Annotated in this window: 224 protein-coding genes and 3 pseudogenes (2 of these 227 only partly in view); 102 read left to right on the top strand and 125 right to left on the bottom strand. The window is 67.6% G+C overall.

From position 1 onward, the window contains the following. Both E0H45_RS21670 and E0H45_RS21675 read right to left on the bottom strand, forming a co-directional pair. Nucleotides 1-445, bottom strand: partial view of a cation-translocating P-type ATPase gene (locus tag E0H45_RS21670; RefSeq protein ID WP_131339963.1) — the 5' portion only. It extends 2129 nt beyond the left edge of the window; the window shows 445 of its 2574 coding nt (coding positions 1-445); its start codon is at nt 443-445; its stop codon lies off the left edge, out of view. A gap of 197 nt (nt 446-642) precedes the next feature. Continuing rightward, nucleotides 643-1281, bottom strand: a complete 639-nt coding sequence (locus tag E0H45_RS21675; protein ID WP_165546537.1) for a universal stress protein — start codon at nt 1279-1281, stop codon at nt 643-645. Nucleotides 1282-1516: 235 nt separating this feature from the next. On the opposite strand from E0H45_RS21675, the gene E0H45_RS21685 reads away from it, so the two are divergent. Next, a complete protein-coding gene (locus tag E0H45_RS21685) occupies nt 1517-2017 on the top strand; it encodes a DUF1579 family protein (RefSeq protein WP_131339969.1) in 501 nt (166 codons plus the stop codon). Between the two features lie 12 nt (nt 2018-2029). Next, nucleotides 2030-2476, top strand: coding sequence for an SRPBCC family protein (locus E0H45_RS21690; protein WP_131339971.1), 447 nt, complete (start codon nt 2030-2032; stop codon nt 2474-2476). Between the two features lie 225 nt (nt 2477-2701). Here E0H45_RS21690 and E0H45_RS21695 read toward each other — a convergent pair whose 3' ends face one another. From E0H45_RS21695 to E0H45_RS21715, 5 genes are all read right to left on the bottom strand, one after another. Next, nucleotides 2702-2920 (bottom strand): hypothetical protein, encoded by a 219-nt coding sequence (locus E0H45_RS21695; protein WP_165546538.1) that lies wholly within the window; start codon nt 2918-2920, stop codon nt 2702-2704. 23 nt (nt 2921-2943) lie between these two features. Beyond that, nucleotides 2944-3567 (bottom strand): hypothetical protein, encoded by a 624-nt coding sequence (locus E0H45_RS21700; RefSeq protein WP_131339975.1) that lies wholly within the window; start codon nt 3565-3567, stop codon nt 2944-2946. Between the two features lie 12 nt (nt 3568-3579). Beyond that, nucleotides 3580-4191, bottom strand: coding sequence for an Rv1733c family protein (locus E0H45_RS21705; protein WP_131339977.1), 612 nt, complete (start codon nt 4189-4191; stop codon nt 3580-3582). Between the two features lie 129 nt (nt 4192-4320). Then, the gene (locus E0H45_RS21710; protein WP_475009180.1) at nt 4321-5844 is read right to left on the bottom strand and encodes an aldehyde dehydrogenase family protein; all 1524 of its coding nucleotides are present in this window, start codon (nt 5842-5844) and stop codon (nt 4321-4323) included. Nucleotides 5845-5942: 98 nt separating this feature from the next. Further along, nucleotides 5943-6656 (bottom strand): phosphatase PAP2 family protein, encoded by a 714-nt coding sequence (locus E0H45_RS21715; protein WP_165546539.1) that lies wholly within the window; start codon nt 6654-6656, stop codon nt 5943-5945. A gap of 177 nt (nt 6657-6833) precedes the next feature. Between E0H45_RS21715 and E0H45_RS21720 the strand changes: the two genes are divergently transcribed. From E0H45_RS21720 to E0H45_RS21730, 3 genes are all read left to right on the top strand, one after another. Next, nucleotides 6834-7730: a lysylphosphatidylglycerol synthase transmembrane domain-containing protein gene (locus E0H45_RS21720; RefSeq protein ID WP_131339982.1), complete on the top strand. Its 897-nt coding sequence runs from the start codon at nt 6834-6836 to the stop codon at nt 7728-7730. Further along, nucleotides 7727-8356 carry a glycerophosphodiester phosphodiesterase gene (locus E0H45_RS21725; RefSeq protein WP_131339983.1) on the top strand — a complete coding sequence of 210 codons (630 nt, stop codon included), beginning with the start codon at nt 7727-7729 and terminating at the stop codon, nt 8354-8356. The genes E0H45_RS21720 and E0H45_RS21725 overlap by 4 nt, the downstream gene beginning before the upstream one ends. Before the next feature lie 179 nt (nt 8357-8535). Continuing rightward, nucleotides 8536-9336, top strand: a complete 801-nt coding sequence (locus E0H45_RS21730) for a sigma 54 modulation/S30EA ribosomal C-terminal domain-containing protein (protein ID WP_131339984.1) — start codon at nt 8536-8538, stop codon at nt 9334-9336. 6 nt (nt 9337-9342) lie between these two features. On the opposite strand, the gene E0H45_RS21735 is transcribed toward E0H45_RS21730, so the two are convergent. Genes E0H45_RS21735 through adhP form a run of 4 tightly spaced genes read right to left on the bottom strand, consistent with a single transcriptional unit; the run spans nt 9343 to nt 13494 of the window. Then, complete coding sequence (locus tag E0H45_RS21735) at nt 9343-10740, bottom strand: NAD(P)(+) transhydrogenase (Re/Si-specific) subunit beta (protein ID WP_131339985.1); 1398 nt, start codon at nt 10738-10740, stop codon at nt 9343-9345. Continuing rightward, nucleotides 10737-11033: an NAD(P) transhydrogenase subunit alpha part 2 gene (locus E0H45_RS21740; protein ID WP_131339986.1), complete on the bottom strand. Its 297-nt coding sequence runs from the start codon at nt 11031-11033 to the stop codon at nt 10737-10739. The genes E0H45_RS21735 and E0H45_RS21740 overlap by 4 nt, the downstream gene beginning before the upstream one ends. Further along, on the bottom strand, nt 11030-12112 hold the full coding sequence (locus E0H45_RS21745) for an NAD(P) transhydrogenase subunit alpha (RefSeq protein WP_131339987.1): 1083 nt from the start codon (nt 12110-12112) through the stop codon (nt 11030-11032). The genes E0H45_RS21740 and E0H45_RS21745 overlap by 4 nt, the downstream gene beginning before the upstream one ends. After that, nucleotides 12112-13494 (bottom strand): alcohol dehydrogenase AdhP, encoded by a 1383-nt coding sequence (gene adhP / locus E0H45_RS21750; protein ID WP_202872432.1) that lies wholly within the window; start codon nt 13492-13494, stop codon nt 12112-12114. Before adhP ends, E0H45_RS21745 begins: the two co-directional genes overlap by 1 nt. Before the next feature lie 218 nt (nt 13495-13712). Here adhP and E0H45_RS43660 point away from each other — a divergent pair, with 218 nt between their 5' ends. The 3 genes from E0H45_RS43660 to E0H45_RS21760 all read left to right on the top strand — a co-directional run bounded on the left by E0H45_RS43660 (nt 13713) and on the right by E0H45_RS21760 (nt 14953). Further along, nucleotides 13713-13835, top strand: a complete 123-nt coding sequence (locus E0H45_RS43660; protein WP_272948998.1) for a hypothetical protein — start codon at nt 13713-13715, stop codon at nt 13833-13835. Next, nucleotides 13835-14332: a flavodoxin domain-containing protein gene (locus tag E0H45_RS21755; protein WP_131339989.1), complete on the top strand. Its 498-nt coding sequence runs from the start codon at nt 13835-13837 to the stop codon at nt 14330-14332. Before E0H45_RS43660 ends, E0H45_RS21755 begins: the two co-directional genes overlap by 1 nt. Nucleotides 14333-14455: 123 nt before the next feature. Then, nucleotides 14456-14953, top strand: a complete 498-nt coding sequence (locus E0H45_RS21760; RefSeq protein ID WP_202872433.1) for a DinB family protein — start codon at nt 14456-14458, stop codon at nt 14951-14953. 2 nt (nt 14954-14955) lie between these two features. On the opposite strand, the gene E0H45_RS43300 is transcribed toward E0H45_RS21760, so the two are convergent. Next, a complete protein-coding gene (locus tag E0H45_RS43300) occupies nt 14956-15114 on the bottom strand; it encodes an ArsR/SmtB family transcription factor (protein ID WP_238155181.1) in 159 nt (52 codons plus the stop codon). A 435-nt stretch (nt 15115-15549) separates the two neighbouring features. Here E0H45_RS43300 and E0H45_RS21770 point away from each other — a divergent pair, with 435 nt between their 5' ends. Continuing rightward, nucleotides 15550-16941 (top strand): alpha/beta fold hydrolase, encoded by a 1392-nt coding sequence (locus E0H45_RS21770; protein WP_165546540.1) that lies wholly within the window; start codon nt 15550-15552, stop codon nt 16939-16941. A gap of 78 nt (nt 16942-17019) precedes the next feature. On the opposite strand, the gene E0H45_RS21775 is transcribed toward E0H45_RS21770, so the two are convergent. From E0H45_RS21775 to E0H45_RS21800, 6 genes are all read right to left on the bottom strand, one after another. After that, nucleotides 17020-17853: a hypothetical protein gene (locus tag E0H45_RS21775; RefSeq protein WP_131339995.1), complete on the bottom strand. Its 834-nt coding sequence runs from the start codon at nt 17851-17853 to the stop codon at nt 17020-17022. Nucleotides 17854-17899: 46 nt separating this feature from the next. Next, complete coding sequence (locus E0H45_RS21780) at nt 17900-18364, bottom strand: hypothetical protein (protein ID WP_131339997.1); 465 nt, start codon at nt 18362-18364, stop codon at nt 17900-17902. 77 nt (nt 18365-18441) lie between these two features. Beyond that, the gene (locus E0H45_RS21785; RefSeq protein ID WP_131339999.1) at nt 18442-19230 is read right to left on the bottom strand and encodes an ImmA/IrrE family metallo-endopeptidase; all 789 of its coding nucleotides are present in this window, start codon (nt 19228-19230) and stop codon (nt 18442-18444) included. A gap of 165 nt (nt 19231-19395) precedes the next feature. Next, on the bottom strand, nt 19396-19854 hold the full coding sequence (locus tag E0H45_RS21790) for a PPC domain-containing DNA-binding protein (protein WP_131340001.1): 459 nt from the start codon (nt 19852-19854) through the stop codon (nt 19396-19398). A gap of 10 nt (nt 19855-19864) precedes the next feature. Continuing rightward, on the bottom strand, nt 19865-20080 hold the full coding sequence (locus E0H45_RS21795; RefSeq protein ID WP_131340003.1) for a hypothetical protein: 216 nt from the start codon (nt 20078-20080) through the stop codon (nt 19865-19867). A 3-nt stretch (nt 20081-20083) separates the two neighbouring features. Beyond that, nucleotides 20084-20653, bottom strand: coding sequence for a hypothetical protein (locus E0H45_RS21800; RefSeq protein ID WP_131340005.1), 570 nt, complete (start codon nt 20651-20653; stop codon nt 20084-20086). A gap of 571 nt (nt 20654-21224) precedes the next feature. On the opposite strand from E0H45_RS21800, the gene E0H45_RS21805 reads away from it, so the two are divergent. The 4 genes from E0H45_RS21805 (at nt 21225) to E0H45_RS21820 (ending at nt 24575) form a co-directional block, all read left to right on the top strand. Next, nucleotides 21225-21497 carry a hypothetical protein gene (locus E0H45_RS21805; protein WP_131340007.1) on the top strand — a complete coding sequence of 91 codons (273 nt, stop codon included), beginning with the start codon at nt 21225-21227 and terminating at the stop codon, nt 21495-21497. Between the two features lie 109 nt (nt 21498-21606). Beyond that, nucleotides 21607-22587, top strand: a complete 981-nt coding sequence (locus E0H45_RS21810; protein ID WP_131340009.1) for a calcium/sodium antiporter — start codon at nt 21607-21609, stop codon at nt 22585-22587. A gap of 232 nt (nt 22588-22819) precedes the next feature. Continuing rightward, nucleotides 22820-23266, top strand: a complete 447-nt coding sequence (locus tag E0H45_RS21815) for a CBS domain-containing protein (RefSeq protein ID WP_131340011.1) — start codon at nt 22820-22822, stop codon at nt 23264-23266. A 19-nt stretch (nt 23267-23285) separates the two neighbouring features. Continuing rightward, nucleotides 23286-24575, top strand: a complete 1290-nt coding sequence (locus tag E0H45_RS21820) for an ArsB/NhaD family transporter (RefSeq protein WP_131340013.1) — start codon at nt 23286-23288, stop codon at nt 24573-24575. Between the two features lie 171 nt (nt 24576-24746). On the opposite strand, the gene E0H45_RS42535 is transcribed toward E0H45_RS21820, so the two are convergent. From E0H45_RS42535 to E0H45_RS21840, 4 genes are all read right to left on the bottom strand, one after another. Next, nucleotides 24747-24917, bottom strand: coding sequence for a hypothetical protein (locus E0H45_RS42535; protein ID WP_165546541.1), 171 nt, complete (start codon nt 24915-24917; stop codon nt 24747-24749). A gap of 583 nt (nt 24918-25500) precedes the next feature. Further along, entirely contained in the window at nt 25501-26352 is an 852-nt protein-coding gene (locus E0H45_RS21830; RefSeq protein WP_131340015.1) for a PASTA domain-containing protein, read from the bottom strand. Beyond that, on the bottom strand, nt 26349-26849 hold the full coding sequence (locus tag E0H45_RS21835) for a SigE family RNA polymerase sigma factor (RefSeq protein ID WP_131340017.1): 501 nt from the start codon (nt 26847-26849) through the stop codon (nt 26349-26351). The genes E0H45_RS21830 and E0H45_RS21835 overlap by 4 nt, the downstream gene beginning before the upstream one ends. Before the next feature lie 574 nt (nt 26850-27423). Beyond that, nucleotides 27424-28440 (bottom strand): chymotrypsin family serine protease, encoded by a 1017-nt coding sequence (locus E0H45_RS21840; RefSeq protein ID WP_131340019.1) that lies wholly within the window; start codon nt 28438-28440, stop codon nt 27424-27426. Between the two features lie 666 nt (nt 28441-29106). On the opposite strand from E0H45_RS21840, the gene E0H45_RS42940 reads away from it, so the two are divergent. Next, the gene (locus E0H45_RS42940; protein WP_202872434.1) at nt 29107-29382 is read left to right on the top strand and encodes a hypothetical protein; all 276 of its coding nucleotides are present in this window, start codon (nt 29107-29109) and stop codon (nt 29380-29382) included. A 13-nt stretch (nt 29383-29395) separates the two neighbouring features. Here E0H45_RS42940 and E0H45_RS21850 read toward each other — a convergent pair whose 3' ends face one another. The 3 genes from E0H45_RS21850 to E0H45_RS21860 all read right to left on the bottom strand — a co-directional run bounded on the left by E0H45_RS21850 (nt 29396) and on the right by E0H45_RS21860 (nt 32670). Next, the gene (locus E0H45_RS21850; protein ID WP_131340021.1) at nt 29396-30994 is read right to left on the bottom strand and encodes an ABC transporter permease; all 1599 of its coding nucleotides are present in this window, start codon (nt 30992-30994) and stop codon (nt 29396-29398) included. Further along, a complete protein-coding gene (locus E0H45_RS21855; protein ID WP_131340023.1) occupies nt 30991-31902 on the bottom strand; it encodes an ABC transporter ATP-binding protein in 912 nt (303 codons plus the stop codon). The genes E0H45_RS21850 and E0H45_RS21855 overlap by 4 nt, the downstream gene beginning before the upstream one ends. An 87-nt stretch (nt 31903-31989) precedes the next feature. After that, nucleotides 31990-32670, bottom strand: a complete 681-nt coding sequence (locus tag E0H45_RS21860; protein WP_131340025.1) for a TetR/AcrR family transcriptional regulator — start codon at nt 32668-32670, stop codon at nt 31990-31992. Nucleotides 32671-32751: 81 nt separating this feature from the next. Between E0H45_RS21860 and E0H45_RS21865 the strand changes: the two genes are divergently transcribed. From E0H45_RS21865 to E0H45_RS21875, 3 genes are read left to right on the top strand one after another with little or no spacing between them, the layout of a single operon-like run. Continuing rightward, nucleotides 32752-33306: a TetR/AcrR family transcriptional regulator gene (locus E0H45_RS21865; protein WP_238155133.1), complete on the top strand. Its 555-nt coding sequence runs from the start codon at nt 32752-32754 to the stop codon at nt 33304-33306. Then, nucleotides 33299-34012 carry an ABC transporter ATP-binding protein gene (locus tag E0H45_RS21870; protein WP_131340027.1) on the top strand — a complete coding sequence of 238 codons (714 nt, stop codon included), beginning with the start codon at nt 33299-33301 and terminating at the stop codon, nt 34010-34012. Before E0H45_RS21865 ends, E0H45_RS21870 begins: the two co-directional genes overlap by 8 nt. Continuing rightward, on the top strand, nt 34009-34764 hold the full coding sequence (locus tag E0H45_RS21875) for an ABC transporter permease (protein WP_131340029.1): 756 nt from the start codon (nt 34009-34011) through the stop codon (nt 34762-34764). Before E0H45_RS21870 ends, E0H45_RS21875 begins: the two co-directional genes overlap by 4 nt. Before the next feature lie 17 nt (nt 34765-34781). On the opposite strand, the gene E0H45_RS21880 is transcribed toward E0H45_RS21875, so the two are convergent. The 3 genes from E0H45_RS21880 to E0H45_RS21890 all read right to left on the bottom strand — a co-directional run bounded on the left by E0H45_RS21880 (nt 34782) and on the right by E0H45_RS21890 (nt 36534). After that, nucleotides 34782-35126 carry a hypothetical protein gene (locus E0H45_RS21880; RefSeq protein WP_131340031.1) on the bottom strand — a complete coding sequence of 115 codons (345 nt, stop codon included), beginning with the start codon at nt 35124-35126 and terminating at the stop codon, nt 34782-34784. A 149-nt stretch (nt 35127-35275) separates the two neighbouring features. Further along, entirely contained in the window at nt 35276-35812 is a 537-nt protein-coding gene (locus tag E0H45_RS21885; protein WP_238155134.1) for an SRPBCC family protein, read from the bottom strand. A gap of 92 nt (nt 35813-35904) precedes the next feature. After that, the gene (locus E0H45_RS21890; RefSeq protein ID WP_131340036.1) at nt 35905-36534 is read right to left on the bottom strand and encodes a hypothetical protein; all 630 of its coding nucleotides are present in this window, start codon (nt 36532-36534) and stop codon (nt 35905-35907) included. A gap of 86 nt (nt 36535-36620) precedes the next feature. Between E0H45_RS21890 and E0H45_RS21895 the strand changes: the two genes are divergently transcribed. The 6 genes from E0H45_RS21895 (at nt 36621) to E0H45_RS21920 (ending at nt 42914) form a co-directional block, all read left to right on the top strand. Continuing rightward, the gene (locus E0H45_RS21895) at nt 36621-38549 is read left to right on the top strand and encodes a thiamine pyrophosphate-binding protein (protein WP_131340038.1); all 1929 of its coding nucleotides are present in this window, start codon (nt 36621-36623) and stop codon (nt 38547-38549) included. A gap of 9 nt (nt 38550-38558) precedes the next feature. After that, the gene (locus tag E0H45_RS21900; protein WP_131340040.1) at nt 38559-39263 is read left to right on the top strand and encodes a flavodoxin family protein; all 705 of its coding nucleotides are present in this window, start codon (nt 38559-38561) and stop codon (nt 39261-39263) included. Nucleotides 39264-39286: 23 nt separating this feature from the next. Beyond that, nucleotides 39287-39925, top strand: coding sequence for an RNA polymerase sigma factor (locus tag E0H45_RS21905; protein ID WP_238155135.1), 639 nt, complete (start codon nt 39287-39289; stop codon nt 39923-39925). Next, on the top strand, nt 39922-40152 hold the full coding sequence (locus tag E0H45_RS21910; protein ID WP_131340044.1) for an anti-sigma factor family protein: 231 nt from the start codon (nt 39922-39924) through the stop codon (nt 40150-40152). Before E0H45_RS21905 ends, E0H45_RS21910 begins: the two co-directional genes overlap by 4 nt. Nucleotides 40153-40190: 38 nt before the next feature. Then, on the top strand, nt 40191-41423 hold the full coding sequence (locus E0H45_RS21915; protein ID WP_131340046.1) for a cation:proton antiporter: 1233 nt from the start codon (nt 40191-40193) through the stop codon (nt 41421-41423). A 678-nt stretch (nt 41424-42101) separates the two neighbouring features. Further along, complete coding sequence (locus E0H45_RS21920; RefSeq protein ID WP_165546542.1) at nt 42102-42914, top strand: SHOCT domain-containing protein; 813 nt, start codon at nt 42102-42104, stop codon at nt 42912-42914. Between the two features lie 104 nt (nt 42915-43018). On the opposite strand, the gene E0H45_RS21925 is transcribed toward E0H45_RS21920, so the two are convergent. Next, the gene (locus tag E0H45_RS21925) at nt 43019-43690 is read right to left on the bottom strand and encodes a hypothetical protein (RefSeq protein ID WP_131340050.1); all 672 of its coding nucleotides are present in this window, start codon (nt 43688-43690) and stop codon (nt 43019-43021) included. 424 nt (nt 43691-44114) lie between these two features. On the opposite strand from E0H45_RS21925, the gene E0H45_RS21930 reads away from it, so the two are divergent. Beyond that, nucleotides 44115-45326 (top strand): tyrosine-type recombinase/integrase, encoded by a 1212-nt coding sequence (locus E0H45_RS21930; RefSeq protein WP_131340052.1) that lies wholly within the window; start codon nt 44115-44117, stop codon nt 45324-45326. Between the two features lie 39 nt (nt 45327-45365). On the opposite strand, the gene E0H45_RS21935 is transcribed toward E0H45_RS21930, so the two are convergent. Together E0H45_RS21935 and E0H45_RS21940 are read right to left on the bottom strand one after the other, a co-directional pair. After that, entirely contained in the window at nt 45366-46568 is a 1203-nt protein-coding gene (locus E0H45_RS21935) for an acyl-CoA dehydrogenase family protein (RefSeq protein WP_131340054.1), read from the bottom strand. After that, complete coding sequence (locus E0H45_RS21940; RefSeq protein ID WP_131340056.1) at nt 46568-47872, bottom strand: acyl-CoA dehydrogenase family protein; 1305 nt, start codon at nt 47870-47872, stop codon at nt 46568-46570. The genes E0H45_RS21935 and E0H45_RS21940 overlap by 1 nt, the downstream gene beginning before the upstream one ends. Before the next feature lie 85 nt (nt 47873-47957). Between E0H45_RS21940 and E0H45_RS21945 the strand changes: the two genes are divergently transcribed. From E0H45_RS21945 to E0H45_RS21960, 4 genes are read left to right on the top strand one after another with little or no spacing between them, the layout of a single operon-like run. Continuing rightward, entirely contained in the window at nt 47958-48242 is a 285-nt protein-coding gene (locus E0H45_RS21945; protein WP_238155136.1) for a LacI family DNA-binding transcriptional regulator, read from the top strand. 5 nt (nt 48243-48247) lie between these two features. After that, nucleotides 48248-48715, top strand: a complete 468-nt coding sequence (locus E0H45_RS21950) for a zinc-binding dehydrogenase (protein WP_131340058.1) — start codon at nt 48248-48250, stop codon at nt 48713-48715. Between the two features lie 8 nt (nt 48716-48723). Then, entirely contained in the window at nt 48724-49695 is a 972-nt protein-coding gene (locus E0H45_RS21955) for a Gfo/Idh/MocA family protein (protein WP_238155137.1), read from the top strand. 18 nt (nt 49696-49713) lie between these two features. Further along, nucleotides 49714-50778 carry a class I SAM-dependent methyltransferase gene (locus E0H45_RS21960; RefSeq protein ID WP_131340062.1) on the top strand — a complete coding sequence of 355 codons (1065 nt, stop codon included), beginning with the start codon at nt 49714-49716 and terminating at the stop codon, nt 50776-50778. On the opposite strand, the gene E0H45_RS21965 is transcribed toward E0H45_RS21960, so the two are convergent. From E0H45_RS21965 to E0H45_RS22000, 8 genes are all read right to left on the bottom strand, one after another. Beyond that, nucleotides 50768-52012, bottom strand: coding sequence for an RNA polymerase sigma factor (locus E0H45_RS21965; RefSeq protein WP_131340064.1), 1245 nt, complete (start codon nt 52010-52012; stop codon nt 50768-50770). The genes E0H45_RS21960 and E0H45_RS21965 overlap by 11 nt on opposite strands. 123 nt (nt 52013-52135) lie before the next feature. Further along, a complete protein-coding gene (locus tag E0H45_RS21970) occupies nt 52136-52537 on the bottom strand; it encodes a TIGR03668 family PPOX class F420-dependent oxidoreductase (protein ID WP_131340066.1) in 402 nt (133 codons plus the stop codon). 240 nt (nt 52538-52777) lie between these two features. Further along, nucleotides 52778-54370: a phytoene desaturase family protein gene (locus tag E0H45_RS21975; protein WP_131340068.1), complete on the bottom strand. Its 1593-nt coding sequence runs from the start codon at nt 54368-54370 to the stop codon at nt 52778-52780. Nucleotides 54371-54379: 9 nt separating this feature from the next. Continuing rightward, nucleotides 54380-55207 (bottom strand): HpcH/HpaI aldolase/citrate lyase family protein, encoded by an 828-nt coding sequence (locus tag E0H45_RS21980; RefSeq protein ID WP_131340070.1) that lies wholly within the window; start codon nt 55205-55207, stop codon nt 54380-54382. 12 nt (nt 55208-55219) lie between these two features. Further along, complete coding sequence (locus tag E0H45_RS21985) at nt 55220-56407, bottom strand: CaiB/BaiF CoA transferase family protein (RefSeq protein ID WP_131340072.1); 1188 nt, start codon at nt 56405-56407, stop codon at nt 55220-55222. Beyond that, a complete protein-coding gene (locus tag E0H45_RS21990) occupies nt 56404-58392 on the bottom strand; it encodes an SUMF1/EgtB/PvdO family nonheme iron enzyme (RefSeq protein WP_131340074.1) in 1989 nt (662 codons plus the stop codon). The genes E0H45_RS21985 and E0H45_RS21990 overlap by 4 nt, the downstream gene beginning before the upstream one ends. Further along, on the bottom strand, nt 58389-59282 hold the full coding sequence (locus E0H45_RS21995) for a ribokinase (RefSeq protein WP_131340076.1): 894 nt from the start codon (nt 59280-59282) through the stop codon (nt 58389-58391). The genes E0H45_RS21990 and E0H45_RS21995 overlap by 4 nt, the downstream gene beginning before the upstream one ends. Continuing rightward, nucleotides 59272-60570 carry an ADP-ribosylglycohydrolase family protein gene (locus tag E0H45_RS22000; RefSeq protein WP_131340078.1) on the bottom strand — a complete coding sequence of 433 codons (1299 nt, stop codon included), beginning with the start codon at nt 60568-60570 and terminating at the stop codon, nt 59272-59274. The genes E0H45_RS21995 and E0H45_RS22000 overlap by 11 nt, the downstream gene beginning before the upstream one ends. Before the next feature lie 20 nt (nt 60571-60590). On the opposite strand from E0H45_RS22000, the gene E0H45_RS22005 reads away from it, so the two are divergent. Together E0H45_RS22005 and E0H45_RS22010 are read left to right on the top strand one after the other, a co-directional pair. Continuing rightward, nucleotides 60591-62216 carry an alkaline phosphatase D family protein gene (locus E0H45_RS22005; protein ID WP_238155138.1) on the top strand — a complete coding sequence of 542 codons (1626 nt, stop codon included), beginning with the start codon at nt 60591-60593 and terminating at the stop codon, nt 62214-62216. Nucleotides 62217-62228: 12 nt separating this feature from the next. Continuing rightward, the gene (locus E0H45_RS22010) at nt 62229-63053 is read left to right on the top strand and encodes a discoidin domain-containing protein (protein ID WP_131340080.1); all 825 of its coding nucleotides are present in this window, start codon (nt 62229-62231) and stop codon (nt 63051-63053) included. A 3-nt stretch (nt 63054-63056) separates the two neighbouring features. Here the strand turns inward: E0H45_RS22010 and E0H45_RS22015 are convergent, their stop codons facing one another. The 11 genes from E0H45_RS22015 to E0H45_RS22065 all read right to left on the bottom strand — a co-directional run bounded on the left by E0H45_RS22015 (nt 63057) and on the right by E0H45_RS22065 (nt 74011). After that, on the bottom strand, nt 63057-64205 hold the full coding sequence (locus tag E0H45_RS22015; RefSeq protein ID WP_131340082.1) for an ADP-ribosylglycohydrolase family protein: 1149 nt from the start codon (nt 64203-64205) through the stop codon (nt 63057-63059). Continuing rightward, on the bottom strand, nt 64205-65482 hold the full coding sequence (locus E0H45_RS22020) for an ABC transporter substrate-binding protein (RefSeq protein WP_131340084.1): 1278 nt from the start codon (nt 65480-65482) through the stop codon (nt 64205-64207). The genes E0H45_RS22015 and E0H45_RS22020 overlap by 1 nt, the downstream gene beginning before the upstream one ends. 8 nt (nt 65483-65490) lie before the next feature. Beyond that, nucleotides 65491-66324, bottom strand: a complete 834-nt coding sequence (locus E0H45_RS22025) for a carbohydrate ABC transporter permease (protein WP_131340086.1) — start codon at nt 66322-66324, stop codon at nt 65491-65493. Next, nucleotides 66321-67241, bottom strand: a complete 921-nt coding sequence (locus E0H45_RS22030) for a carbohydrate ABC transporter permease (protein WP_131340088.1) — start codon at nt 67239-67241, stop codon at nt 66321-66323. The genes E0H45_RS22025 and E0H45_RS22030 overlap by 4 nt, the downstream gene beginning before the upstream one ends. After that, nucleotides 67238-68230 (bottom strand): LacI family DNA-binding transcriptional regulator, encoded by a 993-nt coding sequence (locus E0H45_RS22035; RefSeq protein ID WP_131340090.1) that lies wholly within the window; start codon nt 68228-68230, stop codon nt 67238-67240. The genes E0H45_RS22030 and E0H45_RS22035 overlap by 4 nt, the downstream gene beginning before the upstream one ends. Before the next feature lie 196 nt (nt 68231-68426). Next, the gene (locus E0H45_RS22040; RefSeq protein WP_131340092.1) at nt 68427-69326 is read right to left on the bottom strand and encodes a zinc metalloprotease; all 900 of its coding nucleotides are present in this window, start codon (nt 69324-69326) and stop codon (nt 68427-68429) included. A gap of 71 nt (nt 69327-69397) precedes the next feature. After that, on the bottom strand, nt 69398-70348 hold the full coding sequence (locus E0H45_RS22045) for a potassium channel family protein (protein WP_131340698.1): 951 nt from the start codon (nt 70346-70348) through the stop codon (nt 69398-69400). Next, nucleotides 70320-71432: a GNAT family N-acetyltransferase gene (locus tag E0H45_RS22050; protein ID WP_131340094.1), complete on the bottom strand. Its 1113-nt coding sequence runs from the start codon at nt 71430-71432 to the stop codon at nt 70320-70322. Before E0H45_RS22050 ends, E0H45_RS22045 begins: the two co-directional genes overlap by 29 nt. 82 nt (nt 71433-71514) lie before the next feature. Continuing rightward, nucleotides 71515-71907 (bottom strand): hypothetical protein, encoded by a 393-nt coding sequence (locus E0H45_RS22055; RefSeq protein WP_238155139.1) that lies wholly within the window; start codon nt 71905-71907, stop codon nt 71515-71517. 36 nt (nt 71908-71943) lie between these two features. After that, entirely contained in the window at nt 71944-72819 is an 876-nt protein-coding gene (locus tag E0H45_RS22060; RefSeq protein ID WP_202872435.1) for an alpha/beta fold hydrolase, read from the bottom strand. A gap of 133 nt (nt 72820-72952) precedes the next feature. After that, nucleotides 72953-74011, bottom strand: coding sequence for an alpha/beta fold hydrolase (locus E0H45_RS22065; protein ID WP_131340096.1), 1059 nt, complete (start codon nt 74009-74011; stop codon nt 72953-72955). Nucleotides 74012-74114: 103 nt separating this feature from the next. Between E0H45_RS22065 and E0H45_RS22070 the strand changes: the two genes are divergently transcribed. From E0H45_RS22070 to E0H45_RS22090, 5 genes are all read left to right on the top strand, one after another. Then, on the top strand, nt 74115-74729 hold the full coding sequence (locus tag E0H45_RS22070) for a hypothetical protein (protein ID WP_238155185.1): 615 nt from the start codon (nt 74115-74117) through the stop codon (nt 74727-74729). 351 nt (nt 74730-75080) lie between these two features. Further along, nucleotides 75081-75797, top strand: coding sequence for an ABC transporter ATP-binding protein (locus E0H45_RS22075; protein WP_420323337.1), 717 nt, complete (start codon nt 75081-75083; stop codon nt 75795-75797). Continuing rightward, the gene (locus E0H45_RS22080) at nt 75794-78451 is read left to right on the top strand and encodes an ABC transporter permease (protein WP_131340102.1); all 2658 of its coding nucleotides are present in this window, start codon (nt 75794-75796) and stop codon (nt 78449-78451) included. Before E0H45_RS22075 ends, E0H45_RS22080 begins: the two co-directional genes overlap by 4 nt. A 56-nt stretch (nt 78452-78507) precedes the next feature. Further along, nucleotides 78508-79230 (top strand): hypothetical protein, encoded by a 723-nt coding sequence (locus E0H45_RS22085; protein WP_131340104.1) that lies wholly within the window; start codon nt 78508-78510, stop codon nt 79228-79230. Nucleotides 79231-79345: 115 nt separating this feature from the next. Beyond that, entirely contained in the window at nt 79346-81124 is a 1779-nt protein-coding gene (locus E0H45_RS22090; RefSeq protein WP_131340106.1) for a glycerophosphodiester phosphodiesterase family protein, read from the top strand. On the opposite strand, the gene E0H45_RS22095 is transcribed toward E0H45_RS22090, so the two are convergent. Then, entirely contained in the window at nt 81121-82176 is a 1056-nt protein-coding gene (locus E0H45_RS22095) for a carboxylate-amine ligase (RefSeq protein WP_131340108.1), read from the bottom strand. The genes E0H45_RS22090 and E0H45_RS22095 overlap by 4 nt on opposite strands. 41 nt (nt 82177-82217) lie before the next feature. On the opposite strand from E0H45_RS22095, the gene E0H45_RS22100 reads away from it, so the two are divergent. Both E0H45_RS22100 and E0H45_RS22105 read left to right on the top strand, forming a co-directional pair. Next, nucleotides 82218-82955, top strand: coding sequence for a HipA family kinase (locus E0H45_RS22100; RefSeq protein ID WP_131340110.1), 738 nt, complete (start codon nt 82218-82220; stop codon nt 82953-82955). Next, complete coding sequence (locus tag E0H45_RS22105) at nt 82952-83326, top strand: DUF3037 domain-containing protein (RefSeq protein ID WP_238155140.1); 375 nt, start codon at nt 82952-82954, stop codon at nt 83324-83326. The genes E0H45_RS22100 and E0H45_RS22105 overlap by 4 nt, the downstream gene beginning before the upstream one ends. Here E0H45_RS22105 and pgm read toward each other — a convergent pair. Genes pgm through E0H45_RS22135 form a run of 6 tightly spaced genes read right to left on the bottom strand, consistent with a single transcriptional unit; the run spans nt 83323 to nt 89228 of the window. Continuing rightward, nucleotides 83323-84948: a phosphoglucomutase (alpha-D-glucose-1,6-bisphosphate-dependent) gene (pgm, locus tag E0H45_RS22110; protein ID WP_131340114.1), complete on the bottom strand. Its 1626-nt coding sequence runs from the start codon at nt 84946-84948 to the stop codon at nt 83323-83325. The genes E0H45_RS22105 and pgm overlap by 4 nt on opposite strands. Nucleotides 84949-84971: 23 nt before the next feature. Further along, nucleotides 84972-86441, bottom strand: a complete 1470-nt coding sequence (locus E0H45_RS22115; protein ID WP_131340704.1) for a fused MFS/spermidine synthase — start codon at nt 86439-86441, stop codon at nt 84972-84974. 27 nt (nt 86442-86468) lie between these two features. Next, nucleotides 86469-86825 (bottom strand): MmcQ/YjbR family DNA-binding protein, encoded by a 357-nt coding sequence (locus E0H45_RS22120; RefSeq protein WP_131340116.1) that lies wholly within the window; start codon nt 86823-86825, stop codon nt 86469-86471. 4 nt (nt 86826-86829) lie between these two features. Then, nucleotides 86830-87495 carry a response regulator gene (locus E0H45_RS22125; protein WP_131340118.1) on the bottom strand — a complete coding sequence of 222 codons (666 nt, stop codon included), beginning with the start codon at nt 87493-87495 and terminating at the stop codon, nt 86830-86832. Further along, the gene (locus E0H45_RS22130; RefSeq protein WP_131340121.1) at nt 87470-88642 is read right to left on the bottom strand and encodes a sensor histidine kinase; all 1173 of its coding nucleotides are present in this window, start codon (nt 88640-88642) and stop codon (nt 87470-87472) included. Before E0H45_RS22130 ends, E0H45_RS22125 begins: the two co-directional genes overlap by 26 nt. 25 nt (nt 88643-88667) lie before the next feature. Next, nucleotides 88668-89228 carry a hypothetical protein gene (locus tag E0H45_RS22135; protein WP_131340123.1) on the bottom strand — a complete coding sequence of 187 codons (561 nt, stop codon included), beginning with the start codon at nt 89226-89228 and terminating at the stop codon, nt 88668-88670. Nucleotides 89229-89457: 229 nt separating this feature from the next. On the opposite strand from E0H45_RS22135, the gene E0H45_RS22140 reads away from it, so the two are divergent. Together E0H45_RS22140 and E0H45_RS22145 are read left to right on the top strand one after the other, a co-directional pair. After that, a complete protein-coding gene (locus E0H45_RS22140; RefSeq protein WP_238155141.1) occupies nt 89458-89991 on the top strand; it encodes a hypothetical protein in 534 nt (177 codons plus the stop codon). Between the two features lie 141 nt (nt 89992-90132). Beyond that, entirely contained in the window at nt 90133-90621 is a 489-nt protein-coding gene (locus tag E0H45_RS22145) for a hypothetical protein (RefSeq protein WP_130388972.1), read from the top strand. Nucleotides 90622-90656: 35 nt separating this feature from the next. Here E0H45_RS22145 and E0H45_RS22150 read toward each other — a convergent pair whose 3' ends face one another. Beyond that, on the bottom strand, nt 90657-91208 hold the full coding sequence (locus E0H45_RS22150) for a YceI family protein (RefSeq protein ID WP_131340127.1): 552 nt from the start codon (nt 91206-91208) through the stop codon (nt 90657-90659). Nucleotides 91209-91433: 225 nt separating this feature from the next. On the opposite strand from E0H45_RS22150, the gene E0H45_RS22155 reads away from it, so the two are divergent. From E0H45_RS22155 to E0H45_RS22165, 3 genes are all read left to right on the top strand, one after another. Next, nucleotides 91434-91922 (top strand): FBP domain-containing protein, encoded by a 489-nt coding sequence (locus E0H45_RS22155; protein ID WP_131340129.1) that lies wholly within the window; start codon nt 91434-91436, stop codon nt 91920-91922. A 62-nt stretch (nt 91923-91984) separates the two neighbouring features. After that, on the top strand, nt 91985-92239 hold the full coding sequence (locus tag E0H45_RS22160; RefSeq protein WP_131340131.1) for a hypothetical protein: 255 nt from the start codon (nt 91985-91987) through the stop codon (nt 92237-92239). A gap of 118 nt (nt 92240-92357) precedes the next feature. After that, a complete protein-coding gene (locus E0H45_RS22165) occupies nt 92358-92882 on the top strand; it encodes an orotate phosphoribosyltransferase (protein ID WP_131340133.1) in 525 nt (174 codons plus the stop codon). 90 nt (nt 92883-92972) lie between these two features. Here the strand turns inward: E0H45_RS22165 and E0H45_RS22170 are convergent, their stop codons facing one another. Together E0H45_RS22170 and E0H45_RS22175 are read right to left on the bottom strand one after the other, a co-directional pair. Then, nucleotides 92973-94202 carry an exonuclease domain-containing protein gene (locus tag E0H45_RS22170; protein ID WP_131340135.1) on the bottom strand — a complete coding sequence of 410 codons (1230 nt, stop codon included), beginning with the start codon at nt 94200-94202 and terminating at the stop codon, nt 92973-92975. A 69-nt stretch (nt 94203-94271) separates the two neighbouring features. Continuing rightward, nucleotides 94272-94808, bottom strand: coding sequence for a hypothetical protein (locus E0H45_RS22175; protein ID WP_238155142.1), 537 nt, complete (start codon nt 94806-94808; stop codon nt 94272-94274). A gap of 117 nt (nt 94809-94925) precedes the next feature. On the opposite strand from E0H45_RS22175, the gene E0H45_RS42540 reads away from it, so the two are divergent. Continuing rightward, the gene (locus tag E0H45_RS42540) at nt 94926-95081 is read left to right on the top strand and encodes a hypothetical protein (protein WP_165546543.1); all 156 of its coding nucleotides are present in this window, start codon (nt 94926-94928) and stop codon (nt 95079-95081) included. A gap of 96 nt (nt 95082-95177) precedes the next feature. Here the strand turns inward: E0H45_RS42540 and E0H45_RS22180 are convergent, their stop codons facing one another. After that, nucleotides 95178-95669 (bottom strand): metallophosphoesterase family protein, encoded by a 492-nt coding sequence (locus E0H45_RS22180; protein WP_131340139.1) that lies wholly within the window; start codon nt 95667-95669, stop codon nt 95178-95180. Nucleotides 95670-95680: 11 nt separating this feature from the next. Beyond that, a complete protein-coding gene (locus E0H45_RS22185; RefSeq protein ID WP_131340141.1) occupies nt 95681-96670 on the bottom strand; it encodes an NAD-dependent epimerase/dehydratase family protein in 990 nt (329 codons plus the stop codon). Nucleotides 96671-96860: 190 nt separating this feature from the next. On the opposite strand from E0H45_RS22185, the gene E0H45_RS22190 reads away from it, so the two are divergent. After that, on the top strand, nt 96861-97172 hold the full coding sequence (locus E0H45_RS22190) for a hypothetical protein (RefSeq protein ID WP_131340143.1): 312 nt from the start codon (nt 96861-96863) through the stop codon (nt 97170-97172). Nucleotides 97173-97269: 97 nt separating this feature from the next. Here E0H45_RS22190 and E0H45_RS22195 read toward each other — a convergent pair whose 3' ends face one another. From E0H45_RS22195 to E0H45_RS22220, 6 genes are all read right to left on the bottom strand, one after another. Next, complete coding sequence (locus tag E0H45_RS22195; RefSeq protein ID WP_238155143.1) at nt 97270-97656, bottom strand: hypothetical protein; 387 nt, start codon at nt 97654-97656, stop codon at nt 97270-97272. Further along, nucleotides 97653-97898, bottom strand: coding sequence for a hypothetical protein (locus tag E0H45_RS22200; RefSeq protein WP_131340145.1), 246 nt, complete (start codon nt 97896-97898; stop codon nt 97653-97655). The genes E0H45_RS22195 and E0H45_RS22200 overlap by 4 nt, the downstream gene beginning before the upstream one ends. Before the next feature lie 182 nt (nt 97899-98080). Continuing rightward, nucleotides 98081-98908, bottom strand: a complete 828-nt coding sequence (locus E0H45_RS22205; RefSeq protein WP_238155144.1) for a carbohydrate ABC transporter permease — start codon at nt 98906-98908, stop codon at nt 98081-98083. Then, nucleotides 98905-99861, bottom strand: coding sequence for a carbohydrate ABC transporter permease (locus E0H45_RS22210; RefSeq protein WP_131340147.1), 957 nt, complete (start codon nt 99859-99861; stop codon nt 98905-98907). The genes E0H45_RS22205 and E0H45_RS22210 overlap by 4 nt, the downstream gene beginning before the upstream one ends. A gap of 4 nt (nt 99862-99865) precedes the next feature. Then, entirely contained in the window at nt 99866-101314 is a 1449-nt protein-coding gene (locus E0H45_RS22215) for an ABC transporter substrate-binding protein (RefSeq protein ID WP_131340149.1), read from the bottom strand. Continuing rightward, the gene (locus E0H45_RS22220; protein WP_131340151.1) at nt 101311-102123 is read right to left on the bottom strand and encodes an IclR family transcriptional regulator; all 813 of its coding nucleotides are present in this window, start codon (nt 102121-102123) and stop codon (nt 101311-101313) included. The genes E0H45_RS22215 and E0H45_RS22220 overlap by 4 nt, the downstream gene beginning before the upstream one ends. Nucleotides 102124-102224: 101 nt before the next feature. Between E0H45_RS22220 and E0H45_RS22225 the strand changes: the two genes are divergently transcribed. The 5 genes and pseudogenes from E0H45_RS22225 (at nt 102225) to E0H45_RS43305 (ending at nt 105653) form a co-directional block, all read left to right on the top strand. Continuing rightward, nucleotides 102225-103160: a dihydrodipicolinate synthase family protein gene (locus E0H45_RS22225; RefSeq protein ID WP_131340153.1), complete on the top strand. Its 936-nt coding sequence runs from the start codon at nt 102225-102227 to the stop codon at nt 103158-103160. Next, complete coding sequence (locus tag E0H45_RS22230) at nt 103160-104278, top strand: mandelate racemase/muconate lactonizing enzyme family protein (RefSeq protein WP_131340155.1); 1119 nt, start codon at nt 103160-103162, stop codon at nt 104276-104278. The genes E0H45_RS22225 and E0H45_RS22230 overlap by 1 nt, the downstream gene beginning before the upstream one ends. Continuing rightward, a complete protein-coding gene (locus E0H45_RS22235; RefSeq protein WP_202872436.1) occupies nt 104275-105039 on the top strand; it encodes an SDR family NAD(P)-dependent oxidoreductase in 765 nt (254 codons plus the stop codon). The genes E0H45_RS22230 and E0H45_RS22235 overlap by 4 nt, the downstream gene beginning before the upstream one ends. Further along, nucleotides 105039-105290, top strand: a pseudogene (locus E0H45_RS43890) (DUF624 domain-containing protein); the annotation flags it as partial. The gene E0H45_RS22235 and the pseudogene E0H45_RS43890, both read left to right, overlap by 1 nt. A gap of 27 nt (nt 105291-105317) precedes the next feature. Continuing rightward, nucleotides 105318-105653 carry a hypothetical protein gene (locus tag E0H45_RS43305; protein WP_238155145.1) on the top strand — a complete coding sequence of 112 codons (336 nt, stop codon included), beginning with the start codon at nt 105318-105320 and terminating at the stop codon, nt 105651-105653. On the opposite strand, the gene E0H45_RS22245 is transcribed toward E0H45_RS43305, so the two are convergent. The 8 genes from E0H45_RS22245 to E0H45_RS22280 all read right to left on the bottom strand — a co-directional run bounded on the left by E0H45_RS22245 (nt 105589) and on the right by E0H45_RS22280 (nt 112834). Continuing rightward, a complete protein-coding gene (locus E0H45_RS22245) occupies nt 105589-106389 on the bottom strand; it encodes an IclR family transcriptional regulator (protein WP_131340161.1) in 801 nt (266 codons plus the stop codon). The two genes, E0H45_RS43305 and E0H45_RS22245, sit on opposite strands and share 65 nt — an antisense overlap. A gap of 201 nt (nt 106390-106590) precedes the next feature. Beyond that, a complete protein-coding gene (locus E0H45_RS22250; RefSeq protein ID WP_131340163.1) occupies nt 106591-107067 on the bottom strand; it encodes a hypothetical protein in 477 nt (158 codons plus the stop codon). Next, nucleotides 107067-108413, bottom strand: a complete 1347-nt coding sequence (locus tag E0H45_RS22255; RefSeq protein ID WP_131340165.1) for a hypothetical protein — start codon at nt 108411-108413, stop codon at nt 107067-107069. The genes E0H45_RS22250 and E0H45_RS22255 overlap by 1 nt, the downstream gene beginning before the upstream one ends. A 16-nt stretch (nt 108414-108429) precedes the next feature. Beyond that, entirely contained in the window at nt 108430-108690 is a 261-nt protein-coding gene (locus E0H45_RS22260) for a hypothetical protein (protein WP_130388988.1), read from the bottom strand. Between the two features lie 18 nt (nt 108691-108708). Continuing rightward, the gene (locus tag E0H45_RS22265) at nt 108709-109386 is read right to left on the bottom strand and encodes a MerR family transcriptional regulator (RefSeq protein ID WP_131340167.1); all 678 of its coding nucleotides are present in this window, start codon (nt 109384-109386) and stop codon (nt 108709-108711) included. Further along, complete coding sequence (locus tag E0H45_RS22270; RefSeq protein ID WP_238155146.1) at nt 109383-112115, bottom strand: FtsK/SpoIIIE domain-containing protein; 2733 nt, start codon at nt 112113-112115, stop codon at nt 109383-109385. The genes E0H45_RS22265 and E0H45_RS22270 overlap by 4 nt, the downstream gene beginning before the upstream one ends. Before the next feature lie 106 nt (nt 112116-112221). Next, nucleotides 112222-112617 carry a VOC family protein gene (locus E0H45_RS22275; protein ID WP_131340171.1) on the bottom strand — a complete coding sequence of 132 codons (396 nt, stop codon included), beginning with the start codon at nt 112615-112617 and terminating at the stop codon, nt 112222-112224. A 7-nt stretch (nt 112618-112624) separates the two neighbouring features. Further along, complete coding sequence (locus E0H45_RS22280) at nt 112625-112834, bottom strand: hypothetical protein (protein ID WP_130388993.1); 210 nt, start codon at nt 112832-112834, stop codon at nt 112625-112627. A gap of 121 nt (nt 112835-112955) precedes the next feature. Between E0H45_RS22280 and E0H45_RS22285 the strand changes: the two genes are divergently transcribed. Together E0H45_RS22285 and E0H45_RS22290 are read left to right on the top strand one after the other, a co-directional pair. Then, nucleotides 112956-116027, top strand: a complete 3072-nt coding sequence (locus E0H45_RS22285; RefSeq protein ID WP_131340173.1) for a PD-(D/E)XK nuclease family protein — start codon at nt 112956-112958, stop codon at nt 116025-116027. Continuing rightward, complete coding sequence (locus E0H45_RS22290) at nt 116020-119508, top strand: UvrD-helicase domain-containing protein (RefSeq protein WP_131340175.1); 3489 nt, start codon at nt 116020-116022, stop codon at nt 119506-119508. The genes E0H45_RS22285 and E0H45_RS22290 overlap by 8 nt, the downstream gene beginning before the upstream one ends. A 73-nt stretch (nt 119509-119581) precedes the next feature. Here E0H45_RS22290 and E0H45_RS22295 read toward each other — a convergent pair whose 3' ends face one another. From E0H45_RS22295 to E0H45_RS22310, 5 genes are all read right to left on the bottom strand, one after another. Continuing rightward, nucleotides 119582-120151, bottom strand: coding sequence for a LysE family transporter (locus E0H45_RS22295; RefSeq protein WP_131340177.1), 570 nt, complete (start codon nt 120149-120151; stop codon nt 119582-119584). Nucleotides 120152-120498: 347 nt separating this feature from the next. Further along, nucleotides 120499-121119: a DUF4291 domain-containing protein gene (locus E0H45_RS22300; protein ID WP_131340179.1), complete on the bottom strand. Its 621-nt coding sequence runs from the start codon at nt 121117-121119 to the stop codon at nt 120499-120501. A 98-nt stretch (nt 121120-121217) separates the two neighbouring features. Next, the gene (locus tag E0H45_RS43960; protein ID WP_475009179.1) at nt 121218-121697 is read right to left on the bottom strand and encodes a MafI2 family immunity protein; all 480 of its coding nucleotides are present in this window, start codon (nt 121695-121697) and stop codon (nt 121218-121220) included. Nucleotides 121698-121718: 21 nt separating this feature from the next. Further along, nucleotides 121719-122144 carry a barstar family protein gene (locus E0H45_RS22305; protein WP_131340181.1) on the bottom strand — a complete coding sequence of 142 codons (426 nt, stop codon included), beginning with the start codon at nt 122142-122144 and terminating at the stop codon, nt 121719-121721. After that, nucleotides 122141-126256: a DUF6531 domain-containing protein gene (locus E0H45_RS22310; protein ID WP_131340183.1), complete on the bottom strand. Its 4116-nt coding sequence runs from the start codon at nt 126254-126256 to the stop codon at nt 122141-122143. Before E0H45_RS22310 ends, E0H45_RS22305 begins: the two co-directional genes overlap by 4 nt. A gap of 214 nt (nt 126257-126470) precedes the next feature. Here E0H45_RS22310 and E0H45_RS22315 point away from each other — a divergent pair, with 214 nt between their 5' ends. Further along, nucleotides 126471-127097, top strand: coding sequence for a DUF6308 family protein (locus E0H45_RS22315; RefSeq protein WP_131340184.1), 627 nt, complete (start codon nt 126471-126473; stop codon nt 127095-127097). A 22-nt stretch (nt 127098-127119) separates the two neighbouring features. Here E0H45_RS22315 and E0H45_RS22320 read toward each other — a convergent pair whose 3' ends face one another. Together E0H45_RS22320 and E0H45_RS22325 are read right to left on the bottom strand one after the other, a co-directional pair. Further along, nucleotides 127120-128634, bottom strand: coding sequence for an LLM class flavin-dependent oxidoreductase (locus E0H45_RS22320; protein WP_131340186.1), 1515 nt, complete (start codon nt 128632-128634; stop codon nt 127120-127122). Nucleotides 128635-128705: 71 nt separating this feature from the next. Continuing rightward, the gene (locus E0H45_RS22325) at nt 128706-131732 is read right to left on the bottom strand and encodes an AfsR/SARP family transcriptional regulator (RefSeq protein ID WP_131340188.1); all 3027 of its coding nucleotides are present in this window, start codon (nt 131730-131732) and stop codon (nt 128706-128708) included. 92 nt (nt 131733-131824) lie between these two features. On the opposite strand from E0H45_RS22325, the gene E0H45_RS22330 reads away from it, so the two are divergent. From E0H45_RS22330 to E0H45_RS22350, 5 genes are all read left to right on the top strand, one after another. After that, nucleotides 131825-132388, top strand: coding sequence for an NADPH-dependent FMN reductase (locus tag E0H45_RS22330; RefSeq protein ID WP_238155148.1), 564 nt, complete (start codon nt 131825-131827; stop codon nt 132386-132388). Between the two features lie 12 nt (nt 132389-132400). Then, nucleotides 132401-132940, top strand: coding sequence for a dihydrofolate reductase family protein (locus E0H45_RS22335; RefSeq protein ID WP_131340192.1), 540 nt, complete (start codon nt 132401-132403; stop codon nt 132938-132940). Between the two features lie 68 nt (nt 132941-133008). Further along, entirely contained in the window at nt 133009-133800 is a 792-nt protein-coding gene (locus E0H45_RS22340) for a maleylpyruvate isomerase family mycothiol-dependent enzyme (protein WP_131340194.1), read from the top strand. A gap of 204 nt (nt 133801-134004) precedes the next feature. Next, a complete protein-coding gene (locus tag E0H45_RS22345) occupies nt 134005-134574 on the top strand; it encodes a hypothetical protein (RefSeq protein ID WP_202872437.1) in 570 nt (189 codons plus the stop codon). Next, the gene (locus E0H45_RS22350; protein ID WP_131340198.1) at nt 134571-135053 is read left to right on the top strand and encodes a hypothetical protein; all 483 of its coding nucleotides are present in this window, start codon (nt 134571-134573) and stop codon (nt 135051-135053) included. The genes E0H45_RS22345 and E0H45_RS22350 overlap by 4 nt, the downstream gene beginning before the upstream one ends. A gap of 60 nt (nt 135054-135113) precedes the next feature. On the opposite strand, the gene E0H45_RS22355 is transcribed toward E0H45_RS22350, so the two are convergent. The 9 genes from E0H45_RS22355 to E0H45_RS22395 form a co-directional block, all read right to left on the bottom strand. Further along, nucleotides 135114-136472, bottom strand: a complete 1359-nt coding sequence (locus E0H45_RS22355; RefSeq protein ID WP_131340200.1) for an FAD-binding oxidoreductase — start codon at nt 136470-136472, stop codon at nt 135114-135116. Nucleotides 136473-136673: 201 nt separating this feature from the next. Next, nucleotides 136674-137339, bottom strand: coding sequence for a GntR family transcriptional regulator (locus E0H45_RS22360; RefSeq protein ID WP_131340202.1), 666 nt, complete (start codon nt 137337-137339; stop codon nt 136674-136676). Between the two features lie 43 nt (nt 137340-137382). Then, complete coding sequence (locus E0H45_RS22365; protein ID WP_131340204.1) at nt 137383-138297, bottom strand: D-2-hydroxyacid dehydrogenase; 915 nt, start codon at nt 138295-138297, stop codon at nt 137383-137385. Further along, the gene (locus E0H45_RS22370) at nt 138297-139175 is read right to left on the bottom strand and encodes a carbohydrate ABC transporter permease (RefSeq protein WP_131340206.1); all 879 of its coding nucleotides are present in this window, start codon (nt 139173-139175) and stop codon (nt 138297-138299) included. The genes E0H45_RS22365 and E0H45_RS22370 overlap by 1 nt, the downstream gene beginning before the upstream one ends. Then, the gene (locus E0H45_RS22375; RefSeq protein WP_238155149.1) at nt 139175-140074 is read right to left on the bottom strand and encodes a carbohydrate ABC transporter permease; all 900 of its coding nucleotides are present in this window, start codon (nt 140072-140074) and stop codon (nt 139175-139177) included. Before E0H45_RS22375 ends, E0H45_RS22370 begins: the two co-directional genes overlap by 1 nt. Continuing rightward, entirely contained in the window at nt 140071-141369 is a 1299-nt protein-coding gene (locus E0H45_RS22380; RefSeq protein ID WP_131340208.1) for an ABC transporter substrate-binding protein, read from the bottom strand. The genes E0H45_RS22375 and E0H45_RS22380 overlap by 4 nt, the downstream gene beginning before the upstream one ends. Before the next feature lie 10 nt (nt 141370-141379). Then, the gene (locus tag E0H45_RS22385; protein WP_131340210.1) at nt 141380-143200 is read right to left on the bottom strand and encodes an alpha-amylase family protein; all 1821 of its coding nucleotides are present in this window, start codon (nt 143198-143200) and stop codon (nt 141380-141382) included. Beyond that, entirely contained in the window at nt 143197-144045 is an 849-nt protein-coding gene (locus tag E0H45_RS22390) for a 2-hydroxy-3-oxopropionate reductase (protein WP_131340212.1), read from the bottom strand. The genes E0H45_RS22385 and E0H45_RS22390 overlap by 4 nt, the downstream gene beginning before the upstream one ends. Beyond that, on the bottom strand, nt 144042-146120 hold the full coding sequence (locus E0H45_RS22395; protein ID WP_131340214.1) for an alpha-amylase family protein: 2079 nt from the start codon (nt 146118-146120) through the stop codon (nt 144042-144044). The genes E0H45_RS22390 and E0H45_RS22395 overlap by 4 nt, the downstream gene beginning before the upstream one ends. 80 nt (nt 146121-146200) lie before the next feature. Here E0H45_RS22395 and E0H45_RS22400 point away from each other — a divergent pair, with 80 nt between their 5' ends. After that, the gene (locus E0H45_RS22400) at nt 146201-146998 is read left to right on the top strand and encodes a TIM barrel protein (RefSeq protein WP_131340216.1); all 798 of its coding nucleotides are present in this window, start codon (nt 146201-146203) and stop codon (nt 146996-146998) included. Nucleotides 146999-147065: 67 nt separating this feature from the next. Next, nucleotides 147066-147617 (top strand): dihydrofolate reductase family protein, encoded by a 552-nt coding sequence (locus E0H45_RS22405; protein ID WP_131340218.1) that lies wholly within the window; start codon nt 147066-147068, stop codon nt 147615-147617. On the opposite strand, the gene E0H45_RS22410 is transcribed toward E0H45_RS22405, so the two are convergent. After that, the gene (locus tag E0H45_RS22410) at nt 147618-148520 is read right to left on the bottom strand and encodes a LysR family transcriptional regulator (protein WP_131340220.1); all 903 of its coding nucleotides are present in this window, start codon (nt 148518-148520) and stop codon (nt 147618-147620) included. Between the two features lie 78 nt (nt 148521-148598). On the opposite strand from E0H45_RS22410, the gene E0H45_RS22415 reads away from it, so the two are divergent. After that, nucleotides 148599-149516: a DMT family transporter gene (locus E0H45_RS22415; RefSeq protein ID WP_131340222.1), complete on the top strand. Its 918-nt coding sequence runs from the start codon at nt 148599-148601 to the stop codon at nt 149514-149516. Next, nucleotides 149513-150556 carry an alpha/beta hydrolase family protein gene (locus tag E0H45_RS22420; RefSeq protein WP_238155150.1) on the top strand — a complete coding sequence of 348 codons (1044 nt, stop codon included), beginning with the start codon at nt 149513-149515 and terminating at the stop codon, nt 150554-150556. The genes E0H45_RS22415 and E0H45_RS22420 overlap by 4 nt, the downstream gene beginning before the upstream one ends. A gap of 55 nt (nt 150557-150611) precedes the next feature. Here E0H45_RS22420 and E0H45_RS22425 read toward each other — a convergent pair whose 3' ends face one another. From E0H45_RS22425 to E0H45_RS22435, 3 genes are all read right to left on the bottom strand, one after another. Further along, complete coding sequence (locus E0H45_RS22425; protein ID WP_131340224.1) at nt 150612-151334, bottom strand: hypothetical protein; 723 nt, start codon at nt 151332-151334, stop codon at nt 150612-150614. Between the two features lie 266 nt (nt 151335-151600). After that, the gene (locus E0H45_RS22430) at nt 151601-152287 is read right to left on the bottom strand and encodes a hypothetical protein (protein WP_131340226.1); all 687 of its coding nucleotides are present in this window, start codon (nt 152285-152287) and stop codon (nt 151601-151603) included. Beyond that, on the bottom strand, nt 152284-152628 hold the full coding sequence (locus tag E0H45_RS22435; protein WP_131340228.1) for a hypothetical protein: 345 nt from the start codon (nt 152626-152628) through the stop codon (nt 152284-152286). The genes E0H45_RS22430 and E0H45_RS22435 overlap by 4 nt, the downstream gene beginning before the upstream one ends. Nucleotides 152629-152783: 155 nt before the next feature. Here E0H45_RS22435 and E0H45_RS22440 point away from each other — a divergent pair, with 155 nt between their 5' ends. Beyond that, entirely contained in the window at nt 152784-155018 is a 2235-nt protein-coding gene (locus E0H45_RS22440) for a sensor histidine kinase (protein WP_131340230.1), read from the top strand. Further along, the gene (locus tag E0H45_RS22445; RefSeq protein ID WP_238155151.1) at nt 155015-155662 is read left to right on the top strand and encodes a response regulator transcription factor; all 648 of its coding nucleotides are present in this window, start codon (nt 155015-155017) and stop codon (nt 155660-155662) included. Before E0H45_RS22440 ends, E0H45_RS22445 begins: the two co-directional genes overlap by 4 nt. 167 nt (nt 155663-155829) lie before the next feature. Here E0H45_RS22445 and E0H45_RS22450 read toward each other — a convergent pair whose 3' ends face one another. Next, a complete protein-coding gene (locus tag E0H45_RS22450) occupies nt 155830-156840 on the bottom strand; it encodes a helix-turn-helix transcriptional regulator (protein ID WP_131340232.1) in 1011 nt (336 codons plus the stop codon). Nucleotides 156841-156894: 54 nt separating this feature from the next. On the opposite strand from E0H45_RS22450, the gene E0H45_RS22455 reads away from it, so the two are divergent. After that, nucleotides 156895-158025 carry an epoxide hydrolase family protein gene (locus E0H45_RS22455; RefSeq protein WP_131340234.1) on the top strand — a complete coding sequence of 377 codons (1131 nt, stop codon included), beginning with the start codon at nt 156895-156897 and terminating at the stop codon, nt 158023-158025. A 35-nt stretch (nt 158026-158060) separates the two neighbouring features. Here the strand turns inward: E0H45_RS22455 and E0H45_RS22460 are convergent, their stop codons facing one another. Together E0H45_RS22460 and E0H45_RS22465 are read right to left on the bottom strand one after the other, a co-directional pair. Next, complete coding sequence (locus tag E0H45_RS22460) at nt 158061-160784, bottom strand: caspase, EACC1-associated type (RefSeq protein ID WP_131340236.1); 2724 nt, start codon at nt 160782-160784, stop codon at nt 158061-158063. Nucleotides 160785-160787: 3 nt separating this feature from the next. After that, nucleotides 160788-161120, bottom strand: coding sequence for an effector-associated constant component EACC1 (locus E0H45_RS22465; RefSeq protein WP_131340238.1), 333 nt, complete (start codon nt 161118-161120; stop codon nt 160788-160790). Between the two features lie 390 nt (nt 161121-161510). On the opposite strand from E0H45_RS22465, the gene E0H45_RS22470 reads away from it, so the two are divergent. Beyond that, nucleotides 161511-161870 (top strand): hypothetical protein, encoded by a 360-nt coding sequence (locus E0H45_RS22470; protein WP_131340240.1) that lies wholly within the window; start codon nt 161511-161513, stop codon nt 161868-161870. Beyond that, nucleotides 161867-162460 carry a hypothetical protein gene (locus tag E0H45_RS22475; RefSeq protein ID WP_131340242.1) on the top strand — a complete coding sequence of 198 codons (594 nt, stop codon included), beginning with the start codon at nt 161867-161869 and terminating at the stop codon, nt 162458-162460. The genes E0H45_RS22470 and E0H45_RS22475 overlap by 4 nt, the downstream gene beginning before the upstream one ends. Before the next feature lie 31 nt (nt 162461-162491). On the opposite strand, the gene E0H45_RS43895 is transcribed toward E0H45_RS22475, so the two are convergent. Continuing rightward, nucleotides 162492-163685, bottom strand: coding sequence for a restriction endonuclease (locus tag E0H45_RS43895; RefSeq protein WP_131340244.1), 1194 nt, complete (start codon nt 163683-163685; stop codon nt 162492-162494). A 184-nt stretch (nt 163686-163869) separates the two neighbouring features. Here E0H45_RS43895 and E0H45_RS22485 point away from each other — a divergent pair, with 184 nt between their 5' ends. The 3 genes from E0H45_RS22485 to E0H45_RS22495 all read left to right on the top strand — a co-directional run bounded on the left by E0H45_RS22485 (nt 163870) and on the right by E0H45_RS22495 (nt 166330). Then, nucleotides 163870-164793 carry a NaeI family type II restriction endonuclease gene (locus E0H45_RS22485; protein WP_238155186.1) on the top strand — a complete coding sequence of 308 codons (924 nt, stop codon included), beginning with the start codon at nt 163870-163872 and terminating at the stop codon, nt 164791-164793. Between the two features lie 71 nt (nt 164794-164864). Further along, entirely contained in the window at nt 164865-165815 is a 951-nt protein-coding gene (locus E0H45_RS22490; protein WP_131340717.1) for a NaeI family type II restriction endonuclease, read from the top strand. Nucleotides 165816-165898: 83 nt separating this feature from the next. After that, a complete protein-coding gene (locus E0H45_RS22495; RefSeq protein ID WP_131340246.1) occupies nt 165899-166330 on the top strand; it encodes a very short patch repair endonuclease in 432 nt (143 codons plus the stop codon). On the opposite strand, the gene E0H45_RS22500 is transcribed toward E0H45_RS22495, so the two are convergent. Beyond that, nucleotides 166327-167571, bottom strand: a complete 1245-nt coding sequence (locus E0H45_RS22500) for a DNA cytosine methyltransferase (RefSeq protein ID WP_131340248.1) — start codon at nt 167569-167571, stop codon at nt 166327-166329. The two genes, E0H45_RS22495 and E0H45_RS22500, sit on opposite strands and share 4 nt — an antisense overlap. Before the next feature lie 374 nt (nt 167572-167945). Between E0H45_RS22500 and E0H45_RS22505 the strand changes: the two genes are divergently transcribed. Further along, complete coding sequence (locus E0H45_RS22505; protein ID WP_131340250.1) at nt 167946-168920, top strand: aldo/keto reductase; 975 nt, start codon at nt 167946-167948, stop codon at nt 168918-168920. 41 nt (nt 168921-168961) lie between these two features. On the opposite strand, the gene E0H45_RS22510 is transcribed toward E0H45_RS22505, so the two are convergent. Beyond that, a complete protein-coding gene (locus tag E0H45_RS22510) occupies nt 168962-169825 on the bottom strand; it encodes a LysR family transcriptional regulator (RefSeq protein ID WP_131340252.1) in 864 nt (287 codons plus the stop codon). A gap of 61 nt (nt 169826-169886) precedes the next feature. Here E0H45_RS22510 and E0H45_RS22515 point away from each other — a divergent pair, with 61 nt between their 5' ends. Then, nucleotides 169887-170870: an aldo/keto reductase gene (locus tag E0H45_RS22515; protein ID WP_131340254.1), complete on the top strand. Its 984-nt coding sequence runs from the start codon at nt 169887-169889 to the stop codon at nt 170868-170870. A 2-nt stretch (nt 170871-170872) separates the two neighbouring features. On the opposite strand, the gene E0H45_RS22520 is transcribed toward E0H45_RS22515, so the two are convergent. After that, nucleotides 170873-171760 carry a LysR family transcriptional regulator gene (locus E0H45_RS22520; protein WP_131340256.1) on the bottom strand — a complete coding sequence of 296 codons (888 nt, stop codon included), beginning with the start codon at nt 171758-171760 and terminating at the stop codon, nt 170873-170875. Nucleotides 171761-172137: 377 nt separating this feature from the next. Here E0H45_RS22520 and E0H45_RS22525 point away from each other — a divergent pair, with 377 nt between their 5' ends. Continuing rightward, nucleotides 172138-173040 (top strand): SEC-C metal-binding domain-containing protein, encoded by a 903-nt coding sequence (locus E0H45_RS22525; protein WP_165546545.1) that lies wholly within the window; start codon nt 172138-172140, stop codon nt 173038-173040. Beyond that, nucleotides 173030-173446 (top strand): hypothetical protein, encoded by a 417-nt coding sequence (locus tag E0H45_RS22530; RefSeq protein ID WP_131340260.1) that lies wholly within the window; start codon nt 173030-173032, stop codon nt 173444-173446. Before E0H45_RS22525 ends, E0H45_RS22530 begins: the two co-directional genes overlap by 11 nt. A gap of 50 nt (nt 173447-173496) precedes the next feature. Here the strand turns inward: E0H45_RS22530 and E0H45_RS22535 are convergent, their stop codons facing one another. Further along, nucleotides 173497-174219: an AfsR/SARP family transcriptional regulator gene (locus E0H45_RS22535; RefSeq protein ID WP_165546546.1), complete on the bottom strand. Its 723-nt coding sequence runs from the start codon at nt 174217-174219 to the stop codon at nt 173497-173499. Nucleotides 174220-174238: 19 nt separating this feature from the next. Here E0H45_RS22535 and E0H45_RS22540 point away from each other — a divergent pair, with 19 nt between their 5' ends. After that, nucleotides 174239-174811 carry a GNAT family N-acetyltransferase gene (locus E0H45_RS22540; RefSeq protein WP_131340264.1) on the top strand — a complete coding sequence of 191 codons (573 nt, stop codon included), beginning with the start codon at nt 174239-174241 and terminating at the stop codon, nt 174809-174811. A gap of 72 nt (nt 174812-174883) precedes the next feature. Continuing rightward, a complete protein-coding gene (locus E0H45_RS22545) occupies nt 174884-175669 on the top strand; it encodes a L,D-transpeptidase family protein (RefSeq protein WP_238155156.1) in 786 nt (261 codons plus the stop codon). A gap of 118 nt (nt 175670-175787) precedes the next feature. Here E0H45_RS22545 and E0H45_RS43900 read toward each other — a convergent pair whose 3' ends face one another. Further along, nucleotides 175788-176075, bottom strand: a complete 288-nt coding sequence (locus tag E0H45_RS43900; RefSeq protein ID WP_420323338.1) for a LysR family transcriptional regulator — start codon at nt 176073-176075, stop codon at nt 175788-175790. 165 nt (nt 176076-176240) lie between these two features. On the opposite strand from E0H45_RS43900, the gene E0H45_RS22555 reads away from it, so the two are divergent. After that, entirely contained in the window at nt 176241-177170 is a 930-nt protein-coding gene (locus E0H45_RS22555) for a LysR family transcriptional regulator (RefSeq protein ID WP_131340266.1), read from the top strand. Nucleotides 177171-177178: 8 nt separating this feature from the next. Here E0H45_RS22555 and E0H45_RS22560 read toward each other — a convergent pair whose 3' ends face one another. From E0H45_RS22560 to E0H45_RS22580, 5 genes are all read right to left on the bottom strand, one after another. Continuing rightward, nucleotides 177179-177670, bottom strand: coding sequence for an SRPBCC domain-containing protein (locus tag E0H45_RS22560; RefSeq protein ID WP_131340268.1), 492 nt, complete (start codon nt 177668-177670; stop codon nt 177179-177181). After that, on the bottom strand, nt 177663-178301 hold the full coding sequence (locus E0H45_RS22565) for an NADPH-dependent F420 reductase (RefSeq protein ID WP_131340270.1): 639 nt from the start codon (nt 178299-178301) through the stop codon (nt 177663-177665). The genes E0H45_RS22560 and E0H45_RS22565 overlap by 8 nt, the downstream gene beginning before the upstream one ends. 36 nt (nt 178302-178337) lie before the next feature. Further along, nucleotides 178338-179267, bottom strand: coding sequence for an NAD-dependent epimerase/dehydratase family protein (locus E0H45_RS22570; RefSeq protein ID WP_131340272.1), 930 nt, complete (start codon nt 179265-179267; stop codon nt 178338-178340). Between the two features lie 42 nt (nt 179268-179309). After that, nucleotides 179310-180449 carry an MFS transporter gene (locus tag E0H45_RS22575; RefSeq protein ID WP_165546547.1) on the bottom strand — a complete coding sequence of 380 codons (1140 nt, stop codon included), beginning with the start codon at nt 180447-180449 and terminating at the stop codon, nt 179310-179312. A 496-nt stretch (nt 180450-180945) separates the two neighbouring features. Continuing rightward, entirely contained in the window at nt 180946-181857 is a 912-nt protein-coding gene (locus tag E0H45_RS22580; protein WP_131340276.1) for a LysR family transcriptional regulator, read from the bottom strand. A gap of 224 nt (nt 181858-182081) precedes the next feature. Here E0H45_RS22580 and E0H45_RS43965 point away from each other — a divergent pair, with 224 nt between their 5' ends. The 10 genes from E0H45_RS43965 (at nt 182082) to E0H45_RS22630 (ending at nt 189864) form a co-directional block, all read left to right on the top strand. Further along, on the top strand, nt 182082-182549 hold the full coding sequence (locus E0H45_RS43965) for an SDR family oxidoreductase (protein WP_202872440.1): 468 nt from the start codon (nt 182082-182084) through the stop codon (nt 182547-182549). 20 nt (nt 182550-182569) lie between these two features. After that, entirely contained in the window at nt 182570-183193 is a 624-nt protein-coding gene (locus E0H45_RS22590) for an NADPH-dependent F420 reductase (protein WP_131340278.1), read from the top strand. Nucleotides 183194-183312: 119 nt separating this feature from the next. Then, nucleotides 183313-184215: a TIGR03619 family F420-dependent LLM class oxidoreductase gene (locus E0H45_RS22595; RefSeq protein ID WP_131340279.1), complete on the top strand. Its 903-nt coding sequence runs from the start codon at nt 183313-183315 to the stop codon at nt 184213-184215. 40 nt (nt 184216-184255) lie between these two features. Beyond that, nucleotides 184256-184879 carry an NADPH-dependent F420 reductase gene (locus E0H45_RS22600; RefSeq protein ID WP_131340281.1) on the top strand — a complete coding sequence of 208 codons (624 nt, stop codon included), beginning with the start codon at nt 184256-184258 and terminating at the stop codon, nt 184877-184879. A 53-nt stretch (nt 184880-184932) separates the two neighbouring features. Further along, nucleotides 184933-185877 (top strand): SDR family oxidoreductase, encoded by a 945-nt coding sequence (locus tag E0H45_RS22605; RefSeq protein ID WP_131340283.1) that lies wholly within the window; start codon nt 184933-184935, stop codon nt 185875-185877. A gap of 71 nt (nt 185878-185948) precedes the next feature. Beyond that, nucleotides 185949-186458 carry an NADPH-dependent F420 reductase gene (locus E0H45_RS22610; RefSeq protein ID WP_131340285.1) on the top strand — a complete coding sequence of 170 codons (510 nt, stop codon included), beginning with the start codon at nt 185949-185951 and terminating at the stop codon, nt 186456-186458. Then, nucleotides 186455-186949 carry an aminoacyl-tRNA deacylase gene (locus E0H45_RS22615; RefSeq protein WP_131340287.1) on the top strand — a complete coding sequence of 165 codons (495 nt, stop codon included), beginning with the start codon at nt 186455-186457 and terminating at the stop codon, nt 186947-186949. The genes E0H45_RS22610 and E0H45_RS22615 overlap by 4 nt, the downstream gene beginning before the upstream one ends. 253 nt (nt 186950-187202) lie before the next feature. Next, nucleotides 187203-188036 (top strand): CPBP family intramembrane glutamic endopeptidase, encoded by an 834-nt coding sequence (locus E0H45_RS22620; protein WP_131340289.1) that lies wholly within the window; start codon nt 187203-187205, stop codon nt 188034-188036. Beyond that, nucleotides 188033-189208 (top strand): sensor histidine kinase, encoded by a 1176-nt coding sequence (locus tag E0H45_RS22625; protein ID WP_131340291.1) that lies wholly within the window; start codon nt 188033-188035, stop codon nt 189206-189208. The genes E0H45_RS22620 and E0H45_RS22625 overlap by 4 nt, the downstream gene beginning before the upstream one ends. Then, nucleotides 189205-189864, top strand: a complete 660-nt coding sequence (locus tag E0H45_RS22630) for a response regulator (RefSeq protein ID WP_131340293.1) — start codon at nt 189205-189207, stop codon at nt 189862-189864. Before E0H45_RS22625 ends, E0H45_RS22630 begins: the two co-directional genes overlap by 4 nt. 98 nt (nt 189865-189962) lie before the next feature. Here E0H45_RS22630 and E0H45_RS22635 read toward each other — a convergent pair whose 3' ends face one another. The 3 genes from E0H45_RS22635 to E0H45_RS22645 are packed head-to-tail and all read right to left on the bottom strand — an operon-like array spanning nt 189963 to nt 192857. After that, entirely contained in the window at nt 189963-191096 is a 1134-nt protein-coding gene (locus E0H45_RS22635) for an epoxide hydrolase family protein (RefSeq protein WP_202872441.1), read from the bottom strand. A gap of 19 nt (nt 191097-191115) precedes the next feature. After that, complete coding sequence (locus tag E0H45_RS22640) at nt 191116-191490, bottom strand: alpha/beta fold hydrolase (RefSeq protein ID WP_202872442.1); 375 nt, start codon at nt 191488-191490, stop codon at nt 191116-191118. Continuing rightward, a complete protein-coding gene (locus E0H45_RS22645; protein ID WP_202872443.1) occupies nt 191487-192857 on the bottom strand; it encodes an ATP-binding protein in 1371 nt (456 codons plus the stop codon). Before E0H45_RS22645 ends, E0H45_RS22640 begins: the two co-directional genes overlap by 4 nt. Nucleotides 192858-193313: 456 nt before the next feature. Between E0H45_RS22645 and E0H45_RS22650 the strand changes: the two genes are divergently transcribed. Then, entirely contained in the window at nt 193314-194324 is a 1011-nt protein-coding gene (locus E0H45_RS22650) for a LacI family DNA-binding transcriptional regulator (RefSeq protein WP_131340295.1), read from the top strand. 1 nt (nt 194325) lies between these two features. On the opposite strand, the gene E0H45_RS22655 is transcribed toward E0H45_RS22650, so the two are convergent. Further along, nucleotides 194326-197523, bottom strand: coding sequence for a family 78 glycoside hydrolase catalytic domain (locus tag E0H45_RS22655; RefSeq protein ID WP_165546548.1), 3198 nt, complete (start codon nt 197521-197523; stop codon nt 194326-194328). A 263-nt stretch (nt 197524-197786) separates the two neighbouring features. On the opposite strand from E0H45_RS22655, the gene E0H45_RS22660 reads away from it, so the two are divergent. From E0H45_RS22660 to E0H45_RS43320, 6 genes and pseudogenes are all read left to right on the top strand, one after another. After that, a complete protein-coding gene (locus E0H45_RS22660) occupies nt 197787-199121 on the top strand; it encodes an ABC transporter substrate-binding protein (RefSeq protein ID WP_131340299.1) in 1335 nt (444 codons plus the stop codon). A gap of 55 nt (nt 199122-199176) precedes the next feature. After that, a complete protein-coding gene (locus E0H45_RS22665) occupies nt 199177-200130 on the top strand; it encodes a carbohydrate ABC transporter permease (RefSeq protein ID WP_131340301.1) in 954 nt (317 codons plus the stop codon). Further along, nucleotides 200130-200957, top strand: a complete 828-nt coding sequence (locus E0H45_RS22670) for a carbohydrate ABC transporter permease (protein ID WP_131340303.1) — start codon at nt 200130-200132, stop codon at nt 200955-200957. Before E0H45_RS22665 ends, E0H45_RS22670 begins: the two co-directional genes overlap by 1 nt. A 23-nt stretch (nt 200958-200980) precedes the next feature. Further along, nucleotides 200981-201277: pseudogene (locus E0H45_RS43970) on the top strand (glycoside hydrolase family 78 protein); the annotation flags it as partial. 149 nt (nt 201278-201426) lie between these two features. After that, nucleotides 201427-202333, top strand: a pseudogene (locus tag E0H45_RS22675) (alpha-L-rhamnosidase-related protein); the annotation flags it as partial. Nucleotides 202334-202447: 114 nt separating this feature from the next. Beyond that, nucleotides 202448-202657, top strand: coding sequence for an alpha-L-rhamnosidase C-terminal domain-containing protein (locus tag E0H45_RS43320; RefSeq protein WP_238155187.1), 210 nt, complete (start codon nt 202448-202450; stop codon nt 202655-202657). Here the strand turns inward: E0H45_RS43320 and E0H45_RS22680 are convergent. Continuing rightward, a complete protein-coding gene (locus E0H45_RS22680; RefSeq protein ID WP_165546549.1) occupies nt 202643-205558 on the bottom strand; it encodes an MGH1-like glycoside hydrolase domain-containing protein in 2916 nt (971 codons plus the stop codon). The two genes, E0H45_RS43320 and E0H45_RS22680, sit on opposite strands and share 15 nt — an antisense overlap. A 340-nt stretch (nt 205559-205898) precedes the next feature. On the opposite strand from E0H45_RS22680, the gene E0H45_RS22685 reads away from it, so the two are divergent. Next, nucleotides 205899-208352, top strand: coding sequence for a DnaJ-like protein C-terminal domain-containing protein (locus tag E0H45_RS22685; RefSeq protein WP_131340307.1), 2454 nt, complete (start codon nt 205899-205901; stop codon nt 208350-208352). 17 nt (nt 208353-208369) lie between these two features. Here E0H45_RS22685 and E0H45_RS22690 read toward each other — a convergent pair whose 3' ends face one another. The 4 genes from E0H45_RS22690 to E0H45_RS42545 are packed head-to-tail and all read right to left on the bottom strand — an operon-like array spanning nt 208370 to nt 214557. After that, nucleotides 208370-209224, bottom strand: a complete 855-nt coding sequence (locus E0H45_RS22690; RefSeq protein ID WP_131340309.1) for a carbohydrate ABC transporter permease — start codon at nt 209222-209224, stop codon at nt 208370-208372. Further along, nucleotides 209208-210164, bottom strand: a complete 957-nt coding sequence (locus tag E0H45_RS22695) for a carbohydrate ABC transporter permease (protein ID WP_131340311.1) — start codon at nt 210162-210164, stop codon at nt 209208-209210. Before E0H45_RS22695 ends, E0H45_RS22690 begins: the two co-directional genes overlap by 17 nt. 5 nt (nt 210165-210169) lie before the next feature. Further along, nucleotides 210170-211627, bottom strand: coding sequence for an ABC transporter substrate-binding protein (locus tag E0H45_RS22700; RefSeq protein ID WP_165546550.1), 1458 nt, complete (start codon nt 211625-211627; stop codon nt 210170-210172). A gap of 26 nt (nt 211628-211653) precedes the next feature. Next, on the bottom strand, nt 211654-214557 hold the full coding sequence (locus E0H45_RS42545; protein ID WP_165546551.1) for a DUF5722 domain-containing protein: 2904 nt from the start codon (nt 214555-214557) through the stop codon (nt 211654-211656). A 435-nt stretch (nt 214558-214992) separates the two neighbouring features. Here E0H45_RS42545 and E0H45_RS22705 point away from each other — a divergent pair, with 435 nt between their 5' ends. From E0H45_RS22705 to E0H45_RS22715, 3 genes are all read left to right on the top strand, one after another. Next, nucleotides 214993-216315, top strand: coding sequence for an ABC transporter substrate-binding protein (locus tag E0H45_RS22705; RefSeq protein WP_131340314.1), 1323 nt, complete (start codon nt 214993-214995; stop codon nt 216313-216315). 61 nt (nt 216316-216376) lie between these two features. Next, nucleotides 216377-217315: a carbohydrate ABC transporter permease gene (locus E0H45_RS22710; RefSeq protein WP_238155158.1), complete on the top strand. Its 939-nt coding sequence runs from the start codon at nt 216377-216379 to the stop codon at nt 217313-217315. Then, nucleotides 217312-218139, top strand: coding sequence for a carbohydrate ABC transporter permease (locus tag E0H45_RS22715; RefSeq protein ID WP_165546552.1), 828 nt, complete (start codon nt 217312-217314; stop codon nt 218137-218139). Before E0H45_RS22710 ends, E0H45_RS22715 begins: the two co-directional genes overlap by 4 nt. Before the next feature lie 15 nt (nt 218140-218154). Here E0H45_RS22715 and E0H45_RS22720 read toward each other — a convergent pair whose 3' ends face one another. Genes E0H45_RS22720 through E0H45_RS42550 form a run of 3 tightly spaced genes read right to left on the bottom strand, consistent with a single transcriptional unit; the run spans nt 218155 to nt 220783 of the window. After that, nucleotides 218155-219360: a cytochrome P450 gene (locus E0H45_RS22720; RefSeq protein ID WP_131340316.1), complete on the bottom strand. Its 1206-nt coding sequence runs from the start codon at nt 219358-219360 to the stop codon at nt 218155-218157. 2 nt (nt 219361-219362) lie between these two features. Then, nucleotides 219363-220595 carry an NAD(P)/FAD-dependent oxidoreductase gene (locus tag E0H45_RS22725; protein ID WP_165546553.1) on the bottom strand — a complete coding sequence of 411 codons (1233 nt, stop codon included), beginning with the start codon at nt 220593-220595 and terminating at the stop codon, nt 219363-219365. Next, entirely contained in the window at nt 220592-220783 is a 192-nt protein-coding gene (locus E0H45_RS42550) for a ferredoxin (protein ID WP_165546554.1), read from the bottom strand. Before E0H45_RS42550 ends, E0H45_RS22725 begins: the two co-directional genes overlap by 4 nt. Before the next feature lie 131 nt (nt 220784-220914). Here E0H45_RS42550 and E0H45_RS22730 point away from each other — a divergent pair, with 131 nt between their 5' ends. Together E0H45_RS22730 and E0H45_RS22735 are read left to right on the top strand one after the other, a co-directional pair. Then, nucleotides 220915-221805, top strand: coding sequence for a helix-turn-helix domain-containing protein (locus tag E0H45_RS22730; RefSeq protein WP_131340320.1), 891 nt, complete (start codon nt 220915-220917; stop codon nt 221803-221805). Nucleotides 221806-221839: 34 nt separating this feature from the next. Continuing rightward, entirely contained in the window at nt 221840-222115 is a 276-nt protein-coding gene (locus E0H45_RS22735; RefSeq protein WP_131340322.1) for a YciI family protein, read from the top strand. 136 nt (nt 222116-222251) lie between these two features. Here the strand turns inward: E0H45_RS22735 and E0H45_RS22740 are convergent, their stop codons facing one another. Further along, entirely contained in the window at nt 222252-223742 is a 1491-nt protein-coding gene (locus tag E0H45_RS22740) for an MDR family MFS transporter (RefSeq protein WP_238155159.1), read from the bottom strand. A 96-nt stretch (nt 223743-223838) separates the two neighbouring features. Here E0H45_RS22740 and E0H45_RS22745 point away from each other — a divergent pair, with 96 nt between their 5' ends. The 3 genes from E0H45_RS22745 to E0H45_RS22755 all read left to right on the top strand — a co-directional run bounded on the left by E0H45_RS22745 (nt 223839) and on the right by E0H45_RS22755 (nt 225741). Then, nucleotides 223839-224408: a TetR/AcrR family transcriptional regulator gene (locus E0H45_RS22745; RefSeq protein ID WP_131340324.1), complete on the top strand. Its 570-nt coding sequence runs from the start codon at nt 223839-223841 to the stop codon at nt 224406-224408. Between the two features lie 78 nt (nt 224409-224486). After that, entirely contained in the window at nt 224487-224690 is a 204-nt protein-coding gene (locus E0H45_RS22750; protein WP_131340326.1) for a hypothetical protein, read from the top strand. Between the two features lie 403 nt (nt 224691-225093). Beyond that, nucleotides 225094-225741 carry a YajG family lipoprotein gene (locus tag E0H45_RS22755; protein ID WP_131340328.1) on the top strand — a complete coding sequence of 216 codons (648 nt, stop codon included), beginning with the start codon at nt 225094-225096 and terminating at the stop codon, nt 225739-225741. Here the strand turns inward: E0H45_RS22755 and pdxR are convergent. Together pdxR and E0H45_RS22765 are read right to left on the bottom strand one after the other, a co-directional pair. After that, nucleotides 225704-227125 (bottom strand): MocR-like pyridoxine biosynthesis transcription factor PdxR, encoded by a 1422-nt coding sequence (pdxR, locus tag E0H45_RS22760; protein WP_131340330.1) that lies wholly within the window; start codon nt 227123-227125, stop codon nt 225704-225706. The genes E0H45_RS22755 and pdxR overlap by 38 nt on opposite strands. Before the next feature lie 37 nt (nt 227126-227162). Next, a protein-coding gene (locus E0H45_RS22765) for an aldo/keto reductase (protein WP_131340332.1) crosses the window boundary here: on the bottom strand, nt 227163-228015 show its 3' portion. The gene runs 149 nt beyond the window's last position; only the last 853 of its 1002 coding nucleotides appear in the window; the start codon falls outside the window, past its right edge; its stop codon occupies nt 227163-227165.

Consider the following 228015-nt stretch of genomic DNA (forward strand, 5'->3'; position numbering starts at 1 on the left):
CCGCGAGGGCATGCACGGTGGCCAGGCGCAGATCGGCCGATACCCGATCACCCGCGCTGAGCACGACAAGATCGTCGAGGACGAGCTGTGTCGCGTCGACACTCGTGACTTCGCCGTCACGGATCACCTGGACGCGGGCCGGCAGCAAGTCGCGCAGTCGTTCGGCAGCGCGGTCGGCGCGGTACTCCTGGGCGAACGCGAAGACGCCGTTCAGGACGATGATGACCACGATCGCGACCGCGAGCGGCGCCAGTCCCGCGGCCAGCGCCAGTCCCGCGGCAACCCACAGCATCAGCGCGAACAGGTGCGTCAGCTGCCCGGCGAGGATCCTCCAGGTCGGCGTACGTCGCGGCGCGGGCAACTCGTTCGGCCCGTCGGCGACGAGCCGTCGCGCCGCTTCCGCCGCAGACAAGCCGTGAACGATCGGTGCCTGAACGCTGGGCATGACCACCTCCCCCACGAGGATCCCGGCACTGGCTGCCTCCGCAGCAGGGCCCAACGTCCCGACTTGGTCGCCGAACGGACCTGCCGGCGGGCTCCTCGCCGTACGACGACGGGCACCGGAGCACAGTTGCACCCCCGCGCCCAGCGCTCCTGGGCACACGGTCCCGTCCTCGGCGGACCGTTTGACCAAGATCCCGCTCAGTCCGCGAGGCCGTGAACGACTGCGAGCGGACAGTCGGCGACATTGATCGCGTCCCAGCTGTACAGGGCCGGCAGATCCCAGACGTGAACCAGCCGAATCGGCAGTCCACGTGCGGTCGCCGCGGCGACCGCGAACTCCATCACCGCGACGTTGCGATCCACGTCGTCCAGTGCCACCACGACCGGTCCTGCGTGATCGGACGGCTTCCAATGCTCCGGCACGATCACGACCGGGACCGTCGCCTGGACCACAACAGCGTCCGAGGTCGATCCGATCAGCAGCCGCTTGAAAGTCCCGATCCCCCGGCGGCCGACGACCAGCATCCGGCTGTCAGCCGCTGCCTGCGTCAGTTTCCTGGCCGGCGGACCGACCATCAGATCAGCCTCGTTGTCCAGGGCACCCGGGCTTTCGTCCAGGTACTTCTGGACATCGTTGACGAGTTCCATCGACGCGTCGTCGACCGCGTCACCCTCCCATCCGGGAACGTGCCGGAGCTTGTCGTCGATGACGTGCACCACCTGGAGGGGCTCTCGCCGGAGCAACGACTCCTGCAAGGCCCACTCCAGGGCACCGGTGTCGCGCCAGGCGCCGTCAACCCCAACGTGGATAACCGGCTTCACAGACGTCGAGCTCACCGGAGCCAGGGGTACTTGCGAACGAAGTCCAGACCGCTCCACCACTTACCCAGACCCCACACGTTGCCAGCAGCAACCAGCGCCAGGGCGACAACCCCAGCTCCAGGAGTCGAACGGCCCTCTCCTTCAGGGACGTACGCCGCTGTCCGATACGCCGCCGCCGGCGGACGGTGGAATCGGGAGATGTCTGCGCAGGACGTACCGCTCCTCATCGACCAGACAGGAGGCACGTGCCATGACAACCACACTCGCGCTCCCACTGCGGCCCAGTGCCGAGATGGCCAGGCTGGCCCGCTTCCACCGCGACGTCGACTGGACCGGCACGATCCAGGCCGGCACCACCGGCCCTGACAGTCCTGCGATGACCGCGATCGGACAGGCCCGGTATCACATCATCCAGGACGGGCTCTGGATCGTCGGCGACCACGATCAGGACCTGTACCTGACCGATGGCACGTTCGTCCGTCACTCGCAGCTTCACTGGGTAGCCGGCTGGGATCCCGAGGCCCGCGAGTACCGCGCATCGTCCGCCGACAGCGACGGTCACTTCAACTTCCTGTCCGGCACCATCGGCGGCAGATTGCTCACGTTCGAGACTGTCGGCCGCCCGCGCGTCCGCACTCGCCTGTTCTGGCACGTCGCCGACGCCGAATCGATGACCTGGCGCAACGAGGTCTCCGTCGACGGCGGGCCCTTCCACCTGGTCGAACGCTATGCCTGCACAAGCCACACCTGAGCCGGCGACGCTATGACTCACATCACCGGACAGGTCACTATCGAGGCGCCTATCGACGAGGTTTTCGACATGGTCGCCGACGAGCGGAACGAGCCTAGGTACAACCCTCGGATCGTGCGGGCCGAGAAGGTGAGCGAAGGACCGATCGGCACCGGCTCGCGCTTCGCGGCCACACCCAAGGGCATGGGCGCGAAGGGCGAGATGACCCTGGAGATCGTGGAGTACGACAGACCGCATCGTCTGCACAATGTCGTGCGCTCGTCGTACCTGCGCGTCGACGGAACGCTGACCTTCGGCGAGATCGAGGGCGGGACGCGCCTGAGGTGGGACTGGGACATGGTTCTGCTCGGCCCGATGCGGGTGCTGTCCCCGGTGCTGAGCTTGATCGGTCCCGGCTGGGAGCGCCGGAACTGGGTTGGGCTCAAGAAGTACCTGGAGTCCGGCTCGGCCGGCCGTTGAGCACCGACGCCCGTACGTTGACGGTCGGGTACTTCTGCCGGTACGCCGTGAGGCTTTCGACGAGCCAGTTCTTCAACAGCTGCCTGGTACTCGCGACCGGTGAGATGTGCTGGTCCGGCGCGTGCCAGCAATGGACGACCTTCAGCGACTGTCCGGTCCGTGCCGCCTCCGCGACCGGGAGCCGAGCACGACCATCTCCGCATCCGCAGCGTCGGTCAGGATCGCTCAATCTGCTGTGCGAATCGCCGTGACCGCGAAGGCCTCGACGCCCTGGTAGTGGCCACCGGTCGAAGCGACGATCACCACGGCCGGATCAGTTGCTCCCTGGAAGGTGACCTGTGCCGACCACGGCTGTCCTTCGCCGCCGGCGGCCACGCAGCAGAACGTCCCGAGCCGTGCGCCCGTGGACGCCTGGCGTACGTCGACGCGAATCGCCTCGTCCACACCGGTGATCCGCCCGCCGACGGTCAACGGCGAGCCGGCGACGTGCCGTACCGCGGCTGTGTCAGCGTCAGGCTGCTGTCGCGCGTCCCGACGACCTCCCACGGCGCGTCGTCGCCCTGGCCCACCCGGGCGAGGTGAATGACGGCAGCGACCGACGGCGGGTTCTTGTCCGCCCGGTAGCCGACCGATACGAAGGCTTCGTCACCGCGGACGGACTTCGACACGACCAACCCGATCTCGTCGAAACCCAGGAATCCGTTCGTGAACGACAGCGCGGTCTGTGCCGGGTCCAGGTGCCAGGGCTGCGTGCCGCCACTGCGATACGCCTGCTGCCAGACCGCCGCGGCGCTCTCGGAGGTGAACGGCCACAACGGCTGGTAGCGGAATGTCCGGTGGTCAGGGCTCGTCGTCGACGTCCGCGAAGGCGTGGGTTTCGGCGTGGCAGTGATTGTCACCGTCGGGCCGGGCTGCGTGACGGTCGTGCTGGGCGCAGGCACCGTACTGGACGGCTCGTCGTCGTTGTTGAGCACGACGACCGTCAGCACCGCGACCGCGACGATCGCCAGACCCGCGAGCACGATCGCCCACCGAGTACCCGACCTGACGGGCCGGCCATCCGGAGATGCCGCAGGACGATTGTCAGTCATGGTCTTGCTCCTCTACTTCTGGCCGCGGAGCCAGCGAGGTGCGACATCGAGCCATTCGGCGGCCCAGTCGTGCGCGCGACGGCGGTCCAGCGGGACCCGCGCGAGGCGCACAGCGCCCCACAGGAGGAGCCAGGAGCCCGTGACCATGAGAATCCCGATCCAGCTGCCCACCGCGGCGTTGTCGCCTCGCGATCGCGGTGCCGCAACGATGTCGCCGGCCCGGTTGAGCCAAACCGTCACCTCCGCATCGGCCTTGGTCCCGATCACGACATTCGTCGATCCCTGGCGCTGGAGACCCGAAGGATCGACGTAGCTGATCTGAACCCGCGTCAGTACATTGCCGGGAGTCGTCGGCACCTGACCCTCGGTGCTCTCCAGCGTCCGCGCCCGCACCTCGTGCAGACTCACGCGTTGCCGTTCCGCCGAGGCGTCGCTCGCGTTGCGGTACGACGTGCCCACGGCCGCCCCGATCGGGACCAGCAACAGCGCGGCCATCAGTGCGCACCACAGCACGGCCATCTCGATCCGGTCGGATCGGCGACGGAGCGGATTCCGCCTGAACCCCAGCCGACGGGCCAGCATCAGCACCCACAGCTCCCCGGACCGCTTCTTCCCGGTGCCCATGACAACCTCCCCAACCCGGCGAACGACGTACCGCCAGAGTCACCCCGGTGCCACTGCGTAGGTCAGGGCCTAAGGTCCCGATCCGGCCGGCCCGTCGGCCCCGCGATGACGGGGCCGACGGGCAGTTGGTCAGAACAGACCGAGGGGCTCGTCGCTGTAGCTGACGAGGAGGTTCTTGGTCTGGCTGTAGTGGTCGAGCATCATCCGGTGGTTCTCGCGACCGATGCCGGAGATCTTGTACCCGCCGAACGCCGCGCCCGCTGGGTACTGGTGGTAGCAGTTCGTCCACACCCGGCCGGCCTTGATGCCACGACCCATGCGGTACGCGCGGCTCCCGTCGCGGGTCCAGACGCCGGCGCCGAGCCCGTACAGGGTGTCGTTGGCAATCTCCAGCGCCTCCGGCTCGTCCTTGAACGTCGTGACCGCGAGGACCGGCCCGAAGATCTCCTCCTGGAAGACCCGCATCTTGTTGTGACCCCGCAGTACGGTCGGCTGGAAGTAGTAACCCTCGGCGAAGTCGCCCTCGATCTTCGCCCGCTCGCCGCCGATCAGCACCTCGGCCCCTTCTTCACGGCCGATCTGGACGTACGACGTGATCTTGTCGAGCTGCCCCTGCGACACCTGCGCGCCGACCTGGGTCTCGGTGTCCAGCGGGTTGCCCTGCTTGATCGCGGCGATCCGGTCCAGGCAGCGGCTCATGAACGCGTCGTAGATGTCCTCCTGGATCAGCGCCCGCGACGGGCACGTGCAGACCTCGCCCTTGTTGAACGCGTAGAGCACGAGCCCTTCGACCGCCTTGTCCAGGAACTTGTCGTCGTGCGCCATCACGTCGCCGAAGAAGATATTCGGGCTCTTGCCACCGAGCTCGACCGTCGACGGGATCAGGTTCTGCGCGGCGTACTGCATGATCAGCCGGCCGGTGACGGTCTCACCGGTGAAGCCGATCTTGGCGATCCGCCCGCTCGTGGCCAGCGCCTTGCCGATCTCGGCGCCCGGTCCGGTGATCACGTTCATCACGCCGGACGGCACGATGTCACCGATCACTTCGGCCAGCTTGAGGATCGACCACGGCGTCGGCGACGCGGGCTTCATCACCGAGCAGTTGCCCGCGGCCCAGGCCGGCGCCAGCTTCCAGGCCGCCATCAGCAGCGGGAAGTTGAACGGGATGATCTGACCGACGACACCGAGCGGCTCGCGGAAATGGTACGCGACCAGGTCCTTGTCGATCTCCGTCGTCCGCCCTTCCTCGGCCCGTACGGCGCCGGCGAAGTAACGGAAGTGGTCGACGACCAGTGGGATGTCCGCGTTCAGGGTCTCGCGGACCGGCTTGCCGTTCTCCCAGCTCTCGGCGACGGCCAGCATCTCCTTGTTCGCTTCGACCGCGTCGGCGACCGCGTTCAGGACCTCGGCCCGCTCGGTCGCGGACTTCTCACCCCAGGCGTCCTTGGCCGCGTGCGCGGCGTCCAGCGCCAGTTCCACGTCCGCCTCGGTCGACTGTGCGACCTCCGTGATCGGATCGGCCGTGGCCGGCGTCAGGTCGACCCGATAGCGCCCCTCCGACGGCGCCACCCAGCGACCACCGATGAAGTTCTCGTACCGCGGCTTGACCTCGACCGGACTGCCTTCTTTGCCAGGTGCGACGTACTGCATGATGCATCTCCTTCGACTCGACCGACCCCAGGCCCTTCGAGCGAACGCCTGTCCTCTTGCCGCCCGTAGGGCCGAAAGACCCATCGGCACCAGGACGCGAGCTATCTCACGTCGCGAGCTCGCGGCGGACGCCTGCCGATGCGGGTCGCCACGAACAAGCCGAAGAGGGCAAGGGCGCCGCCGACCAGGCCGTCGAACAGGTAGTGGTTGGCGGTCAGGACGATCGCCGCGAGCATCAGCAGCGGCATCAGCCAACCGAACAAGCGGATGAGCCAATGACCGCCGAGGCCGGCCACCGCGATCCCCATCAGCAGGTTCCAGCCGAAGTGCAGGCTCGGTACGGCGGCGTATTGGTTGACGAACGCCGGTGGCTGCAACACCCGGTACGCCGAGGTCCGCTCGGTGACCGTGTCGACGAAGCCGTACATCGTCAGGAACCGCGGCGGTGCGACCGGGAACACGGCGAAGATCACCAGACCGATCCCGCCGGAGATCAGCATCGCGTTGCGAAACCGCAGGTAGGCCTCGCGATGCCGGAAGAGCAACCACCCCAAGGTCGCCAGCAGCACCGGCCAATGGCCGTAGATGTAGATGTAGCCGACCAGCTCGGCCAGCCAACTGTGCGCGGTCACGGCCCGCTGCAGTCTCGGCTCGACGAACACGCCCGCGGAGCGTTCGAGATCCGCGACGTACTCGGCATTCCGGTAGGCGACATCGACCCGGGTCGTGATCAGCCCGCGAACACCGAAGTACAGGACGATCGCAGCCGTGATGACCGTCGTCTCCCGGAAGACGTGCCGCCTGCGGCTGCTCACGCGCAACACCGTCGCCCCCCTGTCCTGTCGGTACTCCTTGTCCAGACTCGCGAGGACGGGCGAGCCGGAACAGGGCCGGACCGCCCGTCGATCCGCGGCAAAGGTCCATAACGGCAGGCCTTGCGCAGGCCGGTTATCTTCCGGATAGTGAAAGGCCAGGCCCGGAAGGAACCCCTCATGCAATTGGGCCGTCAACAACTCCTGCGCGGTGTGCGCGCGCTCGTCACCCATCGTGGCCTTCGCGTCGCCGCGCTGGTCGTTGCGGTTGCGCTCTCGCTGTGGAACGTCGAACGTGTCCCGCACACCGCGCTACTTCCAGCCGTCGTCGGTCTGCTCCCGTTCGCGATCGGCAAGTACCTGCTGTGCCCGTTGCGCTGGCATGCGATCTCGACCAGCGGCCGAACGCGGCGATGGCACCTCCGCGCCTACGCGGAGAGTGAGGTCCTCGGCCTCATCTCCCCCTGGCACGCCGGAGCCGATCTGTGGCGCGTCCACCGGTTGGAGACGATCGGCGTACGGCGGTCCAGCGCCGCCGCCGAAGTCGCGCTGGACCGCTTCGTCGGTGCGGTCGGCCTCGTCGCCGCCGTGGTGATCACCGGGGTGACCTTGCCGGTCACGGTGATCGCGGTCGCCGCCGGTGCCGCCGCTGCGGTACTCGTGGTGGCACTCGTCGTACGGCGCCGCCGCCCGAGCCTCACGGGTCGCTGGCCTTGGCCGTCGCCGAAGGTGTTCGCGTTCGGCATCCTGTTGTCGATCGGCTACCAGGCCACGATCCTCGGCCTGCTGCTCGGGTCCATCGACGCGGTCGGGGGCTCGGTGCCCGCTCTCCAGCTGATCGCGGTCTTCGGCGCCAGCCAGATCGCCGGAGTACTTCCGGGTGTGCACGGAGCCAGTCCCCGAGAGGGTGCTCTCGTCGCGGGCCTGGCCTCCATCGGAGTGTCGTGGACCGCCGCATTCGGTGCGGTCGCCCTGACGGCCTTGCTGTACTGGGTCCCCGCGCTTCTGCTGGGCGGTAGCTGTCTGTTCCTGCGGTGGCGCGGCTGGTTCACCGAACCACGGACGGGTACGCCATGAGACGTCCGCTCGTGATCGCGCACCGCGCCGGCAACGACCTCGACACGCTGCGGTCGGCGCTCGACCACGGCGCCGACCTGGTCGAGGCGGACGTGCATGCTTATCGCGGCCGCCTCGAGGTCCGGCATCACAAGACCCTCGGGCCTTGGTGGCTGTGGGAACGGGGCGAGCTCGTCCGTCGCCGCAAGGTTCCCGAAGTCCGTGAACTGCTGGCGGCGGCCGCTGGTGACCCGCGGCTGATGCTCGATCTCAAAGGGCTCCATCCGCGCCTCGCGCCCAGGCTGGCCGAAATCCTGCCGGCCACGACCACGGTCACCGTGTGCACGCAGCATTGGTGGATGCTGTCGGCATTCCGTGACCGGGCGAGCGTACGACTCGTTCTGTCGGCCGGTAGCCGCCTCGGACTCCGGCGGCTGAGATCCCGCCTTCGCCGGCAATCGACGTACGGCGTCTGCGTCCACCGGCGGCTGCTCACGCCTCAGGTCGTCACCGAGCTCCGGCGCGGCGCCGAGGTAGTCCTCACCTGGCCGGTGGACACTGCCGACGCCTTGGCCGACGCCCGTCGTCTCGGCGTCGACGGCGTGATCGGTCGCGATGTCCACGACTCAAGACCAACACCGAACTAACCCGTGAGATCCGCCGGCTCACCGAGGAGATCCACCGCTCCGTCGTCAGGCGACCGTGAGCCGGGCGCGGCGGGACCAACGGCCCTGATTCAGGGTCCAACGGACCTGTACCGGTTCCGGTGTGTGGTGGCAGCGTGAAGCCATTGGCACCGACGCTGAGGCGCCTTTACGGGGGGATTATGAGCACGGAAGGCCAGATTGTCCTGCCGCTGCGGTCGCCGACCATCATTCCGGTCAGTACGACGGGGATCGTTCCGACCGACGCCGCGACAGTGATCCACGAACACCTCGCGCCGATCCTCGGTCCATGGGCGGCGCACAGCCGAGTCCGGCTCACCCGGCTGGCGGAGCCCGGTCTGCGCAGACCGCTGGTCGCGCAGATCGACGTACAACTGACTGCCGGCCACCGCGTTCGGGCTCAGACGGCCGCCGCGACCATGTCCGAGCTCGTCGCCGTGCTCGCGATGCGCACGATCGAGCAACTGCGGGTGTACCCGCACGCGCTGGCGGCATGTCTCCGAGGGCACGTCGTCACTGATCGCCTGCCCTCTCCGCCGGAGCTGCTGCCTCCTGAACGGCGCCGGCTGGCCCGCTGGAAGATCTGCCGCCCGGCTCCGACGACGGTCGCCGAGGCCATCGTCGTGCTCAACGCGATGGACTACCGGTTTCATCTGTTCCGGGAGAAGTTCAGCCGCCAGGACGGCATCGTGGTCCGGAGCGGATTCGGTCGGTACCGCGTCATTCAGTCCCGACCTAATCCGATCGGTCTCGAGGTCACCTCGCCGCCGATCGCGCTCACCGCGGCCGAGCGCCGAAGCGTCACCGAGGCGACATCACGGCTCGACCTCACCGGGGCACCGTTCGACATCTTCACAGACCAGGCGACCGGCCGCCTGCATGCCTTGTACGCGAGGTACGACGGGCACTACGGCCTCCTCGGCTCCGAGGCAGCCATCAGAGGCGCCCGCCGATCCTGGTGACCGAACTCAGCGAACGTACGCCTGGAGTTCGCGGATCAGCGCGGTCAGTACGGCCTTCGCGTCGCCGAACAGCATTGCGGTGCGTGGGTTGGTGTAGAGCTCGTTGTCGACTCCGGCGTACCCGTGCCCGAGCGACCGCTTGACCACGATCACGCTGCGGGCCTTGTCCACGTCCAGGATCGGCATTCCGGACACAGCATTACCCGGTCGGCGGGCGGCCGGATTGGTCACGTCGTTCGCGCCGACGACCAGGACGACGTCGGTCGCCGCGAACTGCGGGTTGATCTCGTCCAGGTCCTTGAGCTGCGGGTACGGCGCGTTCGCCTCGGCCAGCAGCACGTTCATGTGCCCGGGCATCCGGCCGGCCACCGGGTGGATGCCGTAACTGACATCCGCACCGTGCTCGGTCAGCGCTTGGGCGAGCTCCACCACCTCGTGCTGGGCCTGCGCGGCCGCGAGGCCGTAACCAGGAACGATGACGACCTTCCCGGCGTACGCCAACTGCAGCGCGGCGTCATCGGCAGTCACGGTGCGGACTGTGCCGGTCGCCGCGATGGCTGGCGCAGTCTGCTCGTCACCCGTCCCGAAGCCGCCGGCGACGATGCTCAGCAGCGAGCGGTTCATGGCGACGGCCATCAGCTTGGTCAGGATGCCGCCGGCCGCGCCGACGAGCGCGCCCGCGATGATCAGCGGCGTACTGCCGATCACGAACCCGGCCATGGCCACAGCTGTGCCGGTGCAGGCGTTCAGCAGGGAGATCACCACCGGCATATCGGCGCCGCCGATCGGCAGCGTCATCAGTACACCGATGACCAGAGCGGTACCGGTCAGAACACCGAGCGTTCCCAGTCCGCCGATGCGGGCCGTGTAAAGGACACCGGCGCCCAGGGCAGTCAGGGCGAGCAACAGGTTGAGCGCACGGCTGCCCCGGAACGTCAGTGGACGACCTGGTACGACGCCGGCAAGCTTGCCCGCGGCAACCAGGGATCCCGAGAACGTGATCGCGCCGATCAGCACGTCCAGGAACGTGGTGAGTGTCGTGCTGATCGCCTCGTCAGCCGCTCCAGGGAGTGCGTCGGTAAACGCGATCAGGGCCGCCGCGCCACCGCCCACCGCGTTGAACAAACTGACCAGCTGCGGCATCGCGGTCATCTTCACCCGCCGCGCGGCGACGAGTCCTGCCATTGCCCCGGCGAGTACGCCGACGGCGAGAACAACCGCGGCGGTGGCCGTGATCGTTCCGTCGTCGACCAGCACGACGACGGTCAGTGCGATCGCGACCGCCATCCCGAACGCGGACAGTTGGTTGCCCCGTCGCGCGGTCGCCGGCGAATTCATCAGATGCAAACCGAGCACGAAGCAGACCGCCGTACCCAGATAGAGAAGGTGCGTCGTGGTGTTCATCGTTGACCCTTCGGCTTCGCGTGGAACATCTCGAGCATCCGGTCGGTGACGACGTACCCGCCGACCACGTTCGCGGCCGCGAACGCCGCGGCAACGAACAGCAGCACGTAGCCGATCGTGGTGTCGATGCTTGCGGCGATGATCATCACGCCGATCACCACCACGCCGTGGATCGCGTTCGCGCCGGACATCAGCGGGGTGTGCAGGGTGGCCGGGACCTTCGAGATGACCTCGAACCCGACCAGCACGCTGAGCACGAAGACCGTGATGTCAGCAAGCAGAACAGCTGTCATGACACTGCCTCCTTCGTACGCACGAGCAGGCCGGCCGTGACCTCGTCTTCGGGATCGAGTACGACGGAACCGTCGTGGATCAGGTGCTCGAGCAAGGCCGCGACGTTGCGCGCCCACGCGGACGACGCGGCACGTGGAACCTGCGCCGGGAGATTGCCGGCGCCGAGCACGACGACACCGTTCTCGGTCTCCGTCCGGCTGCCCGGCACCGAACCCGCCACATTGCCGCCCAGCGGACCAGATGCCAGGTCGACGACGACCGAACCGGGCGCTAGCGCCGCTAACGCTTCGGCAGGTACCAACGCCGGCGGACGGTGTCCCGGCACCTGAGCGGTCGTGATGACGACGTCGAAGTCCCGGATCGCGTCCACCAGAGCCTTCTGCTGCTCCGCCTGTTCGTCCGCGGTCAGCGTCCGCGCATAGCCGCCCTCCCCTTCGGCTGTGACCTTCAGATCCAGTACGGCGGCACCGGTCGAGGCGATGTCGGCGCGTGCAGCCGCGCGGACGTCGTACCCGGTCACCAGCGCGCCGAGGCGCCGCGCCGTACCGATCGCCTGCAGCCCCGCGACTCCCCCACCGAGGACGAGCACCTTGGCCGGACGTACCGTCCCGGCCGCGGTCATCATCATCGGGAAGAAGCCGCCGAAGGTGTCCGCGGCGAGTACTGCGGCCTTGTATCCGGCCACGTTGGCCTGCGAGGTGAGCACGTCCATCGACTGCGCCCGGCTGAGGGTGCGCGGTAGCCCTTCGAAGCTGAGCGCCGTAACCTCCGACAGTTCCTCAGGAGCTTCATACGGGCCGAGCAGACCGATCACGATCTGACCGGCGCGCAGTCGCTGACAGTCCGGTCGGTGGATGACCGCCAGGATGTCCGGCTGTGTGAAGACCTCCAGCCGATCCCCGACGCGCGCGCCGGCCGCGACGTACGCCTCGTCCGGAAAACCGGCCCTGCGTCCCGCACCGGCCTCGACGACCACGTCGAGGCCGATCCGGCGCAGCCGCCCCACCACTTCGGGTGTGACGGCTACGCGGCTCTCGTGCCACTCGGTCTCGGCCGGGCAGCCGATCAGCAGGTTCATCAGAACTGGAAGACGACACGGGCCGGGATGTCACCGGCCAGGACGTCGGTGATCGCCTGGTTGACGTCGTCGAGCTTGCGGTCGACAGCGATGACCCGGGTCCGTCCCGCGGCGTGCAGGGCGAACACGTCGGCGAGATCGTTGCGCGTACCAACGATCGAACCAATCACGCTCTTCCCGTTCAGCACGGTGTCGAAGATCGGCAGACTCATCGCACCGTCGTCCGCGGGCAACGCCACGCAGACGAGACGCCCACCACGGCGCAGCGACTGGAACGCCTGATCGAACACCCGCGGGTTCACGGCCAGTACGACGGCCACATCGGCACCACCGAGGGCCTGGATCGCCTCCACCGGATCTGTCTTCGCCGCGTTCACGACGTGGTCTGCGCCGAGCTCCGTGGCCATCTTCAGCTTGCTGTCCTCGATGTCGACGCCGATGGTGATGCCGCCCACGATCCGCGCGTACTGCAGGGCCAGGTGTCCCAGTCCCCCGACGCCGAAGATCGCGACCGTCTCGGCCGGCACCACATTGGCCACCCGGATCGCCTTGTACGTCGTCACTCCGGCACACGTCAGCGGTGCGGCGTCCCGTGACGAAATACCGTCCGGCACCAGGGTCGCAAAGGCCGCGGGTACGACGGCGTACTCGGCGAAGCTGCCGTTCACCGAATACCCCGAGTTGCGCTGCTCCAGGCACAGGGTTTCCCAGCCGCTGATGCAGTACTCGCACTTGCCACACGCGTAGCCCAGCCAGGCGATCGCGACGCGGTCGCCGACGGTGCGTTCGGTCACGTCGGCGCCCAACCGCTCCACCACACCGATCCCTTCGTGCCCCGGGACGAACGGCGGCGTCGGCTTCACCGGCCAGTCCCCATGAGCGGCATGGATGTCGGTGTGACACAGTCCGCTGGTCTCCATCCGGACCAGGACCTCGCCCGGGCCAGGCTCGGGGATCGGCAGCTCCTGGATCTCGAGAGGCTTGCTGAAGTCGGTGACGACCGCTGCTTTCATGACTGTCCTTTCAGATACACGCGTGATGGATTCGGGGACACAGCTGGCGGAGCGCGTGACGAAATGCCCTCCGAGCCCAGCAGGAAGGGAGAATCCCTCCGGCCCGCCGGGCGCAACGTCGAGCAGGAAGGTCGTCTCACCCCAGGCCTGGTCGAGGTGCCGGTCGATGTAGAACGGGCTGCCCTCGACCTCACCGAGCAGAACGTCACCGGGGCCTACCAGGAACTCGTGTTCCGGGTAGCACATCGGCGTACTTCCGGCGCAACAGCCGCCGGACTGGACGAACATCACCGGCGCGCCGCGGCTGTCGCTCAGATGACGGATCGCCTCGCGAGCAACCGCGGTGGCCGTGATCCGGATGCTTGGCATCGGGTCCTCCTTCAGCTCGACGGGCCTTTCCCCTTTGAGCCAACGCCTGCCCGGCCGACACCCATAGGGCCGAAAGACCTCACTGCCGGAGTGACCCCTGTGATCCGGACGACATGCGAGACCGAGGGTCCAAAGGTCCCGCATCGCAGGGACCGAACGGCAGGTGTGCGCGCCCGCCGAACAGCCGATGCTCGAAGGAGAGCAGCTCAGGAGGAGGCATGAGGCACAAGCCTGTGGCGCTGATGCTGTTCGGCTGGGGCTTCTGGCTCTGGTGCATCCCCGCCCTGGCCTTCGCCATACCAGCGGCCCGTCACACCTTCGGGGATCCAAGGAGCATCTGATGTCCAAGAACGTACTGGTCGCCTACGCCACCAAGATGGGCGCGACCGCGAGCATCGCCGCCGCCGTCGGAGCCGAACTCCGCGCCGCGGGTATCCAGGTCGACGTCCACGAGATCGGAGCGGTTCAAGCCGTCACGCCGTACGACGCCGTCGTCCTGGGCAGCGCGATCTACCAAGGCTGCTGGCTGCCCGAGGCGGTCCGCTTCCTCCGCCGGCACGAGCGCCAGCTCCGCACCCGCCAAGTCTGGCTCTTCCACTCCGGCCCGATCGGCGCCGGCCGCGACGAGGAGCAACCTGTCCCACCCGACGTGAACCGCCTGGCCCGCGCGTTCCACGCACCACCGATCAAAACCTTCGCCGGCAACCTCCAAGCGGACGCCGTCCTACACAACCACGACCTCGAACGCCTGGTCGGCGACTCCCGAGACTGGCGCGACATCCGCACCTGGTCCCACCACATAGCCACCACCCTCACAACCCCGGAACCCGCAACCTGAGCCACCGACGCGATCGACGACAACAACCACGCGGAACTCTTGCGGGCCGCGACCGGGAATGCCGCCGCATCCTGGTGCCCGGGGTCACCTGGCACACATCATGGAATTGTGGACAGGACTCCGGTGCACGAGGAACTCGAGCGGGTTCGTGCCGATTTCCGCCAGCTGGTCGAGTCGGCCGACGACGAGGTACTGCAGAGGCAATCGAACGGCACGCGGTGGAACAACCGCCAACTGCTGTTTCACATGCTGCTGGGCTACCTGATCATGCGCGCGCTGCTCGGGCTGGTTCGTGTCTTCGGTCGGCTGCCCCGCGGAGCAAGTCGCGCGTATGCGCGCTTGCTGAATGCAGGAACCCGACCGTTCGACGAAGTCAACTTCCTCGGTTCGTACGCCGCCGGCCGCACGGTCAGCCCGGCTCGCATGGTCGTGATGTTCGACCATGTCGTCGACAAGCTTCACCGGCGGCTCGACGCCGAAAGCGACGCAGACCTGGCACGGGGGATGCACTACCCGACCCGATGGGATCCGTTCTTCAAGGACTACATGACCCTGGCTGACGTCTATCACTTCCCGACCCAGCACTACGACTTCCACCGTGAGCAGCTCACGCTGGGCTGAGGTCAGCAGCAGGTTTTCAGGTAGGCCTGGAGGTCGGACAGTGCCGTGGTTGCGCCGTCGCGGTCGGCTCGGTAGAGGACGGTTTTGCCTTCGCGGCGGGAGGTGACGATGCCGCCGCGGCGGAGGATGTCGAGTTGCTGGGAGGCGGTGGACTGGCCGATGCCGGCTTGGGCGGCGACCTCGTTGACGGAGAGTTCGGCGCCGCCGGGCGAACAGGAGAATGATGCGCTGGCGCGTCGGGCTCGACAGGGCCTTCAGAAACTCGTGGGTCGCGGCGCTCAGCTCGACGGCATCGGTGGGCGCGCACGACGGCCTGCTCTGTGTCTCCGCTTCCTGCGCCATGCCGCGGAACGCCGGGCCCACCGTTGTGCCTCCGTTCACGAGGCTTTCGCCTCTACGCGCCATACCGGGGCGGGGCGACGGTGAAGGAGTTGGGACCGCGTTCCGACATGAGGCCCACGGAGGCGAAGATGCACGTCCGCAAAGAAGGGTTCGACAATCTCAGTCCCGCCCAAACGCGCACTCGAGCGTTAGAAGCGGGGGCAGTCGCCGGGATGGCGGGCGTGGTCGCGGGCTGGCTGATTCCCCGGGGTCCCGTGACAACCGTTGAGGCGCTCATCACTGTGGTGGCGGCGCTTGCGGTCGGGTTCGCGGCCGGATGGCTGATGCGATCGCGTTGGGCCATGCTACTGGCGCCGGCGGTGTTCATGCTCGTATTCGAGCTGGCCCGGATGCGTGTTCAGGGCCCAACTGTCGATGGCATCCGTCTCGACAACCTTTACGGCGTGATGGCACTGGTCGCCGGTCGGGGGGTCGACGCCCTCCTCGTGCTGCTGCCCATGGTCGTGGGTCTTGTCTACGGCATCGCGCTGGCGAAGCGGCTCCAAGGACCGCCGGAGCCGGTCCGCAAACGCCACTGGCTGCGCCGCGGTTTCCTCGCCCTTCCCACTCTGGCCGTCGTCGCGCTGGTTGCCGGCATCCTGCGGCCGGCCTCCACCGAAGCGATCCTCGGGGAGGACGGCGAACCACTGACGGGCAGCGTCGCCGAGCTCGTCGATGTGCAGATCGGAGGACACGACCAGTCGATCATGCTGCGTGGCGTCTCCGCGCAGTCCCCCGTGCTCCTGTTCCTCGAAGGGGGTCCCGGCGGGACCGCACTCGGCCGAATCCGCAATTCCGGTGAGGACCTGGAACAGAACTTCGTCGTCGCCACCTGGGACCAACGCGGCACCGGCAAGTCCTACGACGCGCTCGAGCCACGCTCGACCCTCACCGTGGAGCAGATGGTCGACGACACCTTGGCGGTCACCAACTATCTGCGCGACCGCTTCGACGAGCAGAAGATCTACCTGGTGGGGAGCTCATGGGGCACCATCATCGGCACGCTCGCAGTGCAGCGCTCACCTGAGCTGTTTCACGCCTACGTCGGGACCGGTCAGATGGTGGACCCGTTCGAGACCGACAAGCTGATGTACGCCGAAAGCCTGGCCGACGCAGTGGCCAGCGGTGATGACGGCACGGCCGACACACTGCGTCAGCTCGGCGAGCCGCCGTACGCCGACACACTCGACTATCCCGTCGCGATCGCCTCGAATGCCAAGTGGATGGACTTCGAGCATGGCGAGGACTACAACGCCGCCGCGGAGTACCCGGCCAGCCTGTTTGTCGGGGAGTACACGCTCGTCGAGCAGCTTCGCGGTATGGCCGCGATCGCCGAGACGTTCAACGTGCTCTACCCCCAGCTCAGCAACAGTGACTTCCGTGTCGACGTGCCGCGCCTCGGCGTCCCGGTCTACCTCGTGGAGGGCAGCCACGAGGCCGCCGGCCGCGAAACCCTGGCGCGTGAGTGGTTCAACCTCATCTCGGCACCCAGCAAGAAGTACGTGGTCTTCGAGAGCTCAGGACACACCCCGCCGTTCGACGAGCCCGGCCGCTTCGCCGTCCTCATGGACGACGTTCGCATCGCCGCAGCGACTGCGGCTGGTTAGGTTGGAGGAGCATCGGAAGCCACCACGCCCAACTGAGGGCGAAGGCCAGCAAGAAACAGCACCACACGACCTCTCGCATCACCGGACCTCAACCGCACCTGCCGCGGGGCTCACCCTGGCGCTCCGCAGAAGGAGCACCAAAGCCATGAGCGCGATGACGAACAGAACGCCCAAGGGCGCCATGACCGTCCAGCCAGGTTTGTGGCCTCGGCTGTCGGCCACAAACGGACCGACCAGAATCGGCAGGCACGTCAGTACAACCCAGCTGAGCTGAGCGGGAGCCGTGGCGTAGCCGACGGGGTGCCGGCGCAGTAACAGGACCCCACTGGCCAGGGCCGCAGGAAGAAAGAAGGCCAGATCCAGTACGTGGACCGGACTGGTCGGGACCTTCCATTCCGTCGCGCTGGTCGACGGATTTCCCGCCAGCAGGTCCGGCACGATCTCGCTCAGCCAAAGGACGGCGAACAGCGCCGCGACCACGATCAGGAACCAGGCTGGCAGCGGCTCTCCTCGATCCCGGAAATGTTCCTTCACGGATGCGGTGTCCAGCGTCGCCAGGCCGCCGATCATCGCGAACAGCGACAGACCGAGCACTGCGACCCACACCAGAAACAGCGGTCCGAAGTGAATCGAGAACGCGTAAATCGCATAGTTGTAGACGGTGAACGCCACAAAACCCAGCCAGCACAGGTAGGCCCGCAAGGAACCGCGCGACGCCAACACCCCAAGCACGGCCGTTAGAGGCGCGACCAGGAAGAGGTTGACGATGTCCTGCGCGGTGGACGCATCAGCAAGCACGGCCGTCTCTTGGTGATAGATGCTGCCGGGGACTGCCAACCCCGCGACACTGCCCGCTGCTGCGAGCACTGCCGCGGTCACTGAAAGCCAAAGCCAGAGCCGGGACAGCTGCACCGAGGGCCGGCGATCCCCGACCGACTCACGTGTCCGGCCAGTCAGGCTAGTCATCGTCGGGCTCTGGCCTCACCAGGTCATCTCGGGTCAGATTGCTGCGGTCATCGGCGGCCGAGAGTCGGTCGTCCTTCGAATCCACCCGGTCCATACCGGCTGACATCCTTGCCTTGTGTCCAGGGCTGTAGTCAGCGTCCCGGAGAAATGATTCCAGGCTGGCAGCCTTGTCGCGCTCATCGGCGACCGCGTCGCGGCCGTCAGCCGCCCTATCGCGCTCGTCGGCGGCCGCAAGGATGGCTTGATTCTCCTGGTCACGGCCCGCCTGCGCAGACTCCCCGGCCTCGACGGCTCTCTCACGCGTGTCCAACGCCGCCTCTCTCAAGTCAGCGTCGTGCTCGCGCTCATCGGCTCTACCTGAATCATCAGACCGCACTGAAGGTGTGGGTAGCTCGTCCATCAGCTTCCCTCTCATCGGCAATGCACGCTGCCTGCAGGCCACGAACTCGCTGCTCACGGTCACTGCCACTCGCACACTGCCCTCCGAGACTACGCCCGCAGCCGCTTCTCGGCGCTCGGCCAATCCAGGAACACTCACAAGCCACGGTCGAATTCTCGGTCCTCCGTGTCGAGAGGCAGCGGCTCGGTTCTCACCTTGCCAGGTAGCACCTGCGGCGTTGGCAAGTGCCTCTCTGTGGCCCCGATCAGACGTCCCGCAGTAGCGGCAACTCGGCCGCCCAGCGTCTCGACAAGCCGGACCGGTGGGTTTCGGCCGATCGTTCCGGCGGCGCTGGCCATCTGGTGCGCTGGCAGGGCACCGAATCTCGCGAGCGTCGTGTACGCAACCGACTCAGCCTCCAGCCTGGCAAGACCATGGCAGCCTGAATCACGAGACAGCTTGTGCATGCGGAGATGAGCCAACTCATGAGCGAGTCTCATCGCGGCAACAGCGCCATCGAGCTCGTCGCTCACGAAGACTCGCCGCCGCCGGCGGTCAGTCATCGCACCATTCGGTTCGTCCGGCAACGGCCGTCGCTGGACGCGGTACCCAGCATCGAGCGCAACTCGCGCCAACGCGGCATACACATCGTCTGGCCGCAGGTCCGCGAGCGTTCCGATCGGAGGCATCGCGCCGCCATCTGTCTGGCTGACGTCCCAGACCGTCGCAACTCCGTGCCCCTGCACCGGCCCCGCGGCGCGATCGACATCCCGCGCCGACGCAACAATCCTGATGCCGGAGGCACCACGCACGATTCGACGTCCCTGACGTTGCCACCCGGGCCGACCATCAACCCACACGGCATCAGGCATCTGCAACTTGATCAGAACGACATTCCTGAACGACTGACCATGCAGAACCGCTGCCGCGCCCAGCCAGCGCATCCACTGACGGTCAGACCAGTTCCGCCGTACCTCCGCGTCGACAGCTCTGCGGAGATCATCAACGGTCACCCGAAAGCGGTTCCCTGCTCCCCAATTGCTGCTACCCATGACACGAGGGTCATCAGCAGCGGACGCCTCTTGAACCCGGCAGAGAGAATCCAGGACCTAGTCGAACGCGAGCAATGGGACGTTGTACAGGTCCGCTTGGCGCGGTCGCGAGAAGGCCGGCGCCTTCACCTCAACCAGGTACGTCTCGGTGAGGAACTGGATCTTCGCGCCAAGCAGATGGCTGGTGTGAGCCGTCGCCGAATGGGCCTTGAGGCCGACCGACACGTGAATGTGAGGCAGGACGGTTCCGGACTCCGCGTCGTAGGCGAGCGATCCGCCACCGACCGCCTCGACGTTCTCCAGGTGTACGGCGCTCCAAACCGGCGCGTCCGGATCCTCGAGTTTCTCGCAGGTGCCGACGAGTTGGACGTCCCGCATGCCGGCGATGAACATTGGGATGAACCCCTGTCGTACACCGTACTGCGCGCAGAACTCGGCCAGTACCGGATAGAAGTCGTCACCATGGTCGAACTGGACCGCGAAGGTGCGGCCCATCGTCAGTTCAGCGGCGCGCAAGCTCAGCTCCTCAGATGTCGTTGATGTAAGCAACGTACCGAATCGCGGTGTTCAGGCCCTGCGTCGACAGCAGGCGGCTACGTGGGTGAGCGATGTCGTCCACGCCGACGGTGGCGAGTCCCTCGCAACGCCTGCGGAACCACTGCCACGGAACGTTCAGATAGCCGGCGAGCGCCCCCAACCGCCGCTCCGATGTCGTCTCGCCGATCAGAGACTCCGCAGACACCTGTCATTGACGCGACGGTGGCACGCTCGAGTCGACGTACCACAGCCCAGAGCCGCCCAGCCAGTTCGCGACAATCGCCTCCTCGCCGAGAACGAAGCCTTCGACCTCTGCATGCTCGGGCTCGGCACTCAGCTCGACGATGATCCCGAAGGCCTCCATTAGTGCCGCAGCGAGCAGCAGTAGGACTCGCTCATACATCGGAGACTCGGCGACGTCTGCCTCCGAGATGCAGAAACCTCGACGCATGCCCGGGAACCAACGCGACGTACGGCGAAGGTAGTCGTACTTGTGCCGCCACAGCAGCCAGGACGCAGCCTCCTCGCCGCGTGTCTCCCGTGTCCAGAAGAACGGCTGCCCCGACAACCGCTCAAGGTTCCGCGTGATGTGCCGAGCACAGAACCTGGACCCCAACCACTGGCTCGCGACCGCATTCAGTGTCGGGACCTCGCTCAGCGGCACATCCGACGTACGGCGTCCTTCGTGGTGCGCCAGCCGAGCTTGACTGCTCATCAACAGTGCATCGTCGGCCAACAGCGCGACGTCGGTGTTTGTCGTTGCCCAGATGATGCCCACTGTCAGATCGTCGAGGATCGCCGCTGACGAGACCGGTTGTGGTCCCGCACGACGACCTGCGCGGTCAACGAACCGGCGTCCGTCGGAGGCGTAGTAGCGGTGCTCATGGCCAGCGACGACCACTAGTGAACGTCGATCAGGTCGATTCAGAGCGGCATCCTTGGGATCGACCATCAACCAGCCCTCCCCCGGCAGCTCCGCTTGGCAGTAGTGCGCACCAACTTCCACACCGGCGTACGATCTGTCCACGAGGTCGTCGAATCAGCGCAGACCGGGGAACCGCTCAAAGGTCCTTGAGGCGGATTCGCCGCACATGCCCAGATCCGATAGCTGGAGCAGCGTGCGTCATGGACCCGCGGCGCGGTCAGCGGCAAGCATTGGTGAGGTCGACGCTCAGCCAATGGCACGTCTGGCCACGAGGGTCGTCGGATGTTGTCCGGACCGGGTTTGCGGTGGTCGCCCTCGGCTTGCTGGTCATTGCGCCTCAGGTTGGGTGCGCGTAACGGCCTTGCCGAGCTAGACGTCGACCGGGACCGCCAGATCGTCCGCGACCTGGACGACTCTCGGCCTCGTGGCCCGCTCGCCACAGGCGCTCGGAGTCCTCAGCTTCCTAGCCCAGTTCCCCCTCCTCTTCGCCAGCAACACCTTGATCGCACCCGACACGATGCCCGGCTGGCTCGACCGTCTCGTCACACTCAACCCGGTCAGCCGCCTGGTCTCCATCGAACGCCATCTGATGGCCGGCACCGCCACAGGCGAAGTGACCGGCGTGCTCCTCTCCGCAGCCGCGCTCACCGCCATCTTCGCCCCGGTCTCCATGCGCCTCTACCGACGCCGCAACTAGGCGCGCGCAGAGGCGTATGGGTGAGCGGTCCGTCGTGTAGGTTGCTGGTTGGTGTGCCGGGAAGCCTGGTCGGCGACAGGGTGTGGTGTGTCGACCGAGGGGGTCTCTCGTGGTGATTCAGGTTCTGCTTGCCGCTGCCGGATTGGTTGTGCTGACCTTCGCGGCCGATCATCTGGTGCTCGGATCCTCCCGGCTGGCGCAACGGATGCAGATCAGTCCAGTCGTAGTCGGCGTTGTCGTCATCGGTCTGGGTACGTCGGCACCCGAGTTCCTCGTCTCCGGTGTCGCATCGGCACGCGGGGACACCGGACTGGCGGTCGGCAACATCGCCGGGTCCAACATCCTCAACCTCACTCTCATCCTCGGGATCGCCGCACTCGCCGGGTCGGTTGCCGTGACGTCACAGGTGATCCGTCGTGAGGTGCCGCTGGCGGTGGGAGCTGTCGTCCTGTTCGCGTTCCTGGCATGGGCAGGCCTCAGCCCGCTGAGGGGCGTGGTGCTCGCCGCCACGGGCGTGTGTGCGGTGCTGGTGCTGCTGCGTTGGGCCAAGCAGGGGCGCAGTAACGAGGAGGTAGCCACCGAGGCCGCGGAGTTCGCCCAGGCAACCGCGACCGTGGATGTGCCCGTGCAACCGTCGCGGCTGCCGGCCTGGTTCGAGCCGGTACGGGCGATCCTCGGACTCGCCGGCGTACTGGCCGGAGCTCAGCTGCTCGTCTCCAACGCGTCGGCCATCGCGACCGATCTCGGCGTACCGCAGGTCATCATCGGCTTCACGTTGGTCGCCCTCGGTACGTCGTTGCCGGAGCTGGTCACGACCGTTCAGGCTCAGCGCCGGGGCGAGTCCGACCTTGTCGTCGGCAATCTGTTCGGCAGCAACCTGTTCAACAGCCTCATCGGTGGCGCAGTCGTCGGACTCGCATCCGGTTCGGCCGCACCCGGGCGGGCCGCCGTCGCGCTGAGCGTCACGATGATCCTCACGGCGGGGCTGGCCTGGATGCTGCTGCGTCGAGGTCTCGCCCTGACCCGGATCGAAGCCCTCGTCCTCCTCGCCGCCTACGCACTCACGATGCCGCTACTGCTCTCGACGTGAGACATCACCGGCCGCGTCTGATTGCCTTTGACAACGGGTGATGTTTGCGTCGACGGCCGGGGATGGGAGAGGCTTGGCGGCGGAGCGCCGGGAAGTCTGGTCGGCAGTACCCGCCCTCAGCCGAGGTGCGGGTCGATCGACGACCCCGGAGGCGGCATGGCGCAGGAAGCATCCCACGGTCAAGGCCCGCTGACGTTACGTGAGCCTGACGGTTCCGGCGTATCGTGCAAGTGTGCACGGAGAGCAGATGGCCGAGGCGTTTCCAGTGGTCACCCTGGACACGGACGCGCGCCAGGCCGTCGAGCTCCTGGCCTCGCGCCGCCTGCCGGGACTCATCGTGGTCGACGAGAAGGGCCGGCCCCATTCGGTGCTGCCCGCGTCGCAGGTGGTGCGCTTCCTGGTTCCGACGTACGTGCAGGACGATCCATCCCTGGCGCGAGTGATGGACGAGCCGCTGGCCGACCAGGTAGCAGACCGACTGGCCGGAGTGACCGTCCGCAAGCTGTTGCCGAGGGAGCCGGTCGAGCTGCCAGTGGTCAATCACGACGACACGGTCATCGAGGTGGCGGCCATCATGGCCCGGCTGCGCTGCCCGTTGGTCGCGGTCGTGAAGGACAAGGAGATCCTGGGCGCGATCACCGCATCCAGGCTGCTGGAGTTGGTCGTCGCGGCGCACTGACCGACGGACGGGTGCTCACGTGACAGTGATCGCTGTCGTCGTCTTCGTGGCCGCCTATGTGCTGATCGCGACCGAGTGGACGCACAAGCTCCTCGCCGCACTCGGCGGTGCGGCCGTGCTGCTCGCACTCGGGGTCACCGATTCCGAGCATGCGTTCTACTCCCACGACACCGGCATCGACTGGGACGTCATCTTCCTACTGCTCGGCATGATGATCATCGTCGGCATCCTGCGCCGTACCGGAGTCTTCGAGTACGTCGCCATCTGGGCCGCCAAACGCGCCAAAGGATCGCCGCTGCGGGTGATGATCCTGCTCACGCTCATCACCGCCGTCGCCTCCGCCTTCCTCGACAACGTGACCACCGTGCTGCTCATCGCACCCGTCACGCTGCTGGTCTGCGACCGGCTCGGGATCAATCCCGTCCCGTTCCTGATCGCCGAAGTGATGGCCTCCAACATCGGCGGCACCGCCACGCTGATCGGTGATCCGCCGAACATCATCATCGCGAGCCGCTCCGGGCTCACCTTCAACGACTTCCTGGTCCACCTGACCCCGCTCGTCGTCATCGAGCTGATCGTGTTCACCCTGGTCCTCCCCCGACTGTTCAAGGGATCGTTCGACGTCGACCCGGACAAGGTCGAGAACGTCCTGCGGCTGAACGAGCGTGAGGCGATCCAGGACACCCGCCTGCTCATCAAGTGCGGCTCGGTGCTGCTGCTCGTGTTCACCGGATTCGTCGCGCACTCGGCCTTCCATGTCGCCCCGTCGGTGGTGGCACTGCTCGGCGCCGGCCTGCTGGTACTGATCTCAGGGGTGCCGACCAGGGACTACATGTCCAGCGTCGAATGGCAGACACTGCTGTTCTTCGCCGGACTGTTCATCATGGTCGGCGCCCTGGTCAGAACCGGCGTCATCGGTGACCTCGCCGACCAGGTCGGTCAGGCGACCAACGGCAAACCCCTGCTGGCCGTGATGCTGATCCTGGGCGTGTCAGCGGTCCTGTCCGGCATCGTCGACAACATCCCGTACGTCGCCACCATGAGCCCCGTGGTCCTCGAACTCGCCAAGAGCATGAACGACCCGGCCCACGCCCAAGCCTTGTGGTGGGCGCTAGCCGCGGGAGCCGACTTCGGCGGCAACGCGACCGCCGTCGGCGCCAGCGCCAACGTCGTCGCCATCGGCATCGCGCTCCGCGCCGGCAACCCGATCAGCTTCTGGGAATTCACCCGCAAAGGCGTGGTGATGACCGCGATCACCATCGCCGTCGCGGCGCCGTACCTCTGGCTGCGCTACTTCGTCCTGTCCTGACCCGGCGGCGGCTCGGGCGCTCCTCGACCAGCACCACGCCGGTCTCCGTTCGGCATTCACCGCGGATCTGGAAGTTGCCCGAGGCAAGGGCGAGCTCCGCCGTGGCCCGACCAGACCGGAGCCGCCGAGATGCTCACCTTGCTCGCGTACGGCGTCAGCCTCCGCTCGCGGTCAGGAGCCCGACGCGAGGATCTGACGGCCGTAGGCTGCGTCCGCGGCGAAGCAGAGCTGGCATGCGGCGAAGCCGGAGGTGCCGAAGACCCAGACGCCGTCGGCGTCGGCGCGGCCGGCTGCGAGCCCGCTGCAGGGTCGCTTCCACAGCCGGCCAACGGCAATCCGCACGCTGTGAGTACGGCAATCGTGCGCATCACGACCATCTCCAACCTCAGGCGTTCCAGGGTCTGACGGTAGCGCCAAAGACAGGCCGCAGCGGTTCCGTCATCGGTCCGTAAACCAGCCCACCCATCCCCGCCAACCTGACCGAGGAGGGTTTCGCTCTGCTTGCGCAGGAATTGTGAGGCTGGTTCGACCCTCGCCAGCGCATCGACGCACCGAAGAGTTCAGTCAACTAGCCGCGCCGGAGTCGTCCGGCGTGACGGTGAGGTCCGGCTGTGGTCGCGCAAACGGCAAGGACTTCACCTCGAAGTTTCCTGATGTGCAGGCAGCCCTCAAGGCCCAACTCACTACCGACTGCGTCTTGGACGGCGAGTTGGTGGTGTGGACCGGAGATCGGCTCGACTTCGACGCACTGCAACTGCGCAATGCGAACACCGCGGCGACCGTGCGACAGCACTTGGCGCCGGCGCAACCCCGCCTCGTTTGTCGCGTTCGATCTCCTGGCTGTCGGCGAGGTGGATATCCGGCCGATGCGCTGGACGTCCCGACGCCAGCGGTTGGAGTCATGTCCGGCGAGCTGCTGATTGACTCAGGGTTGGGTAACGACGGTGACGGTTACCGTTGCTCCAGACGTGAGCATCGTGCCTGGCGATGGGGAGACGGCCAGGATGTTGCCGGGTATGGAGCCGGGGGACTTCCTAGTCTGGATGTTGGGTTTCAGGCCCAGTGCGGTGAGCCTGTCCGCGTATTGCTGGCTGAAACGGGCGGCTGGATTCGATTCGCTGAACAGGGGCTCTGGGACACCGATGGTGTCTGAAACGATCATGATCCGGGCGAGGATGCCGTGAACCTCGCCAGCGTTCGTGGAGGACTCCGCCTGGAACGCTACGTCGAGAGACGGAATGAACACCGTGCCTGAACAGACCGTCAGGGGCGAATCGCCCGTGCAGGTTGTCCGCTGACGTTCAGCTCGCACGCCGTCGAGCTGGAAGGTCTCGTCGGCACGGAAGCCGATTGGCTTGCCGCTACGCACCAGTACGCTCTCGACACCTTTGGGGCGATCTACCAGACAGAGGTTCTGGGGGCCCGCGTCGATGATGACGGTGTCCTTCTGCGGCGTTCCGCAGCCGAGCTGGTTCGTGCCCCATTGCTCGGGCACGGCGATGGCGGCGTGGCCGATGCCCACCAGTCGCGTCGCGGCATTCGCCGGCGGTGTCGAGGCGGCCGGCGGCGCGGGGTTCGTGAAGATCGGGCCGCCCGCGAGCAGCAGCGTCCCGCCCACCGCAACTACCGCGGCTGCAACGCCGACAGCCGAGAGTGCCCCTGCACGCCGACGGCGGCGGCGAGCAACGCCTGCGCGGATGGCTTCGATCGGTGGTGGCCCGACGTTTGTCCGGTTTCCGGCGCGTTCGAGGAGTTCGGTCAGCTTGGATTCGATCATCGTGTTCCTCGCAGTTCTGCCAGGCCTGGGTCCTCCGCCAGGACCTTCACAGCTCGGGACAGTCGGCTCTTCACTGTTCCGATGGCGACGCCGAGCACGGAGGCGATCTGCGGGTCGGTCAGATGGGCGTAGTAGCGCAGCACCACCGCGGTGCGCTGGTCGGTGCCCAGCCGGTCAAGCGCACGCATCATCGCGTCGGTGTCGTCAACGCCGGCGGTCTCATCACGGCTGGCCCGCTCGGGGGGATCCGATACTGGCTTCTCGCCGGTCCAGCGGCGGCGACGTGCGGAAATGAAGACGTTGATCAAGACTCGGTGCACGTAGGCGTCCCGGTCGTCGGCCTCCCGGACCTTGCCCCACTTCACCAGGCATCGTTCGAGGGTCGTCTGCACGAGGTCCTCGGCCTCGGGGCGCGTGCACCCCAGGAGCACTGCGGAGCGCACCAGACCGGGCCAGCGCGCGGCAACATACTCGCTAAAGTCCGCGTCCCCGGCCATCGCTCACCTGCCCCTCAGAGCCCTTCACCCATATAGACAGGCTGGCAGCATCCAAAGGTTCCAGTAAGTCTTGAATACCGACAGGCTGCCATCTTCGCCAGCAGGGGGCTCAGCCCCCGCGTGACGCCGCAGCCTGTCCAATCCGACATGTCACGGCTGGCCGCACCTCCAGCCAAACGTTTGTGCCAAGGATCTGACGGCTGATTACACATCTCTTGCCGACATGCATCTGCCCCGATCCATCCAGCCGTCCGGTCACGCCGGTCCCGTTGCCCGTTGGGCAGGCCGATCCACAGAATTGGGTGGCGCCGGCGGTGGTAGTTCCGGCGAGTGCCGAAGCAGTGGCAGCGTTCAGTCGGAACCTGTGCTCGTCGCCATCTGGCTCTGAAACGGGCGCCCGTCGGCGCGTCGTCACGCAGCCGGCGCGGCTATTTCCGGGATGCCGGTGGCGCCCGATGCGCGCCGCCACCGATGGTATCGGCGAAGGCACGCCTCGGGTCCCGGGACCGAAAGATAGATCTCCCCGAATGGGCCGGGGAGATCTACAAGCTGACTGCATGACGAGGGTGTCGCCTCAGAGCAATGAGGCGCCAAAGTATCCCAGCGTGTTCTGTATTCTCGTGAAGTAGATACGCGAGTAACATCGCCGGGGTAGCTGCCCGGCGGGGTAGTTCGGGCAAGGGAAGCCGTACGCCGAATCCTGCCCCGCCGTCACAATTCCGCTATACCGTGTCCCCGGTGCCAGTATGTAGACAGGACCCCCACTGTCACCTTGTCCTGCGGCATTCGCTCCATCCTCGCGGATGGCCAAGGTCAGGCCGCAATTATTCCATCCAGGGCGCGTGTCGCAGAAATTGGTCCCATAGACCTTGATGTTGCACCTCTCGCCCGAGAACGCGCCGCCCGTGCATACCGACTGGCCTGTCAGGCTCTCCCAGGGCAACGAGCTGACGGCGACGACGCCGTACCAGGAGCGAAACATTGTGGGCCCCGTGGTGCCGTTGACGAGCATCGCATCGAGATTCGGATAGCCCGATCTGTTCGCCACGGTCCCAACCGACTGCAGCGTACCAGCGACGTTGGCGTTCCCCTGCCGGATCAGCTGGCCCGTGTTAGCCGCACAGTGAGCCGCCGTCAGCATGTACTTCGACGCTCCGATCTTCACGCCGGGCCCGGAGGTGCAGTGCCCGGGAAGGCCGTTAATGGCGTTGGCTTCACTGTAGATGAACGATCCCGAAGCCCACGCCGGTTCGTCGTCGACGCGGCTCACGAGGGCGGGGGACTCACCTGAACCTGAATCGAACGGGGGCCCGGACACCAGCTCGAGTGGAGTGTCAGGAGCGATTCGCGCGATGCGGTCCCGCAGCGTGGAAGTGATCGGGCCATCCACCCCCACCTCCAGCGTGTTCTTCGTTTCATTGGCGTCGATGGTGACGATTCGAGAGGCGGCGTCGCTCAGTTGACCCGCCGCGGCGAAGACCTCAGTCATCCGCCGTTCGAGGTACTCCAACGAGTACTGCACCGGCACCAGTTCCACCGGAGCGTCAGTCTGCGGATCCAGTTTGGGAAGCTGCGGCAGCCTGGTGACCATGACACGCAACGCACCCGAGTTCCGATCGAGATAAGCGCCCCCATATGTGTCGGCCGGGATCGATCCGCGGATCTTTTCAAAAGATCTTCCACTACGCAACGTGGCTTGATCAGTTGTGTCCGTAGTCTGAATCGGCGGTGGTTTATCGGCCGCCATCGCTGGAACACCACCTACCGCGACGCACAAGACAAGAGCAATTGCCGCTGCACCAGTTTTTCGCATGCTTCCCCCTGGCACTTCTTAGACAACGATTGTGTTGGCCAGCTTCCCCCGGTATGGCCAGCCGCAAGGACATAGAATCCGTGTCCCAAATTCGACCTCACGCCGTACTGCATTCACTGGTACCACCCTCCGGCGACCAGCGTCCATGGGGAAGTGATTGCAACAAGCTGCAATTTCCTTGGTTTCGTGACTCACGAGACGGCGAACTGGCACACCTGAGGCCCAGGCGTCGATCTGTCCGTTGGGACCTAGTCCTGCGAGACAGCGATTTGGTATCACACGAGCACTGCGACGTCTCACTGTCGCCTGAAGACATGCGGCCGAACGATGACGCAGCCATGCTCCAAGCACTCCACGGACGTGTCGCGCACCTGCAATAGCCCCTCAGCGCCACAGTGCACGACGCAGAATCCAGCCCTCTAAAAGGTCAAGCACCGCGACACAGTGGACGCAATCGTCGGCGCCGTCACAGGCACCCTGCAGATGCCCGAAGTGCTGGTCGTCGGCCGATACCGCGGCACCCAACCGGTCGCCGTCCGCTTCACCGCGACCGCCGGCTCGCTGCAGGGCTTCGAAGTCACCATGGTCACCGCAGCCGTCAACGACGTCGTCGTGGCCGTCACCGTGATCAACGGGCTGCCCGAGGACATCGAAGGCGCCACGACAACGGCGGTGGAGAAGGCACAGGCCACCCTCGGAGCCTCCCGCTCCGGCACCTGACAGGCTGGCGGATTCAGGACAGGTCGAGGTCGCGGCGGCGGAAGCTGATGCCTCCGGCAACCGTCAGTACGGCGGCAATTGCGGTCAGGACGACGAGGGGCAGCGCCGTGATGCTGGACAGCGGCATCGCGGTGGTGTGACCGAACGGCGACAGCTTCGCGAATCCGTCGGGCAGGCTCAGCAGGGCACCGAAGAATCCGAAGAAGAAGGCGTAGGCGACCACGAGCCACGCCCAGCTCGACACGCCCGGCCGGAGCCCGAACAACGCCGCGGCGACGCCGATCACCACGAGGACCGCCGGGGCGAAGGCGAGGGTCGCAACCAACACCTCGGCGACCACGGTGCCGTCCGAGCCGCTGGTGACGGCGCCGAGACCGACTCCGAGTCCGCTGACGAGCAACAGCACGACAGATGCCAGAGCGGTGTACCCGAGCCACGAGAGGATCCAGCGCCGGCGGCTGACGGCGGTGGCCAGCGCGGCCTCGGTGTGACCGGTGCGTTCCTCGGACCTCAGTCGCAGTACGGACGTGACCGCGAACGCCGCGATCATCAACGCGAAGAACAACGCCATCACGCCGAAGAAGCCATCGGTCGGATCCTGCCCGTTCGCGCGGAACACCTCGCCCATGTCCGGGTTCTCAGCCACCGCCTCGGACACCGAATCACTCAACGAACCGCTGGCCAGCGCGAACACGAACAGGCCGATTCCCCAGCCGATCAGGCTCGCCCGCTGCTGACGCGCCGCCAACCCGAACGGCGTGGACAGCGACGGCGCCGCGTTCGCTCTTCCCAGCCGTGCGGGCAGCAGCCCAGCGCCGACGTCACGCCGCCCGGACAGCAGATAGGCCGCGCCGACAGCAGCCGCGGTGACCGCGACCGGCAGCAACAGCGGCCACCACCGTAGGTCGACGAACGGACGCAACTGTTGCGTCCACGCCAACGGCGACAACCACGACAAGATGTTCCCGCCGCGCTGCGACGCATCCCCGAGTGCCCGCAGCAAGAAGGCAGCACCGACGACCGCCATCGCCAGGCTCGACGCCGATCGGGCGTGCTCGGTCAACTGCGCCGTCACCGTGGCGACGGCGGCGAAGACCAGACCCGTCAGGCCCAGCCCGAGACCGACGGCGAACGAATCGCCGGCCGCCAGATCACCGCTCATCATGGCCAACGCAGTCAGAAGCGCGACTCCGGCATTCGCGATCACGGCCAGGATCAACGCGGCCAGCGGAGCCGCATGCCGGCCGACGACGGCCGATCGGATCAGTTCCGCGCGGCCGGTCTCCTCCTCCGCGCGGGTGTGCCGTACAACCAGGAAGATGCTCATCATCGCGGTCGGTACGGCGAGCCACAGCACCATCTCGTTGGTGATCATCGCGCCGAGTGTGTAGTTGTCCAGTCCGTACCCGGGCCCCGACATCATCGTCGCCGCGGGCGAATCCATCAGCCTCGCCCGGACCTGACGCTGCTCCGGCGTCGAATAGACAGTCGGCAGCGCGCTCACGGCGTACAGCATGCCGAGCCCGATCGCGCCGACCCAGATCGGCAGCTTCACCCGGTCCCGACGCAGCGCGAACCGGACCAGGTCGCCGGTCGCGGTGAAGTTCGTCATGACTCCACCCCGACCAGTTCGTCGCCGTACTGGCGCAGGAACAACTGCTCCAGCGACGGCGGGGCACTGGTTAGGCTCCGTACGCCGAGCCCGCCGAGCTCTCGCACCACCGACGCCAGCTCGTCATGATCGACGTCGAACGTCACCGTTCCGTCTGTGCCGCCGTCCGCGCGCAGATCGTGTACGCCGGGAAGCGCAGCCAGCCGCACCGGATCGCCGTCGAGCGACACAGCGATCGCCGTACGGGTCAGGTGACGTAGCTCCGCCAGCGTCCCGGACTGCACCGCGCGTCCCGCACGGATGATCGTGACCGTGTCACACAGCTTCTCCACCTCGGCGAGGATGTGGCTCGACAAGAGCACCGAACGACCGGCCGCCTTCACCTCGGCGATGCATTCCTGGAACACCGTCTCCATCAACGGATCGAGACCCGACGTCGGCTCGTCCAGCACTAACAGTTCGACGTCGGCGGCCAAGGCCGCGACCAGAGCGACCTTCTGCCGGTTGCCCTTGCTGTACGTGCGTCCCTTCTTCGTCGGGTCGAGCTCGAAACGCTCCAGCAGCTCGGCTCGGCGCGCCTTCGACGCGCCGCCCCGCAGCCGGGACAACAGATCGATCGCCTCGCCGCCGGTCAGGTTCGGCCACAGGCTCACGTCGCCCGGTACGTAGGCGAGCCGGCGGTGCAGTTCGACCGCGTCGTACCAAGGGTGCAGCCCCAGTACGTCGACGTACCCGGAATCGGCGCCAAGCAGGCCGAGAATGATCCGGATCGTGGTGGACTTACCTGCGCCATTCGGGCCGAGGAAACCGGCCACCTGACCGGCCTCCACCGTCAGGTCGAGACCGTCGAGCGCCTTCACCTGACCGAAGGACTTGTGCAATTGCTGAATTGTCAGGGCAGCAGTCATCGCTGAACCTCTTCGCAATGGGATTCCGGGATCGTCCCGGCGTGATGTCGTCTGTCAGTAGCGCCTCGACGCAGGCGCATGGTTGGCTTACGGTTTCGCGTCGCCGGCCGGCGGATCGCAGACATACATCAGGTAGTCGTCGAGCATCTTCCGGTCGACGAACAAACCCTCCGAGAACAACTCCAGCGCCGGCAGCGTGATCTCGTCCGAGATCTGCCGCAACTCCTTGCGGAAGTCGTCGACCTCCCGGAACCCCGGGTGCAACGAGATCCACAACAACAACGACCCCATGCCCTGCATCGCGAGATACCGCGCCCGCCCCGCCGGATCCCGGCTCGGCCTGATCAGGCCACTCGCGACACCCGCCTCGAGATACTCCAGCGCGTCGGCGCACATCTGTTCCATGAACTCGCCGGCGAGTTCGCCACCGGCCTGCAGGCTGCGCAACGAGTACAGCGCCATCGGCGCGTACTCCTCGATCTCGGCCAACTGCGCGATCGCCGCCGCCGGACCACCCCTCGTCGCCTTCAGCTTCGCCGACCGAATCACACCGAGCACGTACGCGTCGCAGGCCTTCCGCAGACCGTCTTTCGACCCGAAGTGATGCACCACCAGCCCCGCGGTCACCCCGGCATCCGCCGCCACCGCACGCAGTCCGACCGAGAACCCGTCCCGCCCGTACCGAAGAATCGCGGCGTCCCGAATGCGCTCAGCCGTCACCTGCCCGGCCCCTGGAGCCGAGCCGCCGGAATCTGCGGTTGAACGCACGTTCAAACCTTAAACGCGCGTTCAATCCGCTGGCAAGTTCCCGCTCTTGTGGCCGCCAAATGTTAGCGACTAACATTCACTGTGGGCTCAAGGGCGGAGCGGACGCGGGACCGGCTGTTGACGGCGGCGCTGGAACTGTTCGCGGAACGCGGGTACGACGGCACGAGCGTGAGTCAGATCGCGGCCCGTGCGGGGGTGACCGAGATGACGTTCTTCCGGCACTTCCCGGGGAAAGCGAGCGTGCTGGTCGATGATCCGTACGATCCGGTGATCGGTGTCGCGATTCGCCGGCAGCCGCCCGGACCCGATCCGATCAGCCGCGCTGCCCGAGGAATCCGTTCGGCGTGGCAGCAGCTTCCCCAACCGTCGGTCGAGCAAGTTCGGACACGGCTCCGGATCGTCGCGAAGACACCTACCCTGCGGGCGAGTATCGCCGGCGGAACGGCTGCGACGGAGGCCGTGATCACCGACGCCCTCACCAGCGGCGGGACCAGCCGACGGGAAGCACTGATCGCCGCGGGAGCAGTGATGGGCGCACTCAACACGGCCCTGCTCGAATGGAGCCTGACCGACGGCGACGACCTCGGGAAGGCGATCGAGACCGCCCTGGATCTGTTAGAGGACCGGCGTGGCTGAGCACGCGGTCGATGCCCGAGGGCTGGTCCGTACGTTCGACGACGGCACCGGAATCCGGGGCGTCGACATCTGGGTCGCACCAGGCGAGATCCACGCGCTGGTCGGGCTGAACGGCGCCGGAAAGTCCACCCTGATGCGGCTGTTGCTCGGCATGCTGACGCCGGCCGACGGCACGGTCACGATCGCCGGCCAGGCACTGAAGCACGTCGACTGGGCGGCAGTCGGGCACCTCGTCGACTACCCGTTGGCGTACCGGGAACTGACCTGCCGGCAGAACCTCGCGCTGGGCGCACGTCTGCACGGTGTCTCGCCGGCCAAGATCCCGGGCATGGTCGCAGCCGCTATCGCCGAGCTCCAGCTGACGCAGTACGCCGATCGGCGCGCCGCCAAGCTGTCCCTCGGCAACAAGCAACGTCTCGGCCTCGCCTCGGCTTTGCAGCACGACCCGCGCTTCATCGTGCTCGACGAGCCCACCAACAGCCTCGACCCCTCCGGAGTGATCCTCCTCCGGGAGGCGCTACTGCGTCGATCCGACGAAGGCGCCGCCGTGCTGGTCAGCAGCCACCACCTCGACGAGGTCGCCCGCATCGCCGGACGCATCTCGGTCCTGAACGCCGGCCGCGTCATCGGATCCCTCGACCCGCACGGCGTCGACATCGAACGCGCCTTCTTCGACCTCGTGCACAGCGACGACGTGGCCGCATGACGATCGGCCTCGTCACCGAGTTCGCCAAACTCGTCCATTCGACCATGGTCCGAGTCACCACGATCCTTGTGGTGCTCGGGATCTCCCTCATCTGCGCGGCGATGCTGTTCGCCGTCCACACCGACGATCCGCAACTGGCCGCCAAGCTCGGGCCGCTGATCGACCCCGGCGGATGGGCCGGCTACATCACCGTCGCCATCCAGGTCACCGGCGCAGCAGGATTCGTCGGGTACGGCGTCGTACTCAGCTGGCTGTTCAGTCGTGAGTTCGCCGACGGCACGATCACCGGCCTGTTCGCGATCCCGGTCTCCCGGCCCGCGATCGCGACCGCGAAGCTCGTCGTCTACCTCGCGTGGGGCCTCGTCACGGCCGCCGCTCTCCTGCTCGCCCTCATCGTCCTCGGTTTCATCAGCGGACTCGGCGGCGTCCCCGCTGACGTCGTACCGTCGATGGCCCGGCAGTTCGGCCTCTCCGTCTTCACCATCGTCCTCGCCACCCCTGCGGCCTGGGCAGCGACACTCGGCCGGTCGGTGCTCGCCGGGATCGGAACCACGATCGGCATTCTCGTCCTGTCGCAGGTCAGCGTCATCGCCGGCAGCGGCGGCTGGTTCCCCTTCGCCGCACCCGCAGTGTGGGCGATCCACACCGACATCGCCGTGACACCCGTCCAGCTGGCCCTCGTGATACCGGTCGTCGTACTCGCCGTCGCCCTGACCCTGCACGCCTGGCACCGCCTCCAACTCGACCGGTAGGCATCGCCTTGTAACGTTCAGTCCCAGTTTGCGGATAGTACGAGTGAGTCCGTCTCGCGGGACGGATCACGGTGTGCCGGGAAGCCTGGTCGGCGACATGCGTTGTCGTCGACAGAAAGAGGCGAAATATGCCTGCCTTCCCCCGCTGGCTTTCCGTGCTGGGCGCCTTCTCGCTCGTGGCGACAGTTCTCGGCCTGGTCGCCCTCCTCGACACCCGTCACCAACGCGCCCTCGCACAGGACTTTCTGGATATCGGTGTCGAGACGAGCGCCGACCAGGTCGCGGTGGCGGTCAAGGACGGCAAAGGCGGAAGCTACATCGACGAGGTCGAGGTGACATTCGTCGTGGCGACCAAGCGGCATGTCGCGACCCTTTCGAACAGCCTCGGCGATCCGGAAAGCAACGCCGACGGCCGCCACGCACCGGCGGCCGGAACGCGGTACGCGAGCCCCCTACGGATCGTCTACAAACCCGACGACCCGTCGCAAGTCATCGCTCTCGTAGACGCCGACTACTTCGTTTCCGACACCGGAACTCTGACTGGCATGGCAGCCGTTGTCTCCATCGGGGGCACCACCACCGTCGCCATCGCCTTCGGTTGGCTCGCGCACTGGCTACTGCTGTCAGGCAGAGCAGCGAGGTCCTTCTGATTGGCGCGGCGCATGGCGGCAGACAGCAACGGCGCGGCGACACGGGCGAAGCCGGACGGCTCGCCGCGGTTGCGCAACGTCATCCGGGTGATCGCTTCGCCGGCCGACGACCACGCGTAGCTGGTCTCCATCGGGAACGGCCCCTGCGTCGTGCGCATCACCAGCCGTTCGAAGGGAATCAACTCGACCACCTCGTAGGTGTAGGCGAGTCGCCGTCCGAGGAAATGCGCGACGAAGTCCATCCGCGAGCCGACCGCGATCGGCGGCTCGGTGCGCCACTGGACCGATTCGATGTTCGCGTACCACTCGGGCGCGTTCGCCGGGTCCCCGACGTACGCCGCCACCTCGAGCACCGGCCGATCGATCACGACCTCGGTGAACACGTCGACAGCCATCATCCCTCCTCGTCCCGACTGTTGGCCCACCGGCCTCGTGTGGCCGCTGCTGATCGGTTTCTCGCTGGTGTTCCTCGTCTCGGTGGTGGTGTGGATCAGTTCGCGGGCAAGGCTGCGAGGGATCGGCCGGTCGTGAAGAAGTTGGTGACAGCAGCTGTCTCGGGGAGCTCGGTCATCAGCCGGGTGGCACCGAACGTTGCGTTCCAGAAGTCGCCGGTCCGTGGTGTCCAGGGGCCGACGTATGCATACGGCTCCGGAATGTCGTCGTCACCAGGCGATACGCCGTAGTTGACCTCGTCCAAGGTGATGCCGACGTCGAAGTGCTCAGGCCAGAGAACGGGCGTTTGCAGCGGGTTGAGTGTCCGCAGCGCAGCGTCCCCGCGGACGAACGCGTCAGCGAGCAGCCGGGCCGCCGCGGGATCGACCTCGACCTGCTCGTCCGGGGAGATCTTCGGCCCGCCGGAGTAGACGTCGTCGAGCCGGTGCACGCCGACTCCGGCTGCCGCCGCAACCTCGGTGTATGTGCCGATCAGCGGGATCGATCCGGTCGGGGTGACAAGTGTGTCGGTCTCGACCCTGAGGTGCGGGGCGTTGACGGTGCCGAATCCGCCCGGCACGATCCGCAACCTGATACCGCCGCCGTTGCGGTGCTGAGATCCGGCGAGGATCAGCTCGGCGACCCCGTGCAGCGCGCGTCGGGTTACGGCGAGCGAACGTTCGTCCATGACTGCAGTCTCCTCCTGTAACGCCTGGCCTGTGGCAGGCACTGACCCATCAGAAGGTCCGTGTCGCGGAGGGTGGGAGACGTTACATGACGGCGAACTGGCATCGCGTGGATGAGGTCGACGTACCGACGGATGGACGAGTCCGCAGTGTCGTGGTGGATGGTCGAAGCATCGCGCTCGCTCGATGCGGGGTCCGGCTGGGTGCGCTGGAGAACAAGTGCCCGCATCAAGGCGGGCCGCTGGGTGAGGGCTCGATCGAGAAGGGTCTGCTGCGCTGCCCGTGGCATGGGTACGACTACGACCCGATCACCGGGCAGCCACCCGAAGGATTCTCCGACAGCGTTCCGTCGTACCCGGTGGACGAGCGCGCCGACGGTGTGTACGTGCAGTTGCCGGACCCACCGCAGCAGGTCCGGACGGTGGCCGACGTACTCGTCGAGACATTGGTTGCCCACGGCATCAGTCATGTCTTCGGCATGGTCGGGCACTCCAACCTCGGGTTCGCCGAGGCGATGCGCCGGGCCGAGGAACGCGGCGAGCTGACCTACATCGGCATCCGGCACGAGGGCGCGGCCGCCTTCGCCGCCAGTGCCTACGGCAAGCTGACGGGACGCCCCGCGGCCTGTTTCGCGATCGCCGGTCCGGGCTCGACCAACCTGCTCACCGGTCTGTACGACGCCAAGCTCGACGAGGCGCCCGTGGTCGCGATCTCAGGTCAGGTCCCGTCGAAGGTCCTCGGCCGCGGCGCGTTCCAGGACCTCGATCTCACCGCGGTCTTCAAGGACGTCGCGGTCTCCAGTACGGCGGTGCAGTCCGGCAGTGACCACGCCGAGCTGGCTGCACTGGCGGTCAAGCACGCGATCGACGGCCGCGGCGTCGCCCACCTGGTGCTGCCTGACGAAGTGCAGGTCCTGCCATCCGAGAGCCCGGCGAAAGGTCCTGCCGGACGGTTGTCGCGGCGGCGGATCCGGCCCGACGACGACACCTTGGCTCGGGCCGCTGCGATGATCGGCGACGCCCGACGACCAGTACTGGTCGTCGGACACGGCGCGCGCGGGGCAGAGGACCAGGTACGCGAGCTGGCCGAGCACCTGAACGCACCGGTCTTGACCACGTTCAAAGCGAAAGGTCTGGTGCCGGACACGCATCCGCTGGGTGCCGGGGTACTCGGCCGAAGCGGTACGCCGGTCGCCAGCTGGCTGATGAACGAGTCGGACCTGCTCATCGTGGTCGGCGCCTCGTTCTCGAACCACACCGGCATCGCGGCCTACAAGCCGATCATTCAGATCGACGACAACCACACCGCGATCGGCCGCTTCGACGCCGTCACCGTCGACGTCCTCGGCGACGCCGGACTCGCCCTCGCCGCACTGACCGGCAGGCTCACCGACACGAAGGCGGAGGATCAGCGCCCCGACCTCGCCGAACGCTGGGCGATCTGGCGAGCGGAGAAGGCACGCCGGGTGAACGACGACCGCGGCCGCGGCGTCTCGGCTGCGGCCGTGTTCGACGCGCTCTCCCGGCACCTGCCGGCCGACGCCGTGCTGACTGTTGACGTCGGCAACCACGCCTACTCGCTCGGGCGGTACCTGGAGTCGAAGGGCCAGCCGGTGCTGATGTCGGGCTACCTCGGCTCGATCGGCTTCGGATACCCGGCCGCGCTCGGCGCATGGGCCGCCGCACCTAGCCGGCCGATCGTCGCGGTGACGGGCGACGGCGGATTCGGACAGTACGCTGCCGAGCTGACAACCGCCGTGAAGTACGGCATCCCGATCAAACACGTGCTGCTCGACAACCACTCGCTCGGCAAGATCAGCAAGGAACAACTCGCCGCCGACTACCCCGTCTGGCACACCTCGCTACAGAACCCCGAGTGGGCGGCGTACGCCGAACTCTGCGGCGCCACCGGTATCCGCGTCACCCGCCGCGCCGAGCTCGACGACGCGATGACCCAGCTCTTCGCCACCACCGGACCGGCCCTGCTCTGCATCGAGCAGGACGCCGAACTTCTCTAGGAGAAAGCCATGCCCGAGTACGACGACCTGCGCGCGCTGTACCTGAACTGCACCCTGAAGCGGTCCCCCGCCATCAGCCACACCGAGGGACTCATCGACGTCAGCCGGAAGATCATGGAGAAACAAGGCGTGCGGGTCGACGTGATCCGCGCGATCGACCACGACATCGCCACCGGCGTCTGGCCCGACATGACCGAACACGGTTGGGCCACGGACGCCTGGCCCGCGATCCAGGACCAAGTGATGGCCGCCGACATCCTGGTGATCGCCGGACCGATCTGGCTGGGCGACAACAGCTCTGTCACCAAACAGGTGATCGAGCGCTTGTACGGCAACTCCTCGATCCTCAACGAGCACGGGCAGTACGCGTACTACGGACGTGTCGGCGGCTGCCTGATCACCGGGAACGAGGACGGCGTGAAGCACTGCGCGATGAACATCCTCTACTCGCTGCAGCACCTCGGCTACACGATCCCGCCCCAGGCCGATGCCGGCTGGATCGGCGAGGCCGGCCCGGGCCCGTCGTACCTGGACATGGACTCCGGCGGACCGGACAACGACTTCACCAACCGCAACACCACGTTCATGACCTGGAACCTGATGCACCTGGCGAGGATGCTGAAGGACGCGGGCGGCGTCCCTGCCTTCGGCAACCAGCGGTCCGAATGGGACGCCGGCTGCCGCTTCGACTTCGAGAACCCGGAGTACCGCTGACCATTCTCCTGTACGGTCGGCCTGTGGGGGTGGTCCTGCCGACGGACGACGTCCTCGTCGACGGCCTGCGGGCCGGGGACGAGGAGATGTTCGCCTGCCTGCTGAACGGCTGGTCCGGGTCGATGGTCCGCCTGGCCCGGTCGTTCGTTTCAACCGCAGCCAGCGCCGAAGAGGTCGTCCAGGACACCTGGCTGGCCGTCTTCCAGGGCATCGAGCGATTCGAGGGCCGGTCCTCTCTGCAGACCTGGGTCTACCGGATCCTGATCAACATCGCCCGCAAACGAGGGTCCGCCGAGCAACGCACCGTGCCGTGGGCCAGTCTGGTCCCGGACCGGGACCCCACGGTCGACTCGAGCCGGTTCCGTGGCCCGCACGACCAGTACCCGGGCGGATGGCTGGCGTTTCCGGAGCGCTGGCCGTCGACCGAGGGCGAGGTCCTGGCCAACGAGGTCAGAGCGACCGTGGCGGCGGCGATCCAGAGTCTCCCGATCCGCCAGCAGGTGGTGCTGACGCTGCGGGACATCGACGGTCAGACGGCCGACGACGTCTGCGCTCTACTGGACATCTCGACGGCGAACCAGCGCGTCCTCCTGCACCGCGCACGGGCAGCGGTGCGCAGCCGCCTCGAGCGGTACTTCGCAGCAACCGGAGTCGAGTCATGACGTGTGCAGAGCTGGTCGAACTCGTCACCGCCTTCCTCGAAGGCGCGCTCGACCCGGACACCGAACGGCGTTTCATCGAGCACCTGGCGATCTGCGACGGCTGCGAGACGTACGTCGACCAGATGCGCCGTACCGTTGCCGAAGTCGGCCAGGTGGAACCTGAGAGCCTCTCGGACGAGACCCGCGATCGCCTGCTCGAAGCGTTCCGCACCTTCCCGCGCGAGTGAGCTGTAACGTCTGACCGCTCCACCGGCACTGAATCGATATGCCAGATGTGGAGTTCACCAATCTGTTCGCCGTCGTGCTGATCGCGCTGCTCGCTCCGCTGCTGCTCGGGCTGGCTCCGCGGCTGCGCGTGCCGGCTGTCGTGCTGGAGATCGTGGCCGGCATCGTGATCGGGCCACACGGCCTGGGACTGGTCAGCCTCGACGTGCCGCTGCAGATCGTGTCTCTGTTGGGGTTGGGCTTCCTGCTCTTCCTGGCGGGCCTGGAGATCGACGTCCACCAGCTTCGCGGACAGGTCCTGCGCCTGGCGGTGCTCGGCTATCTCGTGACCTTGGTGCTCGGCGGCATCGCAGGTGTCGGATTCTCCGCGGCCGGGTGGGTGCAGAGCGCGCTGCTGCTCGCCGTCACATTGTCGGCGACGTCGCTGGGGCTCGTCGTGCCCGTTCTCAAGGATGCACGCCAGGCCGACGGCGCGGTCGGACAGTTCACCATCGCGGCCGCGTCGGTCGCCGACTTCGCCGCCGTACTGGTGCTGTCGCTTGTGTTCTCGACCGAGGGCGGTAGCGCCGGTGAGCGGCTGGTGATGGTCGGCCTCTTCGCCCTCCTCGTGATCGTCACCGGATTCGTCGTCGCGACAGCCGGCCGGTCGGAGCGGATCGGCGGCGTGCTGCTGCGGTTGCAGGACACGACGGCCGAGATCCGCGTCCGCGCGGCCGTCGTACTCCTGGTCGCGTTCGTCGCCCTGGCAGAACAGTTCGGGCTGGAGACGATCCTCGGCGCCTTCCTGGCCGGAGCCGTGGTCGGTCTCGTCGATCGCGACGCGGCCTCACATCCACGCTTCCGCATCAAACTGGAGGCCCTCGGCTACGGCTTCCTCATCCCTGTCTTCTTCGTGACCAGCGGACTGCGCCTCGACCTGCGGGGACTCATCGACGATCCGGCCGCGCTGCTGCGGGTCCCGCTGTTCCTGCTGGCGTTGCTGATCGTCCGCGGCGTGCCGGCGTACCTGTCGGTGCGGACTCTCGGCACCCGGTCGACGGCAGCGGTCGCGCTCCTGCAAGCGACCTCGCTGCCGTTCATCGTCACCGCGACCCAGATCGGCGTCCTCACCCGCCTGATGGCACCGGTCACCGCCGCAGCGCTGGTCTGCGCCGGCCTCCTGTCCGTCCTCATCTTCCCCGCAGCCGCACTCGCACTGCTCAGGCATCCCAGCGGAAGCGACCACGAGTCGTCCCTCCAGCCTCGGAGAACGCAGACCCGCATCGACGAGTGATGCCCGACCCGAGCTGACTCCCGCACTCGCCGCGACGGGGCGCTGATGCACGCGAAGGAGCGGCACCAGCAGCCGCCGCCTGTGAAGTAGCTCCAATTTGGCGCGGTCAACACTGACACCGCGCTTCTTCGCCTCGGCACCGAACCGGCGCTCGTCGAGCAAGTCCTCTTGTGAGAACACGTGCGGGAGACGCAGCAGATCCACGGTCGAAGCCAAATGGCCTGGATCTAGGTGGGAGACCGCAGACATGTAGGGCAAGCGTCGTCTCTTCGGCGTGAAGACAGGATGGAGCATTGCAGTGGAGTCGAGCACACAGAAGGACTATGAGCGGGCGTCTGCCCGCGCGGCTCGATTCATTCATGCTCAGCACCCGACGCCGCCTATTCGGCGGCTGCCTGACCTACGCTCCTCTCTGTTGAGCGCACGATTCTGTCCTGGGCGAGCACTCGAGACGACCGCAACCGGGACCGCAACAGCAGGCGTCAGTTGCGATCTGGGATCGACATCGGTACCTGCTAGGCAACGGCACTCCTCAATCGTCAGAGGGCCGCTGTCGAACTGAAATGCAGACAGCCGATGGCCCGGTCCCGCACGGCGGGACCGGGCCATGGACATACGACAGATCGAGTGGCAGATTCGGGTACAGGTCGGGCAACAACATGCCCGCAGGGGGCTGCGATGGGCATCGTACGCGTCGTTGAGTGGAAGTTGGTCTGCACTCCTGAGGAGGCTGACGCGGCTGTACGCCGTGCATTCAGTCAGCTCGAACTGGGGCCTGAAGGCGAGCCTGGTCGCATCGTCGGGCGCACCAAGAGGTCCGTGTTGAAGAACCGGTGGGCGGCAGACGTCACCGTTGAGATTCAGCCGCTGGGTGCCGACACTATGGCATCGTGCACAGTCGAGATGCTCGGCAACAAGCATTTCGCCGTCCTGGGCGATCTTGCCGAAGCGGTAGGCGACGGCGTCTTTGACGATCGAGGTGTTGCTCCGGCCCTGGAGCGTCTCGGCAGGGCGAGCAGGCTGTTCGGGCTCAAGGAAGTGCGTCACCTGAGGAATCTGCTGCGCGCAAGCGAGGGAGTCCTGGAACTTGGGCAGGGCCAATACGAGGGCAAACAAGGACTCGTCGTTCTGACGACCGAACGCCTCTTCTTCCTCGAGAAGAGCCTCGGCAGCGAGACTGTTGAGGAATTCCCACTGAGAGTGATCACGTCCATGAGCGTGAACAAGGCGAGGACTGGCGAGACCCTCAAAATCTTCGCCTCCGGCAACCATGCTGAGATCAAGTCGATGATGCATGGCCAGGCGGACGCGGTGGTTCGCCGGTTTCACTCGCAGAACCAGCCCGCTCCCCATAGCGCAACTGCCGTGGCACCTCAACAGGTAGATGATCCGATCGCCCAGTTGGAGCGGCTTGGCCAGCTCCGAGATAAGGGACTGGTGTCAACCGAAGAGTTCGAGGCCAAGAAGGCCGAACTGCTCGGCAGATTGTGACTGCGGGGGAAGCCTGGTTGCGTGCCCGATCGGACGGCACACGGCGCGCACAGATTGCCTCGCGTCGTCGGGGTCCCCATGCCGAGCCGCCCCCGGCCGTCGCTTCAGGAGAGCAATTCCGCCTCGCGCCTCCCGACACGCCGCCAGCTTCGGCCGTTCATGTCAAAGGTGATGGTCAAGGCTGCGGTCAATTCCTCATAGAACCTCGCCCTGTCTGCCTCCGGGACGGCTTTCGGAAGTTGGTCGGTCGGCGTACCTAACGGTTGTCCGAACGCTGCGAGCTGCTCACTCTGCCCGCCGGCGAGAGAGTGCACTAGCCGCGTTTGGCCATAGCCGGGCAGCTCACCAGACATCTTGAACGTCTCGGTCTCATTGGCGCCGTTCCTGATCGAGACACGGATGCATTGAATCTCGACCCTGTTGCCCACGTAGGCCGTGACGACACCAAAGACCATGTTGGCCTCGGTGTGAATGCGGTCCAGGTCCCGTGCGGCAGCCAACCGCTTCTCGAACTCTGCGTCCTGCTCCCTCTGCATCTGGACGACACGGGTGGCCTGCTCATCTCGGCGTGCCGCCTCCTCGCTTCTGAAGGCCCTGACCGCGAACAGCACGGCGGCGACAGTGCCAATACCGCCGACCCATGTCCCGATAGCCTCGATCGCGTCCCAATTGGCGTGGCAGTCCGCTGGCCCGCAAGCCGTCGTGAACGCTCCAGCCCACCACCCGGTTGTCAGACCGATCGACAGCGCAACCATCGCCCACCCGAGCTTGCCCAACTGTCCTCCACCTCACGCCCGACGATCTGTTGGCCCATGCCTTATCCCACGGATTTAGACAGGCACCAATGAGTATGAACCGACACGGGGCGGACCTCCGGTAGGCGCGACTTCCCAGGTCGGCCGCAACGTCGAGCTGGGATGAGCACAACTACCCCGACTCGGAAGGGAATCACCAGTTTCGGGGTTCGACGGTCACGGCGAGGTCCGGCCTGTCGATCAGACTAGACGTCCTCGATCGACTGAGTCACTCGCAGTTGCCAGCGCAGAAGTCTTGAGACCACAAACGTTGAGCTCGGTCTGTGTCAGTGGGTCGAGGAGGCGGCGGTGGCGTTTGCCAAGGATAAGTGGACGACGGGTGTCACGCAGTCCGATGGGAAGGTGACGCGGGAGCGGGACGAGGAGCGGTGGGGGGAAGCGGTGGTTGGGGGTTTGGACCGATCCGCAGGGGAAGGAGAAGTCCCGGGCGTTCGAGACGAAGACGGCCGCGCTGCGGTACGCGAACGCGATGGAGACGGATCGGGATCGGGGGGACTACCTCGATCCGAGTGCCGGCAAGGTGCGGCTGGAGGAGATCTGGCCTCGGTGGATGGGGTCGCGGACGATCGATCCTGCGAGCGAGATTCAGTACGAGTCGAAGTGGCGGCTCCATGTGGAGCCGGTGTTCGGGCGGCGGATGGTCAAGAGCATCCTGCCGTCGGAGGTCGCAGTCTGGCTGACCGACATCATGGGTGCCTATGGGCCGTCGACGGCTCGCAGCGCGTTCCTGGTGCTCAACGGGTGTCTTGAGCTCGCGGTCGCCGACGAACTCATCAAGCGCAACCCAGGGCAGTCGAAGATCGTCAAGAAGCCCAGTAGACGGTTCTCCAAGGTCGTTGCCTGGTCGGACGAGACGGTGGAGCGCATCGTCGAGGCACACCCTGAGCGGTTCCGGCTGCTTCCGACGATCGCGTCAGCAGCCGGTCTGCGGCAGGGTGAGCTGTTCGGGCTCTCAGTCGACGACTTCGACTTCAGCCTCATGCTCATCAGAGTCCGGCGTCAGGTGAAGCGCCTGGGGAAGGAATTCGTCTTCGCCCTTCCCAAGAACGACAAGGAGCGTTTCGTTCCGATGGCACCCGTGCTTGCGAAGGCGGTCCAGAGCCACATCGAGCGTTTCGGAACGACCACCATCTCGCTGCCCTGGGAGAAGCTCGATGGCGACATCCAGGAGTATGACCTGATCTTCAGCTGGCTTGACGGCAGACACCTCACGGCGCGTCTGCATGACGAGCTCGTGTGGAAGCCGGCTCTCGCAGCAGTCGGCGTGATCCCGCCGCCCTACAAAGACAGCCGCGGCCGCCGGCGCTTCAAAACCGACCGTACGACCGGGCTGCACGCGCTTCGTCACTACTTCGCCAGCATTACCCTCGCGGACGGCGTGAACATCAAGGAGCTCTCCGAGTACCTCGGTCATCACGACCCAGGGTTCACACTGCAGATGTACACGCACATGCTGCCGTCGTCGTACGACCGTGCCCGACAGGCCGTCGACCGGCGGCTAACGCGACTTGCGCGGCGGCTGACGGACCAGTCACGGACCAGGACAGAAATCGGCCCGGAGCTCGAGCCTCCCGACCCGGGCCCCGAACTGCCCTAGCTGGGGATCCAGGGATGGCGGAAGCCCTTGCAAGCAAGGCTATTTGAGCTCGGCGGAGGTCTTGCCGAGGAGGCGGCGGGCGACGATTAGTTGTTGGATTTGTTGGGTGCCTTCGAAGATGTCGAGGATTTTGCTGTCTCGGGACCATTTCTCCAGGAGGTGGTGTTCGGAGTAGCCGAGGGTGCCGGTCAGTTCTACGCAGCGGAGGGTTATGTCGTTGGCTGTGCGGCCGGCTTTGGCTTTCGCCATGGAGGCTTGGAGGGAGTTGGGTTGGCCGTTGTCGGCCATCCAGGCGGCCTGGAGGGTGAGGAGGTAGGCGGCTTCCCAGTCGGCTTCCATGGCCAGGTACGTCGCGGCCGCGGCGGACTGCAGGTGGACGGGGCGGTCGTAGTCGATCTGTACACCGGCTTCGGACAGCAACTCCCGGGTGAGTTCCAGGGACGCGCGGGCGCAGCCGACCGCCATCGCGGCGACCAGCGGGCGGGTGTTGTCGAAGGTCTGCATGACGCCCGCGAAGCCCTTGTCGATGTCCGCGGAGCCGAGGAGGTTCTCCACCGGGACGCGGCAGTTCTCGAGGCGGATCGTCGCGGTGTCGGAGGCGCGGATGCCGAGCTTGTGCTCGAGGCGTTCGACGGTCATGCCGGGCGTGTCCTTCATGACCACGAACGACTTGATCGCGGCCCGGCCGAGCGACTTGTCGAGCGTCGCCCAGACGACGACCGCGTCGCAGCGGCCGCCGGCGGTGACGAAGATCTTCTCGCCGTCCAGCACGTAGGCATCGCCGTCGAGCCGCGCGGTGGTCTGGATGCCGGCCGAGTCCGAGCCGCAGCCCGGCTCGGTGATCGCCATCGCGGCCCACACGCCGTCGAAGCGCTGCAGTTGCTCGTCCGACGCGACGGACGCGATCGCCGAGTTGCCGAGGCCCTGACGCGGCATCGACAGCAGCAGCCCGACGTCACCCCAGCACATCTCCATGATCGACAGCACCGACGACAGGTTCGACCCGTTCACGACGCCGTCCTCGGCGGCAGCGGTACGCCGTACGCCGGAGGCGCCCGCGCCGGAACCGGTGCCCGAGGCACCTAATCCGTCGACCATCGCGGCGAGCATGTCCAGCTCGACCGGGTACTCGTGCTCGGCGAGGTCGTACCGGCGCGAGTTCGGCCGCAGCATCTCGGCCGCCACCTGATGCGCCTGGTTGACGAAGGCCCTGAACTTGCGAGGAGTTTCGAGGTTGATCATCAGACGAGCACCGCACCTTCCATCACGCCGATCGCCCGCAGGTCGCGGTACCACCGCTCCACCGGATGCTCCTTCACGAACCCGTGCCCGCCGAGCAGCTGTACGCCGTCGGTCCCGATCTGCATGCCCTTCTCGGCACACAACCGCCGTGCCAAGGCCGCCTCCCGAGCAAACGGGAGACCCTGCGAGGCACGCGATCCGGCTCGGTACGTCACCAGCTTCATGCCCTCGAGCTCGATCCCGATGTTCGCGACCATGAACGCCACCGACTGCCGATGGCTGATCGGTTCGCCGAAGGCCGTGCGTTCGTTGACGTACGGCGTGACGTAGTCGAGCACCGCCCGCGCCGTACCCAACGACAGCGCGCACCACCCGAGCCGCGACAACCGCACACACTCGGCGTAGTCCTCCACCGACCCCAACGGCACAGCCGGCACGTCCGTCAGCAGAACCCGGCTCAACGAAGCGGCCCGCAACCCCATCGACGGCTCGGCCTCGATCGTGACGCCCGGATGGTCCGGCTCGACCACGAACAACCGCGGCCCGGTGTCGGTCTGCGCGCCGATCACGAACAGCTCGGCCTCGGCAGCCCGCGGCACCAACGACTTCACGCCGTTCAGCAGCCCACCGGTGAACCGGGTCTGCAGCTCAAAGGGATCGAACAACGGCCGCGGCTCGAGCAGCGCGAGCGCCGCGGCCGGAACCGACGAGCCGGTGAAGGCCGGGAGGTACGTCGCCTGCTGCGTCTCGTCGCCCCACAGCGAGATCGCCGTACTCACCGCGGACGGTGCCAAACACGCGACCGCCTGCCCCAGGTCGCCGTGGGCGAGCGCCTCGGCGACCAGTACGCCGGTCAGCGCGGACCGCTCGGTGACGATGCCGCCGAGCTCCTCCGGGACCTCGATCAGGCTCAGCCCGAGCTCGGCCGACGACTCCAGGACCTGAGGCTCCGTGACGCACGCGGTGTCCGCGGTGGCGGCAGCGGGACGCAGTACGTCGGCGGCGAACGAGCGGACGACGTCGACCATCATCTGCTGGTCCTCGGTCGGCGTCAGGTCGAACCGTCCGGTCCCTTTCGCCGCGGGCAGCCGGGACGGCGCGGCGAGCTTCGATGCCGCCGAGAAACGCCGGGAGAGCGCTCCCGCCGTCCGGAAACCGGTCTTGGTCGCCTCGAACACCGCCCGCTCGGCCGGCTTCCGCAGCCCGAGCCGGTCGATCGCCCGCCACTGGGCCAGCCGGTTCAGCAGGGCGACCCCGACCCCGATCGCGTCCCGCCGCCCGCGCGTCCGCTCCTGAATGCTCATGCCGCTACTGTAAACCGAAGTTACAACCCAGGTCACGCTTTCCCGTTGGTAGCCTGACGCACCCAGGCTCAGAAGGAGTGCAGCGGTGGCGGTCAGCATGTCCGACGTGGCGCGGCACGCAGGCGTCTCGCAGCGGACCGTCTCGAACGTGGTGAACAACTACGTCCACGTGTCCCCCGCGACCCGGGCCCGCGTCCAGGCGAGCCTCGACGCCCTCGGCTACCGCCCGAACACTGCCGCCCGCCGGCTGCGCACCGGCCGCACCGGCACCGTGACGCTGGCCGTCCCGACCTTCCGCGCGCGGCGCTGGTCCGGCAGGACGTCGAGAGCGTCTACATTGCCGGCGCCGGCCCGATCGGGCTCGGCCTGACGGTGATGAGCAAGCTCAAGTACGGCGCCGACGTACCGGTCTACATCTCCGACTTCTCCCCCTGGCGCCTCGACTTCGCTGAATCGTTCGGTGCGATCCCGGTGCCGGCCGACGACCTCACCAAGGCCGGGAACCCCGATCTCGCCTTCGACTCGTCCGGCAAGGAATCCGCCCGCCGCGCGGCGCTCGACATCATCAGCCAGCGCGGCGCCCTGATCTGCGTCGGCCACGGCGAAGCGGTCACGCTCGACGTGTCCCGCGACCTGATCAGCCCCGAACACGCCGTCCTCGGCAGCGAGTACTTCCGGTATGACGAGATGCCGGGCAACCTCGCTCTCCTCCAGGAACACCAGGAGCTCATCGGACGCGTGATCAGCCACCGCTTCCCGGTCGCGGACATCGCAGAGGCGTTCCGCCTGTTCATGGCCGGTGAAACGGGCAAGGTCGTGGTCACGCAGGACTCAGTCGCATGAGGGGCCGCATGAGGGTCGCGGTGGTCGGCGCCGGCGGCTGGGGCGAGCACCACGCGCGCATCTTCTCCCGGCGCGAGGACACCGAACTGGTGGCGGTCTGCGGCCGCACACCGGCGCGGACCCAGGCGCGGGCCGAGAGGTACGGCGCGACGCCGTACACCGATCTCGACGAGATGCTGCGCAGCGAGCACCCGGAGCTCGTCACGGTCTGCCTGCCGAACGAGGACCACTACGACGTCACGCTGAAGCTCGTGCGTACCGGCGTACCGTTGCTGGTCGAGAAGCCGCTCGTCTTCGACCTCGCCGAGGCCGACACCCTGCTCGCCGAAGCCGAGGCCCGCGACCACTTCTTCGCGATCAACTTCAACCACCGGTACGCCGAACCCGTGCAACGCGCGAAGGCTCTCATCGACGCGGGCGAACTGGGCGACCTGATCTTCGCGACCTGGCGCTTCGGCGGCGAGGCGAACCGCGGCCGGTCCCCGCACGCCAACCTGATCGAGACCCAGTGCCACGGCTTCGACATGCTCGAACACCTCGTCGGCCCGATCTCCGCGGTCTCCGCACACCTGACCGACAAGACGTACGGCGCGTTCAGCACGATCGCGCTCGCGCTCGACTTCGAGAACCGCGCGGTCGGCACGATGCTCGGCACGTACGACTCGTCGTACGCCTACCCCGACACGCAACGCATCGAGGTCAACGGCACGAAGGGCCGCCTCGTCATCCACGACACAGTCCGCGCGCTGACGTTCTCCAAGGCCGGCGACCCGGTCGAGCAGCGCTGGCACTCGACGTACTTCGACGACGAGGCCCGCAACTTCGCAGGCACCTTCGACCGCCACGTCGACGCTCTGCTCACCGCACTCCGCGCCGGCGAGCAACCACCTGTCCACGCACGCGCCGGCCGACGAGCGCTTGCACTCGCCCACGCGACCATCGAATCCCACGAGACCGGCCGGCGGGTCAGCACCGCTTGACGTCAGTACGATCCGTTCATGGACCGGACCAACGCACTCGTCGAGCGGATCTTCCGGAACGCCGGAGCCGCGCTCGAGCTCTACTCCATCTACCTCGGCGAGCGCCTGGGCCTGTACCAGTCGCTCGCCCGGCAGGGCCCGGCGACGTCGGTCGAGCTGGCCGAACGCACCGGCACCAACGAGCGCTACATCCGCGAATGGCTGGAGCACCACGCCGCCAGCGGACTCGTCGACGTCGACGACGTCACCGCGGCGCCCACCGAACGGCGCTACACCCTGCCGCCCGAGCACGTTCCGGTGCTGGCTGACCCGGACCACGTCGACTACCACGGCTACAAGGGAGTCGAGCTCGCCCGGGCGGCCCGAATGCTGCCCGACCTGGTCGAGGCGTACCGCACCGGCGACGCGCCGCCGCACCAGCCGTGGGAGCCAGAAGGACGGGCCGAGTTCAATCGGCCGACGTACCTGAACCTGCTCGGCAAACAGTGGCTGCCCGCCATTCCCGAGATCGACGAGCGGCTCCGCGCCGACCCACCCGCCCGGGTCGCCGACTTCGCCTGCGGCACCGGCTGGTCGTCGATCGCGATGGCCCAGGCCTATCCACACATCACCGTGCACGGTCTCGACCTCGACGAGGACGCCATCGCCGCCGCAACCCAGCATGCACAAAGCGCAGGACTGAGTGATCGCGTCAGTTACTCGGTCGCGAACGCATCCGACGCCTCACAGAGCGGCCGGTTCGACCTGGTCACGATCCTGGAGGCCCTGCACGACATACCGCGACCCGTCGACGCGCTGCGGAGCGCGCGGCAACTGCTGGCACCAGGCGGTTCGGTCCTGATCCTCGACGAACTGGTCGAGGACGAGTTCACCGCCCCGGCTTCGGAGCTGGAGCGGTACCACTACGGCTGGAGCCTGATGTCCTGCCTGCCGGACGCGATGGGCGATCCGGAATCGGCCGCGACCGGCGCGGTCATGCGGCCGGCGACGCTCCGCCGGTACGCCACCGAGGCAGGATTCCAGGAAGTGCAGATCCTCCCGTTCCACACCTCGCTGTTCCGCTTCTACCGACTCATCCCGTGACCGCGTCGGCCTTCGCCTGCAGGTAGCGCTGTTCCGGGAGGCTCGTCGTACGGCGGGCCGCGGCGAGGTAATGCTCGTGCGCCTTGGCCGGCTCCCCCGCGCGCTCGTACAGGTGGGCGCGGACCGCGTCCAGCCGATGGGTCTCGGTGATGTTCTTGTCGTCCTCGAGGGTCGCGAGCAGGTCGAGACCGGCCTGCGGACCCTCGACCTGGGCGAGCGCGATCGCACGGTTGAGCGTCACCATCGGGTTCGGGGCGAGCTTCTCGAGCAGCAGGTACAACGCGAGGATCTGCCGCCAGTCGGTCTCGTCCGCGCTCGGCGCCTCCGCATGGACGGCGGCGATCGCGGCCTGCAACTGGTACGACCCGACCGCGCCCTGCTGCAGCGTGTGCAGGATCAGGTCGGCGCCTTCGGTGATCTGTTCGCGGTCCCACAACGACCGGTCCTGCTCGTCGATCGGCACCAGGCCGCCGTCCGGAGTCGTCCGCGCTGCCCGGCGTGAGTCGGTCAGCAACATCAACGCCAGCAGACCCGCGACCTCACCGTCGTCGGGCAGCGCCGCTCGCAGCATCCGCGTCAGACGGATCGCCTCCGCCGTCAGCTCGACCCGCTGCAACTCCTCGCCTGAGCTGGCCGTGTAGCCCTCGTTGAAGATCAGGTACAGCACCTGCAGTACGACGCGTTGCCGCTCGGCCCGCTCCGGCTCGGGCGGCATCACGAACCGGCTGCCCGCCGCCTTGATGCTCTTCTTCGCCCGGCTGATCCGCGGCGCCATCGTTGCCTCTGGCACCATGAACGCGCGCGCGATCTCCGCGGTGGTCAGACCGCCGACCGCCCGCAGCGTCAACGCGACCTGCGAAGCCGGTGTCACCGCCGGGTGGCAGCACAGGAACAGCAGCGTCAACGTGTCGTCGGTGTCCGGTGCCTCGTCCACATCGGCACCAGGCGAAACCAACTCCTCAGGACCGGCCATCGCCGCGACGTTGTCCTCGCGCCGCCGCCGCGCGTTCTCGCTCCGGAAAGCGTCGGTGAGCCGCCGCGTCGCAACCGTGATCAGCCATCCCCGCGGATTCGCCGGTACGCCGTCCACCGGCCACTGCGTCGCCGCCGCCAGCAACGCCTCCTGTACGGCGTCCTCACACAGGTCGAACTGCCCGTGCCGCCGAGCCAGAAACCCCAGCACCTGGGGCGCGAGCTCCCGCAGCAGGCCCTCCACACTCACGTGCTCGTCCATCCCCCGTACCCTACGCGTCAGCCTGCAGCACGACAGTACGTATACGTCCACTACGCCGGATCGGCCGACCCGCTGAGCGTGACCGCGGCCTGGCCGGGCAGACACCTCCTGTCGAGCTGCCGGTCAGCTAAACGACCAACCCGACCACGTTTCGACCCTGATCGCGATCACCGGCCCTTGCGGCGGGTCGGCCTCGTACTGCGGGTACTTCGCCACCAGCAGCTCAACCGCCGCCGCGTGCTCGGGCACCACGTGCGCGGTCCCGTCGACCCGGACCCACCACAGATGCGCCCAGTCCTCGTCGTACTCGTCCACCAGCACGGCGACCTGCTCATGAGCGGCGATGTTCCGCAGCCGCTTGAGCGCGGTCGTCGACTTCGGCTTCTGGTCGACGGCGATGAACAATTCGTCCGCATGTACGGCGTACGTCACCGGGACGATGTGCGGGCGCAGATCCACCCCCACAGTCGCCAACCGCCCAACCCGAGCCGCCGCCACCCGAGCCCGACATGTCCCCTCATCCATCCGCACCCTCCGACACTAACCACCACCACCCCACCCCTCCACCCCACCTCATTTGCCTGGCTCACCCAGGAATTTGACTGGCCCACCCATGAAGTTCGGGGTTCGTCACCCTGAATATGGGTGGCAAAGGCACAACCTCATGGGTCGGCCAGCCAAATGCCTGGGTCAGCCAGGGAAATGGGGCGGGCGAGATGTGGTGGTGAGGAGAGGTGCGGTTTGTGGCGGGGTGAGGGGAGGGGTTCACCGCTGCAGGTGGCGGAGGGTTGCGGTGGGGAGTTTGCGGGTCAGGGGGCCCAGGAGGGAGGCGTCGCGGAGGGCGGTTCGGGCGGCCAGGTGGCCGCAGGCTCCGTGGACGCCGCCGCCGGGGTGGATGGCGGAGCTGCCCAGGTACAGGCCCTCGACGAAGGTGCGGGCGCTGCCCAGGCCGATCGTCGGGCGGAAGACCAGCTGCTGGTGGAGCTGCATCGTCCCGCCGCCGAGCGCGCCGAAGCCGAGCGCCGCGTTCCCGGACTCCAGCGCCGACGGGCGCTGCAGGTCGCGGTCGATGACGAGGTCGCCGAAGCCGGGAGCGAACCGCTCGATCGCGCGTTCCATCCGGCCGGCCAGCTTCTCCGCCGCAGCGTCGTCGGAGATCCCGCGCGGCAGGTGCGCGTACGCCCAGACCGCCTCGGTTCCGTCCGGCGACCGGGTCGGATCCGTCTTCGTGGTCTGGCCGATCAGCAGGAACGGCTGCGACGGCACCCGCCCGGTGTCGAGATCGGCGGACAGGTGCACGAGGTCGTCCGCCGTACCTCCGAGGTGTACGACGCCTGCGGAACGTGCCTCCACCGACGTCCACGGGATCGGGCCGCTCAGCCGGAAGTTCAGCTTGACCGTCGGGTAGTCCCACTCGAACCGCTCGTCCAGGTCCCGCCGCAGCCCGCCCGGAATGAGTGCCTGCGGCAACAACTCGCCGTACAGCGCCGGTGCGGAGGTGTCCGCGACGACGGCGCGCTCGACGGTCACAGTCTCACCGGAGGCAGTGTGTACGGCGGTCACTCGGCCCCCGGACACCTCGAGCCCGGTCACCGGCGTACCCGGGACGAGCAACGCGCCCGCACGCTCGGCCCGCCGGACCATCGCGCCGGAGAACGCCGAGGACCCGCCGGCCGCGACCGGGAAGCCGACGTCCTGGGCCAGCATCGCGAGCAGCCAGCCCATCGTTCCGCTGACGCTGCCGGACAGCGGCACGTCCGCGTGCAGCGCGTTCCCGGCGATGATCGCCGGCCCGTGCCGCCCGTCGAACAGCTCCTGACCCATCCGGTGCATCGGCATCGCCATGAACCGCGCGAACCGCAGCAACTCCCCCGCCGAACCGAGCTTCCGGGCCAGCTTCAGCCCCGGCCCGAGCGGCGGCCAGGTGGTGAGCAGCGCGTTCAGCAGCGGCTCCCGGACCGACACGTACTGCTGATACAGGCGCAACCACGCGTCACCGTCGCCCGGATGCTCGGCGCCGAGCGACTTCGCGGTGTCCTCCGGATCCGGATGGATCGTGGCCGCGGCCCCGTCGGAGTCGAGCAGGTGGACGAGCGGGAGCGGGGCATGCGCCCATTTCAGGCCGAACTTCTCGAGTTCCAGCGCCCGAAGCACCGGTGACGCGACCCCGAGCGGGTAGTTCGAACTGAAACGATCGCTGATCCAGCCGCCGTCCTCGGTCGACCGGACGGCACCGCCGAACGTGTCGGCGGCTTCCAGGACCAGCACGTCCCAGCCCGCGTCGGCAAGCGTGATCGCGCTCACCAGCCCATTCGGCCCCGAACCGATCACCACGGCATCAACACTGCGCGGCAGCATGGTTCGAGCCTAACCGGAGCGGGCTTCGATCTCTTGCATGAGGGTGGTGAGCTCGCGGGCGCGGCCGATCATGGCGGGGTCGACCATGCGCCCGTCGGGGAGCACGATCACGCCGCCGCTGGCCACATCCGCCTTCTCGACGGCCGCCAGTAGCGCCTCCGCCTCGGCGACCTGGATCTCCGACGGGGTGAACGCCTCGACGATCGTGGCGAGCTGCCGCGGGTGGATCGCCGTACGGCCGACGAAGCCGAGCGCCCGGCCTTCCTGCGACGTACGCCGAAGTCCGTCCAGGTCGTGCACATGCGGGTAGACCGACATCATCGGCGCACCCAGGCCAGCGGCGCGCGACGCCGACACCAGCCGGCCGCGCGCCCAGGCGAGACCCTCCGGCCCGTCCACCCCGAGCGCACTGGACAGGTCCGCCTCGCCGAGCGCGACCGCGACGACGCGCGGATCGGCGGTCGCGATCTCGAACGCCCGCTCGAGACCCAGCGGTGACTCGATCAGCGCCGTGATCCTTGCCGACGGCACCTTTTCGAGCACCTCCCGCACATCGGCGGCGCTCTCGACCTTCGGCACCCGCAACCGCACCTGCGGTACGGCGGAGATCGCCGCCAGGTCGTCCGCGATCCACGGCGTGCCGAGCGCGTTCACCCGGACCTCTACCGGCCCGTGGGAGTTCACCGCGATCCAGGCCACCGCCCAGCCGCGCGCGTCTGCCTTGTCGGCGACCGGTACCGCGTCCTCGAGATCGAACACCACCAGATCGGGGCCCGCGGCAACAGCCTTCGCGAACCGGTCCGGCCGGTTGGCCGGAACATACAGTGCGGTCAGCACTTCAACGCCCCCTCACACAACTCCAGCTGCGCGCAGCGCCGCCAGCTGATCCGGCGTGACGCCGATCTCGGCGAGCACCTCGTCGGTGTTCGCGCCGTGCGGCCGGCCCGCCCACTTGATCGCCCCCGGCGACGCGGACAGCCGGAACAGCACGTTCTGCATCTGCACCGGTCCGTCGAGCTCGTCGTCGTCCACGCTGACGATCGTCCCGAGCGCGGCGTACTGCGGGTCGGTCATGATCCCGCGGATGTCGTGCACCGGCCCGACCGCAGCCTCGGCCTTCTCGAACTCCTCCATCACGAGCTCCAGCGACCGCGCCGCGATCCACGAGCCGACCGCGTCGTCGAGCTCGTCGGCGTGCTGGGCCCGCTCGCGTCCGGTCGCGAACCACGGCTGCGCGACCAGATCGGCGCGCCCGACCAGCGTCACGACCCGCTCGGCGATGCTCTGCGAGCTGGTCGACACCGCGACCCACCGCCCGTCCGCGGTCCGGTACACGTTCCGCGGGGCGTTGTTCGACGACCGGTTCCCGAGCCGCGGCTGCACGTACCCGGTCTGCTGGTACGCCGTGATGCCGCCGCCGAGCATCATCAGGATCGGTTCGATGATCGCCATGTCGATCACCTGCCCCGCCCCGGACCGATCCCGCTCGCGCAGCGCCACCAGGACGGCGTACGCCGTAGCGAGCGCGGTGATCCCGTCCGCGAGTCCGAACGGCGGCAACGTCGGCGGCCCGTCCGGCTCACCCGTGACCGCAGCGAACCCGCTCATCGCCTCGGCCAGCGACCCGAACCCGGGACGTCGCGACCACGGTCCGACCTGCCCGAACGCCGTCACCCGCGCGATCACCAGCCGCGGGTTCGCCTCGAGCAACACCTCCGGGCCAAGGCCCCATCGCTCCAACGTCCCCGGCCGGAAGTTCTCCACGAGTACGTCGTGAGAGCGCACCAACTCGAGGAACACGTCCCGGCCGCGCGACAGGTCCAGCGTCGCGAGCCGCTTGTTCCGGCCGAGGGTCTTGAACCAGAGCCCGACACCGTCCTTCGAGGAGCCGTGCGTGCGCGCCGCGTCCGGGCGGGACGGGTGCTCGATCTTCGTGACGTCGGCGCCGAAGTCGCCGAGGAAGGTCGCCGCCAGCGGTCCCGCGAACAACGTCGCCGCCTCCAGCACCTTCACCCCGTCGAGCGGAGCAGGCCTCATCCGGCGCACCTGAAGCCGATGTTCTCCGAGCGGTCGAGCCCGCCGCCGGTCAGCACCAGCTTGAAGCTGACGTCCGGGTCCTGCGGCCCGCCGTCGGCGTACCAGTCGGAGCCCTCGGCAACATAGTGCGAACCACCCTTGAGGATGCAGAACCGGCTGCGGCCGTCGCGGTGTTCGCTCTCGGTCAGGTTCCACACCAGCGGTTCACGCCGGATGAAACCCTCTTCGAGAGCCCCGATCTGCCACTCGTCCTCGGTGGGCAGCCGGCCGCCACGCCACGCGGCGTACGCCCGCGCGTCCGGCAGGTCGACGTACGTCACCGGCTGGTCCTCGGTCCCGGGCGCCGGAGCACCGTCGACCCAGTGCTGCAGGAACCGGTTCGGGACAAGCGGCCGATAGCCCGTCGCCTGCATGAAGGCCAAGTACTCCGCGTTGGTCACCTCGGCGATCGCCACCGACCCGCCCGGCAGCGAGACCTCACGCTCGACCGTCTGGATGTCGTGCAGGCGAGGCGGCAGCGGCTTCCACTCCTCGACGTACGGCGCGGTGTCGTACAGCCCGGTCTCGCGCCGCCGGTGCCGGACCGTCAACGTCCGCTCTCCGGCCGGTACGTCGACCGTCGGACCGATCTCGGCAGGTCCTGAAACGGGTGGCACTACGACCCGCTCGGCCGGACGCATCGGGAACGCGGACTCGCTGACATGCGCCCGCGGCATCGTGCCCAGCTTGCGTGCGGTGGCCCGGCAGGACGCGCCGGCGGTCGCGCCGACCCGGACGATCCCGGCGACGCCACGCCCCGGCACGGTCAGGTGTACGCCGTCGTCGTCCGCGGTGATCGGGACACCCGAGGTCACGTCGTACCAGTCGCCGACCTGGTCCTCGGAGCGCAGCACGATGCCGTCGAAGTCCTCGTCGTGGCGGTTGATCAGCGTCCAGAACGTGATGTCGGCCAGGTCGAACCGGGACCCGTAGACGCCGTGGTCGCGGGCCTTCTCCGGGATCTCCGGCGTCAGCTGGATCCAGTCGCCGGCGATCAGCACCGGCGCGAACGCACGCTGCGCGGCTACCATCCGGCGCAGCGTCGCGCGGTCGCGGGCGTTCCAGCCGACCCACGCCGAGAACACCGACTCCCAGACCAGCATGCCGACGCCGTTCACCCAGGCGGACTGCAGTTCGTCGCTGTGGTCCCGGTTCCACCGGCGGGTGTGGTGCATCATGTGCCGGCGCTCGAACAGATGCGCCCGCAGTACGCCGGGCGCGCGCGTGTCGGCGAACCACTGTGCCCAGGACAGCGCATGATCGCCGATCCTTGCCATCGGCAACCGCGACTCACCCTCCAGCGCGATCGCCGGGTTCGCCTGCCGGATCGCGCGGGTGAACTTCGGGTCGCCCTCCTTCAGCGTGTCCAGGAACACGCCGTCGACCGCGTAGTCCGTGACCAGGGTCGCGAACTCGTCGGAGTCGGAGCGGTCCGCCCGGCGGGTACCGACGTCCCACGGGTTGTAGTCGAAGAACACCTTCAGGCCGAGCCGGTGCAAGTCGTCGATCAACGCACGCAGGCCCGGTACGTCGCGGTAGAAGTCGAACTGGTTGCGGTCGTCGATCCCGATCACCGGGTACGCGTGCCAGAGCACGATCGCGTCGTACCCGCCGAACTCGGCGACACCGTGCTCGACGAACTTCTCCGGCGTGAACCTCCCGGTCTCCACGTTGTAGAGCAGGTCGTCCCAGAGCCAGACGAGCGCCACCGAGTACGCCGTCTGGGTCCACTCGCGACCGGGCTCGTTGTAGTGCGATCCGTCGTACCGGGTCCGTTCGATCGCGCCGAACCGCCATTCGGCCAGTTTCGCGCGCCACCGCGGCAGGTCGGCCGGGTCCTCCGGCGCGCCGAGGATCTTGGCGTCGTCCAGGAAGGACAAGTCGGTCCCGAGCCCGAGATCGACCCTGCCGGGTAGATCGATGGGCCGCGGTTCGAGCGGATTCACAGGTACACCTCCGCATAACGCGCGTCGATTGCATCCCCGTGAGGCACCGAGGGAATCGCCCCCGCGGCCTGAACACTCAATGAAGCAGCAACGTTAGCGCGTCGGACCGCGTTCGTCAGGTCGCTTCCAGTGATCGAGTCGTTAGCTGATGCAACAGTTAACGTTGCAGCCAGCACCCCACAGAACGTGTCTCCCGCGGCCGTCGTGTCGACCACCTCCACGGGTACGCCAGGAACCGCGATCTCGTCCGCGTCCCGGGTCAGGATCACCGCGCCGGCCCCACCGAGGGTGACGACCGCGGCCGGCACCTTCTTCAGCAGTGCGGACCGGTCCGGCCCGGCGATCGCCTCGGCCTCGGTCTCGTTCACCACCAGCAGATCGACCTCGGCGAGCAGCTCGTCCGACAGCTCGGCCGCCGGAGCAGCGTTCAGGATGAAGTACGCCGATGCAGCGGCCGCCGCCTGGACGGTCGCGAACGGGATCTCCAATTGGGAAAGCACGATTTTCGCTTGTCCGATGGCGGCCACGGCCTCCGCCGACAGCGTCAGCTCACCGTTCGCGCCGGGCGCGACCACGATCGAGTTCTCACCGCTCTCCTCGACCGTGATGATCGCCGTACCGGTCGGGGCGTCGCTGGTCGTCGCCAGCGTCAGGTCCACGCCCTCGAGCGCAGCCCGTAACAGCGCACCGCCCTCGTCGTCGCCGAGGGCGACCACCATCGCCGTCCGCGCACCGGCGCGCGCCGACGCCACCGCCTGATTCGCTCCCTTGCCGCCCGGACCACGCGTCATGGCTCCCGCCAGAACCGTCTCCCCCGGCCGCGGGATCCGCTGGACCGGCAACACCAGGTCCACGTTCGCACTACCGACAACAACAACCTCAGGCTCCACCCCGGGCCACCTCCACAGTCCGCCGCGCCAGCTCGTCGATCGCGATCTGGTTCATCCCCGGGAGGCTTGTGGTCACCCGGTTGTCCAGTGGTGCAGACCACTCTGCCGGAACCCCCCGCGTCGCGCCAAAAACCGCGCCCACCGTAGCGCCGGCCGAGTCCGTGTCCCAGCCGCCCATCACCGCGCGACCGATCGCCGAGGTGAAATCCGGGGCAGTCAGCGCGTACGCGGTGAGTGCGGTGTTGTTCACCGCATGTACCCAATGCAGGTCGCCGTACTCGGCGTGCAGAGCGTCGAGGGCGTCGTCCAGCTCGGCATCGGCGAGGGTCAGTCCGAACCGGACCGCGCGAGCGATCGCACCCTGTCCGCCGATCACGTCCAGTCCGGCGACCGCGGCCTTCACCGGATCGTCGAGCACCAGAGCGGCTGCCGACATCGCGGCGACCCAGAGCGCGCCGTCGACACCGGCGCCGGTGTGACTGAGCCGGGCGTCGACGAGCGCGAGCCGCGCGGCCGTGGTCCGGTCGCCAGGATGCGTCCAGCCGTAGGCGTCGGTCCGGATCTGCGCGCCGATCCACTCCCGGAACGGGTTCCCGACGACGGCCGCGCGGGCCGGCTCGACCCCTTCCAGAAGGTTGCGGTAGGCAACACGTTCGGCGGTGAACACGCGGCCGGCCGGCAGGTCGCCGAGCCAGCTCTGTGCCACGTCGTCCGTGGTCAGCCCCGGCCCGAACCGCTCCATCATCAGCAGCGCGAGGATCGCGAAGTTGATGTCGTCGTCCTCGGGCATACCGTCGATGACCTCGCGCAGGCTGTTCACCTTCGAGCGCCGGTTCCACGGCCACCGCTGCTGCACGTCGTCCGGTACGCCGACGGCGGTGATGTACTGCGTCAGCGGCCACTGTCCGGAACTGGCCAGGATCTCCCGGATGCCCTCGCGCGGGATCTTCTCCACGGGCTTGCCGAGCAGGTTGCCGGCCATCCGCCCGAGCCACGCGTTCAACGTCCGGGCCTCGAGATCGACCGGTGCACCCAGCGAGGGCAAGTCCGGAATCGCGGGCTCGCGCCACTCCCCTGTCCTGGCGTCGAGCACGTCGAGCAGCTCGCGAGCAAGCGCACGCAGCGCGGGCGTCGCCGGTTCGTCGGAGGCACCGGACACCGGTGCGTCCGTCGTACCGCCGGCGGCGAGCCAGCGGGCCTGCACGTCGGTGACGTCAACGCCTTCCGACCGCGCCTGGACCAGTTGGTGCGGGAGGAGATCCTCCGGCTGCACCCAGGTCATTCTCATCGGACTGCTTCCTTCCCTTGTTGCGCCAGGCGAAACGCCCACCTGGATCGTTCTCTCGGCGCGGGCCGATACTTCGGCCCACGGTCACCCGCCGCAGCTTTCTGACCGCCACGGGCGCTGCCGCAGCGCTCGCGATGTCCGGCAACCTCCCCGATCTCGTCGATGCAGCAGGAATATCGCATCGCACCGACAAAAGGCCGCTCTTCACCCTCGGCGTCGCCTCGGGCGATCCGCTGCCGGACGCCGTGGTGATCTGGACCCGGCTCGCACCCGGTCCGCTCGAACCGTTCGGCGGTATGGACGACCGCACGGTCGACGTCGAGTGGGAGGTCGCCGAGGACGCGACGTTCCGCAGAGTGGTACGTCGCGGCACGGCGCACGCCCGTGCGGAGTACGCCCACACGGTGCACGTCGACGTACGTGGGCTGCGTCCGTGGCGGCACTACTTCTACCGTTTCCGCGCCGCCGGTCAGATCAGCCCGGTCGGTCGTACGCGGACCGCACCCGCGCCGTCCGACGAGCCGGCCGTGACGATGGCGGTCGCGTCCTGCCAGGCCTTCTACGACGGGTTCTACACCGCCTACCAAGACGTCGTACGCCGGGAGCACGATGTCGTGCTGTTCCTCGGTGACTACATCTACGAGGTCGGTGTCGGCCCGACGGCCGGCGTCCGGAACCAGGCTGTGCCGGTCGACTTCGCCGGCGAGATCTTCACGCTCGACGAGTACCGGGCCCGGTACGCGCTGCACAAGACCGACCCGGACCTGCAGGCCGCGCACGCGGCGGCGCCGTGGATCGTCACGCTCGACGACCACGAGGTCGAGGGCAACTGGGCCGGGTACGTGTCCGAGGACGGCATTCCGCACGACGACTTCCTGGTACGCCGGGCCAACGGGTTCCGCGCGTACTGGGAACACATGCCGCTGCGTCTCGACCAGTCCCCCGACGGCCCGTCGATCCGCTTGCATCGCCATCTCCGGTACGGCCGAACCGCCGACCTGAGCGTCCTGGACACGCGGCAGTTCCGCGACGACCAGACGAGTACCGGCGGTTGGCTGCCGCCGGACGAAGTGTCGATCGACCCGGCGCGCACGATCACCGGCGACGCCCAGGAACGCTGGCTCCTGGACACGCTCGGACGCTCGACGAGCCGTTGGAACGTCGTCGCTCAACAGGTCGCGATGGCCCAGCTCGACCGCAAGACCGGTCCTGAGCTCGAGCTGCCGATGGACACCTGGAACGGGTACGCCGCATCCCGCGACCGCGTCCTCTCCAGCGTTCGCGACCAGGACGTGCGCAACTTCGTCGTACTGACCGGAGACCTGCACCGAAGTGTCGCCTCCGACCTGCGAGTGAACTTCGCGGACCCGTCCACTCCGGCGATCGGGACCGAGTTCGTGACCACGTCGATCTCGTCCGGCAAGGACGGAGTCGACGCCGACGCGACCGGACGCGCGCTGCTCGCCGAGAACCCGCACGTCAAGTACCAGAACGTCCAGCGCGGCTACCTCAGCTGCCGCCTCGACCGCACTCAGTGGACGTCCGAGTTCCGCATCGTCGACCGCGTCGTCACACCCGGCGGTACGGCGTCGACCCGCGCCACCCTGGTCGTCGAGGACGGCCGCCCCGGAACCCACCTCGCCTGAACGGACCCGACCATGCTCCGACGCTTCACCCTCGTCGCCGTCCCACTGACACTTCTCGTTCCCGCCGTTGCCGTTGCTACTGGCAACAACCACCTCGAGATCAGTGCCACGCCCCAACCGGTCGAGGTCGTCCCACTGCCGTGCTTCCCGGCCGGCAGACTCACCCTCGGCATGACCAACACCGGCCGCAAACCCACGATCGCGGACATGCGCGTGTCCGGGGACGCCGCACTCACGCTGTCCCGGCACCAGTTCTCCAGCTACCTGCCGGTCGACCAACTGGTGAAGGCCCCGCTCGAGATCACCGTCCCGCGCGGCACCGCGCCCGCGACCCACACCGTCGACCTGACCGTCGGCAAGGAGAGCCTGCACGTTCCGGTAGTGATCAAGCCCGTCCCGGCCCGCGACGACGTCCTGCTCGGCGAGCAGGCCGTGGCGTCGTCCACCAACGGCAACATGCGGCTGTGCGGCGGCGTCGACGGCAACGCCGACTCCGCGCAGTGGGGCGCCAGCGGCTGGCACGACAACACCAAGGGCGTCTTCCCCGACACGTACGGCGTCGACTTCGTCCAACCCACGACGATCGGCCGGGTCGTACTGCAGACCCTCGACTCGACCACCTATCCCGCGGCGGTGATGGGCATCCGCGACTTCGACCTCCAGGTCCGCACCGGCACCGGCCCGTGGACAACTATCCAAGAGGTCCGCGCCAACACCACAGGACGCGTCACGATCACCTTCGAGCCCCGAGCTGTCGAGGCCGTCCAGCTCGTCATCCACGACTCCAACGACCACGGCTACTCCCGCATCGTCGAACTCGAGGCTTACAGCAACTGACATTCAGACCAGAGCGTCCAAAGCGGCCGAACGCCGGGCCCACCGCTCGGCATCGGCCGCCCGGATGTCCTTCACGACCGAGGCCATCACCAGACCGGGCTGCACCAGGTCGGTCTTGCTCGCCTCCGCGATCTCGCCCGCCCAGTCCGCCGGTACGCCGTCCTGTCCGCTCAACGCGCCGGTGATCGCGCCGGCCATCGACGCGATCGAGTCCGCGTCGCGGCCGTAGTTCGTGCCGCCCAGCACGGCCCGCCGTACATCTCCCTCGGAGACCAGCACGAAGCCGAGCGCGACCGGGAGTTCCTCGATCGCCTTGGTACGGCTCGGGCGGCGGGCGTCCATCGACAGCTCGCGGTAGTTCGGGCCGACCGTGTCGTACGGCTCGATCGCCTTGCGCAGCACGGGAATCGCCTGTTCCCAATCAGTCAGTCCGTCGGCTGCTCCTGCCACTGCCTCGACGGCCCTCCGAGTGCCGTCCTTGGCCAGCAGCAGTGCCGCTTCGACCGCTGACGAAGCCGTTGCCCCAGGCACCATCGCGGCGGCGACGGCGGCCGCGAACACCGCGGCCGCCTCCCGCCCGTAACTCGACTGGTGCGCACCGGCGACGTCGAGCGCCTCGGCGTACGCACCCTCGGGGTCGCCCGCGTTGGCGATCCCGACCGGCGCCATGTACATCGCCGCACCGCAGTTGACGATGTTGCCGACGCCGGCCTCGCGCGGATCGACGTGCCCGTAGTGCAGACGGGCGACCAGCCACTTCTCGGCCAGGAACACCCGCTGCAGCAGCAGCGCGTCCGCCTCGAGCTCGGGGATCCAGCGGGTCCCGTCGATCATCTTCGGCACCAGCGACTCGGCGACCGCGTAGGCGTCCAGGTGCGACCGGCGTTCGTCGTACACCTCGACCAGCGCGTGCGTCATCAAGGTGTCGTCGGTGATGTGCCCGTCGCCCTTGTGGTACGGCGCGATCGGGCGAGCCGTCCGCCAGTCGTCGTACCACGGACCGACGATGCCGGTCACCCAGCCGCCGTGCCGCTCCCGGATCGCCTCCGGGGTCCAGCCCTCGACGGCTCCACCGATCGCGTCACCGACCGCGGAGCCGACGAGCGCGCCGACCGCCTTCGCTTCCAAAGTGGTGCTGGTCTTGTCCTGCATCAGTTGTTGACCTGACCCCATCCGTCGCTCAGTTTCTTGCCCAGCGCCGCGGCGTCGGTCTTGTTCGCCAGGTACTGCTGGAACGCCGGCGTCGCGATCTGGTCCTTCCACTGCGGGTAGTTCTCCACGCTCTGGAACGGCGCCTTGGTGAGCTCGGCGCCGCTGGCCAGGATCTGCTGCCAGCCGTTCTTGCCGCCGGTCGCCTTCAGGACCGCGTCCCGGGCCGCCTGGGTGGTCGGGATCAGCCAGTCGCCCTGACCGACCGCGGCCAGGTTCTCGGCCTTCATGTAGTAGTCGATGAACTTGGCCGACTGCTCGATGTGCTTGCCCTCGGCCGGCACGGACAGCGTCTGCGGGTTCGCGGCCTGCTTGGTGCTGGTGCCCTTCAGCGGCGGCAGCACCTCCCACTGGAACGTCTTCGGCGCCTCCTGGAGGATCTGCTGCGCGACGTAGTTGCCGGCCACAACCATCCCGTACTTGCCGGCGTAGAACCCGGGCAGTACGTCGGTGCCGCTCAGGGTCAGCGAGGTCGGATCGATCGACTTGTCGTCGTAGGCCATCGCGTGGATCCGCTTCGGCACCTCGAGCTCGGCGTCGCCGATGGTCGCCTTGGCGTCCTTGCCCGAGCCGTCGAAGAACTTCGCGTCGAAGTTCGCACCGAGGTTCAGCATCGTCGCGGTCGGGCTCTTCAGGCCCCAGCCGAGACCGTACTTGCCACCCGCGGTGAGCTTCTTCGCGTCGGCGGCCAGGTCGTCCCAGCTCAGCGAGTCACCGGTCGCCGTGATCCCGGCCGACTTGAGCGCGGCCGAGTTCGCGAACACGACGTACGACTGCAGCAGGGTCGGGGCGGCGTACACCTTGCCGTCTTTGGAGACCGTGTCCCAGACGCCCTGCGAGACGGCGTCCTTGGTCTCCTGACTCAGGTACGGCGAGAGGTCCGCGAGGTAACCCTGGTTGATGAAACCGGTGATATCGGCGGACTCGTCGTGGATGATGTCCGGCGCGGTCCCGCCCTGGAACTGGGTGACCAACTGGTCGTGCACCGAGTCCCAGCTGCCCTGGACGTACTCGACCTGGATGTTCGGGTTGGCGGCGTTCCAGTCCGCGACGATCTTCTTGGTCGCGGCGACGGTCGTCTTCTGGAAAGCGAGGCTCTGGAACTTGAGCGTCACCTTCTCGTTCGACGAGCCCGAACCGCCGTCGTCGCTGTTGCCACCGCACGCGGCGAGCGTCACCAGCGCTCCCGCCGCGAGCAACGCGGTCAATACCTTCTTCATTACCTCTCCTAACCTTTGACTGCGCCGCTCAGCAGGCCGGAGGTCAACCGGCGCTGCAGGAAGGCGAAGAACACGAGACTGGGGACGGTGGCCAGCACGGAGGCGGCAGCGAGCGGGCCGAACTGAACCTGGCCCTCGGCCCCGACGAAGCGGGCGAGCACCAGCGGCAGCGTTTTGAGTTGTGGGTCCTGCAGCAGAACCAGGGCGAAGAAGAACTCGTTCCACGCCGAGATGAAGGTGAACATCGCGGTCGCGATCAGCCCCGGCCGAAGCAGCGGCATCACGATCGAGACGATCGTCCGGATCCGGCCGGCGCCGTCGACGGAGGCTGCTTCCTCCAGTTCGCGCGGCACCGCGGCGACGTACCCCTGCAGCATCCACAGAGCGAACGGGAGCGACCAGACCATGTAGACGATCACGACGCCGGGGATCGTGTTCGTCAGGTGCAGCGGACGCAGGATCATGAACAGCGGGATCACGATCAGGATCACCGGGAACACCTGGCTGACCAGGATCCAGCCGTTCGTCAGCGGCCGCAGGCGGCTGCGGAAACGGGCCAGCGCGTACGACACCGGCAGCGCGACGATCAGCACCAGGATCGTGCTGTAGATCGAGATCTGCAGGCTGTTGCTGAGGCCGCGGACCAGGCCCTGTTCGTTGAGCGCGTCGGTGTAGTTGGACAGGTCGAAGTGCTTCGGCAGCAGGCTCGGCGTGATGCTGGCGAACTCCTGCGGCGACTTCAGCGAACTGGAGATCAGCCAGAGCAGCGGGAAGCCGAGGAAGACCAGGTAGCAGATCACCGCGATGTACTGCAGGGCGCGGACCCCGGAACGAGTTCTCATGCTTCGCTCCTCAGCCGGTTCCGCAGATAGAAGAACAGGAACCCGATGATGATGACCACCATCACGTCACCCATCGCCGCGGCCATCCCGAAGTTGCCGTAGCGGAACGCCTCGTTGTAGGCGAACAGCATCGGCAGCATCGTCTTGCCGCCCGGGCCGCCGGCGGTCAGGACGTAGACCAGGCCGAACGAGTTGAAGTTCCAGATCATGTCCAGGCTGGTGATCGCGACGATCACGGTCCGCAGCTGCGGGAGCGTGATGTTCCAGAACTGGCTCCAGGTGCTCGCGCCGTCGACCGCGGCCGCCTCGTAGAGGGTGCGGTCGATGCCCTGCAGGCCGGCCAGCAGGGTGATGGTCGTCATCGGCATGCCGACCCAGATCCCCACCACGATCACGGCCGGCAGCGCCGTACTGAAGTCGCCGAGGAAGTTGATCGGATGGTCGGTGAGGTTCAGCTTCTGCAGGACCTCGTTCACCGGGCCGTTGGTCGGGTGCAGCAGCAGGCGCCACATGATCGCGACGACGACCGGGGGCATCGCCCACGGGATCAGCGCGAGGGTGCGCGCGACGCCGCGGAACCTGAGGTTCGCGTTCAGCAGCAGCGCGAGACCGAGGGCGGCGACGAACTGCAGGATCGTCACCGACAGGGTCCAGATCACGCCGATCCGGAACGAGTCCCAGAACAGGTGGTTCTGCACGAGTTTGCCGAAGTTGTCGAAGCCGACGAAGTTGGTCTCGACGTGCAGCCCGGCGCGGGCATCGGTGAAGCCGAGCGCGATCCCGCGGATCAGCGGGTAGACGCTCAGGATCAGCACCGGCAGCAGCGCGGGCAGGAAGAGCAGGATCGCCTCGCGATTGGCCTTCGGCTTCCCGCCCTTGTTCTTCACCGGCGCCGGCGCCGTCAAGGTTGCCGTCACGGGGTGGACCTCCTGATGCTGAGCGACGGCTGTACGACGATCCGTCGCGGGGCCCGTTCGTTGTCCTCGATCCTTGCCAACAGCAACTCGGCGGCCCGGCGTCCCCGCTCGGCGGACCCCAGGTTCACGCTCGTCAACGGCGGAAAGCTCTGCTCGGCCAGTTCGCTGTCGTCCATCCCGACCACCGCCACATCCCGTGGCACTTCAAGCCCCGCAGCAGCCAACTCGTGCATCAACCCGACCGCGAGCAGATCGTTCGCGCAGATGAGGGCATCGAACACTCCACCGGCGGCCAGCAGGTCGGGAGCGGCGGCACGTCCTGCGGCGAAGGTGAAGTCTGTTGCTTCGGCGACAGCGGCGGGCTGGAGCTCGTGGGCTTTCAGGGCTTCGGTGAAGCCCTTGGAGCGGGCGGCTCCTGGGACCGTGTCGGCCGGGCCGTTCAGGAACGCGATGCGTCGGCGGCCCTTCGCGACAAGGTGGTCGACGGCGAGCAGCATGCCCTTGGGCGAGTTGGCCCGGACGGTGTCGACGCCCGCTTTGGCGGGGACGTTACCGGCGACCACCACCGGCACCTCGCACTCGCGGATCGACTTGACCAGGTCCTCGTCGACGCGGATCGGGCTGATCAGCAAGCCGTCGGCGTACCCGCGCGCCATCCCCCGAACCAGCGCGACCTCGTCCACCACGTCCGGCCCGGTCGTCGTCACCACCAGCCGGTACCCGGCCGCGGAGACGACCTCCTCGACCGCCCGCATCATCGTCACGTACACCGGGTTGCCGACGTCCGCGACCGCCAGCGTGAGCTGGAACGTCCGCCCGACCTTCAGCGACCGCGCCCGCGAGTCCGGCACGTAGCCGAGCGCGTCGACCGCCCGCTGGACCCGCTCGATCATCTCTTCGGTGGCCGGCAGCCCGTTCAGCACGCGCGACACCGACGCCACCGAGACCCCGGCCGCCCGGGCCACCCCAGCGATCGTCGGACGACTCACGCCGACCTCCTGTAATCGTTCTTGTAATCGTTTACAAGCCCGACATTAAACCGCCACACAAACACCGTCAACACCGCGTACCGCCCAACCCCCCGCCGCAACCGCACCGTGACCCGCGCCCAACCCGACTTTGTGCACCCACCGACCGTTTTCGGAGCCTCGAAATGGTCGGTGGGTGCACAAAGTGCGGCGTTGTCTACGCGCGGTAGAGGAGCCAGGCATCGGCCATGCGTTGGGACTGGCCGGGGGTGAACTCGGTGTAGCAGGAGTCGTACGAGTAGTCCATGTAGTTGTGGATCGGGTCGAGCCCGGGCGCCGTGCAGGTGTCCTTGCCGGCCGGGCATCCCGACGTCGCAGTCTTCTCCTTCGGGGTGTCGTCGACGAAGTCACCCTTCGCGTTGCACCCGCCGAAGAACGTGTGCTCGAGGTTCAGCCAGTGACCGACCTCGTGGGTCGTCGTCTCCCCCTGGTCGTAGCGGTTGGCGTACGTGGTCGACGTACCCAGGAAGGATTCCCAGTCGATGACGGCACCGTCGAGGTATGCCTGACCGGGCTTGGTCACGATGTCCGGCAGGTACGCCCAGCCGAGGTAGTCGCCGGCCGTGGTCGAGTACAGGTTCAGATCGCCGGCCCCACCGGTGTGCAGCGCCAGCTTCATGCTGTGCTCGTCCGTGCCGCCCGGGTTCGCGTAGAACCAGGCCGCGTTGTCGGTCCGGGTCACTCCCGCCAACCTGAAGCGGAACCCGGTGTTCGCGCCACCTTCGCCACCTGCGTAGGTGGTGTTCAGTACGTCGATCTGGGTCTGGATCTGCGCCGTCGTGAGCGCGCCGATCGCACCGTCCGTGACCACGTGGAAGTAGACCGGAACCGTTGCCCTGAACCCCGGTTTCGCCTTGCCCTTCGCCGCCGCCGGCAGATCCTGCGCGACCTGGCCGAGGGCCGGTTCACGCGGCCCACCTCGCGCCTGGACGACGCTGTCCTCCGAGACGCACGCCTCACTCTCGGGCGGACCCGAGGCCTGACTCTGCGTTCCCGTCAGTCCGGCACCCAGCATCGCCGCCACCGCGGCTGTCCGTACTGCCCTGCTCCATCTCATCACTGCCCCCTGCTGACTCGCGGGCCCCCAGGCAATTCGACTTTAGGCAGCGGGTGGGCGGCGCGGAAGGGTTACTCGTCGTCCTCGTCGGCTCCCGGGCGTTCGGCCCAGGGGGTTTCCTTGGCGGGGCGGACGACGATGAGTTTGTCGCCGGCGGCCAGCACCGAGACGTTCGAGTCGTAGTAGCGGTGCACCTTGCCGTCGCGGACCACCGACACGACCCGGTCGGGTACGGCCGACGGCGGCTTGCCGACCTCGCGGCCGAGGACCGGGCGCTCGGCGACCTCGAGACCTTCGCCGTAGGTGAGCAGGTCCTCCATCACCTCGCCGAGGTTCGGACTCACCGAGGTCAGGCCGAGCAGCCGGCCGACCGCCTCGGACGAGGTGACCACCGCATCAGCGCCGCTCTGCCGCAGCAGCGGCACGTTGTCCTCCTCGCGGACCGCGACGACGACATGCGCGTTCGGGTTCAGTTGCCGCACCGCCAGCGTCACCAGGACCGCCGAGTCGTCCCGGTCGGTCGTCACGATCACCTCGCGCGCGGTCATCACCTCGGCACGACGCAGTACCGTCCGGTTCGTCGCGTCGCCGTGGAACGCGGCCATCTGATCGTTGCCCGCGTCACCGATCGCCGTGGCGCGCGGGTCGATCACCACGATCTGGTCGCGCTTCACCCCGTTGCTGATCAGGGTCTGCACGGCGGCGCGGCCCTTGGTGCCGTAGCCGACGACGATGGTGTGGTCCTTCATCCGTTTCCTCCAGCGCGTATCGCGCATGATCCGGCGACCCTCGTTGGCCAGCACTTCCAGTGTCGTACCAACCAGAACCACCAGGAACGCGATCCGCAGCGGAGTGACGATGAAGGCGTTCACCAGCCGGGCGAAGGGCGTCACCGGCGTGATGTCGCCGTACCCGGTCGTGGTGAGCGTAACGGTTGCGTAGTAGATGCTGTCGATCAGATCGACGCGGCCGTCATAACTGTCCTTGTACCCGTCACGGTCGACCACCACGATCAGCACCATCAGGGTCAGCAGCCCCAGCGCGACCAGAAATCGGCTGAAGAGCTGAAAGAGCGGCGAGCGTGTGCTCGCGGGCAGGTTGACCAGCAGACCGTGCGGATTGCGACCGGTGGGAAGGGGTGGCACGGTTCAGACGATATTCCACCGGCGGCCGATCCACCGCATGCGACAGGCTCCGGTCGGTCAGTGCGACACTCACCATCAGACTGTCGCCGTCCCGAACCACCCTGGACCGCATCCGCAGCCGCTCGAGCGTGCGGAGCATCGCGTGGTTCTCCGGCTGCACCATGCAGACCACCCGGTCGGCGCCGAGTGCACGGGCCTCCCCCACGACCTGGCGCAGCAGCCGCAGGCCAAGACCCTGTCCCTGCCAGCCGTCCTCGACCAGTACGGCGACCTCCATCGTCGTACTGCCCAGCTCCTCCCACGGCGCGGCCGTCGCCATCCCGATCACGGCGTCGTCGACGCACGCGACGACCGACACGCCACCGGCCGGCGCGGACAGGTGCCGCGCGGTGCGGGAGGTGAGCTTCGGCATCGGCACGTGGTACCGCCGAGTGCGGCTCTCGTACGAACAGCGCTCGTGCATCGTGACGACGGCGTCGGCGTCCTCGACGGTCGCGGTCCGCAGCTCGGGTACGCCGCCGCTACCGGGCCGCGGGCCCTCCGGCGTGTCGAGCCGCTCGGCCAGCCGGCCGGCGATCTCGACCAGCACGTCCGCACGGGCCCATTCGGCCGGCGTGTACTCGTCGAACCCCTGCAGGTTGCCCAGCTCGTCGTCGACCGACACCGGGTCGTCGATCAGCCGCAGTACGGCGCGCAGGTACCGCGTCGGCGCGTCATTGAGTACGTCGGCCTGGCACGGGCGGACCGTCGTACGGCCGCAGCCGGCCTCCGCGACCAACGCGGTCAGGTCCTCGGCGGTCCAGCCGACGCCGGTCGAGACGACCAGCTCGTCGACCGCGCCGGTCTCGGAGGCGAAGACCTCCAGGTGAAGGATGTTGATGTCGTCCGCACCACACCGTGCAGCGAGTTCGGCCAGGGCACCGGGCCGGTCGGCGAGTTCGGTCCTGATCTTCCAGAGCATGCGGACGCCCTCCCTCGTGGAAACGTCTTTCCACTGTGCGTCCCGCCTGTTGCCCGGCCGGGTCCGGAATGTTACGCCCGCGTCAACGTTTCCGGTGGACCTTGGGCAGGATTTTCTGCTTGCGCGCCGCCAGGACGACAGCCGACTCGCGCCTGTCGAGGTCCGCGTGCCGCAGCAGCTCGGGATAGCTGCTCTGCGGTACGGCGGGGTACGTCGTCACGATCGCGTCGCCGGAGAACACGAAGAAGATCGCCTGACCATCCTTGATCACCTTCAGCAAGGAGCCCTCGCGCACGGTGAGAGCGTGCTCGACCGCCTTCCGGCGCGCGGACCGCTTCGCCCACGCGGCCTGGACCGCCTGCTGCGCGGGCTCCCGGCCGTGCCGGACCGCCTCGACGACGAGCGGCCCGTACCGCACGCCGTACTTCACCAAGTTCTTCGCCAGCTTGCCGCTCGGTTTCCCCGCAGTCGCCATGACTTGAGCCTACTGACCCGATGGTCGGACCACGGGTCAGCTGACAGCCCCTGCGAGGTCGGTGAGCTCGCGGTCGAAGCGTGCCTGGTCCTCACTGAAGGGCATGTGGCCGACGCCGTCGTACCAGGACGGCCGAGCGGTCCTGCAGACGTCGAGGACATGCTCGGACATCGAGGGCAGCACGATCGTGTCGGACCGGCCGTGCGTCACCAGGACAGGCAGCGACATCCGGGCCAGTACGTCGTCACTGTCGATCTCGCGGGAGATCAACGCGCCTCTGACCGCGGGTGGAACAACCATGTTCCACGCCAGCGCCGCGCTCCAGTCGTCCGGCGAGAGTGGCTCGGCGGTGCAGACGTCGAGGAAACGCCGGATGGCAGCGATGTTCGTGGCCAGGTCCGGCTGGCTCGCCTCCGGTGCGTTCGCGAGGAAGTCGGGGCCGATGTGGTCGAAGGTCGGCGGCTTCATCATCACTGCGGCACCGACGAGGTTGACCGCGCCGACCCGGTCCTCGCCGTACGCCCGGATGTAGTCGGAGACGATGAACCCGCCGTACGACCAGGCGACCAGCACGGGCCGGTCGAGGCCCAGCTGGTCGATGACCGCGGCCAGGTCGTCCGCCCACATCTGCGAGTCGCGATAGCTGTCCGGGTCCAACGGCTTCTCGGACATCCCGTGGCCCCGGTTGTCGAACGCGACCAGACGAAAGTCCTCGGCGAGCGGGCCTTCGAGCTGATGCGCCCAGCAGACGTGACTGGCGGACCAGCCGTGAAGGAAGAGAATCGGGCGCCCTCGCCGGTTGCCCCACTCCGCGGCGTGCAGCCGCACGCCTCCCCCACCAACGACGTCGTACGTCTGTGTCGGCTCGGCCAGAACCGCCGATGCCGTGTCGTTCGTGACCATCTGACTCATCGAATGCCTCCCTCGGACGGCCCGGGAGCCCGGGCGCTGGTCCTGTACCTGCGAAGGTAGGTAGCGGCAGGAGTCGCCGGCATCGGAGCCAGCACGCATCAGCGGGACGACCGCTTGGCGGGCTACACGCAGATCAGGTACGTCGTGCCTCGGAGAACCGGGCCGCCGCGGCGGCGCGGCCGGCTTTGCCTGAGACGCGCAGCTTGACGTAGGTGTTCGTCAGATGACGCTCCACCGTACGGACGCTGAGGCTGAGCCGCTCCGCGATCGCCTCATTGGTCAGACCCGCCGCGACGAGCTCCAGGACCTCCAACTCGCGCCGGCTGAGTTCCTCGACGCCCGGCCGAGCGGTGGTTGGCTTCGTCCCCAGGAAGTCGCGAAGCTCCGCGACGAAGGTCGGCCACGCGAGGTCGTCCGACAGCAGGATGTGGTTCGCCGACTCCAGCTCGACCCATCGCGCGTCGGGGAGCAAGGTGGCGAGCAGCCGACCTTCACCAATCGGTACGACGTGGTCTCTCGTCGGGTGCACGACCAGCGTTCTCGTCCGCACCTGCGCCGCCGCGTCGACCACATTGATGCCGCCACGCGCGTTGTAGATCCGGACAGCGGTCGCTGCCGACGTGCAGTTCCGTTGCAGCTCGTCGTACCAACCCATCTGTTCGGCTGTGCCGGCCGGGAGGAACAGCATGCTGAACAGATGGCGGAAGGTGGGATCGGGATCGGTCCAGCCGGCCGAGATCGCGGCGACCAGCGCGTCCTGGAACCGGCGCTCGCTCTCACCCCGTAGGGCCCGGCCGCGCGCGTAGCCGCCGTACAGGACGAGGTGCGTGAGCCGTTCGGGGTGACGGGCCGCGTACGTCACCGCGACCGGCGCACCGGTCGAGACGCCGAGCAGCGCGAACCGGTCGAGGCTCGCAGCGTCGACCACCGCCTCGAGGTCGGCCACCCAGGCATCGAGCGAGATGTCGTCGACGTCGCGATCCGAGAGCCCGCAGCCGCGTTCGTCGTACCGGATGAGGGTGTGACCGTCCCCGAGCGCGTCGAGCCAGTGCCGCCAGACCGGGCTCTCCCAGTCGGACTCCAGGTTCGTCATCCAGGTCGCGACTCGGACGATGGGCGGGCCGGCCCCGTGCACGGCGTACGCCAGTTTCACCGCATCCGGCGCCGTGCAGTAGCCGACCCTCTGCCTCACCAATTGATCGTAACGAGCTGCGTTGCCGGTCGACAGGCTTCCAGATGTACGGGACGGTCCTCCGGAGCGGGTCGGCATGCGGAGGTTCGTGCGGTCAGGCACCATGGAGGCCGTGAGCACCCCGAATCCGCGCCGGCCGATCCTGCCCGGTAACAAGCTGTTCGAGTCGTTGCCCGGTGCCGCCGATCCGGCCACCGTGACCGAGGCCGCGCACCGGACCGCCGAGCTGCTGGTCCGCGGGGTGCGCAAGTCCGAGGACGCCGAGGTGCACGCCCGGGTGGTGAAACTCGCCGACGAGTACGGGCTCGACGAGCTCGCTGAACTGTGGTCGGACTCCCCCGCCGATTCGCTCCCGGGAGCGCTCTGGCGGCTGTACGTCCTGCGGTCCTGGGTGCACACGAACGCCGAGGCGGTGTCCCGCGAGTTCGCCACCGGGCGCAAGTACGCCGAGGTGCACGCGGTCGTCGCAGGCGTCGCCGAACCGCCCGGTCCGGCCGAGGTGCGGGACATGGTCGACGCCGTACTGCGGGGTGTCGCGACCGGTGATTTCGCGACGACCCTGGACCGGGCGGCCGCGTTCGCGCGGATCGTGGCGACCGGACGGGCGCACCTCGCCGACGACGGCCACGATCAGGTGCTGTCCGCGTCGAAACTGGTCGAGACCGCTGATCAGCTGCAGACCGCGGCACGCACCGAACGCGCCGGAAACCTGTGGTAGTTGCGCCCGGCGCCAACCGGTGTTATAGCGTCTCGCGGCCTGGAATCCCCACAGGACAAGGGGTTTGAGCACCCGCTACACTGTTCGAGGTGTCGGGCCGGTGCAAGCCCCGGGTCCCAAATTAAGCCGCTACGAGCGGCCACGCGCCGTGAGGCGCTTCCCGGTCCGGCACCCCTTGACTCCCCACCCCGCCGACCGCTGCATCTGAGCAGCTCAGGGTCCGGCCCGGGATAACCCCCTATCGATCCGGCCCGAAGACGAGCAGACTCGGTGGAAGTTGTAGTCCGGTCTGCTGGGGGGCCGCTGATCAGCCAGGGAGGGCGATCGGCAATGGAGGGGACAGTCTCAGTTGTGCACGCGAAAGGTGTCGTGCGCGTGTACGGCGAAGGTGACACCGCGGTCCGTGCGTTGCACGGAGTGGACGTGGAGATCGAATCCGGGCAGCTGACGGCGGTGATGGGGCCGTCGGGGTCGGGGAAATCGACACTGATGCACATCCTGGCCGGTCTGGACCGGCCGACGTCGGGCTCGGTCACGATCGACGGGATCGAGATCACGACGCTGGGCGACGACGCGCTCACGAAGCTCCGTCGTCAGCACATCGGCTTCATCTTCCAGTTCTTCAACCTGCTGCCGATGCTCAGCGCGCGGGACAACATCCTGCTGCCGCTGACCATCGCCGGTGCGAAGGCGGATCCGGAGTTCTTCGGCAACCTGGTCGAGCGGGTCGGTCTCGCCGATCGTCTCGAGCACCGGCCGGCCGAACTGTCCGGCGGTCAGCAGCAGCGGGTCGCGATCGCGCGGGCACTGGTGTCGCGGCCGACCGTGGTGTTCGCCGACGAACCCACCGGCAACCTCGACTCCCGGACCAGCGGCGAGATCCTCGACCTGATGCGGTCCTCGGTCGAGACGTACGGGCAGACGACGGTGATGGTGACGCACGACGCCAAGGCGGCCGCGATGGCCGACCGGGTGCTGTACCTGGCCGACGGTGAGATCGTGAAGGAGACCGGGCGGTCCAGCCAGCACGAGATCCTGCAGATCATCGACACGCTGGACCTGCAGTGATCAAGTTCGCGCTGCAAGGACTGCTCGCTCGCAAGCTACGGACGGCGCTGACCGCGATCGGCATCGTCCTCGGCGTCTCGCTGATCTCCGGCACCTACGTCCTGACCGACTCGATCTCCAGTGCGTTCGACTCGATCTTCAGCCAGAACTACAAGAACACCGACGCCGCGATCACCGGGAAGTCCGCGTTCGACTTGTCCGAGGACGGAACCCAGACGGCGCCGCCGTTCGAGGCCGACCTGCTGCAGAAGGTCCGCGATCTTCCGGAGGTCGGCGCCGCCGGCGGAGCCGTGAATGGCGAGGCGCAACTGATCGGTAAGGACGGCAAGGCGATCGTCTTCGGCGGCGCACCGAACCTCGGTTTCAGCGTCGATCCGTCGCTGCCGCAGTTCAATTCGCTCAGTCTGGTCAAGGGCGACTGGCCCGGGGCCGGCGAGGTGGTCATCGACACGAAAACCGCCGCGGAGAAGGGATTCCAGGACGGCGACACGATCGGCGTCCAGGCCCGCGGCGCGGTGGAGCCGATGCGGATCTCCGGGCTGGTCAGCTTCGGGGCGGTCTCGTCCATCGGCGGCGCGACCCTGGCCGGCTTCGACGTCGGTACGGCGCAGCGGCTGTTCGACAAGACCGGGAAACTGGACCAGATCCTGATCGCCGCCAAGAAGGGTGTCGACCGGCCGGAGTTGCTCGCGGCGGTCCAGAAGATCCTGCCGCCCGCGACGCAGGTCCGCAGTGCGGAGGACCAGGCCGCCGAGGACGCCGCCGGGACGAGCGAGTTCCTGAGCTTCCTGCAGACGTTCCTGCTGGTGTTCGGCGGGATCGCGTTGTTCGTCGGCTCGTTCGTGATCGCCAACTCGCTGTCGATCACGATCGCCCAGCGCACCCGCGAGTTCGCGACACTGCGGACCCTCGGCGCCGCGCGCAAGCAGATCCTCGGCACGGTCGTCCTCGAGGCGCTGGTGACCGGCATCGTCTCGGCCGTCGCCGGGTTGTTCCTCGGGCTCGCGATCGCGACCGGGCTGTTCAAGTTGTTCGACGCGATCGGCTTCACCTTGCCGAACAACGGCCTGGTGTTCCGGACGCGGACCATTGTCGTCGCGCTCGTGGTCGGCGTGGTCGTGACCGTGCTGGCGAGTCTGCGGCCGGCCATGCGAGCCACGCGCGTACCGCCGATCGCCGCCGTCCGAGAGGGCGCAGCCCTGCCGCCGGGGCGGTTCCACAAGTATCGGTCGGCGGGTGCCGTGGTGGTGGCCGTGGTGGGCATCGGCACGATCCTCGCCGGGCTGTTCGTCGACGGTCTGGCGACCAGGACGCTGCTGATCCTGCTCGGCCTCGGCGTCCTGCTGCTGTTCGTCGGCATCGCGTCGTTCTCCGCGCGACTCGTCCGGCCGATGGCCGCCGTGTCGGATCCGGTGGCGCGCTGGTCGGTCGTCGTCCTGACGGCGATCGCCTGGCCGTTCTTCCTGTTCCCGTTGTGGCTGATCCGCCGGCTGTTCGGGCGGCATGCCGAGTTCCCCGGCGTACTCCCCGATGGCCCCGCGGTCACGCTCGGTGGGCAGAACAGCCGGCGCGACCCACGCCGTACGGCGTCGACCGCCGCGGCCCTGATGATCGGGCTCGCTCTGGTCACGCTCGTCGCGACCCTCGGCGCCGGGATCATCAAGCCGTTCGAGGACGCGGTCGACAAGATCTCCAGCTCCGACTACGCGCTCACCGCGCAGAACAACTTCAGCCCGCTGCCGCCGACGGTGGCCGCCGCGGCGGCGAAGGTGCCGTCGGTGACGGAGCTGACCAGTGTCCGCGCCGGGCAGGCCAAGGCCTTCGACAAGACGATCTCGGTCACCGCGATCGACGAGACGGCGCCCAAACTGCTCCGGTTCGACTGGCGCTCCGGATCCCAGGCCTCGCTGTCCGAACTGGCGGCGGACGGCGCGATCGTCGACTCCGGCTATGCGGACGAGCACTCGCTCGTCCTGGGTTCGACCTTCCAGATGCAGACGGTGACCGGGAAGCTGCTGCAGCTCACGGTGCGCGGCATCTTCAAGCCGCCGGCGGGTGGGTCGCCGTTCGGCAACGTGACGATCTCGACCAGCACTTTCGACTCCACGACCACCCAGCCGCAGAACATCTACAGCTTCCTGAACATCGAAGGCGGAGTGACTCCGGCGAACACCGCCGCGCTGAACGCCGCCCTGGCCTCGTTCCCGAACGCCAAGGCCGTGACCATCGAGCAGTTCAAGGACAACCAGACCGACGGCATCAGGAGCTTGCTGAACGTGCTCTACGTGTTGCTGGCGCTGTCTGTCCTGGTGAGCCTGTTCGGCATCGTGAACACCCTGGTCCTGACCGTCTTCGAGCGGACCCGCGAGCTCGGCATGCTGCGCGCGATCGGCCTGACCCGCGGGCAGGTGAAGCGGATGATCCGCCAGGAGTCCGTGATGACAGCGCTGATCGGCGCGGTGATCGGGATCGTCCTCGGCCTGGTTCTCGCGTCATTGCTGGCCGCGCGGCTGGACGAGATCAGCTTCACCGTTCCGGCCGGGCAACTGATCGCCTTCGCCGTCGTCTCGGTCGTCGTCGGCATCGTCGCCGCGATCTGGCCGGCCCGGCGCGCGGCGAAGCTCGACCCGCTCCAGGCGCTGCAGTACGAGTAAGTATGAGTAGTTGTACGCACGATCCCTAACCCCTGCCGCTGTTAGCTTCGCTGGCTGTGAAGCTAATCGCCGCCCTAGCGCTCATCGTGGTCCTGGCCGGGTGTTCGACGGTTGACTCGAAGGACATCCGGACCAGTGGGATCACCGCCAACTACGTCGTCACGCTGCCCGAAACGGCTGATGCGGCGCGTGTGAGTGCGTCGTACCGGGTCGGCACGCTGACCTTCGTCGAGCTCGGCGACGGCGAGTCGGTCACGTCGTCCGGCGGCGGCAAGGACGTCAAGCTCAAGCATCACCGCTCCGCCGGGGTCACCGACTACGACGGTCAGCTGGACGGCGTGGTGGACGCGGGGACCGAGATCACGTTCGACCTGACCCGCGGCAAGGACGACGACTCCGCGCCGCGGTCCACCGTGAAGCTGCCCGAACGCGTGCGGCTCACCGTTCCCCTGGCCGGTACGACGTACTCGCGTCGGGCCGCGATCCCGGTCCGCTTCGACACCCAGCCGTCCGAGCAGCCGTCCATCCTCAGCTGGGCCGGCGAATGTATCCAGACCGGCAGCCTGGAGCTGGAGCCCGGCCGTACGTCGGTCAGCATCCCCACCGGCTCGCTCCGGCCGGTCACCGGAACGCCGACGCCCGGCGTCAAGCCGGCCACGACCTGTCCGGTCGACGTCACGCTGACCCGGCGTACCGCAGGCACGCTGGACGAAGCCTTCAAAGACGGGAACATCACAGCGGAGAGTCAATCCGTACGGCGGATCACCTCCGCACCGTAGCCGTCTGGTAACCGGTGGTCCGCTTGGTGGCTACCTTTGCGAGGACGTGGGTATGCCTGTGCACGACAGCCTCGGGCTGTGTCCGCCCACAAACCCCTCCGGAAGGAACCCCCTCATGCGCCGCCTTCCCCGCGCACTCCTCCCGTGCGCGCTGATCGCCGGACTGCTGCTTCCGGCCGCCCCGGCCGCCGCCACGCGCGGTGACTTCGACATCCAGGCCCACCGCGGTGGTCTCGGCCTGACCGTGGAGAGCACGATCGCGTCGTTCTCACACGGTCTCCAGCTCGGCGTCAGCACGCTGGAGCTCGACGTCCAGGTCACCCAGGACGGGTACGCCGTGGTGACCCATGACCGCAAGGTCACGGGCAGCAAGTGCCGTGACACCGCGCCGTACACGCCGGGCGACCCGGAGTACCCGTACGTCGGCAAGTTCATCAACACGCTCTCGCTGAACCAGGTGAAGCAGCTCGACTGCGGCTCGCAGACGCTGCCGAACTTCCCCGGTCAGCAGCCCGACCCCGGTGCCCGGATGCCCGAGCTGCGGGACGTGTTCGCGCTCGTGCACCGTTTCCACGCGTACGGCGTGAAGCTGAACGTGGAGACCAAGGTCGAGGCCGGTGCGCCGTCGGAGACCGCGCCGCGCGAGCAGTTCGTCCAGGTGGTCGCGCAGGAGGTCCGCAAGGCGAACATCGCCCGGCAGGTGACGATCCAGAGCTTCGACTGGGGTTCGCTGATGCGGATGCGCCAGGTGATGCCGCAGCTGCCACTGGTCGCGCTGACGAACTACGACTTCCTGCAGGTCGGCCAGCCGGGCAAGTCGCCGTGGCTCGGCGGAATCGACATCGACGACTTCGGCGGTGACCTGGTCAAGGCGACCAAGTCATTCGGCGCGTCCGCGATCTCACCGGTGCACGGTTTCCCGCAGGACGGGAAGGTCACCGATCCGACGTACAAGCCGTATGTCACGGCCGAGATGGTGAAGTCGGCGCACCAGGCCGGGATGAAGGTGATCCCGTGGACCGTCGACGACCCGGCGACGATGCAGTCGCTGATCGACAAGGGCGTCGACGGGATCATCAGCGACTACCCGGACCGGGTGCGGGACGTCGCCCGGGCGAACCACTTCAAGCTCCCGAAGTCGTACGACGCTCCAGCCGTCCGGGCGCTGCCGTCGGCCCACGCGCACAACGACTACGACCACCGGCGGCCGCTGCAGGACGCGCTGGACCGTGGGTTCAACAGCGTCGAGGCGGACGTGTGGCTGATCGACGGTGAGCTCCGGGTCGCGCACGACCTGGAGGACGCGAAGCCCGGCCGCACGCTGGAGAGCCTGTACCTGAAGCCGCTGGCGGATCGGGTCCGCGAGAACCACGGTCAGGTGTACAAGCGCGGTGGCGGATTCCAGTTGCTGATCGACATCAAGAGCGACGGACCGTCGACGTACGCCGCGGTCGACAAGGCGCTGGCGAAGTACCGCGGGATCAGCACGATCTTCGTCGACGGACGGGTGCTCACGGGCGCCGTCACTTCGGTCATCAGCGGCAACCGCCCGCTCGACGACATGAAGGCGCAGAAGCTCCGCTACGCCGGGTACGACGGACGCCTCGCCGACCTGCAGACCGGGATGCCGGCGTCCTTGATGCCGCTCGTCAGCGACAACTGGACGAACGTGTTCACCTGGCAGGGCGTCGGCCCGATGCCCGAGAACGAGAAGACCAAGCTGCACGACATCGTGGTCGCCGCGCACCACGCCGGCTACAAGGTCCGCTTCTGGGCCACCCCCGACGTACCGGGCACCGCCCGCGAGGCCCTGTGGCGCGAACTCGTCGCCGCCAACGTCGACTACATCAACACCGACGATCTGCACGGCTTGGAGGACTTCCTCCGGGGCTAAGGCTTGATCTCCGTGAGGGTGACTACGTCGTCGCCCTCACGGAATGCCTTCCGCTGTTTGATCGCACCGTTGCCCTCGCGCAGCGACCGTTCGACGCCGTCGCGCACCAGCTCTACGGCGTCGAGCATCTGCAATGCCGGATCGACGTACCGCAGGAGCTGCCCGATCGCCTCGGCCATCGGCATCGCCTCCGCGGTCAGGACGTCGAGGCCCCGCGCGGTGAGCCCGTCCCGGGCAGCCAACCAGTAGGCGGCCCGGAGTACCTCAGGCTCCAGTGTCGGGCCTCGTCCGCCGTCCTCCAGCGCGGTAAGCACGATGGCGCGGATCAGTGTCGCGATCAGGACCGTTTCGTCCACCGTCAGCGGGATATCGCTGACCCGCACCTCTACCGTCGGCAGGTGCGACGACGGCCGGATGTCCCAGTAGACCATTCGCTCGTCGATCAACGTGCCGGCCGCCAGATGCATGGCCACCAGCGCGTCGTAGTGCTCGACCGACTCCAGGTACGGCGGCGGGCCGGCGCTCGGCCACCGCGTCGTCATCAGCCAACGCCAACTCGCAAATCCGGTGTCCTGGTCGAGGTAGATCGGTGAGTTGGCACTGAGAGCGAGCAGCACCGGCAACCACGGACGCAGATAGTTGCTGACCTTGGTGGCAGTCTCCCTGTCCGGCACACCCACGTGGACGTGACAACCGCACACGCCTTGCTCTCGCGCCAGTAGGCCCCACTCACGGGCCAGCTCCTGGTACCGCGGCTTCCTCGTGATCGACTGCGCGGCGCGTCCGTGCGGAGGCACTGCGATGGCCAGCAACCGGGCGCCTTCCCCTGCGGCGGCGGAGGCCAGCTGGGAGCGCATCCGGAGCAGGTGGCCGCGGAGCTCGTCCGCCGTCGTACAGACCGGCGTGTTGATCTCCACCATCGCTCTGGTCAGTTCGAGCGCGACGTCCAGCTCTCCGGCCTCCGCGACCACAGCTTTGCTGCGTGGCAGGGGATCACCGGTGGCGGACACGAGGAGTAGCTCTTCTTCTACTCCGACGGACGGAAGCCTCACCCTGGACCGGTACCCGCTCGCTAACGGCTAGAGTCTCCCGCGTGAGTTTGCCTGTTGTTACTGCCACCCGGTACGTGCTGCCGCTGCGTGAGGGCGGGTCGTTGCCCGGTGTTGTCGAGGGCAACGATCTCGGCACGTACGTGATCAAGTTCCACGGCGCCGGGCAGGGCCCGAAGGCGCTGGTCGCCGAGGTGATCGTCGGTGAGCTGTTCCGCCGCCTCGACCTGCGGGTGCCGGAGCTGAAGCTGATCGAGCTCGACCCGGCGATCGGCAAGTCCGAACCGGACTTCGAGATCCAGGAACTGCTGATCCGCAGCGCCGGGCTGAACCTCGCCGTCGACTTCCTGCCGGGCTCCTTCGGGTACGACGGATCGGCCGGCAACCCCGGTGACGACGCGATGGCCCGGATCCTCTGGCTGGACGCGTTCGTCGCCAACGTGGACCGGTCGTGGCGGAACACGAACATGCTGGTCTGGCACAAGAACCTGTGGCTGATCGACCACGGGGCCGCGCTGTACTTCCACCACTCGTGGATGCCGGCGGAGAAGTTCGCTTCGCTGCCGTACGACGCCTCCGACCACGTCTTCTCCGTTGCGATACCTGGTGTGGCGAAGGTGGATGCCGAGCTGGCTGCCGCGATCACGCCGGAGCTCTTGACCGAGGTGATCGGGCTGGTGCCGGACGAGTGGCTCGGTGAAGGCGACCGGGAGCGGTACCTGGGTCACCTGCTGGCGCGGTTGGAGAACCGGGCCGCATGGGTGCCGGGAGGTGCGCTGTGAAGCCCTTCGACTACGTGATCCTGCGGGCCGCGCCGCGCATTCAGCGGGGTGAGTTCATCAACGTGGGCGCAGTGCTCTACTGCCGGGCGCTGGACTACCTGGGTGCTGGCTGGGATGTGAATCCGGAACGTCTCAAGGCTTTGGACCCTGCAGTCGACGTCGACGTCGTATGTGCGTCACTGGATCAGATTCGAGCGATCTGTGCAGGTGACGCCGCGGGAGGGCCGGCAGCGGGCACCACGATCAGCGAGCGCTTCCGGTGGCTCGCGGCGCCGCGCAGTACCGTCGTACATCCCAGCCCGATCCACAGCGGGATCACTGAGGACCCCGCTGCGGATCTGGAGCGGTTGCTCGACTCCTTCGTTCGTTAGGCCTCGAGCGCCGTCGACACGACGTCGCGGGCCTGCTCGAAAACCTGCTCCAGGTGCTCGGCGCCCTTGAACGACTCGCCGTAGATCTTGTAGAGGTCCTCGGTGCCCGACGGGCGGGCCGCGAACCACGCCGACTCGGTGGTGACCTTCAGCCCACCGATCGCCGCGTCGTTGCCAGGAGCGTGAGTGAGCCGGTCCACGATCGGCTCACCGGCCAGCTCGGTCGCTGTGACCGCGTCTGCCGACAGCGCGGCCAGCTTGGCCTTCTGCTCGCGGGTGGCCGGTGCGTCGACCCGCGAGTACGCCGACGCACCGAAACGCTCCACCAGCTTGGCGTGGGCCAGTGACGGCGTCTCACCGGTTACTGCGGTGATCTCACTCGCCAGCAACGCCAGCAGGATCCCGTCCTTGTCCGTGGTCCACACCGTGCCGTCGAAACGCAGGAAGCTCGCGCCGGCCGACTCCTCTCCCCCGAAGCCGACCGAGCCGTCCACCAGACCAGGCACGAACCATTTGAAGCCGACCGGTACCTCCCACAGCCGCCGGCCGAGGTCCGCGACCACACGGTCGATCAGCGACGACGAGACCAGTGTCTTGCCTACAGCGACGTCCGGGCCCCACTGGCGGTTGCTGAACAGGTAGGAGATCGCGACGGCCAGGTAGTGGTTCGGGTTCATCAGTCCCGCATCCGGCGTGACGATGCCGTGCCGGTCCGCGTCCGCGTCGTTCCCGGTCGCCACGTCGTACTTGTCCCGCTGCGCAACCAGCGAGGCCATCGCGTACGGCGAGGAGCAGTCCATCCGGATCTTGCCGTCGTGGTCCAGCGTCATGAACGACCAGGCCGGGTCGACGCGCGGGTTCACCACGGTCAGGTCGAGGTCGTGCCGTTCGGCGATCGCGGCCCAGTAGTCCACGCTGGCACCGCCGAGCGGGTCGGCTCCGATCTTCACGCCGGCGTCGCGGATCGCCGCCAGGTTCAGCACCGACGGCAGGTCGTCGACGTAGTGCCCGACGAAGTCGTAGTTCCCTGCCTCCTCACGGGCCTGCTCGAACGACTTGCGACGTACCTCACGGTTGTCGCCGGCGATCAGCTGGTTGGCGCGGTCCGCGATCCACTTGGTCGCGTCGGAGTCGGCAGGGCCGCCGTGCGGCGGGTTGTACTTGATGCCACCGTCGCGTGGCGGGTTGTGCGACGGCGTGATGACGATGCCGTCCGCGTCGGCTCCCGCGCCGCGGTTGAGCCGCAGGATCGCGTGCGACACCGCCGGCGTCGGCGTGAGCCTGTCGGCGCTGTCCACGAGCGTCTGGACGTCGTTACCTGCCAGCACCTCGAGCACAGTGCGCCAGGCCGGCTCCGAGAGGCCGTGGCTGTCCCGGCCGACGAGCAGCGGACCCGACGTACCCTGGCCGGCCCGGTACTCGCAGATCGCCTGCGTGATCGCCAGGATGTGCGCCTCGTTGAAGGCGCTGTCGAGGCTCGCGCCGCGATGGCCCGACGTACCGAAGACCACCCTCTGGGCCGGGTTGTCCACGTCCGGGGTGAGGTCGCCGTACGCCGCCAGCATGGCGCCGACGTCGACGAGGTCCTCGGGCTGTGCTGGCTGGCCTGCGCGTGGATGCATGACCACATGCAACCACAAGACGGTCAGCCGCTGTACGGCGTGAGCAACTGGTCGACGGGCGCGTAGTCGTCGGTCAGCACCGGGGCATCGCCGACGAAGCTGTCCGGCCGGTCGAGGACGCTCATCGACGGTTCCAGGTGGCCCATGATCGCCGGTACGTCGATCGGTTTATCGGACGCCGCCACCACGAAGTTGCCGCCGCTGTGGCCGGACAGTTCGTCCTTGCGCGCGATCACCGCGACGTACGGGAACACCGCCTGCGCCGTCTTGATCTCGGCCTTCGCGAACTTGGCAGCGCCGTAGTCGATGACGTTGATCAGGTAGAGCCCGTCCGGTCGCAGCACTCGTCGTACGTCGGCCACCAGCTCGCGCGTGGTGAGGTGCCAGGGCACGGACAGCCCACTGAACGCGTCCATCAGGACCAGGTCTCGGCTGTCTGTCTGCTCGTCACGTACGCCGAGGCGGCCGTCCTGCACTGTGACCGCCAGATCCGGTCCGGTCTGCACGCCGAGCTCCCGCTTGTCGAGCTCCACCACAGCTTTATCGATCTCGTAGACCTGGTGCTGGCTGCCGGGCCTCGTCGCCGTCACGTACCGCGTCATGGTCAGACCGCCACCGCCGACGTGCAGTGCGTTCAGCGGCCGTCCCTCGGCCCAGGTGCCGTTGATGGCGGCCGCGAAGCTCTTGATGTACTCGAACTCCAGGTAGGTCGGATCCTTGAGGTCGACGTACGAGTGCCGCGCCTGGTCGAGGTACAGCGTCCGCCCGCTCTCCCGGTTCGGGTCAGCGACGACACGAGCACAGTGGTACGCCGTCTCGACCTCACAGGGCCGTGGCGCGACGAGGGTCAGTGTGGCGCCGACGACCGCGAGAGCGACCGGCTTCACCGCTGCCTGCACACCACGCAACAAGAAGGTCAGTGCGGCTCCCACGACCACCAGTGCGGCGCCCAGAGTCAGGACGATCGTGCTGATCGGGACCGTCGCCACGAACACGAACCCGGTCAGCACAGTGCCGACGATGCCGCCGACCGTGGCGTATGCGGACAGCCGGCCGACAACGGTACCGGTCTGCGCCAGCGAGTCCAGCCGGAGCTTCGTCACCATCGGCGTGACGGCCGCCAGGAGCGACGCGGGCGCGAACAGCGTGACGGCGAGGACCAGGAACACCAGTTCGCTCGCGCCTCCCCGGAGCGCTTCACCCGTCCAGCGAACCACCGGGAGAATCAGCATCACCAGCGCCCCGCCGAGCAGGAACAGCGGGCCGAGCGTCCGCTGCGGCGGCGCAACATCCGCGAACCGCCCACCGAGCGCCGCACCGGTCGCGATCGCCGCCAATGCGACTCCGATGACCGCGGTGTTCGTCTCCAGCGTCAGGCCGATGTACGGCGCCACCAGCCGAAGCGAGACGAGCTCCAGCACCATGACGGCGGCCGAACTCCCGAACGCCAGCGCAATCGCCAGCTTCTGACCAACCGGCCCACCCTCACCCATGTGCACCCACGTAACCCTATAGAACGGTCAGACCTCGTCGAGGCGGGCGATCAGGGTCTTCGGGGCGATCTGGCGGTACGCCGTCTCGACCAGGTCCTCGAAGTGGCCCCAGTCCACGTCGACATCCAGGTATACGCCGAGCCAGCCGCGGTGCCCGACGTACGGCGGCCGGTAGAAGTGGTCGGGGTGCTCCGCGACCAGCGACTCCTGCACACCAGGTGGCGCCGCCATCCACACACCGAGGCGGTCGTCATGGTGGTGGTCGGCGTACATCACGAAGGTCTTCTTGTCGCGGACGAACCAGGTCGGCTCGCCATGACTCGGCCGCTCGGTCACATCGGGCAGTGCGAGGCACAGGCTGCGTACGCGTTCCAGAACGTCCATCTGCCTAGTGTCGCGGACCAGGGATCACTACACCTGCCTCGTACGCATAAACGACCGCCTGTGCACGGTCACGCAGGTCCAGCTTGGTCAGGATGTTGCTGACATGCGTCTTCACGGTCTGCTCGGCCAGCACCAGTTCGTCGGCGATCTGCCGGTTGGACAGTCCACGTGCGACAAGCCGCAGTACGTCGGTCTCACGCGGCGTCAGGCCGACCGGTGTGGCCGATACGACAGGCTGCGCACGGGCGAAGTCCTCCACCAGTCGCCGGGTAACAGACGGCGCTAGCAGCGCGTCACCAGCTGCAACGACCCGTACTGCTGCCGCTAGCTCGTCCGGAGTGGAGTGCTTCAGCAAGAACCCGCTCGCACCAGCGCGGAGCGCCGCGTACACGTAGTCGTCCAGGTCGAACGTCGTCAGCATCACGACCCGCGGCGGCTGGCCAGGTGTCGAGTCGGCGAGGATGCGCTGGGTTGCGGCGAGCCCGTCGAGCACTGGCATCCGGACGTCCATGAGGATCACGTCCGGCGTCAGCTCGGCGGCCAGCTCGACTGCCTGGGCACCGTCGCCTGCTTGTCCGACCACCTCGATGTCGGGCTGCGCGTCGAGCAGCGCGCTGAACCCGGCCCGCACCATCTCCTGGTCGTCAACCACCAAGACCGTGATCACCACCCGCCACCTCCTCCCTGACCGGAATGAACGCCTGCACCAGATAACCGCCTTCCGGGGTCGGACCGGCCGCTACGGTCCCGTCGACGAGCGCCACCCGCTCCCGCATACCAGTCAGTCCATGGCCGCTTCCTGGCGCCGGTACGACAGGCCGCGGCGGCTTCTCGTTCTGCACGATCACTTCCAGCTCGCCCGCAGTACGCCGTACCGCGACCTCCACGGCCGCGTGCAGTGCGTGCCGCACCGCGTTACTCAGCCCCTCCTGAACGACCCGGTACGCCGTGAGCTCGGTAGCAGGGTCCAACCCGGTCGGCACGTCACCAACGAGCCGCACATCTGCTCCGGCCCGCTGAGTGCTCTCCACGAGCTCAGCCACCTGCTCCAGTCCCGGCTGCGGTCCTGTCTGCGGTTGCTCGACCGGCTCGCGCAGCAGCCGCAGTACGCGACGCATCTCGGTCAGCGAAGCCCGCGCCTCGTCCGCAATGCCCGTGAACTCCTCACGTACGGCGTCCGATACGTCGGGCAGCCGGTGTGGCGCACTGTCCGCGCGGACCACCACCACGGACAGGTGGTGTGCCACGACGTCGTGCAGCTCGCGGGCGATCCTGGTCCGCTCCTGCAGCCGCTCCCGTTCGGCACGCTCGGCCTTGCTGATCGTCTCTTGCTCGACAAGTCGACGGTTCGTGTCGGCCCGCGAGCGGAGGAGGTCGCCGACCACCACCGCTACGGCCGACAGCACGGCCATGGTGATCAGACCGAGCCAGCTGCCCCGGTCTGGTGCCAGTGCGACCGCAACGACGCCCAGCGCCTGGGTCGCCACCCACCAGCCGACCAGTTCCCGTCGACCGAGTCCACGCGCGCCTGCGATCGCAATGACGAACGAGTGCCCGAACGCTGCCGTCGTACCCCACGGCCAGGGTTCGCTCGAACTGATTGGAGTCGTGAGCGCAGCCGTGACAGCAGTGGTCACGAGCGAGACCACCACCGCCGCCCGCGGCCGCAACCACGACAGGCCGAGGGACAGCGCCCGTGCCATCGCCAGGGCCAGCACAGCCGCGATCGGTACGTCGTAGTGCTGTGCGAAATCCATGAGCGTCAGCACCAGCAGCGCTGCGACGCCCACCCCGGCGAACCAACTCCGCCGCCTCATCGGTATCTGCACGGTTGGACCTTACTCACAGCTGCTGCAGCCACGACCAGAAGAACGCCAGGCTGCCGGCCGCCAGCACGATAGTTGCTGGAAGCACCCATCTGCGCGTCCCCTGCACCAGGAGCGTGTGCAGTGCCGCGATGCCGCGCAGCGCGAACAGGAACACAAGAATGCACGGTACGGCGATCACACCGTGCGCCACCCACGCTCCAGCTCGCGTCGGCCCACCCCACGTCCCCGGCTGAACCGGACCGTGCTCGACGAATCCCCAGAACGGCCCGCGGACCACGGCCACCACCATCAGCAGCATCACGAACCAGCTCGTCAGTCCGAGCACCGCGCTGAGCAACCCGTACCCGAAGGTTCGGGCGTTGCTCATCGGCTGCTTCACACCACGCACGCCGAGGCGGCGCCAACGCCTCGCTGCGGTCTCCTCTTCGCCCAGCATCGCGTCCGCCATCGTCTGTACGCCGACCGGCGCCAGCAACGCGTCGTACACCAGTGAACTGCCCAGGCGCCTGAGCCAGTGGCTCTTGTGATCGCGGCCCTCGCTGTGTGCCGCGGGGTGGGTGAGTACGTCCGTCATCGTCATCTCCTCGGTCTCAACTCTTGAGATCGAGGCTAGGAATTCTCGGCGGCCGGCACCTCCAGCCGCGGAGCCAATCCGGGACCAGTACCCCGGTAGGGGGTGGTCTGTGACCCAGGTCACAGTGACCACGATGCGTGTCGCGGCGTTACACGGTCAGTGCCGAACGGTGTGCTACGCCGTCGGCGCGAGCGGTGAGTCCAACAGGAGGTACTCGGACACCATGCGCATGCGGAACCTGGCTGTGACCGCCACGCTGACCCCGGTTTTGCTGCTTCCCGGCTGCGGCACCGAAGCCGACAGCAATGTCGCCGCGGCGGCTCCGGCGGCGCACAAGGCGGCCCGGACCACGACCACCGACGAGGCGGTCGGCTCCGACGACCCCGTACTGAACGCGTACTACTCGTACCGCGCCGCGCTCGACGTGATGATGCGCAGCGGCGGCGGCAAGACCAAGCAGCTGGAGCCGGTGATGACGCCGGCGATGTTCCAGGCGATCGGCGCGCAGGCGAAGTACTTCCGGACCCACAAGCTGCGCAACACCGGCAACACCAAGGTGCTCTGGGCGAAGCGCACCCTGGCGGCGAACGGCGTCATCGTCAGCGCGTGCTACGACACCTCCGCGGCCCGCACCGTCAACATCCGCGGTCGCGGCGTACTCCCGAACACCACCCCGACCCGCTGGCTCGACCAGATGCGCGTCGTCAACCAGCAGTCCGCCTGGATCGTCGACGGCGGCACCACCACCCCGAACGCCTGCTGAACCCCTCGACCTCTCCCCCAACGCCTCCTGCACACCTCGGGTTTGTGGCAGTGGGATCACGATTGCGCGGCCCCCGGATTCTCCTGCGCAGGCGCGGGCAGACTCACTGACAAGTGCCGGAACAGGTCGAGGGGTCCACCGATGATCGACACGAGTATTGGGCGTTGGCTGCCGTTTCTCGGCCGCCGCCGTACACCGGAATCGCTGCGGCCACGCGGTACGAGCTCCCGGGTCAGCAGGCTCGCGGCGCAGTACGACGCCGAGGTCGACGCAGCCCTGCAACGCCTGTGGCCGAAGGCGCGGATCTACCACGACCGCGAGTTCACCCGGGACCGCGCTGACTTCCTGCTGGTGGTCCGCGGCCGCGGCGTGATGATCGAGACCAAGGTCAAGAGCGACCCCGGCCTGTTCCGCGGCTCGACCCTCCCGCCGCTGCTGGACCGGCTGCAGCGCGACGGCCGGCGTCTCGTCGTACTCGTGAACCAGGGCGACCCCACGCCGGCCCGCGACCTGATCAGCACCAAGCTCGGCGACAAGGGCCGCATCGTGGTCTGGTCCGGCCCACACGACGACACCGAACTCCGCCAGGCCGTCGAGTCCCTCCTCCAACAAACCACCCGCCACGCCTGACCCCAGGCCCCGCGTTGGAGGCCTGGGGCAGACAGTCAGGCGTTCTTGATCGCCGAGACCTCGAGCTCCAGCGTGACCTTCTCGCTGACCAGTACGCCGCCGCCCTCGAGCGCCGCGTTCCAGCTGACGCCGAAGTCCTTGCGGTTGATCACGACCGAGCCCTCCAGCCCGAGCCGCTGGTTGCCGAACGGGTCGGTCGCCGTCCCGGTGTACTCGAAGGTGACGTCGACGGACTTGGTGACGCCGCGGATCGACAGGTCGCCGGTGACCACGAACTCGGCGTCGCCGGCCGCCTTGACCGCGGTCGACACGAAGGTGATCTCCGGGTTCTCGTCCATCGCGAGGAAGTCGTTGCCGCGCAGGTGCTCGTCGCGCTGGCTGTTGCGGGTGTTGATGCTCTTCGCCTGGATCGTCACCTTCCCGGACGAGTTCGCCGGGTTCTCGCCGTCGATGTGGAACGAGCCCTCGAACTCGTCGAACGCGCCCCGAACCTTGGTCACCATCGCATGCCGGGCACTGAAGCCGATCCGGGTGTGGGAGGCGTCGAGGGTGTAATCACCGCTGAGGGCGGCGTACTCGCTGGACATCGCGGATTCCTCCAGAAAGATAGTTGAAGTTTAGATAGTAAAGAGTTCACCCTTAACGCTCAGAAGTCCACCCCACACCCAACGTGTCCGAGTCGTGGACTCGATGGTGGCCAGGAAGTGGACAGACCGACGGACTGACAGTTGCCTACGGCAACGGAGTTAACCGGTTGCGCCGGGACGGGCCGGGCTTGTCTCATGGGTGGTCGAAAGATCGGAGGATCGACCGTGGAACCGCTCAGCGCCGACGACATCAGGCGCTCGTTCGTCAATTCGTCCAAGAGCCAGATCAAGGCGATGGCGCTGCCGCCGAAGTTCACCGAGCTGCCCTGGGAGTCGCTGGACTTCCTCGGCTGGCGCGACGGCAAGGCGCCGAACCGTGGCTACGTCGTCGTACGGCGGGACAGCGGCGTCACCGGGATCGCGGTGAGCACCCAGACGTCGGGCGCCGCGCGCCGGTTCGCCGGCCTGTGCGACCTGTGCAACACCGCGCATCACGTCAGCGACGTCGCGCTGTTCGTGGCCCGGCGAGCGGGTTCGGCCGGGCGGGAGGGGAACACGGTCGGGATGTACATCTGCGCCGACCTGGCCTGCTCGCTGTACATCCGCGGCCTGAAGGACCTCGACCTGCCGCAGGGCGAAACCGTCACCCCGGACGTCCGGGCGAAACGCCTCGCGACGCGCCTGGAAAGTTTCGTGCAGCGCGTCCTCGCCTGACGTCGACACCCCCTAGGCTGGTGGTGCACAATCGGCCCTCGGAGAGCACCAGGGAGAGCGCGATGACCGAGTTCCGGATCACTCACGAGATCCACCAGACGCACCCGGACATTCGCGAGCGGCTCACGGCCACCACGATCGAGGCGATCAACGAGTCCAGCGCCCGTTCCGCCGAGGACGCGGCCCGGGTCCTGCGCCACAAGCTCGGCGAGATCGGCGTCCAGATGAGCGACGACGCCTGCCTGTCCGCGATCGAACGCATCCGCTCCGGCAAACAACTCCGCTTCGAAATCGAACCCCTCCCCGACGAAGACTGAGCCGCACGACCAGCGGATATCCACTCAGCTGGAGGGTCGCCCACTCGAAATCTCAGGGGGCAACCCTCCAGACCGACGGGCAACCCGGCGGAGGTCGGGTGGCAGGTAGGGTGCGGGCGTGGAGCTTGCTGAGTTGGGGCGTCGGGTACATGCGACCGCACATCTGACCGGGGAGTTCCTGCTCCGGTCCGGGCAGACGACGACGGAGTACTTCGACAAGTACCGGTTCGAGGCCGACCCGGTGCTGCTGGACGAGGTGACCGCGGCGATGGTCCCGCTGATCCCGGAAGGCACCGAGGTGCTGGCCGGTCTGGAGATGGGCGGCATCCCGGTGGTCACCGCGCTCGGGCGGCACACCGGCCTGCCCTGCGCGTTCGTCCGTAAAGAGGCGAAGCCCTACGGCACCTGCCGGCTGGCCGAGGGCGCCGAGACCAAGGGTCGCCGGGTCACGATCGTCGAGGACGTCGTCACGACGGGTGGCCAGATCGTCCTGTCCACCAACGAACTCCGCGCCCTGGGCGCCACGATCACCGACGCCCTCTGCGTCATCAACCGCAACGCCACCACGCCGGACCCACTCACCGAAGCCGGCCTGACCCTCCACGCCCTGCTCACGCCGGAACACCTCATCCCAAGGACCTGACCGACACACACCCAGGCACCGGCTCGGCCCACCTACCCCGAGCCCGCCCACCCGCTCGAGGACACGCCGCGCCAAGCACCTTGACCGGGCTCAGCCGGCCTTGCGCTGGTCCTCAGGGAGGAGCCGACGGAAGTCGTCGGACGAGATGATCGGCACGTTGAACTCGCGGGCCGCGCGGGCCTTGACCGACAGGCTGTCCACGTCGGCGGCGACCAGGAACGTCGTATCCGGGCGCACCGCCTCCTGAGGTATGAACCCGGCCGCGACTGCCCGGTCCCACCACACCTCTCGCGGCACCACCATGTCGCCGGTGAACACCAGGGTGCTCCCCGGCGGATACCTCCGAGCGCCAGGACGATCGGGTACGACGTACCGCCCGGCGCTCGCGCGAAGCAGCGCCTCGTCGACGTCGGACGCGCGCTGCCCGAGCATCACCGCGACCTGGTCGAGATCGCTGCGCTGATCGGATGAGATCTCGCCGGTCCCCCACGACGCAGTGGCCAGCGCAGACACGTACCACCGATGGAGGTGGTCGACCTGCGGGCGGGTCATGCCCAGCTCGGTTGCCACCTGCACCAGCTGGTCAGCGTCGGCCGCCGTGATCTCACGGTTGGCGAGGATCGTGTCGAGCAGTACGAGATACGAGTCGGCCTGCGGCGGCTCCGGGACGCGTGGCAACTGGTCGACAAGTCGGCTCATCCAGCCGTGTCTGCCACCGGCATGCACCGGTCGCACGGTCGGCGCGACGTTCGTCCCCGGGAGGTCCGGCCAGGGCAACCGCCGCACCTCTTCGTAGGCCCACTGCCAGGGTGGCGGCGCCGCGAAAGCGCCCAGATACTGTGCGAACAGCTCTGCCGTCGCGCGGGTGTCCGCCAGCGCCGAGTGCCAGCCCTCGATCGAGATCCCGGCCGCCGCGCAACAGGCGCCGAGCGTCCGCTTGGCACCGGGATGCAGGTATCCGGCCAGCGCCATCGTGCACATCGACCGCTCGGTGATCAGCGGAACAGTGACACCGAGCCGCGCGAACTCGGCCCGCAGGAAGCCGAGATCGAACTCGACGTTGTGCCCGACAACCATCCGTCCGGCGAGCAGCTCCCCCAACTGCCGTGCGATGTCCCGGAACTCCGGCGCCGCCAGCACGTCGGCGGTGAGGATCCCGTGGATGTGCTGCGGGCCCAGGTCGCGTTGGGGATTCAGCAACGTCACCCACTCGCGCTCGACCCGCCCGCGCGCGTCCAGCAGCACGACGGCGATCTCGATGACCCGATGCCGATGGGTCGGCAGTAGACCGGTCGTCTCGGTGTCGATAACCGCGTACATCCAGGCCTCCTCCGGCTCGCTGACCGACTGAGACAACCCAATCACACGGCGCCGACAGTTTTGGTTCCGTCAGGTATCGGACGGAATGTCGACCTCGATCTCCTCGCCCAGCCGCGCTCCGTGCGCCAGCTGGAGTTCATCGCCACTCCAGAACCGCCCCGGGTCGTACCAGTTGAGCTTCCGCCCGCGCAGCAACCCCATCTCCTCGTACGTCACCGCGACCACCTCGGCGCAGTACGCCGACTCCAGCTCGAGCTCACGCGATCCGCGACGAATCGCCGGCACCCGCCCGCGCACCCATCGCGATGCGAGCCGGGCGGTCGACGGGAACGGCGTACCGTCCAGGCGAGCGACGGTCCGCAGTACTGCGTCCTCCATCTCCCGAGTGACGGGGTGATCGAGCTGCCGCAGCCAGGCCCGTTGACCGTACTTGCGCGCCCACACCAGCACCGAGTCGCGCAGATTGTGCAACTGCGCACCACGCTGGTGCTGGCCGGTCCACATGTCCGGGAGCGAGCGACCCAGTTCCGCGTGCCACATCAGCGGCGGGAGGTCCTCGACGACGACCGCCATACCGACGTGGTTGACGGGGCTGTTGGTGGTCAACTGGATGGCACGGTCCGCGGCGCTTCCGCCGCGGAACAGCCAAATGTCACCTGTTCGTGTCAGTTCCGTAGCGTCATCCAGTGCAATCCGGCTGTTCACGTCGCTAGGTTAGTCGTCATGAAGGTATGGAAGGTGGTAGGGCTTGCGGGACTCGTCGGCGTCGCAGCGACGGGAGTCGTGATCGCACGGGGCGAGCGGAAGCGCCGTGCGTACACGCCGGAAGAGGTCCGCGATCGCCTCAAGACCCGGGTCAAGGAAGCAGCCAACGCCTGACCCGGACGACGATCGGCCGGGCAGTCGTGGTGCGCCGTAGCTCGGTGGTACGGCGCCGTCCACGTCTGCCCGGCCGTAGTCGTTGCAACACCCAACTTAAAGGTTGTGCAAGGCAACCTGTTCCAGGCGGCCGACGGTGATGGTCGCAGTCTGGTAGGTGCAGTACGGCTGCCGCCTCCGGTCGGTCGGCGACCCCGGGTTCAGCAGCCGGATCCCACCCGGGCCGGTGGTGTCCCACGGGATGTGACTGTGCCCGAACACCAACAGATCAACCCCCGGGTACGCCGCCGCGCAGCGTTCTTCGCGCCCCTTGGACGAGCCGGTCTCGTGCACCACGGCGACCGACAACCCGTCGAGTGTCACCCGAGCAACCTCGGGCAGTCGCGCCCGCAGCTCGGGTCCGTCGTTGTTGCCCCAGCACCCGACCAGCCGGGCCGCGCGAGACTCCAACTCGTCCAGCAGCCCGACGCTCACCCAGTCGCCCGCATGGATGACCACGTCGGCGGCATCGACCGCGTCCCAGACCGGCGCGGGCAACTTCTTCGCCCGCACCGGCAGATGAGTGTCCGAGATCAGCAGGAGCCGCATGCGCCCACTCTCTATGCCTTCAGTGCCGCCAGCAACTCCTTCTCCCTGGCCGGGCTGAGGCCTGCCTTGCGCTCGCGGTCCAGGCCGAGCTCGCGCTCCCAGGCGAGGGTGTCCTCGACGAACTCCCGGCGGGACCGGTGGGTGAGGCCGGCCGCGGCCGCCGCCGCGCAACTGCGGGACGACCAGCCCTCGTAGCCCGGCTCGGTCAGCCACATCGCCAACGAGTCCGGCCCCATGTACTGCTCGACCTTCTGCTCCTCGAGCCACTCCCGCGGCGCGAGCACCACCGGCCCGGTGTGACCGCCGACCTCGCGCATCAACTCGATCCACTCGCCGAACGGCACCACCGGTCCGAACGTGTCGAACGTCCCTGTGCGCCCCTCGGTCGCGTTGTCCAGCAGCCATCCGGCGAGGTCCCGTACGTCGATCACCGCCGTCGCCAGCTCGGGCGTGTCGGGCACCAGCAACGGCTCCTCGGGCGCCCGCGCCGCCCGCGCGACCCACGCACCCGCGCGATCGCTGCGGTCCCCAGGCCCGCCGATCAGCCCGGCGCGCGCGATCACCAGCCGATCCCCGACCGCCTCACGCGATGCGAGCTCACACGCGACCTTCGCCTCGCCGTACAGCTCCCGATCGGCCACGTCGTCCGCGGTCGGCTCCCGCAGCGCCGCGGTCTCGTCCGCGCCGGGCGTGTCGTACTTCTCGTACGCGTTGCACGAGGACACGTACGTCCAGTGCTTGGCGCGGGCACCGAACGCGGCCAGCGCGCCCTTCACGAAACCCGGCTGCCACGAGACCTCGAACACCGCGTCCCAGTCCTGTGCAGGCACTGCGTCGTACGCGTCCGGATTACTGCGATCGGCCGCGACCAGCGTTGCGCCGTCGGCGATCGTGCCGCTCTCGCCACGGGCCACACAGGTCACCGAGTGGCCGCGCGCGATCGCCTGCGTCGCGATCTCCCGACCGAGCCACGCCGTACCGCCGAGGATCAGAATCTCCATGCGGGCCAGCCAATCAGGCCCGGCCGACAATTCCCAGGCACCTCTGCCGAGGGCAGAAACTCCCGTGCGTGATTCGTTGCCCTCGTCACGTCACCGTAATCGACGTCCCCTTGCCAGGCAGGCGATCCAGGAGGACTGTCGAACCAGCAAGACGCCCAGGGGTGGGTGTCTGTGGAAACAGGGGGAAGGTATGGCTGGATTCGTTCAGATCATCGAGTACCGGACGTCGAAGCCGGACGAGGTCGCGGCACTGTTGGCGGACTACCAAGCGAAACGCGAGGCCGAGGCCGAGGGGCCGACCCCGAGCCGCGGCATGAGCTGCGCCGACCGTGACGAGCCGGGGCGCTACTTCTCGATCATCGAGTTCGACTCGTACGAGGAGGCGATGGAGAACTCGCAGCGCGCCGACACCACCGAGTTCGCCGAGCAGATGATGGCGCTGTGCGACGGGCCCAGCAAGTTCTACAACCTCGACCAGATGGCTCTGATGGAGTACCGCTGATCCTCAGGTACGGCGTACGCCGGCTCGCCCGGGCGTACGCCGTACCGAGGTGACCGATGCCGGGAGGGGGGTCAGCCGGCACCGGTGGATCGGGATCTCAGCGGTACGACGACCTGGTGGACGGCGGCGCGGCGCCGTACGACCCGAGGTCGCGGTCGGAGTGCAGCGGGTCGGGGTCCTGTGGCTCGGGCGCGGAGTGCAGATCCGGCCACGGCCGGGGCGGGAGGGACTCGCGGGGCGGCAGCTGGAGGTCGGGATCGGGACCCTTTTCGGGGTCGAGCCACTCGACCGTCGTGGCCCCGCCGTGCCCGTGGATCGCGACGACGGAGTCGATACCGTCCCAGACGGTCGTGGTCGGGTAGTCGCCGTACCAGCGGAGCGCGACCGAGCCGTCGGTGAACTGCACACCCTCGGCGACGGGTCCGGTGCCGCTGACACCGGAGACATCTTGATGACGGATCAGCCGGAAGCGACGGGAGCTCATTTCGGCGTTACCTCCCACAGCCGCTCCCCCGGCAGCTTCCGTTCCGGTCCTGGATCGTGGTCCGGAACCGGGTCACTGGTCACCCGCAACCCGGCGAACCTGCGCGACATGGCCGCGGCGTACCGCTCGGCCAGCTCTGCTTCGGCCCGGTAGTCGGCGACCACATGGTCCCCGAACCAGACTCGCACCCGACGACGCTCCACCCGGACCGCGGCCGGGTGCGGATCACCACCGTCGGACATCTCAATACACCCGGCGCCCACTCGAGCCGGATCCCATCAGCGACCTCGCATGACAACCCTTCACGGCAATCACTTCCACTTCCCTGTGGGGATGGGTTCACAGGTAGTGACGGACCACCGGAGCGATCATGACGCGAGTTGGAAGAAAGTTTTTTGGGCCTGCCCGGGAGGGGCCGGCGCGGTCAGCTCTTGACCGCGCCGGCGATTCCTTCGACGAAAGTGCGCTGCAGGAACAGAAAGACGACCACGATCGGTACGACGCTGATGCAGGCAGCCGCGGCCAGGCCGGTCCAGTCGGTGGTGTCCTGACCGTAGAACCCGTACATCCCGACACCGAGCGTCCGCAGGTCCGGGTTGCCGAGAGTGAACACCAGCGGGATGAAGAACGCGTTCCACGCGCCGATGAAGTTCAGCAGCGCGACCGTGCCGATGACAGGCTTGGCGAGCGGCAGCATGACCTGCCAGTACGTGCGCAGGTACCCGGCGCCGTCCATCCGCGCCGCCTCCTCCAGCTCCTTCGGGATCCCACTGAAGAAGCCCATGAAGAGCAGCACGGGTACGACGAGCGCCGGCCCCGCCTGGGCCAGCGCCGCGCCGAGCAGCCCGTTGCCGAGGCCGAGACCGTTCACCAGGACGAACGTCGGGATGATCGTGTACCCGTGCGGGATGAACATGGTCGCGACCAGTACCGCGACCAGCACCTTCTTCCCGGGCAGCCCGGGCCGCGACAACGCATACCCGGCCGCCGACGCGACCAGCAGTACCAGGACGACGACCGCGATCGAGAACGTCACGGTGTTCGCCGTGTAGGTACTGAACTTCGCCGTCGTCCACGCCCGCCGGAAATTGTCCAGAGTGGCGTGGTCGGGCAGCAGCGAGAGGCCGCCGAGCAGCATCTCCTTCGGCGTCTTGAACGCGGCCGAGATCATCCAGACGAACGGATACACCCAGACCAGGCACAGCGGGACGAGCAGCAGGTGCCAGACGTTGCGCCGCAGCAGCCGGTTCACGAGCCCACCCGCCGCCGCATGAAGGGTGCCTGAAGCAACGTCACGACCAGCGTCAGCAGGCCGAACACCACACCGGCCGCCGACGCGAACCCGTACCGCGGCGCCTGCAACGACGGGTCGAACGCATACCGATAGATGTACGTCGGTACGACGTCCGTCGCGTAATCCGGTCCGCCTTCGGTCACCGCCCGCACCAGGTCGAACGTGTTCAGGCTGCGCTGGAACACGAGCAGCAGGATGACGATCGCGATCGGCATGACGACCGGCAACGTGACGAACCGCAGCGACCGCCAGAACCCGGCGCCGTCGATCGCGGCCGCCTCCTGCAGGTCCTTCGGCACGGTCTGCAGTGCCGCGAGCCAGTAGATCAAGGTGATCCCGAACCCCTTCCAGACGTCGATCGAGAGCAGGGTCGGCAGCGCGATCGACGTACTGCCGAGGAAGTTGACCGGTTGGTCGATCAGCCCGGAGTCGAGCAGGATCCGGTTCACCAGGCCGCCGGCCGGGTCGAGCAGGATCGCGATCACGATGCCGATCACGGCGGTCGTCGCCACGACCGGCAGGAACAGCACGAGCCGGTACAGGTTGCGGAACCGCAGCCAGGAGTTGTTGAGCAGGATCGCCAGGACCAGCGCGAGCGGCAGCTCGACGAAGATCGCGGCCAGCGAAAACACGAAGGAGTGCCAGAACGCCCGCCAGAAAGCGTCTGACGCCAGAACCTCGCGGAAGTTGGCCAGCCCGACCCAGTCGGCCGGCGAGCCCACCCCGTCCCAGTCGAAGAACGCGTACCACCAGCTCGCGATCATCGGCCAGACCGTGAACCCGCCGAAGAGCAGTACCAAGGGGATCAGGAACACGTAGCTCCACAGATGCCTGCGGAACGCGCCCCGCCCCCGGCGCGGGCGTTCCGGGACCGGCGCCTTCCGGACCACGCGCTCGATCGTCGTCGTCATCCGGTCAGCCTCCCGGCGTGAAGTCCTTCAACGGGTCCCAGCCCGCGAAGGTCAGATCCTTGGCCGACCCTTCCTGCCCCTTCGCGGCCAGATCGGCCGACGTCTTGTCCAGGAAGGTCTGCAGGTCCTTGTCCAGCTGCGCGGCGGCCGGGGCGAACGGCTGGTTCTTCACGATCGAACTGACCGCGGCGTCGGTGTACTTCAGGTCCGGCTTCGCCGCGAGCGCCTGGGTGATCGCCTGACCGCCCTTGCTCGCCAGTGCCGGGTTCGGCGCACGGCGCAGGGTCTCCGCGGCCACCTTCAGGATCGCGGCCTGGTCCGGGTTCTTCTCCGCTTCGGCCTTCCAGGCCCCTTCGAGCGCGGTCAGCGTGCCGAACTTCTGGTAGTACGCCTTGTGGAAGGCGTCCGACGCGAGAAAGTCCATCACCTTCCAGCTCTCCGCCTTGTGCGCGGACTGCGACGACATCGACCACAGCGGGCTGAACGACTTGTTCCGCGCCAGGTAGGCGCCCCGCCCGGCGGCCGGCACCGGCAGTCCGGTGATGCCGAGTTTGATCTCCGGCGACAGCTTCCGAACCTCGGCCACGTGCCACGGCGGGGTCGGATACATCGCGAGCTTGCCGGCCGCGAACTCCTTGAACGCGCGGCTGCCGTCCCAGCTCTCCCAGCCCGGCATCATCACCTTGGCGGCCTGCATCCGCCGGTGCAGCTCGACGGCCTCGACCAGCCCCGGGCTCGACGTCGCGGGCTTACCGGTACGGAAGTCGATGCCGCTGGCCGCAACGGAGTACGGAACGGCAGTGCCGGCGAGCATCTCGGCCGCGGGTGCCTTGGCCGCGGTCGGCGCATACCCGAAGTACTTGCCGTGGCCGTCGGCGGTGATCTTGGCCGCCATCCGCTCGAGGTCGGCCCAGGTCTTCGGCGGGCCGTCGAAACCGGACTTCTTCAACAGGTCCTCGTTGTAGAGGAAGACCCGCAGCGACGACCACGGCCCCCACACCAGCGGGAGGCTCATCAGTTTGCCGTCCCGGTGCAGGCCGGACGTGGCCGGATCCATGCTCCCCTCGGGGAACCGCTTCAGGAACTCCGGCGTGACGAACTCGTCCAGCGGCGCTACCCAGCCACGCGCGGCCATCCGATCCATGCCGTCGTCCTGGGCCCGGAACACATCTGGTGCGCGGTTCTGCTGGAACATCAGCTCGACGGCGTTCAGCTGCTGGTCGGACGGATTCTCCACCACCTTGACCGCGATACCGGGGTTGGCCTTCTCGAACTCGTCGAACTGCTGCCGGTAGAACTCGCTCGCGCCGGGCGGGTCCGGGACGAGGGCCACGGTGACGGTGACCTTGTCGGCGGCGCTGCCCGAGTCGGAGCTGCCGCCGACAAGGTTGCACCCCGACAGGGCGAGCGCCACCGCGCAGGTGAGCACGGTGAGGGCAGGGCGGATCTTCATGATCGGCTCCGTTGGTCGAGGCGCCCAGGTGGCGCCGTGAGCTGGGGATCGGTGGGGCCGTGGTGGCCCAGGTGCGAGTTGATGGCGTCGGCGGTCTCCACCACCAGGCGGGACAGTTCGTGCTCCCGGGTGGCGAGGTCGACGGCGCTGGACGGGCCGGACAGTGAGAGGGCGCCGACGACGTGGCCGGAGCGGTCGCGGAGTGGGGCGGCCAGGCACGATCGGCTGAGCGAGAGTTCCTCGGTTTCGGTCGAGTAGCCCTGCCAGGCCACCTGGTCGATCGCCGCGTCGAGGAGGTCGTGGTCGGTGATGGTGCGTGGCGTGTACCGCTCGAGCTCCCCCAGCAACGCGCGGCGGTCGTCGACACCGAGCAGCAGGCATTTGCCGAGCGCGGTGGCGTGCAGTGGGTTCCGCCGCCCGGTGAGCGAGAACGCCCTGGGCGCCAGCCGTCCCTCGAAGTTGCACAGGTAGTAGGCCTCGTGCCCCCGCCGTACGGCGACATTCGCGCCGAGCCCGGTCGCCGCGGCGAGTGATTGGGCCGGCTGGCGGGCCGCGTGGTGCACGGGATGACCGTTCACGGCCACGCCGGCCAGGGTGATCAGCTCGGCGCCGAGACGGTACTGACCGTCGGCGTCGCGCTCGACGAAAGCGGCCGACTCGAGGGTGCTGAGCAGCCGCGACGCGGTGGACTGGCGAAGGCCGGCCAGGTTCGCGACCTCCGTGACCCGCAGGCTCCCGGTCACCGCAAAGGCACGCAGTACGGCGACAGCACGCTCGACGCTGCGGTTCGACCCTGCCTCCGGCGCCACGGGCACTCCTGGGTTTCGACGGTGAATGATGGACGGATACATCCACTATGTGGCAGCCTTACGCACATGATGGATCTCGTCAAGCATCTATCGGATGCCGAATGCTGAACACTGAGAGTCCGCCCACCGTCGAGGGACTGGTTCCGATCCTGGCCACGCCGTTCGGCCCGGACGGCAGCCTCGATCTGCCCGGTCTGCGCCGCCTGACCGAGTTCCAGCTCGCGAGCGGCGTGCACGGAGTCGCCGTCCTCGGGATGGCCAGCGAGGCGTTCGCGCTGACCGCCGACGAGCGCCGCCTGGTCACGCGCGAGGCGGTCCGCGTGGTCGCGAACGCCGTACCGGTGGTCGTCGGGGTGGCGGCGACGTCGACGGTGACGGCTGTCGAGCAGGCCGCGGAGGCAGCGGCCGCCGGCGCCACCGCGGTGATGGTGCTGCCGCCGTACATGGTTCTGCCGAGCCCGGCGCAGTTGCCCGCGTTCTATGCGGAGGTCGCCGCGGTCGGGATCGAGGTGATGGTGCAGGACGCGCCAGGAGTCACAGGCGTGGCCATGTCGCCGCTGCAGATCGCGGAGCTCGCGACCGTGCCGGGCGTCACCTCGGTCAAGGTCGAGGCCCCGCCGACCGCACCCAAGGTCGCAGCCGTCGTCGACCGGATCTCACAGCCCGGCTTCGTGGTCCTCGGTGGGCAGAACGCGCAGTTCCTTCTCGACGAACTCGCCGCCGGCGCAGTCGGCACGATGCCCGCCTGCGAGATCCCGGATCTCCTCGCTCCGGTGGTCAACGACTGGCGCGCCGGGCGGTACGACGACGCGCGCGCACGGTTCGACCTGCTGCTACCGCTGCTCGTCTACGGGCTCCAGTCCGGGATCGCCTGGGCCGTGCACAAGGAAGTCCTGGTCTCCCGCGGCCTGATCGATCACGCCACGGTCCGGGTGCCGGCGCGTGCCCTCGACGCTCGCGCGAAGGCAGGCCTGACCGCGATACTCGACCGGCTGGACCTTCCTGCTGCATCCGCTCCGTTGACCGGGATCCACTGATGCCTACGATCACCGACGTACAGGTCTTTCCGCTGGCGCTCGCAGAGCCACGCAGCTACAGCACGAAACCGCCTTGGCCGAGCATCTACGGCTCAGCGCGCGAGGCCTTGCTCGTACGACTCACCGCCGACGACGGGTCGATCGGCTGGGGTGAAGCGCTCGCACCGGTCGCTCCGGAAGTGCCGGCGAAGATCATCGAACTCCTGCTGAAGCCCGCGTTGCTAGGCGCCGATCCGACCCGGGTCCGGCCGCTCGTCGCCGCGCTGCGGGCGCTGATGCGCGAACGCGGTCACCTCGGCGGGCATCAGGGCGACGCGATCGCCGCGATCGACGTGGCGTTGTGGGACCTGGCCGGACGGATCGCCGGCGTACCGGTGCATCAACTGCTCGGCGGTGCTCAGCGTGACGTCGTGCCGACGTACGTGTCCGGTCTTCAGGGCAAGAAGGACAGCGAGCGGGTCGCGTATGCCAGGGACTGGGTGGACCAGGGTGTGCGGCAGGTGAAGATCGGGCTCGGGTACGGCGTACGCGAGGACCTGGCCACGGTCGAGGCTCTGCGGGCGGTGCATGACGACCTGCAGATCGCGATCGACGTGCACGGTGTGTACGACGTACCTCAGGCTGTGCGGCTCGGGCGTGGACTCGACGAACTGGGCGCGTGGTTCTTCGAGGCGCCGGTCGGGTTCGAGGACGTGACCGGGCATGCGGAGCTCGCGGGCCGGATCGACACTCCGGTGGCGATCGGGGAGAGTCTGCGGCATCGGCAGGAGTTCCGTCCGTGGCTGGAAGGGCGGGCCGCGGCCATTCTGCAGCCTGACGTCGGGCGGACCGGGATCACCGAGACCATCGACCTCGCGGCGGTGGCCGAGACCTGGTTCGTGCCGTTGGCGCCGCACCACTCCTCCGGGCTCGGCGTCGTCATGGCCGCCAGCATCCATGCGTCCGCGGCGATCGGGAACCTCGTCGCGTACGAGTTCCATCCGACGCTCTTCGACCCGGTGAACGTCGTACTGACGACACCGCTCGAGCGCGGCCACCTCGGGTTCGCGGTGCCGACCGGGCCGGGGCTGGGCGTGGAGGTCGACGAGGACGCCGTACGCGCGGCGTGCATCAAGTGACTGCTGATCCGGCCGCGGCCGGGCGAGGGGCCACCCGCCGGGCGCTCGTGATCGGGGCGACGACGCCGATCGGGGCCGCGATCCTAGCGGCGCTAGCGGCCGACGGCTGCCGGGTCGCGGGAGTGTCGCTGGAGGACGATCCGGTCGACGGCCTCGACCTCCGGCTGACGGCGGACTGCTCGGATCCCACGGCAGCGACCGAGGTGGTCGATCGGGTCGCGGCGGAGTTCGGCGGTCTGGACGTACTGGTGACGGCGGCCGGGCGGATGCCGCTCGTGCCGGCGCATCGGACCAGCGACGTGCAGTGGCGCGACGCCTTGTCGAACACACTCGACACCGTCTTCTTCCCTGTGCGGGCCGCTCTGCCGCACTTGGTGGCCAGCGATGCGGGCGCGATCGTCGCGGTCTCGTCCGTGAACACGTTGGTGGCCGCGCCATGGGCTGCGGCGTACACGGCCGCCAAGGGTGGAGTGGATGCGCTCGTTCGTCAGCTCGCGGTCGAGTATGCGAACCGTGGGGTGCGGGTGAACGCCGTCGCGCCCGGGATGGTCGGTGGCGAGAAGTTGCCGGATGCATCCACCGGGTATCCGCTGGGCCGCACCATCCAGGCTCGCGAGGTCGCGGACGCGGTCGCGTTCCTTGCCGGGCCGCGCGCCTCCGCGATCACCGGCGTGGTTCTGCCGGTCGATGGTGGGCTGTCCGTGCTGTCGCCTGCGGTGGTCGGGCGGGCCGATCTCCAGGCGAGACTGCAGGCCGACTGATGGAGCTCACGGGCCGTACGGCGATTCTCTATCGGTGGCTCGACTGGCCGCTGCGGTTGGCGCTCGTCTCCGTGCTGTGGATCCTAGGCGTTGTGGCGGGCGCTGTCGTGGTTGGGATCGCGCCTTCGACTCTCGCTGCTCATCGAGTGATCTCGACATCTTTCGATGCGCCCGTCTGGTCGACGTTCTGGTCCGGGTGGCGCGAGTGGCTCGTGCGTGGACAGGTGGTCCTAGGGTTGCCGTTGGCAACGGTATGGGTGTTGGGGTTCTATCTCACGGTGGCGCGTCAGACCGTGATGGCGGTGCCGTTGTCCCTTGTTCTATTGGGGTATCTGGTCACGCTGTGGCTGCTCCCAGCCGTCGCGGTCGCCGCCGAGTCCCGCCGTACGACGGAAATCTGGCTCCTCACGATCCACGTCGCGTGGCGTCGTCCCGTCGTACCCGTGGCCGCTGCGATCGTGCTGCTCGCGGCCGGCGTGGGCGCGTGGTACGTCGTACCGGCAGCGCTCCTGTTCGGTCCAGCGGCGGCTGCGCTGGGTGCGGTGCTGGTCAGCTCACGGCTGCTGACGCGTGGTACCCCAGACCTGACGAGATCTGGTCAGCCTGTTCGATGACCTGCATGGCGAGCGACTCCTCCCGGGCGGCGAGGTCCATCGCCGACAGTGGGCCGGAGACGGAGAGGGCGGCGACGATCGCGCCGGTCCGGTCGCGTACGGGCGCGGCGAGGCAGGCACGGCCGAACGCCAGCTCCTCCACCTCGAGGGCGTACCCGCGCTCGCGGACCTCGCGGAGGAGCTTGTCGAGCGCGGTGTGATCGGTCACGGTGTGCGGGGTGTAGCGCGCCAGGTCGTCGCCGAGCAGGTCCTTCAGCTCCGCCTTCGGGAGCTCGCTGATCAGGGCCTTGCCCATCGCGGTCGCATGCAGGGGCCCACGCCGGCCTACCAACGTGGACGATCGGCCGGCGGCGCGGCCCTCGAAGTGGCACAGGTAGAACAGCTCGGCGCCGCGGCGCTCGGCGACGTTCGCGCCGAGGTTCAGGTCGGCGGCCAGGTTCTGCGCCACCTGACGGGACTGCTGGTGAACCGGCAGCTCGTTCAGGCCGATGCCGGCCAGGGTGATCACCTTCGGGCCGATCCCGTACAGCCCACTGCGCTGGTCGTACGCCAGGAACCCCAGCGCCACCAACGCCCCCACCAACCGCGACACCGTCGACTGCCCCAGCCCCGTCGCCTCCACCAACTCCGACACCCGCCGCTGCGGATGCGCCTCGGTGAACTCCGACAACAACGACAAGGCCCGCTCGACACTCTGCGTCCCCGGCCCCGCCTCCCGACCGACCGCACGCGCCACGGAACTCACCTCTCACCCTGAATTATGGTTCCCTCATCCGTATCGTAGATCCCCACACCCCCACGACCCCACCAAACACCCCGAGCACCGCCGGATCCCCGGCAACTCGACAGGTAGTACACCAACGAGACACCGTACGCACGCACACGTTCACGCCCACGTGCACTACCCCACCACCAACACCCCCTGTCGAGCTGCACGTCAACTGATGATCCAGCTCCGCCAGGTGTCGATGTCCTCGACGTCGGGGGTAATCGGCGGGTCGAAGGTGTGCGTGCCGGCACCGGGAAGGTGGGCCGACACCAACGTGTCGAGGTTATGGACGAGCAGCACAGGTACGTCGGGGCGCGCGGTGACGAGATCGCCGAAGATCGCCGTGGTCTCGCGCAGCTGCCACTCCTCGTCCTTCGTGCCGACGAGCCAGATACTGAGATCGATGGGGTACCGATCGATCGCCTGGATCTCGTCCGGTTCCGGATCTACGACGGCGAACCCGTTCGGACGGACCCGCACAGCCACCGTCCCCGCTGCGGTCCGCGTCGTGCGCCGGAACAGGCGTTCGTCGTCCTTCAGGTCGGCATCCACGACAGGTTCCAGCTCGAGTACGTCGGCCAACCACTCGGCCACCTCTGCAACAGAATCACCCGCAGCCACGAAAACGTTGTCGCTCGTCGACATCACCGCTCCTTCCTGAAGGTGACCATTCGCCCGTCACCGAGAATGACATGAACTACCGCATCGACGGACTTGCCGGGCTGGCCGCACGCCTTCCGGAATCCCCGCAGGGCCGCCGCCTCGTCCAGATCGACCTTCCGGCCGTCGATGAAGACCTCGCCTGCGGCGCCGACCTGGTCGCAGGCTTCGTTGATATTGCGCTTCACCGATGACAACGAAGCCCGATCCAAGGTCTTGAACTCGACAACTACCCCGTCCGCGGATCCGTTCCTGCGCAGGGTCGCGTCCGGGTTCTTCTGCTTGTGGATCGTGTGGTTCTCCGGACGAGCGTCAACGCGCCAGCCCTGCAGCTCAAGGAAATCCGCGAGCTCGCGCTCCTTCGGCACGAAGCGGTTCGCAGGGTCTTGCACTCCCGGTGCGAAGTCACGGCCGATCGGGCGCAGATCCAAAGCAGGATCGAAGTCCAGGTCCTTTGTTGGGAGGTCTGGGAGGTCGATGTCGACGATGAGTGGGGGGGGGGGGGGGTGCTCGGGGTAGTCGAAGGTGGCTTCGATGTGGTCTGTGGTGATGGTGAGGGTGGCGTGTTGCCATTGCTGGTCTTCGGCGTCGGCCATGGAGTCGAGGAGGAGCTGCACGGCTTCGGTGAGGTCGGTTTCGATCTCGAAGTCGCGGGTGAGGCGCTCGGCGCGCTTCTCCTCTTCCTTCTCGTCCGGTTCTTCGAACTCGGGAGCCTCGTCGGACTCCGGTGCGAATTCGAAGTCGCGGGTGAGGCGGTCCGCGCGTTTCTGCTCTTCCTTCTTGTCGGGTTCTTCGAAGATCACCTCGCCGGTTTCGGTGACCGTGATTTCGAGTTCCAGGAGGTTTTCGTCGTCGCGTTCCTGGTCGTCCTCGTCCTTCTCGTGGGCCTTGCGGTATTTCTCGAAGGCCTTGCGGGCGACCGTGACCAGCGGCGGCTCGTTGTCCTCAGCAACTTCCAGGTCGTCGTACGTCGCGGTGAGACGTCTCGTGCGGACCTGGACGTCACCGGTGCCGCTGGTCGACTTGTTGCGGTCCGCGGAGTCGGACGAAGGGCGATTGGTCGACGGTCCCGCCGTACCGACCAGGCCCTCGGCCCAGCCGCGTGCTTTCGGCGGCGCCATCGACAGGAAGTGCGCAGCTGCTTCACACGCACGCGCCGCGGCGTCGAGCTGCTGTGCGGCGACCGTTGCCTGACCGCGGGATGCGATCAGCGCTACCTGTGCGTTCTCCCGGCAGCGCGCCGCCGTACGCAGGAGTTGGTCGACGACGCGGGGGATCTCGTCGAAGCAGTCGACCAGGCCGCGGGCAACCCGCTGCAGCTCGGACGGCACCTTGATGACTCGAGCGTCAGATCTGGTCGGCGTAGTTCTTGCAGCCGGCGGACGCGATCTCCAGCGCCTCGGCAGCCTGTTCGACGGCCTTGCTCGCGGCCTCCAGGATCTCGGTGATGTCGCGGTCGATGCCGGTGGCGGTCCCCGCGATCAGGCTCTCCACCAACTGACTGTGCTGCGTGAACCGGAGCTTGAACCCGGCCAGGCCACCCGCTGCCTGCTTGGCCTCCATGGAGACCTGGTGCAGCTGTTCCTTGAGCCGCAGTACGTCGGACACCTCAACCCACTCCCAAATCTAGTTGCGCTTCTTCGGCAGCACGATCGCCGTACCCGCCACGACGACCGGGACCACGATCCCGAGCCACCACGGCAGACCGGCCGACATCGCGACGACGACGATCACCGCACCGCTCCAGCCCCACCAGCGCGCGCCGGGCAGCCGTGGCAGTCCGAGCACTCGCGACGCGGCCAGCATCGTGACGGCGGCGATCGCCGCAGCCTCGACACCGGCCAGGAACGATCCGCTGAGCACCCACACCAGCACGAACCCGACCAGCGCCAGGACCGCGCTGATGGTACGCCGCTTGCGCTGCTCCTGGAGCGCCCGGGCCGTCGTCCGCAGTTCCTCCAGTTGGTCGACCGACTCGGCGAGCTGCTTGGTGATCCGCTCGGCGACCGTCTCGATGTCGTTGAGCGCGCGGATCTCTGGCAGCGAGTGGTTCGCCCGCTTCCCCTCCGCGGGGAGCCCGGCCCGCTGCAGACTCTCCGCTGCCTTGTCGGCGAGCGAGTTCAGCCGCGTCTGCAGCTTCCGTCCTCGCTCGGCCATCGCATCAGCCTCGGCGGCCGCGGTCGCCTCGGCCTTCGACTTGTGCGCCGTCACCCGGTCCTGTGCCTGCTGCGCGTCGGCGCGCGCCATCGCGACCGTCCGCAGCGCGCGGACGTACTCGGACCACTCCTGCTCCACAGTCTTCATCGACGTACCAGCTCCACCGCGCGATCTACCTCGTCCGACCGCAGCGCGGCGAACGGTACGACGACCTGTGCCTCAGGATGCAGCCCGTCCCACAGCAAGGCCCGATGCGGTTCGGAGGCCCATCGCACCAGCGGACCCGCCACTGCGCGTACGCCGTCCTGAGGGTGCCGGAGGAACAGGTGGGTCGCCACGTTCGCCCGCCCGTACCCGAGCTGCTCGGTGCACACGTGCAGCCGGTTCCACCACCCGAACGTGGTGAGGCCCTGCGCCGGCCCGTCCCGCACGATGTCCTGCAACGCGTTCGCCGGGCTCTCGAAGAACCCCTCGGCATGCAACTGCATCCGCGGTACGCCGTGGAACCCGAAACCGATCAGGTACGTCCCGCCGGCCTCCCCGTTCCGCATCGCGTCCCGCAGCGCGAACAGTCGCGGCGCGATGTCGTCGTGCTTGTCCACGGTCTCGACCTCGCACCCGAGCTGCCGCAGCACGTGCACCAGCGCATCCTTGCCCTCGGCAACGGAAGGCGCCGAGTCCGTACCGTCCACGAAGAGGAACCGCGGCGGTTCCACAGCTGATGCGGCCGTCGACACCGCCAGCCCGGTCAGTACGCCGAGCGCATCCGGCGGACTGTCGCCCAGCACGAGTACGCCGGCACCGGGCTCCGGCCGTACCTCGACGGAAACCGGCTCCTCCGTCACCGCGATCGGCAACCCGGTCCACGGCCGCCCCAACTCGGGCTTCACCGCCGTTGCCGTGTCCGTCAACCGCGCCGGCTCGGCCAGATGGAACACCCGCGGCGGATGCACCGCCGTACCCGCGCGCGTCCACAGCTCCCGCCGCAGCGAGTCCAGCACGAGCTTGTCCGCGTAGCTCACGAGCACGTGCTGGTTGTCGTCCGGCGACCCGAAGTTCGCGTTCAGCACCGCCTCACCGCGGAACTGCAGCTCGGCCGCCGCCGTGTTCCCGCTGCGCAGAATCGCCTGCGAATCGGCCGGCGTCGTTTTCAGCGCGATCCGGTACGGCACCTGTCCGAAGATCGAGTCCCGCCGCGTCGACAGCCGCTTCACGCCTTCGATCGTCTGCGTCGCCAGTACGACGTGAACGCCGTACGCGCGTCCCAGCCGGACCAACCGCTCGAGCAGCTTGGCCGCCTCGTCCGCCAACTCGTCGTCGTCCTCGAGCAGCACCTGGAACTCGTCCAATACGACGAGGATCCGCGGCGGCCGATCCGGACCCGGAGGCAGCTCCGCGATGTCCGCCACATTGCCGTGCGACTTGAAGATCTCGCTGCGCCGCGCGAGCTCGTCCGACAGATGACGCAGTACGGCGAGACCGAACGCGCGATCGCTATGGACGCCGAGCACGCGGATCTGCGGCAGCCAGTGCGGCCGGTCCGGACCGGGCCCGAGCGCCGAGAACTCGACACCGTGCTTGAAGTCGAGCAGGTACATCTCCAGGTCGGCCGGGGAGTAGCGCGCGGCGAGACCGTGGATCAGCACGAGCAGGAGGTTCGACTTGCCCTGGCCGACCGCGCCGCCGACGAGCACGTGCGGCAGGGCCGGGTTGCCGCTGCGCAACCGCACCAGCGCCGGCGTGCGGTCGTCGTACCCGATGACCGTCCCGACCTCGTCTTTGACCGGCTGCCACCAGGTCGAGCGGTCCGGCAGCGTCCTGTCGAAGTCGATGGTCGGGAGTACGGCGATCTCCGCCTGCTCGGCGATCACGTCACAGATGCCCGCGGCAACGGTCGCGTCGAACGGCGGATCGAGCCGGGCCGGCGGCAGCTGCGCGACCTCGACCCGGTCGTTGACGATGGCCACCGGATTGAGGAGATCGAGCAACTGTTTCGAGTCGACGTCGAGCTCGGCCGCCGTCGACGCGTCGTAGTGGACCAGGAAGCAGATCCCACGCTTACCCGCGGTCGCGGCCAGCCGGAGCAGGTCCCGCTGAGCAAGCGTGTCGATCCCGAACGGGTAGTCGAACAGGACGACGATCCGGTAGGGATCGGTGACCTGTCCGGTCTCCTTCAGGAGATCTTCGAAGCGCTCGTGCCCGAGCTGCGCCTGCCGGCTCGCGCGCAGCGACGACACGTCGACCAGGCCGGACAGGACGGTGTGCAGCTGCTCCGCGGTGTGTGTTGCCCTGGGCACCAATTGCGGGTACTTGGTGGTCAGGTGACCGAGGAGCCCCATCATCCCGGTCAGCTTCGGATCGAACGCGTCGATGCGGAGCCGGAACGGTTCAGCCGCCGCCACGAGCCGCATCGCGACGCTTTGCAGCAGACGGCGCGCGGACTCGTTGCGGTCGCCGGTGACCTTCCAGCCGTTGGTGCGGAGCAGCGGCGCGACCACCGGCGTACCGGCGTCCAGCTCGCCGACCCGCACGTATGCCGGGACGCCTGCGCCGACCAGTTGACGCGAACGCCAGCGGGCGTCGTTCGGCGGGATCGACGCCAGGCCCGGTGCGAGCCGGTCCGCGAGCAGCCGCGCTTTGGGCTCGGCGTCGGACAACGCCTCGGCGGTCTTCGCGTCGACCAGCGACCGCGACTCACGCCGGGCGGTGGCGGTCTGCTCCTGCAGTTGACGATGCAGCTTCACGGCGCGCTGATGCTCGCCGTACGTCAGCCGCCGTGCGTTGTCCAGCAACTGCCCCAACGCGTGCTGCAAACCGCGGATCCGCGCTTCCAGGAGCTCCGGTGCGGCCGGTCCCCCGTCAGGCTTCTCCGTCACGAGCATCGTCCTTCCACACTTGCCCCGCGACCGTACTCATTGCCTGGTGTAACCATGTCACACCAGTGGCCCCAGTGGTCACTCCAGGTATCAGTAGTCTCACCTGCTAATCAGGAGCGACGATCTCGAGCTCGTAGCCGTCGGTGTTGGAGAGGAAGGCGGCGTAATGCTGCGGGCCGCCGGCATACGGATGGCGGTCGGCGAACATCAGCGTCCAGCCGTGCTCGGCGGCTTCCGCGACGATGCTGTCGACCTCGGCCCGGCCGGCCGCGTTCAGCGCCAGGTGGTTCATCCCCGGACGCATCCGGTCGTGCTCGGCGGCCGACATCGCCGGGCTCTGCTCGACGACGACGTAACAGCCGTCCGGGGCGGTCCAGGTCATCCCGCCCGGCCAGCCGTCACCGTCCTTCCAGCCCAGCCGGTTGAGGACCCAGCCCCAGCTCGTTACCGCCCGGGACAGGTCCGGGACCCAGATCTCGATGTGATGCACCGCGGCAGCCATCGGAGCATTATCTGTGCTCGGCGTGATGGTGCGACACGGCCGTCGAGATTCCTGCCGCGATCGCGCCGGAAAGCAGCAGCCAGACCAGTGCGGCGAGCAGCCACGGCCACCACGGCCGGACCTGCGCGGCCTCGGCGACGGCCTTGCCGAACAATCCACCGGCAGGCGCGAAGACGAGCACGAGCACCAACCGTGCGAACCTCGTCTCCCTGGTCATTTCTTTAGTGTGCGAGACAGCCGCCGACCCTGCAGAAACCTTGGCGTTTCGCGCCCGGTCATCTTTCTGTCCGTGGGAGGGTTTACGGTCTCGGTGACAGACAATAGATCGGGGGTTCGTGGTGAGTACCACCCGGATCGAGAGCACGGCGTACGGCGCCGCGGCTCTGGAGCGCCTGCAAGCCGTCGTCGCGCGGCTCAAGGCCGACGATCCGATGACCCCTGTCACCCTCCTCCTGCCGAACAACCTGGCCGGCGTGATCGCCCGCCGCCACCTCGCCCGCTCCTCGATCGGTGGTCTGTACCTGGCGACCCTCGAGCGACTGGCCGAGCAGGTCGCCGCCGGGCTCCTTTCGCCGCGACGTCCCGCGACCCGGCCGATCGTGGCGGCCACCTGGCGTACGGCGCTCGCGAAGGCGCCAGGCATCTTCGACGAGGTCGCCGAGCACCCCTCGACCATCCAAGCGCTTGCATCCGCCCATCGCGAGCTCCGCGACCTCACCGAACCAGCGCTCGACAAGGTCGCGCACGCGTCCGCGCTCGGCCCCGATCTGGTCCGTCTGCATCGGCACGTCACCGCCGAACTGGCCGCGGACTGGTACGACGCGACCGATCTGCTCCGCGCCGCCGCGTCCCGGATCGCGGCCACGCCTTCAACAGTCGATGAGCTGGGCGCTCTGGTCTTGTATCTCCCGCAAGAGCTGACTCAGTCCGAGGCCGCGTTCGTCGCCGCGCTCGGCGAAGCGGCCGCCGATCTCACGGTCATCGTCGGACTGACCGACGTACGCCGTGCCGACCGCGCCGTCCGGCGATCGCTCGAACGGATCGGGATCGATCTGCCGACGTCGATCTCGAAGAACTACCCGGTCGCGACCGAGATCCTCAACGCGTCCGATGCCGACGACGAGGTGCATTGCGTGGTGCGGGACGTCGTCTCGGCGCTGGAGCACACGCCGGCGCATCGGATCGCGGTCCTGTACGCCGCAGCCTCGCCGTACGCACGGCTGCTGCACGAGCAGCTGTCGGCCGCGCGCATCGAGGTGAACGGTCCCGGTACGCGTCCGGTGCACGAGCGCGCGATCGCGCGGACGCTCCTCGAAGTGCTCGCGCTCGTCGACCAGGATCTGCCGCGAGCGGACGTGTTCCGCGCGTTGGCGAATGCGCCGACACGTGACTTCACCGGCGAACGCATCCCGGTCCCGCAGTGGGAGCGGATGTCGCGGGTGGCCGGGGTGGTGCGTGGAGACGACTGGGACACGCGACTGGCGCGGTATGCCCAGTCGGAGCGACGGACCGCTGACCAGGAGGAGGCGGCCGAGGATCCACGGCCGGCCGCGGTGCGGCGCGCGCAGTACAACGCGTCGACGGCCGAGCGGCTGCATACGTTCGCGTCGACGTTGCGGGCGCGGCTGAGTGCTCTTGCGGAGCTTGAAACCTGGTCATCGTTGTCTGAAGGTGTGCTGCAGCTGTTTCACGATTTGCTCGGGGACTACTCGTCCTTGCCCATCGAGGAGCAGTACGCCGCGGCCGCGGTCGAGGGGTCGTTGAAGGGGCTGTCCACGCTCGACGAGCTCGGTACGCCGGCGAGTCTCGCGGTGCTGCGCGACGTACTCGATCTCGAACTGCAGCAGTCGCTGCCGCGGGTCGGGACGTTCGGGACAGGCGTGCTGGTCGCGCCGCTGTCCGCGAGCGTCGGATTGTCGGCGGACATCGTGTACGTCGTCGGTCTGTCCGAAGACCTGTATCCGGGGCGGGTCCACGAGGACGCGCTGCTCCCCCATCGGGTGCGTGAGGCGGCTGCGCCGGAGTTGGCGTCGTTCCGGGATCGCCTCGACGAGAAGCAGCGGCATCTGCTCGTCGCGTTCTCGGCCGGTGCGCGTGTGGTCGCGTCGTTCCCGCGCGGCGATCTGCGACGGTCGTCGCGGCGACTGCCGACGCGCTGGCTGCTCGGGTCGTTGCGGGAGCTGACAGGTGATCACGCGTTGCCCGCGACGCAATGGGACCGGTACAGCGAGGTGCTGCAGACGTCGGCGTCGTACGCCGGTTCGTTGACGACAGCAACGATGCCGGCGACCGAGCAGGAGTGGCAGACGCGTGCGGCGGCAGCGCGACTGTGGGTTCAGGACGGGGTGCTCGTGCGGGCCCGCGAGCTGCTGCGAGGGCGTGCTTCCGCTGCCTTCACGCGCTTCGACGGGGATTTGTCGGGTGTGTCGGGGCTGCCCGAGTTCGCTGTAGAGGATCGGATTGCGTCACCGACGTCGCTGGAGTCGTATGCGACCTGTCCGCACGCGTACTTCGTCGAGCGGCTGCTGCAGGTGGAGCCGTTGGAAGCGCCCGAGGATCTGCTCGTCATCTCACCGATCCAGGTCGGGAACCTGATCCACAACAGCCTGGATGCGTTCGTGACGCGACTGGCCGGTTCGCTGCCTGGGTACGGCGAGCCGTGGACGGAGGATCAGCGAAAGCTGCTGCTGGCGATCGGAGCGGACCTCGCGGAGCAGTTCGAGGCGGAGGGCCTGACCGGGCATCCCCGGCTGTGGCAGCGCGAGCGGTTACGGATCCTCGGCGACCTGATGGTGCTACTCACCGACGACGATCGCTGGCGGGCGGGTCGTGACGCGAAGGTTGTGGCGAGTGAGCTGACGTTCGGGTTCGACGGCGAGCCTCCGGTGCAGATCCCGGTGCCGTCCGGGCGGGTGCTGCTGCGCGGATCCGCCGACAAGGTGGACGTCGGGGCGGACGGCACCATCTACGTGACGGACGTGAAGACCGGCGGCTTCTCGCGGTACGAGGGCATCGAGGCGGATCCGGTCGCGGGTGGGACGAAGCTGCAGTTGCCCGTGTACGCGTACGCGGCCCGCGCGCGGCTGGGCGAACAGTCCACTCCGGTCGAGGCGTCGTACTGGTTCGTCCGGCGCGGCGGCAAACGGATCCCGGTCCCGCTGACCCCCGAGGTCGAGGCCCGGTACGTCGACACGCTCGACGTGATCGTGTCGTCGATCGCGGCCGGGCACTTCCCGCCGAAGGCTCCCGAGGTGCCGGACTTCCTGTGGGTCCAGTGCCCGTACTGCAACCCCGACAGCCTCGGCCACAGCGAGGTCCGGGCGCGTTGGGACCGCAAACGCCACGACCCGGTGCTCGAACGGCTGGTGCGGCTCATCGACCCGACTGCTCTGGAGGTCGTCGATGAGTGAGCTGTTGCTCGACGGGGCCGCTCGGGACCGGATCCGCTCGGACACCGACACCACCCTCTTCGTCGAAGCAGGCGCCGGGTCCGGGAAGACCCATGCGCTGGTCGAGCGGGTCAGCACGCTGGTGCTGCGGGACGGCGTACCGCTGCGAACGATCGCTGCCGTGACGTTCACCGAGAAGGCAGGAGCGGAGCTTCGGGACCGGCTGCGGGTCGAGTTCGAGAGGGCGCGGAAGAGCGAGGACCGGCAGCTCGCCGACGCTGCGCTGGACGATCTGGACTCCGCGTCGATCGGCACGCTGCATGCGTTCGCGCAGCAGATCCTGCTTGCGCACCCGATCGAGGCCGGGCTGCCGCCGCTCATCGACGTACTCGACGAGGTCGGCTCGTCGGTCGCCTTCGAGGAACGCTGGGCCGAGCTGCAGCAGCAACTCCTCGACGACGACTCGATCGCCGAGCCGCTGCTGCTCGCGATGGCGGTCGGCGTGGAGCTGAAGCATCTCCGATCGCTCGCCCGCCTGTTCGGCAACGACTGGGACCTGATCGCGGATCGGGTTCTGGTCGAGCCACCGGAGCTGGTCGCGATGCCGGATCTCAGCGGCCTGATCGCCGCGGCCGCGCAGATCGGCACCGCGGCCGAGACCTGCCTGGACCCCGAGGACCGGCTGCTGCCGAAGGTCCAGCAGATCCGCGAGCTCGGTCTGACGCTGGACGCGGCGTCCGATCAGGAGACCCAGCTCGCACTGTTGCAGACGTTCCGGAGCCTGAAGGTAGGCAGGATCGGGCGCAAGGAGAACTGGCCGGACATCGCCAAGGTCCGCGCGGACTGCACCGAGGTCGTCGAGGTCGCCGGATCGCTCGTCGAGCTGCTCCTCGACGCTTGCCTCCGGCATCTTTCGCACTGGATCGCGGAGCGGGTGCTGGAGTCGGCCGAGCTCCGGCGCGCCGAAGGACGGCTGGAGTTCCACGATCTGCTCGTGCTCGCGCGCGATCTGCTGCGGCGCGACCCCGAGGTACGCGCGGATCTCCAGGAGCGCTTCGAGCGGTTGCTGCTCGACGAGTTCCAGGACACCGACCCGATCCAGATCGAGCTCGCAGTGCGGATCGCCGGTGGCGCCGAGGCGGACGCCACCGACTGGCACGACGTCGAGGTCCCGGAGGGGCGGCTGTTCGTGGTCGGGGACCCGAAGCAGTCCATCTACCGGTTCAGGCGCGCCAACATCGCGACGTACCTGACGGCGCAGCAGCTACTGGGCGAAACCGTCGCCCTCACGACGAACTTCCGCACGGTGCCGCCGATCCTGAGCTGGATCAACACCGTCTTCGCAACGCTCATCCAGGCCCACGAGTCCGCCCAGCCGTCGTACCAGTCCCTCTCCCCCCATCGCACCAACCCAACCTCCGCCGGCCTGGCGACCTCGCGCACTGCCCCCAGCGCCCCGCCGCCCGACGCACCCGTCAAGGGCGACCAACTCTCGATGTTCGACGAACCCACCCTCTTCGACACGTCCGCGGACTCGGAGGAGCAGGTCAGCGACCTCGCGGCCGTCCTCCCGTTCCGTCGGCGCGGCGCCGACGTACTGCTCGAGCCACCGCCGGACGAGCCCGAGGACCCATCGGCCGGCCCCGCCGTCACGATCCTCGGCGCCACCCCGCACGACGACCTGCCGCGCGCGCAAGCCTCCGTCCTCCGCGAACGCGAAGCCACCGACGTCGCCTCTGTCATCGAGGAAGCGCTCCGCGAGGGCTGGCTGGTGTACGACGACCGCGCGGAAGCCTGGCGCCCCGCGGAGGCCGGCGACATCGCCGTACTCGTGCCGGCTCGTACCTCGCTCCCGTTCCTGGAAGACGCCCTCGACCGCGCCGACATCCCGTACCGCGCGGAAGCCAGCTCCCTCGTCTACCAGACCGCCGAGGTCCGTGACCTGCTCGCCTGCGCCCGCGCGCTGGGCGATCCGAGCGACCAACTCGCCCTCGTCACCACCCTCCGCTCGCCACTGTTCGGCTGCGGCGACGACGATCTCTACACCTGGAAGCGCAACGGCGGCACGTTCACGCTGACCGCCCCGGTGCCCGACCAGCTGCTCACGCACCCGATCGGCGAGGCGATGGAGTGGCTCCGCCGGACGTACTACGCGGCCCGCTGGCTCACCCCCAGCGAGGTCCTCGCGAAGATCGTCGCCGACCGCCGCATGCTGGAAGTCGCCGCGATCGGCCCCCGCGCCCGCGACGCCTGGCGCCGGATCAGGTTCGTCGTCGACCAGGCCCGCGCCTGGTCCGAGGTCGAGCACGGCGGCCTCCGCTCCTACCTCGCCTGGGCCGCCCACCAGGGCGAGGAGACGTCCCGCGTCGCCGAGGCCGTCCTCCCCGAGACCGACGCCGACGCGGTCCGGGTGATGACAATCCATGCCGCGAAGGGCCTCGAGTTCCCGATCGTCATCCTCTCCGGCATGACCGCCTCCCCGAACCGCCAGCGCGGCGTCCAGGTCCTGTGGCCGCTTCCCGGCGGCTACGCGGTGAAGCTCAAGGCGTCGGTCCAAACCGAGGACTTCGACCTCGTCCAACCCGTCGACGAACAGATGGACGACTACGAGCGCCGCCGGCTCCTCTACGTCGCTGCGACGCGCGCCCGCGATCACTTGGTCGTTTCATTGCACCGCTCCGGCAACCGCCGCCACACGAGCAACGCCGAACTCCTCGCGACCGCCGGCGGCGTCGACGCACCGCACGCCACACTCTTCACAGGCCCGCCGGTCCCTGACCGCGAGCCGACCGGCAGCCCTGACGTCACCCCACCGATCTCCCGCACCGAGTGGGAGTCCCGAGCCGCCGCCGCCCAGGCCGCAAGCCGTGCCCGCTCGGCTCAGTCGGCCTCAGGCCTGGAAGGCACCGGCCCGGAACTCGCCCTCATAGCGCAGTCCGCCCCAACCGCCGAGCTGCCCGTCGACGACGAGGTCTTTGCCGCCATCGACCCCGGAACCGCGAAGGGCGCCCGCGACCTCGAGCTCCCACCGTGGTCCAAGGGTCGCTACGGCACCGCGATCGGCCGCGCCGTGCACGCCGTACTCCAGGTCGTCGACCTCTCCACCGGCGCCGGCCTCGAAGCCGCCGTATCGACACAGTGCCTGGCCGAAGGCGTCCTCGAGTACGCCGACGTAGTCACCGCACTCGTCCGTTCGGCGCTCGCGTCCGACGTGGTGAAACGGGCCGCCGCCCGCGAGCACTGGCGCGAGTCGTACGTCGGCACGGTCCAACCCGACGGCACTGTCCTCGAAGGTTTCGTCGACCTCATCTACCGCGAGGACGACGGCCGCCTCACCATCGTCGACTACAAAACCGACGCCATCCCCGCCGCCGCCCTGGACAGCCGAGTCGCGTACTACGCACCCCAGCTCCACGCGTACGCCGAGATCCTCCCGAACACGGCCCCGCCCATCCTCCTGTTCCTGAACCCCAGCGGAGCCATCGAACACCAGGTCCCCTAGGCAAACCCTGGCCGTCCAGGCAATCGCTGGCCCGTTCAGGCAATCGCCGGTGCTCTAGGCAATCGCTGGTGCCCTAGGCAACGATCCGAACGGCCAGCACGACGATCACCGCAGCCGACGCCAACGCAGTCACCAGTCGCCCCAGCGGCCCGGTGAGCAACCGCCCGAGCAACGCGCCACCGCCCGCAAGCAACAGCTGCCAACTCGCCGACGCCACAAACGCCGCCACCACGAACACGATCCGCTCGCCAAGTCCCGCGACACCCGACCCACCAAGCACGAGCGCCGCGAAGTAGATCACCGTCCACGGGTTCAGCATCGTCATCCCAAGCATCCCGAAGTACGCCGCCCACGCGCCGACCGGCGTCTCCTGCTGCAGCGCAACGATCCGCCGCTCGCGATACCGCCGTACCGCCTTGGCCGCCCCCATCACCGCGAGCCCGATCAGCACCACAACCGATGCCCACCGCAACGGCCCGACAACCGGCACCAACAACGGAGCCAAGACCGACCCGGCACCCGCAGCCACCGCCGCGTACCCGCCGTCGGCCGAAGCAACCCCCAACGCCGCAAACGCCCCGACCCGCAACGAACTCCGCGCCGTTAACGCCACCAAATAGGTCCCGACAGGCCCGACCGGCATAGCAACCCCATACCCAGCCAAAAGCCCCGCGACCACAACCCCGATCACAACTGACCGGAGATCGACCCCCACCCACGACCAACCTGCTGCTGCAGAACCCCAGCCACCAAGGCCAAAGCTCCCACCAGCAACACTCCAAAGGTCGTCGTAGTCATGCCCCCATCATGAGCACCCACCCCGACCCCCTCAACCCAATTACCAGTCGCCGCCCCAACAAGCTCCGCGTAAGCTCCAGCCCCAGGCCGTCCCGCTCACCAACCGAACTAGCCAGAACGAGATGGTACCCAGCAATCATCGCCATGCCCTCCAGCCCTTCGGTCGTAACCAGACTCCACCAGGCCAACGCATCAGCCCGCCAGGTGGGCTCCCGGAGTCGCAGCGACCTTGGCTGCCAGCTCCTCGCTGATCGGGTATGGCCGCTCCGCGGGCAGCTCCGCCTCAGCCGTACTCCGCGACACCTGAGCGAGATCCCGCACGCGTTGCATCTCCGCGGTGACATCCTCCAGCCGAACGATCCACTCGTTCACATACCGCCGTACCGCATCGCCCGACAACCCGATCTGGATCGACCGCACCCGAGGCTGCGGCGTGAGCGTCACCGTCTGCTCCGGATCCCACTGAATCCGCACCGGCGCCCCAGTCAACGACGCCTTCCAAGCCGCCTCGGACTCATGAAACCCCGCCTCGTAATGCGAAAGCACCCCACGCCCCAACGCCCACTCGAACCCTTCACGCGAGATGTGAACCCGCAACACCCGAGTCTGCCCCGGCTTCGTCCCCCACCCCGACCGATAAGCCATCCACAAGAACGACGGCTTGATCCAAGTCATCCGCCCCATCCCAAACGGCTCCACAAACGTCCCCGCCCGCAAGGCAGGCTCCGCGATCTCCGCCGAATACGCCTGATACACAGCCACCGACGCCCCGTCATACAACACCCGAACCTGCCGCAACACCCCAGCCTCCATCCCCCAACCCTAAAGACCCCAAGGTCCGCCGACGCCCCTACGCACACCTCAACCGCCGCCTCGCCGAACCGCTGACGGCTTGTTGCACCACTAGCGCCCTACAACCCGCCACTACTGAAACAACCCGCCATCCGAGCCCGACCAACGCATCCAACGCACCGGTCGACCACGAACCGCCAACTCCCCTCGCCCACCGCAGGCCAGCTCACGACTCCCCGAGGATGACAGCAACCTCCGGCTCGTACGTCGCGACCGCACCGTCGCCGGCCGGCCAACAGTTCCCGCGACTGGAAGGTCGGCACAACCACAGCCTCGAACCAGACATCGACGGGAGGCGAGAAGTCGGCAACGACATAGGCCTCAGCCTCGGCCGCCAACAGGCGCTCATCGTCGCCTACTGCCTCGTAGATGAACCTTGCCTCGATGACCGGGGAGATCGGTCGGACTGCCACAGTTCTGAGATTCGGCGTGACCAGATCCCACAGAGCGCGCTGGACGGACAACAGAACTTCGGTCCGGAACGCGGCAGAGTCTGTTGTCACCTCGGCATCTCCTGCGATGCGACGCTCATCAGTCATCTGGTTCGAATTCGATCAGGTCTAGTCGGCACGAACGAGCACGGTGTGGTACGGCACCTCGCCTCCACCCCAGTCCGGACCTAGAGCAAAGGCTCGCGACCAGTGTCGGCCGATGTCCTCCATCTGACGGAGGTACGTCGGTAGTTCTCCGAGGTCCTCCTTCAACACCTCGCCCGCGTGGTCGACGATCGTGAGATACCGCTTCGCAGGCATCCACTCCAGGTCAGTCATACACTCGTCGAACGCCGGCCAGTTCCATCCGAAATACTCCGGCAACATAAATTCCCTCACGTATTCCTGAAAGAGCGCGTCGAGCGTCCTCATCCGCCGCCCGTCGAAGCGCGTGACCATTCCATCCGCAGACTCGATCGGAGCCAGTAACTGATTCACGGTCGCCTGTTCGACCTCATGAACCCACGGACCACCAGGACTGGTGAAGTCGATCATTCCGTCCACCCTATGAATGTTCGATAATGGTCAGGCGAATAGTAAACGGAGCCATCAGATCCAGTCACGATCCGCTCTCCCCCAGGCTTGGGATTCGCAGCCGACGGAACCGTTCCCCACTCGCGATATGTGACTGGCGAACCATCACGCCCGGTACGGGGTAAAATCGCGCCGCCGTTCCTCCCGTCGTTCTTGAATATCTTCGGTACAGCCGGACCGAGGATCTCCCCTTGCACGATAACACCATCCTTGCGAATACTCTTCATCACAGCGAGCGATTCGTCCGGAATGCCATATGTAGTTAGAACATTGCCGCTCGACGTCTGCCCCATTGACCGAGCAAGACTATTGCTTCTGGCCCTGCCGAGCGCGGGGAAGCGGCTTGATACGAGGCCGACTGCTACGTCGGCTACTAGTTGGGAACAGTTTCCCTTGAGTACGCAGGCTTGGGAGTCGAGGATGCCGGAGGCGCCGGCGGAGATTACGCCGGTGGCTGAGGAGATTTGGAGGAAGATGGGGATTGCGGGGGCGCAGGCTCGGGCGACTGTGCAGACTACGGCTCCCGTTAGGGCGGCTACGGAGATGTAACCGGAGATGTGGGAGACGTCGGTGAGGGTGCCCTCGATGTCGTCTAGGCCCTGTAGGTCGGTGGTTTTGAGGGGGTTGCCGCTGGTGTAGGCGTAGGGGTTGGCGGAGCCGGCTTGGTCTGTGGTGAGGAAGGTGCCGGTGGTGGGGTTGTACTCGCGTTGGCCCAGGAGGTAGTTGCCGGACGGGAGTTGGAGGCCGCCGATGTAGCCGGGTGTCTGCTGGGTGGTTGGCTTGGTCGGGGTGGGCGGCGCTGACGGGCCGGCTCGGGTCAGGCCGTAAGGCTCGTAGTTTTGTTGAGCGGGCTTGGCGGCCGTTGCCGTGAGAACTGAACCGTTCGGGGCGGTGGTGAGGGGAGTCCACGTACTCGGGGTCTGTTGTGCGAGGAGTCCGGAGCCATACAGGTAGCGGGTCGGTCGTGACCCTTCTGTGGTGTTGAGGATTTGGGGTGAGAGGGGGTCCCAGAGGTAGCGGGTGGTTTGGGGGCCTGTAGTGGAGGTGGCTCGGCGGCCGTCGCCGGTGTGGGTGTAGGTCGTCGTGGCGCCGGCGGTCGTGGAGGTGGTGGGTTTGCCGGCGGCGGACCAGGTGTAGGTGGTGGTGCCGTCGGAGGTTCGGTTGCCGTCGGGGTCGTAGGTGTAGGCGCGGGTGGTTGGTACGTCGAGTGGGTAGTTGGCGGGGGTGGTGAGCGAGGCCTGGAGTTCGTTGGCGGGGCCGTAGAGGGACCAGGTGCTGCTCGTCGGGCGCTTCTCCCAGGTGCGGTTGCCGTTGGCGTCGTAGTCGTAGCGGATGTAGTCGCTTGCCTCGTCTGTGCACTGGTCAACGCCGTAGCAGGCTGCAGTCAGGCGGTTCAGAGGGTCGTACGTGTACGACGACTTGCCGGCGACGGAGTCGTCGGAGCGGGTGATGTTGTCGGCGGCGTCGTACACGGAGGTCGTCTTGCGTAGCGGGCGCCCGTTCTGGGCGACGGTTAGGGACGTGGTGCGGCCGCGGACGTCCAACTGCTCGGTCTTGATCAGCCCGCCCGGTTGGGTCGTGGTGATCGTGCCGCGGGCAGCGTCGTAGCGATACGAGGCCAGAGGTTTGCCATCAGCTGCCGCGGAGGTCAGACGGTTGCCGGCGTCCCAGGTGTACGACTCGGCGTGGCCGGCTGCCGTCCGTCCGGTGAGGTTGCCGACGGCATCCCAGCGGTAGGACACGGCACCAGCTGACGTGAGCTGGTCGAAAGCGTCGTATCCGAAGCGGGTGAGGCCCAGGCCGTCGGTCATCGACGTACGACGGCCTGCGGCGTCCCACGTGTAGCTGACCGTGGGTGTCTTGTCGGAGTACGAGATCCGCAGCGGCGCACCGCGCGCATCCAAAACAAAGGACGCCGTCTTGCCTGAGGGCAATGTGGTGCGGATCAGGCGGCCGGCCTTGTCGTACGCGAACTTCCAGGTGCGACCGCCGTACGTCGCCTCAGTTGTCCGGCCCGCGCCGTCGTACGTGAAGGTCTGCGAACGGCCGCTGGCGTCGACGATCCCCGTGACCCGGCCGGATGCGTCGAAGGTCGTGGTGGCCTCGGGCAACGACGGTCTGGTGACGCCGACCACTGCGCCGGCGTCGTCGTAGCGCAGCTTGGTCGTGCCGCCGCGGGCGTCGACGAGCGTGGATACGCGACCTTGCCCGTCGTACGTCTGGCTCGTGGAGACATCAAGCGGCCCATGCTGCGAGAGCGGCTGGTCGTCGTCGTTGTAGGAGACCGTGCTGACGGCACCGCGCGGTGAGGTCGTCTTGATCGGCCGCCCCCAGCCGTCGTACTCGAGGCGGGTCACCTGACGCAACGGGTCCGTGACTGTCGTCAGATCACCGTCGGCGGAATACGCGTACCGCACAACACGACCCAAAGCATCGCGAGACGCGGTGACAAGCCCACGTGCGTCGTAGCTCACCGACGAGGTGCGACCGGCGTACACCGTACCAATCAGGTTCCCGCGGACGTCATAGGTGTAGGTCGTCCGCCGCCCGAGCGGATCCACCGTCGCGACGACGTCGTTGCGGGTGTTGTAGGTACGTCGGGTCACACCACCGACCGCGTCGGTCGAGGCGACAACGCGGCCGAGAGCGTCGTACTCGTGCCGGGCGCCATGCCCCAGGCTGTCGAACACCCGGATGAGGTTGCCCTTGGCATCGTAATGGAACGTGGCCGTGGCGCCGGTCGGATCTGTTTGGCGGATCAGCCAGTTCCGCTCGTACTCGTTGATCCACTTCCCGCCCGTCGGGTCGGTCATCGTCGACGTACCGCGAATGCCCTCGGTCTCCCACGACCACGTCGACCGACCGCCCTTGCCATCGGTTTGCGCGACGACCCGCCCGTCGGCGTCGTACTCCGTCACGTACGCCGGCTTGGCCGCATCCCCCACCGTCTCCGACGTCAGCCGCCCACCGGAGTACTCGTACCGCGTGCGAATCCCACCCGGCGACGTCACCCCGACCAACCGACCGTCGGCGTACTCGTACCGCACCGTCCGCGGCGCAACGCCCGGCCCCGACAACCGCACCGACGCGATCTGCCCCTGCTCGTTGTAGTCGTACGACAGCGACCGCCGCCCGTTCGCGACCGCCTGCACCCGCCCCGAGACCCGCCCGATCGTCACCCCTTGACCGTTGCGATCCCGGATCGCCTGTAGATCACCGGCCGCCGAGAACTGCATCCGCACCTGGTCGACACTCGTCAGCAGGTACGTCGACCCCGACCGTGCCAGCGTGAACCGCGCGGCCCCCGGCTCCACGGCGAACCCAGTCCCGCGACGCGTGAACCCGATCTCCCGCCCATCGGACGCCAGGTACCGCGCGCCGGCCGGCGATAGCTCGAGGCGGTCCGAGTACGACGCCCGCCACCCGGCACCGAGCGTGCCGGTGGATCCGTCGTTCGAGTTGTACGTCCGCGTCACCGCGAGTGGTACGCCGAGCGCCGTCACCGAAGCGTCCGTCTCGACCGCGGCCAGCGCGCCTGTCAGGGAGTTGACGGGATCGGACTGCATGGCGAACGGCCCGAAGAACGCCCGCGCCTGTTTGTCCGGGAGCACGAACCCGGGCGCACCGGCGTAGATCATCACCGAGGCGGACGCCGAACCCTTGCCATTCGTCAAGGAGACGCTCAGCAGGTTCGGCGAGCCGACGAACTTGCAGTCGAGTGGCACGAAGACCGACCAGCTCAGCGACTGGGTCCGCGCCGGCTTCGGCTTGGGCACGTTCTCGCAGGGCCAGTGGTTGACCTGCCACGTGCGGGTGTCGGTGATCCGGAGGTAGCAGAGGTCGATCGTCAGGTTGAACGTCCGGGCCTGGAAGGTGAAGGTGAGCCCGGTGCCCGCATGAGCCATGCCGCCGTCGAGGGCGATCTCGGTGCCGGTGCTCAGGACTTCACCGTTCGCAGAGACGGTCATGTCCGGATGTAGACACGGATACTCGTCCGGCTTCGCTGCGTACGCGACCGGTGTGAAGGGCAGGAGCAGGACCGCGAGGACGAGCGCAACAAGCCTGTTCCGCATAGTTCGCCTCCGCTCAGTCGTGGCCTTGTGACAGAGAGTTTACGGAGATTGGCCTGCGAAAAGAGCGGATGGTTACAGGTTGTGGATAACGGGCAGTGACTTTGGCGTGCGGGGGGCCGCGGAGTCGCTACGATCTGCGGAAACAGGTGAGGAACGTTCGAATGATGGTCCGCCCGCTGGCGGGTCTGCCACCACAAGTGTGAGGGTGTGGCTCATGAACATCGGTACCCGGAAGATCGTCGTCGACGAGGCGATCGCGCAACTGCGGCTGTACGCCGAGACGAACGGCGCCGTGCTGCAGTACTACGACGGGCTGCCGGGTATGACTACCGTCGGTGGCTCCGACCCGAACCAGGTGACGTTCGAGGACCTGGGCAGGATCATGGTGATCGGCGCCGACCTGCGGGTGCTGGACATCCCGTGGCTGCTCGAGGTGGAAGCCGAGAAGGAGCTCGCGGCGATTCCGGTGGACGCGCGCCTCGAGGACGCGGCGCCGGGGAGTGAACTGTTCGAGGCGGCGATGGCGCTGGACGACAAGTTCACCGGCCACCGCGGGTTCGGGCACGCGAAGAAGTCGAAGCTGCTGCACCTGAAGCGGCCGTACCTGTACCCGGTGACCGACAGCTTCATCCGGATGACCTACGGCTCGGCGTCGGCCGGAGCCGAGTTCCTCAAGGCAGTCCGCGAGGACCTGGTGAACCCGGCCAACGTCCGTGACTTCAAGCTGCTGCAGGTCCGCCTGACCGCGGAGCCGGCGACCAGCGCCGCCCGTCTGCTCGGCGAGGTGCCGACGCTCCGCCTCCTCGACATCCTCGCCTCCCTGCTGGGCGAGGCGAAGTAGAACCGAGGCGAAGTAGTAGGACCTACAGAACGCCGAGTCGCGCCAACGGCTCGACCAGTTCACGTTCCTCGTAGGACAGGTGCGACAGCAACGTGTCGTCCAGCAGATCAACGGCCGCTCGCAGACCGTCGATATCACCTGAGCCGTCAACAAGCGCGACCAGCGCTTTGTCGACACCTTCCAGTACGTCGTGAATGACCTTGTGCTCCTCCTGCAGCCGGTCCACGACCGGCACCAGGGCAGGGTCGGCGCGACGTAGGTGCGGAAACAGCGAGGCGTCCTCGAGTGAGTGGTGCGTCGTCACGAGCCGGCAGTACGACTCGCAGTACGTCCCGAGCGTCCAGTTGTTCTGCCGCATCGTCATCGTGTTGATGTGCGACCGCGCCGCACCAACCCCCAGCGTCCCGGCCGCGACCTGCTCGACCAGATCACGCACCTGGTCGAGCTCAGCACGCAGGTGGTCGTGTACGTCGATCAGATGCTGACCTGACTGCAGCTGGTACGGCGTGTAGGTCCGGGACGGGTCCTGCGCCGGACCGGTCGGCCGCGCCGACTCATCCAGCAGCTGTACGTCGCTACGTCGTACAGCAGGAGGTGGAGTCGGTACGACGCTGAACCCACCTGACACCACCGCAGCGGACCGAGGCGCAACGACAGCGCCCGACCGAGCCACCGCAACGGCCTCGCGCACACCGGCCGCCACCTCAGCGAACCGGCGGATGTCGTCCGGGTTGTCAGAGGCAAGGATGTAGGTGCTCATCCCCTCCCCCAGCGTCAGCTCGGTCAGCTGGTCGATCCACAGCTCCTCAGGCCCCTGCAGGAACCCGCCACCGCCACTGAAGGCACCGGAGATGTTGTACAGCCGCCGTACCGCAGCAGGGTCCCGCCCGGCCTCCACAGCGGCCTCGTCGATGGCCTTGTTCATCGCGGCCAGCTCATCCGGTCCGGCGTACCCACTGCTCGGCAGCCAGCCGTCTGCCAGCCGTCCGGTGAGTGCGAGCATCCGCGGCTTGTACGCACCCAGCCAGATCGACACGTCATGCGCCGGCGCCGGACCGCGCTTCGCACCGGACACCGTGTAGTGCTTGCCGGCCAGCCGGATGCCACCGCCACCAGGTGTCCAGACCTCGCGCATGATCGCGATGGCCTCTTCCAGCGCGGCAATGCTCTGTCCGGTGGTCAGCCGCGGCCCGCCGTTCGCTGCGACCGCGTCGAGGAACCCTCCGGCGCCCAGGCCGAGCTCGACCCGCCCGCCGGTGATCAGGTCCAGCGTCGCGACGCTGCGCGCCAGGACGACCGGGTGCCGGAGCGGCAGGTTGGCGACGTTGGTGGTGACCTTCACCCGCTCGGTCTGGGCTGCGACGACGGACAGCAGCGTCCACGCGTCCATCAGCCGCGGCTGGTACGGATGGTCCTGGAAGCTCACCAGGTCCAGGCCGACCTGCTCGGTCAGCTGGGCCATCGCGATCACGCGGTCCGGGGTGTCGACCGCGGGGGTCAGGAACGTGCCGAAGACCAGCTCGTGGCCGTAATCCATGATTCACCTTCTCGAAGTGGGTTCGGGAGCAAAACTACTTCGATAGACGAATAATCTCAACTACAGAACATCTACTGCCGGACGAGCAACCCGAACGCCTCGGCCGGACTCAAACCTTCGCCGCGCCTGTACGCCGCCTGATACGCATCCGGACCCAGCGCACCCGAGGCCGCAGCGACCGCCCGGGCGAGATCCTCCGCCTCGGTCGAGGCCAACAGATAGCTCTCGGTGGCCCGCGTCGCGGCCGAGCTCCCCAGCAGGGTCGCAGCGAGGGTCTTGTCCGGGTGCGAGCCCGCGATCCCCTCCAGCGCCCAGCACATGCCGCGCAGCGAGTCGAACTCCTCCGAGACCCGGAAGGCCTCCATGTGCAGCTCCAACGCATCGCCCGGCCGGCCCTGGAGCTCCCTGACGAACCCGAGCTCCTCCAGGACGATCGACAGATACAGCACCGATTCCGTCTGCAAGCGGGCGGCGTCGATCAACGCCTGCAACCGCTCCGAGGCCTCGTCCAAAGCGCCAGTACGACGGGCCGCGAAGCCGAGTACCAACTCCGCGAGGGCCTGCGACGCGCGTTGCCCTTGCTCGGTCGCCAGCCGCAGCGCACGCTCACCGTACGCCCGGGCCGACTCGTAGTGTCCTCTCCGGATCGCCGTCCACCCGAGCATGCCCAACGCGTTGGCGACCTCAGGCCACAGCCCGATCTCCTCCGCAGCCGCGGCGCCTTCGAGGTGCAGCCGCTCCGCCTCGTCGAAGTCACCGACAAGCTCGGCGTGCGCCCCGAACCAGCCCGTCGCCTGCAGCACACCCCACCTGTCCCCCAGCGACCGGAAAATCGCGATGCTCTGACACGCGTCGTCGTACAAGGCCGGCAGATCCGCCCGTACATGCGCATGCTTCGCGCGCGCAGCCAGCACGGCCGCCACGCCCCACTGGTTCCCGTCGGCCTCGAAGGTCTTCAGGGCTTGGTCGAGCATCGACAGGCATGCTGAGAGGTCACCGACATCGCTGGCGGCATGGGCGATCCACCACAGCCCCATGGCATCGGCGCTGTCCAGCCAACGGTCCCGCTCCGCGGGAGCGTCAGGGTGCCCGAGCAGGTACATGAACCCGGCCCGCCACACCCCAGCCCGAGCAGACCCCTGCACAGTGTCCAGAGACCGCATGGCCTCCACATGCCGACCACGCAGGAACCAGTACCAGGACAGCGCATCCACAAGCCGTTCAGCGAGGTCCAGCTGTCCCGTGGTCACCGCACGATCCAGTGCGGTCCGGAAGTTGGCGGAGTCCTCGTCCAGCAACTGCAGCCACCTACTCTGCTCGTCACCGAACAGCCCCGGCCGCGCCGCCTCAGCCAGCGACACGTAGTAGGACAGGTGCCGCTGACGAGACGACTCCAGCTCACCCGACACCCGCAGCTTCTCGACGCAGTACGCCGCCACTGACTCGAGCAACCGGAAGCGACCGCCATCGACCGGTACGACGAGCGACCGGTCGACCAACCGCACCAGCACATCCAGTACGTCGTCCTCACCGCACACAGCCGCCGCAGCGTCCGCCGTACAGCCATCCGCATGTACGGCGAGCTGCCGCAGTACTGATTGCTCCGAAGGGGCAAGCAGCTCCCAGCTCCAGTCGATCATCGCGTGCAATGTCTGCTGTCGTGGCGCAGCACCGCGGTGCCCTGTCGCCAGCAACCGGAAGCGGTCGTCCAGCCGTGCTACGAGCCCACGTACGCCGAGCGCTCGTACTCGCGTCGCAGCGAGCTCCAACGCGAGCGGGATCCCGTCCAGCCGCCTGCACAGTACGGCGACATCAGCAACGGTCTCGTCCGTCAGGGCGAAGCCACGTGACGCGGCCGCCGCACGTGTCACGAACAGCTGCGCCGCACTGCACTCGCCAACCTCCTCAACGCCCGCCGACACAGGCGGCACCGACAAGGGCGGAACACTCCACACCACTTCACCAGCCAGGCCCAGCGGCTCGCGGCTCGTTGCCAGCACCCGTAGACCCGGAGCCGTGGCCAGCAAGCGGTCCGTCAGTGCGGCGACCTCCTCGACAATCTGTTCGCAGTTGTCCAGCACCAGCAGCCGGGAACCCATCACTGACGCCAACCGATCGACCACAGGTGTGCCCTCGGTGTCGCGGAGGTCCAGAGCAGCCTGCACTGCGTCAGTGAGCGAGTTGGCGACCGACAACGCGTCAGGAGTCACGGCAGCCAGCTCGACCAGCACGACACCGTCCGCGAACCGGTCGGCAACATCAGCCGCGGCCGCCAGCGCCAGGCGAGTCTTGCCGACGCCTCCCGGACCAGTCAGCGTGACTAACCGTGATGTGCCCAAACAGGCACCTATGTCGGCCAACGCATCGGTGCGACCGATCAACTCAGTCAGCTGAGCGGGAAGGTTGCTCCGTGCGTGCGGCAGCTCCTGAGCGAGGATCGACTGCTGCAGCGCCACCAGCTCCGGGCTGGGATCCAGACCGAGGTCCTCCAACAGCAGCTGCCGTAGCTCATCAAAACTCTCGAGTGCCTCGGACTGCCTTCCGGAACGGTAGAGCGCCTTCATGTGCGCCGCACGGAGCCCCTCACGCAGCGGGTGCGCCTTCACGAACCCGGCGAGGTCCACGACAGGTAGATCGGCCTGTTCGAGAGCAGTGAGCCGCAGGTCGGTCAGCCGGGCTACAGCTGTCTCGACAAACGCGTCGTCCGCAAAGTCGGCGTACGCGGGACCGCGCCACAACACCAGCGCCTCGTCGACCGAGCCGGCGGACAGCAGTTCACCGAACTGCAGAGCGTCGTACGTCCCAGCAGAAACCACCAGCGAGTAGCCGGCCGGACCGGACTGCACCAGCGAGCGGCTGCCGGGCTCTGCGTCCTCAAAAGCCCGCCGTAGTTGAGAAACCTTCGCGGACAGCGTCCCGGACGGGTTACCGGGCAGTTCCGATCCCCAGAGGTCGTCGATGAGTCGGTCCGCGGGCACAGGTCGGCCCTCGTGCACCAGCAGGTCTGCCAGCAGCGCACGCACCTTGAGCCCCTGGATGACCACGGGCGTCCCCGCGTCCGTCCACGCCGTCACTGGTCCCAGTACCCCGAAGCGCATGACGGCACCTTATTCCGGTCTGCCAGAAAGGACCGGAAAGAAACCGTAAACCCGTTCCAGCAGAGTCTGTGTCAGACGGAAGGAGGATGCAGATGCGACTGGCAGTGATCATCGGCAGCACCCGGCGAGGCCGGTTCGGACCGACCGTGGCGCACTGGCTCGCAGAGCAGGCAGCCAAGCAGTTCGAGGTCGACCTGGTCGACCTGGCAGCTGCGAACCTGCCGACCACGCTGCCCGACGCGGACGACGAGACACCGCAAGAGGTCGCCGTACTGAGCAGCAGGCTGGCAGCCGCGGATGCGTTCGCCATTGTCACGCCGGAGATCAACTGCAGCTTTCCGGCCACGCTGAAGACCGCACTGGACTGGTACTACGAGGAGTGGCACGCCAAGCCGGTAGCGATCGTCAGCTACGGCCGGGAGAGCGGCGGCTGCCACGCCACCGCGCAACTGCGGCAGGTCTTCACAGAACTCCAAGCGATCACGATTCGCAATACCGTCGCACTGCCCTGCTACTGGGAGCAGTTCACCGCCGATGGCGGCTGGCCACGGTCTTCCGCCGGCTACGAGGCAACCGCCAAACTCATGCTCGACCAGCTGGTCTGGTGGGCCGAAGCGCTTCAGGACGCGCGCACGAAGCGTCCGTACCAACCCTGAGAGGAAAGACCCATGAGGAAGCTGATCGAATCCACGTTCGTCACCCTGAACGGCGTCATCGACGAGCCGCAGAACTGGAGCCCGCCGTACTGGGACGAGGAGCACATGGCCTACAACCAGTCGCTGATGGAAGGCGTCGAGGGACAGGTGCTCGGCCGGCTCACCTACGAGGGCTTCGCGGACGCGTGGCTGTCACGGGCCGGCGACCCGTTCGCCGACATCTTCAACGCGATGCCGAAGTGGGTCGCGTCCCGCACGGTCACCGAGTGGAAGTGGAACGCACAGCCGCTCGAGGGCGACGCGGCCGAGGCCGTCCGCAAGCTCAAGGAGTCCGAGGGCGGCGACCTGATCAAGTACGGCACCGGGTCGTTCTCGAAGACGCTGCTGGAGAACAAGCTCGTCGACGAGTACCACTTCTGGATCTTCCCGGTGGTCGCCGAGGGCGCAACCATGTTCCAGGGCACCGGCATCGACATCACCCACCTCGAGCTGCTCGGCACGACGACCTTCAAGTCCGGCATCGTCGTCCACAAGCTCGCACCGAAGGCCTGACCCATCTGCGGCCGGTACGTCGACGACGTACCGGTCGCGAGGTCACACAACGAACCTGGAGACAGCCGATGACCGAGCTCAACGCGGAACGTACCCGGCGAGCGATCGTCGAACACACCCGCCGGCTGGCGGAGTCGGCCGCCGCCGCCGGACCTGACGCCGTCGTGCCGACGGCCCCGAAGTGGACCGTCGCCGACCTGGTCGAGCACGTGGGCCAGACCCACAACTGGATCGCGGAGATCATCGAGCGGCGCATCACCGACCCCGCCCAGCTACCCATGGAGGTGGCCGTGCTCCCTGCCGACCCGCGCGAATGGCCGACCTGGCTGTCGGAGTCCGCGCAGCGCGTCGCGACCGCGTGCTCCGACGACGCACTCGACGCGCCGGTGTTCAACGCCTCGGGCGACGAGCGCTCCGGGACACAGTTCTGGATGACCAGCGCCCTCAACGAGTCGGTCGTCCACGGCGTCGACGCGGCCACCGCGGCGGACCGGCCGGCCGACATCGACGCCGATGTCGCCGCCGCACTCATCAGCAACCACCTCACGATGCTCACCTCCCCGACGTGGGAGCTGCGGCGGACCGAGTCCGCGCACGCCATCCGGGGCACCGGGCAAACACTGCAGTGGCTGGCTACCGACACCGGTGCCTGGTTCGTGGAACGGCGCCCTGAGGGGGCGACGTGGCGGCCCGAAACCCAGCAGGCCGATGTGACGGTGAGCGGCCCGGCGCAATCGTTGCTCCTGACCTTGACCCGCCGACGCCCGCTCGCCGACCGCGCGGCGACCGGCATCACCGTCGACGGCGACCTCGACCTCGCCCAGCACTGGCTCGACAACACCGGCCACGACAGCGACTGAACTCGCACCGAAGGCCTGACCTCGGTCATGTATCCGGCCGGTCACCCGCAGCAGGGTGGCCGGCCGGAGGCTTGTTCGCGCGAGCCCGTGGGTACCGGTCGGGGCCATGGGGGATGAGGCGGCGCTGGGGACCGTCTGTCAGGGATCCACGCGATCGGCCGATGCGGATCGCGGATCCACACGTGCGATCTGACTGGAGTTCTGATGGGTACCGTCCTGACCATCGTGATCATCGTCGTGGTGCTGCTCGCGGCAGCGGCGTTGTTCTACCTGTACCAGCGCAGACGCTCCGACGAGCTGCAACAGCGGTTCGGCCCGGAGTACGAGCGCACTGTCGAGGAGTCGGGGGATCGTCGCAGCGCCGAGCGTGAGCTGCGTGGGCGGGAACGCCGCGTGTCGCGGCTGGACATCACGCCGTTGAGCCGTGAGTCCGCCCAGACCTACCGCGCCGAGTGGGCCGAAGTGCAACAGAGCTTCGTCGACCGTCCTGCCGGAGCAGTCACCGACGCGGACCGGCTGGTGCTGCGGATGATGCGCGAGGCCGGCTACCCGGTCGACGAGTTCGACCAGCGGGCCGACGACGTGTCCGTCGAGCACCCCGACGTCGCCATGCATTACCGCGAGGCACACCGGATCGCCGTTGCGCAGGCACGCGGCGACGCCGATACCGAGGACCTGCGGCACGCGGTCACGGCGTACCGCCAGCTGGTCGACGCCCTGCTGGACGACAGCGAGAACGCACCCCGCCATACGAACACCAAGGAGCAAGCATGACCACGCCCGACCGTCGCGACGTCTCTCTGGACGACGACCGCACGCTGGACCACGACGACCTCGAGACCGATCCCGACCTCGCCGGCAACCGCGGCCTCGGCCTGGACGTCGACCGTACGACGGACGAACCGAACGGCCGTACCAGGGCGGCTGATGACCTGAACGGCCCTACGACGACGACCGATGAGCCGAACGGCCGTACGGCCGTGGACGATGAGCCGTTGGTGGCCGAGGACTCGGCTGTCGACTACCGCGCCCGCTGGGAGGTCGTCCAGCAAGGATTCGTGGACGACCCGCGCAACGCCGTCAGCGAGGCCGACAAGCTCGTCGACGACGTGCTCAAGCACCTGGCGGACGGCTTCGACCGCCAGCACCAGGGCCTCGAGCAGCAGTGGTCGAGCGGCGAGCCGTCGACCGAGGATCTCCGCTCGGCGCTGCAGCGGTACCGCGCGTTCTTCCAGCGCCTGCTGACGTTGTGACGTTGTGAGCAGAGCCCGGCGGCCGGTACGACGTCGTACCGGCCGCCGGGCGTTCGTTGCCTAGGGCGCGATGTTCTGGTTCAGGTGGAACACGTTGTCCGGGTCGTACTTGCGCTTGACCTCGGCCAGCCGGTCGTAGTTCTGCCGGTAGTTGTCGCGGATCCGGCCTTGGTCGTCGTCGGCCATGAAGTTGATGTACCCGCCCGCCTCGGAGTGCGGAGAGACATCGTCGTAGTACGACCGCACCCACTCGATCCCGGCCTCGTTGTCGGCCGGGTCCGGCCACATGCCGGCGATCACGGTCGCGAAGTTCGCGTCCCGGTAGGCGAACGCGGTCGCGTCCGGCGTCACCCGGTGGCAGGCGCCGTTGATCGGGTAGATGTGCACGGTCGAGTTCACCGCCGGCAGACCGGGCGCGTGCCGCACGTGCGCCTGGATCGCCTCGTCGGTCAGCTCGGTGACGAAGTTCGCCTTCCAGTAGTGCTGCAGGCCGGGCGGCACGAGCGCGTCGAAGGCGCTGTTCAGTGCCGGGTACGGCATCGGCCCGACGTGCTCGGCCATCACCGGCGCGAATTCGCGGAACTTCGAGATCTGCGTCTCGCCCTCGTCGAGGTCGCCGGCCCAGCAGCCGACGATCGCCGCGAACGGCTCGCCGTGCCGGTTCTCCGGGATGAACGGCAGCGGCGGCGCGATCTGGAACGCCGGGAACCCACCGAGCTGCTCGGGCGCGTCCTTGATCAGTTCCCGGAATCCCGACAGTACGGCGACCGCGTCGGACATCTCGAAGAACATCGGGCCGCCGTAGATCGTCGACACCGGCGCCAGCCGGAACTCGAGCGCGGTCACCACACCGAAGTTGCCGCCACCGCCGCGCAACGCCCAGAACAGGTCCTCGTTCTCCTTCTCGCTCGCGATCAGGAACTGCCCGTCCGCGGTCACCACGTCGGCCGACACCAGGTTGTCGCACGACAGCCCGAGGCCCCGGTCGAGGTACCCGATCCCGCCGCCGAGGGTCAGCCCGCCGACGCCGGTGGTCGAGATGATCCCGCCGGTCGTGGCCAGCCCGAACGCATGCGTGGCCGCGTTGAAGTCGCCCCACGTCGCGCCGCCGCCGGCCCGCGCCGTCCGGTTCACCGGGTCGACCCGGACGTTGCGCATCCCGCTCAGATCGATGACGAGCCCGTCGTCGACCGTGCCGAACCCCGGCACACTGTGCCCGCCGCCGCGGACCGCGAGCTCGAGTTCGTTCGTCCGTGCGTAGTCGATCGCCGCCATGACGTCACCGGCGTTCTCGCACCGGACGATCGCCTGCGGCCGCTTGTCGTGCATCGCATTGTTGACCTTGCGCGCCTCGTCGTACCCCTCGTCGCCCGGCGTGAAGACCTGTCCGCGCGTGCGTTCTCTCAAATCGTCGATCATTGTCCGCTCCCCGAACCACTGTCGCCCTGTCGCAGAGCGGCGCGCGCGTGCAGAACGCACACAACGCACCGCGCAGACCGGTCGTCGCCGGTGAGCCGGCGCGAGACTTCACCCCAGAGAGCGCCCGACCCCCGACGGGCAGCCGGCCCTCCCCCAGACCTACCCGTTCCTCCCCGACCTTCCCAAGCAGGACTGTTTTCGTCAATCCCCAGACAGAGTGCTGAGCAAGCGGCCCTGAGCCTGCTCGAGGTGGTAGGCCAGGTGATCGGCCGCGGCCGACGAGTCACCCTGCTGGATCGCCTCGAGGATCGCCGCGTGTTCTTCGGCGACCGTGGTCGGCGCGGCCTTGCGGTGCGCCTGGTACTGGCCCATGGTCAGGTGCACCTCGCCGATGATCAGCTCGTGCATCCGGGTCAGCCGGCGGCTGCCGACCGCGGCCACCAACGCCGTGTGGAACGCGATGTCCGCCTCGACCTGGTTCTCGAACAGCCGGTCGCGCGCCGCGTACTCGATCGCGACCTGCGCCCGGGCGGCGTCGGCCGGCACCTCGCCGGTCGCCGCCAGCGCGGACACCGCCGCCTTCTCGATCGTCATCCGGCTGAAGAACAGGTCCCGGATCTCGGCCTCGTCGAGCACCGGAACGACCGCTGTCTTGTGCGCCGTACGCCGCAACAGGCCGAGCGCGGTCAGCCGCTCGAGCGCTGCCTTCGCGGTCGGCCGGGCCACGTTGTACTCCGTGGCGAGCCGGACCTCGGTGAGCTTCTCCCCCTGCGGGATCTCACCGTTCACGATCCGCTTGCGGATCGACTCGTAGAGCGCGTCGGTCAGCGAGGACGGCCCGAGCTCAAGACGCGCTTCGGTACTCACAGCACCCCCTCCAACAACGAACTGGTCTGGCAAGTGTACTGGCCTAGTAACCCGCGGCCTTGTCCACCACGTTCCGCAACGGCTCGCCGCCGACGAAACGGCGGATGTTGTCCGCGACGATCTCCTGGTGCCGCCGGACGGTGCCGTCGCTGGTGGCGCCGTTGTGCGGCGTGACGACGACGTTCGGCAGCGACCAGAACGGGCTGTCCGGCGGCAGCGGCTCCACCCCGTGCGCGTCCAGGCCGGCGCCCGCGATCTGCCTGGTCCGCACCGCCTCCAGGAGCGCCTCGTCGTCGGCGATCCCGCCGCGCGAGATGCAGATGAAGTACGCCGTCGGCTTCATCCGCGCGAACGCGTCCCGCCCGAACACACCGACCGTCGAGGGCGTCCGCGGTGTCGTCACCACGACGAAGTCCGACTCCGCGAGCAACCGGTCGAGATCGCACAGTTCGTCGACATTCGGCGACGGCTGCCCAGGACGCCGCCGTACGCCGAGAACTCGCATGTGGAACGCCTTCGCCTTCAACGCGAGATCGAGGCCGGAGTTGCCAAGACCGTAGATACCCACGGTCCGGCCGGCCAACTCGCCGTGGCGGTAGTGGTCCCAGCGGTGCTCGGCCTGCGCGCGCATCCACCGCGGTACGTCGCGATTGAGCATCAGCATCAGCAGGATCGAGTGCTCGGCGAGCGAGATCCCGCCGTTGCCGGCGCTCGACGTGAGGACGACCGGCGACGCCAGCATCCCGGGCGTGAGGTCGGCGTCGACACCGGCCGACGGACTGTGCACCCAGCGCAGCCGCGGTGCCTTCACCAGCACCTCCGGCGGCACGCGACCGACCACTCCCTCCATCTCAGCGAAGACGTCCGAGGCGTCGTCCAGCGCGTCGACGAAGCGCACCGCCACCTCCCCCGCCGCCTCGACGTACACCGGCGATTCCTTGCCTACTACAACGATCATCACTTCAGTCCCGTCGTCGCGATACCGCGGATCAGGTACTTCTGGGCCACGGCGAAGAAGATCAGGATCGGGACCAGCGACAGCAACGACATGGCGAACAGCATGCCCACCCCACTCTGGGTCTCGGAGTCGACCATCGAGTTCAGCGCCACCGGCACGGTGAACGCCTGCGTCCTGGTCAGGTAGATCAACGGTACGAAGAAATCGTTCCAGGTCCAGATGAAGGTGAAGATCGTGGTCGTCACCAGCGCCGGTCGCATCAGCGGCAGCACGACGTACCAGAAGGTCAGGAACGGGCCGGCGCCGTCGATCCAGGCCGCCCGGTCGAGCTCGCGCGGCAGCGTCCGGATGAACTGGACCATCAGGAAGACGAAGAACGCGTCGGTGGCCAGGAACTTCGGGATCAGCAGCGGCCAGTACGTGTTCACCAGGCCGAGCTGCGAGAAGAAGATGTACTGCGGAATGACGAGCACGTGGAACGGCAGCATCACCGAGGCGAGCGTGATCGCGAAGTACACCTTCCGCATCCGGAACTGCAGCCGGGCCAGCGCGTACGCCGTCAGCGAGCAGGAGAACAGGTTGCCGACGATCGAGGCGATCGTCACCACCAGCGAGTTCACGAAGAACACCGAGAACGGCCGGTTCAGCGCGTGCCAGCCGTCCTTGAAGTTCTGGAACGTCCACTCGGACGGGATGATGCCCGGTTCGGTCAGGATCTTTTCAGGCGGTTTGAACGCGCTCACCACCATCCACACCAGTGGATAGATCATGAACGCCACGAACACCAGGAGCCCGGTGTGCTTGAGAACGGCCCGGAGCCGCCGCTGCCGGGCCGGCGCCGGGCTGCTGATCACTTTTCCTGCGGTCAGACTCACCATCAGCTGTCTCCGTAGAAGACCCAGTACTTCGAGACCAGGAAATGCAGCGCCGTCACCACGGCGATCGCGACCATCAGCACCCAGGCGAGTGCGGACGCGTAGCCCATGTCGAAGGCGACGAACCCCTGCTGGTACACGTACAGCGTGTAGAACAGCGTCGAGTTCGCCGGACCGCCCGTACCACCGCTGATGATGTGCGCCTGGGTGAAGGTCTGGAACGCGCCGATCGTCTGCAGGATCAGGTTGAAGAAGATGATCGGCGTGAGCAGCGGCACCGTCACGTGCGTGAACTGCCGCCAGACACCCGCGCCGTCGACGCGGGCCGCCTCGTACAGCTCGTCCGGGATCTGCCGCAGGCCCGCCAGGAAGATCACCATCGGCGACCCGAAGGTCCACACGTTCAGCACGATCAGCGTCGCCAACGCCGTCCGCGGGTTCTGCAACCAACTCTCGCCGTGGACCCCGATCAGCGCCAGCCCCTTGTTGATCAGACCTTCGTCACCGAAAATCTCCCGCCACAGGATCGCGATCGCCACCGAAGACCCCAGTAGTGACGGCAGGTAGAACGCGCTGCGGTAGAACGCCAGCCCACTCAGGCCGCGGTCGAGGATCAGCGCGAGCAGCAAGGCGAAGGCGAGCTGCAGCGGCACCGACACCAGCACGTAGATCAGGGTCACGCGGACCGAGGCCCAGAACTGGTCGTCGTGGATCATCCGCTGGAAGTTCTCCAACCCGGTCCACTCCGGCGGATTGAGGATGTCGTAGTTCGTGAACGCCAGATACAGCGACGCGAGCAACGGCACCGCGGTGATGAGCAGGAACCCCAACTGCCAGGGGATCAGGAAAACGTGTGCCGCCCGCCCCTGGCGATTGAGGTAGAACCTCGAGCGGGACGTCATGCGGCCCGCTTGATCCCGGCGCCGATCTCGTCGACCAGCTTCTGAGCGCCGGCCGGCACCGCCGTCTTGCCCAGCGCGATCTCCTCGCAGATCCGGGCCATCGTGGTCCGCCAGGTGCTCGACCCGGGCGGCGCCTCGTACCGCGGCTTCCGCTCGGCCGCACGTTCCTTCGCGACCACCGCGAGCATCTCCTTCTCGTCCGGGCTCGCGAACGCGGCAGCCTGCTCGGCGACCTTCGGGTTCGTCGGCGCGCCCATGGTGAGCCGGACCGTCTTCAGCATCTCGGCGTTGTTCACGTTGTAGTCGAGGACCTTGCCGGCCGCCTCGAGGTTGCCGTCGTCGATCCGCTGGTAGATCGCCATCCGCGGGAAGTACAGGTACTTGTGCCCGGCCGGCGCGCCCGCGGCGATCGGGGCCGCCCGCAGCCGGAACTTCTCCTTCGGGAACATCTTCGCGTCGTCGATGATGTGATTGGAGTTGCCGAAGTTCACCAGGACCTTCTTCCCCACCTGAGCCCAGTCCGGACCCATCCCCTCCTGCTCGCTCAGTGACAACGCACCGCCGGCCTTGCGCAGCTTCTCCCACCAGTCGAGCCAGCTGCCCAGACCGTCCGCCGTGAACCCGACCTGACCGTCCTGGGTCCACAGCTGCTCACCCCGCTGCCGCAGCCAGGCCTCGAAGGTGAGGTCGTGGTCGGGCGCGTACGGCGTACCCTTGCGCTTCCCGGGATTGTTCTTGCTGTAGGCAACGAGGAGCTCGGCCAGGCTGTCCCAGGTCCAGCCCGGCCCCTCGACCGGAACGGTCACGCCGTCGGCCTTGGCGACGGTCTCGTTGTAGCGGATCACCGGAGTGAAGATGCCGAACGGCAGCGTGTTGAGCTGCCCGTCGAGCTTGAAGGTCTCCAGGTCTTCCTTGCTGTAGTCGTCCCATTTCAGCGTGGGGATGTCGTCGAGCTTCCGGTACAGCTTGCTCTTGTGGTACGTCATCACCTGCGGCGACGCGATCCAGAAGATGTCCGGTACGTCGCGGGCCGCGATCTGCGTCGTCATCCGTTCCTGGAAGGCGGTGTAGTCGGCGAACTCCGGCTCGATCGTGATCGCCGGGTTCGCCGTACTGAACTGCTTCAGGGCCTTGGTGTAGTTCTGCTGACGGATGTTGTTGCCCCACCACGCGTACCGCAGGGTGACGTCCCCGCCACCGCCCGACGGTCCGCCGCCGCTCCCGCCGCAGCCGGCGACCGCGGCCGCCGCGAGCCCCGTGCCCAGTGACACCTTGAGAAATCCTCGCCGATCCATCTCGTTCTCCTCACACACAGACGAGTACGTCGAACAATCCGATCTCCGGCACCTGCACCCACCCGTCGCTCACCTGCAGGCGCTCCTGCGCCACCAACGCCCGCACCTCGCGTACGCCGGCCGGCACCCGCAACCGGGCCGGCCCGATCCGTACGGGTGGAGCGAATCGCTGGTCGGTGTCCCCCGATCTGTTCAGCAGATGCACGACGAACCCCGCCGCCGACCGCCCCACCACGATCTCGACCTGCTCCGGCAGGTCCGTCTGCACCGCTCCGCCCACCTGATCCACGAACAGATCGCGATGAACGCTCAATCCCACCTCTCGGTAGGCCCGTCCGATGGTCCACGGGAAGAGCACCACGTTGCCCTGCTTGACCATCCCGGGACGGTCGAGCAGCACGTGTCCGTGGCACTTCTCCGGTGGGCCGTACGGCGCTCTCGACAGGGCTCGTAGCGCGACCTCGGCGTCGGACGGTGCCTCGACGACCTCGAAGGTCCCGAACACCGGGACACCACCCTCGAGGTGCAGCGACCGCACCTCCGCCTCGGTCTCGTACCGGGCAAGCGGCCTGATCGGGAGCGCCGGCACCGTTGTGGTGCCGGTGGCAACTACCGCTCCGTCGTACGTGCCGAGGTCGACCGGCCCGAGGTCCGGCAGCACGACCACCTGATAGCGACTCAAGTCGACGTCGGCGAGACGGTGTTCGGGAAGGACGTCGAATGGCACGTGGCGTTGCAGAAGCGCCAGGTACAAGCCTTCGAACTCCGCCCGCGAGCGCTCCGACCTGACCAGAAGGGTCTGCGCGGCCGGTACCAGGTCGCGATAGACCTCCGAGTGGTCACGGTGGAACCGCGTGAGCCGGGACGCGACGTCCAGGCAGGCGTACGGCGTGGTCTCCGGCGTCCCCATGATGTACGTCGACGGGTTGGCGCCGCGGGCGATCGCCTGCACCAGGTACTGCGCGAAGTGATGCGGATCCTCACTGGCCATCCGGTACGGCATGTCCACGAAGCCCACCGAGTTGGTCAGCACCGGGACCGTGGGACGGAAGGTCTTCGCCGCGCTCACGCTCTCGCTGGTTCGGTGATGCCACAACCGCCGGCCGACCGCGTTGTTCGCCTCGTGGAACACGATGTCCGCCTGATCACCGAGGACCAACGGTGCCTCTGGACGTCGAGCCGCCAGGTGATCCCGGATCCTCCCGGTGAGATCGGCCAGCACGTCCTTCGAGAACCGTTGCCAGTCCGCATACCCGGGTGAGTCACGGTCGTCCGGCAGCGGACCGTCGTACCGCTCCTGACATGCCACGCAGTGGCAGACCCCGTGGTAGACGCGGCTGTAGTCGACCTCGTTGAACGACATCCAGTTGCAGAAGAAGCCGTCCAGCGGATACCGATCGAGCACCTCGTCGAGGACCTCGAACAGCTTCACCTGGTAGTAGTCACCACTCGGGCACACACTCGTCAGCCCGTTGTAGACCTGCCGCGCCCCGGTCGGTCCGACGAAGCACCAGTCCGGATGCGCCTCCGCCCGCCGATGGTCGATCTTGGAGAAATCCATCCGCCCCATCACGCGGATGCCGCGCCGCGCCGCTGCCTTCACCGCGTCACCGACCAGGTCTCCGGACGGCCGCTCCGCCAGATACGGGTTGCGCGTCTGGAACTCCAGATCGGTCGGGTAGTTCGACAGGATCCCGCCGACGCTCAGCAACCAGGTGTCCGCACCGAACTCCTCCAGGTAGTCCAGCACCGACTCGACGTCCAGCCCCGCGTCGATCTCGCGCAGGTTGGTCTGGAACATCCGGAACGGGTCCTGCCACCAGAGCCTCATGAGTGCTCCCGGCGCAACGTCCGGTACAGCGCGGAGTGGTCCAGCTCCCCGTCCCCGTCCGCGATGGCAGCGTTCATCAACTGCTGCGTCGCGGCGGTGTTCGGCAGCGCCAGATCCAGTTCGGCCGCGGCCTGAGCGGCGAGCCCGAGGTCCTTACGGTGCAGCCGGAGCCGGAACCCCGGCTCGAAGGCCTCGTTGACCATCCGCTCGCCGTGCACCTCGAGAATGCGTGAGCTCGCGAACCCGCCCATCAGCGCCCGCCGTACGACGGCCGGATCCGCGCCGGCCCGTTCCGCGAACAGCAGTCCCTCGGCCACCGCTTCGATGGTCAGCCCGACGATGATCTGGTTCGCGACCTTCGCGGTCTGCCCGGCACCGGGACCGCCGATCAGCGTGACGTTCTTCCCGAGGACGTCGAAGATCGGCCGCGCCCGCTCGAACACCTCCGGCCGGCCGCCGACCATGATCGTCAACGTCCCGTCCCGCGCACCGAGCTCGCCACCGGACACCGGTGCGTCCAGGTAGTCGCAGCCCAATTTGTCGATCAGCTGTGCGAAACCGATGGTGGCGGTCGGCGAGATCGAGCTCATGTCGATCACCAATGACTCTGCCCGCAGCCCCTCGGCGGCTCCGCCCGGCGCGAACAACGCCGCCTCGACGTCCGGGGTGTCCGGCACCATCAGGATCACGACCTCGGACCGCTCGGCCACCTCCTTGGCCGACGCACACACGTGTGCCGCGAGGTCGGTCCGGCCGCGATACACAGACAGTTCGTGGCCGGCAGCAATCAAGTTGTCCGCCATCGGACGGCCCATCACTCCGAGCCCGATGAACCCGATCCTCATGGCCGGCTCCAATCGACGTGCACGACCTCGAGCAGCCCGGCGGTCGGAATCACGATCTCGGCCCGCCCGTCCACGACTGTCGGCTCCAGGTCCACCCCGGCCACCAGCAGCCGGACCTTCGGCCGATCCGTCGGTACGGCGATCGACACGGTCTGCGGCGGCAACGGGAGCGTCTCCCGGATCGCCCCTCGCATCGCCATCGGATTCGTGAGGTTGACCAACGCAACGGCGACTTCGTGCTCGCCCCGATGGACCGCGATGTCCACCAGCCCCGCGCCGTCGACCGTCACCTCGGGCGTCTTGCCGAGCGCCCAGGAGACCGCGTTCCCGATCAGTCGGCCATGGTCGGACTGCAACGCCTCCCAGAAGATCGCTCCGAGGTCGAACGGGAAGTAGACCGTCCGGCCGCCCTGGGCGTTCTCGGTGCAGATCACCGCGGGCTTGTCCGGAGCTTCTCGCTGGTAGACCTCTTCCATCGGCAGGTCCGGGAAGTCCGGGATGAACCGGAACGGCGTCACCGCATCCGACTCGACCCCGATGATGTGGGTGCCACCGATGATCCGGGTCGTACCCTCGAAGCCGGCGTTCAACGGATGCGCGTCGGTCAACGCGATGTAGTTGTTCTGCACCGGCCGGCTCACCTCGGTCAGCCGGACGCCCAGTACATCCGCCAGCCCGAAATCGGTCCGCTGGTGCCCGTTCTCGTCGTACAGCGAGCTCTGGTACGCCGCCACGAGCGACCCGCCACCGTCGACGTACGACCGCAGGGTCGCGCACTGGTCGTCGCTGAGCTGCTCGGCGTTCGCGAGCACGACGACCTTGAACCCGCTCAGCCGCTCGACCGTCATCGCCTGGTCGGAGACGAATTCGAACGGCACGCGCGCCTCGACGAGCGCCTGGTAGAAGCCGTCCTCGTGGTCGTTGTCGCCGGCCCGCAACTGGCCGGTCCGGGTCGGGTCGAGCAGCGCGACCTCGGCAGTGATCCGCAGATCCTTGAGCACCGGTTCGACGGAGGCGTGCAGGTTGAACGCCTCGACGACCGGCTGCACCCACCGCTGGTCCGGCACGCTCGCGTTGAACTTCGTGAACCACGGCAGCGCGCCCTGCGCGAACCCGTCGACGATCCAGGTCTTCGTCTCCTCCGGCGGCGCGACCGAGTCCTTCCAGCGGTACTTGTGCTCGGGCCCGACGGACGTGATGAGCCGCACCGGACGGTCCGGGAACACCCCTCGATTGCGCTTCCCGTTCCGGCCGGCCGCCCACGGCGCCTCGATCCCGTGCCGGCCCTGTTTGTCGATGATGAACAGCGGCGCCACCGGCTCGGCCAGATCACGGGCCAGGTCACGGGCCGCGAGCGCCCCCATGTTCGGGACGAAGCGGGCATGCGGGCGGAGGTCGCGGACCGCCTGGTCCCAGATGCCGACCAGATCCCCGAGTCGCCGGCGCCGCCAAGCGACGTACTCCGGCCAGCCCTCGCCGTGCTCCTGGGCCGGCAACTCCAGACCGGTCTCGTCCCGGAACGACCTGCGGGCGCCTTCGCTGTACGAGATCCCGTAGTACCCCTCCCACCGATTGGCGAAGACCGCGTCGACGCCGTACTCGCGGACGATCTCGCGGATCACCTCGGTGACGAACTCTCGGTGGTACGGCGTGAACGCGCACGTCAGCCAGATACCGGGGTACGCCCAGTGCTCGATCGGGTTGCCGTCCCGGTCGCGGGCCAGCCACTCGGGGTGCGCCGCGGCGGCGTCGGCGTGGATCGCGTGCGGGTCGACCCGCGCCATCACACTCATGCCGAGGCTGCGGGCACCGTCGACGAGCGTTCCGAACGGGTCGGTATCGCCGAGGAACTTGCTCCGGTAGTGGTACTCGAGTTGCGTCGGGTAGTAGGCGACGTACCCGCCCGCGCTGATGCAGGTCGCGTTGGCCGAACTGTCGCGCATCAGCCGTAGCCAGAAGTCGGCGTCGAAGTGCGCGGGATCGTCCTCGGCCAAGGTGATCTGGGCCCAGCGGGTCGCCGCCAACGGCCAGTCCGGGTCGGAGTCGGCTACTCGGTTCTCGTGCTCGGTGTGCATCGCACCTCCGGCGTCGTGGGATTCCTCAGATTGTTAGACAAGAATGCACGACTGGCAAGAGCTGATGTTAGTCTTCGGCGATGAAGTACCGCGGCCACGAGCTGAGTGCGAACGTCTCGATGCTGTTCACCGAGCTGCCGTATCCGGAGCGGTTCGCCGCGGCCGCGCGGGCCGGTTTCCGGGTCGTGGAGTCCTGGTGGCCGTTCGCCGTACCCGATCCGTCGCCGGCCGAGGTCGACGACTTCGTGCGCACCGTCTCGGCAGCCGGGGTGTCACTGGGCGCGTTGAACTTCTACGGCGGGGACATACCGGCCGGGGAGCGCGGCGTCGCATCACATCCCGATCGGCAGGAGCAGCTGACCGCCAATGTGCGTGTGATGGTCGGGATCGCCGAGCGGACCGGTTGCCAGCTGTTCAACCTGCTCTACGGGCAACTCGACGATCGCTGGTCACCGGAGGAGCAGGAGAAGACCGCGACAGCCGCGATCCGTTCCGCCGCTTCGGCCGTGGCTGCCGTCGGCGGCACGGTGCTGATCGAACCACTGACCAAAGGTTTGAACGGCCGCTATCCCCTGCTCACCGCGGACGACGTCCTGCGGCTCCTCAGCGGCCCACTGCGGGACGTCGACAACGTCTCGCTGCTGTTCGACACGTTCCACCTCGGCAGCAACGGGGTTGATCTGCTGGCCACGGCGTCGAAGGTTCCGGTCGCGCACGTCCAGCTCGCCGACAGCCCGGGGCGCGGCGAGCCCGGATCCGGGGCGCTGCCGATCGACCCGACACTCGACGCGTTGAAGGGTGCCGGATATCAGGGCGTCGCGGCCTGCGAGTACAAGCCGACGACGGACACCCTCGACAGTCTGGGCTGGATTTCCTGAACCGATGTCAAACCCGGGCGACCGGCTCCGACCAGGAGGCACAAGGAGCCATCACCCGGAGGACATCATGCGGAAGATCATCTACTACGTGCACCAGTCGCTGGACGGGTTCATCGAGGGACCGAACGGCGAGTTCGACTGGCCGGTGCTCGGCCCGGAGCTGGGCGCGTACTCGATGGCGCTGACCGAGCGCTCCGACCTGTTCCTGTACGGGCGGACGGTCTGGGACATGATGTCGTCGTACTGGCCGAACGCCGAGGCGATGAACCCCGACGAGCACGCGATCGAGTTCGCACCGGTCTGGCGCCGTACGCCGAAGGTCGTGCTGTCGACGACGCTGCAGAGCGCGGAGTGGAACACCCGGATCGTCCGCGCCGCCGAGGATCTGGCGGCGATCAAGGCCGAGCCGGGCAAGGACATCCTGCTCACCGGGAGCTCGACCGTCGCGGCGGCGCTGACCGAGCTCGGGCTGCTCGACGAGTACCACGTGATCGTGCACCCGGTGGTGCTCGGCGGCGGCAAGCCGGTACATCAGCCGACCGGCCGACGTACGCTCCGGCTGGCGGAGACCCGGTCCTTCGACAACCGGACCGTGCTGCTGCGCCACGACCTGGTCTGATCAGTGCTCGGAGGCCGCAGCGGCCAGCGCATCGGCGACTGCAGCGACCGCGGGAGTTCGGGTACGGCGGGTCAGCAGGAACACCGCCCGCCCGACATCACCTTCGGCCGGCAGACGTACGGCGACACCCGGAGCGCCTGCGCCGATGACCAGATCCGGGAGCAGTGCGCCGGCGCCCGTCGTACGGACGAGTTCGAGCAGGATGAGGAAGTCGTCGGAGCTGTAGCGGATGTCCGGCTCGAACCCGCCGAGCTCGCGGCAGACGCGGACGTGCATCTCGCGGTGACCGGTGGCGGGTTGGCAGGCGGCCCAGGGCAGGTCGGCGAGCTGCCTGAGCGGGACGCGGTCGGCAGCGGCCTCGGGATGATCTTCGGGGAGAATGACGCGGATCTGCTCGCGGAGCAGGTGCTGGCGATGCAGGTCGGTGTGCACGGCGCGCGGCTGGCCGTCGTACTCGTCGCCGACCATGACGTCCAACTGCTGCAGCCGGAGCGCGGGCGCAGCCTGCTCGACCTCGAGCTCGGCCGCCTCGACGCGGATATCGGGATGCGTTGTCGCCAGGCTGCGAATCGCCGGAGCGACCACGCGGATGAAGGCGGACTGGAACGACGCGATTCGCACCACTCCCGCAACCCGGCCCGCCGCAACCGCGGCCAACTCCGCCTCAGCTGCTTCGACTCCCTCGAGTAGCGCCGTCGCGTGCCGGACCAGTACTTCGCCCGCGGCAGTCAGCCGCACGTTGCGACCGACCCGCTCGAGCAATCGGGTCCCGGTCTCGCGCTCCAGGACGGCCAACTGCTGCGAGATCGCGCTGGGCGAGTAGCCAAGCGCACGGGCCGCGCCGTGCACGGTGCCACGGCCGTGGACCTCACGCAGCAACCGCAGTCGGTGCAGATCCATCATTCGTTCAGCTTAGCTTCACAATGCTGTCCGTGAAGCCGTGATGGACGTGAACAGTCCGCTCCCCTGACCATCGATGACGTGGGACGCCTCTTCTGCCTTCTGTCCGCCGCCACCTTCGGTGTCATGGCCGTCTTCGGCAAGCTCGCCTACGACGCGGGCGTGTCGGTGGACGCCCTGCTCCTGGTCCGCTTCGGCCTCGCCGGCGCGCTACTGATGGCCCTCGCACTCGCCCGCGGTTCGCTGCGCAACCTGCCCCGCCGGGCCGTCCTCACCGGACTCGGCATGGGCGTCTTCGGGTACGCCGCCCAATCCGGCCTGTACTTCTCCGCGCTGGCCCGCCTCGACGCATCACTGGTCGCGCTGCTCCTGTACCTCTATCCGGTCCTCGTGATGGTCGGGGCGATCGCACTGCGCCGCGAACGCGCGTCGCGCCGGCGCATCGGGGCGCTCGCCGTCGCGCTGGTCGGGATCGGGCTGGTCCTCAGCGGGGCGATGACCGGGCGGTTCGACTGGCTCGGAGTCCTGCTGGCGTTGGGCGCACCAATCGTCTACACCTGCTACATCCTGGTCGGCGACTCGCTGACCGCCGACGTACCGCCGCTCGCGTTGACGGCACTGGTGTGTACGGGAGCTTTCGGCACCTTCCTGGTCCTCGGTCTGTTCCGCGGAACTCATCTGACGTTTGCCCCGATCGGCTGGCTGTGGCTGGCCGCCGTCGCGCTGATCAGCACCGTCGCGGCCATCCTGTTCTTCTTTGCCGGGATGGCCCGGGTCGGTCCGTCGGTCGCCTCGATCCTGTCGATCTTCGAACCGGTGGTGACCGTCGCTGCCGCGGCGGTCGTCTTCGGCGAGCACCTGAGCGCCGTGCAGTGGCTGGGCGGTGCGCTCGTCCTGTCCGCCGTGCTGATCGTGCAGTGGCCTCGTCGGCCTCGTCGCCAATCGTTGCCGGAACTTTCGCGGACTTCTCCGGCGGCGACGGCAGACTTGGCGGTATGAGCCGGCGGATGGCGTGGGCGGGAGTCGTCGCGTTGATGACGACGGCCGCGATCGCCTGCACCAACGACGACGCGGCACCCCCTGCGCCGTCATCGAGCGCGACCTCCCCCACGCCGTCCGCCGCTCCTCCGACCACGTCGCCGCGACCGACCGCCCCGCCTTCGACCGCGTTGCCCGCCCCACATCCGGTGTCGTTGCAGGCGTTGACGACGAAGAAGTACAACGGCGGCGACCTTCGACTCGGCAACGTGCTCGCCCGCAACCCGGCGTACACGCGCTATCACGTCACCTATCGCAGTGGGACGCTGACGATCTCGGGGATCATGAACGTCCCGTCGACACCAGGACCCCATCCAGCACTCGTCCTGAACCACGGCTACATCGACCCGGACGTCTACACGAACGGTCGCGGACTGATGCGTGAGCAGGACTACCTCGCCAGCCGTGGGTACGTCGTCCTGCACACCGACTACCGCAACCACGCGGAGTCCTCGAAGGATCCGAGCTCCGAGGTCAACCTGCGACTCGGCTACACCGAGGACGTCGTCAACGCCGTCCTCGCACTCCGCACCTCGCAGTACGTCGACCCGTCGCGGATCGCGCTGCTCGGCCGCTCGATGGGCGGCGGAATCACCTACAACGTGCTCGTGACGAAGCCCGGTCTCGTGAAGGCCGCCGTCGTGTTCGCGCCGGTCAGCTCGGACGCGGTCGACAACTTCAACCGCTGGACGCGACCGGACCGGCCAGTCGCCACCCAGATCCTGCGCAAGTACGGCGAACCGGCAACGAACGCGTCGTTCTGGAAGAACCTGTCCGCGGTCAACTTCTTCGGCCGCGTCACCGAGCCGGTGCTGATCCACCACGGCGAGTCGGACTCGACCTGCCCGATCGCCTGGTCCCGCGAGACCCTCGCCGCTCTCAAGGCAGCCGGCAAGGACGCGACGCTGTTCACCTACCCCGGCGAGGAGCACGCCTTCGGCCCAGCCTGGCCGACGTCGATGGCCCGAACAGTCAGCTTCCTCCGGCAGCACGGGGTTTGAACGCACTCAACGACAGATGGAAGAGGCCGCGTCAAGCCGGCTTGCAGCGGTCGCGTCAGGCAGGCTTGCAGGCCGGAGCGTCTGCGAGGGCCGCGGTGGCCCGCGCTGCGGCGTTGAGGTTCCGCGTCGCGCCGGACCAGGCGGCGACCCAGAGCTCCTGCGCGTGCTCGGCGCCGAAGTCCCCCGCCGCGTGAGCAGCCATCGCCTGCAAATGGGCTGCCCAGTCTCCGGCGGCGGCGCGGTCTGCCGTGCCCGCGGCATCGAGCGCGGCGAGCCGCTGCTCGCAGAACGCAGCCGACTTGCCCGGTACCGCGTTGCAGCCACCCTTCGTAGCCGCGCGCTCGGCAACAGCTGAATTCACCGAGACTTTATCCGCGGGACCGAGCAGCCGGGTGCGCTTCCAGATTGCCTTTGTCTGTTCCTCGGTATTCTTACCGGCCAGCAAATCGGTCCGTGCCTGTACGTGTTCACGCCAATGCGCGGTGGCATTGCCTGCGGCGGCCACAACGGCTTCGGCCGCCTGGATTTCCTTGGTACAGGCGGCCACGCCCGGATTCACCACGTTGCGCTCGGTCGCAGGCGGCGTACTGAGCGTCGGAGTTGTCTGATGTGCCGAGTGTGTGGGCATCTGCGTCGACGGCTCCGCGGACCCGCTCCCGGAGCCAGAGCCGACCTGCGCGATCGCCACCCATGCAGCGGCGGTCAGCGCGGCGACGATCCCGACGGCCAGCCACAGCGCGCGATGCGCCTGAGGTATTGCCCGTCTTGCTCTCGACATAAGCACCGTCCCCCAATCCGAGAATGCTGTCACGAGGTTGGGAGAAACGCGACCAATTCACGGTACGCGACGGTAGTCCTGCATTCCGTGCGGTTATTCTTCAGGGTTTGACGGCGCTCACGGCGTACATCGTCAACGACAGCTGGAACGCACCGCGATCGGCCGCCTCCGCGAGCGTCCGGACGAACCCGGGCCCGGCCGGTAGGTCGGTCATCTGGATCTCCCCCTCCGATCCGAGACCAACTCCGGCCAGGCCCAGGCACGGTTCACGGCAGTGGCTGCCATTCGTCGTTCGACATCCGGAGGATCGCCCACCCCACCGCGGCGAACCCCACTGCCTGCAGTCCCCAACCGACCAGGTCCAGCGTGTGACTGCTGATGATGACCGAGGTCAGGTGCAGCGGTTGCGAGATCGCGACTGCCACCGCGGCCCACCGGCCGCCGACCCCGGAGCGCCACATCGCGATCCCGAGCAGGATGGTGCCGAGCACGTGACCGATCACGAACACCGTTGCGGCCACGTCCACCGAGCCGTGTGTGACCTCGGCGACCCTCGTGATCGACGCCTGGTCGAGACCGGCCGTCCCGGCCGACCAAGCGAACACATCGCTCGACGCGGTCGTCGGCAGCGACAGGTAGCCAGGAACCATCAGGCACACCGCGATCCCGGTGAGCCACGGCGTACTGCGGCGCGTCAGCCGGCCGACGAAGTACACGCCCGGCACCAGCGTGACGAACGCGAGGTAGCCCAGCCAGAGCACCAACGAACTGCGATCGAGATCGCCGACGATCTTGCTGGTGATCGTCGAGGCGTCGTCCGTCGTGTCGTACGGCAACAGGAACCGCAGCAGCGCGACCGCCGCCGGCCCGATCGGCAGGATCAACGCGGCCATCCACCGCCAGACCGGGCGGATGTCAGCGCGAACCGGCGTACGGCTGATCGTCTCCGTCATCGCGCACCTGCCAGCTCACGGCTCGGCAGCAGTACGGCGATGACGCCGACGACTGTCGCTCCGACTCCGAATCCGGCCGCGGCGACCGCAGCCGCCGGTACGTCGGACGCGAAGAACGCCGGTACGGCGAGCAGCGCCGAAGCCAACCGCAGCGTGATCAACGGCGCCAGCGCCCACCGCTTCCCGCGCCAGGCGAACCCGACCAGCACCAGGCTGATCAGCCCGACCACCGCGGACCCGATCGCGATACTCATCGGCGGGTGGTCCCCGTCGGTGAGCAGCGGCGTCGCCACGTCCATCAGCGCGAGCAACCCGAGCAGCACCAGCCCGAATCTGTACATTTCCTTACCCCCTTGTTTCAGCGTTGGGCACCACCGTCGCCCGTGCGCCGTACCGTCCGCCTGGGCGCCGGATCCCACCCGGGCGGGCGGTTCCCCGGGCGATCCGGGATCGCGTTCCCGAGACGCCGGGAACCTTCCGGGCGCACACTGCCGGTATGACAACCTCTGTGAACCGCCGCGGCCTGGCCGGCGCACTGGCCGGTCTGGTGATCGCCGAGGTGACTTTCGCTGTCGTCTACGCCTTGTCCGCGGGCTGGGGCTGGGGTGAACTGGTCGACAACTTCGTCGTGACGAACGGCCTGATGGGCCTCACCTTCGGCCTGTGCGGCGCGGTGATCGCCTGGCACCGGCCGGCCAACCCGATCGGCTGGCTGTTCCTCGCAGACGGGATCGGCCACGCCACGACACCGTTCGCCGATGCCCTCGCGTACCTGGTGCACGGCGAACTTGCCCAGCAGATCCTCGTCACCGTCTCGCTGGCGGCCTGGCCGTGGTCGATCGGACTGTTCCTGCCGCTCTCGCTACTGCTGTTCCCGGACGGCCGGCTTTTGTCCCCGCGCTGGCGCTGGGCCGCGATCGGCATCATCGCGACCGCGCCGCTCTTCGTCCTGGAGATGGCCGGGAGCGGCGAGCCGGTCTCGCCCGACCTTCCTCGCGGCCTCTTGACCCTGCCCAGCTTCGACGCCCTGCAACCACTGTGGACAGCGACCGAGGTACGCAACCTCGTCGCGATCCTCTTGGCCCTGATCTGCCTCGCCATCCGCTACCGTCGCGCCGATGAAATGGGCCGCCGGCAACTGCTGTGGTTGCTCCTGGCATCGGTGATCGCGCTGCTCTTCGTCACGCCCTGGGCGTTCGTCGCCGGTACGCCGATCCTTGTCCTGCTGGCGATTCCGCTGATCCCGATCGCGGTCGCGGTGGCGATCGTCCGCTACCAGCTACTCGATATCCGGCTGGTCGTGTCGCGGGCGTTGACGTGGGCGTTGCTGTCGCTGGTTGCCATCGGCAGCTATGCGGCGTTGGTCGCGTTGCTCGACTCGCTGATCGCGTCGCAGGTCGGCCGGTCGGCCGCGGTGACCGTGTTCGTGGCGCTGATCATCGCGCCGGTACTGCCCCGCCTCCAGCAGCTGGTCGATCGAGCCCTGTACGGCGACCGGCACGATCCGGCACGGGTCGCGTCCCGCGTCGGCGAACAACTCTCCGCCGGCCTGCCGGGCGTGGTCGCAGCAATCCGCTCCGCACTACGCCTCCCTTACGCCGCCCTAATAGTCGACGGCCGCACCATCGCCGACGGTGCTGCTGGCACCGGCCGCGCCATCGCGGACGCTACGGCCGCTGACGGTCGCGGTGTCGCGGGCGGAGCGGGTGCTGATCGCAGCGGTGTCGCGGGTGGTTCTGCTGGGAGGTCCGTCGTACCGCTGGAGTTGTCGTATGGGGGTGAAGTAGTGGGGGTGCTCGAGGTCGGGGTGCGGTCGGGTGAGTCGGGGTTGTCGTCGGCCGATCGGAGCGTGCTCGCGCTGGTCGCCGTACCGCTGGCAGTGGCGGTGCACGCGACGCGATTGTCGGCGGAGTTGCAGTCGTCGCGCGAGAAGCTCGTGTCCGCGCGCGAGGAGGAACGACGGCGGCTGCGGCGAGACCTGCACGACGGTCTGGGGCCGACGCTTACGGGCGTCGCGTTCTCCGCGGACGCTGCCGCCAACCTCATCACCACCGACAAGGCCCTCTCCGCCGACGCTTCGCGAGCCGTCGAACTGCTCGCGCGTTTGCGTGCCGACACCCGCTCCGCGATCGCCGACGTCCGCCGCCTGGTGGACGATCTGCGCCCTCCGGCGCTGGACGAAATCGGCCTGCTCGGAGCCCTGCAGCAACGCGCCGACCAGATGTCGATCCGCGCCGACGGGACGGCGATCCGCGTCGTGGTCTCGGCGTCGGGGTTGCCGACATTGCCTGCCGCTCTGGAGGTTGCGGCGTACCGGATCGCGACTGAGGCGCTGACGAACGTCGTACGGCACGCGCGGGCAACGTCCGCCGTACTGACACTGCGGTGCGGAACCGAACTGGAGATCAAGATCACCGACAACGGCCCACCGACCGACCCCTGGCGCCCAGGCGTCGGCCTACAAGCCATGCAAGAACGCGCCGCCGAACTAGGCGGCACCTTCCAAGCCGGCCCAACCCCCACCGGCGGCCAAGTCCAAGCCCACTTCCCCCTCCCCCACACCGACTCCGACTCCGACAGCGAATCACCTGCCCCAGCCAACGCCCCCGCGATCCCGCACCACGCTGACTCGCCACCTGGCGACACCCCAACGACCCGAACCGGCACCACGCGACCGGCTGACGACGCCGGCGTCGGGCCGGCGGCTGACTCTTCCTTGGAGGTGCGGTGATTCGGGTTGTGCTGGCCGACGACCATCCGGTGGTTCGGGCCGGGCTGGCGGCGTTGCTCAGTTCGCTGCCCGGAATCGAGGTCGTCGGCGTCGCCGCGACCGGCCGGGAAGCGATCCGCGAGGTCGTCACGACCCGCCCCGACGTCGCCGTACTCGACCTCCAGATGCCCGACCTGGACGGATTCGCCGCCACCCGCGAACTCGCCCGCGCCGCACCCGAGGTCGCCGTCCTCGTACTCACCATGTTCGAGGACGACGACTCAGTCTTCGCCGCCATGCGCGCCGGCGCCCGCGGCTACCTCGTCAAAGGAGCCGAACAGGAGGAGATCGCCCGCGCCATCCGAGCCGTAGCCGCCGGCGAAGCCATCTTCGGCCCCGGCGTCGCCCGCCGCGTCCTCACCTTCTTCGCCGCCCCACCACCAACCGCCCCGTTCCCCGAACTCACCACCCGCGAACGCGAGATCCTCGACCTCCTCGCCGCCGGCCTCTCCAACCCCGCGATCGCCACCCGCCTCGACCTGGCCCCCAAGACCGTCGCCAACAACGTCTCCACCATCTTCACCAAACTAGGCACCGCCGACCGAGCCACCGCCATAATCCAGGCCCGCAACGCCGGCCTCGGCGTACCTAAGGACAGGACGTAGTCGCCCAGCCGGCACCAGCGCCCGCCTAAACTCCCCCTCCCGCCCCCAGATCTGCCCACTACCTCCTGTCCTTAAGCGCGCTCGGCGTGCATAAGAACGGGTAGTCCCCCCGGCCCCGCCCTTCTCCCGCCTCTCGGCGCCCAGCCCGGCAGCGCACCTCGTGACCACTACCCGTTCTTAGGTACGCCGATCGCCTTCAGGTAGCGCTCGCCCACAGTTCGGAGGTGGGCAACAAGGGCAGGTGGACCGTCGACGTGGAAGTCGAGGCCGAGCATGCCGATGTAGACGGCGATCACCTCGAGCGAATCGGCGCCGGTGACGAGGACGCTGGTGTTGTCGTCGACCGACTCCACAACCCCCACGGCAGCATGGATCCGGGACACCACCTCCTGCGCAGGCGCATACACCGTGATCCGCGCATGCACCTTCCACCCAGTCGACGCGACGTCACGTAGTACGAAATCGGTGTACGCCTCGTCGGTCATCGGCCGCGGTTGGTACCGCCGACCTGTTGCCATCCGCAACGACATCCAGTCGACCCGGTACGAGTGCCAGACCGTCTCCTCGTCCCGCGCCACGAGATGCCAGTACCCGTGCCAGCTCACCAGCCGGTACGGCTCGACGAGGATCGGCAGGTCCCGCCCGACGCCCGACCCGGCTTTGTACATGGAGACGCCATCCGGTACGACGTACTCGAAGCGGAGGTAATGCTCGTCCCGGATGCACGCCGCGATCGTCGACAGTACAGCGGAATCGATCTCGGGGGCGTCGACGTTCGAGCGCGTGTTGTCGGGGCCCTTGTCCATCGCCTCGTTGATCGCATTCACCTGGCGCTGCAGGCGATGCGGGAGCACCTGCTGGAGCTTGGTCAGCGCGCGGACACTGCTCTCCCCCATCCCGACAACACCCGCGCCGGTCCGCAGACCGACGGCGACCGCAACCGCTTCCTCGTCGTCGAGCAGCAGCGGCGGGAGCTTCGCGCCGACGCCGAGCCGGTAGTGGCCGGCCGGACCGCGTGTCGCGTCGACCGGGTACCCGAGCTCGCGCAGCCGATCGATGTCGTTCCGCACCGTCCGCGTCGTCACCTCGAGCCGCACTGCCAGCTCGGAACCGGTCCAGGCCGGACGTGTCTGAAGGAGCGCTAGCAGTGCTAGCAGACGCTGCGAAGTTTCCAGCAAATCAATCTCCCAATTAGGAATCTAATGTTCCTATACGGATTCTACGGTAGAGCCATGAACACGAACGAGAGCATCCGGCCCTTCACCGTCACGATCGCCCAGGCCGACCTGGACGACCTCAACGCCCGCCTCGCGCGGACCCGCCTTCCCGAGGCCGCGCCGGGCGACGACTGGGACTACGGCACTCCGAACCACTACCTCCGTGACATGGTCGACCGCTGGCAGAACGGGTTCGACTGGCGGGCGCAGGAGGCCCGGATGAACGAGTTCCCGCACTACCTGACCGAGATCGACGGGCAGACCGTGCACTTCATCCACGTACCGTCCGCGGTCGAGGGCGCCACCCCGCTGCTCCTGCTGCACACCTACCCGGGCTCGTTCGTCGACTTCCTCGACATGATCGGCCCGCTGACCGACCCGGTCGCGTACGGCGGATCCGCCGAAGACGCGTTCTCGGTGGTCGTACCGTCGATGCCGGGCTTCGCCTTCAGCACACCATTGGTCGACCGCGGCTGGACGATGGCCCGGGTGGCGCGGACCTACGACACGTTGATGCGGCGGCTCGGGTACGACTCGTACGGGACGCACGGGTCCGACGGCGGCGCGATGATCTCGCGTGAGCTCGGCGTACTCAATCCTGAAGGCTTCCTCGGACTGCACGTCCTGCAGCTGTTCTCGTTCCCGTCGGGCGACCCGGCCGAGTTCGAGAAGTTCACGCCGGAGGACTACGCGGCGCTGGAGCACCTGCAGTGGTTCCAGTCGGTCGGCGGGTACAACGCGATCAACTCGACCCGTCCGCAGACCGTTGCCGTCGGCATCTCCGACTCACCGGTCGGCCAGCTCGCCTGGAACGAGCTCTTCAACAACTTCGGCAACGGCACCAGCCTGGTCACCCAGGACCAGATCCTCACCGAGGTCTCGCTCTACTGGTTCACGAACACCTCGGCCGCGGCCGGCCGGTACCACTACGAGGAAGCGAACTCCGGCGCCGAGCCGCAGGTCAACCACGCCCCGACCGGCGTCGCCGTCTTCGCCGACGACTTCAAGACGATCCGCCCGCTGGCCGATCGCGACAACACGAACATCGTGCACTGGTCCAACTTCGAGAAGGGCGGCCACTTCGCCTCCCTCGAGCGCCCCGAAGAGGTCACCGCAGACCTCCGCAAGTTCTTCCGCAACCTCTGATTCTGGTTGGAAAGGCCGGCCCACCGGGCCGGCCTTCAGCCGTTGGTGTCGATAACGCCGATCTGCTTCGGACCCGAACTGTCGAGTACGCCGATCCCGGGCTCGAAGAACCGGCTGAGATAGATCCGCTGCCCGTCCGGGCTGACCGCCATCCGCGATGGCAGTCCCAGGTTCCCGACCAGGGAGCCGACGACCTCGCGACTCCCGACGTCCACGACTCGGACCGTGTCGTCGTTGCCCAACCGCCCGAAGACGTAGAGATGCTTCCCATCGTTACTCACGGCACCCGCTGCGGTCTCCGCCGGTATGTCGACCGACGTTGGCTGCGACCTCTCGACCTTCGTGTTGATGACGTCGTACGTCGCACGCCCGACAACATAAAGCGCTCCGTCGGGGCCCGGGACGAGGTCACGTGGCTCGTCGCCGACATTGATCGGACTCCGGGCCGGCTGCCGGGACTTCGCGTCGATGACCGCAACGGTGTCCGCGTCCTTGGACGAGACATAGAGCCGGCCGCGGTCGTCGATCGCGACATCCGTCGGGGTGGATCCCGCAACGAGTGGTCCGCCGACCGTCGACAGCGTCTCGGTGTTGATCTCGGTGATCGTCGCCGCCGTCTGACTGAGCACGAACAAGCGATGCGTGGCGGTACTCAGTGCGAACTTCGTCGGCCCCGGCGCGACGGCGATCGGCTGACCGACCACTGTCCAGTTGGCGGCATCGATCACCGAGACCGAGTTCGAATTGGAGTTGGCGACGTACAGCCGGGATCCGTCGGGCTCGACGATCAGGTTGCTCGGGAACTCACCGACCTCGAGCGGATCGCCGACGCGTTCCTGGGTCGTCGTACTGAACCTCATCACGCGGCCGTTTTCGACGTCGGTCGCGTACAGGAACCGGTCGTCCGGACTGATCGCGAGACCGACCGCGAGCGGAGCCTGAGGAGCAGGCGGTACGACGTTGATCGCGACGATACCGAGGACCGCGGGGGCAAAGAGGGCGGCCGTGGTGATCCAGCGGCGGAGTGGCTTACCGGTCCGGAGCATCACGGTTGCGACGCCGAGAACGAGCCAGACCGCGAGCAGCGCGATTGCGGCGAGTTGCTGCACGTCGGTTCTGCTCTGGAACCGCAGGAAGCCGAACAGAACCACGAACCCACTCACGACCCAGCCGACCAGGAACTGACGGTTGAAATGAATCAGCGGCCCCGCGATCGCGACCTCAGCTGTCAGTAGGTAGAGGAGCACAACGTTGAGCGGATGCACTCTGCTGTGTCGATCGAAGTACAGCAGGATCACGAGCACCAGGACTGCAGCCACGGCGCCGAGCCCGATCAGCAGCTTGTGCGGTGGGTTTCTCAGTGGCGGCGTACGGCGCAACCGGAACAGGCCGACGACGCCGGCGGCCAGCCACGCCACGGACGCAATCAAGTACCAGGTCGCTGGCAATGGGTGCAGGCCTGCGGGCAGTTCACGCGTGATCCAGCCGGTCGCCAGAGCAGCGGCCAGGAGCGCCGGCCCTGCCAGTCCGACAACGAAGGCGGTCGCGTTTGCGCGCAGCCTGATGACCGCCGGGACGACGCCAACCGCTAGCGCTGCTACGACAATCATTTCCCAGATGTGCGGTGTCGCGACGACCGCGCAGACGACTTGCGCGGCGGCGGCGATCACGGTCAGAGCCAGGATCGGCCAGTCCAGGTCCGGCAGACGGAAACGGCCGTGCCATCGCCTGGCGGTCGCTCGCGCCGCCGCTCCGAACGTCGGCCCGGTGGTACGTCTGGGCGTTGGCGTGGTGCTCGGTTGCGGGCGGACAGGTGGTGGCGGGTTGTCGAGGTACGCCTGCGCTGCGGTCGCGACGCTCCGGCTGTCGTCGTCGCGGAGTAGCTCGAGCTGCTCGCGCGCGGTACGGCGTACCAGCTCGTTGTTTGCCTGCAGCAACTGACCTAGCGGTGCTAGCGCGGTCTGACGGATCTCGGCGAGCGGACTGTTGATCGCGCTCGCAAGATACTCGGGCAGCGTCCAGCGCGGGTTGGAGGCAACGACCGTGCGGCCCTCCGTCTCGGCGAACTGGCGCGGACGCTGGCCCGGCTGCTCAGCGGTGACTGCCTTGTAGGTGTAGTCGTACAGCTCGTCGGTGGTGACATCGCCGTCGGCGTCCAGGTCGGCGGCCCCGGTACGCAGCCCTTCAATCAAGTGGTGCGTGAACACCGAACGGGGCGCGTCACCGTGGATCTGGCTACCTTCGAAGGCGTACTGCGTGGAGTCCGACGCGGTCAGCACGGTACGTCCACGACCGCCGAGCGCTTCCTGCGTATGCACCGCCGAGTCCGCCTTTGCGAACCGTTGTACGGCGTACGCACCGCTGTAGCAGCAATCCAGGATCAGGATCTTCTGCCGCGACGTACTCTCCGACACCGCCTCGTCCACAAGCTGCGCCGACAACGCAGTGAATCGCAGACTGTCGCGGACGGTGTCCTTCATCGCCAAGTAGAGCCGTCCGTTGTCGTCCTTCAGGCCATGTCCACTGAAGTAGAGCAGCGTCAGCTCGTCACGCTCACCCGCGGCGTAAAAGTCCGCGATCGCCTTGCCCACCTCATGCGTCGGCTTGTTGATCAGCACCTGTACGTCGAACCCGGCGACCGCGGGATCCTCGAGTACCTCGGCCAACGCCTCAGCGTCCTGAGCCGGCGCCGCCAACCGGCGCAACCCGGCGTCCTGGTACTCGTACGTGGCCACCAGCAAAGCCCGGCGCTGCCCCATCGCTCAGCTCGCTTCGTACCTGCGCAGGAACGCCTCGATCAACTGCCGCTGCTCCTCGTCCGAGGCCGCATCCACCTCGATCGACTCGTCCCCCACTGTCAGCTTCACGCGCTGCCCCGCCGTACGCCGCCCCAGCCAGTCCCGCAGTACCGCAATCAGCAACGGCACCATCCCACCCGCACCACCCAACGCAACCGCGACCGCCCCCACCGCAGCCGCATCGCCCTTGGCCCGGTCCGGCGCCGACGTCGGCACGTCACGTGTCTCGAACTGTTGCTGCAACTCCCGCCGCAACTGCCGAATCCCCCGATCCGCAACCTCCGGATCGACATCCACCAACACCACATCAACCCAAGCCCCCACAACCCACCCCTCCCCAAGCTCGCGCTAATAGTCCTCGACAACCCCACCCCTCCGCAACGGTAAGTAGCCACCCACCTCCAACCCGCACCCACCCAACCGCGCCGGTGCCGCACAAACAGGGAGCCCGGAGCGCCAAAGCACCCCGGGCTCCTTTGAGCTCCACCCATCTGGAGGGACGTCCGGGCAGAGCCTCCTCCACCGGCCAACACCCCCAGCCGGCGCGCACCCCCACTCACCCCACTTCCGAAACTACGCCCACCCCACCCACCCGACAACCGCTCCGAAGCCCTGTGGATAACTCACCTCGCAGCCCACACCAAACTCCTATCCTGAACAGGACCCCACCACCCGAAAGGACCACGAATGGACCCCGAAGAAACGCAACATCTGCTCCCCGACGGGAGAACGGTCTGGGTCCTCTCAACCGCAGAAGCCTCGAAGAACCTGCCCGCCCTCCTCCAAATGTTCCGGTCCGGCGCAGCCGAGCCTCTGGTGTTCGGCGACGCCGGCCAGCCCGAGGCTGCGGTCATCCCGTTCGAGGTCTGGCGAGCCCTGACCGAGGCAGCCACCGACGTGGAGGGCTTCGATTCCTCGTACTCACTCGTTCGGCACCGCCTGAAGAACCCTGGTGGGCCTTCTGTTCCCATTGAGGAGGTCGCCGCCGAGTTCGGCTGGGATCTCGATGAAGAGATCGACGACTCCGAGTTTCGCAAGCCGAAATGAGTCAGTACCGGCTCCTCGTCAATCACGAATTGCTGCTCTACCTCCGCGAGCTCGAGCGAGCCGCCCCCACTCAACCCGATGGCCTGCGTGCCCGGGAACTGCGTGCACTCAGGGCTGGCCTTCGCGCCATCGCAAACGGTGATGAAGCTGACTTCGAAGGCAAACGCCTTCGCTTCGCCACTCACGACCTCAGTGATTGCGCCGAGATCAAGTTGCCGGTCATTCCCGAGACCCGCGGAAGCCAGGAACTCGGCGCGTCGCACCGATTGGTGTATCGCGAGTTCCAGCCTGAGGATGGTGGCCCGCCCTACCGCGAGGCCGTCTGCTTCGAGCATCGTAAGAACGACCGCCCGTTCGAGGTCGCCGCCAAACGCCTGGGCCGCGAGGCGGCCGTCCGGCGCAACACACTCAAGTCGTACGGCGCGTCATCCGACATAGCCCCGATCCGCCAGAGCCTTCCAGCAGACCTCCGCATTGCCCTGGCCGCAGCATCCGGCGTCGCCCCTGCCTCAGGCGCGGTCCGCAGCGGACCGCACATTCGGAACCCACGGGTCACTCAACGACACGGCCCACCAAGCCGGGAACTCTGACGGTTCAGGCCGTGAGTGCGTGCGGCGGCTACTAACGCGGAGCGTCGGTTGATAGCCGGCCTAGCCACGCGCGAACGCGCGCTACGTCGGTGTACCCATGAGCCTTCAACGCATCGACTATGTCCTGACCGCAGATCATCACAATCGGGTGTCCATCGACGCGCACCTCCGAGTACGCCTGCGTCGCGAAGTGCGAGGTCGTAACGAACACACCGAACTCACGGTGCCTGATCCGCGAAATCAGCCGGGCGACGTCGCGGACCCCGACCGACGTGTCAGCGCTGTAGCACTTGGCCTCAAGCGCGAAGTCGAGGGCGATCCGATCAGACTCTGGCCCGATCATGTACTGCCCAACCGCATCTCGGCCGCCGTCGCGGCTGGGGCGTGTGACGTCACATCGCCCAGTAGCGGGCGCGACCAGACGCCACAGCTCAACAGCTATGGGCTCGAATTCGTGCTCACGTCCCTGGAAGTGGTCGCGGATCGCAGCCAGTATCGCCTGCCCAACTGGATCGCTGGGGAGCTGCTGAGCCTTGGCTTTGACGATGGTGGTCGCGGGAGCCTCCAGCGGGACATAGACCCTCCCGTCCACCCACGCCTTCCAGACCGCCGGGCAGTGCTCGCTCTCATATGCCCGGCCGGCCAGCACGTCATTGATCCACGCTCGCGGTATATGACCGGCATCCAATACGGTGAATCGCGCACGATAATTCTGAAAGCGCTGGCCACCGGTGGAGCGCCAGACAGCAACGAGATCGTCATCGCTTGATAGCGATGCAGCGCCCGGTGCCAGCAGGCCATTGAAGGCAACGCTCCGACCAGGCATGGCCCTGTGAAACAGCAGAAACGGCGGGACGGCTCGGCGATCGTTCAAGGTTCCATGTCCGAGCGCAAACGCATCCCGCAACAAGAGATTCCCACTGCGCTGAGTCTGGTGGAGCTCGCGCCCCGGCCGCCGGTTGTCTCCAAAGTAGGTGAACACACCGGTCCGCGGGTCGAGAATGTCCGGCCAGTCAACCTCGGTCCCGGACGTGTACAGCGCGACCAGTCGTGCCGTTCCGTCGCGCGGAGATCCTTTCGGCCGGAAGCCACCTTGATTGCCCACAGGCAACAGACGCGCAAGTGCGTCATCTGCCGCAGATCCCGCGGACCCTCCAGCATAAACGGCATCAACGACCAGATCTGCGGACTCAAGCCCAACAAAGGGATAGATAGGACCAGCCACGACTGCAGGCTATCTCGCGCCGGGATCGACGGAGCTATAGTCCGCCGGGCCGGCGGTAGCTCGAGGCTCGATTCGGCAACAACTGAGGCAATCGAGAGGCCGGCGACGGCCACCTCAGACTAAACTCGCGGCTCCACGACGGATCGAGGGAGCCTGCTAGAGAATGCCGGACATGCTGCCAGGAATGTCACCTCGATCAGGATCCTCAGAGAATGACGCAGTCGCAGCAGAGCTTCTCCGGCTCGATCCAAGCGGCGATCAAGTCGCAGGTGTACTACGCGAAACGCTCGATCAACTCCTTGACGGCCGACGCCGGGGGCGCTGGAGCTACTCCGCTCTCCACAAGACTGAGAAGACGTACATGGGCACGCTGGTCGAGATCAATCTCCACCGCGAGTTCGAGTTCGCGGATGGCGACGTCACCGACTATCGGATCGCTGGCATCGAGGTGGACTGCAAGTTCTCCCAGTCCATCGGCGGCTGGGAGTTCGGGCCGGAAATGGAGGGCCATCTAGCTCTCGTCGTGTGGGCCAATGACCAGAACAGCGCATGGCGTGCCGGGATCGTGCGCGCAACAGCCGACGTACTCCGAGAATCCAGGAACAGGGACGCAAAGCGAAGGCTGACTCGGGACGGCGTCGGGCGAATTCGGTGGCTCTGGGCCGAGCACCCTGGCCTGGAGCCAAACCAGCTGCTGCAGATGCCCGCCGCGCATCGCGAGCGGATCTTTTCAGCCCGCGCGCGATCCGGCAACCAGCATGGGCAGGCACGGCTGCTCCAACTCTGTCGGGAACTGCCGGGCGTCATCCTCCGAAGGACAACAGTGGAGACGGTCGGATGGGGACTCGACGATCCCATGAAGCGGATGCGCTCGAACGGTGGTGCCCGCGACAAGCTACGTCCGGAAGGCCTGCTCGTCCTCGGTCACCAGGACAACGATCCCGCAGTCGCGCGGGCACTCAGCTTGCCCGTGCCGGCGAAAGGCCAGTTCGTAGTATGCCGAGTCGTCCCGTCGAAGCACTCCGTCGGCGCCGAAATTGAGGGCTCGTGGTGGCGGCAGGCAACCGCAGACGATCCGGTCGTGCCTGCGCCGGTCGTCCCGCGGTAACCAGAGCAGAGTTCCCGAAGGTACCTTGGCCGGTATCCTCGGTGCTCGTGAGTGATTCGGTGCTGCCTGGTATGCCGACTGTGCAACTGGAGTCCGACCCTGCGCGCGATGAGGTCGTTCAAGCCTTCGGTAAGGCCGATCCGGATGGGTCGCGGGCTGCGGCTGTGTTTCGGGCGACGTACGACCAGTTGTACGACGGGCAGCACACTGGGCGGTTTCGGTGGGATCAGTTGTACAAGACTGAGAAGACTCACTACGGGACGCTGCTGGAGATCAATCTGCGGCGGGAGTTTGATGACGTTATCGACGACACCGTTGAGGGTCACGCGCTCGACTACTCGATCTGTGGATATGACGTCGATTGCAAGTTCTCGCAGAGCTTCGGCGGGTGGATGCTGCCGCCTGAGTGTTTCGGCCAACTGCTGCTGGTGGCTTGGGCTGATGATCAGCGTGGGACGTGGTGCCTTGGAGTCGTGAGAGCGACTGATACCAACCGGCGATCCAGCGTGAACCGGGACGGCAAAACTCAGCTGAGCTTGATCGGCCGGCAGCAGATCGCTTGGTTGCACTACGAGGCGAGCCTGCCGCCCAACGTGCTTCTTGGGCTGGACGCGGCGACACTCCGGAAGATCGTCGCTCCGAAGTCGGGGCAAGCTCGAGTGACCGAGCTGCTCAGACTTGTGAGGAAGCGGCGGATCGGCCGCAACACGATCGCGACTCTGGCCCAGCAGGACGACTACATGGCTCGGCTCCGAGACAACGGAAACGGTTCGCGGACGAGGCTTCGGGAGGAGGGCTACCTGATCCCTGGCGGCGACTATGAGGCTCATCGCACAGTCGCCAGGCAGCTCGGAGTCGAGGTCCCAGGCCCAGGTGAGGTGATCAGCCTGCGGGTTGTTCCCACCGAGCCCGGAGCGCCTTGGACAGTGGAGCTCGAGGGGCGGCACTGGCGCCTCGCGCGTGGGGACGAGCCGGTGGTCGAACCAGCTCCGAAACTTCCCGACGTACGCAAGGCGAAGTAGCGCAGCAGCAGTCCATCTCCCTCAGCCACCAGAGAGCAGACCGGAAGCCTCGAACGACCGAGCCCTAAGAGTGAGCCAGGCACATGGGAGACGACAGCCTAGTGGACACGCCCACAACGCCCGGACGATCGCGGAACATGCAAGCCATCCGAAGGACGAACACCAAACCCGAGATCCTGCTGCGCTCAGCCCTGCACCGATCTGGCTATCGCTTCCGCAAGGACCTCAGTATCTATACGTCATCACGCCGAGTACGGCCGGACATTGTGTTCACGGCACGCAAGGTGGCAGTGTTCATTGATGGGTGCTTCTGGCATTGCTGTCCTGAGCATGGACGGCAGCCATCAGTGAACTCGCAGTACTGGTCGCCCAAGCTCCAGCGCAACGTCGAGCGGGATCGCCTTGCCGATGCTGCATTGGACGACGATGGATGGTCGGTCGTCCGCATCTGGGAGCACGAAGCCCTCGACGAAGCTGTTGAAAAGGTAGTGAGCGCTCTTCAGGATCGGAGCTAGCTGACCTTCGAGCGCATCTGAGCTAGATATTCATGACGGACGTGATCGTCTTGGCCGATGAAGGCTCGGAAGTCGCCTAGCTTGTAGGCCGGCTCGCCGGATTCGGAGTCGATGGGCTGCATATTGAAGTCGCGCATCAGGTGCTTGAGGCGCAGCTCGATCTCTTCGAGTGTCAGAGATCCATCGATACGTTCGAAGATCTCGGCGATCGTCAGCGGATCGGTAGCGGCCCGCAGGACTCGGTAGACCTCATCGTGAGCGACGGCCTCGGTATGTACGCGCGGCTCGCCTTCGTGGTTGAGGGCAGCGACTATCTGCCGGCCAATCGCCCTCGCAACCGGAGGCGGGAACGCGTTCCCGATCTGACGGTACTTCGAGGTCTTTCGTCCAGCGAAATGCCACTTCTTCTCGTCCCAGCCCTGCAGCCGCGCAACCATCTCGACGGTCAGCTTCGGGTCGTGATCCTCTGGAGCGTCGGCCGACGGCGCCGCGTCCGCAACCCCGAGACCATCGACGCCCATGTCGCGCCAAGCTCGTTTGGCCCGAGTTGGGCCAAGGTCGGCTCCACCGTGCTTTTTGGAACCGCCAACGATGGTGGGAGCGATCTTGTTCGCCCGGCCTGCCCAGTGGCTGGCGTGCTTCCAGCCATTCGCGGCCATGAGGTCTACAAGCTCCTCGCCAACAGTTCGTCCAACTGGCGAGGCCTCTGGCCAGATGAAATACGGCGCGTCCTCCTCTCTGAGGGCGACGAGCACGAAGCGGGGACGCAACTGCGGAACCCCATAGTCCGATGCGTGCAGCAGGCGCCAGTCGGCGACGTACCCAAGCTCATTCAAGCGGTCGAGAACGTGTTGCCGGTACGCCGAGAAGCGTGGCGCGGACAGGCCCCTAACGTTCTCAAGCATCAGAGCGCGCGGCCGCATGATGCCGCAGAGCTCGACTGCCCACGCGAATAGATCGCGCTCATCGTTCGCGCCGAGTTGCTTGCCTGCGATGGAAAACGGAGGGCACGGTACGCCTCCGGCCAGGAGGTCCACATCGCGGAATTGCTCCGGATCCCAGACTGCGGGATCGGCGACATCACCAACGCGCACGTCCCACTTCGGCCGGTTGAGCTTCAAGGTCTCCGCGGCCATGGGGTCGAGCTCCACAGCCAGCGCGTGCTCGAAACCAGCAAGCTCAAGCCCGAGAGCCTGACCGCCTGCTCCTGCGCAGATCTCTACTACTCGCAATGAACTCACGAGACCTCCCCCGTAGTTCGAACATTTGTTCGAGTGTAGAGATGAGCTTCGAACCCGGTCAAATCCGCGGGCAGATTCGCGGCAAGGGGCTGAGTCGAGCTAGGCCAGCCCAGACCTCGAGCCTTGCGCTGCTTCGACTCGGCGCATCTCATGCCGATAGGTTCCGCTCTGCCAGGGGATCGAACAGGCAGAGCTTAGCGCCTGCCCGCACGCTGTCGCGGGACGCAGGCCGACCCTGGCCCCAACTACTTTCCGGGCACGCCCAGACACTGCACTCCAGCAAAGGGCGCACAGCGCGCTCAGAAGTCCAGCCGATCAGACTGTGCGGATTCCCCTGTTGGACATCTGTCAACAGTCGATGGAGGTTAGGAGGTATGGACTTCACTCAGCTTGGGCGTACGGGACTGAACGTCAGTCGGATCGTGTTGGGGACTATGAACTTTGGGCCTCTGACTGAGGTGGGGGATGCGCACGCGATCATGGATGCGGCGCATGACAAGGGGATCAACTTCTTCGATACGGCTAATGGGTACGGGCGGTCGATCTACCCGGGGCGGACCGAGGAGATCATCGGGGAGTGGTTCGCCAAGGACGCCAAGAACCGTGAGAAGACGGTGCTGGCGACCAAGGTGTACGGCGACATGGGCGATGGCTGGCCGAACGAAGGAAAGCTGTCGGCGCTCAACATTCGGCGGGCGCTGGACGCGAGCTTGAAGCGGTTGCAGACGGACTACGTGGATCTGTACCAGTTCCACCACATCGACCGGAACACGCCGTGGGAAGAGATCTGGCAGGCGATGGAGGTCGCCGTACAGCAGGGGAAGGTCCTGTACGCCGGGTCGAGCAACTTCGCCGGATGGCACATCGCGCAGGCGCAGGAGGCGGCGGCGCGGCGCAACTATGTCGGGCTTGTCAGCGAGCAGTCGCTGTACAACCTCGCACAGCGGGACATCGAGCGTGAGGTGCTGCCGGCGGCGCAGGCGTACGGGCTGGGCGTGATCCCGTGGTCGCCGCTGCACGGTGGGCTGCTGGGTGGCGTGATCCGGAAGGAGAACGAGGGCGTACGGCGCCTTGAAGGTCGCGCCAAGGAGACGCTCGAGAAGCTCCGGCCGCAGATCGAGCAGTACGAGGCGTTCGCGGACGAGCTCGGGCACGAGCCGGGTGAGCTCGGGCTCGCGTGGCTGCTGCACCAGCCGGCCGTGACGGGCCCGATCGTCGGCCCGCGGACAATGGAGCAGCTGGAGTCCGCCGTACGCGCGGTCGATATCAAGCTCGACGAGAAGTCGCTGACCCGCCTCGACGAAATCTTCCCGGGCTACAAGACCGCCCCGGAGGACTACGCCTGGTAGGTCCCAAGTGCCGCCGTACACGATCACGTGTACGGCGGCATTCAGGGCTGGACCGAGTCGAGGAACGCACGTACGGCGTCGCGGTTGTCGATACGGCGCCACGCGACCGCTAGCTCAGCCGGCGGGAGATCGGGGACCGGGCGGCAGACCAGGCCAGGGCGTTGGTAGAGACCCGTGTTGCCTTCGGCTAGGAGGGCGATGCCGACGCCGGCGGTGACCAGTTCGAGGACCTCGTCAGCGGCGGTGGCCTCGGCCGCCACGACAGGCGGACCGGGTCGGGCGTCAACGGCCAGCCAGAAGTCGCGGAGCGGTCCGGCTGCCGCGGGAAGAGCCACGAAGGGCTCGTCCAGGAGCAGCTCGAACGGGATCTCGGCGCGGTCCGCTAAGGGATGCTGGGCGGGTAGAGCGACCCAGCGGGGTTCGGAGATCAGCACACGGGTCGCGAAATCGGTGGAGATCGGGAGCCAGACGAAGGCGACGTCGCTGGTTCCGTCGGCGAGGCCGGCGGTGGGGTCGTCCCAGCCGACCAGGCGCAGCGAGACCGTCCAGCCGGGGAGCGTGGCGCGGAAGCGTTCGACCGCGGGGCGTTGCAGGTCGCGACCGACAGCAGTCTGCATACCGACGACCAGCTGATGCGGGTGGGCAGCTGCCCGCGCCTCGGCGTACCCGCGGTCCCAGGCGGCGAGCACCTCCCGCGCGACAGGGAGCAAGACCGACCCCTGCGAGGTCAGCGTCAGTCCGCGCGGCCGGCGGTCGAAGAGGTCGAAGCCGAGGCGGCGTTCGAGGGCGCGGAGCTGCTTGGACAGCGCGGGCTGCGAGACGAACAGGCGGGCGGCCGCGGCCGTCACGGTCGATTCCTCGGCGGCCGCGACGAAGTACCGGAGCTCGCGCAGGTGCGCATCCATAACCAACGGTTATATCAGCAGGTCTTGGTGCGGCGGCGGGGTGCGCGTCGATGCTGGGCGCATGACGAAGACACGCAACCTCGGCGGGCTCGACGTACCGGCGATCGGATTCGGCGCGATGGTGCTCTCCCCCGGCATGTACGGCGCGATCGACGACGACCGTGCGCTCGCGGCGCTGACCGCGGCGATCGACGCCGGCGGGACGTTCATCGACACCAGCGACGCGTACGGCGAGAACGGGCACAACGAGAACCTGATCGGGCGGGCGATCCGTGGGCGGCGCGACGAGGTGACGGTGGCGACCAAGTTCGGGCTCGCCCTGCAGGACGGTGTGCAGCCCCATCGGCTGAAGGTCGGGTTCGCGTTCGAGGAGCTGTTGGTGAACGCGGAGCCGGGCCACGTGCGCGGGTACGCCGAGTCCAGCCTGCGCAACCTCGGCGTCGACGTGATCGACCTGTACTACCTGCACTTCCCGGATCCGCAGGTGCCGATCGAGGACACCGTCGGCGCGATGGCCGAACTCGTTGCCGACGGCAAAGTTCGACACCTCGGAGTGTGCAACGTGACGGCGCAGGAGCTGCGGCGCGCGTACGACGTACATCCGATCGCGGCCGTCCAGACCGAGTGGTCGATGTGGCGGCCGATCGACCCCGAACTCCTCGACGTGGCGCGGGAACTCGGGGTCGGCGTCGTACCGTGGAGCCCGCTCGGCGCAGGGTTCCTGACGGGCACCGTGCAGACGCTGGACGAGGACGACTTCCGGAACAACGCGCCGCGTTTCGATGCCGCGAGCCTGAAGGCGAACAACGCGTCGTACGACGCGCTTCAGGCGCTCGCCGCCGACCTCGGGATCACGCGGAGTCAGCTCGCGCTCGCGTGGTTGCTGCACCAGGATCCGGCGATCGTGCCGATTCCCGGCAGTCGTACGCCGGCGCACATCGTCGAGAACCTGGCGGCCGCGGACATCACCCTGCACCCGGACACGCTCGAACGCATCGACGCCGTACTCGCGAAGCTCACCCCAGTCGGGGCAACGCTTCTGTGAGGTCAGGCGTGGACGGCGGTGGTGGGGAGCATGCCGATCAGGGCGTCGGCGGCGAGGGAGGCGGCGGGGCCGGTGGGGACGGCGACGGAGACCTGCCAGTCGGAGGCGGTGCCGGGGGCCAGGGAGACGGTGACGTGGTCGCCGCGTTTGGCGGCGATGCGTTCGGGGACGAGCGCTACGCCTAGGTCGTGGGCGACCAGGGCCAGGAGCGTGTGTACGTCGTTGACCTCGATCGTCACCGGGTGCGCGACGCCGGCGGTGGTGAAGGCGCTGTCGGAGATCGCGCGGGCGCCCCAGGTCGGGTCGAAGTCGACGAACGACTCCCCCGCCAAGTCGTCGAGAGTCACGCCGGACGCCTTCGCGAGCCGGTGGTCGGGAGCGCAGACGAGGACCATCGACTCGCGCGACAGCGGGCGCAGGTCGAGCCCGTCGACCGGGTCGCCGGCGGTCGCGACGAACGCGACGTCGAGCCGACCGGACGCGAGTTCGTCGAGCATCGGCGTGGAGCCGGCCTGGCGGACCTCGATCTCGACGCCCGGGTACGCGGACCGGAACTTCGCGAGCAGCGCCGGTACGTCGACCACCCCGAGGCACTGCTCGAGCCCGACCGTGAGGTGACCACGCAGCAGCCCCTGGACCGCGGCGACCGCGTCCTTCGCGGCCTCGGCGGCGGCGAGGGTACGTCGTCCCTCGCACAGCAGCGCCCGCCCCGCCTCGGTGAGCTCTACGCTGCGGGTATTGCGGACGAACAGACTCGCGCGGAGCTCACGTTCGAGCGCGCGGATCGAGGCGGACAACCCCGACTGCGAGATCGACATCGCCTCGGCGGCCCGCGTGAAGTGCTTCTGCTCGGCCACCGCCACGAAGTGTTCCAAGTGCCTCAGCTCCATGACTAAGAACTGTAGTCGATCGAAGGAAATCGATTCACCTGTCCTGCATGTTGGCGCGACCACTCGGCCCGCCATCGCGGACCGCCAGGCCATCACAAATGGTGCCCTGCCGCTCGCTCCAGGCGGCGAACGGCGCCGGCCGCGTGATTGTGATGGCCTGGCAGTCCGGAACGAGCCGACCCAGCGGACCTGCGCCACTCACTAACTCGGACAGGACCGGGTGTCGCGCTCGTTCGACACGCTCAGCAGCCCGATGCGACGACCGAACCCACTCGCTTGGTGAGTGCGGCAGGTCCGCACGGGGAGCGAGCACCCAGATATCCACAGGTCGAAAACAGCGCGCTCACGGCGGGGCCGTTCCGAATACGTTCCCCGGCATGGACGATCCGCTGGCGGACGAGCTCCGCGATCACTGGACAGATATCGGCCTTGGCCGGACCTTCACCTTGCTCATTGCCGCTCAGGAGCACGTGAAGATGAGACGGGCTGAGCGAGCGTTGGCGATTTGGCAGCAGTTGATTGATGAGGGAGGCACAGCTGGTGACGACGCCCGGGTGGACTATGCCGACTTCCTGTTCGAAGCGGGCAGGAACGACGAAGCACGGAGCGAGCTCGACGCCGTGATGGCGAGCAATCGGATCTACAGCTTCGCCTGGTGCAGCGCAGCCGAGTTGCTCGAGAAACGCGATGAGTTGGACGAAGCTCTGCTCTGGTACGAAATCGCGGCCGACCAGCTGACCGCCGAGGACGTGAGCACCGGCTCGCACCGAATCCAGGATCTGGTGACCGGTCGTCGACGCGTGAAGTGGGCGTTGCAGTTGCCGCTCGACGGCCTCGATCTCATGGGCGCCCAGGGTGAGGACGAGGAGGCGGACAGAGAGGCCGAGCTGCGCGATCTGCTGCGCAATCCGGTGGTGATCGCCGGCACGATCCAGGTCTGGGATCGCAGCGAGTTCGACGACGCCGTGCGATGGCGCAGACAATTGATCGGCGAGAACGCGGACGGCTACTGCCACCGGGTCGAGCGTGTGCTGCGCGCCCAGGCTCAGCGCGTCACGATCGCCACCTGGACGTACGGCGGCCTGGTCGATTGCCTGCGCGATGTCACAGTCCGGCACGATGAACTGCCTGACGGTAGAAGGACCGCATGGCCACCGCCGCGCAATCAACCGTGCTGGTGCGGATCTGGCGTCAAATACAAGAAGTGCTGTGGCGGACCATTGCCACGCGTTGAGCCCGCGTCGAATGTCAGTAGGTATGGTGTCGCCCATGGCGGATGAGGAGTTTCGGGTTGAGGTTGTGCTCAGTGACGAGGGGCACAGGTTGACGTTCTGGGATCGGTTGCGGGCGTTGGATCTGGATGACGACGCGCGGGAGCGGCTCGGGAGTCAGGTGACGGTGACCCGGGACGGGAACCGGATGCTGCTGTACACGCACACGCTCGACGACGCGCAGGAGGCCGCGCGGACCGCCAAGGATGTGGTGGCCGACGAGCACCTCGACGCGACGTACACGGTCACGCGGTGGAATCCGGCCGAGCAGGACTGGACCGACCCGAACGCGCCGGTCGGCCCGCACGATGCCGCCGGTGACGCCGCGAAGAACGCGGACATGGAGGTCCCGGACCCGCGGTATGTCGTGATGCAGGCCTACAAGCCCGAGTTCCTCCGCGACCTCGGCCTCTAAGCCGAGTCAGCCGCGCCTGCAAGCCGGGGCAACCGAGCCTCACGCCGGGGTCAGCCGGGGACGTAGCCTGTTTGGTGGCACAAGGTGTTGGCGGCGGCTTGGTGGGTGGCTGCTTCGGCGGGGCGGTCGAGGGCTGTGCAGCAGCGGGCCAGGAGGCTGCGAGACCACTGCCGTCCGATGCCGTACTCGACGGCTTCCGACTCGGCGAGTGCCTGCAGGGCGACGCAGGCGTCATACGCGTTGCCGATCTCGCGGCTCTCGCGCAGTACGTCGGTTGCGATCCGGCGCGCTTGTTCGTAATGGCCGAGCCGGTTCTCGACGCCGGCCCTGGCCAGTCCCCACTGGACCCGGTTGAGACGGTTGTCCACCAGCGGCTCGGCAGTCCGCAGATCCGCCGCCGCGAGGTCCAGCTCGCCGAGTTCCTTGTACGCACCTGACCGGTTGACCAGGGCAACGAGTTGGTCGTTGCTGGTGGGCCCGGTGTACTGCAGCGACTCGGTGATGCAGGCGACGGCCTCACGGAACTCACCGAGATGTACGTCGGCGCCGACGATGTCGCGCAGGCGCCGTACATAGGTGTGGACGGTGGCGGTCGGGTTCGCCGGCTGGGGCGCGCCGTCCGGCCAGAGCCGATCGATCAGCTCGCCCACCTGCACCTGACGGTGCGGACGCAGTAGGAGGATCGCGAGCAACGAGCACAACCGCGGCGCCGGCGCCGGAACCGCACGTCCGTCGACGACGATCTCGAGCGGGCCGAGGATGTGGAACTCCATCGCCTTTAGTCTGGCAGGCATGGATGTCTTGCTGGGGCCTGTGCAGGAAGAGGATGTGGCGTTGTTCCAGCGGTTCCTGGTCGAGCCGGGGCTGATCGGGCTGGACTGGAACGGGTTCCGGGATGCGCAGGCTCCGGTACGGCGGTATGCCGAGGACGGGTTCCTGGGCAAGGACGACGGGCGGCTGATGGTGCGCACCGGATCCGAGACGGCGGGGCTCGTGAGTTGGCGATCGGGGTCGTTCGACGGGCGTACGACGTACTGGGAGATCGGGATCGCGCTGCTGCCGGAATACCGCGGGCGTGGGATCGGGTGGCGGGCGCAGGCGCTGCTGACGGCGTACCTGTTCGAGCACACGCCGATGCACCGGATCCAGGCGGCGACGCATCCGGAGAACGTGGCCGAGCAGAAGTCCTTGGAAAAGGCGGGTTTCCGGCTCGAAGGGGTGATCCGCGGGTGCGAGTTCCGGGCCGGGCGACTGCGGGACGGGTACCTGTACAGCCGGTTGCGGGACGATCCGGCGCCGGAACTCGGCAACGGTTCGGTGACGGGATCCGGCGCGGCACCCGTTGAGGAACCTCTCGCAGATTAGTCTCGGCGGGTCGCTGCACGCTTACCCGGCGTGGTTCTGCGACGCTGAAAAAGCTGAGGGAGAGGGGAATTCGTGTCTCGTCGACGTGGTCTCGTTGCCGGTGCGGTCGTTCTGTCGTTCGTAGTCGCCGGCTGTTCCGATGTGGCCGCGAGTGAGACGACGCCTTCTCCTACACAGGCTTCGAGCAGCACGGCCGGTACGACTAGTACGACGCCGAGCGCCACTCCGACTGCCAAGCCCACCGTGAAGCCGACGGTCAAGCCGAAGCCCAAGGTGAAGCAGAAGCCGGAGTACTACGCGCTGCGCGTGGAACGGCAACTGGACAAGCTCGGGTACCCGGTCGGCGACATCGACGGTGACATCACCGCCCGCGCCAAGCAGGCGCTGTGCGCGTGGCGCGAGACCAACGGGCTGCCGGTCAGCCGCAAGGGACTCAGCCTGAACGACGCGTACTCGGTGCTCAACGCAACCAGTCGCCCGGCGCCGACCCGCTCCCCCGGCATCTACGTGAACAAGACCTGCCAGATCCTGTACCAGATCGTCGGAAAGACCTACAAGCGGATCGTCTGGATCTCCACCGGCGGCCCCGGGTACGAGACCCCGAACCGCATCGGGAAGGTCTGGCGCAAGTGGGCCGGCGCGCACGAGAGCAGCCTGTACGAGGACGCGTACATGTACGACTCCCTCTACTTCCTCAAGGACCGCCCCGGCATCGCCCTGCACGGCTCGCGGGTCAACTCCCTCGTCAAGCCGTACCCCGACAGCCACCGCTGCGTCCGCGTCGTACGCCCCGAGATCCATCAGATCTTCACCGACACCCCGATCGGCACCAAGGTCCAGATCTACGGCGAGTACTGACGACGCTCCTGCAGGGCTTTGCCGGCGTCCGATGCATGCTGCCCCGGCAAACCAGGGGCCTGATCCCCGGTTCTTGGCTGATCAGACCCCTGACCTGCGGGATCTTGACCATCATCACTCACCGATGACCGAAACTTGTCACTGTCCCACGGAGCAGTGACGGAGCCGAGAACAGGCGGGCGCAGGCAACGGCCGCTCGAGTAACGACGGTCGCCCGCGTCCTGCGCAGAGAACTGCTACCGCCCTCGACCGACAAGGCCACACCGCGCGCTTCCAGCAGGAAGATCTCACCCTCGCGGGTCAAGGACGTGCCCCGTCCAGTCCGGTCGAACAGCCTGACGCCCAGTTCCTTTTCCAGATCCTTGATCTGCGTACTCAACGGCGGCTGAGCGATGTGCAGGCGCAACCGCGGCCCGATTGAAGTTCAACTCCTCCGCCACGGCGATGAAGTACCTGACGTGCCGCAACTCCTGGTCACCCTCCGGGGTCAACTCTGTCCCTGGAAATGACGTTACGCCGACGGTGACCTCCATGACCTTCATAGTTAGGCGATCTGCGATAGGATTTGCGAATGGCTTCGCTGAGGGCGTTGGAGTGCTTGGTGGCAGTCGCGGATTCCGGGTCCATCACCCAGGCCGCGCGGATGCTGCATTCGTCGCAACCTGCCGTGTCGCATCAGCTCGCCGCTCTGGAACGGGAGACCCGGACCGCGCTGATTCGCCGGGAGCCCCGAGGCGTCAAGCTCACGCCCGCCGGCCGAGCCGCCGTCACCGATGCACGGCGAGCGATCGAGGCAGCTGCATCAGCTGTGCGCCTCGCACGTGCCGCCGGTGACGCGACCGGAGGATCGCTGCGCCTGGCCTGCGCACAGAGCTTGACCGTGTCCATGCTCGCCCCGGTGATCCGCGACTGGCACCGCCGCTACCCGCAGGTAGCGATCAGCCTCCGAGAGTCCGCTGTACCGGGGGAGCTCCTCGGACTCATCGACTCCGACGAAGTCGACATCCTGCTGGTGCCGGGTCCCGTGTCCGAGCGCTACACGACAACTCCCGTCACCGAGGAAGAGATCGTACTGACGGCACCAGGCAACCATCGCCTGGCCCAACTGCCGTCAGTGACGTTGAACGACCTCGACGGTGTACAGCTCGTTCACTTCGCCGCGGACAACGGTCTGAGCGGCTGGCTCGACCGATCGCTGACCAGAGCCGGCGTTCGTCCCGAAACGGTGATGAGGACCTCGGTCACGGCAGCAGCGCCCCAACTTGCCGCCGCTGGCCTGGGCGTCGCCGTCACCCCGATCAGTGCGGTCAGCGCCGGGCTGCCCGGAGCGATTCGATCGTTCTCACCACGCTGGATCAGGCAACTGATCGCGGTGTCACCTGGCGCCCTGGATCCGCTCGCCGCTCGGTTCGTCACCAGCCTGAGCACCCGCGGCGTTCGGGTGCCCCGCGACGTCAAGGCTCAACTCAGCGACAGCGACGCGCCAGGTTCTCCCAAGTAGCCCCGTATTCATGCGCCAGCCGCCTCCGCGGCGCGGGCGAGGGATTCGACCCACTCCTGGTGGTAGCGATACAGCGCACCGGGATGCTTGCGGCCGAGCTCCTCGAGGAAGAAGGCGCCCTGCTGAGTTTCCTCGGTCAGCACGTGACAGCCATCGTCCGTCGGCGTGATCACCCAGCCGTGGTAAGCGCGCGAACCGGTTTCATCGCCGTCGACCACGGTCTCCCACGAGAGCCTGCTGAAGGGCTCGTACTCCGTCACGTGCAGACTCATCGGAAAACCGACCGTGACCCGGCTGTACTTGGTTCCAAGTGCCAGTTCCCGCTCACCACTCAAGATCTTGACCTGGTCCTCGAGGGGAAAATAGCCGGACCAGTTCTCGGCGTCGACGAGAAGCTTCCACACCACTTCAGGCCGGGCCGACACATCGATGTCGTTGAGCGCGTAGATCGCCGACGTTCTCGGGTCGTACCGCTCAGGCCAATTCACTTTGTCATACACCGGCGTCGCTCCTCTTTCTGACCGCGAGCGAGAACTCGTAGTTCTTTTCGCCCCAACGGCCCAGGCCCATGACCAGCAGGCCGGCCTCCTCCAAGGCGCGGGCCATCACCAGCGGACCGGCATAAACCGGCCGCAGCCCCAGGCTTTTGATGAAAGCCGCAACCTCCTCCTTCGCCCGCCCGTCGTTGCCGGCGAAGAGCGCATCCACCTGCTCGTTGCGGGAGAACACGGTGCCGAAGATCGTGTTGAAGGCCTTGAAGACCTGGGCGGTCTCCCCGGCGACCTCAGCGATCTCCTGCGCTACGGACGTGTCGGCCGGGACGTGCCGGCCGCCGTATTCGCTGAGGTCGAAGGTGTTGGAGATGTCGATGATGATCTTCGCGTCCAACGCTGCGCCGTACTGCTGAACCACCGGGACGGCGCTCTCCCACGGAACCGCGAGGATGACGATGTCCCCGCTCGGGGCGGCGTCCATGGAAACGGAAGTGGACCCGCCGCCAACGGTGCGAGCCAAGGCCGACGCCTTGTCTGCATCGCGACCGACGAACTCGACGGTGTTCCCACCGGCGATGGCTCGGGCGCCCAGGACCTTTGCCATGTTCCCGAGGCCGATGATGCTGATGCTTGCCATGATTGGATTACCTCCTACATTCGTTGCATCTGTGAGTCATTGCCGGACAGCCGCGGCAGCCCGGACGGCGTCAAGTCCTGCGACCTGCGAAACGACCGGTGCGTAACCGAGTTCGGATACGGCTTTGTCCGTCCGCAGGGTGCACGTCTGCCCCAGGAACCACCGGGCCGGTACCGGAACCACTTGAGCCGCCGTCTTGGCATCGAGCTCCGGAATCGGCCCTTCCACTCCGTAGATCTCGAACTGGGCTTCCAAGAACTCGCGCAGGACGACACGGTGCTGGTCGGTCACGAAGTAGGCCTCGCCCGGCCGACCGCGCTGCCAGCCGAGCATCAGGCCTTCGACGACGTTGTCCACGAACGTCACGTCGGTGGTGAACCGTCCGCCCTCGATCCACGCGAACTGGCCGGCCTTGACTGCCGCCACCAGACCCTCGATCAGCATGCTCTCGGGGCCCCAGACGAACCTCGGACGAATCGACACCGTGGCGAAGTCCGAGGCATTCGCGTCGAGAACGATCTTCTCGGCTTCGGCCTTCACGGCTGAATACACGGCTGCCGAGTCCGGCCGCAGTGGTGCTGTCTCGTCGACCTCGACCAGCGGATCGCCCGCGAGGAGCGCAGCTTCCGTCCCACAGTGGACGAACCGGGGAATCTTCGCGAAGCGCGCTGCGTCCACCGCCGCCTGGGTGCCGCGAACAGACACCAATTCCTGCCGTTCACGATCCGCAGAGATGTCGGTTTCGGCAGCAAGGTGAAACAAGACGTCGCTACTCACTACCTCGTCCTGCCAGGTAGTTGCGTCAGGCAACACACCTCGGACGGGCTCGGCACCGAGGCCGGCCACGACTTCGGCCGACGCCTCGCTTCGCACCAGAACGCGAACCGAGTGGCCCTCTGCTACGAGTCGGCGTACCAACACCCGACCGATGAACCCCGAACCGCCCGTGACAAACGCGCGTGACATGTCATTTTCCTTCCTGAATTTCTTTTGGGTGGAGCTCTGAATTCAGGCGTGCGCCCAGCGAGGGAACGCGTGCTGTCTCCCGGCGATCGTCGTGATCGCCGTGGGGATCATGATGGCTACGGTCACCCAGGGAATTGAGCTGATACCGAAGCCTGCGAGCAAGAGCCCGCCGAGGATCCCCCCGGCCGCGATACTGAGATTGAAGACCGTCACCAGGATCGACTGCACCGCGTCCGTCTCGGCCGCACGCACGCCGGCTGTGACGAAGAGAGTCGCGGAACCGCCGAAGCCGAGGCCCCAGATCGCAACGCCCAGATAGAGGATCACCGGGTTCACCTGCCCGAACCCGAGGACGAGAGCGCCGGCGCCTACAACGACCGTGCTCAGCACGATCAGCCGGCGGTGGTGCGGGTCGACGAAGGTTCCGGTAGCCCAGATGCTGAGCAGCGCCGCAAGGCCGAAGACCAGGAGAACCCATTCGATCTGGCCGCCGACGCCCGCGGCCGCCGTCAGCGGACCGATGTAGGTGTACAAGATGTTGTGGGCAACCATGAATCCCGCGACGACCCACAGGATCGAAACCACACCACGGGTCTGGAGGATGGTCGCGATGGGAACGTGTCCACCCGCCGGCTGGCCTGGGAGATTGGGTAGGGAGAAAAGCACCCAAGCGATCAAGGCGACGCTGACCACCGCCGTGGCGATGAAGGTCACCTCCCACCCGGCCGCGTCTCCCAGCAGCGTGCCCGCCGGAAGACCTAGCGCCAGCGCGACGGGGATGCCTGCCATCGCGATAGCAATCGCCTTGCCCTGAAGGGTTTCGCCGACGATCCGGGCTGCGTAGCCGCCGATGTTCGACCAGATCAGTCCCGCTCCGACACCGGCCACCACGCGCGCAACGAGGATCACCGCGAAGCTGTCGACGAGTCCCGCGACCGCGTTGGCCACACCGAAGGTGATCAGAGCCGCAATCAGGACGGAGCGGCGCCCTCGATTCTTCAGGGCAGCATTGAGCGGGATCGCGGTGAGCGCTGTCGCCAGCGCATACACCGTGATGGTCTGGCCGACGACAGATTCCGACAGTCCGAGGCTCTTGGACATCGCCGGAAGGAGGCCCGCGGGGATCGTCTCGTTGATGATTCCCAAGAAGCCCGCCGCGAACAGGGCCAGCAGGCCCGCCAACGGGAGCCGCACCTTCTCGCTGACGAGGGTTTCTTCGTTCGTCGCTGACGACATGATTGCCTTCCAGTCAAAGCGTAGTGAGCCTTACAGTTCTGACCCAACGCGAGCAGCTCTGCGGCGATTCCAGCGCTGACCATCGAAACCTTTGGGTCTGGCCCCCACCAATTCGATGGGGCTCGGTGGTCGCGGATCCCCGTCAGGTATCGCCGGACATTTTGCGAGCCTTAGCAGCGACCGGACATCCAGGTGGCGACGGTGCGGATTCCCGAAGTCAAGCTGCCGGACGCCGGACGGTGCCACGGCACCCGTTCTGCCCCGCCCGACACGCCCTTGGGACGCGTACGCGGACTCTGTGGTCCGCACTTGGAGTGAGGAGACAGGGCGCGCCACGTCGTCGATCAGCGCGCCGTGACAAGCCAGAATGTTGCATCAGGCCAGGATCGAACAGGGCATGCGGGTACTGGAGGTCGGGTTCGGCTGTTGTCAGCCGAGCTGCTCAACCGCGCTTTGAAGCGGTGTCGTTCGCAAGCTGCCACATTTCATAGTTCCCGCATTCTGCCGTGATCTCAGCCGTCGCCTGAGCCGCGGCGAAGAACTCGTCGGCCAGCGGCGAGGTGCGCGACGCCGCCATCGCGACGAATACCTGGTCGGGCGCCAGGTCCGGGACGGGCACGTAGCTGATGTCCGGGCGTGAGAAGAACACGGTCTCCGAACGCCCCACGAACGAGATGCCCCGGCCGGCCGCGACGTGCTCAAGCTTCTCCTCCACCCCGCGCACCCGGAGCCCGGAGTCGGGGTGCGGGCGCCTGGTGGGCTGCGTGCTCGCGTCGGCATGCCAGACCAGCGGTTCACCGGCTAGGTCAGCCTCGGTGACCTCATCCTTGCCGGCCAGTCGGTGATCGGCGGGCAACGCCACCATGAGGGGCTCGGTGTAGAGCGGAGTCAGGCGCAGGCCGGCCTCGTCGATGGGCAGCCGCACATAGCCGACGTCGACGCGGCCGTCGAGCAGCATCGGGGCCTGCTCGTCCCATTCCATTCGCTGCACGTCCACGACTACGTCCGGATGCTGGGCCTCGAACACCCGCGTCGCCGGGATGACAGGTATGCCGGCCCGAAAGCCGACCACCAGCCGCTGGCCGCCGCGTTTTGCCACGGACACCCGGCGGCGGACCGCGTGCGCGGAGGCGAGTAGCGGACCGGCGTCGTCCAGCAGCTGTCGGCCCGCGTCAGTCAGCGTTACGCCGTGGCTGTCCCTGGTGAACAGGGAGGCGCCGAGATCCTGTTCCAGCGCGCGGATCTGCCGGCTGAGCGCCGGCTGCGCGATGTGCAGCTCATCGGCGGCGCGGCCGAAGTGCAGCCTGTCGGCGACGGCGACGAAGTAACGCAGCTTGCGCAGGTCCAGATCCATGCGCCCTCCCGGTCCGGCAATGCCTCGAAGGTATCACCACGGCTGAAACAGGTCTTGGACACCCGCTCAGGCCGGTGGCATCGTTCATCGGGCCGGGAGAATTCGGTACAAGAATTCGGTACAAGAATTCGGGATCGGTATTTGATAGCAGGGCCCAACACCAGGATGAGCACATCAAGAATTGACCCTCTCCATTCCCGTTCGGAAACCATCAATTCAAAGGAGTGACCGCCGTTCAGGGTGACGCGTCCGACCTCGACGACCTGGACCGCCTATACGACACCGTCAAGCGGGAAAAGGGCTCGATCGACATGCTGTGGGCCAGCGCCGGGACGGGTGAAGCCGGTGTCCTCGGCGAGATCACCGAGGAACAGTTCCACCGCGCCTTCTGGCTCAACGCGCGCGGCACCCTGTTCACCGTGCAGAAGGCACTGCCGCTGATCAACGACAACGGTTCGATCTTCATGACCGGATCCAACGCCTCCCTCGGCGCCTTCCCCGGCTGGACTGTTCGACGAGGCAACCAAGGCCGCATTCGAGTCCCTCATCCCCCGCAGACAGATGGGCCGCCCCGACGAGATAGCCACCGTCGCCCTGTTCCTCGCTTCCGACGACTCCAGCTACGTCAACGGCCTGGAACTGGTCGCCGACGGCGGCACCACTGCCATCTGAACCACCCACCAGGAATGTGAACAGGAAGAGAGCACACCTTATGAGCAGCATCACCCTCATCGGTACGGGGAACATGGCTCGTGCCATCGGCACGCTCGCGGTGGCGGGCGGCAACACCGTCGAGGTCATGGGACGCGATCAGTCCAAGGCAGATGCCCTCGCCGAGGTTCTGGGCGGCGGCACCACGACAGGTAAGTGGGGTGCCGTCCCGGCCGGGGACATCGTCATCACGGCCGTGTTGTACGCCGGTGTCGTTCCGGTCGTCGCGGAGTACGGAGACGCCCTTGCGGGCAAGGTCATCGTCGACATCAGCAACCCCTTCAACGCCACGTTCGACGGACTGGCCCACAGCGAGCCGACCTCGATCGCGCAGGAAGTCGCCAAGATCGCCCCGGCCGGCGCCAGCGTGGTGAAGGCGTTCAACACCATCTTCCGTAGCGTCCTGGAGCAGGGCCGGCCCGACGTCTTCTTCGCCGGCGACAACCCGCAGGCCAAGGCGGACGTGGCGGCGTTCATCGAGAGCCTCGGGCTGCGCCCGCTGGACGTCGGCGGCCTGAAAATGGCGCACTGGCTGGAAGGCGCGGGCGTGCTCACGGTAGGCCTCGCAGGCAACGGGATCGGCCACGGGAATTTCGCCATGGGCGTCAGCGAATTCACGGACTGACGCCCGGGCTGAGCAGCCGGCGGACAGAGCGCCGTGCGCTCTGACGGGTTGATGGACCACCGACTCGCAGATGTCGGAAATCAACAGTGGCGAAAATTCGCCTAAGGAGGCTGACCGCAATGCAGCTCGGTTTTATGATTCCCCTTGTCGGGCCCTCCGTCAGTGACGCCCCCGCCCTGAGCGCTTTCGTCCGCGGACTCGAGGACCTTGGCTACGACGCCCTATGGGTCGGCGATCGCCTGGTCACGCCGGTTGACGTGGGCAGCAACTATCTGGGCCGCGGGCCGCAGATGAGCCGCTCCTTCGATCCGGTGCTGCTGTTGACCGTCGCCGCGGCGGCGACCAGCCGGATGCGCCTGAACACCAGCACGCTCAGCACGTTCTACTACGAGCCGCCGCACCTGGCCCGGCAGCTGACCACGCTCGACGTGCTCAGCGACGGCCGCCTCGGCGTTGGTGTGGGGCTGGGGTGGATGAAGCAGGAGTACGACATCGCCCGCAACGCGGACTGGCAGCGGCGCGGCAAGATGCTCGATGACATGTTGGCGTTCCTGCACGCGTGGTGGACCACCAGTCCCGTGTCCTGGGACAGCGAGTTCTTCACAATGCCGCCGGTCCACGCCGGCCTCCGTCCGGTCCAGGTGGGCGGGCCACCCATCTGGATCGGCGGTGCCAGCGAGGCCGCGATGCGCCGAGTCGGCCGCAGCGGGGTCGGCTGGCTCGGGGTCGAAGGGCCGGCGCCCGCCGCGTCGATCAGCAGTCAGGACGAGGACGCCGGCCGCCTGTGGTCGATCGCGCGTCGAGCGGCGGAGGACGCCGGCCGCGATCCCGACGCACTGAAGACGGCCATGCGGATCAACCTCGAGCCAGGCACGTCCGTCGACTCGGTCGCACACCAGCTGAAGCGGTACGCCGACTCTGGTGTTGATGAGGCGTACGTCGATGCCTTCGCGATGTTCACCAGCCTTGACCAGCTGCTCGACTTCGCCGGCCAGGTGATCGACCGTACAGGCCGGTTGTGACCACCGAAGAAACGACCACCCAAGGAAGAGAGCACTCACCATGAGCAGCATCAGTTTCATCGGCCTCGGGGGCATGGCCCACGCCATCGCCGCCCGCGCGGTCGCCGGCGGCAACTCCGTCGAACTCATCGGCCGGGACCCGGCCAAGGCCAAGGGCCTGGCCGCCGAACTCGGCGCCGGGGCCACGACGGGGACCTTCGGCACGGTCCCCGTGGGCGACATCGTCGTTCTCGCAGTGCCGTACACCAGCGCTGTGCCGGTCGTCGCCCGGTACGGGGATGCGCTGGCCGGCAAGGTCATCATCGACATCTCCAACACCTTCAACGCCGACGCCACCGGGCTGCTCACTCCTGAGGGCACGTCCGGTGCGCAGGAGATCGCCAAGGCGGCCCCGACGAGCGCCTACGTCGTGAAGGCATTCAACACCGTCTTCGGCCACGTCCTGGTCCAGGAGCGTCCGTTGGACGTGTTCTTCGCCGGAGATGACGCGGGCGCCAAGGCGAGTGTGTCGGTGTTCATCGAGAGCCTCGGACTGCGTCCCCTCGACGTCGGCGGCCTGGAGATGGCTCGCTGGCTGGAAGGGGTCGGGCCGCTGCTGATGGGCCTGGCCCGCCACGGCGCGGGGACCTTCGACGTCGCCCTCGGCGTCGACTTCCCCGCCTGAGCGCACCTCACACCACCAATACTTCCGCCGCATCACTCATAAGGAGCAGTAGCGTGCGCGTTTTCGTCACTGGCGGGACCGGCCATTCCGGTTCGTACATCATTCCCGAGCTCATCGCCGCCGGGCACGAGGTCACTGGACTGGCCCGGTCGGACACGGCCGCGGCGGCACTCTCCGCGCTCGGCGCGAAGGTCCGCCGCGGCGACCTCCAGGACCTCGACGGGCTCAAGGAGGCGGCGGCGGATTCCGACGGCGTGATCCACGTCGCGCACCGGCAAGACCTGCTGCCGTCCGGCGGGATCGACGCCGTGGCCGCCGCAGAGATCCCGATCATGCTCGCGTACGGCGAGGCGCTCGCGGGAACTGGAAAACCGCTCGTCGCGGCGGGGAGCATCGGCTCGCCCGGCACCGGGCGGGACCTGGGCCGGCCGGCCACCGAGGAGGACCCGGCCCTTCCCGTCGGCGAAGAGCACAAGGGCACCCTGCGGGCCCGCAACGTCGTGGAAACCGCCGTAATCGGCCTCGCCGAACGGGGAGTGCGGTCGTCGGTCGTGCGCATTGCCAATATCGCGCACGACACGACCGATCGTGCCGGCTTCCTGCCCACACTGATCGCGCTTGCGAAGGACAAAGGCGTCGCCGGCTACCCCGGCGACGGCACGAACCTGTGGAACGCCGTACACGCCCGCGACCTCGCCTCCTTGTTCCGCCTGGCGCTGGAGAAGGGCCCGGCCGGCAAGTACTGGCACGCGGTTGAGGACGGGGGCATCCCGTTCCGCGAGATCGCCGAGGCCATCGGCAGCCGCCTGAGCCTGCCCGCCGTGAGCGTGCCCCTGGACGAACTGATGCTGCCGGGATATTTCGGATTCCTCGCGAACGTGGTCAATCGAAGCTACCCGACGTCCAACCTCGTCACCCGCCGGACGCTCGGCTGGGCTCCCGCTCAGCCCAGCCTGCTCGCCGATCTGGACAACGGCCACTACTTCCCCGCCGGCTGACGGCAGGGACCCCATCGCGAATCAGTCCGGCCATCACCGGGACAACGTTCTTCTGGAGGGACGCTGAGAACATGACGACTGTTGGATTTATCGGAAGCGGATCCATCGGCAGCGCAATCGCGCGGCTCGCCGTCGCGGCCGGCCACCAGGTCATGCTCAGCAACTCGCGCGGCCCCGAGACGCTCGCGGACACGGTCGCGGAGCTGGGGCCGCGGGCCTCCGCGGCGACGCGGGAGGAAGCCGCCGCGGCCCGTGAAATCGTCGTGGTCACGGTGCCGGTCACGGCGTTCCCCGACGTCCCCGCCGGACCGCTGGCGGGGAAGACAGTCATCGACACGTGCACCTACGGCCCCGATCGTGACAGGCACATCCCCGAGCGCGACGGCACGTCGCTCACCTCGAGCGAGCTGCTGCTGCTGCTGCGGTACGTCCCGGACGCCATGCTCGTGAAAGCGTTCAACACCATCTTCTTCAAGCACCTACTGTCCCTCGCCCGCCCGGCGGGGGCGGCCGACCGCTCGTACCTGCTCGTGCTGAGGGTCATATGCCTGCGTGCTCAAGCCCGAGAGGTGGAGGAATGAGCGACGCAGATCGTGTGATGGACGGCGCGGAGCGGTTCGAGGCGGACGCGGACGCGCGCGGACTCGACGTTGAGATCGTCGAGCATCTGGAGGCGCAGAGTCTCGCAGACGTAGCCGAGCTGCTCAGCATCGAGCCGGGCGACATCGTGAAGTCGCTTGTCGTGAAGCGGCACGACGGAAGCTACCTGTTCGCGCTGATCCCCGGCGGCCGCCAGATCTCGTGGCCGAAGCTCCGCGCGGTGGTGGGCGTCAACAAACTGCGGATGTCCGACGAGGGAATGACCCTCGACGCGACGGGCTACCGGCACGGCGTCACGCCTATCGGGTCGACCACGGCCTGGCCGGTCGTCGCCGACGAGCGAATAGTCGGCCGCCGTATCGCCGTGGGCGCGGGGACGGGCGGGCGCCTCGCCTTCGTCGACGCGGACGCCTTGGTCGCCGCCTACGGCGCGGCTGTCACCGACATCAGCGCTGAGGAATCGCCTCACTGACCTCCGCGCCCGGTCCTCGGATTCCGGTACGTTCCGTCAGAAGGCTGCAGTTGGCTTCCACCACCACTGCCCGTCACGCACCAACGCTCGGTGGACGGAAATCAGTTCCATTGCTTGTTCCTTCCCCCATTCTGTCCCCCGTGCGAGCTACCCGCGAGTGTCAACCGTGCGGTAACGACTTTGGGCGGGCGGATCCATAGCGTTCGGGGTAGCCCGCGGCGCTCCGGCCACGGATTCTCACAAAGGAGTCATCGTGCGTCTGGTATGGCAGCTCTCGGCGGTTGCGGCGGTCTGGATCCTCGGCAATCTGGGGACGGCTGCAGTGAAGGGCAACCCCTGGCTAGCACTCGTCGCCGGCCTGCTGACGGCCGTCGTCGCGGTCCTGGTCTACGGCTGGGTGGTGCGGCGGACCGAGCACCGGGCCCCCGTCGAGGTGTCGCTGAAGGGAGCAGGTGCCGGAGTCAGCTCGGGCACGCTGCTCGGCATCGCGCTGTTCGGGGCAGTCATCGCGAACATCGCCTTCTTCGGTGACTACACGATCAACGGCCTGGGCACGCCCGCGAGCGCCGTCGCCCTGCTCGGTATCATGGCGGGTGCCGCCGTGACCGAGGAGTTGGTCTTCCGCGGTGTCCTGTTCCGGAACGTCGAGCGCTGGACCGGAACCTGGATCGCGCTCGCACTGACCGGCTCGCTGTTCGGCCTGATCCACCTGCTCAACGCGAACGCCACCCTGTGGGGTGCCATCGCTATCGCCATCGAGGCAGGCGGGATGCTGACCGCCGCGTACATCGCCACCCGCAAGCTGTGGGTGCCGATCGGTCTGCACTTCGGCTGGAACATCGCCGCGAGCGCCATCTTCAGCACCGAGGTGTCCGGCAGCAACACCGCGCAGGGCCTGCTGGACGCGACGATGTCGGGTCCCGCGCTGGTCACGGGCGGCGGCTTCGGACCGGAGGGCAGTATCTACGCGGTAGTGTTCGGCGTGCTGGCCACCGGCGTGTTCATGTGGCTGGCCTACCGGCGTGGGCACGTGGTTCCCGTCCGTCGCTCGGCCCGCGCGGACGTGGCCGTTAGGCTCTCCCGTTGATCGATCTCGGGCGGGCCCTGGACCGGTGGCGGCAGCTCGATGTCACGGTCCGGGACCTGCCGCTCGCGTTGCTGCCGGCGGTCGCATCGTTCGTGCCAGCGTTCCACGGGATGGGGACGGAGGTCGGCGCGCTGCCGACCCGTCCCTTCGACGCGCTGGCCGTCGTCGCGATCGTGCTCCAGTGCTTCTCGCTCGCCGTTCGCAGGCGATGGCCGGCCGCCTGCCTCGTCTTGGTGTTCCTCGGCTTCGCCCTCGATCAGCTCCGGGGTTACCACACGTTGGCGGGCGCCGGGCTCGTTATCGCGCTGCTGAGCGCGGGTGCCTACCTGGAACGCCGTCGCCGCACGGTCGCGATCCTCCTCTCGGGTGCCTACGTGGTGCTGGCGCTCGCGCTCGACCTGGCCGGCGGGACCGAGCGGGCGGACGGGTACCTGACGTTCTACCTGGCGCTGGTCCTCGTGTCGGCCGTCGGCTCCTGGCTGCGCTCCACCCGGGCCGCCGAGACCGAACGGCGTCTCCGGGTCGCCGAGGAGACCCGCACCGCGGAACGCACCCGGATCGCCCGCGAGCTGCACGACGTCGTGACCCACCACGTGACGGCGATGGTCGTGCAGACGGAGGCGGCCCGGTACCTGACAGGCGCCCCCGACCGGCTCGACGAGACGCTGAATGCGGTCACCGACACGGGCCGGCGGGCGATCGGCGACCTCCGGAACCTTTTGGACCTGCTCGACCCCGGCCACGACGGCGCGGCCCGGGCACCGTCCCTCCGGGACCTGCACACGCTCGTCGAGCAGACCCGTCAGGCCGGGCAGCCGGTAGAGCTCACCGAGGAGGGCACGCCGTCGGAATCCGCCGGAAGCGCCGAGCTCGTCGCCCACAGGGTGGTGCAGGAGGCCCTGACGAACGCCCTCAAGCATGCACACGGCAGGCCGACGGCGGTCGGCGTGCGCTACGACGAACGGGAGATCACCGTGGAGATCAGCACTGCCGGGACCGGATCTGGGCAGGCCCTCGTCGGCGCCCGCCCGCGTTCGCCCGGCGGGAACGGTCGGGGGCTCGTCGGGCTCCGCGAACGGGTGGATGCCCTGGGTGGCGAGTTCGCGGCGGACCGCGGGGCCGATGGCGGATTCGTCGTTCTGGCGCGCATCCCCACCGGGAGCCGATCATGAGTGCGCCGATCCGGATCCTGGTGTGCGACGACCAGGCGCTGATCCGCACCGGGTTCGCGACGATCATCGACGCCCAGCCCGACCTCGAGGTGGTCGGCGAATGCGAGGACGGGCGGGCCGCCGTCGACCTCGCCGGCCGGCTGAACCCGGACGTCGTGGTGATGGACGTCCGGATGCCGGTGCTCGACGGCATCGAGGCGACCCGCCTGCTCACCGGCGTCGGGGTCGCGCACCCGATCAAGGTGCTCGTGGTGACGACGTTCAACCTCGACGAGTACGTCTACGAGGCGCTGCGCGCGGGGGCCAGCGGGTTTCTGCTCAAGGACGCCCCGGCGGCGCAGCTGCTGCACGGCATCCGCACGGTCGCGACCGGGGCTGCGCTACTGGCGCCCGAGGTGACCCGGAAGCTCGTCGGCAGGTACGCGGCGCGGATCCGCCCCGCCGAGAGCGCAGCTGCCGACACCGCGCTGACGCCGCGCGAGCTCGAGGTGCTTCGCCTTATCGCCAACGGCCTGTCGAACGGCGAGATCGCCACAACGCTGGTGATCAGCCAGGAGACCGTCAAGACGTACGTGTCACGCATTCTGGCAAAGCTCGGTCTGCGCGACCGCGTGCAAGCGGTGGTCCACGCCTACCGCAGCGGCCTGGTGACCTGAGGATGGCGCTCGGCGGGCACCCGTGCACAGGCTGTACATGGGCATAGGCTCCGCAGACATGACGTCCGCGGAGCCGCTCCGACTGCTGCGGGTCGGTCTCAGCGCAGTTGGCGGAAGAACTCGGTGATGTCGTAGGCGAGCAGTTCGGGCTCTTCGTGGGCGGCGAAGTGTCCGCCGCGTGGCATCGACGTGTACCGGGTGATGTTGTAGGTGCGTTCGGCCCAGGAGCGCGGGGGCTGGGTGAGGTCGGCGGGAAAGACGGCGACGGCGGTGGGCACTTCGACCTTTTCGACGCGCCGGGTCAGGCCGCGGGCGTACTCGTAGTAGGGCCGGAACGACGTCGAGATCGTGCCCGTGAACCAGTACAGGGACGCCTGGGTGAGGGCGAAATCGTCGGTGAACCGGGACGACAGGTCGCCGCCCGAGTCGCTCCAGGCGCGGTACTTCTCGACGATCCAGGCCAGCAGGCCGGTCGGAGAGTCGGACAGAGCGTGGGCCAGGGTGAGCGGGCGGGTGTTCTGCAGGTGCTGGTAACCGCCCTCCTCCGCGCTCCAGGTGGCGCCCTGGTCGAGGTAGGCCTGTTCGTCCAGGGTGAGGCTGGCGGCGTCGTACTCCTGGGGTGCGGCGACGGCGAGCAGGTGGATGCCGGCCAGCGACTCCGGGTAGGCCTCACCCAGACGCGAGGTGATCCCCGCGCCCAGGTCGCCGCCATGGGCGGCGTACCGGTCGAAGCCGAGCTCGTCCCGCATGAGCCGGTGCCAGATCTGGTGGGTCTGGAGCGTCGGCGGGAGGGCCGGTCGTTGCGGCGAGAACGCGTAGCCGGGCAGCGAGGGGACGACGACCGTGAACGCGTCGGACGCGTCGCCGCCGTGCTTCGACGGCTCCGCGAGACGCCGGGCGAGGTCGGTGAGCTCCAGGAAGGTGCTGGGCCAGCCGTGGGTCAGGACGATCGGCAGGGCGCCGGGCTGCTCGCCGTCAAACCGGAGGTAATGGACGGGCGAGCCGCCGATGGCGGCCATGTAGTGCGGCAGGGCGTTGATCCGCGCCTCGTGGGTGCGCCAGTCATAGCCTGTGGCCCAGTACTCCGCCAGGCGGCGCACCTCGGTGGTGTCGGTACCCGCTTCCCAGCCATCGACGGGCCACCGGGTGGGCCACCGGGTGGCCCGTAGCCGCGCGCGCAGGTCTTCGAGTTCTGCATCGGTCACCGCCATCAGCGGCGTGTGGTCGGTCATGTGCCTCTCCTGGTCGTGCTCACGCGCGGTCCGACCGCGCCTGGACGTGGTCGACGACCAGGTCGGGACGGGTCACGAACGGGTGGTGCCCGGTCGGCAGCTCGACGGAGCACGTCGCGCGGCCCGCGTGGGGGCGCTGCAGCTCGACCGACGTGCTGCGGTCCTGCGCGCACACTAGGTACGTCGAGTCGATCCCCTGCCAGCCGGCCACACTGGTTGGCGTCATGAACGCCGCGGCCGACTGCGCCGTCACTCGCTCCCACGCATGGTGCCGGGTCGCCTCGTCGGCGTCCTGGAGGAATCGCTCTCCGAACGAGGCCGCGTCGTAGCCGGACACACTTAGCGTGCCGTCCCCGTTGTCGCCGATCGAGACCGGGTCGCTCTCGCCGCTCATGATCGCCCTCTGCGACTGTCCGAGGTCGGGAGGTAGGACGACACGTAGAGCAGGTGCGCGACGGCGGAGTTCCGGCCGGCCTCGGCGATGACGGTGCCGCCGTAGGAGTGACCGACGACCAGGTCCGCGGTGCGCTGCCACCACCACTGCCCATCCCGCACCAGGGCACTCCATCGACTGATGGGCGAGTCCCTGCGGCCCAGCGCCGCCACCGCTGCTGTTCGGGCGATCCGTGCCATGTCCGGCGCGGGAAGCTGTGCGGCGGACAGCAGGTCGTCGAGCAGGACGACCGCAGTGGTGTGGTTGCCGGATGCCAAGGCACGATGCGCGGCCTGCTCGGCGTACCGCGTCCACGGCTCGGTCTCGCCCGCCTCCCGGAAATGGCGGGCGAGCTGCGCGACGGGCGGCGGGTCGACCTCCTCCAGGGCTCGGCCGGCGCGCAGATGGAGGAACCGGCGCTCGGTCCGGGGGATCGCCTCGTACACCGCGGCGGCGACCAGCATGTGCCGGTATCGCCACCGCCCGAGGTCGTCGCCGACCACCATGCCCGCCTCGGACGCCTCGGTGATTCCCGCCCGGCACTCCTCGACCGCCACGTCGGCGGTCGCGGCCAGCGTGACCTCGGTGCCGGGTTCGGCGAGGGCCGCCAGCGCTTGGAGCACCTGCTGAGCCGCCGGTGACAGCCGCCCGACCCGTTCCCTCGTCGAGTCGCGCACCGTGGGCGGCACCTGAAGCTCACTGAGACTCAGCCGCATCCACTGCCCCTCGCGGAACACCAGGTCCGCGCGATCGCACGTGAGGCGCACCGACTCCTCCACCGCCAGCGGCACGCCATCGGTCCGCTCATGCAGGAACGAGCTGAACTCGGCCGACATCGGCTCACCGTCGAGCATCGACGACACGAGCGCCGCGGTCTGGTCCCGGCTGAGCGGCGTCAACGCCACCCGCAGCTGGGTCACGCCCGCCGGCAAGCGAGACGACAACCGCAGCAACAGCGACTGGTCGTCCACCTCCTCCGGCCGGTACGTGACCACCAGGCTCGGTCCGCCGCTGTGCTGGCGGGAGGTGAGGAACAGCAGGAACTCCAGGGTCACCTCGTCCGCCCAGTGCGCATCCTCGACCACGAGGAGATCCACGTGCAACGCCCGGAGCAGCTCGGCGAGGTCCCGGAACAGTCGGTGTCGCGCCGTCCTGGCATCGTCCAACGGCTCCAGAGCAGGTGGTAGATCGGCGGACCACTCCGGGAACAACGGCCGCAGCGTGCCGGCCAGGTCAGTGAGTCCCAGGTCGGCCACCGGCTGATGGGTTCCGAGGAACGCGTCGACGATCGGCCCCAACGTCAACGACTCCCGAAGGGGCGGACACACCGACGTCAGGGCATTGCGTCGATGAAGGTGTCGGCCATCCACTCCTGCAGCAGGCGGCTCTTGCCGATCCCGGCCTCGCCCTCGATCAGCACGACTGCCGGGGCTTGAGCCAGCGCCCGTCAGGGCTGCCACTTCCCGGTCGCGCCCTACGAAAGCCGGCGTCGTCACAGTCGGCCGACTCCCATCGGCGGCGGCAGACGTCACAACGACCATGCGTGATGATGGTCCGTCAACTGAGCTGGGCGCAACACAAGACCGTCCAGCCCGGCTGGATCGCCCCATCGACCCCACTGCTCGTCTCGGCGTAGGCCAAGGTCGGCCCGGCAGCGAGCTGGGCTTGGCCCCGTTCAACCTCGCTCACCGCCACACCCTGCATCGGCAAGACCTGAGGACGTCCGCTGTCTGGCGCACCTATGATGGGGGATCTGTGTTGTGCACGAGGCGTGGGAGAAGCAGATGGCCGGGCCAGTCGGTATTCGTGAGGTGGCCGCCCGCGCGATGGTCTCCGTCGGTACGGTTTCGCACGTCCTGAACCGGCCGGAGCTGGTCTCGACCGCCACGCTGAAGCGGGTGCTCGCCACGATGGACGAGCTCGGCTTCGTGCGCAACGACCTCGCCAGGCAGCTCAAGATGGGCGGCGGTACGACGCTCGGCATGATCGTGCTCAACGTGGCCAATCCATTCTTCGCTGGTCTGGCTCACGCCTGCGAGGCCGCGGCAGAAGCTCTCGGGCACACCGTGATCTTCGGCAGCAGCGATCAGCTGGACGGACGCGAGGACCGCTACATCGACCTCTTCGAGGAGCAACGTGTCCGGGGCATGATCATCGCGCCACTGGACGGCCACACCGCGCGGATCGAACGCGTCATCCGGCGCGGGATGCCTGTCGTGCTCTTCGACATTCATGCCAACGAGGGAGACTTCTGCTCCGTCGCACTCGACGGCAACGCCGGCGGCTATCTCGCGGTACGTCACCTGCTGGACGCCGGGCGGCGGCGGATCGCCTTTCTCGGTGGTCCGCTCCACCAGGTTGACGACCGGTGGAAGGGCGCGCTGCGTGCTGTCGCGGAGATCGACGGCGCGAGCCTCACCCACATCGACACACTCGACCAGACCATCTCCGACGGCAGAGCGATCGGCGACCAACTGGCCGTGCTGCCTGCCGGCTCTCGGCCCGACGCGGTCTTCGCGGCGAACGACCTGCTGGCCCTCGGCCTCATGCAGTCGCTCGTGATCGCCGACGACATCGACGTCCCGCGCGACATCTCCATCGTGGGCTACGACGACATCGACTACGCGGCCTCCGCCATCGTGCCGCTGACCACTGTCCGGCAGCCGCAGGAAGCGCTGGCGGAGGAGGCGGTTCGCCTGGTTCTCGACCACGCCTTCAAGGCCGAGGCGCACGTCCATGAGCACCTGCTGCTACCCCCTGAACTCGTCGTTCGAGCCAGTACGACGTCGGCCTGATTCACCAGGTTCGGCGGACGATGCTGTAGCCGACGTCCCCGAGGTGGAACGCCAGGGGCACGTCGTCGTCCGCGGATGGCGGCGAATCCGCCGCTGGCGCCCGAACGCGTACGCCGACCTCGACCGACTCGATCGCGGTCCGCGTGGCCAGAGCCGAGACGTCGACACTCACCCGGTTCCAGCCGGCGGGCCAGATCGTGCTGGTGCCCTCACTCGTGCTGCCGTCGGCACCGCGAACGACGAGGAACGGCTCCAGTGGCCGTTGCGGATTCTCCACACACAGGTCGAGCATCGCGTAGACGAACTTCGCACCGGACCGATCGGTGCCTGTAGCAACGACGGGAAGGCGTACCGACAGCGCCGCGCCCTCTCCGGCAGCGGTGCGTTCACTGCCACGCACGAGCGCCACGGGTCCGCCCGGCTGCTCGTGAGGCACGGGCATGCAGCGCAGGCCGTCCGGCAGCACCACGATGGGTTCGCTGCCTTGTGCCGTGATGGTGTTCTCGGCCAGCGCCCGCTGGAGCCAATCGCGCTCGCCGACGACATCCGGGGAAGGCGACGGCCGGGACGGCGGCTGCCAGGGTTCTTCGGCGGAGTACGTCCTGCGGCGCCTCGTCGTACGAACCAGGGCGGTAGCGATTGTGCGTCGGTGCCACCCGGGACCGAGGATGTCATTGTCCCGTTCAGCGAGTCGAAGGACCGCCTCCGAGCCCACCGGAACCGTGAGCTCGAGGACTGTCTCCGCTCCGCTGACCCGGTATCGCAGCTCGAGAGTCCCCCGCACCGTCCGCGACCTCAGGGACAGCGAGTCGACACCGTCGACGAACTGGGGCGCAACCTCGAACCGTGACCAGCCGGCGGCGATCGGCCGTACGCCGGCGAGCCACTGCCAGGCCCAGCCCGCGAACGGTCCACCGAGGCCGATGTGATCGAGCGACCCGGTGCCGGTGTTCCGCGGATCGATCCACCAACACTCCCAGAACGTGCCGGGGCCGTGGTCGAGCATCGCCCCGATTCCCGGCTCGGCGGGCTGGTGAAGGGCGTCGAAGATGGTCTGCGAGTGGCCGGTGCGTGCGAGTGCTCGGATCGTCGTCCTCGTCGCGGCGAAGCCCGAGGTCAGGCGATCGTTGCGAGCGCGTACGTCGTCAGCGATCCGCCCTGCCGCACGCTCTGCCTCGGCGCCGGTGAGAGCGCGAGATTCCACGGCGATGGCGTTCGCCGCCTGGGTGCCGTTGCCGAACACGTCGCGTTCGTCGTCGTAGTTCGCCGTACGCGACGCTGTCCGCAGTTCGTCGGCCTGGGTACGTCGTTCCGCGGCGGCGTTCGGACTCCCGGTGGCCTCTTCGAGCGTCGCGAGTGATTCCAGGCTGTCGATGGTCGCGGCCGTGTGGTGCAGGGGCGGCGGAGTCTGCTCGAGGGCAAGCCAGTCCGATCCGTAGCTGATCGGAGCGTTGCCGACGACGCCGTCCGCGGTCCGGAGCGTCAGTTGGTAGTCCGCCCAGCGCCGCAGAGCCGGAAGTGTCTCCCGCACGACCCGTTCGTCACCGTAGTGCAGCCAATGGCCGAGCAGCACTCGCTGCAGCGCGGCGCCCCAAACAGGGTCGGGGCTGATCCGGTCGGCCCGGATGTCGGGCGAGATGGCCGGGATGCTGCCGTCAGCTTGCTGGCTCGTGCGCAGGTCGGCGAGCCACTTCGAGAAGAAGGTCTGCAGGTCGAAAGCCGAGAACTCGAACTCGGTCACCGACGCGGTGTCCCCCGTCCATCCCGCCTGCTCGCGGGTCGGGCAGTCCTCCGGGATCCCGTGCACATTGTTCAGCAACGTACGCCGAGCCGCCCGGACGAGGGCGTTGACCTGCAGGTCGTCGGTCTCGAGTTCGCTCACACTCACCAGATCGGAGTGCAGGCTCCAGGCCTCCACCACCACGTCGGCGTCGGCGGGCAGCCCGAAGATCTCGAAGTACCGGAATCCGTGGTAGGCGAACCAGGGCTCGAGAACCTCGCGCACGGTCCCCTCGATGACGTATTCGACGGCCTGGCGTACCCGTCCGTGGTCGAACGGCATCGTGAGATTGGTCGTGTCGAGCCTGCCGGCCTGGTCGAGGTGTTCGCCGTGGACGACTCGTACGACGGTGCCGGCGGGAACCGGCGAAGCCACCGTGAGCCGGGTGCGACCCGCGATGTTGGTCCCGACGTCGTACACCCGGCCGGCGGTGGACCGGCTGAGCTCGGTCACCTCGTGGCGTGCGACGCGGTGCAGCGCCGGTGAAGGGTCTGGTGCGATCGCGGCCGGCGGCGTCGCGAAGGAGACCGGGTCAACCTCAGGCGTGAGTACGCGCAACGCATCAGAGGCGCCGAAGATCCCGGTGTCGTCGATCCGTTCGTGGCGCTCGAGGTAGAAGGGCTCTTGTCGGATGACCTCGGCGCCGGCGGTCTCCATCTCTGCGCCGGTACCCGCGCGGACGATCGTGCCGTCGGCGGCGTGTGCGACCAGTTCGGCCAGCAGGCGCGGGTCCTCGCCCGAACGCTCCCAATCCCCCAGACCGAGCACGAACTCGATGGTGTTCTCCCCGACGGTCAGGAGATCGGTGACGTCATAGGTGCGATACAACGCTCGACTCAGGTCGGTGCGCGACGGATCGGAGGCATCGGCGTTGACGGCTACTCCGTTGACGGATGCCCGCACCAGGCCCTGAGCGGTGAGGTGAAGTCGGGCCCGTTCCGTCGGCTGCTCGAGAAGCACCCTCCGCCGCAGGACCGTGAGTGTGGGGTGAGCGACCCAGTCGGCGGACCAGTCGTCGTACTGCCATGGTCCGGTTTCGCAGCTCGCCGGAGCTGCCCACTGCGACCACTCGCCGGCTTCGTCGCGAACTCGAACGGTCCACGAGTACAGGCAGTCCGCTGCGAGATCGATGCCGAGTTCAACGAAAGGCTCAGCAGCCTCGACCTCGCCACTGTCGAAGACGAGCGAGGTGTCATCACTGCGAGGATCCGACGTTCCCGGACTCACGCGCAGCCTGAAGGCGGTTTGGCGCTGACCGTTGCGCTCGAGCGGCACCACCCACGAGAGCCGGGGCCGGCGTTCGGAGGCGAGCGCGACGAAGCGGTCGTCCACCCTGATCGCGGACTCACCGGGAGCTGCCTGCGCGGTGGCGGCGCAACGGCCGTCCACGCGCAGCGTTGTCGGTGTCGGACTAGTCACTGTGGAACCCTTCGCTGTTGATCCGCCGCAGCCTGGACCGGAACTGTCGCAGCCAGGGTCTCCGGTCGGGTTCCGCGGTCGTCCAGCCGACTCGCGGCACGCACCCTTGACACCGTGACGCAACCCACACATCATAGCTTGAAAGCTTTCATCTGAAAGGTTTCAATGCCCGATAGACGCGCTCAGACGCAGTCGGAGCACTCGCTCGTCGAGGACTGGGTTCGGCCTTCGTTCGGCATTCACAGCAAGGAGGGAAGGCTGACATGACGTCACGCACAGCGCGCCGCCGTGTGCTCGTTGCCGCCTCGGCAGCTATGGCTGCGGTGCTCGCGGCGTGCGGCGGGAACGCCGCCACCAGTTCCGGAGAAGCCGGCAAGGTCGACGGTAGTTCCATCGTCCTCACCACGATCACCGCGCTCGAACCGCAGTTCAAGAAGTACGCCGAGGCGTACACCAAGCAGTTCCCCGACCGCAAGGTCGAGGTCCGCAGTACGACGGACAAGGCCGACGAGTACGCGCAGCAACTGGCGACCGCGCGTCTGAGCGGTGAACTGCCGGACGTCTTCTTCAACGTGGACTTCCTGGCCGACACGCTGGCGACCAACAACGTCACCCTGGACCTGGCTCCGGGGCTGAAGGACGGCAAGCTCGCCGGCCTCACCGCGGACTCTTTCCTTCCGCAGTTCGTCGGCCAGTACCGGCCGCTCGCGAAGCCGGAGCAGATCACCGGCCTGCCGGTGAGCGCCGACTCAGTGGGGCTCTTCTACAACAAGTCCCTGTTCGACCAGCTCGGGGTCAAGGAGTATCCGAAGGCCGACTGGACCTGGGATGACATGGTGCGGGTCGGGAAGGAGCTCCAGGCCAAGGGAGGCGGCAGCATCACGGGCCTGGCCGCTCCGCTCGGTGACGGCAGCGCACAGATCGTCTACGGCCCTGTCATCAAGGCGTTCGGCGGCTCGGTCTACGACCCGAAGACCGGCAAGTCCGGCATCGGCCAGCCGGAAGCCATCAAGGCATGGAAGCTCATGCTCAGCAGTTACGGAACCGCCTCCGGCGCGTACACCACGACGACCGACGACCCGAAGCTCAGCTTCGGCTCGGGCAAGGTCGCGATGGCCATCGCCTCGCGTGGCTCGGTTCCGCAGGTCAAGACGGCGCTCGTCAACGCGAAGTGGGATGTGCAGGTCCTCCCGACGATCGAGGGCAAGTCGACCGCCGGCGGCGGATCGTACGGATTGTCGATCGCGCAGACCAGCAAGAACCAGGATGCCGCGTGGGCGTTCCTGAGCTGGTTCTACGACACCAAGACCGGCATGAAGGTCGCCCAGGATGTCGGTGGGGTCATTCCGCCGACCGACGACGGCATCGACAACGGCACGTGGAAGGACGGCACCCCGCCGGACAACATCGCCATCTTCGGTCAGTCGGCGCGGACCGCGGTTCTGCTCACCGCCATGCCGGGCTCGACCTCGACCGTCATGACCGACGCCACGAAGAAGGCGACCCAGGAGGTCCTGCTGAAGCACCGCTCGGTCGAGGAAGCCTTCGCCGAAGCGGAGAAGACCGTCAACGCGGCGATCGCGAAGCAGGCCAAGTAACTGACGGATGACCCGGGCCGCCCCACCCGGGTCTCCCTAGCATCGGGAGATCGTAGTGTCGACCCCAGCCCTGGATACCCAACCGCTTCGGCAGGACGAGGAGAAACGGACCCCGGACCGCAGTTACGGCTACCGGCGCGGCAGACGCGTCGATGCGCTCACGGCCGCCGCGTTTCTCACGCCGGGAATGCTGGCTTTCGCGCTTTTCGTGATCCTCCCGGCCGTGGGCGGCCTGGTGCTGACCTTCTTCCAGTGGGATCTGTTCGGCGCACCGCGATGGGTTGGGCTCGACAACATCATCCGGCTGTTCGGTGACGCCGAGATGTGGCAGGCGCTCGGGGTCACCGCCCTGTTCGTCCTGATGGGCGTCCTGCCGACGATCCTGATCGGCTTCGTCCTGGCCGTACTGGTCAACACGAAGCTCCCGGGGATTGCGGCCATCCGCGTCTTCTACTTCGCGCCGATGATCGCCTCGGCCGCGGTCTCCTCGCTGATCTGGGTCAACCTGTACAGCACGAACGGGCTGGTCAACCAGGCGCTGTCCTGGATCGGCGTCAACGGACCGAACTGGTTGTCCGACCTGACCTGGGCCCGCCCCGCCCTCGTCATCATGATGATCTGGGGCGGCCTGCCGCTGGTCATCATCTTGTACCTCGCCGGGCTCCAGCGGGTGCCGGACGACATCTACGCTGCGGCGTCCCTCGACGGCGCGAGCAAGTGGCGGCAGGTCTGGTCGATGACGTGGCCGAACGTCTGGGGCACGACCGTCCTCATCGCCGTGCTCCAGGCCGTCAGCTTCGTGAGCGGTTCGTTCGAGATCGCGCTGATCATGACCGACGGTGGCCCGCTCGGCTCCACGCAGTCGATCGCGCTCTACTCGTACAAGGTCGCCTTCGGCCAGCGCGACATCGGCTACGCGAGCGCTCTGTCGCTGTTCCAACTCGTCCTGATGATCGCCATCGTGGTTCTCGTGCGCGGGATCGTGCGATTCCGGAAGGAGCGCAGCTGATGCGTACACCCCGTTCTCACAGCGTCCTTCGCTACCTGGCGATCGTGCTCGCCGGCCTGGTGATGGCCACCCCGCTGCTGTTCATGGTCTCCGGCTCGCTCAAGTCCGCCGCGGAGATCAACGCTTTCCCCCCGCCGCTGCTGCCCGAGACCCCGATCTGGCAGAACTTCGTCGAGGCCTGGAACTACCTGACGCCCCGGGTCATCCTCAACACCTTCGTCTTCAGCCTGGGCATCGTCGGTCTGCAGCTCGTGCTCTCGCTCCCCGCCGCCTTCGCCCTCGCGAAGATCCCGTTCAAGTGGGCGGCAGCGGTGGTCGCGACGCTCGTCGTACCGTTGTTCATCCCGGGCAACCTAACGCTGATCCCCCTGTTCGTCGTCACGTTCCAGCTGGGGTGGCTCAACACCTATGCCGGCCTCATCATCCCGATGGCGGCCCAGTGTGCGTTCGCCATTCTGATGTTCCGGGAGTTCTTCGCCGGCCTGCCGGTCGGTCTCATCGAGGCGGCGCGCATCGACGGGGCGAGCTGGGGGCGGGTGCTGACCGCCATCGGCCTTCCGCTGGCCAAGCCCGCGCTCGCCACCTTCTGCTCGATCAGCTTCCTGACCGCGTGGAACATGTACATCTGGCCGCAGGTCATCGCCCCGAACCCGGCCAACCGGGTGATCAACGTCGCGCTCGCGCCACTGGCCGGCGGTGAGAACTCGATGATCTCCCCGTCCGTCGGTCTCGCCGGCGCGGTGATCGCCATGCTGCCGGTGCTGATCGTCTTCATCGTGTTCCAGAAGTGGTACCTCAAGGGCATCGTCGGAACGGGGCTGGAGTGAGCCGTCGGTCCGGAGAATCGGCCGTGGTCACCCGGCTGCGTGCCGAGTACTACGACGTTGCCTTCGGCATCGGCTCGGCGACCCCACGGCTGTCATGGGGCCCCGGGTCCGTGCCGGACGGGTGGCGGTCGGATCGGTACGAGGTCCGGATCGAGAGGGCCGATGCGAGCGTGGAGTCCGTGGTCGTGGACTCCGGAGAACAACTCTTCGTACCGTGGCCGTTCCCGCCGCTGAGCTCCCGTGAGCGCGTCCGGGTCAGCGTGCGAGTGGGAAGCGGTGACGCCTGGACCGAAGCCAGCGAGCGGCTCACCATCGAGGCCGGCCTGCTCGACCACCGCGAGTGGCAGCAGGACCTGATCAGCCCGTCGACCATCGGCGGCCTGGCGGACGGCGCTCCCCTGTTGTTCGGCCGAGCCGAACTCACGGGGCCCACCGCGTCGATCGCCTGCACGAGAACGTGGTGTGGAGCATGCGGGGCAACTTCCTCGCGCTGCCGACGGACTGCCCGCAACGCGACGAGCGGCTCGGGTGGACCGGCGACATCCAGGTCTTCTCCCCCACCGCGACCTTTCTGTTCGACACCGCCGGATTCCTCTCGGAGTGGCTCGGCGATCTGTCCGCCGAGCAGAAGGCGGACGGCGGCGTTCCCTTCGTGATCCCGGACGTCCTGGGCGTACCCGATCCCGCGGCCGCCGCCTGGAGCGACGCGGCCACGATCGTTCCTGAGGCGGTGCATCTGGCGTACGGCGACCGCGGTGTTACCGAGCGTCAGTACCCGTCGATGCGGGCCTGGGTCGAGAAGGTGCGCGGCATCGTCGGCGAGGACCTGCTGTGGTCCACCGGCCCGCAGTTCGGCGACTGGCTCGACCCGACGGCTCCGCCGGACGACGCGGCGAAGGCCCAGGCCGACCCGGCCGTCGTCGCGACCGCGTACTTCGCTCGTTCCGCAGGCATCCTCGCGCGGTCGGCCACCTTGCTGGGACGGCACGCTGATGCCGAGGACTACACGCGGCTGGAGCAGGACGTGCGCGCGGCGTTCATCGCGGCGTACGTCGGCAAGGACGGCCTGGTGCGCAGCGACTGCCAGACCGTGTACGCGCTCGCCATCGTGAACGACCTTTTCGCCACCGAGCGCCAGCGCGTCGGTGCGGGCGATCGGCTCGCGGAGCTCGTCCGTGCCGCCGGCTACCAGGTGAGTACTGGTTTCGTCGGGACGCCGGTCATCCTCGATGCGCTGTCGTCGGCCGGACCTTGCCTACCGCATGTTGCTGGAGGAGTCCTGCCCGTCGTGGTTGTACGCGGTCGCGATGGACGCGACGACGGTGTGGGAGCGCTGGGACTCGATGCTGCCGGACGGATCGATCAATCCGGGCGAGATGACCTCGTTCAATCACTATGCCTACGGCGCGGTCGCCGACTGGCTGCACCGGCGGGTGGCCGGACTCGCACCGACATCACCGGGGTACCGCACGATCGAGGTGCGGCCGGTCGTGACGGGTGACCTGTCGAGCGCGGCCGCCAGGCACCTGTCGCCGTACGGCGAGATCGCGGTCGGGTGGCCTTGCGAGGGCGACCGGTTCGAGCTGTCGCTGACGACGCCGTACGGCGTGAGCGCCGACGTGTGGTTGCCGGGCTCGTCCACCTCGATGGAAGTTGGCCACGGCAACCACACGTTCGACTCGGTGCTAAAGCTCGTCTGAACCGATCCGCACCGTCTTGCCTGACCTGTACCGGCGCCTCACCGCCACGCCCTTGCCGGTCACGGTGACCGTGTCGCGCGTGACCTGCACCTCGAGCTGCCGTCCGCGCCAGTGGAGATTGCGGACGCCGGCGTTGGACAGGGCCGACGGCAGGTTCGGAGTGATGACGAGAGCCTCCGGCTCGGCCTCGACCCCGACGAAGGCGTACAGGAAGCTGGCCGGCGCCAGTCCGCTCTCGGGGAACGGGACGTCCGTTCCGACCGAGTGTGCTCCGCCCGGCGCGTCGACCGTACCCTCGCCGCGGTACAGCGGTGCACCGCCGCCGATGTGGTCGGGTTCGCTCCACCGATCGAGGATGGCCGTCATCCGGGCCCACGCGTCGTCGGCGGATCGGTAGCGGGCGCGCGCCATCACATCGAATCCCGACGTGTAGAGGATGGCTCCGCCGTCCTGCACCTCTTCTCCCCAAGGCGTCGTGAGGTGGGTCAGGAAGAACCAGTAGCTGTTGCGGCGCGTCGTCGACCTCGGAGCGAAGACCCACTTCGAGTAGATGTCGGCGGGTCCCTCGAAGTACTCGCCGAGTGCCACCACGTACCTGTTCGACGCATCGGTCGCGGGATTCCCGTCGGCGTACGCCCTCGCACCGGGCACGCTCTTTGCCGTCGACCACCAGGCGAGCGTGCCGGTGACCTGGGAGACCTCCAGGTAGTACACGCCCGGTGGCTGCTTCGGCAGGTCGAGGTGCGCCACCCGGCCGTCGAACCAGTCGCTGAAGATCCGTTCCGCGATCTTCACCGGCGCCTCCCCCGGCAGGCCGCGGTAGAGCGTCATGGTGAACGCGGCGCCGCGCTCGGCGTAGGTGGCGAACCGCGCCGCTACGCTGACGAACTCGGCGTCTGCCGTGAAGCTCTGCCCCAGCGTGTGGCCGGCGGTGACTTTCGGAGCCAGGCCGCCCTCTTCGATCTGGACGACCGCTTCCTGCAGCTCGGTCCGGCCGTGGTCCAGCCAGTCGAAAATCCGCGCTGCCTGGTCCTGGGTGGGGAGGCCGAACGACGCCGCCTCGAGATTGACGTAGGTCGACCCGTAGTCGTGCGCGACACCGTCGGCGTCGACGGACTGCACGTACCGGCCATCCGTCCCGTTCCAGAACAAGGTGTTGTAGCGCTGACGCGTCAGTTTGCGCACGGTCCGCAGCTCGTCGGCTCGCGCCGCGCCTCCGACGTGCTCCTCGAGCTGGGCCATCGCCTCGAGCGCGCCGTAGAAGTAGGCGTTGAGGAACGCGTCCTGATGCCCGAACGAGGTGACGTCCCAGTAGTTGGAGGGCAGATAGCCGTCCCGGCCGCTGTGGTCGGGCGAGTCGATCGTGACGATCCCGCTCCTGCCGTCGAGCGAGTCGAGGTAGAAGTTCATCGCCTGCCGCACCCGCGGCAGCATCGTGGCGAGGAAGTCGGCGTCACCGGTCCACGAGTAGTACCGCCAGGCGCCGAGGATGTACATCGCGTTGGACGTGAAATGCCGGGCGTCGAACTGCTTCGGATCGGGGAACGGCCATCCCGCCGAGTTCGGCCAGGACCAGACGTATCCGTCGGGCTCGAGCTTGGTGCTCAACAGGGAGTCGGCCTGCGCTCCGCGGCCCGCCGTCGCGGTCCAGTCCAGGATGCGCCCGTTCCAGTCGGCCCAGTCCATCGCGTGCCCGCTGAACCGGAAGCTGAGCGCACGCTCCCAGTAGAAGGAGGACACCTGCGATGCCCTGCGCTGATCGGAGGCAGTGAACACGGGGAAGACCGCCGGCAGTGCCTCCGAATGCGGTTGGACCTCGACCGCGAGCGATCGCGAGACGGTCTGCGCCGCGTCCGCGGTTCCGGAGTTGAGCGACATCACCATCGACTGGGCGGTCATCGTGCCGTCGATGACCGGTTCGTCACCGGTGAACCGCAGGTCGTACGGGCCGTTGCCCCCGGCCGTGACAGCTTGCGACCCCGATACCGGGTTCGTCCAGGCGTCCCGGCGCTTCAGCTGCTCCGACGGCATGTAGATGCCCTGGTCGCCGTAGAAGCGGTTGAACAGTACGCCGTCCGCCGCGGCGACGGAGTACCCGTCGCGGCGCCACGAGGTGGTCAGCGTCAGGCCGGGATCAGCCCGCGGGACGGTATTCCACTGAATGTCGTAGGCCATCGCCAGGTTCCGGCCGGACAGGTCCAGCTTCCACGACGCGATCCCGTCGACGTCGAAGCCCGCCACGTCGATCGTCATGGTGCGACCCGCCTGCACCTGACGGTCCTGGTACGCCGAGCCGCCGACGCTGACCATGGTCGCGCCGAGTTGACTCCACCAGCCGGGGGTTCCCGCGGTGTGGGAGATCTCCAGGTAGTAGGACCCGGGGGGCTGATCCGGGACATCGAGGTAGGCCCATCCGTTGTCCTTCAGCGGGTTCACCTCGCGACTGGCGATCTCGGTGAGGCCGGCCGCCGGAGTCCCCGCGAAGAGCGTCATCCGCAGCCCTGCGTTGTTGCTGCTCCAGGTGGGAAACTGGCCGCCGACGCGGGTGAACCGGTACATCGACGCAGTGAACGACTGGCCGATCGTGTGACCGGCGTTGAGCGGGACGGGTGAGTTGGTCTGCGCCTGCTTGAGGCTCTTTGCCGACGGCAACTGAATGCCCGCCAGGCTCAGCGACGTCCCGGTCGCCGTCCAGGTGACGTCCTTGTTGAACCCGGCGTCGAAGAAGTCGGTCGCGCCGAGGAACACCGAGCCGAACGACGTGGGTTGGTACTGGCCGGAGCCCGTCGGATCGCAGGCGAACCGGGTGAGCTTTCCGTACTCGCCGGAAAGACTGATGAACCCGTTCTCGAGCTGGTAGGTCTCGGCCGTGGTCGCGCTGGCCTGGAGGGGTCGTGCCATCCCGCTCGCGGTCAGGAGCAGGCCACTGCCCGCCCCCTGGAGGAAGAGGCGCCGACTCGGACGGAAGCGTTTGTTGCCCATGGCCATGGGGTCTCCAGTCGTTCGTTCGCGGAGTGATCGGTGGCAGGCCGAAAGCCACAATGACCGCGTCGGAAGGGGCGTCGGAACGCCAATCACTGAGGAATTGAAAGCTTTCAGGTAGAGTCACAGACGAGCCCGGCACTGTCAACCGCCGGAGCCCCAGCTGTCCGACTGCGGTCATCTGCCGACCGACGACCGCTTCCGGTCAGCGGCAGGCAGATTCGTGGACCTCGATGGATCGCGTTGATAGGAAGACATCATGAGCACGCCTAGAACGTTCGTGTCCGGGTCTGCTGCCGCAGCCTTAACGGGCGTTGCCGCGGCCGAGACGTCGCCCGAGGCATCGGCCGCCGCGCCGAACCGTCCGATCGACAGGCAGGCAGTTGTGGCCCGGCACCGGGTGGTGCGCGACGCGATCAACACGCACAGCCCCCTCCAGGTCGGCAACGGCCGGTTCGCGTTCGGGGTCGACGTCACGGGCCTGCAGACGTTCGTGCCGTTCAACACGATGTCGGAGTGGGGATGGCACAGTTTCGCGTTGCCACCTGGACAGCAGCCCTCGGACTTCCACGGCGAGGTGTGGGACACCCACGGCCGTGCGGTGCAGTACCCCATCCCGAACCCGACCCAACCTGAACTGTCCCGCTGGCTCTACGCCAACCCGGCACGCATCAACCTCGGCCGCATCGGTCTGGAGCTCACCCTCCCTGACGGCCGCACCGCCGCCGCCGACGACCTGACGGGCATCCGGCAGGAACTCGATCTGTGGACCGGCATCATCGACAGCCGCTTCGAGCTCGCCGGTGAACCGGTGCACGTCCGCACCTGCTGCCACCCCGACCAGGACGCCGTCGCCGTGGAGATCGACTCGCCACTCGTCGCGGCCGACCGGCTGGCCGTCTTCCTCCACTTCCCGTACGCCGATCAGCAGGAGTTCGCCGAGCACGTCGGGACCTACGGCGAGCCGGACGCCCATCAGACGACGGCGACGACGGACCGCAACTGTGCCGAGATCACCCACCGGATGGACGCCACCGAGTACCACGTCGAGGTCACCTGGCAGGGTCGCGGCGTCTTCGCGAGCGTGGACGTGAACGGCGGTGAGCTCGTTATCCGCACCGCCCAATACGGCGCCGACGGCCACTGGGCCGACGTCGCCGGCAAGCTCTCCGAGCTGGTCGTGGACGACTCGCTCACCGCGCTCGTCGACTACCGCCTCCTCGGCGACCCGGCTCCGGGCCAGGCCAAGCGCCTGGTCCTCGCCTACACCTACGGCGGCCGGGACTTCGAGATCGTTGTCCGCGACAACGAAACCCTCGCGATCGGCGCCGCGGCCGCCCGGCATCGCTACCGGCTCGCCGCGGCCGGCGGGACCGATCGGCTGCACTTCGTCTGCACGTTCGCGCCGGCTCCCCCGGCCCACTCTTCTTCGGCCCACTCTTCTTCGGCCCACTCTTCTTCGGCCCACTCTTCTTCGGCACAGTCGCCTTCGCCGGCCGGGACCTCGAGCGCGACCTTCGCGGCGAGCGTCCGCAGCTGGCGTCAGTACTGGCTGTCCGGCGGCGCGATCGACCTGTCCGAGAGCAAGGACCCGCGCTGGCGTGAGCTGGAGCGGCGGATCGTGCTCTCGCAGTACCTGCTGCGCGCCAACGAGGCAGGCTCACTCCCACCGCAGGAGTCCGGCCTCGTCAACAACGGCTGGCACGGCAAGTTCCACATGGAGATGTACTGGTGGCACGGCGCGCACTGGGCGCTGTGGAACCGGTGGCCGATCCTCGAGCGCAGCCTGACCGTCTTCGACCGCTTCCACGACTCGTCGCGCGAACGCGCGCAGAAACAGGGCTTCCGGGGAGCGCGGTGGCCGAAGTGCACGACGGCCGACGGCACCGAGGCGCCGCACGTCATCAATGCCCTGCTGACGTGGCAGCAGCCGCACCCGATCTTTCTCGCTGAGCTGGACTACCAGGCACATCCCACCATGGCCACGCTGCGGAAGTGGCACGACATCGTTGCCGACACCGCCGACTTCCTCGCCTCCTGGGCATTCTGGGACGACAGCACGGGCCGCTACGTGCTCGGCCCGCCGATGCACCTCGTGTCGGAGAACACCGATCCCAAGGCCACCCAGAACCCCACCTTCGAGCTCTCCTACTGGCGTTTCGGCCTCCGCGTCGCACAACAGTGGCGCGAACGTCTCGGCCTGCCCCGCGATCCCCAGTGGCAGCGCGTCCACGACGGGCTCGCGGCCCTGCCGGTCCAGGACGATTCCTACGTTCTGCACGAGGGCGTCGAGAACATGTGGACGGAGAAGAACTACGAGCACCCGGCGCTGCTCGGCGCGTTCGGCTGGCTGCCGGGCGACGGCGTCGACATCCCCACGATGGACCGCACCGCCGACCGGGTCTTCACCGGCTGGAGGTTCTCCCGTACCTGGGGATGGGACTTCCCGGTGCTGGCGATGTGCGCCGCACGACTCGGGCGCCCGGACGACGCGCTGGACTTCCTGCTCCACCCCTCCGATGGCTTCCAGTTCGACGACGCCGGCCTCGCCACCGGCGGGCCGTTCCCCTACTTCCCGAGCAACGGCGCCTTGCTCTACTCCATCGCCTTCATGACCGCAGGCTGGCACGGCGCACCGGACCGCCCCACCCCCGGATTCCCGGCAGACGACCGCTGGGTGGTGCGTTCCGAGGGGCTGACCCCAGCGCTGTGAGTTCAGCCGGCCGGAGGTCAGCGTCCGGAGCCGGGGAGCCCGCCTTGCAGGCCGGCGAGGAAGTACTTCGACATGAACAGGAACAGCAGCAGGAGAGGGATGCTGGCCAACGCGTAGCCGGCGAACAGCGGTCCGTACTCCGTGGCGTTCTGGGTCTGGAAGAACTGCAGCCCCGCCGACACGGTCCGCAGGTTGTTGTCGGCGATGGTGAGCAGCGGCCAGAAGAAGTCGTTCCACACCCCGATGACGGTGACCAGGGAGATCGTCCCGACCACCGGCAGCGACAGCGGCAGCATGATCGACCAGAACATCCGGGGCCCCGACGCGCCGTCCACCCGGGCCGCATCGAACAGCGCCTGCGGGATCTGCTCCACGAACGTCTTCATCAGCAGCGTTCCGAGGACCGCTCCGCCTGCCACGTGCGGGATCACGAGCACCAGCCGGGTGTTCAGGATGCCGAGGTCCCGCATCAGCACGAAAAGCGGGATCAGGCTGGAGATCCCAGGCACCATCAACAGCAGGGCCACGAGGGCGAAGAGCGCCTTGCGGCCGAAGAACTCGTACCGGGCGAAGACGAAGGCTGCCACCGTGCTCAGCAGCAGGGTTCCGACGATCGCAGCCGCGGCGACGAGCAGTGACGTGACGAAATAGGGCTGGATCTGTTGCCAGGCAGTGCTGTAGTTCTCCAGTCGCAGCGGCAGCGTCGGCCGCCAGAAGGTGGCGTAGTACTGCTGGTTGGTCTTCAACGATGTCATCAGCATGAACAGGAACGGGAACAGCCCGATGAAGGCGATCAAGCTGAGAGCCAGGACCACCAGGGTCTGACCGCTGCGCCGCCGTCCACCTGTCGCGGTCTCAGAGCGACTTGACATCTGCTTTGTCCCCTCGCTTGATGAAGACCACGACGATGCTCAGTACGACGGTGATCAGGAACAACGCGCTCGACAGCGTCGCCGCGTAACCCCATTGGCTGCCTTGGAACGCGACACCGAGCATCCGCAGGACGGGTACCTGGGTGGCGTTGTCCGGTCCGCCGCCGGTCAGCAGGTAGGCGGCGAAGCCGTACTGGAGAACGCCGATGGTCGCCAGGAAGACGAGGAGCTTGACCTGCGACGCCATCAGCGGAAGGTCGACGCTCCAGAACCGGCGCAGCCTGTTCGCGCCGTCCAGCGACGCCGCCTCGAAGACCTCCTTGGGAATGCCCTGCAACGTCGCCAGGAAGATCAGGAAGGGCAGCCCGGCCACGAAAGGGAATCCGATGAACAGCAAGGCCAGCAGCGCGGTGTTCGGGTCACCGGTCCAGTTGTGAGCCAGCGAGTCGAGCCCGACCGATTGCAGGACGCGGTTGATCACGCCGTTGTTCGGGTCGTACATCGCCGACCACAGCAGCACGGTGACGACGCCGGGAAAGGCCATCGGCGCGATCAGCACGGTCCGGAAGAAGAACTGCAACCGCTCGCTGCGCAACGAGATGACCAACTCGGCGGCCAGCAACGGCAGCGCCCACGCGATGGTGACCTGGAAGACGAAGATGTAGCCCAGGTTGCGGAAGGACTGCCACCACAGGTCGTCGTGCCACATCGCCACGTAGTTGTCGAACCCGACCCACGGAGAATCGAACCCGGGCTGCCAGTCGGAGAAGGAGTGCCAGATCCCCGATACGGCCGGGTAGTACGCGAAGACACCGAGGACCGCGAACAACGGCAGTAGGGCCAGGTATGCGGTCCACGGCACCCGCCGCCGACGGCGCCGGGCCGAGGTCGGCGGCGCCGGCGCGGCGGGGGCGGCCGTCTCCACAGTTGGTGCGGTCATCGGCATTACTTCTTCGCCCAGGGCTCGGACTGCCACTTGTTGTCGGCGACGGCCTGTTTCTGGGCCTTGGTCCACATGTCCTGCAGGTAGTCGAGCTCCTTGTCCAGGGACCGCGTACCGAGCAGCCAACCGTCCCAGAGGCTCAGCTGTGTCACCCCCGGCGGCGGACCGGGCAAGCTGAAGGGAATCGCCTCACCCCAGGAACCTTCCGCGAAGGCGCTGGTCTTGGCCGCGCCCTTCGCCCCCTCGACCGCCGGGATGCCACCGGTCGCGGCGAGCCAGGGCTGGATCTTGTCCGGTGCACTGACGAACTGCAGGAACTTGACGGCGGCATCGAGCTTGGCGCCCTTGATCGCGCTCGGGATCATGTAGCTCGTCCCGCCGGGGCTCGCGCCGAACCGCGCGGGCGCGTCGGTCGCCAACGGCGAGGAGGCGGTGGTGATCTTCGGGAACGGCATGCTGCCGACCTCGAAGGGCACGTCGGACAGCGCGCTGACGCCGAAGTTCACTCCCCAGGCCATCGCCGCCTTGCCGGCCGCGAAGTCCTTGAGCCCGATCACCGCCCCGTTGTCACCGGTGACGCCGGACCAGTTCTTGTCGACACAGGCGTCCCACAACCGCTTGAGCAGGTTGAGCGACTCGGTGACCTCGGGCTTACGGCTGTCGAAGGCGCCGGAGAGCACCGCGCGCGCCACACCCTTCTCGGTCACCGTCGGGGCCTTACCCGCCGACCCGTCCGGCGCATAGACGTTGTACTCCTGAGCGTACTTGTCCAGCAACATCCCGCTGATGGTCCCCATCGTCCAGCCGGGGCCGAGATTGGACGCGTCCATCGCCAGCGGCGTGTAGCCGGCGGCCTTGAGTTTCCCGCAGCCCGCGATCAGGTCCTCGTAGTCCTTGAACGGCGCTTGTACGCCGGCCTTCTGGAACGCCTCGTTGTTGGTGAACAGGCCGATCCCCACCAGGTTGAACGGCACGAACTCGATGGCGCCAGCGGCATTGCGGCTGTGGCCGTTGCCGAATCCGTAGAACTTCTTGCGGAAGACATCGATCCACTGCTTGTTGCCCTCGACGTACGGGTTGGGCTTCTTCAGGTAGTCGTCCAGCGCGACGACCATCTCCGGCTTGTGCGGCGCCTGGTTGAACACCAACTCGGAGGCGGTGCCGGCGGCCAGCTGAGTGGAGATGGTCTGACCGAAGCTGTTCAACGGCAGCACAACGGTCTTGACCTTGATCTTGGGCTCCTTCGCCTCGAAGGCGGCCACGAGTTCCTCCCAGGGCTTGCCGAAGCTCGACCCCGAACTGTTCCACTGGTTCGGTCCGGAGATGGTGATGGTGACCTCGTCACCCGACTCGCCGGATCCGCTCGAGCCGCCGCAGGCCGCGATCGTCGTCATCGCCACGGCCAGCCCGATCCCCAGTGCCGCGCCGCGACGCCTGGATGCTGAGGGAATTGCTCTCATCGTTGTGCCTTTCGGGTGCGGCTGGATCAGTTGGTGAAATAGCCGAGATCGTCGACCTGGAACTTGGCGCTCCAGTTCGGGTAGGTGGTGCCGACGGCCGCGAAGGAGACCTGGACCGAAGTCACGGCGGCTCGAGACGCCCACTGGCTCACGTCGATCGAGAGCTTGTTCCACGAGTCGGGCGAGAACTCGGGGTCCGTCGTGGTCTTCGTGGTGCCGTCCGCCGCGGTCAGCGTGAAGGTCGCCACGTACCCCGTGGCGCCGGGAGCCCCGCCGTACGAGTCCATCCACACGAACACCGTTGTGGCCTTGCTCAGGTCGAGCGGAGTGCTCGGCGTCACGCCCACAGTCCGGGAAGACGTCGCCGGGGCGACCGCGGCCGTCGCTTCGAGCGCACCGGCTCCCCCGCGCGGAGCGCCTGGCCCGTTGGCGAACCCGGTCACCCGAGCGACGGAGTTGACCCCGGCGCCTGCCTTCCATCCCTGGACGTCGGTCTCGAAGTCGTAGACGAGATGCTCGGGCGGAGGCGGAACGGTCACCGGGACCTTCACGATCTGGTCGCGAAGCTGCACGCAGGCAGTCGTGTGGCTGCCACGTACGGCGGTCACCTGCAAGGTCACCTTCGCCACGCCGCCGAACGGCGTCGCGGGAACTGTCACGCCGTTCGGTTCCACGTCGAAGTCGCCGCAGTCGTCCGGAATCTGCGCGGCGCCCTGCAGCACGTCCATGTCCAGGTTGGTGATGCTGACCGTCAGCTTCGAGCCGACCACGTCTGCGCTGTCCGTCGCGGCGGTCATCAGCACGTTGGGCGACTGAGAACGGGTGACCCCGTCGGACTGCGTTACGGAATCCAGCTCGAACGAGTTCTGCGGTTCGCTGGTCCCGGTCCCCCGAATGCGGACCTTCACTTTGGCCAGCCTGTCCGCCGCTACCGCGGCAGGTAGCTGCAGCGCCACCGAGTGGGACCTGCCGTCGGCGGGGACGTGGGCATCGCCCTCGACGATCCGTCCGGACGACGTCGTGGCGGTGATCCGGGCGATCGTGTCCGGCCCCAGTCCCGTCGCGCTCGGGATCCTCACGGCCGCGTTCAGCCAGCCCCGCGCGCGGGGAGCATCAGTGGCGGTGAACTTCCTGACGACGCCGCGGAACTGCTTGGCGAAGGTGTTGGGCGCATCGGCGACCTGCAGGACACCGCCGGCCGCGGTCGCCGACGACACGTTGTCGGAAGGCAGCCATCCATCGGTGCCGGAGTCGAAGGAGCCCAACGGCCGGGAGCCGGACGCCACCGCGTCGAGCCGGGTCCCGACCGTCGTCGTGATCGGGCGCTGGTCGAGCGCCGTCGGATCGAACCCGTCGATCACGTCGGCCCAGTCCTTGATGCCGATGATCGACTTGGCGAAGTCCGTCACCTCGAGCGAGCGCGCGGTGTCGATGTACTTGAAGACGTTGTAGCTGTACTTCTCGCGCAGCGGCGCGTTCGGGTCGTCGATCGAGAAGTCCACTGCCCACAGCCCGAGATTCAGTCCACCCTCCAACTTGTGATCGACGTGGCGATGCAGGATGAAGCTGTCGATCGAGGGCAGAAAGCGGATCTTGTAGTAGGCGTAGGCGAAGCAAGCGGCTTGCAGCTTCTCCGCATCGAGGGTCAGGTTGCTGCCCGCTCCAGGAGTGTGGCACCCCTGCTCGGAGAGAATGATGCGCCGCGGTTCGCCCTTGTAGAGGAGCTCCTGCGACGACAAGTACTGCGGCAGAACCTCGATGTTCTTGAACGTGATCATCTCGGTGTCGACCGAGTCCGTCGCCCTGGTGTCGTTCCAGAAGTCGGGTTTGAACAGATCCTGCGGATACGGGTGGTAGGCGAGGAACCAGGGGAAGTCACCACCCTGTTTCGAGATCGCGTTCAGCCGGTCGATCACGTCTCTGGCCGGGTAGAAGCGTCTGGAGTTCCCGCCGGCCGGTACGGTCCAGTGCTGGGTGAGCGTGGTGTAGGTGCGCGCCTTGTCGTAGTACTTCCTCGAGGCCAGCGACATCACCCGCAGCGCCCGTGAGTAGCCGTTCAGGAACTGGTCGATCGTCTTCTCGCCGGAGTTCGACCAGATCCACTGCGCGTCCACCTCGTTGCCGACGATGAAGCCGACCGCGCGGCCGAACTTCTCGTCCGGGCGCGCCCAGCGACTGGCGATGAACTCCATCGCGGCGGTCGTGTAGCGGATACCTTCGTCCGTGACAGTGTTGAAGCCGTAGACCGGACCAGCACCGGCTTCGCGTGACGCGTCCGGATGAATCAGGATGTTGGCCGCGCTGTTCGGTTCGTTGTCGTGCCGGTACAGCAACACGATCAGGTTCACCAAGGTGCCGTTGTCGGACACCGCCTTGATCTGCGTGTCGAGCGCGGCCACCGCGGCCGCGTCGAAGTAGTAGTCCGTCCCGCCGCTGGCGAACGTGATGTTCTGCTCGCTCGTCTTCTTGTTCAGCATGATCTTGGCGAGATCGAGGTTGATGGCCGCGTGCTGGACGCCCAGGCTCTCGGCGTCGTCCGACATCTGAACCTGCAGGCCCTTCTTGTCCAGTACCTGGGGGAAGGGCGCCGTGTTGGGCGCGGTGAACCGCAGGTCGTCCGCGAAGTGCGGCGTACCGACGGCAACGCCGCCGACGGCGAGCGTGAACTGGCCGAACAGCTGGTCGGTCCCAGTGGCGTCGACCCGAGCGCCTTGCACCGAGAACGCACCGTCGGCGCCGGCGACGGCCCGTCCGAACGACTTCGCATCCGCTGCGGTGGCCGACGACTGCGCACCGGAGACGAACACCTCGACGTCAGCGCCCGCCTGGGCCGCATCGACGGAGCCGGAGACCGTGATCATGTCGTCCGCCACTGCGACCGAAGCGATGCCAGGTTCGGCAGCCGCCGCCGTCCGATGATCGGTTCGCACCACCGAATCGAGCACCGACACATCAGCCTGCGCTGTCTGACCGCTCAGCAGTAATGCGGCTGTCGTCGCGATCGCAACGACAGCCCATCGGCATCTTCTTCTGGTGTGCATCGTGTTTCCTCCCAGGGCGGCGTCAGATCACGGCTACACAGAGTGCCGAGCCCCTGGGAGGCTGACAAGCCTTCACTGCCAAGGTGTCCGCATCTGGACACCGGCAACCTAGTTGCTGATGGCAAGCTTGTGGAAACCGGGACGAGGACACCGCCACTGACCCGATTCTCCATACTTTGACGAGCTTGTCCCTGCCCTGCCATCTGTGCTGATTCCTAGACTGCCGAGAAGCCGCGGCACCTCAGCCCGGTCCTCGAACCGTCCTCTTCCAGATGGAAATCAGAAGCGCCGGACGGCTGGCAGTTCGATCACGAGGAAGTGCAGATGAAGTCATCCAACGCTCCGAGGCGCCTGGTCGCCCTGATCGGATCCATGGTGGTCGTGCTGTGTTCGGCGGCGTGTTCGGTCGGCTCCCTGGGAACCGGCGAGCAGGCCGACGGCGACACGACCATCACCTATCTGGTGTTCAACGAACCCAGCACCGTCAAAGCCGCGAATGCGCTGATCGCGGCGTTCGAGAAGGACAACCCGGCGATCAAGGTGAAGCTGGACACGATGCCGACCGGGTCGGACGGCGACAACGTCGTGAAGACCCGGCTGAGCACCGGCGAGATGAGTGATGTCTTCTCGTACAACTCGGGCTCACTGCTGCAGGCGATCCGTCCGGACGAGTACCTGGTGTCCCTGTCCGATCAGAGCTGGGTCAAGGACCTCGACAAGTCCTACCTGCCCGCGGTCAGCACGGCGAAGGGACTCTACGGGGCTCCGACCGGCGGGACCACGCCTGGCGGCGTCGTCTACAACAAGGCGGTCTACGCCAAGCTCGGGCTGAAGATCCCGAAGACGTGGGACCAGTTCCGGGCCAACAACCTGCTGATCAAGAAGAGCGGGATCGCGACACCGGTCGAGCAGACGTTCGGCGATGCCTGGACGGCGCAACTGGTGATCCTGGCCGACTTCGCGAACATCGCGGCAGTGGCTCCGCAGTGGGCCGCCGACTACACCGCGAACAAGGCACACAACGTGGACCAGCCGGCACTGGGCAGTTGGCAGCATCTCCGGCAGCTCCACGACGACGGCCTGCTGAACAAGGACTTCGCGTCGGCGACGTACGACAAGGGAGTGGAAGCGCTGGCCACCGGTAAGGCTGCGAACTACCCGATGCTGGCCGGCGTGATCGATGCCGTACGTCAGAACCACCCGCAGTACCTCAAGGACATCGGCATGTTCGCGATGCCGACCGCGACCGGGACCGACAGCCACCTGACGCTGTTCCTGCCGTCGGGCTACTACATCCCCAAGACGTCGACCGGCGCGAAGCTCGACGCGGCGAAGAAGCTCGTCGCCTTCACCCAGACGGCCAAAGGCTGTGAACTGCTCATCCAGAGCGGTTCGTACGGGCCCTTCGTGAACCGGCTGTGCCAGGTGCCGGCGGATGCTCCGGCGGCGATCAAGGAACTGCAGACCTACGTTGCCGCCGGCAACACCGGACCGGCCCTGGAGTCCGTGAGCCCGATCAAGGGTCCGGATCTGCCGCAGCTCGCGGTCGAGGTCGGCTCGGGGATCCGGACGGCGGACAGCGGCGCAAAGCTCTACGACCAGAACGTGTTGCAGCAGGCCCAGCAGCTCGGGCTCCCGGGCTGGTGACTGCCGGCCGCGTCTGACGCGGTCGTCCATCGTGGCCCCGCTGCCCAGGAGAGGTTCGCACATGACAGTAGGCACGACGGCGGTGGCACCAGCCGCTCCGGCCCCGTCCGAGCATCCGCCACCACGCCGACAACGCGGCAGATCGACGAGATCGCGGTACCCGCTGTGGTTCTTGCTGCCGGGCGGCGGCCTCCTGGTCCTGCTGTTCGTCGTACCGACGGCGACGTCGTTCTACTTCAGCCTGACCCGGTGGACCTTGTTCGACTCGACCTTCATCGGCCTGGAGAACTACGCCACCTTCTTCCAGGATCCACAGCTGTTCGGAAGCTTCGTCCACACCCTCGTCTACGCGGTGATCACCAGCGTCGGCAAGGTGCTGTCGGGGCTGGCGCTGGCGATCCTGCTGAACGGCAGAATCATTGCCCGCGGCTACCTCCGGGCCGTCGTCTTCTTCCCGGTGCTGGTCTCCGCGGTCGGCATCGGCATCACGTTCAAGGTGTTGTTCGACCCGTTCGACGGGCTGATCAACCGTGTCCTCGGGATCGTCGGAATCGACGGCCCCGGCTGGCTCACCAATCCGGATCTCGCGCTGACCTCGGTCGCCATGGTCGACATCTGGAAGGGCGTCGGGGTATCGACGCTGATCTTCATGGCCGGCCTGGTGGCGATTCCCAGGGACTACTACGAGTCGGCGCACATCGACGGAGCAACCGACTGGCAGCGGTTCAGGTTCATCACCCTGCCGCTGGTCGGTCCGGCCACGATGACCGTGGTCATTCTCAACGTGATCTCCGGCCTGCGCTCGTTCGAGCTGATCTGGACGATGACCGGCGGCGGTCCCGGATTCACCAGCGACGTGCTCGCCTCGGTGATCTACAAGAAGTACCAGGCTGGCCTGTACGGCCTGTCGACCGCGGGCAACGTGGTGATGTTCGTCGTCGTGGCGGCGATCACGATTCCGCTGTATCGCTGGTTCCGGCGCCGGGAGGTCGCGCAATGAGGTCGCACAGCCACATCGTCCGCGGACTGGTGGCGCTCGCCGTCTCCACGATCGTGTTCCTGGTCCCTTTCGCCTTCATCGTGCTGACCGCGTCGAAGACCTCGGCCGACGCGTCGCGGTTCGAGTTCAGCTGGCCGGGCGACTTCGTCCTGCTGCAGAACATCGCGGAAGTGTTCAAGGTCCGCGACTTCGTCATCGTGCGCGCCTTCATCAACAGCACCACCTTGACGGTGTCGAGCGTCGCGGTGATGGTCGTCCTGGCCGCGATGATGGGGTACGTCGTCCAGCGCCGTACAGGCCTGTTCACGAGCGCGGCCAGGATGCTGGTCCTGGCCGCGTTGATCGTCCCGTCCGCGGTGGTGCCGACCATCTGGGTCCTGCAGGCGCTCGGCCTCTACAAGCAGATGCTCGGAATGATCCTGATCGAGGTCACCGGCGGGCTGCCGTTCTGCGTTCTGCTCTGCTCCGCCTTCGTCGCGACCATCCCGCGAGAACTGGACGAGGCAGCCGCCCTGGACGGCGCCGGCCCGCTGCGAGTGTTCTTCAGAGTCATCCTGCCGCTGCTGAAGCCCGTCGTGGTCACCATGGTGGTGGTGCAATCAGTTGCCGTCTTCAACGACTTCACCGGCCCGCTCTACTTCCTGCCCGGTGAGGAGAACGCCACCGTGCAAGCCACCTTGTTCAACTTCCAGAGCCAGACCCTCAGTCAGTGGAACCTGCTGTTCGCCGACATCCTGCTGATCACCGTTCCACCGCTGGTGCTCTATCTCTTCTTCAACCGCCAGATCGTCGAGGGCATGGTCAACGGCGCGGTGAAGGGTTAGCCAGGGCGGTGGCCGTCACCAGTCGACGACCACCGCTCCTGCCCGGTAGGTGGGAACCACGTGAGCGAACGGAAGCGGCCGGAGTTGCTCGGCGTCGACGAGGGCGAGGGAAGGCACCCGGCTGAACAGCGCGCCGATCGCCTCGGTGATCTCCACCCGCGCGAGCTGCTGACCGGCACATCCGTGCGGCCCGAACCCGAACGCCAGGTGGCCGAAGGCGTCCCGCCCGAGATCGAAACGCTCCGGTTCGGGGAAGCGCTCGGCATCCCGGTTGGCCGACACGGGAGACACCGAGACACTGTCGCCGGCCTGGAAGCGCACGCCGTCGATCTCGAGGTCCTCGGTCGCGGTCCGGGGGAAGAGGGCCACGAACATCGTCGAGTAGCGCATGAACTCCTCGATCACCGCCGGGGCCACAGACGGATTGTCGGTCAACCGCTGCCGCTGCTCGGGATGGGTCAGTAACGCCACCGTCGTGGTGGCGATGGTGTAGGCGACCGAGTCCCGTCCCGACGACATCAGCACCGCAGCGAGCCCGACGACCTCGTCGTCGGTCAGCCCCGAATCGACCAGGTCGCTGATCACGTTGTCCCCTGGCTCAGTACGGCGGTACCCGACGATCTCGCGCACGAAGTCGACGGTCGCCTGCGCCGAACTGCCGTGGACATAGTGCTGGATGTAGTCCTGGACCCGTTCCGCCGGAATACCGAGGACATGGGCATGCACGCGCGCCGAGATCGGCTCGGCGACATGCTCGGTGAGGTCGGCCGGTTTCGGCTGAGCGAGCAGGATGTCCACCTGCTCGGCGGCGATGGCGCGGATCGTCTCGCGGTGGCCGCGTGCCGCCTTGACCGTGAACCGGCTCCTGATCGTCTTCCGGATCCGGTCGTGCTTCGCACCATCGAGAATCAGCAGATCGCCACTCGCCAGCGCGCGCAGGTCATCGGCCGTGACGGACGGCGGTGCCGGATCGGCTGGGCCCAACGGGAACCGCCGTGGCAGCTGGCTGAAGCGCTGATCGGACAACACGGCGCGCGCGAGGGCATGGTCGGTGACGAGCTTGCCGACATGACCGTCGGCGTACCTCAGCGGGTGGACCCTGCCGTCCTGTCTGCGCTCGGCGAAGAAGGGCGACGGCTGAAGCGGGGTGCCGTCGGACGGAAGCGTGTACCCGGTGACCGGGCATCGAATGTGGTCTGCGGGGCTGGACGGGTCAGTCATGATCAACTCGTTTCAAGCAGGTGAGCAGCGGAGCCGGCGGCCGACAGCTCTGCGAGCAACGCCGCCTGGTGGTTTCGGAAGGGCTTCGGCATGTTCCAAGCGACCAGACCACAGGCATGGTCGCCTGCTCGGAACCCGAACAGGGCCTGGTCGCTGTCGTGATCACCGGCCAGGAGTTCGACGGAGTCGGCGATGTCGAGACGGCCCGACGCCTGCACCCGAGCACCGTGGATCTCCGACCAGAAGAACGGGATCGGGTACGGCGACAGCTGTCCCGCGGCGAGCAGCCGGCCGACTGACCGTCCTTGCTCCATCGCCGTCAACTGGTGTCCACAGGCACGGTGCGTGCCGGTCGCCGGATCGAGCCAGCTCGACGCATCACCGACGGCGAACACGCGATCGGCGACACGGCCGTGGCTGTCCGCGAGCAGGCTGCCATCCGTGAGCAGCCCGGAGTCTGCCAACCACGCGACGGCCGGTTCCGCGCCCGCGGCGGCGATGACGACGTCGGAGCCCAATCTGGTCCCGTCGGCAAACCGAACGTCGTACCTGGGGCCGTCGGTCGGTCGCACCGCCACGACCTCCGCACCGGTGCGCACCTCGACGTCGCGGGCAGCATGGAGGGCACGGAGCCGGTCGGAGAAGCGAAGCCCGGCGGCGCCCAGGCTCAGGCCGGCACTGCGTCCGACCAGGCTCACCCGCGCACCACGAGCGGTCGCGGCGGATGCGATCTCGGAGCCCAGGACACCCGTGCCGACCACGGTCACCCGCCTGCGCCGAACCAGCTGACCCGCGATCCGAAGGGCGTCATCGAGAGTGCGGAGTACGTGGACGGCCGGTGCCGGGCGATTGGCTTCGGCACTGTACGGCGCCCACGACGGCCGCCGGGCCGAGGCCCCTGTCGCGATGACCACGGCGTCGTACCTGACGATGTCGGTCCCGATGGCATGGTGATCGGTCTGGACGGTCCGGGATCGACGGTCGATCCGCACCGCTCGATGGCCGGGGCGAAAGTCGATCCCCAGTGCCCGCAGTGTCGAGGCCTCGACAAGCCGTGCCTGGTCGGGCTTCCAGGTGCCGAGCAGGATCTGCTTGGACAGTGCCGGTCGCCGGTAGGGATCCCACTGCTCGGCTCCGAGCAGGACCACCTCGCCGCGGAAGCCCGCGTCGCGCACCGACTCCGCGGTCGCGAGACCTGCCGTCGAGGCGCCGACCACCACGATTCGCTCGATCACTCCCGGACCTGGATCGCCCGGGCCGGGCAGAGGGACGCCGCCCGCCGGGCCGAGTCGACGCGGTCCTCGCGCGGATCCTCCTCGATCAGCATGACCAGTCCGTCGTCGTCCTGGTCGAAGAGATCGTCCGCGACCAGCACGCACTGGCCGGCGCCGACGCACGCCGACCGCGTCACCTCGATCGTCATCCGGGGTCCTTCGGTTCGCAGGTACAGATCTGTCATCGGGCGTCCACGCTAGGCGCGCGGAACCGTCGGACGACAGCGGAGCCGTGATCAAAACATGGAGTATCCGGTCAGTAGCGGGCTACTCTCGGGCCGTGGACGAAGTGCTCGCCGAGTCAGCTCCCGGCGCCGCAGGTCGCCGCGGTGGCCCCGCGCTGATCGGCGCCAACCCCTACGCGTTCCGGGCAGGTGAGCGACTGCGGAACGACCTCGTCGGGAGTATCTGCATCGTCTGGGTGATGTCCGGCCGGGGGACGGTTCGCACCGGGCCACTCACCCTGGAGCTGACCAAGGCGTCCGTCATGTGCCTACCCTGGCGGCACGACGTGCGGTGGGAAGCCGATCAGCGTGATCCGTTCCGGGTGGGAACCGTGCACCTGGTTCCCTGGCATGCCGCGCAGGTGGAGGTCGAGCCGCAGGTGCCGTGGCAGCGTGGTGATCCGCTGCTCGACGCCGACTACCGGCAAGGCGAGCCTGGTGAGGTGATCGAGATTCCGCTGGCCCACGCGGACGCACGTCAACTCGTCACTCTCGGCGGGTACGCGATCGATCGCTTCGATCGAGGTCTCACCTCGGACGTGTCCCTGCGGGCGATGGGCCGGCTGCTGCTGGAGGAACTGACCCGGGCTTCCACGGCGGCATCGGACAACGGTCCGCGGCCGCCCCTCGCCTTCGAGCAGATGCGTGCGTTCGTGGAACAGAACCTGGATCGCCGGTTCACCGTGGCCGAGGTCGCCCGAGCCGGCAACTGCAGCCCGTCGACCGCAGAACGGCTCTTCGTACGGTGGACCGGATCGTCGATCGTGTCGTGGTCGAAGGACCTTCGGATGGAGCGCGCCTCGGTCCTCCTCTCCACCACCGGCCTCCGCGTCGGCGAAGTAGCCCGCGCCGTCGGGTATCCCGACGCCCTCTACTTCTCGCGAGTCTTCGCCGCCAGCTTCGGCATCCCCCCAAGCCGCTACTCTTCCGTCCGCATCCGCCCCTGACAGTGGATGATCTGCCTTCGCCACCCCGGGCGAGGTGGCTGGCCCTGACGCGTTCAATAGCCGTCTTGAAGCAGAAGGCCACTGGGTGTTCGCCGGCGGCCTGGCTGCACCCCAGCACCGCCGCCGTCATCGACAACCCGGGCGCGCGACGGCGGTGTTCACCGACAGGCCTTTCCTGGAGTCGAAGGAGTACCTCGGCGGCTTCTGGATCATCGAGGCGCCAGACCTCGGCGCGGCGCACACGCTCGCTGCCGAAGGGTCGAAAGCCTGCAACCGACGAGTAGAGGTGCGACCTCTCCAGGACGCGTGAGCGTCCGATCGACGTCGAGAACCCGTCGTACACGTGATGCATTATGGACGGTATCGATCATCATCAGCGGATGACGCGGCGTTCGTTCTCGGACGAGCGTCCCGTCGTCTTGTCGGGTGCGATGCCACGGCCGCGCTCACTTTGTGGTCGAGCCCATGTTCTTGCTGCTGTGTTGTGTCCTGGTGTCGCCGGGGACCGTCGACTCCGGGAGACTGGGCAGGAGCAGGCAGAGCGGAACAGCGGCGGCGGTGAGGGCCACGGACCACCAGAACGCGTGATCGAAGCCGCTTGCGAGCGCGTCGGGTGTGTGGGCATCGCTGATGTTCCGTTGGAGGACGACGAGAAGGACTGCGACGCCTACTGCACCGCCGAACTGCTGAGTGACACGGGTAATCATGCTGGCGTCAGGGATTTCCTCGTGCTCCAGCCCGAGAAAGGCGGCACCCATCGGCGCGATCATGGCAGCGCCCAGGGCGATGCCGCGGACCAACAGTGCGGCCATGAGCAGGATTTCGCTGGTGTCGGCGGTGACGAAGGCAAACGGCACGGTGGATACGGCGACGAAGGCGAAGGCCACAAGGGCCACTGCGCGGGGGCCGACCCGGTCCATGTACTTGCCTGCCAGGCCGCGGGCGACGAGGGCGCCGACTCCTTGAGGGATGAGCAGCAGTCCGGCGCCGAGTGGGGTCGCGCCGCGGACCTGCTGGAAGTACAGGGGCAGCAGCATCATCGACCCGAACAGGGAGATCCCGCCGAGAAAGAGCAGGGTCGACGATGAGGCCACCGAACGGTGCCGGAACATACGCACATCGACCAACGGGACGGTCACCCGGGTGAGTGCCCAGGCGGTGAAGCCACCGACCAGGGCGAGCCCGGCGAGCAGCGGAATGAGGACCTGGGCACTGGCGAAGCCTGTACTGCCATCGACCTGGGAGAGGCCGTAGAGCAGGACCGCGGAACCCGGGCAGAGCAGGAGCAGGCCGACGGTGTCCAGGCTGACGCGGGGCTGGCCGGGTGTGGGTCGGTCGTCAGGCAGGTTGCGCCAGGCGAGCCACATGCCGACCAAGCAGAAGGGAATGTTGATGAAGAACAGCCAACGCCAGTTGGCCAGAGAGAGGGTGAGGCCGCCGAGTACAGGACCGAGGATCGGGCCGAGTGCCGTGGGCACGGTGATGATGGCCATGACCTTGCCGATGTTGCGGCCCTTGGCGGCCTGCATGAGCAGGGTGTACATCAGCGGCAGCATGATCCCGCCGGCGAGGCCCTGGACGAGGCGGAACGCGATCAGGCTGGTGGCGTTCCAGGCCAGCGCGCTCAGCAGCGAGCCGACCAGAAAGCCACCCAGAGCGACGACCCACAGGCGACGGCCGCCGAGCCGTGACTGGACCCATCCGGCGAGCGGGATGGTGATGAAGACGGCCAGCATGTAGCCGGTACTGATCCATTGGATGGTCGACAGCGGGGCGTCGAGGTCCTTGGACAGATCGTTCAGGGCGACGCTGATGATCGTGGTGTCGAAGACGACACCGAGAGCACCCACGATCAGGGTGATCGCCATGCGCAACACGGCGGGGTCTACCCGGCCGGGATCAGCGGAGACGGGCGCGGTCTCACGGGAAGTGCTCACGATCGACACCTTAAGATAGAATGGTCTTCCTTACTCTTCTCAAGGTATGCCGGTACAGTAAGAAAGACAAGTCTATCTAATCTGGAGGGGTGGACGATGGCTCAGCGACGCCGCGGGGCCGAACTGGAGAAGGCACTTCTCGATGCGGCCTGGGACGAACTCACAGACAACGGCTACGCCAGATTCACCATGGACGCTGTCGTCAAGCGCGCGGGCACCAGCCCGCCCGTGCTCTACCGCCGCTGGTCCGATCGCGACGAACTCATCCGGGCCACCATCGTCCACATCCTCAAGGAGTCCCGTCCCGCCGTTCCCGACACGGGAAGCCTGCGGGAAGACCTCCTCACCCTCATGCGGGAAATCGCCACCTCCCACGTCCAGTTGGTCACCGTGATGTACGCGCACCTGGCCAGCTACCACCGGGATACAGGAAGAAGCCCCAGCAGCCTGTTCGATCCCATCGCGACGGGCCGCACGGCAGCACTCGACATGCTCTTCGAGCGTTCCGCAAGCCGCGGCGAGATCAGGTCGGAGCGCCTTACCGATCGCATCAAGACTCTCCCCTTCGTCCTGCTGCGCCACGAGATCCTGTCGACGTTCGCCCCGGTGCCCGAACACGTCCTTGAGGAGATCGTCGACACGATTTTCCTCCCCCTGGTGCGCTGACTCCCCGCAAGCGCACACGCGATGCTTCGTGGCACGAACCTCTCGCGACAGCACAGCTGAGCCACCAGGCTGGCGGCGATGAGCGAACCTGATCCCAACCACATGACGGCTTTCGGTCATAAGCATGTCGTTACGTTGCTTCGTGAAATGTGCGGCGTTGAGGCCGGCGTCGCCCTATGGATCGGCGATGACATCCTGGCACCGGCCCAAGACTTCAGCACGCTTGAGCAGAGCACCAGAATGTCTTGGTCGCGCCGTTCATCGAGGAGGCATTTCACATGAGCCGAAGACTGCATCAGCCAGACTGAAAGCGGCCGTTGTCGTCGTTGTTCGCAACAGTTTGCTGGAGGGTGCACACGCCGACGGACCAGTCGATGGCCCGCACCTCAGGCGGTCGATCGTCGGCTCACACGTCTAGCTGCACGGCTCACGGAGCAGGCACGGAGCAGCAGTCATCTCTCCACCGATCACGGCGATCTCGAAACCGGTCCTGGTCTGTTCTGAAGCCGCACCTGATGCGGCCATAACCTGTTAGAAACAAGATGTCTCACCGCAAGCGAGCACGCCGCAAGCAACCCCCTTCACGACGGCAAAGCAGGAGGGCCAGGCGAACTCCGCGAACATCCACCAGATCTTCACCGACACCCCGATCGGCACCAAGGTCCAGATCTACGGCGAGTACTAGGTGAAACGCGGGCTGGCAGTCGTCGCTGTGTTTCTGCTGACCGCCTGCAACTCACACACCGACAACGCCACCCCCACTCCCAGCCAACCGACGGTCGTCCCGCTTCCGGTGGCGCAGGCATCCAAGGCTGCGCTGACCGTCGCCGACCTGCCGAAGGGCTGGGAAGGCGGGGTCGCGCCCGATCCGACTCCGACGCTGACGAATCCGGTCACGTACGACCCGGAGGACTGCTGGATGGTGCGGGATCCGATGCGGGACCTCGGCGTACCAGCGACAGCCATCCGCGGTCAGTACTACCTCCGCGTGGGCGACAACTCGATATCCGTCACCGAGTTCATCTACTCCTGGCCGACGCCGCGGCCGCCAGTCGTTCAGCGCATCGCCGCGAACGTCACTCGTTGCGCCACCATCACAGGAACGGTCGACGGCGAGACGTACCAGATCTCCGCGCGTCAGCTTCCCGTTCCCGGCCTGAAGGACGGCATCGTCACGCGGAGCGGAGACGCGAAGTCCGCCGGCTACGCCGCCTACGTCGCACGAGGCGGCACGCTGCTCAAACTCACCGCGGACAGCGACACCTTCCCGACCGACGCCGCGTTCGTTCAGTTCCTCAAGACCGCGGTTGCGCGGCTCGACGCCGTGAGTTAGCGAAGGCCTTCGCCAGGGATCGGATGGCTGGCCCTACGTCGTTGTCGGCGATGTTGCCGTAGCCGAGGACGATGCCGTCTTGAGTTTCGGTGGTGTGGATTCGGTAGTCCCGGAGGGGGACGATTCGGGTTCCGAGGTCTCCTGCGGCTGTTGTGAGAAGGCTTGTGTCGGGGTTGCTCGGATGTGTCAGCGTCAGGTGAAGACCGGCCGCAGCGCCGCCGATCGTCCAGGTTGGCAGTTCGTGTTGGAGTGCAGTGAGGACGCAGTCGCGACGGCGTTTGTAGCGACGCTGCATTGCCCGTAGGTGCCTGTCGTACGCACCAACTGCCACCAGTTCCGCGAACGTCGCCTGGTTGATGGTCGACGGACCCAGAACAGCCGGCCCCTCCAGCAGCCTGCGCCACTGGCCTTGCGCCACGAACCAGCCGATCCCGATCGCCGGGCTCAGCGTCTTGCTCAGCGAGCCGAGGAGTACGACGTGTTCCGGAGCCATGCCCTGCAACGTGCCGACCGGGCTTCGGTCGTACCGGAACTCGGCGTCGTAGTCGTCTTCGAGGATCACGCCGTTGGTCCGGCGCGCCCAGTCGATCAGCCCCAACCGTCGATGCGGCGCCAGCACAACGCCGGTGGGAAACTGATGCGCCGCCGTGACCACCACGGCCCGCAGATCGTCCCGCCTCGAGAGCCGCTCGACCTGGAGACCGTGGTCGTCGACCGGCACCGGCTCCAGCCGCAGTCCCGTCGACTCGATGACGGCACGCAGCCGCGTCCAGCCGGGATCCTCGACCGCGATGCGGTCGATCCCCATCGCGCGCAGGCCGGCGCAGAGCTGGGCGACGCTCGCGCTGACTCCGCTGCGGATCACCACGTCCGCGGCGGACGCGATCGCTCCTCGGCTCCGCTGAAGGTAGTCGGACATCTGCTCGCGCAACGGGAGGTACCCCTGCTCGTCCGGATACCCGAGGTCAGCAGTCGGTACCGTTCGTGCGGCCGCCCGCGCCGCCTCGGCCCACCGCGTGCGTGGGAACGCGCGCAAGTCGGGGGCGCCGGGAGCCAGATCGAACCGGTACGTCGCGACGCTGGCGGCAGCCGTACGCCGGGCAGTCCGCTGCGTCGGGCCCGACCAGCTGACCCAGGTCCCGGAGCCCACCCGGGTCGCCAGATACCCCTCCGTCACGAGCTGGCTGTAGGCCTGCGTGACAGCCCACCGCGAGCAATCGAGCTGCGCTGCCAGCTCGCGGCTCGGCGGCAGCACGGTGCCGGTCGAGACGCGCCCCGATCTGATTGCCTCCCGCAACGCGCGCTCGACCTGCCGGTGGAGCTTCCCGTCGCCGTCCAACGTCAGCACCACAGTCCAAGCCGCGCGCGTGGACTGCTTCGCCATGACCACAGATCCTAGTCATGACGCGGTGCCGCCGGTCTCACCGCTTGAAGTTGCGCAGGAGATCGTAGGGGTAGACGGCCGGCTTCTCGCTGACCGTGGTGAGGCGGGTGAGTTGGTCGTCGGTGAGGGACCAGCCTGCGGCACCGATGTTGTCGTCGTAGTGCTCGAGGGTGCGCGGTCCGATGATCGGAGCCGTGACGGGATCGGTCTGGATCAGCCACCGCAGGGCGACCTGCGGGACACTCTTGCCGCTCTCGGCCGCGATGTCCTGCAACGCGTCGAGGACGTTCCAGGTCCGCTCGTTGTTGTAGTAGTCCCACGCTTCCAGCAGTCCACGCTCGGCCGCGGCGGCCACCCGAGTGTCCTCCGGCGGCGCCTCCATGCCGCGATGGAACCGGCCCGCGAGCCATCCCGCGCGCAGCGGACTCCACGGCATCACGCCGAGGCCCTCGTTGCGGCAGATTGCCAGCAACTCCCACTCAGCCTCACGGTCGAGCAGGTTGTACAGCGGCTGCAGGGCGCTGTAGCGGCTGTAGCCGTTCGATCCGGCGAGGTCGACGGCCTTCTGCAGCTGCCAGCCGGTGACGTTGCTCGCTCCGAGGTACCGGACCTTGCCGGACGTGACCAGCGTGTCGAGCGTCGCGAGGGTCTCCTCGATCGGCGTCGCCGTGTCCCAGACGTGCGTGTAGTACAGGTCGATGTAGTCGGTGCCGAGGCGGCGCAGGCTCGCTTCGACAGCGGCAAGGATGTGCTTACGACTCAGACCGTCGTCGTTGGGCCCATCGCCCATCGCGCCGTACACCTTGGTGGCGACCACGAATGCGTCGCGGTCCCGGCCCTTGAGCCAGCGGCCGAGGACGGCCTCCGACTCACCCGCGTTGTACACGTCT

Source organism: Kribbella soli (genome assembly GCF_004331345.1).
In the GTDB taxonomy this organism is placed as follows: Bacteria; Actinomycetota; Actinomycetes; order Propionibacteriales; family Kribbellaceae; genus Kribbella; species Kribbella soli.

Coding starts and splice junctions, on each gene's coding strand:
- E0H45_RS21685 (WP_131339969.1), top strand. CDS start 1,517: ATGACAACCACACTCGCGCTCCCACTGCGGCCCAGTGCCGAGATGGCC.
- E0H45_RS21690 (WP_131339971.1), top strand. CDS start 2,030: ATGACTCACATCACCGGACAGGTCACTATCGAGGCGCCTATCGACGAG.
- E0H45_RS21700 (WP_131339975.1), bottom strand. CDS start 3,567: ATGACTGACAATCGTCCTGCGGCATCTCCGGATGGCCGGCCCGTCAGG.
- E0H45_RS21705 (WP_131339977.1), bottom strand. CDS start 4,191: ATGGGCACCGGGAAGAAGCGGTCCGGGGAGCTGTGGGTGCTGATGCTG.
- E0H45_RS21720 (WP_131339982.1), top strand. CDS start 6,834: ATGCAATTGGGCCGTCAACAACTCCTGCGCGGTGTGCGCGCGCTCGTC.
- E0H45_RS21725 (WP_131339983.1), top strand. CDS start 7,727: ATGAGACGTCCGCTCGTGATCGCGCACCGCGCCGGCAACGACCTCGAC.
- E0H45_RS21730 (WP_131339984.1), top strand. CDS start 8,536: ATGAGCACGGAAGGCCAGATTGTCCTGCCGCTGCGGTCGCCGACCATC.
- E0H45_RS21735 (WP_131339985.1), bottom strand. CDS start 10,740: ATGAACACCACGACGCACCTTCTCTATCTGGGTACGGCGGTCTGCTTC.
- E0H45_RS21740 (WP_131339986.1), bottom strand. CDS start 11,033: ATGACAGCTGTTCTGCTTGCTGACATCACGGTCTTCGTGCTCAGCGTG.
- E0H45_RS21745 (WP_131339987.1), bottom strand. CDS start 12,112: ATGAACCTGCTGATCGGCTGCCCGGCCGAGACCGAGTGGCACGAGAGC.
- adhP (WP_202872432.1), bottom strand. CDS start 13,494: ATGCCAAGCATCCGGATCACGGCCACCGCGGTTGCTCGCGAGGCGATC.
- E0H45_RS43660 (WP_272948998.1), top strand. CDS start 13,713: ATGAGGCACAAGCCTGTGGCGCTGATGCTGTTCGGCTGGGGCTTCTGG.
- E0H45_RS21755 (WP_131339989.1), top strand. CDS start 13,835: ATGTCCAAGAACGTACTGGTCGCCTACGCCACCAAGATGGGCGCGACC.
- E0H45_RS21785 (WP_131339999.1), bottom strand. CDS start 19,230: ATGCGCTGGCTGGGCGCGGCAGCGGTTCTGCATGGTCAGTCGTTCAGG.
- E0H45_RS21830 (WP_131340015.1), bottom strand. CDS start 26,352: ATGATCGAATCCAAGCTGACCGAACTCCTCGAACGCGCCGGAAACCGG.
- E0H45_RS21835 (WP_131340017.1), bottom strand. CDS start 26,849: ATGGCCGGGGACGCGGACTTTAGCGAGTATGTTGCCGCGCGCTGGCCC.
- E0H45_RS21840 (WP_131340019.1), bottom strand. CDS start 28,440: ATGGTCACCAGGCTGCCGCAGCTTCCCAAACTGGATCCGCAGACTGAC.
- E0H45_RS21850 (WP_131340021.1), bottom strand. CDS start 30,994: ATGACGAACTTCACCGCGACCGGCGACCTGGTCCGGTTCGCGCTGCGT.
- E0H45_RS21855 (WP_131340023.1), bottom strand. CDS start 31,902: ATGACTGCTGCCCTGACAATTCAGCAATTGCACAAGTCCTTCGGTCAG.
- E0H45_RS21875 (WP_131340029.1), top strand. CDS start 34,009: ATGACGATCGGCCTCGTCACCGAGTTCGCCAAACTCGTCCATTCGACC.
- E0H45_RS21880 (WP_131340031.1), bottom strand. CDS start 35,126: ATGCCGCTTGGTCGCCACGACGAATGTCACCTCGACCTCGTCGATGTA.
- E0H45_RS21885 (WP_238155134.1), bottom strand. CDS start 35,812: ATGATGGCTGTCGACGTGTTCACCGAGGTCGTGATCGATCGGCCGGTG.
- E0H45_RS21890 (WP_131340036.1), bottom strand. CDS start 36,534: ATGGACGAACGTTCGCTCGCCGTAACCCGACGCGCGCTGCACGGGGTC.
- E0H45_RS21895 (WP_131340038.1), top strand. CDS start 36,621: ATGACGGCGAACTGGCATCGCGTGGATGAGGTCGACGTACCGACGGAT.
- E0H45_RS21900 (WP_131340040.1), top strand. CDS start 38,559: ATGCCCGAGTACGACGACCTGCGCGCGCTGTACCTGAACTGCACCCTG.
- E0H45_RS21910 (WP_131340044.1), top strand. CDS start 39,922: ATGACGTGTGCAGAGCTGGTCGAACTCGTCACCGCCTTCCTCGAAGGC.
- E0H45_RS21915 (WP_131340046.1), top strand. CDS start 40,191: ATGCCAGATGTGGAGTTCACCAATCTGTTCGCCGTCGTGCTGATCGCG.
- E0H45_RS21920 (WP_165546542.1), top strand. CDS start 42,102: ATGGGCATCGTACGCGTCGTTGAGTGGAAGTTGGTCTGCACTCCTGAG.
- E0H45_RS21935 (WP_131340054.1), bottom strand. CDS start 46,568: ATGATCAACCTCGAAACTCCTCGCAAGTTCAGGGCCTTCGTCAACCAG.
- E0H45_RS21940 (WP_131340056.1), bottom strand. CDS start 47,872: ATGAGCATTCAGGAGCGGACGCGCGGGCGGCGGGACGCGATCGGGGTC.
- E0H45_RS21950 (WP_131340058.1), top strand. CDS start 48,248: ATGAGCAAGCTCAAGTACGGCGCCGACGTACCGGTCTACATCTCCGAC.
- E0H45_RS21955 (WP_238155137.1), top strand. CDS start 48,724: ATGAGGGTCGCGGTGGTCGGCGCCGGCGGCTGGGGCGAGCACCACGCG.
- E0H45_RS21960 (WP_131340062.1), top strand. CDS start 49,714: ATGGACCGGACCAACGCACTCGTCGAGCGGATCTTCCGGAACGCCGGA.
- E0H45_RS21965 (WP_131340064.1), bottom strand. CDS start 52,012: ATGGACGAGCACGTGAGTGTGGAGGGCCTGCTGCGGGAGCTCGCGCCC.
- E0H45_RS21970 (WP_131340066.1), bottom strand. CDS start 52,537: ATGGATGAGGGGACATGTCGGGCTCGGGTGGCGGCGGCTCGGGTTGGG.
- E0H45_RS21975 (WP_131340068.1), bottom strand. CDS start 54,370: ATGCTGCCGCGCAGTGTTGATGCCGTGGTGATCGGTTCGGGGCCGAAT.
- E0H45_RS21985 (WP_131340072.1), bottom strand. CDS start 56,407: ATGAGGCCTGCTCCGCTCGACGGGGTGAAGGTGCTGGAGGCGGCGACG.
- E0H45_RS22000 (WP_131340078.1), bottom strand. CDS start 60,570: ATGAGAATGACCTGGGTGCAGCCGGAGGATCTCCTCCCGCACCAACTG.
- E0H45_RS22010 (WP_131340080.1), top strand. CDS start 62,229: ATGCTCCGACGCTTCACCCTCGTCGCCGTCCCACTGACACTTCTCGTT.
- E0H45_RS22015 (WP_131340082.1), bottom strand. CDS start 64,205: ATGCAGGACAAGACCAGCACCACTTTGGAAGCGAAGGCGGTCGGCGCG.
- E0H45_RS22020 (WP_131340084.1), bottom strand. CDS start 65,482: ATGAAGAAGGTATTGACCGCGTTGCTCGCGGCGGGAGCGCTGGTGACG.
- E0H45_RS22025 (WP_131340086.1), bottom strand. CDS start 66,324: ATGAGAACTCGTTCCGGGGTCCGCGCCCTGCAGTACATCGCGGTGATC.
- E0H45_RS22040 (WP_131340092.1), bottom strand. CDS start 69,326: ATGAGATGGAGCAGGGCAGTACGGACAGCCGCGGTGGCGGCGATGCTG.
- E0H45_RS22045 (WP_131340698.1), bottom strand. CDS start 70,348: ATGGTGCTGATCGTGGTGGTCGACCGTGACGGGTACAAGGACAGTTAT.
- E0H45_RS22050 (WP_131340094.1), bottom strand. CDS start 71,432: ATGCTCTGGAAGATCAGGACCGAACTCGCCGACCGGCCCGGTGCCCTG.
- E0H45_RS22055 (WP_238155139.1), bottom strand. CDS start 71,907: ATGGCGACTGCGGGGAAACCGAGCGGCAAGCTGGCGAAGAACTTGGTG.
- E0H45_RS22060 (WP_202872435.1), bottom strand. CDS start 72,819: ATGAGTCAGATGGTCACGAACGACACGGCATCGGCGGTTCTGGCCGAG.
- E0H45_RS22070 (WP_238155185.1), top strand. CDS start 74,115: ATGGAGGCCGTGAGCACCCCGAATCCGCGCCGGCCGATCCTGCCCGGT.
- E0H45_RS22090 (WP_131340106.1), top strand. CDS start 79,346: ATGCGCCGCCTTCCCCGCGCACTCCTCCCGTGCGCGCTGATCGCCGGA.
- pgm (WP_131340114.1), bottom strand. CDS start 84,948: ATGCATCCACGCGCAGGCCAGCCAGCACAGCCCGAGGACCTCGTCGAC.
- E0H45_RS22115 (WP_131340704.1), bottom strand. CDS start 86,441: ATGGGTGAGGGTGGGCCGGTTGGTCAGAAGCTGGCGATTGCGCTGGCG.
- E0H45_RS22120 (WP_131340116.1), bottom strand. CDS start 86,825: ATGGACGTTCTGGAACGCGTACGCAGCCTGTGCCTCGCACTGCCCGAT.
- E0H45_RS22130 (WP_131340121.1), bottom strand. CDS start 88,642: ATGAGGCGGCGGAGTTGGTTCGCCGGGGTGGGCGTCGCAGCGCTGCTG.
- E0H45_RS22135 (WP_131340123.1), bottom strand. CDS start 89,228: ATGACGGACGTACTCACCCACCCCGCGGCACACAGCGAGGGCCGCGAT.
- E0H45_RS22140 (WP_238155141.1), top strand. CDS start 89,458: ATGCGGAACCTGGCTGTGACCGCCACGCTGACCCCGGTTTTGCTGCTT.
- E0H45_RS22145 (WP_130388972.1), top strand. CDS start 90,133: ATGATCGACACGAGTATTGGGCGTTGGCTGCCGTTTCTCGGCCGCCGC.
- E0H45_RS22150 (WP_131340127.1), bottom strand. CDS start 91,208: ATGTCCAGCGAGTACGCCGCCCTCAGCGGTGATTACACCCTCGACGCC.
- E0H45_RS22160 (WP_131340131.1), top strand. CDS start 91,985: ATGACCGAGTTCCGGATCACTCACGAGATCCACCAGACGCACCCGGAC.
- E0H45_RS22170 (WP_131340135.1), bottom strand. CDS start 94,202: ATGTACGCGGTTATCGACACCGAGACGACCGGTCTACTGCCGACCCAT.
- E0H45_RS42540 (WP_165546543.1), top strand. CDS start 94,926: ATGAAGGTATGGAAGGTGGTAGGGCTTGCGGGACTCGTCGGCGTCGCA.
- E0H45_RS22180 (WP_131340139.1), bottom strand. CDS start 95,669: ATGCGGCTCCTGCTGATCTCGGACACTCATCTGCCGGTGCGGGCGAAG.
- E0H45_RS22185 (WP_131340141.1), bottom strand. CDS start 96,670: ATGGAGATTCTGATCCTCGGCGGTACGGCGTGGCTCGGTCGGGAGATC.
- E0H45_RS22190 (WP_131340143.1), top strand. CDS start 96,861: ATGGCTGGATTCGTTCAGATCATCGAGTACCGGACGTCGAAGCCGGAC.
- E0H45_RS22195 (WP_238155143.1), bottom strand. CDS start 97,656: ATGAGCTCCCGTCGCTTCCGGCTGATCCGTCATCAAGATGTCTCCGGT.
- E0H45_RS22200 (WP_131340145.1), bottom strand. CDS start 97,898: ATGTCCGACGGTGGTGATCCGCACCCGGCCGCGGTCCGGGTGGAGCGT.
- E0H45_RS22210 (WP_131340147.1), bottom strand. CDS start 99,861: ATGACGACGACGATCGAGCGCGTGGTCCGGAAGGCGCCGGTCCCGGAA.
- E0H45_RS22215 (WP_131340149.1), bottom strand. CDS start 101,314: ATGAAGATCCGCCCTGCCCTCACCGTGCTCACCTGCGCGGTGGCGCTC.
- E0H45_RS22225 (WP_131340153.1), top strand. CDS start 102,225: ATGCTGAACACTGAGAGTCCGCCCACCGTCGAGGGACTGGTTCCGATC.
- E0H45_RS22230 (WP_131340155.1), top strand. CDS start 103,160: ATGCCTACGATCACCGACGTACAGGTCTTTCCGCTGGCGCTCGCAGAG.
- E0H45_RS22250 (WP_131340163.1), bottom strand. CDS start 107,067: ATGTCGACGAGCGACAACGTTTTCGTGGCTGCGGGTGATTCTGTTGCA.
- E0H45_RS22265 (WP_131340167.1), bottom strand. CDS start 109,386: ATGAAGACTGTGGAGCAGGAGTGGTCCGAGTACGTCCGCGCGCTGCGG.
- E0H45_RS22275 (WP_131340171.1), bottom strand. CDS start 112,617: ATGGCTGCCGCGGTGCATCACATCGAGATCTGGGTCCCGGACCTGTCC.
- E0H45_RS22280 (WP_130388993.1), bottom strand. CDS start 112,834: ATGACCAGGGAGACGAGGTTCGCACGGTTGGTGCTCGTGCTCGTCTTC.
- E0H45_RS22290 (WP_131340175.1), top strand. CDS start 116,020: ATGAGTGAGCTGTTGCTCGACGGGGCCGCTCGGGACCGGATCCGCTCG.
- E0H45_RS22295 (WP_131340177.1), bottom strand. CDS start 120,151: ATGCCGGTCGGGCCTGTCGGGACCTATTTGGTGGCGTTAACGGCGCGG.
- E0H45_RS22300 (WP_131340179.1), bottom strand. CDS start 121,119: ATGGAGGCTGGGGTGTTGCGGCAGGTTCGGGTGTTGTATGACGGGGCG.
- E0H45_RS43960 (WP_475009179.1), bottom strand. CDS start 121,697: ATGACTGATGAGCGTCGCATCGCAGGAGATGCCGAGGTGACAACAGAC.
- E0H45_RS22305 (WP_131340181.1), bottom strand. CDS start 122,144: ATGATCGACTTCACCAGTCCTGGTGGTCCGTGGGTTCATGAGGTCGAA.
- E0H45_RS22310 (WP_131340183.1), bottom strand. CDS start 126,256: ATGCGGAACAGGCTTGTTGCGCTCGTCCTCGCGGTCCTGCTCCTGCCC.
- E0H45_RS22315 (WP_131340184.1), top strand. CDS start 126,471: ATGAACATCGGTACCCGGAAGATCGTCGTCGACGAGGCGATCGCGCAA.
- E0H45_RS22320 (WP_131340186.1), bottom strand. CDS start 128,634: ATGGATTACGGCCACGAGCTGGTCTTCGGCACGTTCCTGACCCCCGCG.
- E0H45_RS22325 (WP_131340188.1), bottom strand. CDS start 131,732: ATGCGCTTCGGGGTACTGGGACCAGTGACGGCGTGGACGGACGCGGGG.
- E0H45_RS22330 (WP_238155148.1), top strand. CDS start 131,825: ATGCGACTGGCAGTGATCATCGGCAGCACCCGGCGAGGCCGGTTCGGA.
- E0H45_RS22335 (WP_131340192.1), top strand. CDS start 132,401: ATGAGGAAGCTGATCGAATCCACGTTCGTCACCCTGAACGGCGTCATC.
- E0H45_RS22340 (WP_131340194.1), top strand. CDS start 133,009: ATGACCGAGCTCAACGCGGAACGTACCCGGCGAGCGATCGTCGAACAC.
- E0H45_RS22345 (WP_202872437.1), top strand. CDS start 134,005: ATGGGTACCGTCCTGACCATCGTGATCATCGTCGTGGTGCTGCTCGCG.
- E0H45_RS22350 (WP_131340198.1), top strand. CDS start 134,571: ATGACCACGCCCGACCGTCGCGACGTCTCTCTGGACGACGACCGCACG.
- E0H45_RS22355 (WP_131340200.1), bottom strand. CDS start 136,472: ATGATCGACGATTTGAGAGAACGCACGCGCGGACAGGTCTTCACGCCG.
- E0H45_RS22365 (WP_131340204.1), bottom strand. CDS start 138,297: ATGATCGTTGTAGTAGGCAAGGAATCGCCGGTGTACGTCGAGGCGGCG.
- E0H45_RS22370 (WP_131340206.1), bottom strand. CDS start 139,175: ATGGTGAGTCTGACCGCAGGAAAAGTGATCAGCAGCCCGGCGCCGGCC.
- E0H45_RS22375 (WP_238155149.1), bottom strand. CDS start 140,074: ATGACGTCCCGCTCGAGGTTCTACCTCAATCGCCAGGGGCGGGCGGCA.
- E0H45_RS22380 (WP_131340208.1), bottom strand. CDS start 141,369: ATGGATCGGCGAGGATTTCTCAAGGTGTCACTGGGCACGGGGCTCGCG.
- E0H45_RS22385 (WP_131340210.1), bottom strand. CDS start 143,200: ATGAGGCTCTGGTGGCAGGACCCGTTCCGGATGTTCCAGACCAACCTG.
- E0H45_RS22390 (WP_131340212.1), bottom strand. CDS start 144,045: ATGAGGATCGGGTTCATCGGGCTCGGAGTGATGGGCCGTCCGATGGCG.
- E0H45_RS22395 (WP_131340214.1), bottom strand. CDS start 146,120: ATGCACACCGAGCACGAGAACCGAGTAGCCGACTCCGACCCGGACTGG.
- E0H45_RS22400 (WP_131340216.1), top strand. CDS start 146,201: ATGAAGTACCGCGGCCACGAGCTGAGTGCGAACGTCTCGATGCTGTTC.
- E0H45_RS22405 (WP_131340218.1), top strand. CDS start 147,066: ATGCGGAAGATCATCTACTACGTGCACCAGTCGCTGGACGGGTTCATC.
- E0H45_RS22410 (WP_131340220.1), bottom strand. CDS start 148,520: ATGATGGATCTGCACCGACTGCGGTTGCTGCGTGAGGTCCACGGCCGT.
- E0H45_RS22420 (WP_238155150.1), top strand. CDS start 149,513: ATGAGCCGGCGGATGGCGTGGGCGGGAGTCGTCGCGTTGATGACGACG.
- E0H45_RS22425 (WP_131340224.1), bottom strand. CDS start 151,334: ATGTCGAGAGCAAGACGGGCAATACCTCAGGCGCATCGCGCGCTGTGG.
- E0H45_RS22430 (WP_131340226.1), bottom strand. CDS start 152,287: ATGACGGAGACGATCAGCCGTACGCCGGTTCGCGCTGACATCCGCCCG.
- E0H45_RS22435 (WP_131340228.1), bottom strand. CDS start 152,628: ATGTACAGATTCGGGCTGGTGCTGCTCGGGTTGCTCGCGCTGATGGAC.
- E0H45_RS22440 (WP_131340230.1), top strand. CDS start 152,784: ATGACAACCTCTGTGAACCGCCGCGGCCTGGCCGGCGCACTGGCCGGT.
- E0H45_RS22455 (WP_131340234.1), top strand. CDS start 156,895: ATGAACACGAACGAGAGCATCCGGCCCTTCACCGTCACGATCGCCCAG.
- E0H45_RS22460 (WP_131340236.1), bottom strand. CDS start 160,784: ATGGGGCAGCGCCGGGCTTTGCTGGTGGCCACGTACGAGTACCAGGAC.
- E0H45_RS22470 (WP_131340240.1), top strand. CDS start 161,511: ATGGACCCCGAAGAAACGCAACATCTGCTCCCCGACGGGAGAACGGTC.
- E0H45_RS22475 (WP_131340242.1), top strand. CDS start 161,867: ATGAGTCAGTACCGGCTCCTCGTCAATCACGAATTGCTGCTCTACCTC.
- E0H45_RS22485 (WP_238155186.1), top strand. CDS start 163,870: ATGTCACCTCGATCAGGATCCTCAGAGAATGACGCAGTCGCAGCAGAG.
- E0H45_RS22490 (WP_131340717.1), top strand. CDS start 164,865: ATGCCGACTGTGCAACTGGAGTCCGACCCTGCGCGCGATGAGGTCGTT.
- E0H45_RS22495 (WP_131340246.1), top strand. CDS start 165,899: ATGGGAGACGACAGCCTAGTGGACACGCCCACAACGCCCGGACGATCG.
- E0H45_RS22505 (WP_131340250.1), top strand. CDS start 167,946: ATGGACTTCACTCAGCTTGGGCGTACGGGACTGAACGTCAGTCGGATC.
- E0H45_RS22510 (WP_131340252.1), bottom strand. CDS start 169,825: ATGGATGCGCACCTGCGCGAGCTCCGGTACTTCGTCGCGGCCGCCGAG.
- E0H45_RS22515 (WP_131340254.1), top strand. CDS start 169,887: ATGACGAAGACACGCAACCTCGGCGGGCTCGACGTACCGGCGATCGGA.
- E0H45_RS22520 (WP_131340256.1), bottom strand. CDS start 171,760: ATGGAGCTGAGGCACTTGGAACACTTCGTGGCGGTGGCCGAGCAGAAG.
- E0H45_RS22525 (WP_165546545.1), top strand. CDS start 172,138: ATGGACGATCCGCTGGCGGACGAGCTCCGCGATCACTGGACAGATATC.
- E0H45_RS22530 (WP_131340260.1), top strand. CDS start 173,030: ATGGCGGATGAGGAGTTTCGGGTTGAGGTTGTGCTCAGTGACGAGGGG.
- E0H45_RS22535 (WP_165546546.1), bottom strand. CDS start 174,219: ATGGAGTTCCACATCCTCGGCCCGCTCGAGATCGTCGTCGACGGACGT.
- E0H45_RS22540 (WP_131340264.1), top strand. CDS start 174,239: ATGGATGTCTTGCTGGGGCCTGTGCAGGAAGAGGATGTGGCGTTGTTC.
- E0H45_RS22555 (WP_131340266.1), top strand. CDS start 176,241: ATGGCTTCGCTGAGGGCGTTGGAGTGCTTGGTGGCAGTCGCGGATTCC.
- E0H45_RS22565 (WP_131340270.1), bottom strand. CDS start 178,301: ATGGCAAGCATCAGCATCATCGGCCTCGGGAACATGGCAAAGGTCCTG.
- E0H45_RS22570 (WP_131340272.1), bottom strand. CDS start 179,267: ATGTCACGCGCGTTTGTCACGGGCGGTTCGGGGTTCATCGGTCGGGTG.
- E0H45_RS22580 (WP_131340276.1), bottom strand. CDS start 181,857: ATGGATCTGGACCTGCGCAAGCTGCGTTACTTCGTCGCCGTCGCCGAC.
- E0H45_RS22590 (WP_131340278.1), top strand. CDS start 182,570: ATGAGCAGCATCACCCTCATCGGTACGGGGAACATGGCTCGTGCCATC.
- E0H45_RS22595 (WP_131340279.1), top strand. CDS start 183,313: ATGCAGCTCGGTTTTATGATTCCCCTTGTCGGGCCCTCCGTCAGTGAC.
- E0H45_RS22600 (WP_131340281.1), top strand. CDS start 184,256: ATGAGCAGCATCAGTTTCATCGGCCTCGGGGGCATGGCCCACGCCATC.
- E0H45_RS22610 (WP_131340285.1), top strand. CDS start 185,949: ATGACGACTGTTGGATTTATCGGAAGCGGATCCATCGGCAGCGCAATC.
- E0H45_RS22615 (WP_131340287.1), top strand. CDS start 186,455: ATGAGCGACGCAGATCGTGTGATGGACGGCGCGGAGCGGTTCGAGGCG.
- E0H45_RS22630 (WP_131340293.1), top strand. CDS start 189,205: ATGAGTGCGCCGATCCGGATCCTGGTGTGCGACGACCAGGCGCTGATC.
- E0H45_RS22635 (WP_202872441.1), bottom strand. CDS start 191,096: ATGACCGACCACACGCCGCTGATGGCGGTGACCGATGCAGAACTCGAA.
- E0H45_RS22640 (WP_202872442.1), bottom strand. CDS start 191,490: ATGAGCGGCGAGAGCGACCCGGTCTCGATCGGCGACAACGGGGACGGC.
- E0H45_RS22650 (WP_131340295.1), top strand. CDS start 193,314: ATGGCCGGGCCAGTCGGTATTCGTGAGGTGGCCGCCCGCGCGATGGTC.
- E0H45_RS22660 (WP_131340299.1), top strand. CDS start 197,787: ATGACGTCACGCACAGCGCGCCGCCGTGTGCTCGTTGCCGCCTCGGCA.
- E0H45_RS22670 (WP_131340303.1), top strand. CDS start 200,130: ATGCGTACACCCCGTTCTCACAGCGTCCTTCGCTACCTGGCGATCGTG.
- E0H45_RS22680 (WP_165546549.1), bottom strand. CDS start 205,558: ATGGCACGACCCCTCCAGGCCAGCGCGACCACGGCCGAGACCTACCAG.
- E0H45_RS22685 (WP_131340307.1), top strand. CDS start 205,899: ATGAGCACGCCTAGAACGTTCGTGTCCGGGTCTGCTGCCGCAGCCTTA.
- E0H45_RS22690 (WP_131340309.1), bottom strand. CDS start 209,224: ATGTCAAGTCGCTCTGAGACCGCGACAGGTGGACGGCGGCGCAGCGGT.
- E0H45_RS22695 (WP_131340311.1), bottom strand. CDS start 210,164: ATGACCGCACCAACTGTGGAGACGGCCGCCCCCGCCGCGCCGGCGCCG.
- E0H45_RS22700 (WP_165546550.1), bottom strand. CDS start 211,627: ATGAGAGCAATTCCCTCAGCATCCAGGCGTCGCGGCGCGGCACTGGGG.
- E0H45_RS22705 (WP_131340314.1), top strand. CDS start 214,993: ATGAAGTCATCCAACGCTCCGAGGCGCCTGGTCGCCCTGATCGGATCC.
- E0H45_RS22710 (WP_238155158.1), top strand. CDS start 216,377: ATGACAGTAGGCACGACGGCGGTGGCACCAGCCGCTCCGGCCCCGTCC.
- E0H45_RS22715 (WP_165546552.1), top strand. CDS start 217,312: ATGAGGTCGCACAGCCACATCGTCCGCGGACTGGTGGCGCTCGCCGTC.
- E0H45_RS22720 (WP_131340316.1), bottom strand. CDS start 219,360: ATGACTGACCCGTCCAGCCCCGCAGACCACATTCGATGCCCGGTCACC.
- E0H45_RS42550 (WP_165546554.1), bottom strand. CDS start 220,783: ATGACGATCGAGGTGACGCGGTCGGCGTGCGTCGGCGCCGGCCAGTGC.
- E0H45_RS22745 (WP_131340324.1), top strand. CDS start 223,839: ATGGCTCAGCGACGCCGCGGGGCCGAACTGGAGAAGGCACTTCTCGAT.
- E0H45_RS22750 (WP_131340326.1), top strand. CDS start 224,487: ATGAGCGAACCTGATCCCAACCACATGACGGCTTTCGGTCATAAGCAT.
- pdxR (WP_131340330.1), bottom strand. CDS start 227,125: ATGGCGAAGCAGTCCACGCGCGCGGCTTGGACTGTGGTGCTGACGTTG.